We start from the raw sequence: 224,517 nt of genomic DNA on the forward strand, positions 1-224,517 counted from the left end.
GACGTCCACGCATCCCCTTCGACGACACTCGCCGCGGTCTCCGCGACGATGACGCGCCCGCCGTGCTCGGCAAGCACCGGCATGGCCGCCTTCGCATACTGCTCCATGCCCTGGGGGTCGTGCACCGCCTGGTAGTGGGCGATCACGTATCCGCGTGCCATCGGCCTACCTCTCCGTGGTCCACCTCCTCTCGGTGGCGCCCAGCGGTGCCGCTGGGCTGGCGAGGGTAGGCCGGAGGGCCTCGCCGCGCGCCTCTCCGTCCCGGCCAGCGGACCGCTTGCTCGCCCACTAGCGCCCAGTTCCAGCCGCACCCACAACCTTCCCAGAATGAGGTAGATAATTATTGACATTATGGCGTTCGCAGTCGTAGCGTCCGCGTGGCACACATCACAGGCTGTACGACGCCCCCTTCCGAGGTCGCCGCTGACGCGGCCACGGACCAGCCGCCGGGCAGGCCAGACCTTCTCGGAGGAAGCGGAGCTCACATGACACTCAATGTTCTTCAGCGCGTCGGTCGGAGCCTGCTCGTCGTCGTGCTCGTCACGGTCGCCGTGGTGTGGCTGCTCAGCCTCGCGCCCGGTTCCGCCGCCGACGTCATCCTCGGCGAGAACGCGACGCCGGAGGCGGTCGCCGACCTGAACGCGGAGCTCGGGCTCGACGAGCCGCTGTGGCAGCAGTACACCACCTGGATCGGCAATGCGGTCACCGGCGACCTGGGCACCTCGCCGATCAACGACCGCCCGGTGATGACCGCGATCAGCGAGCGGCTCCCCGTGACACTGGAGCTCGCCTTCGTCGGGCTCTTCCTCGCCCTGGTGAGCGCGATCATCCTCGCGGTGCTCTCGGCCTGGAAGCCGGGAAGCGCGCTGGACCGCGCCATCGGCGCCTTCACCTCGGTGCTGCTGTCGGTCCCGGCCTTCATCGCCGGCCCGCTGCTGATCTACTTCTTCGCCCTCAAGCTCGGCTGGCTCCCGGTCGCCGGCTGGGGCTGGATCGGGGACGGCCTCGCGGACAACCTGCGCGGCATCATCCTTCCGGCGCTCGCCATCAGCCTGATCGAGACGGCCGCGTTCTACCGGGTGCTGCGATCCGACCTCCTGGCGACGTTGCGCGAGGACTACTTCGCAGCGGCCCGCGCCAAGGGCATGAGCTGGCTCTACGTACTCTTCCGGCACGCACTGCGACCATCGTCGTTCTCCCTGATCACCCTGGCCGGCATCAACCTCGGCCGGTTGATCGGCGGCACCGTCATCGTCGAGGCGCTCTTCGGCTTCCCCGGTCTCGGCCAGCTGATCGCGATGTCGATCACGACCCGAGACATCGTCACGGTCCAGGGTGCCGTGGCCTTCATCGCCGTCGCGTACGTCGTCGTCAACATGCTCGTCGACGTGAGCTACGGCTTCCTCGACCCGCGCGTCCGGAAGGCAGCACGAGCATGACCACCATCCCCGCCCAGGCCACCCTCGACATCCTCATCGCCAAGCCGACGGTGTCGCCGCCGCGCAAGCCGCACTCGATCCTCGTCTACCTCTCCTACTTCTGGCTCGGGCTGATCGTGCTGCTGGCGATCTTCGCGGACCTCCTCCCGCTGGCCGACTACTCCAGCCCGGTGGGTGCCAGCCGCCAGTCGCCGCAGTTCGGCGATCTGGACCTCGTGCTCGGCACCGACAACCAGGGCCGCTCTCTGTTCGCCCGCGCGATCTACGGGGCGCAGGTCTCGCTCGTCATCGGCGTGGTGGCGTGCCTGGTCGGCCTCGTGGTCGGTGCGACGCTGGGCATGCTCGGCGGCTACTTCGGCAAGAAGGTCGACGCCGTCATCACCCTCATCGGCGACGTGATGCTCGCCTTCCCCCCGATCATCCTGCTCCTGGCGATCTCGGCGATCCTCACCCCGAGCGCCCGCACCATCCTGATCGGTCTCTCGGTGCTGGCGATCCCGACGTTCCTGCGCCTGGCCAGGGCCAACACGCTGGCCTGGTCGCGACGCGAGTTCGTCCGGGCCGCGCAGAACATGGGCGCCGGCCACAGTCGGATCCTCCTCAAGGAGGTCCTCCCCAACGTGCTCCCGACGCTCGCCGCCTACCTGCCGGTCGTCGTCGCAGCCGCGATCGTGGCCGAGGGCTCGCTCAGCTTCCTCGGCCTCGGGATCCCACCGCCGCGGCCGAGCTGGGGCGGGATGGTCAACTCCGGCAAGGACTTCCTCGCCGACAACCCCCACCTCGTCGCCGTGCCCTCGCTGTTCATCTTCTTCACGGTGTTCGCCCTCAACCAGGCCGGCGACCACCTGCGTACCAGGTTCGACAAGACGATGCAGGACTGATCCCCAGTCACCACGATCCACCCCACCAGACGAACCCGTCGAGGCCCCCGAGTCCAGCAAGGAGAACGTCAATGCTGACGAAGCTCAACAAGCGCCTTCGGACTCTCGCTGCGGTGTCAGCTGCGACGCTGGCCCTCGCCGCCTGCAGCGGCACCGAGAGCAGCGGCGAAGGCGAGGGCGCCCAGGGCGGCCCGGTCTCCGGTGGCAGTCTCACCCTCATCTCCAACGGTGAGCCGCGGGGTCTCGACCCCGCCGTCATGCAGAGCCAATGGGCGTACAACGCCGGAGTCGGAGCAGCCCTCTACGGCGGGCTGCTGTACGCCGACTCGGCCACCGGTGAGATCACCCCGCACATGGCCGAGAGCTGGGAGACCGCGGACAACGGCAAGACCTTCACCCTGAAGCTTCGCGAGGGCCTCACGTTCTCCGACGGCACGCCGCTCGACGCCTCCGCGGTGAAGTTCAACTGGGACCGGATGAAGGACCCGGCGATCGCACCGGCTCACTCCTCGGTCGCGGCGATGGTCGAGACCAACGAGGTCGTGGACGACACCACCCTCAAGGTCACCATGGTCGAGCCGACGCCGCAGTTCGCCCAGGGCATCGTGCAGGTCACGATGAACTGGATCGCCTCGCCCAAGGCGCTCGCGGCGGGTCCCGACGCCTTCAACGCCAACCCCGTCGGCGCGGGACCGTTCACGCTCGTCAAGTGGACCCCCAACGACGTCATCGAGCTGGAGAAGAACCAGAACTACTTCGAAGGCCCGGACAAGCCGTACCTCGACAAGCTCGTCATCCGCACCCTGATCGACACCAACCAGCGCTACAACACCTTGATCAGCGACGGCGCCGACGTGATCACGGAGAACAGCCCGGTGACCCGGTCCAAGCTCGAGGCCGAGGGCTACCACGTCGTCTCGGACCTGGTGAGCGGCGGAAGCTACATGAGTCTGAACGCGCTCAAGCCCCCGTTCGACGATGTCCGCGCCCGTCAGGCGGTAGCAGCGGCGATCGACCTCGACGTCCTCAACGACGTGCTCTACCAGGGCAAGGGCACCATGTCGCACACCCTGTTCACCGAGGACTCCCCGTTCTACTCCGACAAGACGCTCGACGCCTACGACCCCGAGAAGGCCGAGGAGCTCTTCGACGAGCTCGCGGCCGAAGGCAAGCCGGTCACGTTCGAGTTCCTCAACTACGGCTCCACCGAGATCGCCCAGCTCGGCGAGAGCCTGATCACCCAGCTGTCGAAGTACGACAACGTCAAGATGACGATGCGCACCATCGAGATCTCCGCGATCGGCATGTCGCTCGCCACCGGGGACTACGACATGGCCGTCAACGGTGCCCTCTTCACCGGCGACCCGGAGCCGCGCCTGTCGATCAACTTCATCAGCACCTCCACCCTGGGCCGGGTCGTCAACGACCCCGAGATCGACAAGGTCCTTCAAGAGGGACGTCTCGGAAAGACCCTCGAGGAGCGCAAGGCGGCCTACGACAGGTTCCAGGACCTGCTGATCGAGAAGCGTCCGGCCATCTTCTACACGGTTCCCGAGCCGGCGCTGATCTTCGGAGACAAGGTCGGCGGCGTGGACCAGCAGAGCATGGGCACGCCAAAGGTCGAGGACTTCTGGATTGCCGAATGAATCCGATCGGGGCCGGCGCCCACCGCTCACAGGAGATGGGACAGAGATGACAGAGACACAACCCTTGCTGGAGGTCCGCAACCTCCATGCCTACTTCGGCAGCCAGCGCGGCCCGGTGCACGCCGTGGACGGGGTCTCCTTCGATGTGCACCAGGCACAGGCGCTCGGGATCGTCGGCGAGTCCGGATCCGGCAAGTCCGTCATGTCGCGGGCGGTCATGGGTCTGCTGCCCTCGTACGCCTCGCTGACCGGTGAGGTGCTCTTCCGCGGCACCAACCTGCTCGGGCTCTCCCGCAAGGGCAAGGAGGCGCTGTGGGGCAACTCGATCGCGATGGTGTTCCAGGACCCGAGCCGGTCGCTCAACCCCGTGGTGAAGGTGAGCCGACAGCTCACCGAGGGGATGCGCAAGCATCTCGGCGTGTCGCGTAGCGAGGCCAGCTCGCGCGCGCTCGACCTCCTGAAGGAGGTCGGCGTCCCCGATCCGGAACGCCGGATCCACAACTATCCGCACGAGCTCTCGGGCGGTATGCGGCAGCGGGTGATGATCGCGATCGCGCTCGCGTGCGAGCCGGAGCTGCTCATCGCCGACGAGCCCACGACGGCGCTCGACGTCACCATCCAGCGCCAGATCCTCGACCTGCTCCGCCGGATCCAGCGGGAGCGCCACATGGCGCTCATGCTCGTCAGCCATGACCTCGCCGTCGTCGCCGGCCGCACCGACCGGGTCGCGGTCATGTACTCCGGCAAGATCGCCGAGGTGGGTTCGACCCGCGCGATCTTCGACAGCCCCCAGCACCGCTACACCCGTGCCCTGCTCGGCGCGACGCCGACCGTGGACCACGAGCGGCACACGCCGCTCCGGCTGATCCAGGGCAGCCTGCCGAACCCGGTCGCGCCACCCCCCGGCTGCCGGTTCGCGGCCCGCTGCGACCACGCGCTGCCGGAGTGCCCGAGCGACCCCATGCCCGCACTGCTCAGCGTGGGCACCGACCACTGGGTCGCCTGTCACAACCCCGCCGTCGTCCAGACGGCCCCTGATGGAGGTGTTCTCCTTGGCCGGTAGCGGAAGCGCTCACCTGCGCGGCGACGACGCGCTGCTCACCGTCGAGGACCTCGAGGTCGAGTACCGCACGAAGGCCGGCAAGCTCCGGGCGGTCGCGAAGATCAGCTTCGACGTGATGCCCGGAGAGACGCTGGGCATCGTGGGCGAGTCCGGATGTGGCAAGTCCACCACCGGACGCGCGGTGCTGCGTCTCGACCCGATCGCCGGCGGCCGGATCCGCTACAACGGCCAGGCCATCGAGGAAGCGAAGCCGAAGGAGCTGCGCCGGCTGCGCCGGGAGATGCAGATGATCTTCCAGGAGCCGGTCGGATCGCTGAACCCGAGACGAAAGGTGCGGGAGGTCGTCGTCGAGGGTCTCGACATCGCCGGCGCCTCGAAGAAGGTCCAGGAGGAGACGGCCGAGCGGGTGCTGAACCAGGTCGGGCTCGATCCCGCGCGCTTCGCCGACATGCTGCCGCGCCAGCTCTCCGGAGGCCAGGCCCAGCGCGTCGCCATCGGCCGGGCATTGGCTGTCGAGCCGAAGCTGCTCATCTGCGACGAGCCGGTCTCGGCGCTCGACGTCTCGGTGCAGGCACAGGTGATCAACCTGCTCGAGGAGATGAAGGCGGCCTACGACCTGACCATCGTCTTCATCGCCCACGACCTCGGCGTGGTCCGGGCCGTCAGCGACAACGCGATGGTGATGTACCTCGGCAAGGTCTGCGAGTTCGGCGACGCCGTTCAGGTGTACGACAACCCCGCCCACCCCTATACGCGTGGACTGCTCGACTCGGTGCCCCTCCTCGAGACCGAGGAGGGCTTCGCCGGCCCCGCGCTCGAGGGTGACATCCCGTCCCCGATCAGCCCGCCGGACGGCTGCCGCTTCCGCTCGCGCTGCCCGTCTGCGCAGGACCGCTGCGCGGTCGAGGAGCCCGAGGTGCGCGAGGTGCGCCCGGGCCAGTTCGCCGCGTGCCACTTCCCGCTCGGCGTCCCCAGCGCGGACCTGCCGGAGGAAGCGGTCACCGTCCCCGTCTGAGCACCGTCTCAACACCAAGGAGTCCCTCCATGTCCCCGCACCCCAGCAGGTTGCGCCTGCTCGCCACCGCCGCCACCGTGTCGCTCCTGCTGGCGGCGTGCGGTGGCGGCGGCTCAGACGGCGATGGCCGCGGCGGCGCAGAGGGCGAGCCGGTCGCCGGCGGGTCCCTCGCGATGATCGCCCCCGGCGAGCCGCGCGGGCTCGACCCGGCCGTGATGCAGAACGCCTGGTCGGCCAACGCCGCGGTGGGCGCGGCCCTCTACGGCGCTCTGCTCGAGACCGACATCACCACCGGTGAGGTCACTCCGAGCCTGGCGGAGAGCTGGGAGACGACCGACCACGGGAAGACGTTCACCCTGACGCTGCGCGAGGGCACGACGTTCTCCGACGGGACTCCCTTCGACGCGGCTGCCGTCAAGTTCAACTGGGACCGGCTCAAGGACCCTGCGGTCGCACCACTGCACGCCACCGTCGCGAACATGATCGCCACCAACGAGGTCATCGACGCCACCACCCTCGAGGTGACGATGGTCTCGCCCATCCCCCAGTTCGCGCAGGGCATCGCGACCTCGGGTCTGACCTGGATCGCCTCCCCGAAGGCGCTCGAGGCGGGCACCGACGCGTTCAACACCGACCCCGTGGGCGCAGGGCCGTTCACGCTGGTCGACTGGACCCCGAACGACGTCATGGAGCTGGAAAAGAACGACAAGTACTTCGAGGGCCCCGACAAGCCGTACCTCGACGAGCTCACGATCCGCACCATCACCGACACCAACCAGCGCTACAACACCCTGGCGAGCGGTGGGGCGGACGTGATCGTGGAGAGCAACCGGGTCACCCAGGCCAAGCTCGAGGACGAGGGCAAGGTGGTCGAGCGCGGGGAGTTCAGCGGTGGGAACTACCTCCGGTTCAACACCCTCAAGCCCCCCTTCGACGACGTGCGGGCCCGCCAGGCGGTGGCCGCCGCCTTCGACTACGACCAGGCCAACCAGGCGATGTCCCAGGGCAAGGCCCAGCAGCTGCACACGCTGTTCTCCGAGAAGTCGCCGTTCTACTCCGCCAAGGAGCTCGACGGCTACGACCCCGAGCGGGCGCAGGAGCTCTTCGACGAGCTCGCCGCCGAGGGGAAGCCGGTGGAGTTCACCTTCACCGGCTGGGGCTCCTTCGAGACCACGACGCTCGGCGAGAACCTGATCACCCAGCTGTCGCAGTACGACAACGTCAGCGTCGAGATGCAGGACGCCCAAATGGCCGACATCGGCCGGGTGCTGGCCACCGGTGACTTCCAGGTCGTCGTGCACGGAGTGCCCTTCTCCGGCGACCCCGACCCTCTGCTCTGGGTGGCGTGGCACAGCGACTCGGTCTCGAACGCCGCGCTCTCCGATCCGATCATCGACAAGGCGCTCGACGAGGGCCGGCTCGCGACGACCGTCGAGGATCGCAAGGCGGCCTACGACCGGCTCCAGGACCAGCTCATCGCCTCCCGCCCGATGGTCTTCACCGAGGTGCCGGTCCCGTCGCTGATCAGCAACACCAACGTCGGCGGCCTGAGCCTGTGCTGCTGGGGCGCCCCCCGGGTGGCCGACCTCTGGATCACCGACTGACCCTGCGGGCACTTGTACGACGAGAGGCTCGGCCGGGGACCCGGCCGAGCCTCTTCTCTTCGCGTGCCTCAGGCGCTCGGGTGGTTCCCGTAGATCCACTTCATGTACGTGTTGTTCGGGCTGCGGTCACCCGCGACCCAGCGGGCCATGGTGGCGTGCGCGTTCGCGAGCTGGTCGGCGTTGATCTCCGCCGCGTTCTCGGGCTCGGCCACGAACTCCACCGTGGTCCCGTCGGGGTCCTTCGCGTACAGCGAGACGCAGTAGTAGTGGTCGATGACGAACGGGTTCAGCCCCGCCTCCTCGAGCCGGTCGCGGAGCGCGATCTGGTCCTCGGGCGTCACGAACCAGGAGATGTGCGCCAGGTTGTTGCGCTGCCGTCCCCACTCGTAGACGTCCTCGTCGGCGTAGCCGAAGAACGCGATCGTCGAGCCGTCGGCGGCCGCGTAGAAGGCGTGCATGTACTCGAGCTGGCGGCCGGGGAAGTTGGGATACTCGTTGACCTCCGCCCAGGCGGCGATGAGCGGCATCCCGAGAATGTCCTCGTAGAAGTGCCGGGTGGCCTCGTGGTCCTTGCACACGTACGCCACATGGTGTCCGCGCTGGGGAAGGATCCGGGCCTTCGTCGCCGTCGGCACGGCGCCTGCCGCGGGCTCGGCCGCGACCAGATTGTCGACCATGGCTTTCTCTCCACTCTGGGGGTTGGGACTTCTCCCGACCTGAGGCCGGGCGTGACTCATTGAACATCCGGATCAGCGGGTCGGAGCGTGCTCCGTCCCGGCCACCAGAACGAGTCCACGGCGAGCAGAGCCCTCGTCGCTACTGTCCCCGACAGTCGGCCCGGCCCTCATCGCCGGAGCGCCGTCCCCAGCCACCGAGGAGATCCGCCATGCTGCTGCTGTCCGTTTCGATGACCTTCGCTCCTGAGGACTTCGACGATGTGAAGGCCTACGTCACCAAGCTCCAGGGCCTGAGCCGGACCGAGCCCGGCTGCGTCGAGTACTGGTGGGCGATGCCGGTCGACGAGGAGCACACGCTTCGGCTCTTCGAGTGCTGGGAGTCCAAGGAGGCCCTCGTCGAGCACCTCAAGCTGCCGCACGAGCAGGAGTGGTTCGCCACCTACCAGCCGAAGGTGGTCAGCAGCTCGGTGGTCGCCTACGACCCGACCACGAGCGGGCCCTTCGGCGGTCTGTGACGCCGGCCCTGCACCCAGAAGTGCCGCTGCCCCGTCCGGTATCACCGGACGGGGCAGCGGGCGCTAGGGGACAACTCAGATGTCGCGCGGAGCCTTCGCGGCCAGGTGGCGCCCGGCCAGGTAGCCGGTGACCATGCTGGGCCCGACACAGCTGCCCCCGCCCGGGTAGGTTCCACCGAGGACCGAGGCGGAGGTGTTGCCCGAGGCGTACAGACCGTCCACGATCGGCTGGTCGTTGCCGAGCACCCGGGCGTCCGGGTCGATGCGCAGGCCGCCGTTCGTGCCGATGGTGCCGGGCCACTGCTGGATGGCTCCGTAGGGGCCCTCGCCGATCGGATGGATGTCCACGGTCTCCGGACCGGTGAGCTTGCGCACCTGGGCGGGGTCGCCCCACTCGGGGTCCTCGCCCTTCTCGGCATGCTTGTCATAGGTGGAGACGGTCTCCTCCAGCACTGCCGGATCGACACCGATCTTCTCGGCGAGCTCCCCGATCGTGTTGGCGACCACCAGCCACTCGGGGGCCGGCGCACCGCCGGGGCCCTCGACCCGGACCTGGTCACCGGGGACGACCCGGGCGTCCTTGAGCACGCCCTTGCCCCAGTGCTCGACGCCGAAGACGCACCACCCGGGAGCCTTGTTCGTGAAGCCCGGGTTGCGCTGGTCGAAGTGGCTGAACGGGTGCGAGAAGTCGTTGTAGGTGTAACCGCCGTGCATGAACCGCCGGCCGTGCTGGTTGACGATGATCGAGCCCGAGCCCAGGCTCATCTCCATCTGCGGCATCGGCCCGCCGTCCGGACGCTTCTCCCACGGGTCGTGCATCACGCCGTAGCTGAAGAAGCCGGTCATGCCGCCGAGCTTCGCCCCGACCTTCATCGCCATCTGGTGGCCGTCACCGGTGTTCGCCCAGGGGGTGACCGGCTGCACGTCGTACCCGAGGAAGGTCTTGACCATCTCCGGGTTCCACTCGAAGCCGCCACAGGCCAGCACGACGCCACGGCGAGCGCCGACGCGCCTCTCCTTGCCGTCCTCGCCGACGACGACGCCGATGACCGCGCCGCTGTCGTCGGTGACCAGCTGGCGCGCCGGGGTCGACGGCCTGACGTCCACCTCTCGGTCGAGGAGCGCCTTGAGCAGCGGCGCGATGAGCGCGCCGCCCTTCCCGCGCCAGCCATCACGCTTGCGACGGGCGAGCTCCTCGTCGGTGATCGAGCCCTCGCCGTACGACACTTCCTGCGGCTCGATCCAGGGAGAGGGGTGTACCAGCGAGGCCCACTTCTCGCCGAGGCGCTCGCGTGCGGGATACGGCTGCGCCGAGCAGGTGCGCGGGAAGGCCTTGGTCCCCGGGATCCGGCCCGGGACGACCGAGTAGTAGTCGTCCAGCCCGGTGTGCGGCTTGGAGACGTACTCGGTGTGGGCCTCGAGGTACTGCAGCGCCTCGGGGGCGGAGTCGATGTAGACCTCGATCATGTGGGGGTCGGCCGCGCGGCCGTCCGAGAGACGAGTGACGTAGGCGAGCGCCTCGTCACGGGAGTCCTGGTCGGCGACATGGTGGTTGTTGGGGATCCACATGTCACCGCCCGACACCGCGGTGGTGCCGCCGATGTACTCCGCCTTCTCGACGACCAGCACCGTGGCGCCACCCTCGCGAGCGACGAGCGCGGAGGTGAGCGCACCGGCACCGCTGCCCACCACGACGACGTCGACGACCTCGTCCCACCGGTTGTCCGAACTCGAACTCATTGCGTCTCCTCACGTGTGCCGATCGTGCGCCGGCTGGCGGTCACCTGGATCGTGCTCGCCACCCGCAGGTCGTGTCTCGACAGTGTTTTGCTCAGTGGGACCTGGCTGCCCGCCCGGGCGCGGCGGATTCACTGGTCATCGTCGAAGCCGATCGTCATCTCGCCGCCGGTGTCCTCACGGACGAACCGGAAGGCACGTTCCGCGATCGCATCGGGATCACAGTCGCCGTTGCCCGCCATCACCGACCGACCGATCGCTACGCGGCCGACGACGATCCCCTCGGACGCGAGGACCGCGTGCAGGCTGGCGATCCAGTTCCTCAGGCCGGCGGTGGAGATGCCGGCACTGGCCATCTCCGGGTGCAGTGCGTTCGCCGTACGACCGGCGGTGAAGAGCAGCACGCCCTCCCCCGCCTCGCGCATGCCCGGCAGCACCGCTCGGGTCGCCGTCAGCGCTCCCCCGATCGTCGTCTCGAACTGGGCCCGGGCCGCCTTCGCCGTCGTCTGCGCGGCTCCGGTCAAGCCCAGTGCGGAGAAGTCCAGCGGGTTGCCCGAGGCGCGCAGCGCGGGCCAGTCCGGCGCCGGGCAGTAGCAGAGAGCCCCGATCGGGCCGAGCTCGGCGGCCGCGGTCAGCAGGGCCGTGGTCAGGCCCGCCTCATCGGTGACATCGGCACGGTAGGTGCCGACCGTGAGGCCCTCGGCCCGCAGGTCCTCGGCCACCGCGGCGAGCTTCTCCTCGTTGCGCGCCACCAGGGCGACGGGGCGGCCCTCGCGACCGAACCGGCGAGCGAGCGAACGGCCAAGCCCGGGACCGGCACCGACGACGGCGACTGGGGAAAGCATGGGGACTCCTCTCGGCGCCAGGGGCGCGTCTTCTCCCGAGGCACGCTGGATTAGGTTGTCAATATAACTGTTTCCCCGCTGCGGCGCGCGCGCGACGGCAGGACGGGGCTACTTGCGCTTGATTAGTTACCTAATTGCACTAAAGTGCTCCCCGGTGGCCCCACCCACCTATCGGAGCCAGTGACGCATGGCGGCGCGGGAAGCTGCCCGGGAGAGTGAATGAACGTCCGAACCGCCAGAAGCGCACAGGCGCAGCGCGCCTCGAGCCTGCTGCAAGCCCGACTCGAGCAGGTGCTGGGCCTGGACCCCCAGGCCATCGCGATGACCTACAAGCAGACGACGTTCCAGTGGTCGTTCTACGCCGATGCCATCGCCGACCTGAACGCCCTGGTCGCCGAGCACCCCGAGGTGCTCCGGATCGGCATCGTCCTGCGCAACCGCCCCGGTCCGGTGGCGGCGCTGATCGCCACCGTCGGCACCGGGCGCGAGGTGGTCACGCTCAGTCCGCACCTGGGCGACGTCGGCCTGGCGCAGGACATCCTCGACCTGGCCCCCGACGTGGTCATCGCCGAGGACGAGGACTGGGCCAGGGAGCCGATGCGGGACGCGGCACGCTCGGTGCTGGCCATCGCGCTGCGTAGCGGCGTGGACCGGGCCCTGTCGCCCCACCCGGCCGACTGGGTGGCCGCCCCCAGTCCGCTGCCTCCGTCGGACACCGCCGTGCTGATGATGACGAGCGGGACGACGGGGCGTCCGAAGCGGGTCGACCTGACCTACGACCGGGTCGTGGCCGCCTTCCAGGCCGGCGGCCTGAAGCTCGACGCGGACCACAGCCCCCGCCAGCTCCGCGAGGGCCACGCCATCCTCTGGGCCTCTCTGGTCCACATCAGCGGTCTCTACTTCGCACTCTCCAACGCGCTGGAGGCCCGGCCGATCGCCGTCCTCGAGAAGTTCGACGTGGGCGCGTGGGTGGCGCTGGTCAACGAGCACCAGCCGCGCTTCGTGCGGCTGGCGCCGACTGCCATCCGCATGGTCCTGGAGGCGAACGTCCCGACCGAGGTCTTCAGCGGAATGCGGGCGATCGGTTCGGGCTCGGCGCCGCTCCCTGTCGAGCTCGTGGACGAGTTCGAGCAGCGCTACGGGGTGCCGGTGCTCGGCACCTACGGCGCGACCGAGTTCGCCGGCGCCATCGCCGGCTGGACCTTGAAGGACAAGAAGGCCTGGGGCGAGCACAAACGCGGGAGCGTCGGGCGCGCCTACCACGACATCGAGCTGCGCGTCGTCGACCGCGACACCGGTGAGGTGCTGCCGGCGGGAGAGGCCGGCATCCTGGAGGCCCGAGGCGGCCAGCTCCCGACCGTGAACGGCAACTGGTTGCGGACCACGGATCTCGCCGTCCTCGACGATGACGGCTTCCTGTTCATCCGGGGCCGGGCAGACGACGCGATCAACCGCGGCGGCTTCAAGGTCCCGCCGAGCGTGATCGAGGACGCGCTGCGTGAGCACCCCGCCGTCGCCGAGGCCGCGGCCCTCGGCCTGCCCCACCTGCGACTGGGACAGGTGCCGGTGGTCGCGGTCACCCTGGTCGCCCCTGCAACGGAGGACGAGCTCATGGAGTACCTCGCCGAACGGCTCACCAGCTACCAGCGGCCGGTCTCGCTCCGGGTGGTCGACGAGCTGCCCCTCACCCCCTCGCTCAAGGTGAGCCGCCCCTTGGTGCGCGAGCTCTACTTCAGCGACGCCCACGACGACGTCGACGTCGTCCCGACGGGGGCGCGCTCGTGAGCGGCGAGCGCGCCGACTTCGGCGTCCTCACCGACGACGCGTTCACCCGGTCCCGGGCGCGGATCGGCATCCCGCTGAGGACCGACCCGCCGCACATCACCGAGGTGCACGCGGATGCCACCCGGCACTTCGCCTACGGCTACGGCGACGACAACCCGCTGTACTGCGACCCGGAGTACGCGAAGAACACTCGGTGGGGTGCGCTGCTCGCACCGCCCACGTTCCTCTACTGCATGGGCGAGAACGCTGCCGGGCCCCTCACGCCCGAGCAGAAGCAGCTGCTCAAGGGCGACCCGTTCGCGGGCCTGGGGTCCTACCAGGCCGTCATGGAGTTCGAGTTCTACCGACCGCTCATGGCCGGCGACCGGTGTCGGGCACTGCGGACGCAGGTCGGGGCGCAGGAGAAGGCGAGCCGGTTCGGAGGGCGCACGGCCCACGTGACGCACGACTTCCTCTACACGAACGGTCACGGCGAGGTGGTCGGCCTGCGGCGCGGCACCTGGATCAACGCCGAGCGACACACGAGCAAGGACCGATCGAAGAAGAGCGACGACCGCTCCGGACCCAGCTTCGAGCCCTACACCGAGGAGCAGCTGGCCGAGATCGACGCGGCGTACGACGCCGAGGTCCGCCGCGGCGCAGAGACCCGCTACTTCGAGGACGTCGAGGTAGGCGACGAGATCCAGCCTCGGGTGAAGGGGCCGCTGACGACCACCGACCTGATCGTCTGGCACATCGGCTGGGGCATGCAGCTGACCCCGCCGGGCACCTTCGCGATCGCCCGGCGCATCCGCCGCAAGGTCCCGGGGCTCTATCCGCCCAATGCGCGCAACATCCCCGACACGGTGCAGCGGCTGCACTGGGACCGCGAGCGCGCGGAGGAGCTCGGGATCCCGATGAACTACGACTACGGCGGCATGCGCGAGACCTGGCTGGCGCACGCCCTCACCGACTGGATGGGCGACGACGGCTGGCTGTTCAAGCTGCGCTGCGAGCACCGCAGGTTCAACTACATCGGGGACACCACCTGGGTGCGCGGCACGGTCGTGGACAAGGTCCAGGTCGACGGCCGCCACGAGGTGCACCTGGAGATCAGCTGCGCGAACCAGCGGGGCGAGGTGACCACCCCGGGAACCGCCGTCGTGCTGCTACCGACGCGTGCGGACGCGGTGGTCCTGCCCAAGCCCGAGGTGGACGACCTGGAGGGGCTTCTCGCCGCGGAGATCGCCCGCTTCGCCTGACCGCAGCAGGGTCAGCGCAGGGTCCACTTCGGCTTGACGAACCCGTCGCGGGAGACCTCGGCCTTGCCGATCGGATTGCCGATGCTGGTGTAGTTGAGCCCCACGGCCTGCGCGGTCGCCCGGTCCATGTCGAGGGTCTCCCAGATCGCCTTGACGGTCCCCTGCACCGCGGCCGCGGGCTTGGCCGCGATGATCCGCGCGATCTCGTCCGCCCGGCTGTGCAGCTCGGCGAACGGGACCAGCTCCGACACCAGGCCGATCTCTCGGGCCCGCTCCGCCGACATCCGCTCGTCCAGGCCCAGCAGTGCCCAGCGCAGGACCTCGCCCAGCGGGATCTTGCGGGCGAGCCCGATGGGCTCGAGCGCCGACGTGAGCCCGTAGGAGACGTGCGGGTCGAAGAAGGTGGCGTCGTCGGCACTGATGACGATGTCGCAGTCGTTGACCCAGTAGAAGGCGCCGCCCGCCACCATGCCCTGCAGGGCGGCGACGACCGGCTTCCAGACCTTGTTGTGCTTCGGGCTGAGGCTGAGCCCCGGGTCATCGAGGCTCCAGACGTTCTCCGCCATGTCGAAGCCCTCGGTCACGTCGAGCCCGGTGGAGAAGGCACGATCGCCGGCCGCCCGCAGGACCACGACGTGGATCGCGTCGTCGGAGCGGACCCGGTGCCAGATCTCGCGGAACTCGTCCAGCATTCGCTGATTGAACGAGTTCAGCTTCTCGGGGCGGTTGAGCGTGATCGTCGCGACGGCGTCCGAGACCTCGAAGTTCACCGTCTGAAAGCTGTCGCCCACCACTGCTCCTCGCCGTCGCTGCAAATAGTTAGATGATTAGATACTATCGCCCTTCCGGCGCCCGACAAGTACCCGACCACTGCGAGGTAGCTCCGTCACCATGGACTTCGAACTGACCGACGAGCAGCAGAGTCTCCGCGAGGTCTCTCGCAGCATGCTCGAGGCGAATTGCCCGCCGCAACTGGTACGCGACCTCGCCGAGTCGGGCAAGGACGTCGACGACAAGGTGTGGCAGCGAGGCGCCGAGCTCGGCTGGCTGGGCCTGTCCGTCCCCGAGGCGCAGGGCGGCTCCGGCCAGGGACTCGTCGAGCTCTGCCTGGTCGCCGAGGAGCTCGGTCGGGCCGGAGCCACCGGCGCCTTCGTCGACACCGCCCTCACCGCGGCCACGCTGGCGCAGTACGGCGCCTTCCGCGAAGTCGTGACCGGCCTCTCGGAGGGCCACCTGCACGCAAGCACGGTCAGCCGGGGGGTCACCGCGACCCCCGGCCCCGACGGGGGCCTCGTCCTGGATGGCCACTGCGCGGCCGTGCACGCCGCGGCCTCAGCAGACCTGCTGCTCGTGGCGGCAGCCGCCGAGGGCGGCGCCGGCGGTGGCTGGCTGGTGCTCGTCGACGCGAGCGTCGCCACCGTGACGCCACGCCGGACGCTGGACGAGACCCGACGCTGGTACGGCGTCGGCTTCGACCGGACGCCGGTGCCGGCGACCAGGATCCTCACCGACGACCCTGCTCGTGTACAGGGGCTGCAGGACGCCCTGGCCGTGCTGACGGCCGCCGACGCGCTGGGCGTCGGTGAGTGGCTGCTGGACACCACGGTCGATTACGTGAAGGTGCGCGAGCAGTTCGGCCGCCCGTTGGGCAGCTTCCAGGCGGTCAAGCACAAGGCGGCGGACATGCTGATCACCATGCGTGCGGCCACCGCGGCGACCTACTACGCCGCGATGGCGCTCGACGCCGGCACGCCGGAGGCGTCCCGGTCGGCGAGCGTGGCCAAGGCGTTCGTCACCGAGGGCGCCAGTGCCGTGGCGGGCGAGGCCCTGCAGACGCTCGGGGGGATCGGCTTCACCTGGGAGCACGACCTGCATCTCTACCTGCGCCGGGCGAAGGTGGACGAGCTGCTGCACGGCACCATCGCCGAGCACCACGAGCGGGTCACCGCGCTGAGCGAGCGCGCGTAGGGTCCCCCCGCGCGCCCGATGGCAGGGCTCAGCTGCCGGACAGGGTGCTCTCGGCGAGGAGCTCGGGGACCCGGCGGCGCAGCAGCTTGCCGGTCTCGGTGCGCGGGAGCTCGTCGACGAGCCAGATCCGGTCCGGCGTCTTGCTCGAGCGCAGCGACTCTCGCGCGAACTCGCGCAGGACGTCGAGGTCGACGGTGTGGCCGGTGCGGATCACGACCGCCGCCTGGATCCGCTGTCCCCACTCCTCGTCGGGCGTCCCGAACACCACCGCGTCGCCGACGGCGGGGTGCCGCAGCAGCACGTCCTCGATCTCGGCCGGGGCGATGTTCTCCGCCCCGCGGATGATCGTGTCATCGCTGCGGCCGCCGATGAACAGGTAGCCGTCGGGGTCGAGGTAGCCCTCGTCGCGGGTGTCGAAGAACCCGCGCTCGTCGACCATCCGGCCGACGCCGGCGTACTCGGCCGACACCTGCTCGCCCCGCACGCAGATCCGACCCGCCTCGCCGGCAGGGAGCACCTCGCCGTCGACACCGCGGATCTCCAGCTCGACGCCGGGCAACGGCTTCCCGGCCGAGGAGAGCCGGGAGCGCACAGCCGGGTCCGGCGAGGCGAGCGCCTCGCGGTGCTCCTCCGGGCCGAAGAGGGTGATGGTGGAGCTGGTCTCGGTCAGGCCGTAGGCATTGACGAAGCCGACGTCGGGCCACGCACTCAACGCGCGCTCGATGAGCGCGGAGGGCATCGGCGCGCCTCCGTACGAGAGGGAGCGCAGCGAGGGCACCGGCGCGTCGCCCGCGGAGTCGATGATCCGCGCGAGCATCGTCGGCACGACCATCGCACTGGTCACCGCCTGCTCTTGCACGGTCTGCAGCCACTCCTGGGCCGTGAACGACTCCAGCACCAGGGTCCGGCGGCCCGCGTAGAGGTTGGTGATCACGTTGGCGACCGCGGCGATGTGGTACGGCGGCACGCTCACGAGCGCTGCATCCGTCTCGTCGGCCGAGGCGAAGTCCACCGTGCCGAGCACGTACGACGTCAGGTTGGCGTGCCGCAGCAGCACGCCCTTGGGCTCCGAGGTGGTGCCGCTGGTGTAGATGACGACGGCGACGTCCGCCTCGTCCAGGTCCTCGATGCCGTCGACGGGCTCGTCGACGGGTTGCGGATCGGTCGCCGTCAATGCGAGCCAGTCCGCGATGGTGATGGCCTCGATGCCATTGCGCGCGAGGTGAGTCAGGGCCTCCGGGTCGGCGATGCCCAGAGCTCCGCGGTGCTTCACCAGCAGGGCATCGAGCTGCGCCTCACCCAGTCGGTAGTTGAGCGGGACGAGCGGGACACCCGCGCGCGCCGCGGCGAAGAGGGCGACCGGGAAGGCGGGGCCGTTCACGCCGAGGTAGACGACGCCGGAGGCGCCCCGCCTGCGCAGGGCGGCCGCGCCGGCATCGGCACGCCGGGACAGCTCCTCGGCGGTGATCCCGTCGGCCCGGGAGCCGATCAGCACCCGGTCGCCGAAGCCGTCGGCAGCCATGTCCAGCAGGAGGGTGAGCCGCATCGTGCGCGCCGATCAGTCGGAGGCCGGCAGCGGCCGCGCGGTGCGGACGTCGAGGACCTGCCCGTTCAGCGCGAGGGCGTACTGACCGGGCTTCGTGCAGAGCACCTCGATCGTGTCCGCCTCGTCGACGTACCGCTTTCCCAGCTTCGTCTCCCCGGCGAGAGCGGGGTCGGGCGTGGCGCCGGACGCGCCCTCGCCGGGCTTGGCCATGGCCACGCCGCCGCAGGTCAGGTCGACCTCTCCCGTGGGTGCGCGGGTGACGATCACCGCGGTTGAATCGACTGCACTGGTCAGGGCCTGCCCGACCTGAAGCTGCTCGGCCACCGTCTGTACTCCCTCATTGCTGCAACGTCGTCGGGCATCCCGGTCTATCGAGAACCCGATCAGGTCAAATCTACTATATGAGATTACTGATTCTACGTCGATGTGGATCAGCGTCCCCGCCAGACCGGCGGCCGCTTCTCGGCGAACGCGGTGGCGCCCTCCTGGGCGTCGGCCGAGGCGAACACCGGGCGGTACAGCTCCTCCTGGCGCTGCCAGCCCTCGCTGATGGTCCAGTCCGCCGACTGGCGCGCGATCTGCTTGGTCACCTGCACTGCCAGTGGCCCGTTCGCCGCGATCGCGGCCGCGAGCTCGAGGGCTCCCTCCAGGGCCGCCCCGTCGTCGGCGATGCGGTTGACCAGGCCGAGCGCGTAGGCACGCTCGGCATCGATCGGGTCACCCGTCAGCAGGAGCTCGAGCGCCGCCGCGTACGGCATCCGCTGGGGCAGCAGCAGGGCCGCGCCGCCGCCGGCGACGAGCGCGCGCTTAACCTCGGGGACGCCGTACCGGCTGCTGCGCGCGGCGACGGTGAGGTCGCAGGCGAGCATCAGCTCGAAGCCTCCGGCAAGCGCCCAGCCCTCGACCGCGGCGATCAGCGGCTTGCGTGGGGGCGTCGCCGTGATGCCTCCGAAGCCGCGGTCGGGGATGTTGGGCTTGTCGCCGCGCAGGAAGGCTTTGAGATCCATCCCGGCACAGAACGTGCCACCGGCGCCGGTCAGCACCCCGACCCTCAGGTCGTCGTCGGCGTCGAGCTGGTCGGCCGCCGCGGCGAGTGCGCGGGCGGCTGCCCCGTCCAGCGCGTTCTTCACCTCGGGACGGTTGATCGTGATCACGAGGACGTGGTCGCGACGCTCCACCAGGACGGGCTCTGTCATGTCTCTTTCTCTTCCTTCACTCCGCAACGCGGATGACGACCTTGCCGGTGTGCTTGCGATCCGCGACCCGCTGCAGCGCGACGGCGACGTCGTCGAGGTCGTGCACCTCGGAGACGGCCGGTCGCATGCCCTGCGCCACGAGGTCCGCCAGGAGCTGGCGCCCGCGGGCGGTCTCCTCCGGAAGCTTGGCGTTCCAGGTGCGGACCTCCATCCCGCGCACCGTGACGTTCTTCAGCAGCACCAGGTTGAGGGGGATCTTGGGGATGTCTCCCGCGGCGAAGCCGATGCTGACGAAGCGTCCACCCCAGCGGACCGCTCGCAGCGCGGGCTCGGCGTAGCGGTCACCGATCGCGTCGATCACCAGGTCGGCGCCGCCACCGGTGATCTCCTTGATGCGCCCCTTGAGGTCCTCGGTGGAGTAGTCGATGCCGGCCTCGGCGCCGAGCTCGGTGGCCACGGACAAGCGCTCCCGCGAGGACGCCGCCCCGATGACCCGGGCCCCCAGACGGACCGCAAGGTCGACGGTGGCCGTGCCGACACCTCCGGCCGCTCCGAGGACCACCACCCAGTCACCCGGCTTGAGGGAGCCCGCCGTGACCAGGCCGTGGTAGGCCGTCATGGACGTGACCCGGAAGGCCGCAGCCTCGATCATCGAGAGCCCGACCGGCACCGGGTACAGGTCCGAGGCGGGTACGGCGATCTGCTCGGCCATCCCGCCCGACATCGCGGAGCCGTACACCGCATCGCCCACCGCGAAGCCGGTCACGCCCTCCCCCACCGCCGCGACGGAGCCGGCGAACTCGCTGCCAGGCGTGAACGGCACCGGGATCGAGACCTGGTAGCGATCCGCGATGAACAGCAGGTCGGGGAAGTTCACCGCGGCAGCCTTGACGTCGACCAGGACCTGCCCCGACGCCAGCTGCGGCGCCGGGACGTCGCGTACGACGATGCGCTCGGGCCCGCCGTACTGCTCACACAGTGCTGCCTTCATGACTCCCCCACTTGTAGGTAATTCTTCTATCTGTATATCGGGACTCAGGGGCACACTTCGCACGGCGTCCCGTCAGCCGGGAATCTCGACCACACCAGCGGGCAGTGACATGGCACGGTGCGAGCCACGACCACGACCGAAGGGACGTCGCATGGACCACCAGGCGCAGCGCGAGGCTGTCGTCGTCGGGATCGGGCGGACGGCCTTCAGCAAGGCATCGGGGCGAACACCCTTGGCGATGGCCGCCGAGGCAGCCCGCGCGGCCCTGTCCGACGCCGGCATCCCGGCCGGCGAGGTCGACGGCGTCATCGACTTCCACACCAACGACTCGGCCTCGGCTGCCGACGTCGGGCGGGCCATCGGCGCCGTCGACCTGGGAGTGGCACTCGACGTGAGCGGTGGCGGGAACGTGGCCGTGACGGTCGTGGGGCAGGCGGTGGCCGCCGTCCAGGCCGGGATCTGCACCACGGCCGTCGTCTTCCGCTCGTTCAACGGCCGGTCCGGCAACCGCTACGGCAACAACGCGGGCATCCAGCTGCGCAGCGACATGCAGTTCGCCGCCCTCAGCGGCTACGTCGTCCCGTCCATGTGGATCGCGGGCTTCGGTCAGCGGCAGCGACACGTCTACGGGCTCACCGACGAGGACTACGGGCACATCGCCATCACCACCCGACAGCACGCGGTCGCCAACGAGCACGCGATGCTGCGCCAGCCGCTCGACATGGACGCCTACCTGGCCTCCCCGTGGATCAACGAGCCGTTCCGCAAGCTCGACTGCTGCCTGGAGACCGACGGCGCGGTCGCCCTGGTGATCACCACCCTGGAGCGGGCCGGAAGCCTGCGCCAGATTCCGATCCGGGTGGCGGGCTTCGGCGAGGCGCACACCAACGGAGGCTCCTGGACCGGCGGTTTCCCCGACTACGCGGAGATGTACTCCGCCTACGCCGCCAAGCGGCTGTGGAACAGCACCGACCTGTGCCCCTCCGACATCGACGTCGCCCTGATGTACGACTGCTTCACCGCGACGACCTTTGCGACGGTCGGCGACTTCGGCCTGTGCGACAAGGGTGAGACCGGCGCCTTCTACGCCGACGGCAAGGCCACGTACGGCGGCGATGTCGTCATCAATCCCCACGGCGGCCTGCTGTCGGAGGGCTACATCCACGGCCTCAACCATCACTACGAGGCGGTGCTGCAGCTGCGCGGCCAGGCCGGCGTGCGCCAGGTCGACGACGCCGCCAACGCACTCGTCACGGCCGGCGCCGGCCCCTCGGGCGGCGCCCTGATCTACCAGGCGGTCCGATGAGCACCACGGCAGCGATCATCCCGCCTCCCCCGGCCCCGCTGATCGACGAGGACAGCCGCGGCTTCTGGGAGGCCACCCGCGAGGGCAGGATCGCGCTGTGCCGCTGCACGGAGTGCGGCAGCTGGCTCGGTCGCCCGCTGGAGCGGTGCCACGTGTGCGCCGGTCCCACCGCCTTCGCCGACGTGGCGGGCACGGGCACCATCTACACGTTCATCGTGGTGCACCGCCCGGTCATCCCCGCCTACGCCGACCTGGTCCCCTACGTCATCGCCGTCGTCGAGCTCGACGAGGGCCCACGGCTGCCCGGCATCCTGCTGGGCGAGAACGGCGCGGGCGTCGCCATCGGGCAGCCCGTGCGGGCCGAGCTGTCGGCCGTGCCTGGGACCGAGGAGCGCGCGGTCGCGTTCCGCCGCTCCTGAGTGGCCCTCAGCCCGCCGCGGACTCCGCAGCCGCGGCCTCCCGGGCGACCCGGGCCGCCTCGGCCCCGGAGGTGGTGCGCAGCGGCCGCTCCTTGATGAGGAGGGCGAGCACGAACGCGAGCACCGCGATCCCCGCGGCGACGGCGAAGACGGTATTGGTGGCATCGGCGAAGCCGACCAGGACCCGACGCTCGAGGGCGTCCGGCAGCAGGCTGATCCAGGTCGAGTCGTCCAGGGTCGGCTCCGGGGCGCCTGCGGGCAGGCCGGCGCGGATCTCGTCGTCGATCGGGGCGAGCTCCTCGTCGGTCCGCGCGAAGAGGATGGACAGGAAGAGCGCGGTCCCCAGGGTCGCGCCGATGGACCGGAAGAAGGTGTTGGCGGCGGTGACGACGCCGATGTCACGGGGCTCGACCTCGTTCTGCATGGCGATCATGACCGGGAAGAGACTCAGGCCCTGTCCGATCCCGAAGACCGACAGCACCAGCGCCGTCTGCCACAGCGGCGTGTCCGCTCCGACGCGAGCCAGCCAGACGAGCGCGGCGACGAAGCAGCCCGCCCCGACGATGGGGAAGATGCGGTAGCGCCCAGAGCGGCCGATCGAGCGGCCCACGACGTAGGCCGACAGCAGGTTGACCACCATCAGGGGTGCCAGCAGGAGCCCGGACTCGGCCGGTGTCGCTCCCTTGGCGATCTGCAGGTACAGCGGGACCACCGCGACGCCGCCGAGGAGCACCATGCCGGTGACCACCGTGTGCAGTGAGCCCAAGGAGACCGTCGAGCTGCGGAACATGCGGACCGGCACGAGCGCCTCATCGCCCATCCGCCACTGGCTCACCACGAAGAGCGCCACTCCGGCAACGCCGATGAGGTAGCACGCCCACGCCCCGGGGGAGTCCCATCCCCACAGTCGGCCCTGCTCGGCGACGAGGAGGATCGGCAGCACCGCGACGACGAGCAGCACCGCGCCGCGCCAGTCGATCCGGTGGTCGAGTCGGTGGTGCTCGAGCTTGAGCACGACCTTCGCCACGACGTACGACGCCGCGCCCAGAGGGACGTTGATCAGGAAGATCCACCGCCAGCCGTCGATGCCCAGGATCGTGTCGGCCTCGGCGAAGAAGCCGCCCACGAGCGGGCCGGCCATCGCGGAGGCGGCGTAGACGGTGAGGTAGTAGCTCTGGTAGCGGGCCCGCTCGCGTGGCGAGATGATGTCGGCGAGGATCGCGAAGATCAACGGCGTGATCCCACCCGCACCGACGCCTTGGATCGCGCGGAACACCGCGAGCATGTACATCGAGGTCGCCAGCGAGCACAGCAGCGACCCGACGATGAAGATGGCGATCGAGACCAGGTAGAGCCGCTTGCGTCCGTAGATGTCGGAGAGCTTGCCGAAGATCGGCGTGAAGATCGTGGCCGTCACCAGGAACGCCGTGGTGACCCAGACCTGCTCGGAGAGACCGTGGAGGTCGTCGCCGATGGTGCGGATCGCCGTCACGACCACCGTCGTGTCGAGCGAGGCCAGGAACATGCCCAGCATGAGCCCCGACAGGACGGTGAGCTTCTGCCGGTGAGTCAGCTCTGCCACGCCGCCACCACCACCCAGCCCGCCTGCCTCCAGGCCGTCCTACTTGCGTCCGCCGTCGGCCACGATGGTGTTTCCGGAGATATAGCTGGCCGCGTCCGAGGCGAGGAAGAGCACCGCGTGACCGATCTCCTCCGGCTCGCCGATCCGCCCGACCGCGTTGTAGGCCCCCATGGCCTCCTCGTCCCCGAACTGGCGCAGCGAGACGGCGAGCAGCGGCTCGGAGCGCACGGCACCGCAGGCGACACCGTTGACCCGGACCCCCTTCGGGGTCCACGCAGCCGCCATCGACGCGGTCAGGTTGTTCACCGCTGCCTTCGCCGCGCTGTACGGCGCGCCCAGCGCGTAGCCGTTGAACGAGGAGGTGGAGGAGATGTTGACGATGGCACCGCCACCGCGCTCGATCATCGCCGCCGCCGCGAAGCGCGAGAGGAACCAGACGCTCGAGGTGTTCAGCTGCTGGATGTGGAACCAGTCCTCGACGCTCCAGTCGTCGATGGGCTGGGCGTTGAGCCCGCCCATGCCACCGGCGCAGTTCACCAGGATGTCGAGCCGGCCGAGCTGCGCGACAGCCTGCTGCACCAGGGCCTCGCAGTCGCCCACCTCCGTCACGTCGGTGGGGACCACGAGGCAACGCGACCCGAGCGCCTCGAGCTCGGCCGCGGTCTCCTTCAGCGGCTCGACGCGCCGCCCCGCCAGCACGACGTCGGCGCCGTACTGCGCGAGGACTCGGGCGACACCGCGACCGATGCCGCTACCGGCACCGGTGACGACCGCCACCCGTCCGGCGACACTGAAATCCGACGACGACGTTGCACTATCTCCAGTCACCCGTGCACGCTCGCACAGGGGAACCTCGCACACATCTCGATGTTCCGCTGACCGGTGCGGCGACGCACGACGCCGCCTCTGGGGTCAGCTCGGGGCGTCGCTGCGCGGTCCCGGCGTGAAGCGGGCCGGGCACGCGGTCCATCCGTTGAAGCCACTGCGGTCGGGGTACGGCGCGATGCCGGCCTCGTCGAGCTCGTAGTCGGGCATCCGGCGCAGGATCTGGCTCAGCATCTCGCGGAACATCAGCCGCGCGAGGTGCGAGCCGACGCAGCGGTGCGGGCCCAGGCCGAAGGACGAGTGTCGGTTGGGGAACCGGTCCGGCCGGAACTCCTGCGGCTCGTCGAAGACCGCCTCGTCGAAGTTGGCGCCGTACCGGCTCACCAGGATGGGGTCACCCGCCTGCATGGGGCAGCCGCGGTACTCGAAGTCGGAGCGCACCCGCCTCGGCTGCGAGGCCAGGGGCGGGTAGAAGCGCAGGAACTCCTCGGTCGCCGAGTCCAGCAGCTCCGGCTCGTCGATCAGCCGCTGGCGCAGCTCACGGTCCTTGTTCAGGTGGATGATCGCGTTCGCTGCGAGCGAGGTGGTGGTGTCCACTCCGCCGATGACCAGGATGTAGGCCAGGCCGATGATCACGTTGTCCGTGACCGGCTCCCCGTCCAGCTCCTGGGTCATCAGCCAGCTGATGAGGTCGTCTCGGGGCTCCGCACGGCGGGCGAGGCAGGTCTGGATGAGCGTGTCCAGGATGAGCGTGCTCTGGACGGCCTCGTTGAACTCCGGCGAGCCCTGCGGGAAGCCGACCATGTGGTGGACGCTCTCCTGCGCCTCGAGGACCGTCTCCTCCGGGAACCCGAGCCAGCCCATGGTCACGTACGCCGGCACCGGGCCGACGACATCGGTGAGGAGGTCGCACTCGCCCTTCTCGATGACGCGATCGATGCACGTCGTGACCCACTGCTCGATGATCGGCTGCATCTTGCGCGACTCCGCCGGAGACAGCTTCGGGTTGAGCAGTCCCCGCACCTTGGTGTGATAGGGCGGGTCGACCTCGATCGGGAGCGTCGGCTCGTCGCTGCCGCCGGCGCCGATCGTCGGGATGGACATGCTCGAGACGCCGTCGATCCGCGCCGAGGTGAAGACCTCGGGGTTCTGGAAGACGTCCTTGATGCCCGCATGGTCGGAGACCACCCAGTAGCCGCCGTACTTCTCGGTCCAGGCGACCGGCGTCTCCTTCAGGGCCATCCACCCCGCGTGCGGGTCCGCGTTGAACTCGGCGGAGTGGTGGTCGAAGTCGATGACCGGGCAACGCTCGGCTTGGGGCGCGGCGTCCTGACGGGGTGTGACCTCACTCATAGCCGGAGAATAGGGGGGCCTCAGGCGGCCGCCAGTGGGGCGTTCCGCTCAGCGACACGGTCGCGGCCACGGGTGTCGCAACAGGTCGCTATGTTGACTCATTCATGGGGTGCGCTCGCGCGGATCGCCCCGGTCAACACAGGCGCGCAGAGGTGGCAGACCATGGCAGGGATCACCCATTCCGAGCGGTTGTCGGTGCCGCCCAGCGCGGCGTGGGGCTTCGTCGAGCGCTACACCCGCTCCGAGGTGCACATCTTCTCGTCCTGCGTCGGCGAGCGGCAGGACGGCGAGTACCGGATCGTGACCCTGGCCGACGGGTCCGAGGTCGCCGAGCGCAACGTCACCGTCGACCCGGAGCGGATGCGCGCGGTCTACACCGTCCCCGGCCTGCTCGGCGCCGAGCACCACCACGCGGAGATGCGGATCCTCGAGGACACCGATGGCGGCGCGACCCTCACCTGGACCATCGACGTCCTGCCGCACGAGCTCGCAGACCGACTGGGTGACACCTACGCCGTACTGTTCGGTGAGCTGGTCGAGGCCGTGAACGCACGCGCGACGGTGGACCGGCCGTGAGCACGGACCTCACCGACCTGCAGTACGCCTACGGCTACGCGCTCGACGATCGGGACGCGGACGCGCTCGGCGCGGTCTTCGATCCCGACTACGCCTACCGGATCTTCGCGCCGGGGGCCGCCGAGCCGCTGGCCCGGATCAGTGAGCACGATGCGTTCGCGCGGATGATCAGGATGATGACCGAGCGCTACACGCGCACCATGCACGCGATGAGCAACCCCCTCAACGCCGTCGATCCCAGCGCGCCGGAGCGCGCGACCGGGAGGGTGTACTGCGTCGCGCATCACGTCATCGCCGACGAGGAGCCCGCGCGGACGTTCGTGGTCTACGTCCGCTACGACGACGAGTTCCGTCGCGGCACGGACGCCGTGTGGCGCATCCTGCGGCGAGACGTGCACTTCTTGTGGTTCGAGGACGGCAACGCACCCGTTGCGTGGGAGGTCGCCGCACAGCGCGGGCGCCTCGTCTGAGCTCGGTTCGCGCTGGGCCGCTGCGGGGAGCGCGAATGCTCAGGCGGTCAGCTGGAACCGAACGTCCTCGAGCGTCTCGAGGTGCTCGAGGTTGGCGAGGATCCGCTCCATCTGCTCGCCGGTCAGGGAGTGCTTGGCGTAGTCGAGGAACTTCTCCCGGACCATGGCGAAGTCGTAGCGGTAGCGCTCGTCGAATCCGTCGCCGAGCGCGCTGCTGGCCCTGCGCACGTACTCCTTGCCGCCGGCACCGACCGTGATCACGGTCGCCATGGCGCGGTTGCCCTCGGGGGTGAACGTGCTGTCCTCCCGGTAGGTCGGGTTGGGGACGACGGTGACCTTCTGGGCGAGGTCGTTGAGCTGGCTGTTGCCGACCGCCCGCGCCTGCCAGTCCGGGCCCATCTCCCAGCCGAGCACGGTGGCGGCGACCGCGTGGCGGAAGCTGATCTGCGCGTCGTACTCGTCGGTGAGCTCGGTGAACTCGGTCGTGTACGGGCCGGCGAGGAAGTCCCAGGTCTGGACGTGGACGGCGTCGATGTCCTCGGCCGTCAGCCCCTCCTCCTGCATCAGCTCGCGCACCTGCGTCATGGTGATCATCGGGTACTTGCAGACGGCCCAGGGCTTGATGGAGGTCTCGTTGATGAACCAGCGCGTGCCCAGGTCCTCGAACATCAGCTGCTCGTCGATGCCCCCGTACCCGAGCAGCATCGCGAAGCTCGGGGTCCCCTCGAACACGGTGCGGTCGCCCGTGACGCCGGCTCGTGCGAGCTGCCCGGAGGTGACGGCGGCGAAGGCCTGCGAGAGGTTCGGCCAGTACTTCATGGCGTGCCGCTCGCCGAGGCTCATCGCACCCCAGCGGATGCCCTGGCCGGGGGAGGTGAACGAGGCCGTGCCGAAGGTGATCGCGGTCTGTTCGACGTTCAGCCGGTACAGCTTCGCGACCGCGGCGGCTGCGCCCATGACGAAGGCGCCGAACGAGGACGAGTAGCCGTTCGGGGCCTGGTAGAACGAGCGGCGGCAACGGATCGACACGTCGTAGCCCACCACCAGCGCCGTGATCAGCTCCTTGCCGCTGGCGCCGACCTCTTCGCCGGCAGCCATCAGCGCGCCGGCGATCGACGCGAGGGGGTGGCCGTTGGAGTAGTAGGTGTCGTCGGCGTCGAGCGCCTGCGCGAGATAGCCGTTCGCCCAGGCCGCTGCGGGCGCCGACACCCGCGTGCCGGTCGTGAGGATCGTGGCCTGCTCCGGACCGCCCATCGCCTCCGCGACGGTCACGAAGCGGCGCGTGTCCTCGAGCACCGACGCGCCGAACGCCACGCCGAGGGCGTCGGTCAGCATCACCTTGGCGTACTCGACCACCTCGGCCGGGATGTCGTCGTAGGTCGTGTCGACGACGAATCGGGCGAGCCTCGCGGTCAGACCGGTCTCTTCATATGGACGCTGCACACGGGCAGGTAACCAGCGTCACGCTGCCACGACAATGCCCCCATCCCACTGGCATGGACACGGCCGACCTGCCACCTGGCGATCACCGTCGTCCTGCTGGGCGGAATCGGGGAGGCACGGCAGCGACCCGGACGCCCGATAGTGCTCATGATCCCAACTCCGAGGAACGGAACACCGATGACTGAGAACCGTCTAGGAAGAGTCGCCGGCAAGGTGGCACTGATCACGGGTGCCGCGCGAGGTCAGGGACGCAGCCACGCCCTGAACCTGGCCCGGGAGGGCGCCGACATCATCGCGCTCGACGTGTGCGACACCGTCGAGCCCGCGATGCAGTACCCCATGGCCACCCTTGCGGACCTCGACGAGACCGCCGCGCTGGTCAAGGACCTCGGTCGGCGCGTGGTCACCGGCGTGGTCGACGTGCGCGACCGCACCCAGCTCTTCCGAGCCGTGCGCGATGCCGTGTCCGAGCTCGGGGGCCTGCACGTCGTCGTGGCGAACGCCGGCATCGTGGCCGCGGACAAATCGGTCCCCCCACACACCTTCCTCTCGACGGTGTCGGTCAACTACACCGGTGTGGCGAACACGATCGAGGCGTCCTTCGAGCACCTGGGCGCGGGTGCCTCGGTGATCGCGACCGGGTCGATGGCCGCCATGATGTCCACGTACCCCACCGACAACCCCGGGTTCCCCGGCATCGCCGGCTACAGCCACTCGAAGCGGGGGGTGGCCAGGCTGGTGCGCGACCTCGCGGTGCAGTTCGCCCCGCTCGGCATTCGGGTCAACGCGGTACACCCGGGCAACACCGAGACCGACATGCTGCTGAACGACGGGATGTTCCGGCAGTTCCGCAAGGAGCTGGAGGCACCCACCCGGGCCGAGGCCGAGGAGGTGTACGGACCGATGCACCTGTTGCCGATCACCTCCATGCAGCCGCAGGACATCTCCAACACGGTGCTGTTCCTGGCATCGGAGGAGTCGCGCTGCATCACCGGGATGCAGATGCACGTGAATGCGGGCGCGACCCTGCCCACCACCAAGAGTGGCGCACCGGACTGAGCCGTCGGCACGACGCCGAAACGACGGAGCGGTCGGCCCCGAAGGGACCGACCGCTCCGCTCTGGACCACCCGTAGGTCAGTCCTCGACCATCCAGCCGTTGGGCAGCGTCATCCGCGGCGGCACCCAGTGCGCGGGAGCCGGCTCCAGGGGCTTGTCCCGGCCGAACGGCAGCCGCTTGTCCTCCGTGCCCTTCAGCACCCGCTCGATGTTGTAGAGCTTCGCCGCGTTGGTGCGCAGCACCTTGGTCCGCTGCGCCTCGTTCAACGGCGCCGTCATGGAGCGGGCGTTGTCGCGGGTGTAGGGGAACGACGAGTCCGTGTGCGGGTAGTCGCTCTCGAAGCAGATGTTGTCCAGGGTCAGGCCGTGATAGCCCTCCGGGCCGGCGGCGGCCAGCTGGTCGATCACTACCGGGTCGTCGAAGACGCACGCGAAGATGTGGTCCTTCACGTAGGTGCTCGGCCGCTCCGGGAGCCGGTCGAAGCCCTGCAGCTCCGGACCGTAGTCGTAGAGGCTGTCGAGGCGGTGCAGGACGTACGGCATCCACCCCGCCTGCGCCTCGGAGTAGGCGACGCGCAGGTTGGGGAACCGCTCGAACACCCCTGAGATGATCCAGTCGCACATCGACCAGGCCGGCGGCGAGAAGTTCATCGCGATCGTCACGCCCATGGCGATCGGGGAGTCCTTCGTGGCAGAGGAGCCGCCTGCGCCACCCGCGCCGAGGTGGATGTTGATGACCGTCCCGGTCTCCTCGCACGCCAGGAACAGCGGGTCCCAGTACCGCGTGTAGACCGACGGCAGACCCAGCGACGGCGGCGTCGCCGCGAACGTCATCGACGTCAGGCCCCGCGCCGCGTTGCGTCGCACCTCAGCCGCAGCCAGCTCCGCGTCCCACAGCGGGACCACGGTCATGCCGAACAGGCGACCGTCCGAGGGGCCCTGCCACTCCTCGATCATCCAGTCGTTGTAGGCCCTCACACAGAGCAGCGCCAGCTCCTTGTCCGGGTGCTCGAGGAAGGTCTGGCCGCAGAACCGGACGAACGCGTTCGGGAAGCACACGCTGGCCTCGATGCCGTCGACGTCCATGTCGAGCAGGCGCGCCTTCATGTCATAGGCACCCGGGCGCATCTCCTCGTAGGTCATCGGCTCCATGGAGTTCGCCAGGCCGTCGAAGTCATGCTGGCCCACGGCGAACGTCGATGCCGCGAACGCACGCGGGCTGTGGATCCGACGCTGCCCGAAGTGCCACACGTCCGCCCACACGTCGGTGCCCGGGGTCACTACCGAGGGGAGCTTCTCCCGTACCAGCCGAGGCGCCTGGTCGCCGTACGACGCCGGAAGACGATCCGTCCAGATCGTCGCCGGCTCGACGATGTGGTCGTCAACCGACACCATCATGGGCAGATCGTCGCCAGAGTCCGAGACTCCCGATGCCTCTACAGGCGTCGTCATCGTCATCGCGTCATCCTCTCAAGAACGTGTTAACTCATTGCACGCTATGAGCCGGATGACCATCCACCAAGCCACCGTTCCGTCTGGCAGTACGGCCGGGGAACCCACGGACCGACCCGCCGGTACGGTCGCGGCCGTCCACCTCCATATGACGTACCTCTCAGACGGGCGCCTTGACATGACCCAGTTCCTCAACCACGTAGATCACGCCGTCTGGCTGTCCGAGCCGGGGACCTTCGACCAGCACCGGGAGGAGCTCGAGCTGCTGGCGGGAGTGAGTCTCGAGGGGCCGCACCTCCTCGACGACCTCGCCTGCAAGATCGTCTTCAGCGCCTCCGCCGGCCTGGCCCTGGTCACCCCCACCGACGATCCCGCCCCGACCGGGAGCATCGGCGAGCACCTGCGCACCCGGCTCGCCGAGCGGGGCGAGGGTCTCCTCGCGGTCTGCATCGGCGTCGCAGATCTCACCACCGCGCTCACCGAGGCCCGGTCACGCGGGCTGGCGCCCAGTGAGCCGCAGGACTGGGCCCTCGGCAGGCCGTGGGCGAGCGCGGTCGACTCCGCCGCCGTCGCGGTGGTGGGATCGGTCCTCGACACCGTGTTCTACCTGGGCGAGATCCACTACAAGCCCGGCGTCGTGACAACCCAGGCCGACACCCCGGGCTACCACCAGAACGTGAACCACATCGACCATGTCGCCTGGCTGACGACCGCCGAGCTGTTCGCCGAGCACCGGGCCCAGCTCGAGCAGCTCTCCGGCGTCCCGCTCTACGACCCCGCCGACGACGAGGGCGAGATCCAGGTCTCCCTGTCCTGGACCTCTGGCCTCGAGCTGCTTGCTCCCCCAGCCCAGGCCGCGGCGGACGACTGGCTGTCCTCGATGCTGCTCGCCGACCTCGAGCGCCAGGGACCTGCCCACCAGGCGGCGATCTTCGGCGTGCCGGACATGGGGGTCGCCCGCGACCGCGCCACCGCTGCCGGGCACCAGATCTCTCCCCTGATCGACCCGCTCAACGATCCCCACCAGGACCCTTCCTGGCGGGACAAGACGGGAGTCTTCTTCGAGACGGTCGCGGGCCACTTCATGGGCGCCCAGTTCGTGTTCGGCGAGATCACCTACCGCGACGACGTGTTCGTCGTGAAGGACTGACCCCTGGCCAATGCGGGTAATTAGTTAGTTTAGTCATTGACATCTGCGTCGGGCGGACCTAGCGTGCGCTCTTGGTGAGTCACGTCACACCACCGGGTGGGTGACGCACCGCTTCCACGCCGACGACGGGGGCCCTCCCCTCACCGTTCAACGGTGACAGGCGGAGACCTCGGGGTCAGTGCCGGAACGCCCCGTCGACCCCATCCAAGGAGTGCATCGATGTTCAAGCTCAGAAGTTTGCGGACGCTCGTGGCCGCCTCGGCCGCAGCCCTCGCGCTTGCCGCCTGCGGCGGCGGCGACGGTTCATCGGACAGCGAGGGTGGCCCCAAGGGCGAGGCCGTTTCGGGCGGCACCCTGACCCTGATCTCCAACGCCGAGCCCCGAGGCCTCGACCCTGCTGTGATGCAGAGCGCCTGGGCCTTCAACCCCGCCGAGGGCGACGCTCTCTACGGCGCACTGATCCACATCGACTCCGTGACCGGTGAGGTCACGCCGAAGATGGCCGAGAGCTGGGAGACCACCGACAACGGCAAGACCTTCACGCTCAAGCTGCGTGAGGGTTTGAAGTTCACCGACGGCACGCCCCTCGACGCCGAGGCCGTCAAGTACAACTGGGACCGCCTCAAGGACCCGACCATCTCGCCCACCCACGCCGGCGTCGCCGCGCTGGTGCAGTCGACCGAGGCAGTCGACGCCACCACGTTGAAGGTGACCATGCTGTCGCCGACCCCCCAGTACTCCAGCGGCGTCGCGACGTCCAGCCTCAACTGGATCGCCTCCCCGAAGGCCCTGGAGGCCGGCCCCGAGGCCTTCAACGCCAACCCGATCGGCGCCGGCCCGTTCAAGCTCGTCAAGTGGACGCCCAACGACGTCATCGAGCTGGAGAAGAACGAGGACTACTACGAGGGTCCGGAGAAGCCGTACCTCGACAAGCTCCTCGTCCGCACCGTCGTGGACACCAACCAGCGCTACAACACCCTGATGAGCGACGGCGCGGACCTGATCCTCGACAACAACCCCGTCACCGTGAAGAAGCTCGAGGATGCCGGCAAGCAGGTTGACAGCTTCCAGCTCGGCGGCGGCAACTTCTTGACCCTGAACTCCAAGAAGCCGCCGTTCGACGACATCCGTGCGCGGCAGGCGGTCGCCGCGGCGGTCGATCTCGACCAGATCAACGAGGTGCTCTACCAAGGTCTCGGCGTCGTCACCCACACGCTGTTCGCCGAGGGCGCGCCGCTCTACTCCGACAAGCCCCTCGACGGCTACGACCCGGAGAAGGCCAAGGAGCTCTTCGACGAGCTGGCCGCGGACGGCAAGCCGGTCGAGTTCACCTTCACCAGCTTCGGCTCGTTCGAGACCAACACGTTGGGCGAGAACCTCATCACCCAGCTGTCTCAGTACGACAACGTCAAGGTCGACATGAAGACCATCGAGCTGGCTCAGACCGGGCCCGTGCTCGTGGGTGGCGACTACGACATGATCGTCCTGGGCACGAACTTCAGCGGTGACCCCGACCCGCGCGTCTGGCTCGGCTACCACAGCCTGTCGCCGATCGGCGCCTTCGTGAGCTCGCCGGAGATGGACGCCGCGCTCGACGCCGGACGCGCGGCCGCCACCCTGGAGGAGCGCAAGGCGGCCTACGACAAGGTCCAGGACCTCCTGATCGAGCAGCGCCCGGTGATCTTCTACAACACCGCCGAGCCCTCGATGATCGCCAACGACAACGTGGGCGGCCTGGCACAGCAGAGCTGGGGCACCCCGATCGTCGACGGTCTCTGGATCGCCGACTGACCCCTCGCACCACCACAGTGGGCCGGACGCCATGCGGCGTCCGGCCCACTGTCATGTCGAGAGCCGACCCAGGAGTCGCGCCTAGGCGTCGCCGGCGGCGAGTGCTTCCTTGGTGACGTTGAAGGCATCGGTCGAGCGACCGAAGCCCGCATAGAAGCCGACGTGCAGGATCAGCTCGTGGATCTCCTCCCGGGACACGCCCGCCTCCACGGCCATCTCGGTGTGCAGACGAAGCGGCTCGACCGAGCCCATCGAGACCAGGGTCGCGATGGTGAGCAGCCGGCGGTCCCGCGAGGAGAGGACGCCTCGCTTGAAGACCGCCTTGAGGGAGTCTGCGGCGAAGTCGGCGATCTCGTCGGGCACGCCCCAGGGAGGCAGAAGACCGCGCGAGGCGGGCTTGGTCGAAGCTGCGCCGTCGCTCGCAGAAGACTCGGAACTCATATCGGGAACTCCCTGTGGGTAGTGAGGCCATGGACTGATCCGGACGCTAGTGCGCGGCCGCAGCGTCATCAGCGGGACGTCCCGGCCAGCGGTTCCGGTCGCCTCTCGCTGTGTCCCGGTGGCTGGAACCACACCCGGCCCGCGGCCACCCCCGTCCTCGATGCTCGGTAGGCAACGGCACACCACTGTGCACGGCGGAGACCGAAGGAGCACCTCATGGCTGGACGAGTCGAAGGCAAGGTCGCTTTCATCACCGGAGCGGCGCGCGGGCAGGGACGCAGCCATGCCCTGCGTCTGGCGGAGGAGGGTGCCGACATCATCGGGATGGACCTGCTCGAACCGCTCCCGTTCGTGACCTACTCGGGTGCCACCCAGGACGACCTCGACGAGACGGTCCGCCTGGTCGAGAAGACCGGACGCCGGATGATCGCCCGCCAGGGCGACGTCCGCGATCTCGCCCGGCTCAAGGAGATCGCCGACGAGGGCGTCGCGGAGTTCGGCCACCTCGACATCGTCTGCGCGAACGCCGGCATCATGATCATGCACGAGTGGCAGGACGGCACCCCCGAGATCTGGGAGACCAGCCTCGGCACCAACCTGACCGGTGTCTGGAACACGGTCATGGCGACCGCGCAGCACCTCATCGACAACGGTGGCGGCTCGATGATCCTGACCAGCTCGTCGGCGGGCACGAAGGCGCAGCCGTGGCTCAACACCTACGTCGCCTCGAAGTTCGGCGTGGTCGGCGTGATGCACGCCTTCGCTCTCGAGCTGGCCGAGCACAACATCCGGGTGAACTCGCTGCACCCGACCGGCGTCTCGACCGAGATGGTGATGCACGTCGGCGAGCTGATGGAGGGCTTCATCAGTCGGCACCCCCAGCTGGGCGGGACGATCGTCAACCTGCTGCCGATCATGGCCTCCGAGCCGATCGACCAGTCGAACGCGGTGCTCTGGCTCGCGAGCGACGAGTCCCGCTACGTGACGTCGACGACGCTGCACGTGGACGCCGGCGTCACGCAGTACTAGGACCCGGCACTAGGACCCGGCGACCGGCTGGCGCGCACCTCAGAGGGAAGCGCCCAGCCGGCTGCCGGAGCCGATCGCGAAGTCGAGCTGCAGCGGGACCTCCGCGTCGCCCACGAGGAACGAGGGCAGACCCGCTGCCACGAGCTCATCGTGGAGCGAGCGCTCGGGCCGGAAGCCGGTGAAGAGCACGACCTGGTCGGCCACGACCTCGACGCACTCGTCGGTGTCGAGGTTGCGCAGCCGGACCCGGTCCGCGGCGATCTCCTCGACGACCACCCGCACGTGCTCGGTGAAGCCGGCGCTCTTGGCGAGCCGCCCGTACGTCGTCGACTGGAGGCTGCCCGAGGTCGCACCCACCACCCGCTCGCAGGTGGCGTACACCACCTCGGCTCCCTCGGCAAGCAGGTACTCCGCCACGCTGAGCGCAGGGGCGTTGCCGATGTCGTCGACGATGACCACCTGCCGCCCGACGGGCACCGACCCGCTCAGCACGTCGACGGGTGTCACGACGTGCGGCAGGCCGTGGCCCGGGACCGGGGTGAGCGGTCGCAGCCGCTGGATGCCGTCGCGCCGCTCGGCCGAGCCGGTGGCGACGACGACCACGTCCGGAGCCTCTCGGCGAACCAGCGCCGGGTCCACCCTTGACCCGTAGCGGGTCTCCACCCCGAGGCGGGCCAGCTCACCGGCCTGGAAGTCGCAGTAGGCCCCGATCTCCGCGCGGAACGGTGCCCTCCTGGCGGCCCGGGTCAGCCCCCCGGGACCGTCGCCGGCCTCGTGCACGGTGACCCGGTGACCGCGCTGCGCGGCGACAAGAGCCGCCTCCAGGCCCGCGGGACCGGCACCGACCACCAGGACGCTCTTCGACGCGGCGGCCGGCGTGAACGCCGGCTCCGCCTCGTGCCCGGTCCTCGGATTCACGGTGCAGCCGACCGAGGCCGTGAGACAGCCCTGGTTGCACCCGATGCAAGGACGGACGGCCGAGGCCAGTCCGGCCGCGCTCTTGCTGACGAGCTCGGCGTCGGCGATCGTCGCGCGCACCATCGACACCAGGTCCGCGATCCCGTCCGCGACGATCCTCTCCGCCTCCGCGAGGGTGGTGATCCGGCCGATGACCATCGTGGGCACGCTGACCGCGGCAGCGACCTGGGCGCTGTAGGGCAGCTCGTACCCGTGCGGCGCATGCATGCCCGCCGCTGTCCCCAGGTCAGAGGGGTAGTAGCTGCCGATGGAGAGGTTCAGGAAGTCGATCAGACCGGCCGCCTCGAGCCCGCGCGCGATCTCGGCCGCGTCAGCAGGCTCCACTCCTCCGGGGGCCTCCTCCGTCGCCGACATGCGCAGGCCGAGGGGGAAGTCGGCGCCGGCCTCGGACCTGACGGCGGCCAGGATCTCGCGGATGAAGCGGGTCCGGTTCTCCAGGCTTCCGCCGTACTCGTCCTCGCGGTGGTTGTTGAGCGGCGAGAGGAACTGCGAGATGAGGTAGCCGTGCCCACCGTGGATCTCGATGCCGTCCAGACCCACGTCGCGGCAGGTCGCGGCAGCCTTCGCGAAGGACTCGACGACCTCGTCGATCATGCCTTTGGTCATCGCCAGCGGCAGCCGGCCGGTCGACGGCTCCGCCACCTCCGAGGGCGCCCACGACCGGCCGCCACCACGGGGAGTCGCGACCGCGCCGCCGTGCCAGAGCTGCTGGAACACCTTGGTGCCGTGCGGATGCGCGCGCCGGAGCACCTCCTCCCAGCCGCTCCTGGTGGCGTCGAGGTAGGCGGCCATCCCCTCCCCGCCGGTACGGGTCAGCGACGACGGATGGACCGGCGACGCCTCGAGGGTGAACATGGCGACGCCGCCCTTGGCGCGGGCCTCGTGGAACGCGAGGAAGCGCGGCCCCATCCCGCCCCCGACAAGGCCGGTGCCGTGCGCGGCGCGCACGATCCGGTTCTTCAGCTCGCAGCCGTTGATGGTGATCGGCGAGAGAGCGTGCGGGTAGAGCGAGGTGTGGTCCGGGTCCCCGGGGGCTTGTTCAGGCATAGGTGCCCTGCTCCCGGAATGCGAAGTTGCGCCCCAGCGGGATCTCCTCGGGCCGCACGGGAACGCGCAGCTCCTCGGGCTTCGGACCGATCCGGTCCGCCACCTCGCGGAGCTTCGCGCCGTCGAGGCCGAAGACCTGCACCGCGTTCTCGCCGAGGATCATCCGGGTCTCCGGCTCCGGCACGGTCGCGAACGTGTTCCGCAGCGAGAGGGCCGTGTCGGGCCAGGTCCCCTCGGAGTGCGGGTAGTCGGACGCCCACATCAGGTTGCCCAGGCCCACCTCGTGGCGCAGCCCGACCTCGTAGGGGGCCAGGAAGCTGCCGCTGAGGAAGCAGTGGTCGTGCCAGTAGTCGCTCGGCCGACGGGGCAGCTCTGCGATGACCGGGTCGTACCCGTTCTCGTGGCGCGGCCAGGCCGGCGAGATGACTCCGCCCTGGCTCGCCGGCTGCGACTGCCCCACCCGGTTGTCGTAGTAGGTGTCCATCAGCGAGAGCATCCCCGGCGCGAAGTCGATGCGCTGCTCGGTGAGGACGTACCTCAGCTTGGGGTGGCGCTCGAAGACGCCGCCCCAGATGAGCTGCGGCAGACCCCGGTTGCCGGTGTAGTGCAGCTCGGTCTGGATCAGTGCCGACAGGCTCCGCGTGTTCGGGTCGAACGGCGGGATCGCGCCGGCGTGGGTCGCCAGCACCGCGCCCACCTCCTCGCAGGCGTCCCAGAACGGCTCGTAGGCGAGGTCCGTGTAGGCCGGGTAGTCCGCGCGCGGGGCGTGCAGGTTCACGACCCGCAGACCACGCTCGGCACCCCAGTGGAGCTCCTCGATCGCCTTGTCGATGTTCCAGATCGGGATCTGCATGACGCCGATCAGGCGCTCGGGGGCGGTGGAGCAGAAGTCGGCCAGCCAGTGGTTCCACATCCGGTAGGAGGTCCGACGCAGCTCGTCGTTCTCGCTCGGACCGGCGGACCAGCCGAAGCCGACCCAGGGCAGCTCGGTGTCGTTCTGGCCGCCCGCGAAGATGATCTCGGCGGCGACGCCGTCGCCGTCCATGTCAGCGAGCCGGGCATGCGGGTCGTCATGGCCCTTGGCGTCACGGCACTTGCCGAGCTCGTCGAGGGACAGGTCCGACACGGTCCCCGTCCCCGCCGCGATGCGCGCCCGGGCCGCCTCCACCTGGAGATCGTGCTCGGCCGAGACCCGGTCCTGCTCCCGGCACTCCTCGTCGAACGCCTCGAGGAACTGCGGCGGGCAGTAGTCCCGCAGGTGCACCGAGGGGCGCGGTCCCGCGTGGTCGTCCGTCGAGACGATCACATACCGCTGGCCGTTCGACTCGGCGGCCTGCGCGACCTGGTCAGCGAACGCTTCCTTCATGGAATCTCCTCCTACGAGAACCCTTGCCCGCGGGCAGCCGGCTAGCTGCACCCTGCGGCTTCACCAGGATGCAGTTCGGGTGGCGTGCACCCACTGCAAACTTCCCGCCTACCGGGACGAAGCTGGACGGGGTCGGCGCCACCTCAGGCCTCCACGACGACGGCGCCGCCCTGCCCCCCGGCGGCGCACATCGCGGCGACCGCGATCCCGCCGCCGCGGCGGCGCAGCTCGTGCGCCAGGGTGGTGATCATCCGGGCACCGGAGGCGGCGACCGGGTGGCCGAGGCCGCAGCCGCTGCCGAACACGTTCACCCTGTCCTCGTCGATGCCCAGCTGGCGGCACGCCGCGATCGGCACGGATGCGAAAGCCTCGTTGATCTCCCACAGGTCGACGTCGGCGACGTCCAGGCCCGCGCGCTTGAGCACCACGGGGATCACCTCGACGGCTCCCATGCCGGTGCGATGCGGCGCGACGCCGACGGCCGCCCAGGCCCGGACCCGGGCCAACGACGTCAGTCCGTGCTCGTTCGCCAGGGCGTCGCTGACCACCGCGAGGGCCGCAGCCGCGTCGTTGATCCCGGATGCGTTGCCTGCGGTGATGCTGAACCCGTCGATCTCGGGGTGCATCGGCTTGAGGGTGGCGAGCTTCTCGAGCGTCGAGCCGCGACGCGGGTGCTCGTCGACGGCGAACCGCACCTGCTGGCCGTCGACGGTCACCTCCAGGGGCACGATCTCGTCTTCGAAGACGCCGGCGTCGATGGCGGCCACGGCGCGGTCGTGCGACCGCTTCGCCCAGGCGTCCATCTCCTGGCGGGAGATGTCGTTCTCCAGCGCGGTCTGCCATCCGACGCTGAGCGACACGTCGTCGCTGGCCCCGTCGTAGTAGGGGAACGTGGGTGCGTAGCCGGTGCGCCGCTCCTGCGAGCCGGGGATCCGCCACGACAACGTGGGGTTCATCGACGAGGTGTGCGTGCCACCCGCGATGATGGCGTGATCCATGCCCGCGCGGATCGTCGCGGCCGCGTTCCCCACCGCGGTCAGGCTGCCGGCGCAGTGCCGGTTGACCGCCTGCCCCGGGACATGGGTCATCCCGGCAGCAGCCGCCGCGTACCGCGCCAGGTCGCCCCCGCCGTAGAGCTGCTGGGCCATGATCACATCGTCGATGTCCTCGGCGCCGAGCCCGGAGCGCTCGAGCGCGGCCGCGAGCACGGCCGTGGCCAGCACCTCGCCCGGGGTGTCGCGCAGCGTCCCCTTGAACGAGGTGGCGATGGGTGTGCGGACGGCGCTGACGATCACCGCATCGGTCACGGGACTCCCCCTTGGGTTAAATGGCTCAATCAGTGTACTAGATGGGTCCGGGAGTCGCAGCCTCGTGGCGCTCAGAGACGCTCGATGATGGTCGCGTTGGCCATGCCGCCGCCCTCGCACATGGTCTGCAGGCCGTAGCGGCCGCCGGTGCTCTCGAGCGTGTTCAGCAGCGTCGCCATGAGCTTCGTGCCGGAGCTGCCGAGCGGGTGGCCCAGCGCGATCGCTCCCCCGCGGGCGTTGAGCCGGGCGGGGTCGGCATCGAGTTCGCGGGCCCACGCCAGCGGGACCGACGCGAACGCCTCGTTGACCTCGTAGGCGTCGATCGCGTCCAGGTCCAGTCCGGAACGGTCCAGGATCCGCTTCGTCGCCGGGATCGGGCCGGTGAGCATGAGCAGCGGGTCGCTGCCGCAGACTGCGAAGGAGTGGAACCGAGCGCGTGGGCGCAGGCCGAGCTCGGCCGCCTTGACCTCGCTCATGACGAGGGCGGCCGAGGCTCCGTCGGTGAGCGGCGAGGAGCTCCCGGCGGTGATCGACCACTCGATCTCACCGAAGCGCCGGGCGCTCTCCTCGGTGAAGTACGCGGGCTTGAGTCGGGCCAGGTCCTCGACGGTGGTGCCGGGGCGGACCGTCTCGTCGACCGTGTGCCAGGAACCGTCGGGCAGGCGGATCGGCACGATCTCGTGATCGAAGGCGCCCGAGGCCGCCGCCTGCGCGGCACGCTGGTGCGACTCGGCGGCGAAGGCGTCGAGCTCCTCGCGGCCGAGCTTCCAGCGGGAGGCGATCAGCTCGGCACCGACCCCCTGGTTCACCAGCCCCTCGGGATAGCGCTCGGCGAGCGGTGACTGCGGGTCGCGACCCAGCCGCGAGGAGCCGATCGGGACCCGGCTCATCGACTCCACACCACACGCGATCGCGATGTCGTAGGCTCCCGCGATCACGCCCTGCGCCGCGAAGTGGGCCGCCTGCTGGCTCGAGCCGCACTGACGGTCCACCGTGGTGCCGGGAACGGTCTCGGGGAAGCCGGCCGCGAGCAGTGCGGTGCGGGTGATGTTCTGCGACTGCTCACCGCTCTGCCCGACGCACCCGCCGATGACGTCGTCCACCAGACCCGGGTCCAGACCGGTGCGCTCCAGCAGCGCGCTCAGGGTCTGAGCCAGGAGCGCGGCGGGGTGCAGCTCGGCGAGCGCTCCGCCGGGCTTTCCCCTCCCCGAGGCGGTCCGCACGATGTCGACGATCACGGCACTGGTCACAGCCCTCACACCCTCTTCATAGATGGATCACTCAGTCGACTCGAGCCAGCGCCGCGTCGGGCGTCGGCGGCCAGGGGGCGCGCTGCGCCGTGATCGCCTCGAACCGGCCTTCGGCGTCGGGGATCCGCTGCGGGTGCGTGAACGCCGTCAGCTGGCCGCGCGCCATCGCGGCGAAGGCGATGGCGGCGACCTCGCCGGCGGTGATGGCGTCGGGATCCTCGGCCCCGGCCATGCCGGTCGTGACCAGGCCCGGCATCAGGAGGGTCACCCCGATCGGCACGGACTCAGCCGCGAGGTCGTAGTGCAGCGACTCGCACAGGCCCAGGAGGCCGTGCTTGGTGGCGACGTACGGGGAGATGCCGGCCCTGGCCGTCACCGAGGCCATCGAGCCGGTGACGAGCAGGTGCGCGGGCACACCCCCGTCGATGAGCCGCGGGACGAACGCCCGCACCAGGTGCACGGTGGCCATGAAGTTCACCTCGACGATCCGCTCCCAGTCGGCCGCGGAGAGCTCCCAGGCACGGCCGACCCGGACGATCCCGGCGTTCGAGCACAGGAGGCGGACCGCCCCCAGCCCGAACGCGGTCCGGGCGAGGAGGTCGACGTCCGCCGCTCGGGCGACGTCCGCGACCACCGTCGTGACCTCGGCCCCGGCACCCCGCAGCTCCTCGGCCGCCGCGGCCAACGCATCGTCATGGAGGTCGGCGATCACGACCTGGAGTCCCCGGGTAGCAGCCTCGGCGGCCAGGGCGAGGCCGATCCCGCTCGCGCCGCCGGTGACGACTGCCACGTCCCCGGGCTGGACCTGCATGCTCGTGCCTCCGTACGGCGTTGCGTGGACCGGGCCGGTGATGCAAACTGCCAACTCATCTAACTATTGGTGCCCAACCTATCGCACCCCGGAGGTTCGACCATGACCGTGGCGGCACGTGTGGGGTTCGTCGGCGCAGGCCGGATGGGCCTACCGATGGTGGAGCGGATGCATGCCGCCGGCGTCGACCTGATCGTCTACGCCCGACGACCTGAGGCCGCAGCGGCACTGCGCGAGCTCGGCGTCACCACGACCGACGACCTCGGCGAGGTCGGCCGGGGCCGGGACGTGGTGCTGGCGTGCGTCTACGACGACGCCCAGTTCGCCGAGATCGCGGAGCCGGTCGCCGCCAGTCTGAGCGACGGTGCCATCGTCGCCTCCCACGTCACGGGCCGCGTACAGACGCAGCACGCGCTCGCGCAGCGCTTTCCCACCGTCGGCTTCGTCGACGCGCCCGTCAGCGGCACGGCCGACGACATCAGGGCCGGCCGGCTCACGGTCCTCCTCGGCGGCGCACCGCAGGACCGCACCCGCGTGGCAGAGGTCGTCCGCGCCTACGCCGACCCGGTCATCGAGACCGGCGACCTGGGAACGGCCCTGTCGACGAAGCTGGTCAACAACACGCTGCTCGCCGCGAACGCGCAGCTGCTGGTCGAGGCGGTCCGCCTCGCCGAGGGACTCGGGATCACGGAGCAGTCGCTGGTGAGCGCGCTGTCGGACATGAGCGGGCGCAGCGAGGCCAGCGCCTACCTCACCCAGAGCGGCAGCCTGACCCGGTTCGCGGACCGGATCGGCCCCTTCCTGCGCAAGGACGTCGCGGTCTGCACGGAGCAGATCGAGTCGCTCGGCCTCGACACCGGTCTCCTGCTCGAGGTCACCCGGCGCGGACCGCTGGCGCTGACCTGACGCTTTCGCCTCTTCAGCCGATGAGCTCGATGGTCTCCTGCACCAGCCGAGGCAGAGCCGGTCGCATCCGCTCCATGGAGGGGATGAGCGGCCGGTTGAGCTTGTCGGCCCGCTTGATCAGCAGCCCGGTGATGCTCGCCTCCTTGAACCGGGTGAGGGCGTGGAACCAGTCCATCGCGGGCATCGTCCGCCCGGCCGCCGACTCGTAGGCCGACACCAGCTCGCCGCGGCTCAGCGTCCCGGCGTGCCACCCCGGCACGACCGCCGGATGATCGGCGTCGTCGAGGAAGTACGCCATCCAGGAGAGGTCAACCCGCGGGTCGCCGACCGACCAGATCTCCCAGTCGATGACCGCGTTCACACGATCACCGGCGCACAGCGCGTTGCCGAGCCGGTAGTCGCCGTGGTTGATCACCGGTGGCAGCGCCTCCGGCGCGGTGTCCAGCAGCAGCTGGCCGGCGCGCTCGTAGTCGCCCTGCATCTGCACCGGCAGGGTGGTGAAGGCCTTGATCCAGCGCTCCACCTCGGCACTCAGCTGCGTGACCGGCTCGGCTGCCAGGCCGACGCGATCCGGCACGATCGCATGCAGCGCGGCCAGGACGCCCACGGCGTCGAGCTCGCGGGCCTGCACCTGGGCGGCCGGCAGCGCCTCGTCGGTGAGCGTGGGCTCGACGCAGTCGCCGGCCACCAGCTCCATCGCGAGGTACGGCGGCTCGTCCAGCGACAGCCCAGGCTCGGAGAAGAACAGTGCCGGCGCAATGGGGCGCTCCGAGCCCTCGAGCGACCTCTGCAGCCTGGCCTGCCGGAGCACGTCGCGGTTGCGGACCGGCTCCAGGCCGGGGGGCGCCACCTTGAGCACCGCCGGGGTCGTGTCCCCCGCGGGGCCGACGACCTCCATCACGAAGGTCAGGCTGGAGGTGCCGCCGGTCAGTGGCTCCAGCCTGGTCAGCCGGGAGCCGGCACGCCACTGCGCGACACTCGCCGCCACCCGGGTCCGCAGCTGCTCGACCATGGTCTCGTCGACGCGGTCGACCTGGCGTTGCGCCATGGACTCTCCTCAGATCTCGACGGCCACCTTGTTGTCACCATCAAGCATATTCTATGATTCAGGTAAATGATTCAACCGTCGCTGTCCGTCAGGAGCGTTTCATGTGGGATTTCTCGACCGATCCGGACTTCCAGGAGAAGCTGGACTGGGCGGCTGCGTTCGTCAAGGAGGAGTGTGAGGCGCTCGACCTGCTCTTCCCGCACGGCGGCGACCCGTACGACGTCCACAACAAGGCGGCGCGCGCCATCCTTCAGCCGCTGCGCGAGCGGGTCAAGGAGCAGGGCATGTGGGCCTGCCACCTGGGGCCCGAGCTCGGCGGCGAGGGCTACGGCCAGGTCAAGCTCGCCCAGCTGAACGAGATCCTGGGGCGCTCCTACTGGGCGCCCACGGTCTTCGGCACGGCCGCCCCGGACACCGGCAACGCCGAGATCCTGGCGCTGTACGGCACCGACGAGCAGAAGGCGCGCTACCTGCAGCCGCTGCTGGACGGGGACATCGTCTCGACGTTCTCGATGACCGAGCCCCAGGCCGGCTCGGACCCCAAGGAGTTCGTCTGCAAGGCGACCCGCGACGGCGACGAGTGGGTCATCGAGGGCGAGAAGTGGTTCTCCTCCAACGCTCGCTACGCGAGCTTCCTGCTCTTGCTCGCCGTCACCGACGCCGACGCGGCGCCCGCCGATCGCATGTCCATGTTCATCGTGCCGGCCGAGACGCCCGGCGTGGAGATCATCCGCAACGTCGGCACCGTCCTCGAGCGCGACGATCTGGACGAGGGCATCCACGGCTACGTCCGCTACGACAAGGCCCGCATCCCGGCCGACTCGATCCTCGGCAACCCCGGTGACGGCTTCCGAGTGGCACAGGCCCGTCTCGGCGGCGGCCGCGTCCACCACGCCATGCGCGTGGTCGGCAAGTGCCAGCGCGCGCTGGACATGATGTGCGAGCGAGCCCTCTCTCGCCGCACCCAGGGCAAGACGCTGGCCGAGCACCAGTTCGTCCAGGGCTTCATCTCCGACTCCGTCGTGCAGCTGCAGCAGTTCCGCCTGCTCGTCATGCAGACCGCGTGGATCATCGACAACGAGCCGCACGGCGCCGCGCGCACTCACATCGCGATGTGCAAGGTCGCGCTCGCCCAGGTCATCCACGACATCATGCAGCGCGCGGTGCACGTCCACGGATCTCTCGGCACGACGAACGAGACGCCCCTCGGTGGCTGGTGGGCGAACGTCCCGCACCTGGCGCTGGCGGACGGCCCCACGGAGGTGCACAAGGCGACGATCGCCAAGCGCACGCTGCGCGGCTACCAGCCGGCTCCGGGACTCTTCCCGACCGACCACTCCCCGACCCGCCTCGCCGCGGCCCGGGAGAAGCACGCCACGACCCTCGAGGACTTCGGCCTGTGAGCGCCCCCCAGAGTCCTGCCGAGCTCTTCGACCTGACGGGCAAGGTCGCCCTCGTCACCGGCGGCAGCCGCGGCCTGGGCCGCGAGATGGTGCTCGCCTTCGCGCGAGCCGGCGCCGACGTCGTGATCGCCAGCCGCAAGCTCGACAACTGCCAGGCCCTCGCGGAGACGGTCGAGGAGATGGGTCGCCGGGCGTTGCCCGTCTCGGCCCACGTCGGCCACTGGGACGAGTGCGACGCTCTCACCGAGCAGGCCTACGCCCACTTCGGCAAGGTCGACATCCTGGTGAACAACGCCGGGATGTCTCCCCTGGCGCCGTCGTCGGTCGAGACCTCGCAGGAGCTCTTCGACCGGGTCGTCGGCGTCAACTTCCGCGGCCCGTTCCGGCTCTCGTCGCTGATCGGCCAGCGGATGTACGACGGCGACGGCGGCTCGATCATCAACGTCTCGTCCAGCGGCGCCCTGTTCCCCGCTCCGCGCTATGGCCCGTATGCCGGCGCGAAGGCCGCCCTCAACGCCCTGACGACGGCGTTCGCCCGCGAGTTCGCACCGAAGGTTCGCGTGAACACCCTCTCCGCCGGCCCCTTCCTCACCGACATCTCCAAGAGCTGGCCGGACGAGAGCGAGCGGACGTGGCACAACGCGGCCGGTCGGGCAGGTGACCCGCACGAGGTCGTCAGCACCGCGCTCTACCTGGCGTCGCCCGCCTCGAGCTACACGACCGGCTCGCTCGTGCGCGTCGACGGCGGCCTGTACTGACCGCGCGCCTCCCCCTGGGTCTTGGGGCCCCGGGGGAGGCGCAGGTCGTCTCAGCCGAGGAAGGTCTCGGCATACTCCTGCAGCGCGTCGAGGGTGTGCTCGATCGTGTCGGCGGGCGGGCGGAGCACGAAGGAGTCGACGCCGACCTCCGCCAGCCGGCCGAGGTGGTCGCGATGCTCCTCGACCGACCCCGGCTTCTGGAGGAAGACCGTGTGCGGTGTGTGCGCCTGGATCACGGTGGTGGGCGACCCGGCCTCGGCCGCCGCCGCGCGAACCTCCTGGATCCTGGAGCCGAGCTCCTCCACCGAAGCGATGCCGGGCGTGCGGGCCGTCTTGGCGGTCTCGGAGCTGACCATGATCGGGCTCCACCCCTGCAGCCGGGCGGCGCGCTGGCGCGCGATCACGCCGTTGCCGCCGACCAGGATCGGAGGGCCGCCCTGCTGCACCGGAGCGGGCAGTGACGCGACCCCGCGCGCGTGGAAGAAGTCGCCGTCGAAGGCGTACGGCACCTCGCTCCAGACGCCGCGCATCACCTGGACCGCCTCGTCGAAGATCTCGTTGCGCTTCTCGAAGTCGACGCCCAGGGCGAGGAACTCCGAGCGCAGGTAGCCCGAGCCGGCGACCACCGTGAGTCGGCCGCTCGAGAGCACGTCGACCGTCGTCAGCGCCTTGGCCGCGAGGAACGGGTTGTGGTACGGCACGACCAGCAAGTACGTCATCAGCCGGATGCGACGGGTGACCGCTGCGCAGAAGGCCAGGGCCGAGGTCTGGTCCAGGGACTGGTGGCCGCCGGCGTCGAGCCACTTCTGCGACGGCGCGGGGTGCTCGCTGAACGACAAGGCGTCGTACCCGAGCTCCTCGACCGCCCGGGCGAGGCGGGTCATGCCGTCCGCGGTCACGAGGGCGGGGTCGAACTCCCTGACGACGACCGGGTGGTCGACGGTGAACCTCACGGAGTCTCCTTGTCGGAGATGAGTCCCAGGCTCGCCGTGGCGTAGCGCCGGCCGCGGCGGGGGCTGACCAGGTACGACGGCGGCGCGAGGAAGGCGATGTCGCGGGCCAGCGAGTCACCGCGGCGGGCCAGCATCGCGCGGGCGTCGACCGTGCTGCCGCAGACGGCGATCGCCTCGAGCATGTCGTCGGTGACCGCGTTCGCCATGGCCTCGTTGTCCCGCTGGGCGAAGGCCTCGCGGATCCGCTCCACCTGCGGCACCCAGCCGTGGTGCTCGACGTACGGGTCGTAGGTCTTGACGGTGAGGTAGAACGCGATCATCCGGCGCGCGTCGGCGATCGCGCGCTCGGGATCGTCGTCGTCGACGGCGGTGATGACCCAGCCGTACTCGAGGGGGCGCGCGTCCCGCTCGGCCTGAGTCGCACCCTTCTCGGTGGCGGGGCGCACGACCTCGTCCCACCATGGGCCGGTGAACAGGCCGTGGCCGATGACGCCGTCCGCGCTCCGGGCGGCGATGGTGGCCATCAGCTTGTTGAACGCACCGATCAGGATCGGGGCGTCGATCCGGCCCAGGACCGGCGCCGCCACCGTGGCGTCGACCCGGTAGAACTCGCCCACGTGCTGGATGCGCTCGCCGTTCTCGGCGTGCAGCCACGCGCGGATCGCGCCCACCAGGTCGGCCATCCGGCCGACGGGGCGATCTGCCTCCACCCCGAACCAGTCGCGATTGATCTTGTAGGCCCCCGCCCCCAGGCCGAGGAACACCCGCCCCGGCGCGTGGCTCCACACCCCGCGCAGACCTGCCGCGTGGGCATACGGCGTACGGGCGAACGCATAGGCGATGCCGGGACCGACCTGCGCATGCTCGGTCTGCAGCGCCATCTCGGCGAGCGTCGAGTAGGCCTCGTGGTCGACGAACTCACCGCTGCAGAACGCCGCCACCCCCGCGGCCTCCGCCGCCTTCGCCACCTCGGCACCGCGCCAGGGCAGGCCGTAGCGCCGCGAACCAGACTCGCTCATCACTTCTCCCGCGGTAGGCCGAGCGCACGCTCGGCGATGACGTTCTTGAGGACCTCGTTCGCGCCGCCCGCGATCGTGAAGGAGCGGGCGATCAGGAAGGCGTCCTGCCACCAGCCGTCGGCATGGACGTAGGGGTCGCCCTCGACGCCCAGTCCGTCGATGCCCTGGAGCGCCACGCCCAGCTCGGTGGTGGCCAGGTTCGCCTGGCTGAAGAAGATCTTCACCGCGGGCGCGTCCGCGGCGTCCTCGGAGCGGTGGAGCATGCGCGACTGCCCGGCCTTGCTCATCATGCCCGCGACGTGGACGCGGGTGGCGATCGCGCCGAGCCGTTGCCGTACGGCGCTGTCGGCCAGCGCCGGGCGGTCCCCGGAGGTGATCCGACCGGCCATCGCGAACAGGTCGTCCAGGGCCGCCTCGAGCTCGACGGCGCGAGCGGCAACGGCGCTCCGCTCGTGGCCGAGGCTGGTGTTGGCCACGCGCCAGCCATCGTTCACGGCCCCGATGACCTGGTCGACGGGGATGCGCACCTCGTCGAGGAACACCTCGTTGAAGTCGCTGTCCCCGGTGATCTCACGCAGTGGCCGTACGTCGATCCCCGGCGTGCTCATGTCGAGCGCGAACGCGGTGATCCCGGCCTGCTTCTTGACCCCGGGATCGGTGCGCGCCAGCAGGTAGCCGACATCGGCGTGGTGTCCGTTGGTGGTCCACACCTTCTGACCGGACACGACGTAGTGGTCACCCTCGAGGACCGCCCGGGTGGACATCGCCGCGAGGTCGCTGCCCGCTCCCGGCTCGCTGAACAGCTGGCACCACAGGTCCTGCCCCGAGCGGATCCGCGGCAGGAAGCGACGCTTCTGCTCGTCGGTCCCGAAGCCCAGCAGCGCGCCGGACGCCAGGCCCGCCGCCCCGACCTGTCCCCAGGCCCGGGCGCGGGCGAGCTCCTCGGCCACGATGAACCCGAGCTCGGGACGGCCATCGGGCCGTCCGCCGTGCTCCGTCGGCCAGTCCTGACCGAGGTATCCGGCGTCGTAGAGCCGCGCGATCCAGGCCCTGATGGCCGGCAGCTGCTCGGGCTCCGGCGCCCGCACACCGGCGTGCGGCCGCACGAAGGGCGAGTGCTCGGCGATGAACGCCCGGACCTGGGTCCGGTACGTCTCCAGCTCGGGACTGTACTCGTAGCGCATCGGCGTCTCCTGGCTCAGCGCGGCGGCATCGACGGATCGTACGGAAGCCCGAGCACCTGCTCGGCGACGGTGTTCAGCTGGATCTCCCGGGTGCCGGTGCCGATCGTGGACGCCCGCGTGCGCAGGAAACCCTGCAGCCACCGCGACCGCTGCACCGCCAGCGGACTGCCCTTGCCCAGCAGGCCCTGCGGCCCGAGCATGTCGACGGCGAACTCGTGCAGGTCCTGCTCGAACTCGGCGATGAGCAGCCGGGAGACCGACGATGCCGCGCCCGGCTCCCCGCGCAGCAGGATGTCGGCGATGATCCGCTGGGCGTTGTAGCGCATGATCCGCACCCGGATCTCGAAGTCGGCGAGGCGGTCGCGCACCAGGGCGTCGGCCAGGAGCCCCCGCTCGCGGGCCAGCTCCTCGAGCTCGGTGAGCACCCGGCGGTACAGCGCCGCCTGGTTCATCGACCCGGCCGCGCGCTCGTGACCCAGGCTGGTCCGGGCGAGCTTCCAGCCGCCGTTCTCCTCACCGATCCGGTCCGCCACGGGGACCCGGACGTCATCGAGGAACACCTCCGCGAAGAGGTGGCCACCGGTCAGGTCCTGCAGCGGCCGGATGTCCACACCCGGTGCGTGGGCGTCGATGACCAGGTAGCTGATGCCCTTCTGCCGGCTCTCCTGGGTGCCCGTGCGGACGAGGGCGAACAGGATGTCGGCGCTCTGGCCGTGCGAGGTCCAGACCTTCTGGCCGTTGACGACGTACTCGTCACCGGACCGCTTCGCCGTCGTGCGCAGGCTCGGGAGGTCCGATCCGGCGCCGGGCTCGGAGTAGCCCTGCGCCCAGACCACGTCGCCGCGCAGCATCGGCGCGAGCCAGCGGCGCTGCTGCTCGTCGCTGCCATAGGTGATGATCGTCGGGGCCGCGATGTTGAGACCCGTGCCGAGTGGTCCCGGGACCCGGGCAGCGGCGAACTCCTCGTGGTAGATGACCTGGCGGGCGAACGGCAGCTCCATGCCGCCGTGGGCGCGGGGCCAGGCCGGGCCGGCGTACCCGTGGTCGAAGAGCGTGGCCAGCCACGCCTTCGTCCACACCAGACGCTCCGCGGGATCCCGGGGCGGGCGCCCCGGGTGGTGATCGGCGAAGAAGGCGCGCAGGCGTGCGCGGAACTCCTCATCAGTCTCGACAGCCGTTTCGCCTAGGCCCTGCTGCACCGGCATCCTCAGATCCCCACCAGCTCGGCGAGGCGCGCCCGGTGCGACGCCGGTGAGCCGAAGAGCAGCTCCGACGACTTGGCGCGGCGCAGGTACAGGTGCGCGTCGTGCTCCCAGGTGAACCCGACCCCGCCATGGATCTGGAGGCACTCCTTCGCGACGTGGGTGAAGGCCTGCGAGCAGTAGGCCTTGGCGACCGCCGCCGCGGTCGAGGCCTCCGGCCCGGGGGTCGCGACGGCGGCACCCGCGGCGTAGGCGGCCGAGCGGCCGCACTCGACCTGCAGGAGCATCGTCGAGCACTTGTGCTTGATCGCCTGGAACGAGCCGATCGGGCGACCGAACTGCTCGCGGACCTTCGCGTAGTCCACCGCCATCGCCAAGCAGGCGGCCGCGCCGCCGACCTGCTCGGCCGCCGAGGCCGCGAGCACCAGGTCGGTGACGCTCGCGAGCCATCCCGACGCGTCCCCGGTGCCCACGCGCGTGGCGGGGGTCTCGTCCAGCTGGACCGTCGCGAGCGGGCGGGTCGGGTCGAGGACGTCCATCGGTGCCCGCGTGAGGCCGGGAGCGTCCGCCTCGACCGCGAAGACGCCGACCCCGTCGGGGGTGCGGGCGACGACCAGCACCAGGTCGGCGGTGTGCCCGTGGACCACGAAGGACTTGCTGCCGGTGAGCAGCCAGGCGTCGCCCGACGACCGGGCCTGCGTCCTGACCAGCCCGGCGTCCCAGGCTCCCGAGTCCTCGGCCAGGGCGAGCGTCGCGGTGGTCGCGCCGTCGGCGATCCCCGGCAGCCAGCGTCGCATGGCCGTCTCGTCCCCGCTGGCGATCAGCGTCTGCGCGGCCATGGCGACGGTGGCGAAGTACGGTGAGACCAGCAGCACGCCGCCCATCTGCTCCAGCACGATCCCCAGCTCCGCCGGACCGTAGCCGTCGCCGCCATGCTCCTCCGGGACGACCAGAGCCTGCAGCCGCAGCTGCTCGGCCATCTGTGTCCAGACGGCACGGTCGCCATCGGCGCCGGACTCGGCCAGCCTGCGGGCGTCGGCCACGGGGGAGCGATCCTGCAGGAAGTCGTGGACGAGCCGGCGCAGCTGCTCCTGCTCCTCGCTGGGGCTGGCGCTCATGATCGTCTCCTCCCGGTTCCCGGTCCGCACCTCCGTGACTATAGTGCAATCATCTAACTTATCGGCAAGACGCCGAAGCGCAGTACGAAGGAGAGCCATGGACCTCAACGAAGCGGTGGCGTTCGTCGCCGGCGGCGGCGGCGGCTTCGGGGCCGCGACCGCACGACGATTGCACGCCGCAGGCGCGAAGGTGCTCGTCGGCGACCTCGACGACGTCAAGGGCAAGGCCGTCGCCGAGGAGCTGGGCGACGGCGCCGCGTTCGTCCGGACCGACGTGACCGACGAGGACAGCGTGCAGGCGGCGTTGGACGCCGCCATGGAGCTGGGACCGCTGCGAGTCGCCGTCGTGGCACACGGCGGCCGAGGCGGGAAGCGCATCCTGGACAAGGAGAGCAAGCCTGCCCCGCAGGCGGCGTTCAGCCAGGTGATCGACATCTTCCTCAACGCCACCTACAACATCGACCGACTGGCCGCCGCTGCCATCGCCCGGTCCGAGCCCCTCGCGCACGGGGAGCGCGGCGTCATCATCAACACCGCGTCGATCGCCGCCTTCGACGGCACGATCGGCCAGACCGCCTACGCCGCAGCCAAGGCAGGCATCGTCGGAATGACGCTGCCGTTGGCCCGCGACCTCGGCCCGCTGGGGATCCGCGCGGTCACGATCGCGCCGGGCACCTTCCTCACCCCGGCGTTCCGCGACGCCGACCCCGACGAGCTGGACACGTACTGGGGCAAGGCGGTCCCGTTCCCCAAGCGGATGGGGCGGGCCGAGGAGTACGCCATGCTGGCACAGCAGATCGCGGAGAACCCGTACCTGAACGGCGAGACGATCCGCCTCGATGGCGGCCTGCGGTTCACGGCCAAGGGCGGCCACTGAGCTCCGAGTCGGTGACGTGGCGGGCAGTCGGGCACCCGACAAGCGCAAATCAGTAATATTGGGGATAAGATTCGCGCATGGCACCCACGAGCGGCTCCCCCAAGGTGAGCTTCACCGGACCGCAGATCGGGACGCCAGTGCGTGCGCCGAAGACCGCCGAGCTGATCGCGGGTCACCTGCGGCGACAGATCGTGCGCGGGGAGCTGCAGCCGGGACGCACCCTGCCTCCCGAGATCCAGCTCATGGAGCAGTACGGCGTGTCCCGCCCGACGCTTCGGGAGGCCTTCCGCATCCTCGAGGCCGAGGCCCTGATCAGCGTCCGTCGTGGCAGCCGTGGCGGGGCCCAGGTGATCGCACCGGAGGTCGCGGTCGCTGCGCGGTACGTCGGGCTGCTGCTGCAGATCCAGGGCACCACGATCAACGACGTGTACGAGGCGCGGATGATCACCGAGCCCCCCTGCGCGCGGCTGCTGGTGGAGCGACACACCGAGGACGACCTCGCGAAGCTCACCGAGGTCGTGGAGCAGCTCAAGGCGGAGGTCCACTCGAGCAAGCCGTTCGTCCCCGACCCGGACACGTGGAGCCGGCTGACCTACCGGTTCCACGAGCTCATCCTCCAGGGCAGCGGCAACAAGACGCTGGCGATCCAGGGCGCGGTCCTGGCCGACATCGTCGCCACTCATCTGCGCACCAAGATCGCGCGCGGCTACGACGACGAGCCCTCCGAGCGTTTCCAGCGGGTGATCCGCTCGTTCACCAAGTTCATCGGCATCGTCAAGACCGGAGACGCCGCAGCGGCAGAGAAGCACTGGCTCTCCCACATGGAGGCGGCCGCGCAGTTCCTGCTGAAGGACGATCTCAAGACCAAGCCGGTCGTCGACCTGTTCTCCTGAGCCGCCTGCAGCCGGCCGTCGGCCCGTTCCCCTCCCGGGAACGGGCCGACGGCGTCAGGTGACCGCGCCGGCGATCTTGAGCTCGATCAGCTTCTCGTCGGAGAAGCCGAGCTCGCTGAGGACGTCGTCGGTGTGCTCGGCGAACAGTGGCGCGCGTCGGGCCTCGGCGGGCGTCTGGTCGAACTGCACCGGACTGACGACCAGCTCGCGCTCCACGCCGTCGGCGTCGGTGAGCTTTCCGATGTAGCCGTTGCTCCGCAGCGCCTCGTCGTTGGACACGCCCCAGGCGTCCTGGACGGCCGCCCACTGCGCCTGCAGGCCCTTGAACTGGTCGATCCACTCGTCGAACGTGCGCGAGGCCAGGACCTCGGCGATGATCTCCGCTGCCTGCGGGGCGTTCGCCATCAGGTGCTCGACGGTGTCGAAGCGCTCGTCCTCGGGAAGGTCGGGCCGGCCGATGGTCTCGCAGAACTCGCGCCAGTACGGGCCTGGCTGCACCGTCGCGAGCCACAGCCAGCGACCGTCCGAGGTCTTGTAGGCGCCCACGAGGGGGTTGCGAGCCGATCCGTGCCGCGGCACCGGCGGCCGTGGCGGCGGGCCGCCGGCCATCATCGCGAGGTTGACCGTGAACTGGGTCGCCCAGGCGCCGACGCCGAGCAACGACACGTCGATGACCGCCGGCTCACCGGTGGTCGTGCGGGCATAGAGGGCGGCCGCGATGCCGCCGGCCATGGCCATGCCCCCCTGATTGTCGCCGTACGCACCGGCGGGCATCGGCGCGATGACCTCCGCCCCCGGCGGGGTGGCGCCGGCGGCGCTGCCGGCGCGGGCCCAGAAGGCGGTCATGTCGTAACCACCCTTGTCCGCCTCCTCGCCGCGCTGCCCGAAGCCCGACCCACGCACATAGATGATGTCGGGGTTGATCGCGCGGACGTCCTCGAGCTCGATCCCCAGCTTCGCCCTCGCGCTCGGCAGGAAGTTCGTGATGAAGACGTCGCTGCGCCGGATCAGCTCCTCCAGGACCTCGCGCGCCTCGGGCTTCTCCAGCGCCAGGCCCACGCTCCGCTTGCCTCGGTTGGCCGCGTCGAAGATCGGCGAGAAGCTGCTGCCCTCGGTGATCGCGTCGACACCGAGGACGGTCGTCAGGCCGCGCTGGCCGTCTCCTCGCACCGCGTGCTCGACCTTGGTCACCTCGGCGCCCCACTCCGCCAGGATCGCCCCGGCTGCGGGCACGAACGTGAACTGGGCCACCTCGAGCACCCGGACACCCTGCATCGGCTTGTGCATCGTCGTCTCTCCTCGCGATCGTCTGAGCGTTACGTAATCAAGTCGTCTAGGGACGGCGCAGCAGCATGGCGCCCCCGGGCGCCCCGCCGCCGGTGGTCACCACGGCCACGCCGGCGTCGGCCACCTGCCGCCCGTCGGCTTCCCCGCGCAGCTGCAGCATCGCCTCGCGGATGAAGCCGAAGCCGTGCAGCCGGCCGGCCGAGAGCTGCCCCCCGTGCGGGTTGAGCGGCAGCCGCCCGTCGAGCGCGATCCCCCGACCCTCGTCGATGAAGTCGGCCGCGCCGCCGGGCTCGCAGAAGCCCAGCGCCTCGAGCCACGACACCGCGTTGAAGGTGAAGCCGTCGTAGAGGAGCGCGAGGTCGACGTCGTCGTGACGCAGGTCCGTCCGCGTCCACAGATGGGCGGCCGGTCCCGCCGTCTGCGGCTCGTGGGACAGGGTCCCCTGGTCCCAGCTGAGCCGTTCGGTGATCTGGGTGCCGATCGCCTCGATCTTGATGGCCGGGTGCGGACGGTCGCCGGCGGTCTCGACCGCAGAGACGACGATCGCCGTCGCTCCGTCGACCGGGACGTCGCAGTCGTACAGCCCGAACGGCGTGGTGATCATCCGAGCGGCGTGGTAGTCGTCGATAGTGATCGGGTCCCGGTAGATCGCCTCGGGGTTGCGCGACGCGTTGGCCCGCGAGTTGACGGCCACCCACCCCAGCATCGACCGGTCGCCGCCGTAGCGGTGGAAGTAGTTGGACGCGAAGACACCGATCCAGTTGGCGGCGGACATCGCGCCGTACGGCGAGAGGTGCTCCACCATCCCGGTGGCACGTGACGGCGGCGCGTCCCAGGTGCCGTCGCGAATCATCGCGGCGAGCGACGCCTCCCACACCGTGCGGAAGCAGAGCACGTGCCGGCACAGCCCGGAGGACACGGCCATCATCGCCGCGATGACCGGTCCGACCTGCCCCGGCATGTCGCCCCCGGCGTTGATCCAGGTCGGGTGCAGCTGGAGCGCCTCCGCGACCGGCCAGATGCCGCCCTCGGACATGCCGGGCGAGCCGACCCGGCCGGGATAGGTCGAGAGCCCGTCGATGTCGGCCATCGTCAGTCCCGCGTCCGCGACGGCACGCTCGCAGGCCTCGACGGTCAGCGACACGGGGTCGACGAGCAGACGCCGGCCCACGCGCGACTGGCCCACCCCGGTCAGCACGGCGCGATCCTCGAAGCGCACCGACGAGGCCGGAGGCCGCACCGACGCCACGGTGTCGACCGGGACCTCGAGGGTCTCGCCGGCACGGTCGGGGTCGGGCTCGAAGAGGGGGAGATGGACGTCCTCGACGTGCTCGAACACCACCCGGACGGCCATCCCGACACGGGCCTCGTCGACCGGGCAGTTGACGATGTTGGTCGTCAGCCGGGCGCCGGGGTCCTCCTCCAGCGCCACCACCGCGATGACGTACGGCGGCGGGAAGCCGGCGAGCCACTGCTGGTGGTTGACGGTGAAGCCCGCGACCACCGCGCGGCCGGACACCGGCGCCAGCCCGACGTTCGGGCCGTGACAAGACCGGCACCGCGGCAGCGGCGGATGCGTGTAGGCCCCGCAGTCGGCGCAGCGCTGCACGTGGAGCGCGCCGCCCGCTCCCGCAGACCAGAACCCCGCACTCGCGAGGGTCGGCTGCGGAAGCGGACGGCGTACCTGCGTCTTGTCGTCGACTCCCTCAGACACGGGGGAAGTTCAGGACTTCACGCGCGTTGAGCTCGACCATCTTGCGCACGTCCTCGTCCGGCACATCGAGGAACGACTCGGAGAGGACCTTGCGGCTGTTGGGCCAGTTGCAATCCACGTGCGGGTAGTCGATCTCCACGGTGATGCGGTCGATGCCGATCTCATGACGGTTGCGGATGCCGAAGTCGTCGTTGATGAAGCAGCCCCAGAAGTGCTTCTTGAACAGGTCCGTCGGGCGGGTGTGGAAGTCGATCGGCTGGTAGTGGCGGTGCCGCTCCCACATCAGGTCCAGGCGCTCCATGATGTAGGGGAACCAGCCGATGCCGCCCTCGGCGAGCATGAACTTGAGCCGCGGATGCTTCTGGAGCTGCCCGCTGAACACCAGCTCGACCGCGGACCACATCAGGTTGGTGGCGTAGACGACGAACGTGGCGATGCTCGGCACCTCGTCGTCCGCGGCGTCCGCGTTGCCGCCCATGCGCGCCGACACCGACTTGAACTGCTCACCTTGGAAGTTGGGGCGAAGCGCCTTCGCCGAGGCGTGGAAGCCCGGCACGAAGCTGCCTGAGCCGAAGTGCAGGCTCACCACGATCCCGGTCTCCTCGAAGACGTCCCACAGCGGACCCCAGTGGTCACTGGAGAAGCCCGGCAGGCCGAGCGGGGACGGGTTGTCGGGGAAGGAGACCAGGCGGGCGCCCTTCGCGGCCACCCGCTTCAGCTCCGCGACGGCCAGGTCGATGTCCCACAGGGGCAGGATCGCCAGCGGCACGAAGCGCGACGGGTCGGTCCCGCACCACTCGTCGATGCTGAAGTCGTTCCACGCCTGCAGGCTCGCAAGCCCGAGCTCCTTGTTCTTGGAGTTGAAGAAGACGCGGCCACCGAACCCGGGGAAGGACGGGAAGCACGCGGCCGCCTGGACGCCGTCGACGTCCATGTCCTTGACCCGCGCGACGGGGTCGTAGCACCCGGGGATCATGTCGTCGAACCGGAGCGGCTCCATGCCCACCTCTTCCGGCTTCTTGCCGGCGACGGCGTTGAGGCCGATGTAGGGGAAGATCTCGCCCTCGAAGGTCCACAGGTGGCGGCCCTGCTCGTCCTCGATGATGCGCGGCCCCTCGTCTTGGAACTTGGCCGCCAGACGATCGCTGAACACCCGCGGGTGCTCGATCAGGTGGTCGTCCACGGAGACGATCTGCATGTCATCCTGAAGCGGCATTCTGTCGTCCTCCACGTATCGAACGGCGTTGTTTGACGGGTGGCCCATCATATAACCTATTGTATTGATGACACAACAAGTGGAGGGATTCCCGGGATGACCGAGGACGAGAACCCGTACTGGGACGAGGACGACCACGACCTGCTGACCTTCACCGAGTCGGGCTCGCGGCTGCAGAAGGCGATCGAGCGCACCCGCCGAGCACTGGACGAGGCCGACTCCGCGACAGTCCGCGCCTCGCTGGAGGCGCGACTTGCCGCCCTGCACGACGCCCACGCCCGCAGCACTCGGACGGCGAGCGAGAAGCCCGGCGAGGCCGGCTTCCTCGGCTACCAGCCCCCCGACGCTGCGGACTGAGCCGCAACGGCGGGCACTGCTGATGTGGTTCTCGACAATCAGGTGAATGATTGCATTATAGTGACCGAACTCACGCGGACCACGAAGGAGCGAGATGAAGGTCACCGTCGATCCCGACAAGTGCCAGGGGCACACGCTCTGCTTCATGCAGGCACCCGATCTGTTCCTGCTCGACGACCTCGACGGCCACGCCAGCGTGGTCACCGGCGAGGTGCCCGAGGGTCGCGAGGAGCAGGCGCACGAGGCGATCAGCTCATGCCCCGAGCAGGCGATCGCGGTGGTCGCATGACCGCCACGGAGCACCCTGAGGCGGCCGCGGACGAGACCGCACGCAAGCAGCCGGTCTTCCAGTTCGACCGCCACGCCCCCGACTACCGCGAGCACTTCGGCGAGATCACCAAGGAGATGCAGTCCAAGTGCCCCGTCGCGTGGTCCGACACCCACGGCGGCCACTGGGTGGCCAGCGGCTACCAGGAGGTCTTCGACATCGCCCGGCGCGCCGACGTGCTCTCCAACGACCATGACGTCAAGGGCGTGCGCAAGGGCTACAAGGGCATCACCATCCCCGCAGCGAGCACCCAGCAGGGCGGCTTCCTCGAGATGGACCCGCCGTACCAGCGCTACTACCGCCAGGCGCTGAACCCGTACCTCTCCCCCGCCGCGGTGGCGCGATGGACGCCCTTCGTCGACGAGATCGTCCGCGCGGCCATCAACGAGAAGATCGAGAGCGGTTCGATCGACTTCGTCGACGACCTGGCGAACATCGTCCCGGCCGTCCTGACCCTCGCCATGCTCGGCATCCCGGTCCAGGACTGGGAGATCTACTGCGACCCCACGCACGCGCTGGTCTACACGCCGCGCACCTCCGAGCGCTTCCAGGTGGCGCTGCAGCAGATGGCCGTGATGATGGGTCACCTGCAGCAGGCGCTCACCGACAGCCGCACCGATCCGAAGCCCGGCCTGGTCAGCGCCCTGGCCGGCCTGGAGTGGGACGACCACCAACCGGACGACCAGGAGCTGCTCGGCGTCCTCAGCCTTCTCATCGGCGGCGGGTTCGACACCACGACCGCGCTGACCGCGCACGCGCTGGACTGGCTCTCGCAGAACCCCGCCGACCGGGCCCGACTCAGCGCCGAGCGGGAGACCCTGCTCGACTCCGCGACCGAGGAGTTCCTGCGGTACTTCACCCCGGCACCTGGTGACGGCCGGACGATCAGCGAGGACTGCGTGCTGGCGGGCACGGAGTTCAAGGAGGGTGACCGGCTCTGGCTCTCCTGGGCCATGGCCAACCGGGACCCGAAGACCTTCGAGAACCCCGACACGGTGGACCTGGCCCGCAAGGGCAACAAGCACACCAGCTTCGGTCTCGGCATCCACCGGTGCATCGGCTCGAACATGGCCCGGATGGTCTTCAAGAGCATGCTGACCGCTGTGCTCGACCGGATGCCCGACTACGTGTGCGACCCCGCCCGCGCCGTCCACTACGAGTCCGTCGGCGTGATCCAGGGCATGCAGCACCTCCCGGCGACCTTCACGCCGGGCGAGCGCATCGGTGCCGGCCTGGACGAGACGCTGGCGGCCCTGCAGCGGGCGTGCGAGGAGCAGCAGCTCGCCGCGCCGATCACCGAGCGCCGGGCGCGCGCGGACGTCTGAGCCTCGCCGACAGCGACCACCCGACGACCACAGATCTGGAGTACCGGTCCCATGACTGACCGATTCGATGCGCGCCTCTCTGCCGAGGACGAGCGCGCCCTGTCCGAGCTCTCGGCCCGCTACGCCGTGGCCTGCGACATGCGGGACCGGCACGGCTTCTGCGACCTCTTCACCGACGACGTCGTGGTGATGGTCCACTACGCCGCCGAGGACCGGCCGCGGGTCGCCGTTGGCCTCGAGAACGTGGGGAGGGTCCCCGAGCAGCTGACGCGCTACGCCAAGACCTTCCACATGCTGGGGCAGTCGACGTACGCCGAGGGCGAGGAGCCCGGCACGGCGACCGGCGAGATCTACTGCGTCGGTCACCACATCACCGGCACCGAGCCGATCGTGGACGTCCGCATGCACCTGCGCTACCACGACGACTACCGCCACACGGACAACGGTTGGCGGATCAGTCGCCGCGAGGTGTTCGTCGACTTCACCACCACGGAGGCCGTCACGTGGGCGGCCGGCCTGAGCGCACGTCCGCCGACGACCGCAGCCCTGCGCAGCGTCCGAGGCTCTGGCTGAGCGTGCTGCCGGCGAGGAGGACGGCGCAGGGACGGTCATGACCGCGGCAGTGCGTGGGCTCGAGGGCGGCAAGAACGCCGCCCTGCTGGTCGTCGAGGTGCAGAACGGCATCGCCAACCCGGCCTACGACGCCTCTCCGCTAGCGGCCCAGGTCACCGCGCGCGGGATCGTCGCGCGCATCAACACCCTGGCCGACGTGTTCCGGCGAGCTGGGGCGCCGGTCATCTTCTGCACCATCGCGGCCGCCCAGGCCGACTGGTCGGGATTCCGTGTGAACTGCGCCCTGGCCGCACGGATCCGCCGCAAGGGGCTCCTGGTCGCCGGCGCGGACTCGGCGGCGATCCACGACGACCTGATCGTGGAGCCGACGGACGTCGTCAGCACCCGCACACACGGCATGGCGCCCTTCACCGGCACCGAGCTCGATGCGACGCTGCGCGGCTACGGGATCGACACCGTCGTGCTCACCGGCGTCTCGACCAACATCGCCCTTCCCGGTGCGGCCACCGAGGCGATCGGGTTGGGCTACGAGGTGGTCCTGGTGGAGGACTGCACCGCGGGCGCGACGGCCGAGACGCACGAGTTCCAGACCACGATGCACCTGCCGCTGCTGGCGACGATGACGACGGCGGACGCGGTCGCCGAGACGCTGCCTCGGGGCGCTAGCGCGGAGGCATCCGGATCGCCCCGTCGAGGCGGATCGTCTCGCCGTTGACGTAGCCGTTCTCGAGGAGCGTCACCGCCAGGTGCGCGTAGTCGTCGGGATCGCCGAGCCGACTCGGCATCGGCACGCTGGCCTCGAGTCCGGCCCGGATGTCCTCGCGCAGGCGCGCGAGCATCGGCGTGTCGAACGTGCCCGGAGCGATGGTGTTGACCCTGATCAGGCGACTCGCCAGATCCCGGGCCGCCACCAGCGTGATGCCGTGCACCCCGGCCTTCGCCGCGGTGTACGACGTCTGGCCGATCTGGCCGTCGAACGCCGCGACCGAGGCGGTCATGATGATCGCGCCCCGCTCGCCGTCGACCGGCTCGGTCCTGGCGATGCGGGCCGCCGCGAGCCGCAGGACGTTGTAGGTCCCGGCGAGATTCACCCGGAGCACCTCCGTGAAGGTCTCCAGGGAGCCGGGCTGGCCATCCCGGTCCAGGATGCGCACGCGGTCCCCGCCGCGCCCGGCGCAGTGCACCGCGCCCCGCAGCGGACCGAAGGCGCCCTCGATCTCGTCGAGGGCGTTGCCCATGCTGTCCTCGTCCGCGACGTCGGTCTTGGCATACAGCACCCGGTCCCCGAGCTCGGCCGTCACGTCGTCGGCGGGCGGGTTCAGGTCGGCGATACCGACCCGCGCGCCCTTGGCGAGCAGCCTGCGCGTGGTCGCGAGGCCGAGTCCGGATGCGCCGCCCGTGACCAGGATGGTGGCGGAGTCGAGCTTCATGAAGTCTCCCTCTAGTCGGCGATGAGTTCGATGATCGTGGCGTTGGCCATCCCGCCCGCCTCGCACATGGTCTGCAGGCCGTAGCGGATGTCGTTGTCCCGCATGTGGTGGATCAGCCGGGTCATCAGGATCGCTCCGGAGGCGCCGAGCGGGTGGCCCACCGCGATCGCGCCGCCGAGCGGGTTGAGCCGGTCGTGACGGGCGCCGGTCTCGACCTCCCAGGCCATCGGCACGCTGGCGAACGCCTCGTTGACCTCGAAGGCGCCGATGTCGTCGATGGTCAGGCCCGCCCGCTTGAGCACCTTCTCGGTCGCCGGGATCGGCGCGGTCAGCATGATCACGGGGTCGTCTCCCACGGCCACGCCCGCGACGAACCGCGCGATCGGTCGGAGCCCGAGCTGGGCGGCGCGCTCGCTGGTGGTGATCAGCAGCGCCGCGCACCCGTCGGAGATCTGGGAGCTGTTGCCCGCGTGGATCACGCCGTCGTCGAGGAAGGCGGGCTTCAGGCCGGCGAGCTTCTCCATCGACGACTCTCGCCGCACCCCCTCGTCCATGCTCAGCTGTCCGTCGGCCCCCGTGATCGGGATCAGCTGGCCGTCGAAGGCGCCGGCGTCGATCGCCGCCGCGGCCTTCTGGTGCGACTCGAGGGCGAACTCGTCGAGCTGCGTGCGGGAGAGGCCCCACCGCTTCGCGATCTCCTCCGCCCCGAGGCCCTGGCTGAAGCTGTCCCGGTCGTAGCGTGCCCGGACCCGCGGTCCGAACGGCTGGCCCGTCGCCCGCGCCGCGCCCAACGGGATCCGGCTCATCGACTCGACCCCGCCGGCGATGACGATCTCGTTGTGGCCGGCCATCACGCTGGCGACGGCGAAGCTCACCGCCTGCTGACTCGACCCGCATGCGCGGTCGAGCGTGACCCCGGGGATCCGCTCGGGCCAGCCGGCCGCGAGCACCGCGAGCCGACCGACGTTCGTGGACTGGTCGCCCACCTGGGTGACGCAGCCCCAGATCACGTCCTCGACCAGCTCGGGGTCGAGCCCGTTGCGCGCCACCAGGCCGTTCAGCACATCGGCGGCCAGGTCCACCGGGTGCTCGCCCTGCAGCGAGCCGTTGCGCCGGCCGATGGGCGCGCGCGCCGCGTCGATGATGACGGCATCCAGCATGGACCCTCCTGGTGGATTAGAACAATGAGTTATCTTTATGGACTCTATCGTACCGGCGGGCGCCGCCCGGCCACCACCCTGCGACCGGCGCTATGATCCGCGGCATGGTGTCCCCGAGCAGCCGACCCCCCATCGCTGGCCAACAGATCGGCACCACGGTCCGGGCGCCCAAGACCGCCGAGCTGATCGCCACCCAGCTCCGGCGCCAGATCGTGCACGGCGAGCTGCGGCCCGGAATGACGCTGCCGCCCGAGATGCAGCTCATGGAGCAGTACGGCGTCTCCCGCCCCACCCTGCGCGAGGCCTTCCGCATCCTGGAGGCCGAGGCGCTGATCAACGTGCGGCGAGGCAGCCGGGGCGGCGCACAGGTCACCACTCCCGAGGTCTCGGTCCCCGCCCGCTACATCGGGCTGCTGCTCCAGATCCAGGGCACCACGATCAACGACGTCTACGACGCCCGGACGCTCCTCGAGCCGCCGTGCGCTCGCCTGCTCGCGCAGCGCCGCACCGATGACGACATCGCCAAGCTCCGCGACGTGGTGGAGCAGGTGAAGGCGCAGGTCAACAGCACGAAGCCCTTCGTCCCTGACGCGGAGTCCTGGTCACGACTGACCTATCGATTCCACGAGCTGGTCCTGGAGGGCAGTGGCAACAAGACCCTCGCACTGCAGGGGGCCGTCCTCGCCAACATCGCCGCGACGCACCTGCGCTCGAAGATCGCCAAGGGCAACGAGTCCGACCCGCTCTCGCGCTTCCAGCAGACCATCAAGTCGTTCACGAAGCTGATCGAGCTCGCGGAGGCCGGCGACGCCGACGCCGCACAGCAGCACTGGGCCACGCACATGGATGGTGCGGCCAAGTACCTGCTCAAGGACGACCTCGAGGCGAAGCCCGTCGTCGACCTCTTCTACTGACCCTCGCGAGCGACCGGCGCCACACCCTGGTCCGCGACGCTGATGGCCATCTCCGGGCAGGAGGAGATGGCCTCGGCGAGCGCTCGCGCCTGTGCCGGGTCCGAGGGCACCTCGTCGCGCGTGACCTCGCCGTAGCCGCGCTCGTCGTCGGTGAAGATGTCCGGGGCGATCTCGTAGCAGCGACCGTGTCCCTGGCAGGCCGACTGGTTCAGCAGGACCTTCATCGGTTCACCTCGTCCTTGTCCCACTCAAGCATCAGATGGTCCACGCCCCGCACGAAGTGGGCGTTCCACTCGGGCACGTAGCCCTCCTTGAGGCGGTAGTTCGGGATGCGCTTGTGCCACTCGCGCACGACCGTGCGCAGCTCCATCCGTGCCAGGTGTGATCCCAGGCAGCGGTGGGGCCCCGCACCGAAGGCCAGGTGACGCTTGTTCCCCGACCGCACGTCGACGGTGTCGGCACCGGGAACGGCCGGGTCGATGTTGGCGGCGCCGAGCAGCACGTCGACGACCTCCCCCTTCTTGAAGGGGCACCCGAGAACCTCGACGTCCTGGGTCGCGGTGCGCGGGAGGACCGACTGGACCGGTGACTCCCAGCGCAGCAGCTCCTCGATGAGGTTGTCCGTGGTGTCCGGCTCGTCGACCAGCATCTGCCGCGCCTCGGGGTTGGTCGCGAGGAAGTTGAAGATGCACTGCAGCGAGACCGACACCGTGTCCAGACCGGCGGAGATGAACAGGAACAGGGTCCGCGCGATCTCGTTGTCGCTCAGCAGGCGGCCGTCGCTCAGGCGCGCGTCGAGCAGCCGGGAGATCACGTCGTCGGCCGGCTGGTCGCGCCGCTCGGCGATCACCTGGTAGAGGTAGGCGTAGATCTGCGGCACGGTCTCCGCCAGGAGCTTGAGCCCGCCCTCGACACCGCCACCGAGCCGGACGTTGTGGATCATCACGTCCTTCCAGTGCAGCAGCTTCGGCAGCTCCGTCTGCGGCACGCCCAGCAGGTCGAGGAAGGTCGAGCCGGGCAACGGGACCGACAGCTCCTGGGAGAAGTCGCACTCGCCCCGGTCGATGAACGCGTCGATGAAGCCATGGGTGTGCGCCGCGACCGTCGGCTGCAACGCCGCCATCCGGCGAGGCGAGAACGCCGGGTCGAGCAGCTTGCGGTACTCCGCGTGCTGCGGCGGGTCGATGCCGATCGGGATGGGCGGCTCCGCACTGCCCATGATCCCCATGGCGCTCGAGAACAGGTCCGGGTTGCGCAGGACGAACTCCACGCCCTCCCGGCTGAGCAGCTCCGGGTTGCCGCGCTCGGTCTCGCCGTGCACGAACGGCCCGCGAGCCTGACGCTCGTGGAAGAAGGCGCGTGGCTCCGCCGATCGCCGATAGGCGATCTCACGGAAGCGTTCATCGCGGACGGTCGGTGCGTCGGTCATAGGAGCTCCTTCAGGGACGGACACGTGTCAATGTAGGGAGATTCCACGCCGATACGGCCGACGGTCCCACCGAGCGGCACGCGTCTCACGCGACGACACCATCGGCGCGCAGAGCGGCAATCTCGTCCGTGGGGTAGCCGAGCGTGGCCAGCACCCCGTCGGTGTCCCCGCACCACCGCGAGCGCGGCCGCCGCACCACTGGGGAGTCCGACAGTCGCGGCGCCGGCGCCGGCTGCGAGACGCCGTCCCACTCCACGTAGGTGCCGCGCTCACGCAGCTCGCGCGACGCCCCCGCCTCGGCGAGCGACAGGACCGGCGTCACGCAGGCGTCGCGGCCCGCGAAGACCTCCTCCCACGCGGCCCGGGTGCGCGACGCGAAGATCTCGCCCAGCGCGGCGGCCTGCGCCGGCCATCGGGAGCGATCGTGCTGGGGCCACTCGTCGGGGTCGAGCGCGAGGGCGTCGAGGAGGTCGCGGTAGAACTGCGGCTCCAGCGACCCGACCGCCATGAACCCGCCGTCCGAGGTCCGATAGGTGCGGTAGAAGGGGGCCGCGCCGTCGAGGAGGTTGTCGCCGCGCTCATCGCTCCAGGAGCCGGCTGCCAACATCCCGTGCATCATCGAGGTCAGCGAGGCGACCCCGTCCACCATTGCCGCGTCCACCACCTGGCCCCGACCGGTGCGGCGCCGCTGGTGCAGGGCAGCGAGGACACCGAGAGCGAGGTAGGTCCCACCGCCGCCGAAGTCCGCCAGCATGTTCAGCGGTGGCAGTGGCGGCGCGTCGGCGGGCCCCAGGGGGAAGACCGCACCCGCCAGGCCCGCGTAGTTGATGTCGTGCCCCGCCTGCTGCGCCCGGGGTCCGGACTGTCCCCAGCCGGTCGCGCGACCGTAGACCAGCCGGGGGTTGACCGCGAGCAGGTCGTCGGGCCCGATGCCCAGCCGCTCCGTGGCGCCGGGACGCATCCCCTCGAGGAACACGTCGGCGTCGCCGAGCAGGCGCAGGAGCACCGACCGGCCTCCCTCGCTGCGCAGGTCGATCCCGACACCGCGGTGGCCGCGGGTGCGCGGGTCGTCGTGCAGCGACAGGCCGGTCACCCGCTCGGAGCGACCCGGCCGGTCCACCCGGGTGACCCGCGCCCCGAGGTCGCTCAGGAGCATCGCGGCGAACGGGACCGGACCCATGGCGCTCAGGCAGACGACGTGCAGGTCGCCGAGCGCCTGGGACTCCCGGTCCTCCGCACCCGGAAGGCTCACCGGTCCTGCCAGACCGGGTCGCGGCGCTCGCGGAACGCGGCGACGCCCTCGGCCGCGTCCTCGGAGCCGAACACCGCCTCGAGGTGCTGGCGCTGCCGCACGAACCCCTCGGCGATCGGCCAGTCGGCGGACTCGATCGCCACCCGCTTCGACGCGCGGACCGACATCGGCGCATTGGCCGCGATCTCGCGTGCGAGCTCCATCGCGGCGTCGAGCGCCTGACCGTCCTCGACCAACCGGTTCACCAGCCCGAACTGGGCGGCCTTCTCGGCCGTCAGCGCAGCGCCCGTCAAGATGAGCTCCATCGCCAGCATGTGTGGCAGGCGGCGGGGCAGGCGGAAGACGCCCCCGCCCCGCGCGGCGAGACCCCGCTTGACCTCGGGCAGGCCGAACTTGGCGCCCGTGCCTGCGGTCACCAGGTCGCAGGAGAGAGCGATCTCGAAGCCACCGCCCAGCGCCCACCCCTCGACCGCGGCGATCAGCGGCTTGGCCGGGGGCTTCTCGACCAGCCCGGCGAAGCCGCGCACGTCGTCGCGCACCTGCTCACCGGCCGCGAACGCCTTGAGGTCCATGCCGGCACAGAACGTCGACCCGATGCCGTGCAGCACGCCGACCCGGAGGTGCGACGTGGCGTCCAGCAGGTCGAGGGCCTCGGCGATCCCCCGCGAGACCGCGCCGTTGACGGCGTTGCGTTGCTCCGCGCGGTTGATGCTGATCTGCAGCACGCCATCGGACTCGCTGAGCAGGACCTCGCTCATCGCATCGCCGAGTGGCCGAGCAGGTGCTTGCCCATGTGCAGGATCTGGATCTGGCTGGTTCCCTCGGGGATGGTCGCCTCGCGGGCGTCCCGGAAGTAGCGCTCGACCGGGGACTCCTCCATCAGGCCCGCCCCACCGTGCAGCTGCAGGGCCAGGGTCGCCGCCTTCTGCACCGACTCGCCGCAGTAGTACTTCGCCATCGAGCACTCGTAACGGCCGGGCTCGCCCGCGTCGAGGGCTCGGGCCGCCTGGTAGCCGAGCAGCCGGGACGTCTCGGTGAGGGTGGCGATCTCGACCACCATCTGCTGCACGAGCTGGAAGGCGGCGATCGGCCTGTCGAACTGCTGACGTTGTTGGCAGAAGGTGATCGACGCCTCCAGGCACGCCTGCGAGAGACCCACCGCACCCATCGCCATGTTCAGCCGGCCCGAGTTGATCGCCGACATGCCCAGCCGCAGGCCACCGCCCACCTCGCCGAGGACGTTGGCGGCCGGGACGAACGTGTCGTCGAAGGTCAGCTCACAGCTCGTCGTCGACCGCAGCGGCATGTGCGGGATGTCGTGCACCCCGAAGGTGGACTCCGCGGAGTCGACCAGCAGGCCGGTCACGCCCAGGTCCTCGCCGTCGTCACCGAGGACGCGCACGAAGAGGATGCCGAAGTCGCAACCCAGCGCGTTGGTGATGTAGAGCTTGCTGCCGTTGACGACGTAGCCGTCGCCGCGGCGGCGCGCGGTGGTCCGCAGCGAGCCCGCGTCGGAGCCCGCCCCGGGCTCGGTCAGGCCGAACCACCCGAACCGCTTGCCGGCGAGCAACGGAGCCAGGAACCGCTCGCGCTGTCCCTCGTCGGCCGTAGCCGCGAGCACCCGGGCGACCATGCCCTGGACGTTGACCGTGGTGCGCAGCGAGCCCCAGCAGCGTCCGGCCTCCTCCATCAAGATGGCCTGCATCATCATCGACATCTGGTCCCCGCCGGCCGACTCGGGGACTCCGCCGCGCACGTAGCCGAACTCGTAGAGCTCCGGCAGCAGATCCCAGGGGAAGGTCTTGGCCCGCTCGTGGTCCGCGACCAGGGGCGCGATCTTCTTGTCCAGGAAGGAGCGGACGGAGTCGCGCAGCGCGCGCTCGTCCTCGTCGAGCAGGGTGGACATGGCCACATCCCATCAGCGTCGAAGCAATAGTTGTTTCATCATACTGATTGGCCGGGACCTCGATGACCGAGTCCGGGCCCGAGTACGCCGGTCGGTCAGCGCCGCTTCCAGCTGCCGTCGTCGTGCCAGTGGTCCTCGACGACCGAGAGCGGCGCGTCCCAGCACTCGAGGTACGCCGCACCGGCCGGCCCCGCCGTCATCGTGTAGGGGACGCCCGCCTCGGCGACCCAGAACCCCGCCCGCTCGAGCTTCACGGACTCCTCGCCGCTCTCGCCGTACTCGACGGCGAGATCACCGTCCAGGACCAGCATCAGCTGCTTGAGGTTGTGGTGGCGGGTCGGCAGCGTGCGGCCGGGCTCGAGCTTGCGGCCACGCCACTGAAACGCCGCCTCGACCTTGGTCGAGTGCGAGAGCGCGCCGCCCAGGGTGCCCTCGAAGTCGAACGGCGCGGCGCTGAGCGGCTTGGCGACCCCGCGGTCGTGCCAGTAGTGGTTGATGTCGCCGGCGGTGAAGTGGATCGATTCCCAGCCGTCGTGGTCGCGGAAGTCGAAGAAGTCGATGGGCATGCGTGCATCCTCCCGACGCGCGCGGCCCGGATCACGGCTTCGTCCCGCCAGCCGAAACCGGAGCCGGACGCAGACGATCAGTCGATGCGCGCCGGGCTCTTGAGCAGCGAGCCGGCGTCCACCCGGATCTGCTGGCCCGTGACGTAGCGGGCCTCGTCGCTGGACAGGAACAGCACCATGTTGGAGATGTCGATCGGCTCGACATAGGGGATCGGCATCGCGTGGAACCGCATGAAGGAGGGCATCACGTCCTCGCGAGTCGGGTTCTCCAGGTCGGGACGGAAGACCGAGTAGACCTCCTTGTTGTGCACCAGGTGCGTGTTGACGTTCGTCGGGTGGATGCAGTTCACGCGGATGAACTTCGACGCCAGGTGCAGCGCCATCTGCTCGGTGTAGCCGATCAGCGTGCGCTTGGACCACATGTAGCCCGCGCCGCCGGGGCCGAACAGGGGGTTGTCGACGGCGCCCTTCATCATGCCGGCGGTCGACCCGGTGATCACGACCGAGCCGTGGTCGCGCAGGTGCGGGATCGAGACCGCGACCGCGTTCATCGCGCCGATGAGGTCGACGTCGGTGGCGTCGACGAAGTCGCCCGCCTCCCCGCCCTCGGCGTACGAGCGCATCGGGGAGATGCCGGCGTTGGCGACGACGATGTCGAGGCCGCCGAGCTCACGCACGCCCTGCTCCACCGCGGCGCGCAGCTCCGAGCGCTCGCGGACGTCGGCCTGCACCGCCACGATGCGGCCACCGGCGGCCTCGACCAGGCGCACGGTCTCGTCGAGGTCCTCGGCCCGAGACAACGGGTACTGGTTGGACTCGATGTCCTTGCAGAGGTCGACGGCGATGACGTCGGCGCCCTCCTCGGCCAGGCGCACAGCGTGGCTGCGGCCCTGTCCACGGGCGGCGCCGGTGACGAAGGCGACCTTGCCCTTCACACGTCCAGTCATGGGTGACTTCCTTTCGGTCATGCCGGCGCCGCGACGGACTCGGCGATGGTCTTGTGCTGGAGGAACTCGCCGAACGAGGCGAGCCCCATCTCGCGGCCGAGGCCGGACTGCTTGTAGCCCCCGAACGGGGCGTCCGGCGCGTAGTAGCTGCCACCGTTCACGGCGAAGGTGCCCGTGCGGATCGCGCGGGCGACCTTCAGCGCCCGCTCCCGGTCGGCCCCCCACACCGCGCCGGACAGGCCGAAGATCGAGTTGTTCGCGATCCGGATCGCATCCTCCTCGCCGTCATGCGCGAGCAGCACGAGCACCGGCCCGAACAGCTCGTCCTGGGCGATCTCGGAGTTCTCGTCCGCGTTGACGATCAGGGTCGGCGCGTACCAGTAGCCAGCCCCCTTGTCCTGGGGGATCTCGCCGCCCACGACCACCTTCGCGCCGTCGGCGATCGCGCGCTCGACGTAGCCGGCGACCTTCGCCTGCTGGTCGGCGGTGATGAGGGGGCCGGTCCAGTGCGCCGGGTCACGCACGTCGCCGTACGGCGCATTGCCGAGGATGCCCGCGAGGATCCCCTCCGCCTCGCTGAGGCGAGCACGGGGAACGACCAGACGGGTCGTCGACGAGCAGCCCTGGCCCGCGTGCGAGAGGACATTGGTCGCGGCGGCCTGCGCCCCGGCGGCCAGGTCACCGTCGTCGAGGACGATCGAGGCCGACTTGCCGCCGAGCTCGAGGAGGACCCGCTTCAACGTGCCGCTCGCGGCGGACATGATCTGCTTGCCCACGCCCGTGGATCCGGTGAAGGTGACGACGTCGACGTCGGGATGGACCGTCAGCTCCACCCCGGTCTCCAGCTCCGAGGAGGTGATCACGTTGACCACGCCGGCGGGGATGTCGGTCATCTCGGCGATCACGTGACCGATCGCGAGGAGCGACCAGGGAGTCTGCGGCGCGGCCTTCAGCACCACGGTGCAGCCGGCGGCCAACGCCGGCCCGAGCTTGGCTATCGCGAGGTGGATCGGCACGTTGTAGCCGGTGATGGCGGCGACCACGCCCGCCGCCTCCTTCTCGATCCACCGGTGGTTGTCGCGGCCCCACATCGTGCGCACACCGAGGTCCTCGCTGAACTCGAAGGTCTCGAGCTGGTCGGCGTACCAGCCGAGGAACTTGATCGGCTCGTCGACACCGGCGACGTAGGTCATCGCGAGCGGCATGCCGACCTCGTCGATCATGATCTGGCGGATCTCTTCCTTCTTCTCGGTCAGGCCGTCATGCAGCTGGCGCAGGCAGCGGACGCGCAGGTCCCGGTCCGTGGACCAGTCGGTCTCGTCGAACGCCCGTCGCGCGGCGGCGATCGCCCGGCGCGTGTCACCCACCGTGGCGTCGGCGGCGACGCCGAGGACCTCCTCGGTGGAGGGCGAGATGTTCTCGTACGTCCGACCGCCCTCGGCGGTCACCAGCTCACCGTCGATGAGCAGTCGGTCCTCGTGCCAGCCGGCCACGATCACCCTCCTAGTTCCCGCGGTGCCTTACCGCGCGCTCACGGTAGGTGTGTCGCGGAGCACATCGGCCGACCTCGTCCCGGCAGGCGGAACCACGCCCAGTCCGCCCCGAGAGCGTCAGCCCGCGCGCCGCGTGACCCGGATCGGCGCGCCCCGGCGCGGGACGCTGGTGATGTTGCGGACGCGCGGCCGGTCGGAGCCGAGGGCCTCGACGGCGTACGCCGAGAACACCTCGCGCAGCACGGCGACGCCCTCCATGAGCGAGAAGCCGGCGCCGATGCAGCGCCGGGCGCCACCGCCGAAGGGGATCCAGGTGTGGGGTGGCGGGTTGGCGCCGACGAAGCGGTCGGGCCGGAAGGCCTCCGGGTCACCGAACGCCTCGGAGCGCTGGTGGCTGACGATGATCGACGGGCCGACGGTCGTGCCGGCCGGGAGGTCGAGCCCGCCGATGGTGGCGGGCCGCATCAGGGTGCGCGCGACCATGGGGATGACCGGGTGCAGGCGCATCGACTCCTTGAGCACGGCCTCCAGCCACGCGTCGCCGTCGGCGTCCCCCGCGTCGGCGGCCGCCTGCGTGCGCGCGAGCAGGGCCGGGTCCCGGCCCACCTCGTAGAGGGCCCACGACAGGGCCGTGGCGGTCGTCTCGTGGCCGGCCAGCAGCAGCGTGACGAGCTGGTCGCGCAGCTCGGTGTCGCTCAGCTGATCGCCCGGCGCGCCGCCCTCGTCGGCGCCGGCCAGGATCAGCCGCGAGAGTACGTCGGTCCGCTCGGCGAGGTCGGGAGCGAGGCGGCGCTCGCGGATCTCGGCGTACATGAGCCGGTCCAGCGCGTACTGGTTGTCGACCGTGCGCTTCCACGGGCCGTAGCGCTGCAGCCGTGGGTAGCCCCAGCCGAGCAGGATCGCGGGGCTGATGTCGACCGTGGCGTTGACGCACGGGCGCAGCCGCGCCAGCCGCTCCTCGTCGGTGACGCCGAAGACCACCCGCAAGATGACCTCCAGCGTGAGCGCGTTCATCCGGTCGAGCGAGCGGAAGTCCGCGCGGTCGCGCCAGCCGGCCACCTCCGCGCGCGCCAGCTCGCCGACCAGCGTGCGGTACTCGCGCAGGGCCTGCCCGTGGAACGCCGGCATCAGCAGTCGGCGCGCCCGCTGGTGCTCCACGGAGTCCTGCAGCAGCAGCGAGTGCCTGCCCATGACGGGACCGAGGATCGCGTTGCCCTTGCCGGCGTGGAAGACCTCCGGGTCGGCGGCGAAGATCTCCCGGATGTGCTCCGGCCTGGTGAAGAGCACCAGCGGCCTGCCGGCGGGCACGAGCCGGACCGTGTAGACGCCCCCGAACCGGCGCGCGAGGTAGGGGTGGAACCAGTGCCGCAGCCGCATCAGCGCGACGCTCTGCACCAGCGCCGGCCAGCGGGGGCCCGGCGGCAGCAGGGAGGGGTCGACCCGCGGCAGCGCGCCGCGGCCGCCGGAGCTCATCTTGCGGAAGCGCCGGGCGGTCAGCTCGGAGACGTCGTCGAGGAGGACCACCCTCGCCATGCTACGAGCGCGTCAACCCCCGGAGGCCAGGGCGCGGAAGCGCTCGAGCGCCGCCGGCATCCCCAGCTCCTCGCGGAGCTCGGGGTGCTCCAGGTAGAGACGGCACAGCCCCAGGACGGCGTCCGGGTCGCTCGCGAGCTTCTCCGCGTCCAGCGTCGGCGAGGAGGTGCGCGCCCCGGGCCCGAGCGGGTTCTCGCCGTCGAAGCGGCCGGGCTCCACGTCGAAGGACAGCCAGTTGTGAATGGGGTCCTCGGGCGTGGGGACCAGGTCGGTCCAGCCGCGGTGCCGGGTCCAGTGCGGCCACACGCCGCGCACCACCTCCCATCCGAACGACATCGGCTGCGCCTGGGTGCGCAGCACGATGCGCGTGGGCGTCAGCAGGATGCCCTTGGACGGCGTGAGCCGGCTGCGGACGCCGCCGTAGGCGCCGACGAGCATGAGCAGGCCGAACAGCAGCAGGAACAGCGAGATCACGACCATGAGCACGTTGTCGCCGGTGCTGCCGTCGAGGCCCTCGGTGACCGCGAACACCGGGACCAGCAACAGCAGCAGCCCGAAGACCAGCATCGCGAGGATGCTGACGACGCGCACCCCGTGCACGGGCAGCAGCGTGCCCCGGCCCTCGGGCCCGTCGTACGTCGTGGGAGCGAGGCGACGCCGGGAGTTGTCGAACGGGAGCACCGCGACGGCTCCGGCGAGCACGAGCAGCGGCACCGCCGCCCAGACCTTGCCGTCGACCAGCGCCTTGACGGCGGCGGTGGCCAGCATTGCCGCCACCAGGAGCGCGCCGACCAGGAGCAGGTAGCGCCGCCGCGGGTGCAGGTGCCAGCCCGCGCCGGAGTCGTTGAAGGTCAACGGGGTGGGTGCCTGGGTCACGGACCCCTTCCTACCCGTCCCGCCGACTGGTCACACGAGCGACCTACGCTCGTGAGATGCGCCCCTCTCTGCGAGCCCGGCTGCTGTCGGTGCTCGCCGTCGTCCCGCTCGTGCTCAGCCTCGCCACCGTCCCGGCCCCCGCGGCCCCCGCGGCCCCCCGGAGCGACACCCTCTTCCCGTCGCTGGGTCACTCCGGGTACGACGTCCGTCACTATGACGTCAGCCTCGACTACTCCCCGGCGACGAACCGCCTGGAGGCGCGCACCCGGATCCGGGCCGTCGCCGCCACCCGGATCCGGTCCTTTGCGCTCGACTTCGTCGGGATGCGGGTCCGCGCGGTGCGCGTCGGCGGCGATGCCGCCCGCTGGCATCGACGCGGCCAGCAGCTGGTCGTCGTCCCGCGCGCGCCGGTGCGGGGCCGCTTCACCGTCGTCGTCGAGTACGCCGGCGTGCCGCGGACCTACGTCGACGCCGACGGCTCGAAAGAGGGGTGGGTGCCCACGAAGGACGGCGCCATCGCCCTGGGCGAGCCCGTCGGCACGATGACCTGGATCCCCTCGAACAACACCCCCGGCGACAAGGCGCGCTACACCTTCCGGATCACCGTGCCGCGCGGCGTGCAGGCGGTCGCCAACGGCAGCCTCGCCCGCCGGGTGCGACACGGCGGGCGCACCACGTGGACCTGGCAGGCGCGCGACCCGATGGCGACGTACCTGGCGATGGTCGCGGTGGGGCGCTTCAAGGTCTACCGCTCGACGGCCCGCTCGATCACCGGCCGCAAGGTCCCGGTCTGGACCTTCGCCGACCCCCGCCACGACGTGCCGCTCGCGGTGAGGCGGGCGCTGCCGCGGGTGATGCGCTTCGAGGAGCGGCTGTTCGGGCCGTACCCGTTCACCTCCACCGGCATGGTCGTCGACGACGCCGACGTGGGCTACGCGCTGGAGACCCAGACCCGGCCCTTCTACCCCTTCGACGTGGACGCCGGGACGCTCGTGCACGAGATGGCCCACCAGTGGTACGGCAACTCGGTCGGCTTCCGCGACTGGCACGACATCTGGCTGGCCGAGGGCTTCGCGACGTACGCCGAGTGGCTGTGGGCCGAGGCGCAGGGCGGGGAGGGGCCGGCGGAGCGGTTCGACGCGCTGTACGCCAGGCCGGCCTCCGCGCCGCTGTGGCGCCCGGCGCCCACGGAGTTCACCGGCCCCGAGGACCTGTTCGGCGACCCCGTCTACCTGCGCGGCGCGATGACGCTGCAGGCGCTGCGCGAGCGGATCGGCGACGCGGACTTCTTCGCCTTCCTCAAGACCTGGGCCCGGACCCACCGCCACGGCACCGCGAGCACCGCCCAGCTGGTCGCCGTCGCCGAGCGGGTCTCCGGCGAGCAGCTCGACGCGCTGTTCGCCGACTGGCTCGAGCTCGACGGCAGGCCCGCGGGCTACTAGTCGAGGAGGCCGCGGCGACGGGCGATCGCGGCGGCCTCGGTGCGGCCGGCGGCGCCCAGCTTGCCGAGGATGTTCGAGACGTGCACCGAGACCGTCTTGGCGCTGATGAAGAGCAGCTTGGCGATCTCGCCGTTGCTCCGGCCGTCGGCCACGAGCGCGAGGATCTCGCGCTCCCGGGCTGTCAGGGCGTCCGGGACCGACTCCGTGCGCTGCGGCACGCCACCGAGCGCGCGCAGCTCGTCGAGCAGCGGCTGGGCGCCGAGCGCGTGGGCGGTCTGTCGCGCCAGGTCGCCGACCTCACGGGCGCCGGCCGGGTCGCCGGCCGCCCGCAGGATGCCGGCGAGGGCGACCTGGCAGGCGGTCCGCTCGTGGACGTGGCCGAAGGCGTCGAACAGCGCCACCGCCTCGCGCCAGGTCTCGACCAGCGTCTCCTGCGGCGGCGGGTCGACCCCCGCCAGCCAGTGCGCCCGCAGGGCCTCCGCCTCGAGCCGCTTGACCCAGGCGCGGCCCTCCGGGCCCCAGTGGCCCGAGGGGTCGGTGTAGCGGTCGAGGACCGTGCGGCCGTCCTCGGCGAGGCGGTCGACGCGGGCGGCGTACCGCTCGCGCTCGACGGCGCTGAGCCGCGGCAGCGCGGCGGCCACCCCGGCGACCGCCACCGCGGCCAGGCGGATCCGGGCGCTGAACCAGCCGCGCCAGATCCGGCTCAGCACCTCCACGACGTCGTCGTAGACCGCGAGCACGGCGGCCGGGTCGGCGCGCCGCGCGGCGGCCACCATCTCGAGCGCCGCGGCGTGGATCGCGACCGAGCCCTCCCGCGACCAGAGCGGGCGCAGCCTCGCGGCCTCGGCGGCGACGTCGGCGCCGCGCGCCTGCTGCACGTGGAGGCGCTCGGTGAGCAGCATCCCCTGCGGGATCGGGGGCGGGTGGGGGTCCAGCACCTCGGTGAGGCGGAGGACCTCGTCCCACTCGCCGCGGATGAGGTGCACCATCGCGAGCTGGTAGCGCGACTCGAAGGCGTACGGCGCCCAGGGCAGGCCGGCCTCCGCGGCCCGCTCGATCGCGGAGGCGAACCACGCCACGGAGTCGTCGAACTCGGCCCAGTCCTGGAAGGAGCGGCCGAGGAAGAACCGTCCGCGCAGCTCGGCGTGGACCGCGCCGGCCTCCTGGGCACGGACGACCGCCTCGTCCAGGGCCGCCCGGAGGCCCTCCTTGGGGCCGGCCTTCTTCAGCCCGCCGAGAGTGGTGATCGCGTCGGAGGCGAGCTCGTGGAGGTCCAGCCTCTCGGCCAGGCCCAGCGCGTCCATCCCCACCGCCTGCGCCTCGGCGTAGCGCCCGGAGGCGGCGAGGATCCGCGCGTGCGTGGCCAGGACCCGAGCGCGCAGCGGGCTCTCGCCCTCCGGGGCGAGCTCGACGGCCCGCGCCGAGAGCGCGGTCGGGTCCTGCTCGGACTCGGTGATGTAGAGCGCGTTGGCCTGGGCGCTGAGCATCCGGGCGCGACCGGCGGCGCCGGCGTCGGCGGGGAGGCGGTCGAGCTGCTCCTGGATGACGGCCACCGCCCGCTCCGGGTCACCGCTGGCGGTCAGGGCGTCGGCGGTCGCCACGACCAGCTTGGAGAGGTCCAGGTCAGCGTCGGCATGACGGGCGGGGTCGGCGAGCAGCTCGAGTGCCTGTTGGAAGTGGTAGGCCGCCTCGTCGGGGCCGCCGACGGTCGAGGCCTCGTTGCCGGCGCGGATGCTGGCGCTGAGCGCGGTGTCGAGGTCGTTGGCGAGGCGGGCGTGACGCGCCAGCTCCGCGGCGGTGCCGCGGGCGCGTCCCTCGCTGAGCGCCACGGCGTACTGCCGGTGCAGCCGCACCCGCTCGCCGGGCAGCAGGTCGTCGTAGACGGCCTCCCCGAGCAGCGCGTGGCGAAACGCGTAGCGGCCGTGCTCGGCCACCAGGACGTTCATCTCCACCGCCCCGCGCAGGCCCTCCTCCAGCGCCTCGGCGTCCAGCCCCGACGCGGCCTCGAGCATGTCGTGGGCGACCTTGCGACCGCTCGCGCTGGCCGCGCGGACGACCTGCCGCGCCGACTCGTCGAGCCGGTCCAGCCGGACCAGCAGGACGTCGGCGAGGTCGGCCGGCACCCAGCTGCCGGGCTGGGCCGCGGCACTGGTGAGCTCCTCCACGAAGAAGGCGTTGCCCTCGGCCCGGTCCACGATGTCGGCCAGCTCACGCTCGCTCAGCCCGGCCGGGACGAGCTGTCCCACCAGGGCACGTACGGCGTCGTCGGCCAGCGGGGCGAGCGCCATCCGGTCGACCCCGCGCAGGCGCGACCACTCCGCGACCTGGCGGCGCAGGGGGTGGCGGCGGTGCAGGTCGTCGGAGCGGTACGACGCCACGATCGCGACCGGCGCGTCGAAGGGCCGGGAGAACAGGAAGCCGAGCATGTCGCGGGTGGAGCGGTCTGCCCAGTGCATGTCCTCGATGACCAGGAGCAGCGGACACCGCTCCGCGGCCGCCTCGAGCAGCGCGTGGACGGCGCCGAACAGGTCGGCGCGGTCGAGCGAGGGCCCCTCACCGGCGACGGCCGCGGAGAGCACGCGGCGCCCGGGCTGGAGTCGCGCCAGGGCCGGATGGGCGGCCGCGACCGAGCCGACGACGTCGCCCAGGTCCGTGGCGAGCCGGCCGAGGACCTCCGAGAAGGGCAGGTAGGGCAGCGCGCTGTCGCCGAAGTCGAGGCAGTGCCCGGCGACCACCTGCCAGCCCTCGGCCAGGGCGAGGTCGCGCAGCTCGAGCAGCAGCCGGGTCTTGCCGACCCCCGCGTCGCCGGAGAGCAGCACGATCCCGCCGTCGGACGCACGGACGCCGAGCGACGAGGCGAGCTCCGTCAGCTCGGCGTCGCGGCCGACCAGGGTGGTGCTGGGGTGCGACATGGGCTCATTCTGGCCCACCTCAGGCGTCGGGCTGGGTCCTCTCCGCGGGGCGGCGTAGGAACGGGTGCCGGGTCCGGCGCGGACGGCGCCGCGCCATGCCGCGCCGGATCCGCTCGGCGCGGTAGTCGGTCTCGGCCTGGACGAAGATGGTGTAGTCCATGGTGTCTCTCCTCAGGGGTTCTGGCTCGTCGGTGAGACGAGACTCGCTCCCTGAGGTAGGCCCGCACATCGGGCAGGTGCCTTAGATCGGCTCGGCGGCTACCTCAGTCGCGGCTGCCTCATTCGAGGCGGCGGAGTCGGCGCGCAGGGTGAGCCACAGGCTGAGGCCCAGGTAGTAGACGAGGTAGGCCACCGACCCGGCCACGACGAGGGAGTGCGGGTCCGGCAGCTCGGCCACGATGACGGCGTACGCCGCGAACCACAGCACGGTGAGCACGAAGGTCAGCTGCCACAGCGCCTCGGTGCGGGAGGGGTAGACGTAGCGGATCGGGACGAACACCAGCACCGTGCAGATCAGCAGGATCGCCGCGGTCGCCTCCGTGCCCAGACCCGTGGCGACGACGTAGAACGCGACGATGTTCCAGTAGCTGGGGAAGCCCAGGAAGAAGTGCTCGCCGGCCACGACCGGCTTGGCGTCGGTGCGGCAGAACTGCACGCACGAGGCGAGCAGCGGCACCACCGCGCAGATCCCACCGAAGAGCCCCCCGGGCAGGTAGCCGTTGGCCCACAGCAGCGCCATCGGCGCCAGCACGTAGGTCATGTAGTCGACGATGTTGTCGAGCAGGGCGCCGTCGAAGCCGGGCACCAGCTCCTTGACCCGGAACCGCCTGGCGAGGATCCCGTCGCTGCCGTCCACCACCATCGCGGCGAGGAACAGCCACAGCACGGTCTCGACGTCGCCGCGGTAGGAGTAGTGGACCATCAACAGCGCCAGCACCGAGCCGCTCGCCGTGTAGGCGTGGACTGCGTAGGCGGCCAGCTTGGCGCCGGACATGAGCGGATCTCCTCAGGCGAAAGGGGTGAGCAGGCGGCCACCCAGCCAGACGCTGCTGACCAGCGGGACACCAGGACGATAGGCCAGATGCACGTGGCTGGGCGCATCGAGGACGACCAGATCCGCCCTCCGGCCGGGCGCCACGACGCCGACGTCGTCGCGGTCGAGGGCCGCGGCGCCGGTGGCCGTGGCGGCCCGGACCGCCTCCAGCGGGGTCATCCCCATCTCCCGCACCGCCAGCGCGACGCACAGCGGCAGCGAGCTGGTGAAGCTCGAGCCGGGGTTGCAGTCGGAGGCGAGCGCGACGCGCACGCCGGCGTCCAGCAGCCGACGGGCGTCGGGGTAGGGCTGGCGGGTGGAGAACTCCACGCCGGGCAGCAGCGTCGCGATCGTGCCCGAGTCGCGCAGCGCGGCGACGTCGTCGTCATCGAGGTAGGTGCAGTGGTCGACCGCGACGAGCCCGAGCTCCGCAGCCAGCCGGACGCCCGGCCCGTGGCCGAGCTGGTTGGCGTGCAGCCGGCCGCGCAGCCCGTGGCGCAGGCCCGCCTCGAGGACCGTGCGCGCCTGGTCGACGTCGAAGGCGCCGGCCTCGCAGAAGACGTCGACCCAGCGCGCGTACGGCGCCGCCGCCTCCAGCATCGGGCCGGTCACGAGCTCGACGTACGCCGCGGGGTCGCCCTCGGGCACGACGTGGGCGCCGAGGAACGTGGTCTCCTCGGTGAACTGCCTGGCGACCGCCAGGCTGCGGGCCTCGTCGCGGACGGTCAGGCCGTAGCCGGACTTGATCTCGACGGTCGTGGTGCCCTGGCGTCGCATCTCCTGCACCAGCCGCGCGACGTGGGCGGTGAGCTGCTCGTCGGTGGCGGCGCGGGTGGCCGCGACCGTCGTGCGGATGCCGCCGGCGGCGTACGGCTCGCCGGCCATGCGGGCTGCGAACTCCGCGGCCCGGTCGCCGGCGAACACCAGGTGGCTGTGGCTGTCGACGAAGCCCGGCAGGACCGCGCGGCCGCCGACGTCGACCCGCTCGTCGGCGTCCGGTGCGGCCGCCGCCGGGCCGACCCAGGCCAGCGTCGCCCCGTCGATGACGAGCGCGGCGCGCTCGAGGACCTCGGGGCCGTCCTCGGCGAACGTCGTGAGCTCGCCGATGCCGGTCAGCAGGGTGCTGCTCATGCCCAGATCCTCTCGATGGCGGTGACGAGATCGTGGCCGACCCGTGTGCCGTCGCCCTGCTCGTAGATCACCTGCCCGTCCGCCACGACGTGGGTGACGTCGGCGGCCGTCGCGGCGAAGACGGCGGTGTGGGCGTCCGCGCCGGAGCCGGCCGTGCGCGGGCTCGCCGTGTCCACGGTGACCAGGTCGGCGCGCTGCCCGACCGCGATCGCCCCCGCGTCGGCGAAGCCGAGGCTGGCGTGCCCGGTGACCGTCGCCGCGGCGAGCAGCTCGGCGGCGGCCCAGTGGCCGCGGGTCCGGGTCGCCAGGCGCTCGTCCAGCTCGACGGCGCGCATCTCCTCGAACAGGTCGACCACCGCGTGGCTGTCCGAGCCCAGGGTGAGCGGGCTGCCGGCGTCGCGCAGGTGGCGGCTCGGCCCGACCCCGTCGCCCAGGTCGCGCTCGGTGGTGGGGCACAGGCAGGCGTGGGTGCCGGTGCCGCCCAGGTGCGCCACGTCGTCCTCGGTCAGGTGGGTCGCGTGCACCGCGGTCGTGAGCGGGCCGAGGACCCCGTGGTCGGCGAGCAGCTGCGTGGGCGTGGCGCCGTACGCCGCGACGCAGTCGTCGTTCTCGGCCGTCTGCTCGGAGACGTGGACGTGCAGCGGGCGCCCCGCGCTCGCCTCGACCACCGTGCGCAGCTGGTCGTCGGGGACCGCGCGCACGGAGTGGATGGCGGCGCCGACGACGGTGGAGTCGTCGGGCCGCAGCCGCGCGACCCGGGCGGCCCAGCGCTCGGCGTCGCCGTCGGTGTAGCGGACCTGCGCCCCGCGCGGCGGCGCGCCGAACCCGCTGCTGAGGTAGCAGGTGTCGAGCAGCGCGATCCGGATCCCCGCCTCGCGCGCCGCCGCCACCAGTGCGTGGCCCATCTCGTTGGGGTCGTCGTAGGGCGTCCCGTCGGGTTGGTGGTGCAGGTAGTGGAACTCGCCCACGCTGGTGATCCCGGCCGCCGCCATCTCGCCGTACGTCGCCCTGGCCAGCGCGAAGCAGGAGTCCGGGTCCAGCCGCCCCGCCAGCGCGTACATCTCCTCGCGCCACGTCCAGAACGTCCCCCGCCCCCGTTGCGTCCTGCCCCTCAGCGCGCGGTGGAACGCGTGGCTGTGGCAGTTCGCGAGGCCGGGGAGGGTGAGGCCGGGGAGGCGGTGAGTTTCACCGGGTGCCCGGTGAAACTCACGCTTCTGGGCTGCAGTTGCATGACGCAAGCGCGAGTTTCCTGCCCCCGGCGTGACACCAGTGAACCGGCCCGCCTCGATCGTCACCAGCACGTCGTCGACCACGGCGCCGTCGACCCACGCCCGCTCGAGCAGGTACGACGCCGGGCCGGTCACCGCGCGAGCCGCTCGAGGGTGTCGGCCAGCGCGGAGACGCCGACCAGGCAGTCCGACATCTGCGCCGACTCCGCGGGCGAGTGCGAGACGCCGGTCGGGTTGCGCACGAACAGCATCGCGCTGGGGATGCCGGCGGCCGACAGGATGCCGGCGTCGTGGCCGGCCTGAGTGGGGATCACCGGCCAGTCGCCGCCCTCGTGGTCGGTGGCCACCCGCCCGGCGAGGTCGGCGTCGAACGCCACGGACCCGGACACCGACTCCGTCGTCACCGTCAGCGCCGTCCCGTCGCGACCTGCCCGGTCCGCCCCCTGCTGGGACACCGCCGCCACCAACGCCGAGAGCGCCTCCTCGCTCGGCCCGCGCGCGTCCAGCCACGCGGTGACCCGCGACGGCACCGCGCTCGTGCCGTTGGGAGCGACCTCCACCCTCCCGAAGGTCGCCCGCGCGCCGGCCAGCCGCGCCTGCTTGTTCGCCGCCAGCGCGGTCATCGCGTAGGTCAGCATCGGGTCGGCGCGGTCCTCCATGCCGGTCGTTCCGGCGTGGTTGGCCTCGCCGGTGAAGTCGAAGCGGTAGCGCCCGTGCGGCCAGATCCCACTGGCCACCCCCACCGCAGCGCCGCGCTTGACCAGGTCCCGGCCCTGCTCCACGTGCAGCTCCACGAACGTCGCCACCTCGGCCAACGACAGCGCCGAGCCGTCCAGCCCCACGGCCTCCAGCGCGTCGGGCAGCGGCACGCCGGAGCGGTCGCGCAGCTCGCGCGCCTCCGCCCACGACAGCGCACCGGTGGCCAGCCGCGAGCCGAGGCAGGCCAGCCCGAAGCGCGAGCCCTCCTCCTCGGCGAACACCGACACCCCGATCCGCCGCCCCGGCACGAACCCGCGCGAGCCCAGCACGTCGATCGCGGCCAGCGCCGAGACGACGCCGAGCGGGCCGTCGTACGCGCCGCCGTCGAGGACGGAGTCGAGGTGCGACCCCGTGAGCACCGCCGGCCCCCCGGCCGGGCCCCACCACGCGATCACGTTGCCCACGCCGTCGGCCTCGACCCTCAGCCCGCGCGCGGACGCCTGCTCGGCGAACCACGCCCGGAGCTCGGTCTCGGCCGCGAGGTAGGGCTGGCGGAAGTACCCCCCACTCGCGGCCGACCGGCCCACCGGCGCCAGGTCGGCCCACATCCGCTCGAAGTCGTCAGTCATCGCGCTCCCTCTCATGGCCATACTGGCCCCTGTGGAGTTCCAGGACGTCGTACGGCGCCGCCGCATGGTCCGCCGGTACGCCGACCGGCCGGTCGACGCGGCGATCGTCGACCGCGCGCTGGAGAATGCCACGCACGCACCCAGCGCCGGGTTCAGCCAGGGCTGGGCCTTCCTGCGGCTGGACACCCCCGAGGACGTACGCCGGTTCTGGGCCGCCTCCAGCGACGACATCGAGCACCCCAGCGCCTGGCTGGCCGGGCTGATGACGGCGCCAGTGGTGATCGTGCCCTGCTCGAGCAAGGCCGCCTACCTGGAGCGCTACGCCCAGCCCGACAAGGGCTGGACGGACCGCGCCGAGCCCCGTTGGTCGATGCCGTACTGGCACATGGACGCCGCGATGGCCTCCCTGCTCATCCTGCAGACCGCGACCGACGCCGGCCTCGGCGCCTGCTTCTTCGGCACCGTCAGGGGCCGTGAGCAGCAGCTCCGCGAGGCCTTCGACATCCCGGAGGACTACGACCCGGTCGGCGTCATCACCATCGGCCACCGCCAGCCCGACACCGGCAGCGCCGGCTCGCCCGCGCGGCGCCCGCGCACGCCGTGGACCGAGGTGGTCCATCGCGGTCGCTGGGGGCACTGAGCCAGCGTTCCGCCCCTGGGCCGGCGCCCACAAGCCCCGGCCCGGTGCGGTCGTCTCGCATCCGAGACCCGACGGCAGCGAGTAGCCTCCCGGCCATGTCCTTGAGGGAGGGTGAGCCCGAGCCGTCGCGGGCCGTCGGCAAGCTGCAGGCCCTGGTGCGGATCCCCACCGTGAGCGACCGCGACCCCGACCGGGTCGACACCGCGGCGTTCGACGCCTTCCTCTCCGAGCTCGCCCGTCAGTTCCCGGTGCTGCACGAGCGGCTCGAGCTGACCCGCGTCGACTCCCACGGCCTGCTCTTCCACTGGCCGGGTACGAGCGCCGCGCGGCCCGTGGTGCTCATGGCCCACCTCGACGTGGTCCCGGTCGAGGGCACCTGGCAGCATCCGGCGTTCGGCGGCGACGTCGTCGACGGCAGCATCTGGGGCCGCGGCACCCTCGACGACAAGGGCTCCCTGGTCGCGATCTGCGAGGCCGTCGAGACCCTGCTCGAGCGCGACTTCGTCCCCGCCCAGGACCTCTGGCTCTCCTTCGGCTGCAACGAGGAGGTGTCCGGCACGTCGGCGGTCCTGGCGGTCGAGGAGCTCACGCGCCGCGGCGTACGGCCGTGGTTCGTGCTCGACGAGGGCGGCGCCGTCGCCAGCGAGGCGTTCCCCGGCGTACATGCGCCCATCGGCGTCATCGGCCTGACCGAGAAGGGCGTCACCTCCCTCGAGCTGCGGGTCGAGGGCCGCGGCGGCCACGCCAGCACCCCGACCCGGATGGGCCCGACCGCGCGGATCGCCCGCGCGATCGTGCGGCTCGACCGCGCCCCCATGGCACCGCGGACGCCGTCGCCCACGATCGAGCTGTTCCGCCGCATGGCGCCGCACGGCCCGCTGCCGCTGCGCCCGGTCTTCGCCAACGCCGCCCGCCTCAAGCCGCTCCTGACCCGCGCCCTGCTCGCCGCCGGCCCCGAGACGAGCGCCATGACCCGCACGACGTTCGCGGTCACCACCCTGTCGGGCTCCCCCGCCCTCAACGTCATCGCCGCCACGGCGCGCGCCGGGGTCAACATCCGGATCATGGTCGGCGACACCGTCGCCGACGTGCTCGCGCACGTGCGCGCCGCCGTGGCCGACGACGAGGTCCAGATCGACGTCGTCGAGCGCAACGAGCCGAGCCCGGTCTCCCCCATGGACGGCGCGTTCGAGCTGCTGGAGGCGACGATCACCGAGGTGTTCCCCGACGCCGTGCCGGCTCCCTACGTGATGATGGCCGCCACCGACTCGCGCTTCTTCACCGGGATCTGCGAGCGGGTCTACCGCTTCGCGCCGTTCCGCATGACCAAGGCCCAGCGCCAGTCCATCCACTCCTACGACGAGCACCTGGGCGTCGACGCGTTCGTCGACGGCGTCCGCTGGTACCAGCGGCTGATCGAGAGGATCCCCGGATGAGCAAGGTCAAGGGCCTGGGGCTGATCGTCGGGTTCCTGGTCGCGGTCGAGGTCGCGAGCGGCGTGCTCCAGGGCTACTACACGCCGATCTTCCCGCAGATCGCCGACCACCTCAGCATCAGCGAGGGCGACGTCAACTGGTTCGAGGCGGCCCAGCTGATCGTCAGCGCGCTGTGCGTGCCGCTGCTCTCGCGCCTCGGCGACCTGATCGGCCACCAGCGGGTGCTGCTGCTCTCGACCGCGGTGACGGCGGTGGGCTCGTGGGCGCTGGCGTTCGCGCCGTCGTTCGAGACCTTCCTGATCGGCTGGGCGCTGCAGGGCGCGTACGTCGTCTGGCTGCCGCTCGAGGTCTCGATCATCCACCGCCGCACCCGCGACTCCGGGCGACAGGAGCTGCTCACCCGGCGCGGGGCCGCCGTGCTGGTGGGCGCCCTGGAGCTCTCCGTGATCGTCGGCGCGCTCAGCAGCGGGATCCTCGTGGAGTCCCTGGACATGAACCTGATCCTCGCGGTCCCGGCCATGGTGGTCACCGCGGTGTTCTTCGTGATCTGGGTCGGCGTCGAGCACACCCCGGGAGAGGCCACGGGCGGCATCGACTGGACCGGCCTGGGCCTGATCACGCTGGCGCTGGCGCTGGTCATGGGTGGCTTCGTCGTGCTGCGGCTCGAGGGCGTCGGGAGCCCGGTCGCGTGGCTGCTCGTGCTCGCCGGGCTGGCGGCGCTGGTGCCGTTCTGGCGCTACGAGTCGGGCCAGGCCGAGCCGATCGTCGACGTACGGCTGCTCGCCACCGCGCGCCAGTGGCCGATCCAGGCGACGGCGTTCCTGTTCGGCATCCCCGTCCTGGGCGGGCAGATCCCGCTGTCGACCTTCGCCCAGGCCGACCCGGCCGAGCGCGGCTACGGCCTCGGCGCGGACTCGGCGTTCGTCTCGACGCTCATCGGCGTCTACGTCGTCACGCTGGCGATCGGGGCGTTCACCCTGCCGCTCACCTCGCGCTGGCTGGGCGTACGGCGTGCCCTGATGGTGTCGTGCCTGCTGGTGGCGCTGGGCTACGCGCTGTGGATCCCGTTCCACGACAGCACCGGGCAGGCGCTGCTCAACATGGCGATCGCCGGTCTGGGCTCGGGCGCCCTGGTGGCCGCCCTGCCGGCCGCCGCCGCAGCCGCCGCCCCGCCGGACCGCACCGGCTTCGCCACCGGCATGACCAACGCGACCAAGACCGTCGGCGGGGCCATCGCGTCCTCGATCTTCGCGATCGCCCTGGCCAGCAAGGGCATCGAGGGCGTGACCGAGGCGGAGGCGCCGCTCTCGGGCTACCTCACGGTCTGGGCGGTGTGCTCCGTCGCCGCCCTGCTCGCTGCCCTCTCGCTCCTGGCGGCCCCGAGGCACGCGTTCTCCGACCGGGCCGACCCAACCGACGGGCTCACGCCGGGAGGGCCCGCGCCAACAGCGCCTGCAGCTCGGTGAAGTGCCGCTCGGCGGCGGCCTCGTCGTACGCCGAGGTGTCGGCCATCGTGTAGCCGTGCGGCGCCGGGTAGACCTCGTTGGCCGCGATCAGGCCGTGCTCGAGCAGGGCCCTGCCCAGCGCGTCGACCGCCTCCGGAGGCATCGAGGCGTCCTCGTGGGCGTGACCGAAGACGAACTCGGCGCGCGCCGCGGACAGCCCGAGGTGTGGGCTGTCGGGCTCGTCGGTCACGAGGCCGGCCCCGTGGAAGCCGGCGCAGGCCGTGACCAGCGCCGGGTGCGAGGTCGCGGCGCGCACGGCGAGCCGTGCGCCCATGCAGTAGCCGGTGACCCCGATCGGGCCCTCCGTGACGCCCGGGAGGTCGCGCAGCGCCTGCACGTAGGCGGCGATGTCCGGCACCGCCAGGTCGGGCGTGAGGCGGTGGACCCGGGGCATCGCCTCGGCGAAGAACTCCTCACGCCCGCCCGGCGCCCGCAGGTCGACGCGCGGCGCCAGCTCGGCCACCGAGCCCTCGCGGTAGAAGACGTTCGGCGCGAGCACGACGTAGCCCCAGCCGGCGATCCGGTCGCACATCTCCTGGATCTGCGGCCTCAGCCCGATCGCGTCCATGAAGAGCAGCACGCCGGGGCCGGAGCCGGACGCGGGGCGCGCGAGGTAGGCCTCGGCGGTGCCGTCGGCCGCGGGCAGGTCGAGAAGGTCCATGTCGTCCACGCTAGGGGCGACCGACCCCCTCCTATCCTGGGGGTCGGGGTGATGAGATGCCGGAGCCGACCGACGAGCCCGAACCGGACCAGCGCAAGCGCGACCGCGCCGCCGCCCGCGCGCGCATGGAGCACCAGCACACCTGGGTCGACCAGCAGATCCGCGTCGCCATGGAGAAGGGCGCCTTCGACGACCTGCCGGGCGCCGGTAAGCCGATCCGGGACCTGGGCGCCCACCACGACCCCGACTGGTGGCTCAAGAAGCTCGTCGAGCGCGAGCGCATCGCGGTCCTGCCCCCCTCCCTGCAGCTGCGCAAGGACGACGCCGAGCTGGACGCCCTGCTCGACGGGCTCTTCACCGAGTCCGAGGTACGGCGTGAGGTCGAGGACTTCAACGCCCGCGTCCTGCGGGCCCGCTACTCGCCCCAGGACGGCCAGCCGCCGCTGGTCACCATGCCGCGCGACGTGGACGAGACGGTCACCGCCTGGCACCGGCGCCGCGCCGACCGCCGTACGGCCCGGGCGGCGGAGGTGGCGGCGGAGGCAGCGGCAGCGCCGGACTCCCCGGCCCCCCGCCGTCGCTGGTGGCGGCGCCGCCGTACCTGACGTCCCACCGGGGGCATGAAACTCACGGTGGCGGTGTGAAGCTTCGTGCGGGAAGCGTGAGTTTCACCGGGCACCCGGTGAAACTCACCGCCCGCCACCGCGCGAGAGATCCGTCATACCGACGACGCCGGGCCGCTGATACTTTCCGGGCCATGACCGCGTCACGCAGCGCCAAGGACTTCTTCCGCCCGCTCGCCGTGGGGGCGCCGACCCCGCTGACCGAGATCCCGGCCCGGCCCAGCCGGGCCATCCACTTCTTCGACCCGAGCAACGCCAAGATGGCCGCGAAGATCCCGGCCATGGTCGGGACCGTCGACGTGCTGCTGGGCAACCTCGAGGACGCGGTCAAGGCCGACAACAAGGTCGCCGCCCGCGAGGGCCTGGTCGAGATCGCGACGAGCACGGACTTCGGACCCACCCAGCTGTGGACCCGCATCAACAGCCTCGACAGCCCGTGGGCGCTCGACGACCTGACCACGCTGGTGCCCGCGATCGGCGACAAGCTCGACGTGATCATGGTGCCCAAGGTGCAGGGCGCCGAGGACATCCACTACGTCGACCGGCTGCTCGCGCAGCTCGAGGCGAAGGCCGGCCTGGACCGCCCGATCCTGATCCACGCGATCCTCGAGACCGCCCGCGGCGTGGCGAACGTCGAGGAGATCTGCGGCGCGAGCCCCCGCATGCAGGGCCTGAGCCTCGGCCCGGCCGACCTCGCCGCCGACCGCCGGATGAAGACCACCCGCGTGGGCGGCGGCCACCCCGGCTACCTGGTCCGCGAGGACCCGCCCCGCATCGACGGCGTCGCCAACCTCGAGGCCAGCCGGGCGACGTACCAGCAGGACCTGTGGCACTACACGATCGCGCGCATGGTCGACGCCTGCGCCATGCACGGCATCTACCCCTACTACGGGCCGTTCGGGGACATCGCGGACGTGGTGGCGTGCGAGGACCAGTTCCGCAACGCGTTCCTGCTGGGCTGCGTCGGCACCTGGAGCCTGCACCCGAAGCAGATCGCCATCGCGAACCGGGTCTTCAGCCCCAGCGTCGAGGACGTCGCGCATGCGCGGCGGGTGGTGGCCGCCATGGGCGACGGCACCGGCGCGGTGATGCTCGACGGCAAGATGGAGGACGACGCCTCCCTCAAGCAGTGCCTGGTGATGGTGCGCCTCGCCGAGCAGCTCGCGGAGGTCGACCCCGAGCTCAAGGCGCAGTACGACGCGATCCCCACCCCGGAGGCCTGACATGGACACCGCCACCTTTCGGCCCCGCCGCTCGGTCCTCTACATGCCGGGCTCCAACGCCAAGGCGCTGGAGAAGGCCAAGACCCTGCCCGTCGACGGCCTGATCCTCGACCTCGAGGACTCGGTCGCCCCCGACGCCAAGCCCGACGCCCGTGAGGCGGCCTGCGCGGCCGCAGCCAGCGGCGCCTACGGCCGCCGCGAGGTGACGATCCGGGTCAACGCCGCCGACACCGAGTGGCACGCCGACGACCTGGCGGCCGCGTGCGCCGCGGGCCCGGACGCGATCGTCGTACCCAAGGTCGACAGCGCCGACGCCGTCCGGAGGCTGGTCGACGCCATGGAGAGGCACGGCGCGCCCGAGCGGACCACGCTGTGGGCGATGGTCGAGACCCCGGTCGCGATGCTGCACGCCGAGGAGATCGCGGGCGCCTCCGAGCGACTCACCGTCCTGGTCATGGGCACCAACGACCTGGCCAAGGAGCTGTACGCCGAGCACGTGCCGGGCCGGCACCCGCTGCTCACCGGCCTGTCGCTGGCGCTGCTCGCGGCGCGAGCGACCGGCAAGGCGATCCTCGACGGGGTCTACAACGACGTGAAGGACACCGAGGGATTCCTGGCCGAGTGCCAGCAGGGACGCGAGATGGGCTTCGACGGCAAGACCCTCATCCACCCCGGGCAGGTAGCGGGCGCCAACGCCGCGTTCGCCCCCTCGGACCAGGCGGTCGAGGACGCGCGCGGCGTGCTCCAGGCCTGGGAGGACGGCCGCGGCTCGGGCGTGGTCACCTACCGCGGGCGCATGGTCGAGAGCCTGCACGTGGAGTCCGCGCGCCGCACGCTCGCGATCCACGAGACCATCCAGGCGTTACATCCAGAGGAGTAAAATTTGTCCGGATAACGATGATCTGGATCACTACCTTACGCAGAGCGGACAAAAAGTCCTCGCGTAGGTGTTTCAAGGGGGTCACCGCCGGGCAACTCTTGGGTGACACTTCTTGAAAGGGTGGTTATCTCCATGGTTGTACTCGGTCTGATCCTCCTCATCATCGGCCTCGTCGCGAGCATCCCGGTGCTCACGACGATCGGCGCGATCCTGCTCGTCGTCGGGCTGATCCTGAACCTGGTCCCGATCGGCGGTTCGCGTCGTCGGGTCTTCTGACCCAGCTCCACCCTGCGAGGACCCCCGGCCTGCTGGCCGGGGGTCCTTTGCGTCTCTGGGGGCAGGTCGCGGCTTCCTCAGTCGGTGTCGCGGCGCAGCTTCTCGTCCAGCCACAGCTTGACGCTGCCCGCGACGCCTGCGAGGTCGTGGACGAGCTTGCCCAGGGAGTCCTGGGTCTGCTGGAAGGCCTCGGCGTAGCTCGCCGCGGCCGCCCTGGCGGCGTCGCTGACCTTGGCCTGGTCGTCGGTGCTGCGGCGCGGGTAGTCGCCCGCGAGGAAGCGGGTGTACTCGCCGGAGTCCACCCAGCGCCGGAGCTCGGCGGCGCGGACGACGGCGAAGGGGTGGGTCCGGTTCTCGACGAGCAGCAGCTTGAGCACCGAGTCGCGCAGGTCGACGGCGTCGAGGTACTCCTGGCCCTGCGCGAAGAACGAGGTGGTGTCCAGCTGGTCGAGGTGACCGCCGCTGGCCAGCTGCATGTGCACCCGGAACGCCGTCGCCGGGTCCTGCGTGGCAAGCAGGCCGGCGCGGTCGGCCGAGAGCTCGGCCTTGCGCGACCACTCGTAGAGCGCGGCCACGATCGCGCGCACGCCGAGCGCGCCCAGCGGGAGGCTGTTGAGCACCCCGGTCAGCTGCAGCAGCCGCTGGAGGAGGGTCTGGTAGACCGCGTGGCCGCTGACCGCGTGACCGACCTCGTGGGCGATGACGAAGCGCAGCTCGTCCTCGTCGAGCAGGTCGACCAGCCCGGAGTTGAGCACGATGAACGGCTTGTTCATGCCGACGGTCATCGCGTTGGGGATCGGGTTGGCGGCGACGTACAGCTCGGGGACCTCCTGGACGTCGAGGACCCGGGCCACGTCCAGCAGCAGGTGGTGCAGCGTCGGGAACTGCCGCTCGTCGACGCGCACCGACGACCCGAGGAACACCAGCCGGAACGCCCGCTCGTTGAACATCCCGGACACCGCCTTGAGCACGGTGTCGAACCCCTTGAGCCGCCGCAGCGCGACCAGTGCCCCCTGGTCCGCGGGGTGCTCCCACGCCCGGGAGCTGATGTCGGTCAGAGTCGCCCGCGACCGGGCCGGCTGAGAGGTCACGGCGTCACTCTGTCACGGGCGGCCGGTCGCTGCGGTGGCTTGTAACTCACCGTTCGTGCTTCTACCGCACCCTTGCAAGGGTGCGGTAGAGGTCGTCACGGTGAGTTACAAGCCGCGCCCCGACGCCCGCCGCGGCTCCGCCATGGGAACGCGGACGCCCCGGTCGGCGGCGACGTCGACGGCGCGGTCGTAGCCGGCGTCGACGTGGCGGATGACGCCCATGGCGGGGTCGTTGGTGAGGACCCGCTCGATCTTGGCGGCGGCGAGGTCGGTGCCGTCGGCGACGCAGACCTGACCGGCGTGCAGGGAGCGGCCCATGCCCACGCCACCGCCGTGGTGGAAGGACACCCAGCTGGCCCCCGACGCGGTGTTGACCAGCGCGTTGAGGACGGCCCAGTCCGCGATGGCGTCCGAGCCGTCGAGCATCGCCTCGGTCTCCCGGTACGGCGAGGCGACCGAGCCGCAGTCGAGGTGGTCGCGCCCGATGACCACCGGGGCGGAGAGCTCGCCCGACGCGACCATCTCGTTGAAGCGCAGCCCCGCCAGGTGCCGCTCGCCGTAGCCCAGCCAGCAGATCCGCGCGGGCAGCCCCTGGAACGCGACCCGCTCGCCGGCCATCGTGATCCAGCGCCGCAGCCGCTCGTTGGTGGGGAACAGCTCCAGGACGGCGCGGTCGGTGGCCGCGATGTCGGCGGGGTCGCCCGACAGCGCCGCCCAGCGGAACGGCCCCTTGCCCTCGCAGAACAGCGGCCGGATGTAGGCCGGCACGAACCCGGGGAAGTCAAAGGCCCGCTCACAGCCGCCCTTGCGGGCCTCGTCGCGGATCGAGTTGCCGTAGTCGAACACCTCGGCACCCCGGTCCTGGAAGCCGACCATCGCGCGCACGTGCGCCGCCATCGACTCGCGCGCACGCGCCGTGAAGCCGGCGGGGTCCGCCGCCCGCTCGGCTGCCCAGTCGCCGACCGACGTACCGACGGGGAGGTAGTACAGCGGGTCGTGGGCGGAGGTCTGGTCGGTCACGATGTCGACCGGTACGTCGGCCGCGAGCATCCGGGGCAGGATCTCGGCCGCGTTGCCGAGCAGCCCGATCGACAGGGCCCGGCGCTCGTCGCGCGCCGCGACCGCGAGCTCGACTGCCTCCTCGATGGACGAGGCCCGGACGTCGAGGTAGCGGTGCTCGATGCGGCGCGCGATGCGCTCGGGGTCGCACTCCACGCAGATGACCACGCCGTCGTTCATCGTCACCGCGAGCGGCTGCGCACCGCCCATGCCGCCGAGCCCGGCGGTCACGGTGATCGTCCCGGCCAGCGTGCCCCCGAACCGCTTGTCGGCGACGGCGGCGAACGTCTCGAACGTGCCCTGGAGGATGCCCTGCGTGCCGATGTAGATCCACGACCCCGCCGTCATCTGGCCGTACATCGTGAGACCGAGGTCCTCCAGCCGGCGGAACTCCTCCCAGCTGGCCCAGTCCCCCACCAGGTTTGAGTTGGCGATCAGCACGCGCGGTGCCCACGGATGCGTGCGCATCACCCCGACCGGCTTGCCCGACTGCACGAGCATCGTCTCGTCGTCCTCGAGCGTGGTCAGCGTGCGCACCAGGGCGTCGTAGGCCTCCCACGACCGCGCGGCCCGGCCGGTGCCGCCGTAGACCACGAGGTCCTCGGGCCGCTCGGCGTTGTCGGGGTCGAGGTTGTTCATCAGCATCCGCAGCGGCGCCTCGGTCTGCCACGACCGCGCGGTCAGCTCGGTGCCGCGGGCGGCCCGGACGGGCAGGCGGGGGTTGTCGCTCATGCGAGCTCTCCGATCACGTCATGTACGGCGCTCAGGACCGCGCCGGAGCCGACCAGCGCCACGGCGGCCTCGATCTCGGGTGACAGGTGCCGGTCCGGACCCGGCCCCTCGACCCCGTGCGCCCGCAGCAGCCGTACGACGGCAGCGGTGGCGGGCGCCGGCGTCAGCGGGGCGCGCAGGTCGAGCGCCCGGGCCGCGGTCATGACCTCGATGGCGACCACGCGGGTCAGCCCGTCGACGGCGCGGCGCAGCTTGCGCGCCGCCGCCCACCCCATCGAGACGTGGTCCTCCTGCATGGCGCTGGAGGGGATCGAGTCGACCGAGGCCGGCACCGCCAGCCGCTTCAGCTCCGAGACGACGGCGGCCTGGGTGTACTGCGCGATCATCAGCCCGCTGTCGACGCCCGGGTCGTGCGCGAGGAACGGCGGCAGCCCGTGGCTGCGCGCCCGGTCGAGGAACCGGTCCGTGCGGCGCTCGCTCATGCCCGCCACGTCGGCCGCCACGATCGCGAGGAAGTCCAGCACGTAGCCGACCGGCGCGCCGTGGAAGTTGCCGTTGGACTCCACGCGCCCCTCCTCGCCGGGCACCGCGAGGACGACCGGGTTGTCCACGGCGCTGGCCAGCTCACGCCCGGCGACCACCGCGGCGTGCTCGACGGTGTCCCGCGCGGCGCCGTGGACCTGAGGGGCACAGCGCAGCGAGTAGGCGTCCTGGACCTGGTGGCAGTCCGGCCCTCGGTGCGAGGCGACGATGCCGGAGCCGCCGAGCAGCCGCAGGAGGTTCGCGGCGGAGCGCGCCTGGCCCGGGTGCGGCCTGATCGCCTGGAGCTCCGGGGCGAAGACCCGGTCGGTCGCGAGCTGGGCCTCGACCGACATGGCGGCCGCGATGTCCGCCGTACGCAGCAGCAGGCGCAGGTCCGACACGGCGAGCGCCAGCATCCCCAGCATCCCGTCGGTGCCGTTGATCAGCGCGAGACCCTCCTTGGCCGCCAGCTCGACCGGCGCCAGCCCGGCCGCCGCCAGGGCCTGCGCCGCGGGCATCGGTACGCCGGAGGCGTCACGCACCGTGCCCTCGCCGATCAGCGCCAGCGCGCAGTGCGACAGCGGGGCCAGGTCGCCGGAGCAGCCGAGCGAGCCGTACTCGTGCACGACCGGTGCGATGCCGTGGTTGAGCAGGTTTGACAGGAGCCGGGCGGTCTGGACCCGGACGCCCGTGTGGCCGGTCGCCAGGGTGGACAGGCGCAGCAGCATCAGGGCCCGCACGACCTCGCGCTCGACCTCCGGGCCCGACCCGGCCGCGTGGGAGCGGACCAACGAGCGCTGCAGCGGCGCGCGCAGGTCGCTCGGGATGTGTCGGGTGGCCAGCGCGCCGAAGCCGGTGGAGATGCCGTAGGCGGGGGTGGGCGCCGAGGCGAGGCGCTCGACCACCTCGCGCGCACGAGCCAGCGCCGACAGGGCCGCGTCGCCGAGCACCACCGGGGCGCCGTGCCGGGCGACGGCCACGACGTCCTCGATGCTGAGGGGACCGACCTCGACCACGACCGGGGAGCTGCTCATGCCGCCATCCAACGCCCGGCGCCGGCGCCGCGACAGCCCCGGGCGAGGTGCGAGCGTCTCGGATCCGAGACGAGACCCACGTGGGTGTACGCATGTTCACTCAACGGCGTGGGTAACTCCACCTCGTTACGCTCGTTGACCCCTGAACCGTTGTCGGGCACGGGGCCCCCCTCCCCCTCAGGAGTTCCCATGAAGCGATCCCTCCGCATTCCCTCCGCCGTGGTGGCGCTCGGCCTCGCGGCCGCCCTGACCGCCGCCGGCCCGACCACCTCGGCCGCACCGGCGCCCGCCGCGGCCGCCAAGCCGGTGCCGACCGACTTCGCCCTCTTCGCCTCCGGCTTCGGCAGCCGGGCCAGCGGCGGGCAGGTGCCGGTGGGCTCCGGCGACGCCACCGCGTACTCGGTCATCGGCTGCACCAACCGGGCCGGCGTCGCCCGTGGCAACTTCGTGGAGGACACCGCCCTGCCCGGCCTCGGCACGCTCAGCGGGATCCGCACCCGACTCTGGACGGCCAAGAAGGGCCGCGTCGTCTCGTCGTACGCCACCCAGCGGGTCGCCGAAGTGGTCATCGCGCAGGGCGGGCTCGGCTCGCTCACCCTGGAGGGCGTGCGCTCGCAGGCGCGGGCCTTCCATGACGGCCGCCGCTATCGCACCGAGACCCGGTCCAGCGTGGCGAGGATCGTCTTCACGCCGGCCGCCGGGGACCCGCAGGTCCTGGACCTGCCCGCGCCCGGCGACCCGGTCGTCATCCCCGGCCTGGCGACGATCCGGATCGGGAGCGGCGTCACCAAGAGGCTCGCCAACGGCGTCCAGGCCACCACCGACGGCATCGACATCTCGGTGCTGCCCACCGCCACCCGCACGACGATCGCCCACGCCAGGGCCAAGATCCAAGGGGGCGCCAACTTCGGCACCTTCCGCGGCTTCTCCGCCGGCATCCGCGCCACTGGCCTCGACGAAGCCGTCAAGGTCGGGCGCACGCCGCTGGCGATCCTGCCCTGCCCCGGCACGAAGGGGAAGCAGCTGGGCAACTCCACCGCCCGGGTCGGCATCCCCGACGTGCTCAGCGCGCGGACCCTCAGCACCCGGCAGATGGGCCGCCAGACCCAGCGACGCGCGACCGCCTACGAGCAGGGCACGGTCGGGCGCGTGGTCGCGGCTGACGGCGCGGTGATCCTCAACGGCGTGGTGGGCCGCGCCAACGTGACCCGGGTCGGCGACCGGCTGATCCGCAACGCCAAGGGCAGCCGCATCGGCAACCTGGTGGTCAACGGCGAGGCTCAGGAGTTCCCCGAGTCCGGCGTCATCGAGATCCCGGGCGTGCTCAAGATCCAGCGGGGCGTCGTGCGCCGGATCAAGAACGGCCTCGCGGTCGTCGGCGCCCGCCTGACGCTGCTCGACGGCTCCGGCGCGGTCATCGACCTGGGCGTCGCCGAGCTCCAGATCCGCCGCTGACCCCGAGTCTGCCCGACCCGGCGCGCCAGGTCGGGCAGACTCCTGGCATGCCCCAGGTGCCCGCAGCCACGCGCACGCTGCGGGTCCTGCGCTACCTCGCCAGCCAGCCCGACCCGGTCCCTCTGGAGCACATCAGCCGGGCCTGCGGCCTCCCGCGCAGCACGGCGTACCACCTGCTGGCGGCGATGGTGGCCGAGGGCTTCGTGGTCCATCTCCCCGAGGAGCGGCGCTACGGCCTGGGCCTCGCCGCCTTCGAGGTCGGCAGCGGCTACTCCCGCCAGGCCCCGCTCCAGCGCCTCGCCCGGCACCCGCTGGCCGCGCTCGTCGACCGGACGGGTGAGTCCGCCCACCTGGCGGTCCTGCACGGCCGCGACGTGCTCTACGTGCTCGAGGAGCGCGCCCCTGCCCGGCCCTCGCTCGTGAGCGACATCGGCGTCCGGCTGCCCGCACACCTCACCGCCAGCGGCCGGGCCATGCTGGCCGCGCTGCCGCCCGCCCAGGTCCGTGCCCTGTATCCGGGGGCTGCCGACTTCGTCGACCGCACCGGCCGCGGTCCGCGCACGCCCGCGGCGCTGCGCTCGCTGCTGAGCGAGGTACGCCGGGCCGGGCACGCGACCGAGGACGGCGAGGTGACGCTGGGCCTGTCCAGCGTGGCGGCCGCCGTCCTGGACCACAACGCTCACCCGGTGGCCGCCGTCGCCCTGACCTACCCCGGAGCACGGGCGGGGCTCAGCGAGGAGGTTCGGTCGGTCGCGGTGTCGCTGACCCGCCGGATCGGCGGGCGTGACGTCGCGCCGACTCGCCCGTTGGTCCCTCGACAGGAGCCGCCCCGTGGGTGATCCTGTGGCCACCCGACCCAGGAGAGCTGATGCGCCGCACCGATCCCCGATCTCGCCGTCAGCTCATCTGCGCGGCCGTGGCCTCCGGGGCGCTGCTGGTCGGGGCACTGCAGTCGATGCCGTCGTTCGGGCACCGGGAAGGCACGCTGCGCGCGGAGTACGACGCCCAGCGCGCGAGCGCCCTGCGAGCCGCGCTGGAGTCGCTGCCGCACGTGGACCCGCCGGGCACCCCGCCGCACTCGCACGACGACCCGGCCACGAAGAACGCGGTCTCCCGGGCCGGTGAGGCCGGCGCGGACACCCAGGACCCGACCACCGCCGACGAGCGCCGCGCCAACGCGGCCTACGCCGCCGCCCAGCGCCGCCTGCCCGACCCCAAGCTCACCCGGGTCTCCCTCATGGGCAAGCGCACCCCGCTCCCGCAGACGCGCTACGCGATGGCCGGGGGCTGCTACGCGATGCACTCCGTCACCGGCCGCTACGTCACGCGCACGTCCTCCGGGCTGGCGCTGCGCAACGTCCGGCGCGCCAAGGCGGCGCCGTTCTACTTCAAGGCCACCGATCTGGGCAGCTATCTGGTCTACGGCGCCAAGCGCGACTTCCTGGCCCGGGTCGCCGGCGGGGGCGCCGGGCTGGCCGCCTCGCCCAGCCCCGAGGCCGACTGGACCGTGCGCAGGCCGGGGCGTCACTTCACCTTCTCGCTCGGCGGCGGCCGCCACCTGCGCATCACCGACGGGCGTCTCGACGTCGGCACCGCTCCGACCGGCTTCCGACTCGAGCGCGTCAAGGGCTGCGCGGCCTATCCCGAGTCCGGCATCGACATCACCGGCAACCCGCACGGCGGCGTCTCCTCGATCCAGGAGGTGCGCGGCTTCGTCGATGCCCACACCCACGGCATGGCGTTCGAGTTCCTAGGTGGCGAGGCCCACTGCGGCAAGCCCTGGGACCGCTACGGTGCGCCGTACGCGCTGGTCGACTGCGAGGACCACCGGGTCACCGGCGGCAACGGCTCCCTGCTCGAGACGGTGCTCTCCGGCGAGCCCAGCCACGACCCGGTCGGCTGGCCGACCTTCAAGGACTGGCCGGCCCCCGACTCGCTGACCCACGAGGGCACCTACTACCGGTGGATGGAGCGCGCCTGGCGCGGCGGACAGCGGCTCTTCGTCAACCTGCTGGTCGAGAACAACAAGCTCTGCGAGATCTACCCGCTCAAGCGCAACTCCTGCGACGACATGGACTCGATCCGCCTGCAGGCCCGCCAGATGCGCAAGTTCCAGGACTACATCGACGCGCAGTACGGCGGCCCCGGCAAGGGCTTCTACCGGATCGTCACCGACCCGTTCCAGGCCCGCAAGGTCATCAACTCCGGGCGCATGGCGGTGGTCATGGGCATCGAGACCAGCATCCCCTTCGGCTGCACGTTCAAGCAGGTCGGCACGCAGGACGTCGCCGCGTGCAGCGCGGCCGAGATCGACCGCCAGCTCAATGAGGTCCACCGGATGGGCGTGCGCCAGATGGAGCTGGTCAACAAGTTCGACAACGCCTTGGCCGGGGTCGCCGGCGACGCCGGCACCACCGGCGTGATCGTCAACGCGGCCAACTTCCTGGAGACCGGGACCTTCTGGAACATGCGCCACTGCGAGCCGGCGGACGGGGAGAGCCACGACAACGCCCAGTACGCCGTCCCGGAGATCGACGCCCAGCAGCAGGACGCGCTCTTCGGCGCGATCGGGCAGGTCTTCGGCGGCATCCTGCCCGCCGTGCCGGTGTACGGGCCGCCGGCCCACTGCAACGCGCGGGGCCTCACCACGCTCGGCGAGCACACCATCGCCGGCCTCGCGAAGCGCCGGATGATCTTCGACCCCGACCACCTCAGCGTGAAGGCCCGCAAGGCGGCGGTCGACCAGGTCGACCGGATGAACTACCCCGGCATCATCTCCAGCCACTCCTGGTCCACGCCGGACACCTACCCCCGCATCTACAAGCTGGGGGGCTTCATCACGCCGTACGCCGGCGACTCCACCGGGTTCGTCGGCAAGTGGCGGCGCCACCTGGGGTGGGCCGACAAGCGCTACTACTTCGGCTTCGGCTTCGGCGCCGACATCAACGGGCTCGGCGCGCAGGGCGCCCCACGTGGGGCGGCGGTGGCCAACAAGGTGCGCTACCCCTTCCGCGGGCTGGGCGGCGTCACCGTCAAGCGCCAGCGGGCCGGTGAGCGGGTCTTCGACATCAACCGCGACGGCGTCGCGCAGTACGGCCTGTACCCCGACTGGGTCGAGGACCTGCGCAAGGTCGCCGGCCGACAGGGATCGGCCATCGTGGACGACATGTCGCGCGGCGCCGAGGCCTACCTGCAGATGTGGGAGCGCGCCGAGGGCGTCCGTGCCGACTCGTGCCGCAACCCGGGCCTGCGCAAGGGCGTGGCGAAGGCGAAGCGCCTGGTCCGCCCCGGCATGACGACGCGCGCCGTGATGCGCGCCGTCGGCCAGCCCTACCAGCGTCTCGGCGCGACGTACCGCTTCTGCGCGAAGACCTCGACGAAGCGCAAGGTCGTCATGACGGTCACGTTCAACCGCGCGGGACGAGTCGTGCGGCTGCGCTGACGCGGCACTGGTTACCCGCGGGTAAGATTCATCCCACGAGAGGCAGCACTGACGTGAGGCCCTCGGAGCCTTAGGCTCGCCACGGCCCGTGGCTTCGCGCGGGCACCGAACCGTCGAGGAGCTCTCGCGCATGCAGATCGTCGCCATCGTCGTCTCGCTGGCGTTCACCGCCGTCGGGCTGGCGCTGTTCACCCGCACCATCGCCTTCATCGTCCGCACCGTCCGGATCGGGCAGCCCGCACGGCGTACCGATCAGCTCGGCGCGCGCGTGCTGACGATGCTCAAGGAGATGCTGCTGCACACGCGCATGCTGCAGTGGACGAAGGTGGGCGTCGCCCACTGGGTGATCATGGTCGGCTTCGGCCTGCTCTTCTTCACCCTGGTCAACGCCTACGGCCAGCTCTTCGACGCCCACTTCATCCTGCCGCTGATCGGGCACTTCCCGCCGTTCGAGTGGCTCACCGAGGCCTTCGCCTGGGGCATGCTCGCGGCGATCATCCCCTTCATGATCTACCGGGCCACGCGCCCCAAGGAGCGGGTGCGCGGCGAGAAGGGGCGCCTCTACGGCTCGAAGATGTGGCAGGGCTACTTCGTCGAGTGGGTCATCCTCACCGTCGGCCTGTGCATCCTCGGCCTGCGCCTGCTCGAGTACGGGCTGGCCGACGAGAAGTACCAGAGCGCCCTGCACTTCCCGCTGACACAGTGGCTGGGCCAGGCGTTCGTCGACACCGACCCGAGCACCCTCGAGAACCTGATCTGGCTCGTCGCCATGGTCAAGATCGTCATCTCGATGACCTGGATGATCGTGCTCGGCCTCAACGCCACGATGGGCGTGGCCTGGCACCGCTTCACCGCGCCGTTCAACATCCTCTTCAAGCGCGAGGTCTCGGGCCGTACGGCGCTCGGCGCCATGAAGCCGCTCACCTCAGACGGCAAGGCGATCACCCTCGACGACATCGACGACCTCGACGAGGACGCCAAGCTCGGCGTCGGCGCGGTCGAGGACTTCAGCTGGAAGGGGATCCTGGACTTCGCGACCTGCACGGAGTGCGGCCGCTGCCAGTCGCAGTGCCCCGCGTGGAACACCGAGAAGCCGCTCTCCCCCAAGCTCCTCATCACGGCGCTGCGCGACCACGCGTTCGCGAAGGCGCCGTACCTCCAGGCCGACGGCGAGGAGTCCCGCGCCGCCCTGCTCGAGGGCAACGACACCCTCACCAAGGAGGTCGAGCGGCCGCTGGTCGGCGACACCGGTGACGACTGGTTCTACATGCCCGACAGCGGCGCGGCCGTCATCGACAGCGAGGTGCTGTGGAACTGCACCTCCTGCGGCGCCTGCGTCCAGCAGTGCCCCGTCGACATCGAGCACGTCGACCACATCATGGACATGCGCCGCCACGCCGTCCTCGTCGAGTCCAACTTCCCCGCCGAGCTCAACGGCCTCTTCAAGGGTCTGGAGAACAAGGGCAACCCCTGGAACATGTCGCCCAACGCGCGCATGGACTGGGCCAAGGGCCTGGACTTCGAGGTCAAGGTCGTCGGCGAGTCGATCGAGTCGCTCGACGAGGTGGACTGGCTGTTCTGGGTCGGCTGCGCCGGCGCCTACGAGGACCGCGCCAAGAAGACCACCCGCGCCGTCGCGGAGCTGCTCGACATCGCCGGCGTCAGCTTCGGCGTCCTCGGCAACGGCGAGACCTGCAGCGGCGACCCGGCTCGCCGCGCCGGCAACGAGTTCGTGTTCCAGGGCCTGGCCCAGCAGAACGTCGAGACGCTCAAGGAGGCGAAGGCCAAGACCGTCGTGTCGACCTGCGCCCACTGCTTCAACACCTTGAAGAACGAGTACTCCGAGTTCGGCATCGAGCTCGAGGTCGTCCACCACACCCAGCTGCTCAACCGGCTGGTGCGCGAGGGCAAGCTGACCCCGGTCAACGACGGCGCCGGCGCGCACAAGCGCTCGATCACCTACCACGACCCCTGCTACATCGGCCGGCACAACGGCGTCTACTCCCCGCCCCGCGAGCTGCTGCAGATCCTGCCCGGCGCCGAGTTCGTCGAGATGGAGCGCAACTCCGAGCGGTCCTTCTGCTGCGGCGCCGGTGGCGCCCGCATGTGGATGGAGGAGAACACCGGCGAGCGGATCAACGTCAACCGGACCAACGAGGCGGTCGGCACCGGCGCCGACCAGATCGCCGTCGGCTGCCCGTTCTGCCGGGTGATGCTCTCCGACGGCCTCACCGCGGCTCAGGCCAAGGGCGACGCCCGCGAGGAGGTCGAGGTCCTCGACGTCGCGCAGATGCTGCTCGCCTCCGTGAAGGGCGAGCAGGCCACCAAGCTCGCCCCCGGCGCCGGCGCCGCCGCAGCTCCCGCCACCAAGGCGGCACCTGCCCCGGACAAGGACGAGGCCACCAAGGCCGAGCCCGAGGCCGGGGACGAGACGATCACCGAGGACACCGTCGTCGACACCGAGGACGCGGGCCCACTGGCCAAGGCCTCGGGCGGCTCCTCGCTCTTCGACGACCCGGACGCGGCCACCGCCGACGAGCCGAAGGCCAAGGCCGAGCCGGAGAAGAAGTCCTCGCTGTTCGACGACCCGGAGCCGCAGGCGGAGAAGCCCGCCGAGGAGCCCACCGAGAAGCCCGTCGAGAAGATGGGCGGCTCGCTCTTCGACCTCGGCGGCGACGAGCCGGAGGCTAAGCCCGCCGCCAAGGCGGACACCAAGGCAGAGGCGAAGGCCACCCCCGAGCCGAAGGCCGAGCCCGAGCCCGCGGCGAAGCCCGCCCCGGACCTGGGCTCGGGTGGCGGCTCGCTCTTCGACATCGCCTCCCCGGAGCCGGCCGCCCCCGCGGCGAAGGCCCAGCCGAAGGCGGAGCCGAACCCCGAGCCGAAGGTGGAGGTCGCCGAGCCGGCGAAGGAGCCGGAGGCGAAGCCCGCGCCGGCCTCCTCGGGTGCCGCTGCGCAGCCCGCCACCGAGATCCCCGAGTCGGGCTCGCTCTTCGACCTCGAGGCCCCCGCGCCGGCCGCCCCCGCGGCGAAGGCCGAGACGGAGCCCGAGCCGGAGCCCGAGCCCGAGCCCGAGCCGGAGCCGGAGCCTGCGGAGGAGCCGAAGGCGAAGGCCGAGCCGAAGCCCGCCTCGTCCGGCGCCGCCGCGCAGCCCGCGACGGCGATCCCGGAGTCCGGGTCGCTCTTCGACATCCAGGCGCCCGAGCCCGCCGCCGCCCCGAAGGCAGCGGCCGAGCCGGAGCCGGAGCCGGAGGTGGCTGAGGAGGAGCCGGCGAACGAGGTGCCCCCGACGACCTCGCCGGGCGCCGCCCTCAGCGCGGCCGCGACCTCCCTCGCGAGCGAGCCGACCGAGCCCGAGGCCGAGCCCGAGGCAGAGCCCGAGCCCGCAGCCGAGCCCGAGCCCGAGGAGAAGGCCGAGGAGAAGCCGAAGCCGACCAGCTCCGGCGCGGCCCACCAGCCGAAGACCGACGTCGACATCAGCGACTCCGGGTCCCTCTTCGATCTCTGAGCCACAACGCGGTGGATCGCACGTACCTGGTACGTGCGATCCACCGCACTCATTTCCACAGCACGGGCTCGCCTGTCGTCACGAGCTGATGGCCACGCTGGACCCGGCGGCGGCTGCAGACCCCGAGGCCTGGGTCATGTGCCCGCCCAGCGGCTATCACGCGGGGTTCGGCTGCCCCTTCTCGGCGCTGGCCACACTGGCGAGGATGCCCTGGGCCGTCGTCAGGTCCGCACCGCCCGACTCCCCCTGCCTGCCGGCGGCCGCACCCCTGCCCGCCGAGCGGAGCGAGCTCTCGTCGGTCACCGTCGTGAGCCGCGAGGCGGGCACCTGCCTGGACTACGCCGCCGTGCAGGTCTTCATCGACGCCTCGTCGCGCATCGTCGCCGTGGATCTCTCGGTCGGCGAGCCGTAGGTCTTGCTAGTCGCTGCTCTCGCTCTTCTCCGGCACGAGCACCGGGCGCAGGCGCGCCCAGGCGAGGAAGCCCAGGCCGACGACGAGGAGGGCGAGGCCGGCCCAGAGGTTGGCGTTGACCCCGCCGGTCTTCTCGTCCTGCGGGTCGGCGATGAGGCCGGTCAAGGTCAGGATCACGCCGTACGTCGCCAGCAGCATGCCGATGATGCTGCGGATGTCGAAGAGGCCGGCCTGGTGGCGGCTGCGGGACGCGGTCGACTTCTCGGGCTCGTGGGGGGTGGGCATCGGGTCCTCCTCAGAAGGCCAGGTTCAAGATGACGACCATCACCAGCGCGACGCCGGCGAGTGGGAGGGTGCGGCGGTACCACGGGTAGAACGCCTCGTCGGCATCCACCAGGTCCTCGCGCGGGGTCTCGGAGTAGACCAGACCCTTGAGCTCCTCGACCGGCTTGGGCTTGGTCACCAGCGAGACCACGACGCTGAGCACGATGTCGACCACGAACGCCGCGGCGGCCGCGACGAAGGCGGCCCCCTGGCCGCCCAGCGGGATCGTCCCGGTGCTCCAGGAGCCGAACGCGTCCTCGCTGAGGAAGGCGACGAGCACGGCGGCCGTCGTGCCGGAGACCAGGCCCACCCAGCCGGCGGTGGCGGTCATCCGCTTCCAGAACATGCCAAGGATGAACGTCGCGAACAGCGGGGCGTTGAAGAACCCGAACAGGGTCTGGAGGTACTCCATGATGTTGGAGAAGTTGCTGGCCAGCGATGCGGTGAAGATGGCGATGAAGGTCGCAGCGACGGTCGCCAGGCGACCCACCTTCAGGTAGTAGTCGTCGTCGCGGTCCTTCACGAAGTAGCGCTGCCACAGGTCGTAGCTGAAGACGGTGTTGAACGCCGAGATGTTGGCCGCCATGCCGGCCATGAACGCCGCCAGCAGGCCGGCGATCGCCAGCCCCAGCAGGCCGTTGGGCAGCAGGTCGCGCATGAGGTAGAGCAGCGAGTCGTTGTACGCCACCCCCTCGCCCGAGGCGCCCCCCGCCACCGTCTCGCCGGCCTTGACGTCGGCGATCTCGGTGACCAGGACGGCCGCGATCATGCCCGGCAGGATGGTGATGAACGGGACGAACATCTTCGGGAAGGCCCCGATGATCGGCGTCTTGCGCGCCGCGGAGATCGAGTTGGAGGCCATGGCGCGCTGGACCTCGACGAAGTTCGTCGTCCAGTAGCCGAACGACAGCACGAACCCGAGACCGAACACGATGCCGATCACCGAGAGCACCGGCGAGTCGAACCCCGACAGCGCCTGGCCCGGCCAGGAGTTGAGCTGCTGGTCGGCCGGGGCGATGTCGCCACCGCCGGAGGCCGCCTCGGTGATCTTGTCCTTGAGCCCGCCGTAGCCGCCGACGCGGTTCAGGCCGATCAGGGTGAGCGGCAGCAGGGCCGCCACGATCACGAAGAACTGCAGCACCTCGTTGTAGATCGCCGCGCTGAGGCCGCCGAGGGTGATGTAGGACAGCACGATGGCGGCCGCGACGACGAGCGCCACCCACAGCGGCCAGCCGATCAGGGCGTGGATGATGCTGCCGAGCAGGTACAGGTTGATGCCGGCGATCAGCAGCTGGGCGACGGCGAAGGAGATCGAGTTGACCAGGTGCGCGCCGGTGCCGAACCGGCGGTACATGAACTCCGGGACCGAGCGCACCTTGGAGCCGTAGTAGAACGGCATCATCACGACGCCGAGGAAGAGCATCGCCGGGATGGCGCCGACCCAGAAGTAGTGCACCGTCGGCAGGCCGAACTCCGCGCCCGAGGCCGACATGCCCATGATCTCGACGGCGCCGAGGTTGGCCGAGATGAACGCCAGGCCGGTGACCCAGGCGGGGAGCGAGCGGCCCGACAGGAAGAAGTCGACCGAGTCCGACACCTGCCGACGCGCGACCAGGCCGATGCCGAGGACGACCCCGAAGTACAAGAAGACGATCAGGTAGTCGACCCAGTTGGCCGAGATGAGGGTGTCGCTCGCCAGTGCGACGGGGGCGGGCCACGAACTCGTCATCGAGCTGCCCTCTCTCTCCCGCTCCGGTGGTGGATGCCCGGACAGACCAGAGGACCGTTTCCCCCTCCACCCCGCCCTGAAACACGGCGATCCCGCAGATGACGCCACCTCGACGCCATCCGACGGCATCGTGATGTCATTAGTGCTTGACTTGACACCATGATGACGTCACAGTGGTGTCTATGGACATCACTCCGTACGTCGACAGCCTCCGCCGGGACCTCCTGGCGGCGGCCGAGGGAGCCGGCCCCGAGGCGCGCCAGGCCGCGGAGCGGCTGGGCTTCGCCCTGGACCCCGCGGCCCGCCTCGCCCTGATGGAGGCCATCTCCCAGGCCGCGGCCGAGATCACCGCCGAGATGCCGGACGGCGGCGTCGACGTGCGGCTGAACGGTCGCGAGCTCGACTTCGTGGTCGAGGCGCCCCCCGCGGCCCCGGCCCCACCCGCGGCCTCGGTGCCGCCGGCCCCGGCCGAGGGCGAGGAGGAGGGCGGCGTCGCGCGGATCACGCTGCGGCTGCCGGAGTCGGTCAAGACCCGCGCGGAGGACGCCGCGGCTCAGGCCGGCCAGTCCCTCAACACCTGGCTGGTGGGCGTCGTGCGCTCGGCCACCCACCACGGCTCGATCAACGTCGACATCGACCTGTCCAGCCTCCCGTTCCTCGGCAAGGACCCCTTCGGGGGTGGCAACAAGCCCGGCCGGCGGATGACCGGCTGGATCTAGGCACCACACCCACCACCCGGGTCCGGCGGCAGGCCGGTCCCGCGGACGAGCACACCCGGAAGAGGACCACCATGACCGTCCACCACTTCGAGACTCTGCGTCCCGTGCGCCTGTACGTCGAGCTCGGCAAGGGCTCGGTGCGCGTGATCGGCACCGACACCACCGAGTCCCACGTCGAGATCACCGGCCGCGACGCCGACGACGTCCTGGTCGAGCAGGCAGGCGACCAGCTGAACGTCGTCGCCCCCCGCCAGCGCGGCGGCTTCCTGGGCGGCGACTCCGCACTGCACGTCGTCGTGACCGTGCCCAGCGAGAGCGACGTGGCCGTCAAGAGCGGCAGCGCCGACGTCGACTGCCGTGGCACGTTCGGCAGCGGGCAGGTCAAGAGCGGCTCCGGCGCCGTCCATGTGGAGGAGTTCGGCCGACCCGCGAGCGTGGAGACCGGCTCGGGCGACATCCGCGTCGAGCGGGCCGGCGCCGAGCTGCGGGTCAAGAGCGGCTCCGGCGACGTCCACGTCGAGCACACCTCGTCCGCGGTCGCGGTCTCCACCGGCTCCGGCGACGTCCAGGTCGGCTCCAACAACGGGCCGGCCATCGTCAAGACCGGCTCCGGCGACGTCAAGGTCGTCGAAGCCACCGACGACGTGTCGATGTCGACCGGGAGCGGCGACCTGCTCATCAGCACCGCCACCCGCGGCCGCTTCACCGCCAAGGGGGCCTCCGGCGACGTCCGCATCGGCATCCCCGCCGGCGTCCCGGTCTGGACCGACATCTCCACGGTCACCGGGCGCATCCACTCCACGCTGCAGGGAGCCGGCCAGCCCGAGGAGGGCGCCGACCACGTGGAGGTACGCGCCAAGGTCGTCAGCGGCGACGTCGTCCTCACCGAGATCTGAGCATTCACCCATCCCCTCGAGCCCCACCACTATGCAAGGAGCACCGCCATGATGAGCCTCCACCACCAGATCGACACCGAAGCCCGGCACCGCATCGCCGAGCGCGTCGCCAAGGCGTCCACGCCGTCGCTGCCCTCGCGGCGCGCGCGCCGCACCGCTCGCTCGCTGCGGGCGATCGCGGACCGGCTCGACTCCTGAGGAACACCCCTCGGCCGGGCAGGTGCGACGGTCGAGCTAGGACTTCATCGCGACGCCGAGGCGCCAGTAGCCCATGAACGCGACCTGTCGGCGGTCCACCGCGAGGTCGTTGACCAGGGCGCGGCGCAGCGCCGTGACGACCTTGGACTCGCCGGCGATCCAGGCGTAGAGCCCGCCCAGCTCGTGGCCCACGGCGCTCGGGGCCTCCGCGACGTCCTCTCCGGAGGAGGAGTACGTCGGCGTCTCCCACAGGTCGGGGTCCACCTCCTCGACCTCGGGCAGCACCAGCGGCGCGCCGAGGTGGTCAAGCACCGCCTGCTGCAGGGCGGCGCCGCGGGCGGCGCCGTCACGCGGCAGCCAGGTCACGCTCACGCCGTCCGGGTGGGCGAGGCTCTGCACGTCGGCGCTCAGCGGCACCTCGAGGTACGCCGCCCCGCGGGCGTCCGGCGGCAGGTCGGCGAGGATGCTCGCGACCGCCGGCACGGCGGTCTCGTCGCCGGCGAGCAGCAGCCGGTCGGCCGTACCGGGGACGAACTCGATGCCGCCGAACGCGCTCCCGCGGCGCGGCGCCATCATGACGACGCGGTCGCCGACGCTGACCTCCTCGGCCCACGCGGCGCCCGGACCGACCGGGCCGTCGCCGATGTGGAGCACGATGTCGACCACCAGGCGGGTGTCGACGCCGCTGCCGCGCACGTCGCGGACGGTGTAGGTGCGCATGTGGCCGCGCTCCTCGGCGGGCCGCGCGAACCACGCCTGCATCGCCACCTCGTCCAGGCCGGTCACGTCCGGCAGCCCGTCGAGGCCGGGGAAGACGAGCTTGATCCGCTGGTCGTAGAGCGGGCCGTCCACGCCGAAGTCGGCCAGGGCGGGCGAGCCGAGCTCCACCCGCACGAAGCTGGGCGAAAGCCGCTCCACGCCGACCACCTCGACCTGCTCGAGCAGCATCGGCAGCGTGGCAGAAGCGGTGGTCGTCATCGGCGGTCCTCGATTAGGCAGTCCTAAGTTAGGACGACCTTACACGAGTCGCGCCACCAGGGGCCGCGGTCAGATCGAGGTGCGGTGGAAGTTCTGGAAGGAGCGCGAGGGGGTCGGTCCGCGCTGACCCTGGTAGCGCGAGCCGTACTTCTCCGAGCCGTAGGGGTGCTCCGAGGGCGAGGTGAGCCGGAAGAAGCAGAACTGGCCGATCTTCATGCCGGGGTAGAGCTTGATCGGCAGCGTGGCGACGTTGGCCAGCTCGAGGGTCACATGCCCCGAGAAGCCGGGGTCCACGAACCCCGCGGTCGCGTGGGTCAGCAGGCCGAGCCGGCCCAGCGACGACTTGCCCTCGACGCGGGCCGCGACATCATCGGGCAGCGAGACCACCTCGTAGGTCGACCCCAGGACGAACTCGCCCGGGTGCAGGATGAACGGCTCGTCGCCCTCGGGCTCCACCTCGCGGGTCAGGTCGGACTGGTCGGCGGCCGGGTCGATGTGCGGGTAGCGGTGGTTCTCGAAGACCCGGAAGAACCGGTCCAGCCGCACGTCGATCGACGACGGCTGGAGCATGGCGGGGTCCCAGGGGTCCATCGCGACCCGGCCGGCGTCGATCTCGGCCAGGATGTCGCGGTCGCTCAGCAGCACGGGCACGACCTTAGTGGGTAGGTGGTCCGGGCAGCCGCCATCCGTGAAAGCCTGCACCCGTGCAACTCTCCCGTCAGGTCGGTCGCGCCAGCCTGACGGCGATCCTCGTGGTCGCCGGCGCGACGTTGGTGAACCTCCTGCTGCTCGCCTACCTCGGCCTCCACGCCGACGCGGTCACGGCCAGGGCGTCCGACGCCGGGCGCGAGCTGCGCCTGGGCCACCTGGCGATGCTGGACCAGGAGACCGGCCTGCGCGCGTACCTGATCACCGGCGACGACGCCGACCTCGCGCCGTACGAGCGTGGCGGCGCGAGCCTGCAGACGCACCGCACGCGCGTCCGGGAGCTGTTGGACGACGAGCCCGAGCTCCTCGATCTCATCGACGCCCGCGACAAGACCATCGAGCGCTGGCACACGGACTGGGCCGAGCGGGCGCTGAACGACGGCCGCGCCATCGCCACGAGCTCGCCGGGCGCCGACAAGCGCGAGTTCATGGACGCCGGGCGGATCCTGTTCGACGACTACCGGGCGGCGCACGACCTGGCGGAGGACGCCGCCGACGACCTGCGCACCGCGGCCGAGCGTCTCCAGGGGCGGGCCGTCGGCGCCACCGTCGCGATCCAGGTGCTGCTGCTGCTCGCCGGCTGGGTCGTGCTCCGGCGCCAGGGGCGGGCGCTGAACGCGTCCGTCGTGACCCCCGTCGATGACCTGCTGACGACGATCGGCCGACTGCGCGACGGCGAGCTGGGCTCGCGCAGCACCGGGGAGGGGCCCGCCGAGCTCCGGGCGATCGGCCACGGCCTCGACGAGATGGCCGAGACCCTGGAGCGTGAGCGCGCCACGACCCGGCAGCGCTCGGAGGAGCTGATCTCGGCCCGTCGCGAGGCCGACGCGGCGAACGCCGCGAAGTCGGCGTTCCTGGCGACGATGAGCCACGAGATCCGCACGCCCATGAACGCGGTGATCGGGATGACGGGGCTGCTCCTGGACACGCCGCTGGACCCCGAGCAGCGGGAGTTCGCAGAGACCGTCCGCCAGAGCGGCGACTCGCTGCTCACGATCATCAACGACGTCCTCGACTTCTCGAAGATCGAGTCCGGCGAGCTCGAGCTCGAGGAGCACGACTTCGTGCTGCGCGACTGCGTGGAGAGCTCGCTGGACCTGGTGGCGGCACAGGCGTCCGCCAAGGGGCTCGACCTGGTCTGCCAGATCGACCCCGAGGTGCCGCCGGTCCTGGTGGGCGACGTGACCCGGGTGCGCCAGGTGCTGGTCAACCTGCTCGGCAACGCGGTCAAGTTCACCGACGCCGGCGAGGTGCTGCTCACGGTGAGCGCGGCCGAGGGCGACCCGGGCGACGGCCGACGGATGCTCGCGTTCGCGGTCGGCGACACCGGCATCGGCATCCCGCCAGAGCGCATGGGCCGACTGTTCCGACCCTTCAGCCAGGTGGACAGCAGCACCACCCGCACGCACGGTGGGACCGGGCTCGGCCTCGCGATCAGCCTGCGGCTCGCCGAGGCCATGGGCGGCCGGCTGGAGGTCAGCAGCATCCTCGGCGGCGGGTCGACCTTCACGCTGGTGGCGCCGTTCCGGCTCGGGCGCGAGGTGGAGGACCGGATCCGGATCGCCCCCGCCGAGCTGCCCGGCAAGCGCGCCCTCATCGTCGACGACAACGCCACCAACCGCCGGATCCTGCGCGCTCAGCTGGAGGCCTGGGGCATGTCGGTCGAGGAGCACGGTCACCCGGGCTCGGCGCTCTCCCTCGCCGGACAGGCGACCACGACGTTCGACGTGGCGCTGCTGGACATGGACATGCCCGGCATGGACGGCGGCAGTCTCGCCGCGGCGCTGCGCCAGCTGGAGGGGTGGTCCGAGGTCCCGATCATCCTGCTCACCTCGCTCGGGGAGCGGATCTCGGTGCCCGAGGTGCCCGACCTCGTGCACCTCACCAAGCCGGTGAAGGCCGGAGCCCTGCGCACCACCGTCGCGCGCGTGCTGGGCTCCCCCGAGGGCGAGGACGCCGCCGCCCCCGCTCCGGCCCCGCTGGGACGGCTGCGGATCCTGCTCGCCGAGGACAACGCCGTCAACCAGCGCGTCGCCGTGATGATGCTGGAGCGGCTCGGCCAACGGCCGGTCGTGGTGAGCAACGGACGCGAGGCGCTCGAGGCGGTGCGCGGCGCGGCGTACGACCTGGTGCTGATGGACGTGCAGATGCCGCTGATGGACGGGCTCGAGGCCACCCGACAGATCCGGAGCCAGCTGGCTCCCGAGCGACAGCCGCGGATCGTCGCCATGACGGCCAACGCGCTCGTCGAGGACCGCGAGGCCAGCCTGGCCGCAGGGATGGACGACCACCTGGCCAAGCCGGTGCGCGCCGAGGACCTGGCCACGGTCCTCAGCCGGGTCCCGGCCCGACGCTCCGACCTCGCCGCGCCGGCGGACCCGCCCTCCGCGGAGGACCGGGCCGTCGACCCGTCCGCGCTGGACTCCCTGACCCGCCACGTCGGCGCCAACGCCCAGGACTTCCGTGAGTCGCTGGTCTCCGCGTGGCGGCGCGAGTCGCGTCACCAGCTCGAGCAGCTCGACGCCGCGGCCACGGCGAACGACGCCGACGGGGTGAGCGCGGTGGTGCACAGCCTGCGCTCCTCGAGCGCCGCGCTCGGCGCGGTCACGCTGGCAGCGGTGTGCGGGTCGATCGAGTCGACCCTGCGCACGGGCGGCACACTCGACCTGACCGACGCCGCCGCCCAGGTCCGCCACGAGGTGGGCCGCGCCGACGCGGCCTTCACGCATCTCGACTGAGCCTGAGGGCGGACCTCGCCCAGGCTCCAGGCAGGATGGTCACATGGCCTTCTCCCGCTTCGTCGCCCTCGGCGACTCCTTCACCGAGGGGTACGGCGACCCCGACCCCGACCGCCCCAACGGGCTGCGCGGCTGGGCCGACCGGGTGGCCGAGGTGCTGGCCCGCCAGAGCGACGACTTCGGCTACGCCAACCTCGCGATCCGCGGCCGCAAGCTGGACGCGGTCCTCGCCGAGCAGCTGCGCCCCGCCCTGGCCCTCGAGCCCGACCTGGTGACCATCTACGCCGGCGCCAACGACATCCTGCGGCCCCGGGTCGACCTGGACGCGCTCGTCGGACGCTACGACGCCGCGCTGGGCGAGCTCGCCGCCACCGGCGCCCGGCTGCTGGTGTTCACCGCGTTCGACCCGGGCGACTCCGCGACGTACAAGATGCTGCGCGGGCGGTTCGCGATCTACAACGAGCTGGTCCGCGAGAGCGCCGAGCGGCACGGCGCCGACATCGTCGACTACTGGCGGATGCGCGAGTACCGCGACTGGCGCCTGTGGGACGACGACCGCATGCACATGGGCCCGGCGGGCCACCAGCGCATGGCGATGGCGGTCCTCGACGTGCTCGGCGTCGAGCACGACCTGGCGCCGCTGACGCTGCGCGAGTCCGCGGCCCTGCGGCGCCGCGAGCAGCTGCGCGAGCACGCCGCCTGGGTCCGCACCTCGGCCGCACCGTGGGTGCACCGGCGGCTCACCGGCCGCTCCTCGGGCGACACCGTCTCGCCGCGCCACCCCACTCTCGGGCGGGTGGGCGCACCGGACCGGGCGACCTCGATATAGTCTGGCCGCCGACCCGGTCCGCCGGGTCAGTGCGGACGTAGCTCAGTTGGTAGAGCGCGACCTTCCCAAGGTCGATGTCGCGAGTTCGAGTCTCGTCGTCCGCTCCACCTAGTCTTCCGGGGTGCAGTTCTCCGGCTTCCCCGTCGCGGCGTTCGACTTCTATGACGACCTCGAGGTCGACAACACCCGGTCCTACTGGACCGCCCACAAGGCCGTGTACGACGAGGCGGTGCTGGCACCGATGAAAGCGCTGACCGCCGCGCTGGAGCCGGAGTTCGGGCCGGCCAAGATCTTCCGGCCCTACCGCGACGTGCGCTTCGCCAAGGACAAGACGCCCTACAAGACGCATCAGAGCGCCTTCGTGGCCTCCGGCCCGGCCACCGGCTGGTACGTCGAGATCGCGCCGCGGGGCATGCGGGTCGGCGCGGGCTTCTACGAGGCGTCGGGCCCGCGCCTGGCCGCCGTACGCGAGGCCATGGCGGACGACCGCACCGGACCGGCGCTCAAGCGGATCCTCACCACGCTCGAGAAGGCGGACTTCGAGATCAGCGGCGAGCGACTGAAGACGACCCCGCGCGGCTACGACGCCGACCACCCGCGCATCGAGCTGCTGCGCCACAAGACGCTGGCCGCCGGGAAGTCCTACGGCTTCGCCGACTTCATCCACACCGCGGTGCTGCTCGACCACGTCCGCGAGGACTGGCGCGCGCTCAAGCCGCTGGTCGCGTGGCTCGAGCGCGCGTTCGCCGCGGCCGACTGAGCGCTCGCTCTTCCCGGGTCCGGGCTGCGTCGCGGGTCACGCCTTCGTGAACGTCGCCATCGTGCGCTCGGGCTCCCAGTAGGCCTTCATCGAGGCGACGGCGCCGTCGTCGTCGACGACGTAGACCATGATCAGCTCGGTCGTGGTGTGGCTGCCGTCGGGGAACGCCGTGCGGATGGACCCGACGTTGGCGCAGGTGTTGCTCCCCGGGTTGGCGAAGGAGTCGGTGATCGTGAACTCGAAGGTCGCGATCGGGGCGATCGCCTGCTCCCAGAACGCGCGGATCCCCGCGTGGCCGTGGTGGCCCCTGCCCTCGGGGTCGAACATCGAGGGACCCACCGGGTCCTCCAGCACGGCGTGGGGTGCGTAGACCGTCAGCCACTCCTCCAGGTCGCCGTTGGCCACCGCGGAGTACGAGCGCTGCGAGGCGGTCCGCGCGGGGTGCGGGTCGTTCGGGGCGTTCCAGGTGATGGCGTCCGACGTGATCATGGGGGCATCGTAGGCCTGCACTGGAACACGTTCTAGTGCGCAAGCCTTCCCTCGGCCTCCCGTGCCCGGCCACCCGGGGTTCACCTGCCGCTCGCCCCGGGCGGGCACGCTGCTGGCATGGCGAAGCGCGCGGCCTTCCTCCACGTCGGCCTGGACGACCGGTCCGGCGACGTGCTTGACGTGGCCCTCCGGCACCACTCCCACCCCCTGGCCGCCCTGGGCGTCCAGGCGCCGGGCGACTCGGGCGAGGAGCTGTTCCGGGCCGCGCTGGACATCCTGCGCACCCACCGCACCTGGGGCTACCGCCGCGACGAGGTCGAGGGCGTCTGGTCCGACATCTGCCGCCGCGGCCACCGCGGCACCGGCACCCTGGTCGTCTCCCAGCCGATGCTGGCCGAGGCCACGACCGGCCAGGTCGAGCTCCTCCTCGACGCCCTGCGCGGCTTCCAGCGGCACGTCGTACTGACCCTCGCCGCCCCGGACACCTGGACCGCCGGCGACCTCGACCTGGGCCCGATGCTGGACCGCTGGGTGACGGCGCTCGGTCGCCCCGAGCGCGTGCACGTCATCGTCTCGCCGCCCGTGCGCTGCCCGGCGACCACGTGGAGGGCCTTCGGCAAGGTGGTCGGGTTCGGCACGGCGTCGCTGACCGTCGACGGCCTCGAGGTCCCGACCCTCGCCCGGCCACCCCGGCTGGTCTCGACCGAGCGCCACGAGGCCCTGCGCGACCTCGGCCGCCGCTGGGCCGGTCAGCTCGTCAGCCGCGGTCTCGACGTGCGCGGCGACCTGGCCGACCTGGTGCCGCAGGTCGCGCCCGCGCCCGACCCGGTCTCCCTGCTCGGCCCCACCGATGCCGCTCTCGCCGAGGCACTGCGCACCGTCGAGCGGCTCGAGCGGCGCAACCAGACGTTGGAGTCAAGGGTCGCCCAGCTGCGCGCGGTCAGGCGGCGGTGGGGGCGTAGCGCATGAGCGGGCTTCGTCGCTCGGATCTGCGTGTGGCCGGCGGCCTTAGGGCTTAGTCCCGCGGCCTTCGGCCTGCGGTCTGGGGCCTTCGCCCTGCACACCTCACCGGATTTCGGCGCGCTCGCGCGACTTCGTTCCTCAGTCGCGTCGCTTGCTCAATCTTCGCTCGCCCACGCGCCGCGCTCGTTCCTCGCGCGGCGCTGCTCGCTCGGTCAGTGAGGCTGCCAGGCGTCTTCGTCGGCGGTGCGGGAGGTGACGGCCTTGGGCAGCTTCTGGTCGGCGAGCTGCTGGATCGAGACCTGCTCGAAGACGTCGCGCAGCGAGCGACGGGCGGCGATCCACACGTGCTGGAGGACCTCGGCGGACTCGTTGTAGCTGACCGCCTCGGGGCGCAGCCCGTAGACGGAGACCAGGGGGCCGTCGACGGCGCGGATGACGTCGGCCACCGAGACGTCGCTCGGCGACCGACCCATGCGCCAGCCGCCGGACTGGCCGCGCTGCGACATCACGATGCCGGCGCGGCGCAGGTCGGCGAGGATCGCCTGGAGGAAGCCGTGCGGGATCTCCTGCAGCTTGCCCAGCTCCTCGGCGCTCACCGCGCGACCGTCGGCGCGCTGGGACATCTCGATCAGCGCTCGGAGGGCGTAGTCGGACTTCGCGGAGACACGCATAGGGCGAGTGTGTCAGATATCCCGATGCACACACTGGACAAGGGGCCCACGGACAAGGGCGGGAGACCCCGGTCACCCGGCTCCGCCCCCCGCTTGCGTGGCCACCACCGGCTCCTTATCATTAAGTTACCGGTCAGTAGCGACTGCTGCTCCTCCAGGCCGGACACCCGAGACACAGAATGGTGGGTCAGTGAGCCACTACAAGAGCAACCTGCGCGACATCGAGTTCAACCTCTTCGAGGTCCTGGGCCGCGACGAGGTCCTGGGCACCGGCCCGTTCGCCGAGGTCGACGGCGACACCGCCCGCTCGATCCTCGCCGAGGTCGACCGCCTCTCGCGCGAGGACCTCGCGGCGTCGTACGTGGACAGCGACCGCAACCCGCCGGTCTTCGACCCCGCGACCGGCACCGCGGACCTGCCCGAGTCGTTCAAGAAGAGCTACCAGGCCTGGATGGACGCCGAGTGGTGGCGCCTGCAGGTCGTCGAGGAGCTCGGCGGCCAGCCGGCCCCCTCCAGCCTGGTCTGGGCGACCGCGGAGCTGGTGCTCGGCGCGAACGCGCCGGTCTGGATGTACGCCGCCGGCCCGGCGTTCGCCAACGTCGTGTACCGCAACGGCAACGAGCGCGACAAGAAGATCGCGCAGTTCATGGTCGACCGCCAGTGGGGCTGCACCATGGTCCTCACCGAGCCCGACGCCGGCTCCGACGTCGGCGCCGGTCGCACCAAGGCCACGCTCAACGACGACGGCTCCTGGAACATCGAGGGCGTCAAGCGCTTCATCACCTCGGGCGAGCACGACATGAGCGAGAACATCATGCACCTCGTGCTGGCGCGCCCCGTCGGCATCGAGGGCGTCGGCGGTCCCGGCACCAAGGGCCTGAGCCTGTTCCTGGTCCCGAAGTTCCACTTCGATCACGAGACCGGCGAGCTGACCGGCGAGCGCAACGGCGCCTACGTCACCAACGTCGAGCACAAGATGGGGATCAAGGTCTCCAACACCTGCGAGGTCACCTTCGGCGAGAAGGAGCCGGCCCAGGGCTGGCTGCTCGGCGAGGTGCACAACGGCATCGCGCAGATGTTCCAGGTCATCGAGAACGCCCGGATGCTGGTGGGCACCAAGGCCATCGCCACGCTGTCCACCGGCTACCTCAACGCCCTCGACTACGCCAAGCAGCGCCAGCAGGGCGCCGACCTGACCCAGTCCGGCGACAAGACGGCGCCGCGCGTGACGATCACCCACCACCCCGACGTCCGGCGTTCGCTGATGACGCAGAAGTCGTTCTCGGAGGCGATGCGGTCGCTGGTGCTCTACACCGCGTCCTGGCAGGACAAGGTGATGCTGGCCGAGCACGCCGGCGAGCGCGACGAGCTGGCCGAGAAGGTCAACGACCTGCTCCTGCCGATCGTCAAGGGCTACGGCTCCGAGCGGTCGTGGGTCCTGCTGGGCACCGAGTCGCTGCAGACCTTCGGCGGCTCGGGCTTCCTGCAGGAGTACCCCGTCGAGCAGTACGTACGTGACGCCAAGATCGACACCCTCTACGAGGGCACGACCGCGATCCAGGGCCAGGACTTCTTCTTCCGCAAGATCGTCAAGGACCAGGGCAAGGCGCTGGGCCACCTGGCCGGCGAGATCCAGGGCTTCCTGGACGCCGAGTCCGGCAACGGGCGGCTCAAGGTGGAGCGCGCGCTGCTCGCCACCGCGCTCGAGGACGCCCAGGCGATCGTCGGGCACATGATCAACGACCTGATGTCGGCCGAGGGCGAGATCCGCAACATCTACAAGGTGGGCCTCAACACCACCCGCCTGCTGATGGCCCTCGGGGACGTCGTCTGCGGCTGGCTGCTGCTCAAGGGCGCCGAGGTGGCGCTCGAGAAGCTGTCCGACGAGAGCGCGCTTTCGGCCAAGGACAAGTCCTTCTACGAGGGCAAGGTCGCGGCTGCGCAGTTCTTCGCGCAGACCAACCTGCCGCGCCTCACCGCCGAGCGGGCCATCGCCGAGGCCACCGACCTCTCCCTGATGGACCTCGACGAGTCCGTCTTCTGATCCACCCACCGCTGACCCGTCAGAAACTTTCTGACGGGTCAGCGGTGATTTGCGCGAGTTTGTGACGGGTCAGCGGGAGTGAGGGTCGCCCCCCTGGTTGGCCTAGGTTAGGCGGCATGCTGAGCGACCAGGAGCGACTTGCCGGGTACGTCGAGGTGTGGTGGGAGGCGATCCACGACCTCACCGGGGTGCTCGAGGAGCTCACGCCCGAGGAGTGGGACAGGCCCACCGACCTGCCCGGCTGGGACGTGCGTGCGGTCGCCTCGCACGTGGCCCACCTGGAGGCGGTGCTCGCCGGCGGGCCGGAGGAGACGGCCGAGGTGGGGCAGCCGCCGCACGTCACCGCGCCCATGGGGCTCTACACCGAGATCGGCGTGGTCAACCGCCGCGACGCCGACCCCGACCTGATCATCAACGAGATCCGCGAGGCCGCCACCACCCGGCACACGGCGCTGCTGGCCGACCCGCCCGCCGACGCCCAGGCCCGCCCCGAGGTGGTCTTCGGCGGCGTCCCCTGGAGCTGGGAGACGCTCCTGCGCAATCGCCCACTGGACGTGTGGATGCACGCGCAGGACATCCGGCGTGCGGTCGGACGACCCGGCGGGATGGACCTCGCCGTGGCCCGGCACACGGCGGAGTACCTCGCCGAGAGCCTGGGCTACGTGCTCGCCAAGAAGGTGGGCGCGCCGCAGGGCACGACTCTGGTCCTGGAGATGGCAGGCAGCGAGCCCTTCGCCTTCACGGTCAGCGGCTCGGGGCGCGGCGAGCGCCTGCCCTCGCCCCCGGCGGATCCGACCACCTGCCTGCGCATGGATCGCGAGACCTTCGTCGTCCTCGCCGGCGGCCGGCGGCCGCCCGCACCCGGGGCCGTCGAGGTCGTCGGCGACCGAGAGCTGGGCGAGCGCGTGGTCGACGCGATGGCGACGACGCCATGAGCGGATGGCGGCTCGAGGACATCCCCGACCAGACCGGCCGGACGGTCCTGGTCACGGGGACGACGGTCGGCGGGCTCGGGCACCACACCGCCCTCGAGCTCGCCCGCCGCGGTGCGCGGGTGGTCCTGTCCGGGCGCTCGGAGGCCAAGATCGACGAGACCGAGCGGGCGGTGCGCGCAGAGCTGCCCGAGGCGCTCCTGGAGCGGCTGACCGTGGACCTGTCCGACCTGGGCTCGGTACGCCGGGCGGCGGCCTCGGCGGCGCGGCTCGGCACGATCGACGTGTTGGTCAACAACGCCGGCGTCATGGGCACGCCGTACTCCCGCACGGCCGACGGGCTGGAGCTCCAGATGGCCACCAACCACTTCGGCCCGTTCCTGCTCACCGGGCTGCTGCTGCCTCAGCTCGTCGCGAGCGGCGACGCGCGTGTGGTGACCGTGTCCTCGCAGTTCCACCGGCTCGCCAAGGCCGCCCCGCTGGGGGACCCGCTGGTCCAGCAGGGCCGCTACTCGCGCTGGCCGACATACGCCGCCTCCAAGCTCGCCAACATGCTCTTCGTCTACGAGCTGGAGCGCCGCGCGACGGCCGCCGGGATCCCGCTGCGCGCCTACGCCGCGCACCCCGGCTTCGCCGGCACCCACCTCGCCGCCAACGGGCAGTACGGCCGGTCCACCGGGGGCGTCGCCTCGATCCTCGACGCGACCATCCGCGCGGTGTCGCAGTCCGCGGCCGCCGGCGCCTGGCCCAGCCTCATGGCGGCCACGGCCGACCTGCCCGGCGGCACCTACTGCGGGCCCGGGGGCCTCGGCGAGATCGCCGGTGCGCCCCAGGTGGTCACCGCCAGCAGGGCCGCGCGCGACCCCGACGCCCAGCGCCGGCTCTGGGAGATCAGCGAGCAGACCACGGGCATCAGCTACCCCTGACCAAAGTCGGGGCCGGCCCGACCGCGGACCGATGTGGCGCCCAGCGGGGCCGCCTAGCGTCGAGCCCATGGCCTCCGACGACCCGCTGCAGACCTGGGAGCTCCGCGTCGAGGGGCGCTCGCACCGCGTCGAGGTCTACGGCTCGGTCTCGCGCCGCATCCAGTGGTGGGTCGACGGCGACCTGGTCCTCGAGCGGAGGTCGGCCGACGACAAGCCCCGCTTCAGCCTCAAGGAGCGCCCCGAGCTCGGCAGCCTGACCCTGCGCTTCAGCGGCCTGGGCAAGCCGCGGCGCGCCACGGTCGTCGCCCCCGGGCAGCTCGCCGGCATCGACCTGGACCCGGAGCCGGGATCCCCCGCGGCGGCCTACGAGGACCGCGTGCGCGCGCACCCCCGCCGCTACGCCCTGATCGAGACCGCGGGCGGCGTGGCCGCCGTGGTCGTGCCGATCCTGGTGACCGTGCTGCTGGCGCGCCTGGCGTTCTCCATCGCCTGGCCCGACTGGGATCTGCCGCGCGTCCCGTTCCCGGACCTGCCGGACCTGCCGTCGCTGCCGTCGGTGCCGCTCCCCGACCTGCCCAACTTCGAGATCTCGCTGCCCGGGTGGGTGCGCGAGGTCCTCGACAAGTCCGAGTACGTCTTGCCGATCGTGATCGCCTACGTGCTCGCCCGGCGAGAGATCGCCCGGCGCCGCAAGCAGGACGAGCTGCGGGCTCGGGCTCGGGATCGGGGTCGGGACGCGGAGTAGTCAGCGCCGGTCGCGCACCCGGACCAGGCCGGCCAGCGTGGCGACGTACACCGACCCGTCGGGCGAGAGGGTCACCGCCGAGTAGTGGTTGTTGAACATCGAGCCGATGCCCGTGCGCACCGACCACAGGGTGCGCCCGGTCTCGGCGCTGAGGGCGGAGAGGTACCACGCGTTGACGCCGAGCAGGCTCGAGCGCTTCGTGTAGGCGTAGACCAGCCCGGTCTCCAGCGACACCTTGGCCACCGACGTGGGCGCGATCGCCTCGGAGGTCCACACCAGCTCGCACTCGCCGCCGGCGACGTCGACGCGGGCGAACCCGCCCGCCGGCGTGAAGCCGAGGACGGTGCTCAGCGGGTTGCGGTAGCCGTGGTTGTTCTCGACGATCACCCCGTCGCCGACCGAGACCAGGGAGTTGTCGGTGGCGCTGGCATCGTCGCCGAAGACCGCACGCTGGCAGACCAGGGAGCCGTCGCCGGTGTCGTAGAGCTGGACGTTCATGCGCGGCTCGGCGTTGTCGGTGATCGCCACCAGCCCGCCCGGCAGCACCGTCGGCGTGGTCCCGCTGCCGCGACTCAGCTGCCCGGGCTTCACGTCGGTGCCGCGGTCGTACGGCGTACGCCAGCGGACCACCGGCCGTCGGGCGCGGTCGACGCCGAGTTCGTAGAGCGCGTGGGCGGTGACGACGTAGACGCCGCCGTCCCGAGAGACCGAGAAGGAGTTGGCGATCTCCTCGCCGAGGTCCAGCACCGTCGCCCGCCCGGTGCCGGGGTCGACGAAGCCGACCCGGCCGTCCTCGGTCACGTACCAGATCCGGCCCTCCCAGTCGGGCATCAGCGCGATCAGGCAGTCGTCCTCGGGGATCTGCTCGGTCAGGTCGTAGGCCGTCTGGACGGTCAGGTCGGGCTCGCCGGCGCCGTCGGCGGTCGCGACCGCGACGATCCTGCGGTCGGTGGTGGCCGTGACGGCCCGGTCCTGGTCGTCGAGGAAGAAGTACGAGCCGCCGCAGAGGTTCTCCCACGGGCGCTTGCCGTTGCCGTTGTCGCGCCGCGCCGGCAGCTCGAGGGTGTCGCGCGGGCGCATCGACTCGGGGTCGATGACGTGCAGCACCGGGCCCCGCACGGTCCCGCACAGCGCGATCAGCCGCTCGCGGCTGTCGAAGGCGAGGGTCGCGCACTCCTTCACGCCGTACCAGGCGGTGTCGACCTCGGGGGACTCTCCCACCGGGCCGGGACCGGCGTACGCGTCGGAGGCCCAGCCGTCGTTGTGCATCGAGCTGCTGCCGTTGGGCGCCAGGCGGGGGTGCTGGGGCAGCCGGAGGTCCAGGGGCGTGGGGGTCGCCGGGCGGCCGGTGTAGGCGGGGGTCACGAGGGCGCCCGCGCCGGGCGGGACGGGGAGGTAGCCGTCGGGGACCAGGACCACGACGCCGGCGAGCACCGCGACCGCGCCGGCCCACGCCGCCACGACGCGCCAGGTGGGACGCAGCCAGCCGCGCACGCGCGGGACCGCGAGCGCGCCCAGGCCGAGCAGGAGGACCAGCGGTCCGAGCGCCCAGAGGAGGACAGCGAACGCCAGGAGTGCGGCGGAGCGCTGGAGCCTCACCGCCCGCGGCGCACGAACTGCGGGGAGACCTTCGCGAACGCCGCCTCGCGGGCGACCAAGGTGTTGCGCGCGAACAGCAGGAAGGCCTGCTCGACCCGCTCGCGCGCGAACGTGTGGCGCGGGCTCGAGGTCCAGGTGTCGTTGAACAGCCGCTTGGCGGCGGCGAGCTGGTCGGGACTGCGGGCCTTGAGCCGCTCGGCGAGGTCCACCGCGGCGACCACCGGGTCCGTGGCCAGGTCGGTGACCAGGCCCAGGTCGCGGGCCTCCTTGCCGGACACCGTCTCGGCGGTCATCGTCAGTCTCTTGGCCACGTCGATCCCGACCAGCTCGGCGAGACTGCGGATGCCCGACATGTCGGGGATGATCCCCCACTTGCCCTCGAGCACCGACCAGCTCGAGTCCGGGGTGGCGATCCGGAAGTCCGCGGCCAGCGCGATCTGCAGCCCGCCGCCGAGGCAGTGCCCGTGGACGGCCGCGATCACCGGCACCGGCACCCGGCGCCAGGCCCAGCAGGCCTCCTGGAAGGTGTTGGTCCCGCGCCACGGCCGCGGCAGGAAGCTGGTGACCACCTTCGCCGGCTGCCTGAGCACGTGCCCGAAGTCGAGCCCCGCGCAGAACGAGTCACCCTCCCCCGAGATCACCACCGCGCGCAGCGTCCGGTCCTTGCGCAGCATCTGCGCGGTCGAGACCAGGTCGTCGAGGATCTGCAGCGTCAGCGCGTTGAGCTTCTCGGGCCGGTCCAGGCGCACGTGCGCGATGCCGTCCTCGATCGTGCAGGTCACGTGGCTCATGGGTGAATCGTAGGGCGGGGCCACCATGCATGATGGGCGCCATGGCCGAGTCTCGCGCGGGAACGCCCGCCCAGCCCCAGGACCTCGTCGACGTCGCGCACCTGGTGACGGCGTACTACACCGGGGTGCCGGACCCCGAGGACGTCGACCAGCAGGTCGCGTTCGGCACCAGCGGGCACCGCGGCAGCAGCCTGCGCACCAGCTTCAACGAGACCCACATCCTGGCCACGACCCAGGCGATCTGCGACTACCGCAAGGAGCAGGGCTACGACGGCCCGCTCTTCATCGGCCGCGACACCCACGGGCTGTCCGAGCCCGCGTGGGCGACGGCGCTGGAGGTGCTCGCGGGCAACGACGTCACCGTCCTGGTCGACGCCGCCGACCGCTACACGCCCACCCCGGCCGTCTCGCACGCGATCATCCGCGCCAACCGCGCCAAGGCCTCGGGGCTGGCCGACGGCATCGTCGTCACCCCTTCGCACAACCCGCCCAGCGACGGCGGCTTCAAGTACAACCCGCCCCACGGCGGACCGGCCGACACCGACGCCACCTCGGCGATCGCCGCGCGCGCCAACGAGCTGATCGCGGCCGGGCTGGACGGCGTACGGCGGATCCCCTTCGCGCGGGCCCGGGCGGCGGCGTCGTCCTACGACTTCCTGGGCACCTACGTCGACGACCTGCCACAGGTGCTCGACCTCGCGGCGGTCCGCGAGGCCGGGGTGCGCATCGGCGCCGACCCGCTCGGCGGCGCCAGCGTCGACTACTGGGGCGCGATCGCGGAGCGGCACGGCCTCGACCTGACCGTCGTCAACCCGCTGGTCGACCCCACCTGGCGCTTCATGACGCTGGACTGGGACGAGAAGATCCGCATGGACTGCTCCTCCCCGAGCGCGATGGCGTCGCTGATCTCACGCAAGGACGAGTACGACGTGGCCACCGGCAACGACGCCGACTCCGACCGACACGGGATCGTCACGCCGGACGGCGGGCTGATGAACCCCAACCACTTCCTGGCGGTCGCGATCGGCTACCTCTTCGGCGGCGCCCGTCCCGGCTGGCCCGAGGCCGCCCGGATCGGCAAGACGCTGGTGTCGTCCTCCATGATCGACCGGGTCGCCGCGTCGCTGGGCAAGCCGATGGTGGAGGTGCCGGTCGGGTTCAAGTGGTTCGTGCCCGGCCTGATCGACGGCTCGTTCGGCTTCGGCGGCGAGGAGTCGGCGGGCGCGTCGTTCCTGCGCACCGACGGCAGCACCTGGACCACCGACAAGGACGGCATCATCCTCGCGCTGCTGGCCTCCGAGATCCTGGCGAGGACCGGCCGCAGCCCCAGTGAGCACTACGCCGACCTGGTGGCCCAGCACGGCGCCCCGGCGTACGCGCGCATCGACGCCCCCGCCGACCGCGCGCAGAAGGCCAAGCTCGCCGCCCTCTCCCCCGACGCCGTCACCGCCACCGAGCTGGCCGGCGAGGAGATCACCGCCAAGCTCACCGAGGCGCCCGGCAACCGCGCCAGGATCGGCGGCCTCAAGGTGACGACCGAGTCCGCCTGGTTCGCCGCGCGGCCCTCCGGGACCGAGGACGTCTACAAGATCTACGCCGAGTCCTTCCAGGGTCCCGAGCACCTGGCCCGCGTGCAGGAGGAGGCGCGCGAGGTGGTGTCCGCGGCACTGGGTTGACGTCACCGCGCTGACGTGACCGGGCTGACGCCAGCGGGCCGCGTGCCGACGCGTCGCCGCTTCCCCTACGGTTGTCCTCGCCCGGCGTCGACGAAGAGGGGGCCCGCGGTGACTGAGTCCTCCGGCAGCTCCGACCTGTGGAACCTCACCCTGCAGCACTCCCCGATCGGCATGGCGCTGGTCGCGCCGGACGGGCGCCTGCTCATGGCGAACCGCGCCCTGGCGGACATGCTGGGCTACGAGGTCGACGACCTCACCTCGCGCGGGTTCCAGGAGATCACCCACCCCGAGGACCTCGCCGTCGACCTCGAGCTGGTGGCCCGGACCCTGGCGGGGGAGATCGACTCCTTCCGGCTGCGCAAGCGCTACCTGCATGCGCAGGGCCAGGTCATCTGGGGCGACCTGTCCGCCGCCCTGGTGCGCGGCCGTGACGGCACCCCGCTGCACTTCATCTCACAGATCCTCGACGTCACCGACCAGCACCAGCAGGAGGAGCGGCTCAGGAGGGCCAACGCCGAGCTCGAGCGGGAGCGCCAGGCGCTGGAGGCGATCTTCGAGACGGTGGGGGTCGGTCTGCTGCTGATCGGGCCGGACGGCCGGTACGAGCGGATGAACCGCCGGCACGAGGAGACGATGTGGCTGCCGTTCCCCGACGGCCACGAGGGCCACGCCGGCCAGCTCGGCCACGTCTACCGTCTGGACGGCACGACGCCGCTCACCAAGGAGGAGATGCCGTCGCAGCGAGCCGCGATGGGCGAGGAGTTCGACGACTACGCGTACTGGGCGGGCGAAGATCCCCTGACGCGGGCCGCCTTCTCGACCTCGGCCCGCCAGCTGCGCAGCGCCTCGGGCGAGAGGCTCGGCGCGGCCCTCGCCTACCAGGACATCACCGACCTGATGCGAGCGATCCAGGTCAAGGACCAGTTCGTGGCCTCGGTGTCGCACGAGCTGCGTACGCCGCTCACCTCCGTGCTCGGCTACCTGGAGATCCTCGGCTCCCGCAGCGACCTTCCGGCCCAGGTCGTGCGCCAGCTGCGGGTCGTGCAGCGCAACGCGCTCCGGCTGGAGTCCCTGGTCACGGATCTGCTCCACGTCGGTCAGGCCGACGAGGGCAGCCTGCCGCTGCGCCGCGGGCCCGCGGACCTCGCGTCGCTGACGCGCCACGCCGTCGAGGCCGTGGCGGCCGTCGCCGAAGAGGCCGGGGTGTCCCTCGAGGTCGACGTGCCCGACCGGCTCGACGCCGTGGTCGACGAGCAGCGCATGCGCCAGGTGGTGGACAACCTGCTCTCCAACGCGGTCAAGTACACGCTGCGCGACGGCTCGGTCACCGTGACGCTGTGGGAGGAGGACGGCACCGTCCTCCTCGCGGTGAGCGACACCGGCATCGGGATCGCGAGGGACGAGGTCGACCAGGTCTTCGACCGGTTCTTCCGCGGCCACCAGGCGCGCGACCGGCACATCCCGGGCACCGGTCTCGGGCTCGACATCGTCGGCTCCATCGTCGCCGCCCACGACGGCGAGGTGACGCTCGAGAGTCACCTGGGGGTGGGCAGCACCTTCCGGGTCAGCCTCCCGCTGACGAAGGTCTGACCAAGCTCAGAGCCAGCCGTTGTGGCGCGCGAGCAGCGCCGCCTCGGTCCGGTTGCGGGTGCCGGTCTTGCCGATCGCGTCGGACAGGTAGTTGCGCACCGTGCTCGCCGACAGGTGCAGTCGCCCCGCGATGTCCGCGACGGTGGAGCCGTCCTCGGCCGCGGCCAGCACGTCGCGCTCGCGCGAGGTCAGCGGGCTGACCGCGGTCCGCAGGGCCTGGCCGGCGAGCTGGGGGTCGACGACGGTGGCGCCGCCGGCGACCTGGCGGATCGCGTCGGCCAGCCCCTCGACCGGCCCGTCCTTGACCAGGAACCCGGCCGCCCCGGCGGCCATCGCGCGCTGGAGGTAGCCCGGGCGCCCGAAGGTCGTCACGATCACCACCCGGGTCTGCGGCAGCGCCTCCCTCAGGGCGGCGGCGGCCTCGATCCCCGACACGTGCGGGAGCTCGATGTCGAGCAGCGCCACGTCGGGCCTCGCCTCCAGCGCCGCCGGCACGATGTCGGCGCCGTCGGCCACCTGCGCCACGACCTCGAGGTCGTCCTCGAGGCCGAGGAGGACGGCGAGGGCGCCGCGCATCATCGCCTGGTCCTCGGCCAGGAGCACCCGGATCACGACCCGCCCCCGGGGACCGTCGCGACCAGCCGGAACCCCTCGTCGCCCGGGTCCACGACCAACGCACCGCCGGCGGAGACCACGCGGCCGCGCAGTCCCTCCAGCCCCCCGGTGCGCGACGACGGCCCCGACGGAGCTCCGACGCCGTCGTCGGCGATGCTGAGCGCGATGCGCCCGCCCACGTCGGCGAGCGTGATCCGGCAGGCACTCGCGCCGGAGTGCCGCAGCACGTTGGTCGCGCCCTCGCGCACGACCCACGCCAGCACCTCGTCCGCGGCCGCCGGCGGCGCGACCGAGTCGTCGACCGTGGTCGCGATCCCGGCGGCGCCGAGCGCGCGTCGTGCGCCGTCCAGCTCCTCGGCGAGGGTCGGCGTGCGCATCGCGTCGACCGCCTGTCGTACGTCGACCAGCGCCTGGCGCCCGATCTGCTCGATGTCGGCCGCGTGCTCGGCCGCCGCGTCGGGGTCCCGCCCCGCGAGGCGGCGTACGGCCTGGGCCTTGACCACCATGACCGAGAGCGTGTGGCCGAGCAGGTCGTGCAGGTCGCGGGAGAAGCGCTCGCGCTCCTGCGCGACCGCGGCCCGCGCCAGCTCCGCGCGCGTGCGCTTGAGCTCGGCCACGGTGTCCAGCAGCGCGACGAACGCCGCGTTGGCCGCCCCCGCCAGCAGCACGACGAAGCCCTCGGCGAGCATGCGGCTCGACTGGTGCGGAGTGACCGCCCACGCCGCCCACATCGACGCGGCGGCGACGACCGGGATGGCGAGCACCAGCCAGCGCCCGCGCAGCACCGCCGCCAGGGCGTTGGCCAGCAGCACCCAGACCGGCAGCCACTGGCTGCTGGCGTAGGTCGCGCCGGCGCAGGTCGCGGCCACCAACGTGGTCAGCGCGAGGTAGGGCCGCGGATCGCGCCACGGAGGTCCGCCGGTGATGGCCGCCAGCGCCGCCGAGGCCGCGATCACGACGATCAGGGTCGCCTGGAGGACGACCTCGCCGACGCTGCCGTGCAGGTCGAGCAGCGGGCCGAGGAGAAGGACCGGCGTCCACACCAGCACCGAGGCGTTGCGCCGCCACGAGCAACCGAGCCGGCTTCGCATGGTGCTCACGCTACGCGGCCCGCACGCCGGCGGCGCAGACCGAGGATCACCACGGCCCCGACCGCCACGTGCATCACCGCCAGCGTCAGCCCGGCGGCCGGTGTCTCGGCACCGGCGGGGGCCGCCAAGGACACCGCGCACACGGCCAGTGCGATGGCGGTCCACACGCCGAGCGCCCGCGGCGTACGACGCTCCAGCAGGCGCAGGAGAGCCGCACCCACCACGGCCAGCACCAGCGCGGTCACGACCACCGATACGGGGCCGACCTCCTGGGCGTCCGAGCCGGAGCCGACCTCGATCTCCACCCCGGCCACCCTCGCCACGGCCCAGACCAACGCCGCCGCCACCGCGGCGACCGCCGCCACCGGCCAGTCGTCACGCCACCTGCCGCGCGCCGGTTCCGCCTGGTCCTGCACTCCCGCACGCATCGCCTGCCTCCGTCCCGCGCCCGGTCCTGGGCGACGGGTCCACGCTAGGAGCCCCGGACCCCGGTGCGGCAGAGCCGGATGTGGGCGAACGACGCCGACAAATGTCCCACCGCGGCGCCATTCGCGCCGCTAGTCGGGCTTGAGGACGGCGACCAGGAAGCTCGAGCCGGGGTACCACGGACGCAGGTCCCACGAGGACAGGAGCAGGTCGGGCGGCAGTCCCGCGGCGCGGGCATCGGTCAGGAAGTCGGCGAAGTCGTAGCCGCGGGCGGCGCCGAAGCCGACCACGACCCGCCCCTCGTCCAGGACGTGCGCCCGCATCCGGCGCAGCACGTCCACGCGGGTGCTCGGCGCCAGGAACGTCATCACGTTGCCGGCACAGACGATCGCGTCGAAGCGCTCCTCGATCCCATGGGCGGGCAGGTCCAGCTCGGCCAGGTCGCCCACGATCCAGCGCGGCCCCGGGTGGTCCGCGACGGCCGCCTCGATCAGCACCGGGTCGACGTCGACGCCGACCACGTCGTGCCCCCGGCGGTGCAGTGCGGCACCCACGCGACCCGGTCCGCAGCCGGCGTCCAGGATGCGCGACCCGCGCCCCACCATCGCGTCGACCAGGCGGGCCTCGCCCTCCAGGTCCTCCCCGGCGGCCGCCATGCCGCGCATCCGCTCGACGTACCAGGACGAGTGGCCCGGGTCCGCGGCCACCTTCCGCATCCACGCGCTCTGCTCCACCATGCCTGCATTGTGCCGCCACCCCCGATCTCCCCCGCTGCCCGGAGGTGGGCCGGCGGGGTCCTCAGCGGTGGAGCAGGCCGCGGAACGACGGGCTCGACCAGCCCTCGCCCGAGGCTGCGGGCACGCTGGGGAGGTTGCGGCCGCCGTGGACGACCCGGCCTCGCGCGTCGGCGTACGCGAGCCAGGTCTGGGCGGGCTGGGAGCCCAGGCCCGGCCGGGAGTAGTCGCAGACGCCGCGCGGGAAGACCGCCTGCAGCCGGGCCCACTCGGCGTCGGTCAGCGGCACCAGGAGGAAGCCGTAGGCGCTGCGCTCCAGCGGCGTGAGCCGGCACGAGAGCCGGTCGTTGTGGACGTCGTCGCCGGCCATCTCGCGCGGTGTGCTCAGCCGCAGCTGAAGGGACTCCGGCAGCACACAGTCGACCTCGTCGCCCGCGCCGGGCACCTCGCCGACGCCGGGCACGTTGGTGCACCGGTCGGTGAGGTCGGCGGGCTTGTCCTGGACGACCTTGCGGGCGAGCGGGACGGCGCGCCCGTCGCGCTCGACCCGGCTGAGCCACCGGTCCATCTGCACCAGCGCGTCGTTGGCCCAGCCGAGGTCGCCGATGAGCGGGACCGCGCCGAACCACATCACCCGGTTGTCGGTGTGGCCCTGGTCGCGCCGCAGCCGCTCCTCGGTCCAGAAGGCGTGCGCGTAGTCGTGGGCGAGGCCCGGGTCCGGGCCGCCGAAGTTGATCATCGCGACCTGGTCGAGGTTGGTGGCGAGGTTGACCAGGCCGGTGCGGTAGGCGCGCGCCACCGACGCCGGGTCGCCCACGGTGCGCCCGGCGATCGGCTGGCTGTCGACGTCCAGCCCGCCGAGCTTCTCGTTGAGGTCGAGGAACTGCGCGGTCGTGATCCGGCCCGCCTTCAGCGCCTCGAGCCCGTACTGGATCCCGGCGTTCGCGAACGGAATGCCCCCGAAGCCCCGCCCGGCCCGCTTCTCCTGCGGGGTCCACACCGACGACGGGCGCGGGCCGATCAGGTTGACCATGAGGTCGAGCACCGAGCAGCGCACGCCGCCCGGGTTGATCTCGGAGTCGTAGCGCGTCGCCGGGTCGCCGGCCACCGGCGCCGTCGTACCGCCGCACTCGTCCTCGGGGTTGAGCGCGGACTTGAAGAGACCCTCGTCGGCGACGACGGCGTTGAGATGCGTGAGGTGGCCCTCGACGTCGGCCATCTGGGTGGGCAGCCAGGCCACGCCCGGACCCCAGCGGCTCGGGTCCTCGAAGTAGCGGCGCATCAGGTGGTAGTCGGCGAACTGCGCGCCCGCGGTCAGCGTGTCCGGGTAGGAGCAGGTGGTGATCAGACCCTGGTAGATGCCGGGGTAGGCGTTGGCCACCGTGTGCTGGGCGATCGAGCCGCCGGAGCAGCCGGTGCCGATCGTGTAGCGGATCGTCCCGTAGCGCTCGACGAAGCGCTCCTTGGCCATCACCAGGGACTCGGCGTTCATCGCCACGTTGCAGTTGTGGCCGGTGTTGTCGAGCGCGGTCGAGATGACCGAGAAGCCCTTGCCGAGCGCGGTCACGTAGCTCTGGGTGAAGCCCGGGGTCTCCGCGGGGATGGTGCCGGAGTAGTCCTCCAGCGGCGGCGTCCCGGGCGAGTACGACGCCCCGCAGCCGCCGCCGTGGGTCACCAGCACCTTGCCGTTGAACTGCCGTTGCGGTCGCCAGGGCGCCCACGGCTTCCCGGGCTGCCACAGGGTGAGGATCGTGTAGCGGTCGCGGTCCTGGAAGCCGTCCTCGCGGCGGACGATGAACGGCACCCGCACGCCGCGGTCGGTGGTCGTCGTCGCCACGTCGTTCGGCGGGTTCGTCCGGTCGTAGGGCTGCAGCGCGGCGGCCAGGGGGTTCGTCGACCGGTAGAGCAGCGAGTACGTCGCCGGCTGGTTGCACTGCGCGTCGCGCGCGGTCGCCTGACAGCGGTAGTGCTTCAGCTGGGGCCCGGAGAAGAGCGGTCCGCCCGCGGGGTGGTTGGTGACGACCGCCCGCGCCCGGTGGCCGCGCCAGCGCGCGGTGACGACGTTGCGGCCGACCCGCAGCCCGCGCACGATCCCCTCGTAGCGGCCGGTGGGGCGCACGGCGAAGCGCTTCGTGACCTCGCGGCGGCCCACGAACACCCGGATGCTGCGCAGCCGGACCCCCTTGGCGGCCGTGACCGCCACCCGCGCGTCACCCTCGGAGACCAGGTCGGCGCGGTTGGACAGCACCCGCACGATCAGCTTGCGGCGCTGCGCCGCGCGCGCGAGCGGCGTACCCGACCGGTCCTGGTGCGCCACGGCTGTCGTCGGCGCCGGGGCCGGCGCCGCGTCGGCGGGTGTGAGCACGGGCGCGGCCACGAGGGGCAGCAGCAGCGCCGAGGCGAGGGCGACGAGACGTCGGTGCATGGGTGTCCTCCAGGGGTTCGAGAGGCCTAACGGCCGAACCGCCCGACAGGTACGCCGCCGCGCAGCGCGCGTGGGATCTCGGCCACCTCGTCGACCACCGCAGCCAGCCGCGCCAGGTCCGCCTCCGACGCCGGCGACTCGAGCGTCACCGCGTAGGTAACCCCCGTCGAGCGCCACTCCTCGTCGAACCCGCCGTCGGCCTCGACGACGATCCCATCCACCCGCACCCCGAGCCGCTCGGCCTCACGGTAGGTGTCGTTGAGGACGCACAGCGCCACCGACAGGTGCATCACCTGCGCGCCATTCGCCGCCGGGCCCGCCACCACGCCCTCCTCGGTCCAGGCGTGGGCGAGCACCACGCCACGTTCCGCACGCAGGCTCCCTGCTGTCGCGCGGACACCGAACGGTGACAGGTCCATCATGGGCTCCTATCAGTTGCGCTGGTGGACGCTAGGTTCTCGCTCGATGCTCGCCTCCACAAGAGCCAACCCGTAGAAGCTCCGGGGGCTCCGACATCCGTCGTCATCGTTCCGCCATGATCGCTGCCGGAGCCTGACCGTCGGCGTCTCTGGGCGCTCGTCGGCTGTCCTTATAGGGCGCGTCCTACCGCCCACTATGGGCGCCCCACAGCGCCCGGAAAGGTAGGCCGACCCAGCGCCACGGCGCACCGTCATCGTCCACACTGGACGAGCCGTGCCCGCCGGGTGCGCTAGCCATCTATGTCAGCGACCAAGCTGGTGGGCGGGTCGAGCCAGTCGGATCGCGTCCGGAGTCGATTGCTCATTCCTTGGATGTCCGGGTATAGCAGCGCTGCCGTGTAGCCGTACGTTCGGTCGAGCATTTCCCTGATCTCCGCCTTCGCCTTTGCGGTAATCCGGAAACTGAACAGCGGAGCCAGTCTGGCGTTCGTCGCTCGCGGACGACTGTGCGGATGCGTTGGCCTCGCGTAGATCGACATCGATGCGGCGACGTCCACCGCGCTCCAATGACGCCCATTTGTCCCCGATCGGAACAGGAGGGTCTCTCGGGTCAACATCGGCACGCCCTCAAGCAGGAAGGCCGCGTTCTGCGCCGCGATCCGTGCGTCATAGGCAGGGGGAATCCAGATCCTTCGCCTGGACCCGGTACCCCAATCTGCTGCGGCACGTTCCTCCGCCGAGCCATACGTCCAAAACGGATAGCGACTACCGGCGAGAACCTCGCTGATCACCGGTTGGCCGGCGGGAGACTCGGCTCCCTCAGTCACGGGTCCGGTTGCCAATGCAAACAGACGCGCATCAGAGGCGTCGGCGATGCCAGCCTCGACAGCGAACCACGTGGCGATGAGCGGATTTCGTGTGACATCGAGCAGCCGGGTCGGCCCGCCGTGGTGTTGCAGACGAGCGAAGAGTTCAAGCGCCGAAGTCTCGGACATCCGCCACTCAACCGCTTCGTCGAGCACTCCCAGCTCAGCAGCGAGCATGGCCTCCTCGTCAGGGAACCTCTGAATGGATGAGTCCTCGCCGGGACTGGGCGAGTCCACCACGAGTCGGTGGGCCATGAGTCGCCGGTACAGGCTGCTGTGCAAACCCCAATTGGCGTCCTGCTGTCCACGCCATACGAAACGTAAATCGTGATTCTTGGCGGCCAGCGCCTGCACCTCGCTGGTCAGCCCGGCGAACGACTCGATCACCACCTCATGAGCACCGAAGAAACTGCCCGGGCCCGAATACTCGGGCGAGAACGTACCTTCCGATGGAATGGCTCGATGCGCGTCCGGCGCGTCCGGCGCGGTCGGCGCGGTCGGCTCGACGGCAATTTCGGGCTTGACACGCTCGCGCTGGAGAGCAATCCTCAGCGCCGGATCAGGACCGAGGGCTCCCGCCCAGTTTGCTTGCCTCCGAGCGGCCGCGCTGACCGTCGACGAGACCTCGGGACTGAGAACGGCACGCTTGGCAGCATCCGCGAGGGCATTATCGACGGCGTTCGTGATGGCTGGGGAACCGAAGCCGCTCAGCCCCGCAAGGCCACCGATCCCGGTGACGTTACGCCGGGCCGCCTCAGCGATCGCGGATGTGACGTTGGGGCTAAGCACGGCACGCTTGGCAGCATCCGCGAGGGCATTATCGACGGCGTTCGTGATGGCTGGGGAACCGAAGCCGCTCAGCCCCGCAAGGCCACCGATCCCGGTGACGTTACGCCGGGCCGCCTCAGCGATCGCGGATGTGACGTTGGGGCTAAGCACGGCACGCTTGGCAGCATCCGCGAGAGCATTATCGACGGCGTTCGTGATGGCTGGGGAACCGAAGCCGCTCAGCCCCGCAAGGCCACCGATCCCGGTGACGTTACGCCGGGCCGCCTCAGCGATCGCGGATGTGACGTCGGGGCTAAGCACGGCACGCTTGGCAGCATCCGCGAGAGCATTATCGACGGCGTTCGTGATGGCTGGGGAACCGAAGCCGCTCAGCCCCGCAAGGCCACCGATCCCGGTGACGTTACGCCGGGCCGCCTCAGCGATCGCGGATGTGACGTCGGGGCTAAGCACGGCACGCTTGGCAGCATCCGCGAGAGCGGTATCGACGGCGTTCGTGATGGCGGGGCTACTGAAGCCCGCGAGGCCGGATAGGCCACCGAGTCCGTCAATGTCGCGCCGAATAGCAGCCCTAATAGCGGACGTGACATCCGGAGTTGCCGCCGCACGACGAGCGGCGTCCGCGAGCGCCGTATCGACGGCTTTCGTAGATTGTTCCTTCAGGTCATCGTCGGTCCCACTCGGGGGTTCATCCGGCTCAACCTGAGACACGCAGCCAACCTACTGGAACTGCACCTGGTGCGTTGTAGAAGTGGATCGCTTCCGCGAAGGGCGAGGACATCCACGGTCGGAGTAGCGACAAGCCTTCGCGCTCCCTGCGGCGGATACAGCGTCTTCTCAGACGCAGGGTCCAGTCGCCACTCTGGCTCGGCGCGGAGGGCCTCCACTACCCACTCCCCACGTGCGCAAGTACCAGCGTCGTTCCGCCGCGTCAGAGGCGTTCGCGGCGGGGTTGCATGACCTGGACTCGGGCTGCACGCGGAGGGGTCCTTCAGGACGCCACAAGCCGCTACGCGCATGCGCGTCTGAAGGCTTCCTCCTTCACCGCCATCGAGATGCTGATCGCGAGGTGGACCGCCGTCCGCGCCTCGGTCACCGAGTTCGATTCTTCGTCCTGGCCGTGGCGGGCCTTCTGCCCGTACGCGATGGTGCGGGCCATCTGGATGATCGTCTGCGCGCCGTCTAATTTGTGGTGCCTGCTTGGGTCGAAAGTCGCGCGCGATTCCTCGATCACTAGCTCCCACTTCGACGGCTTGGCATCGAAGATCTCAATCAGCTTGAGAAGACTCGTGTTTGAGTCACTTGGCGTGATCACCGGCCGCAGGGCGGCCTCCGCAGCCTTGAACGCCGACTGGAACGCGTCGTCAGGGCGGGCGTCGACGCCGTAGGCGGCGTTCCAAGCCCTCGTCAGCAGTTGGCTCACCGCCTCGGGTGCCTCGGCGACAGCGAACTCGATCTCTTGCCGCGCGGCGGGCGGGACCCGAAACTCCAAGCCGCGCAAGTCCGCTGTGACGGCGTAGCCCGAATTGCCTCGCTCAGTCGGCGTTCGAGCTCGCCGGCCTTGGAATCGTTGGGGACGTGCTTCAGGAGGGCGCGAACGACGCTCAATTGGAACGTGGGCTTCTTGCACAACGTCTCGATGGCGTCCTGGATCTCGTATGGCGGGCCGCCTTCGGGAAGGCGCGTCACGTCCATACGTAGGGCACTGGCTACGACCGAGGCAGGTTGACTGCCGTGTCCCTGAATGGCGCTATTCAGGTGATGGTTGGTCCACGTCCAAAGTTCTTGCTTCAGGTGCTTGGGCACGTCGTAGTAGACGGGTTCCAGCTCTTCGCGGAGGTTCCTCGGTTGGATCCCACACCATACCCAGCAGAGTAGGGCCTGAGGCCGACGGTCATCTCTGACACGGGGTCTGCACGAGTTCAAGTCGGTCGAACTAGCCCATTTCCCGCCATCCGGCTAGTGCGTGAGTTCGAACGTGTGGACATGCCGACGAGCGCGTGAGTGCGCGAACCTGGGGAACGGCGCAGGCCACTTGAGGAACCAGGGAGAGGCTTAGAGGCACTCGGGATGGGCCCACTCGACAGGACCCGACTCACTCGGCGTCGGTTTCTTCGGGTCGCCCCTAGGCGTCTCTGGCTCGTCTGCTTCAAGACGGTCGAGTTCTGCAATCTTTGCCTCACTCCGGTCCCGAAGCTTGCGGACCCCCCAAACGCCGCCGGTGATCATGGCGCCGACACCCAGAGTCACGAGGCTGCCGACTACCCCGCCCTGCTTCGCGCCGTCGCTGAAGCCCTTGTGATAGCCGTGTCCCCATGCTGGATTCCCCATGCGTCCTGACCTCCTGTCGCGAGTGCCATCCTGGCACAGGACACGGATCCTGATTCAGGACACAGTTGTCGGGAGGGAGCATGGATCTAGCTCTTCGCCCGGCCGAGGCGCGCGTGATTGCGCCGCCCGCCGGACGCGCCTTCCCACCGCGGAGACGGCGGAGCGCATCGATCTGTACCGTCAAGGGTTCAACAGCAGGAGGAACCATGGGCGACTGCATCAACTGTCAGCAGGACCTGGCGGGAAGCGATTTCACCCCTGCCTGGGCGGACGGGAACAATCCTGAGGCCTACTGCATTTGTCGGCACTGCGGAACGGAAAACATGGTCGAAACCGGGCAGGGTTAGGCAGGCCTGAGTGACGCGGCGTGGGGCTCTCACCGCGGAGTTCGCGCGAAGTCACAAGTCTGGCTCCTGCATCAAGACCCCCTGAGCTTCCACGTGATCGAAGCCGCCGACAGCAATGAAAGGGTGCCCATGCCTGGCCCGGAACAATGGTGCGACGCGTTGTATTTCCCCCACGGCCGACGCCGGTATGGCGGAGTCCATTGTCGTCTGGAGCCGGGGCATGAGGGCGAACATTGGTGCGAGGCAGAAGACGAGATGGATTCTTAGGGCCTGCGAGCGTTCTTGCATGCGGGGTCGAGTGGCCCCACCGATCGCGTAGACGGGCAGCCAAGCAGGCGCCGGTTCCGAGTGGCAGCTATGCGGTTCCCAGCGCATCTCCGGGCGCAAGTGCGTCATTGCGCCGCGAGCCAGACGCACTGGCCGGCCAGTGGGCCACGCCCTACGCGCTGTCGGTACCGCTGTTGGCGGTCGTGAGCGGAGGAACCATCGCGGCTTCCCATGCGCTTGCGGCCGGTTCGGGGTGGTTCAGACCTCTGAGAGCTCCGCACGCAGCTTTTCGGTGACCGTCCTCAATGTCTCGGCGTCCCTCAGGTCGAGCTGACGAGCCTGCTGGCTGATCTCGGCCAACCGCGCCTTGGCCGACTCCACCGAGTGCGCGACATCCCCAATGTGGAAGCCACCAACATGCAGCCGCGCCACACCCTCAGACATCCCCCAGCGCCAGTTCCGCTGGTCCGCCAAAAAGACCTCCCGGGCGCTGGGGGGTCGCGACAACGCGAAGGTGACACGAACCTCCGTGCGGGCACGAGCAGGATGCTCGATGGGCACGATGACCTCCTCGAATCCGATAATTTCGAGCGGGTCTTCGGGGGTCTCGTCCTCGGGGTCAATAGGCATCACGACGGTCATGACGCGGAGGCTATCCATACGCACCGACAACCGGCCGTGGTCCACTTGCGGGTGGTCTGAACCGGGTGCTCTGAACGCACGGAAGGCCCCCGCCGTAGCGGGGGCTTCCGTGGGGGTGTCTCAGCGGGCATAGGGTGCTGCGCGGGCCCCGTTGCTGGTTGCGATGCCGGAGGCGATCAAGCGCCCGTCGCGAATGAGGATCCAGCGCCAGCCGGTCGTGCCGTTGAGGCCGGCGGTGCTCTAGTTGCAGGATCCTCATTCGGACCAGGATCAGGCGTCGGCGGGAGCTGTCGACGTCATTCCGGCTCCTGTCAGCAATCGACAGCGGCGCTTAACCGTCCGAGGCGGGACAGCGGTCTAGTGTCCTTCTCGTGCTCGTGACCACTCACAGTCCATTGATCACTGATCCGGAAGTGGTTGCCATCTACGTGGGCGTCGCGGTCAGCGGTGTTCTTGCCGCGATCGCTGTCATCATTTCGCTGCGTTCGCTTGCGATCCAGAAAGAGAGCGGCCGTGCGGCAGTCATCTCCGCTGAGGCAGCACAGCGGGCCAACTGGCTCACCGAGCAGCGGATGCTGCACGAGGTTGCGAACAATCAGCCTGTCACGCCCGCACAGGGTGCTGATCTCGACGCAGGCGACGCGCAGGAACCCAACGTGCGTTGGTCTCTGGATCGGAAATCCAAGAACGCGTTCGTGCTGAGAAACGTCGGAACAGACGTGGCTGAAGAGGTCCGCATCCCCGCCGAGGGCGCCGCGCCGATCAGTCGTGGATTGCCTCAGTCCGCGACCCTACGACCACAAGAGTCAGTCGAGTTCCTGATGATCGGCGCCATGGGAGCCCCAGTGCCTAACGAGATCCTCGTCACCTGGAAGGGACGCGATCCGGACGATCCGCTCGTACTCCCGGTTCCGAGATAGCGCAACTGCCGAGCCCGTCGGCGCACCGGCTCCCCGCCGCACCGATCCCGATCGCCGCCGACAAGCGCGTCATATCCCCGCCATTGCCGCGCCCGTCTCACCGAACTGGTCACCCGGTGAAGCACTCGTCCGCCGCGGCCAACCTCAACGTCCGACCAACTGAGCCGGGGCGCGGGAGCGATGTCGGTGGCCGGTGGGGGTGGTGGTCTCGATCGTGTGGCGGGCTTGGGTGACGACGGGGGTGGCGAACCAGCCGGGGGCTTGCTTGGCGAGGTTGCAGCGCTGGCAGAGGCCCTGGAGGTTGGCCGCGGAGGTCTCGCCGCCGGCCTGGAAGGCGTGGGCGTGGTCGGTCTGGGCGATCGGGGCGCCGCACCAGGGGGTGCGGCAGAGGTCCTGGTCGCGGGTGGCGACGAGGTCGGCCAGGCCCTGGGGGGCGAGGCGGGCGCGGGAGTCCATGGCGACCAGCTCGCCGGTGGCGGGGGCGACGTAGAGGCGGCGGATGAAGGCCCGCGCCTGTGCCGTCGCGTCCTTGACGAGGGCGCGAGCCCAGGGGGCGGGCACGGGGCCGTAGCCGGCCAGGTGCGCCGCGTCGTCGGCCTGGCCGAGCAGGGACCGATCGGTCATCACGAGCTTCACCTCGACCCGCGGGGTCTCCGCGGCGGAGGCGCCGGTGACGCGTGCGACGAGGGTGTCGGCCATGACCTGGCCCTTGCCGCGCTCGTCACCGCTGGCCACGGCGGCTTTGGCGGCGGCCAGGAGGGCGGCGTAGACACCGACACCGGCCGTGACCGGGAGCAGGGCGGTGACCCAGCACATCGTGTCCGGGGCGGGGCGGATGCTGACGTGGCGCTCGGTCTCCGCCTTGCGGGCCCGGGCGACGATCGCGGCGGGGTCGAGCTCGCAGGCGAGCTTCTTGGCGGCCCGTGCCAGGGCGGTGTCGCTCATGGTCGCGGCCTCGCCGGTGGCGCAGAGGCGGCGGTCGATCTCGGCCCGGTGCTCCAGCGACAGGCAGGCGGTCTCGCGGGCCAGGATGGTGGCGCGCCACTCGTTGAGCCGGCCCTGCCGCATCAGGCCGAGAGTGTGCGGCATCTCGCCGGCCAGGACCTTCGCCAGCCCGAGCAGGCGCGAGCCCTTGTGGGGAGACTCCCGCCGGGCCAGGGCGAGCTGCTCGGCGACGCCCTCTCCGACGCGCTCGGCACGCACCCCCGCGTCGACCTGGGCGGCGCGCTGGGACTCGTCGAGGTCCGCCGCGGTCGTGGCCTGCGCCGCGCTGCCGATGCAGTGCAGCTCCTCGATCTTGCGGATGAGGTCGATGCGCTGAGCGTCCGAGAGGTCACGCGGGCAGTCGACGAGGACGGAGGCCGTCTCGTCGAGCTGTCTCATGAGGGTGTCGAACATGTGTTCGATCCTATGCCTCGCCGGGGACATCGGTCCTCCGGCAATCGAGCGTCTGTGGATACCGGCCGACCTAACGCCGGCCCGTGCACACCAAGTGGCCTGGACGGCCCGGAGATCAGGTCACCCAGCGGCCGCAGTGGAGGACGCGCTGGACGGCGAGGTCCTGGTCGAGGACGACGAGGTCGGCGCGGTAGCCGGGGCGCAGGGCGCCGACGCGGTCGAGGTGCAGGAGGGCGACGGGGGTGGAGGTGGCGGCGCGGACCACGTCGGCGATGGGCAGCCCCGCGACCTGGACGGCGTACTGCACGGCCGCGGCCATGGTGAGCGTCGAGCCGGCGATGGCGCCGCCCTCGGCGAGTCGGGCGACGCCGTCACGGACGGTGACCGTCATCCGCCCCAGCCGGTAGTCGCCGTCGGCGGCGGCGGCGGCCGCCATCGCGTCGGTGACCAGGACGAAGAGGTGCGGCTTGGCCTCGGCCGCCAGCCGCAGCGCGGCGGGATGGACGTGCACGCCGTCCGCGATGAGCTCGACGTAGGCGTCGGGGTGCTCCAGCAGCGCCGCGATCGGGCCGGGCTCGCGGTGGTGCAGCGGCCGCATGGCGTTGAACAGGTGGGTGCCGACGCTCGCGCCCGCGTCCAGCGCCGCCCGCGCCACGTCGTATGTCGCCTCGGTGTGGCCGATCGCCGACACGACTCCCGCGGCCGTGAGCCGGCGGATCGCGTCCAGGCCGCCGGGCAGCTCCGGGGCGAGGGTGACCATCCGCAGGTGGCCGCGCCCGGCCTCGACCAGCGCGTCCAACAGGGCCGGCTCGGGGTCGGTCAGCAGCGCGGGGTCGTGGGCGCCGGCCCGCCGAGGGCTCAGCCACGGGCCCTCGAGGTGGATGCCGGCCACGACGCCCTCGTCGGCGGCCGCCGCGAGCTCGGCGACGGAGGACAGGAGGCGATCCGGCGTCGCCGTCACCAGGCTGGCCATCATCGTCGTGGTGCCGTGCTGGAGATGGGCGGCGGTGACGGCGGCGGCGTCCTCCCGCGAGCCGGTGTCGTAGGAGGCACCACCCCCGCCGTGCGCGTGCCCGTCGACGAACCCGGGGACGAGCGTGGCCTCGGGCAGGTCGACGTCGGCGGGGCGGTCCGGCACTCCGGATCCCACGTCGGCGATCCGGTCGCCCTCGACGAGCACCCACCCCGGCGCAAAGACCCGCGCCGGGGTGACCACCCGTCCGGCCGAGATCAGCATGCTCAGACGCTAGCGTCCGCCGACACGATGGACTCCTCGCCCTCCTCCTCGCGGCCCGGGGTGCGCAGGTTCCACCGGCGGATCACGAAGCGGAACAGGACGTAGTACAGGGCGGCGTACCCGAGCCCGATGGGGATGAGCAGCAACGGGTCAGTGGCGATGTTGAAGTTGAGCGCGTAGTCGAAGAGCCCGGCCGAGAACCCGAAGCCGTCCTTGATCCCCAGCGCGTTGACCAACGCCAGCGAGGTGCCGGTCAGCACCGCGTGGATGAGGTACAGCGGCCAGGCCACGAACATGAACGCGAACTCCAGCGGCTCGGTGACCCCGGTGAGGAACGCCGTCAGCGCGGCGGAGGCCATGATGCCGCCGACGACCTTCTTGTTCTGCGGCTTCGCCTCGTGCCAGATCGCCAGGGCGGCAGCGGGGAGCGCGAACATCATGATCGGGAAGAAGCCGGTCATGAACGCGCCCGCGGTCGGGTCGCCGTGCAGGAACCGCGCAATGTCGCCGTGGTAGACCTCGCCGTCGGCCTCGTAGCTGCCGAAGATGAACCACGGCGGGTTGTTGAGGATGTGGTGCAGTCCGAGCGGGATGAGCAGCCGGTTGAGCGTGCCGTAGATGAAGCCGCCGGCCACCTCGTTGTCGGTCACCGACTCACCCAGGTTGGTGATCCCGTCGTCGAAGGCCGGGTAGACCAGGTTCATCAGCACCGAGATGCCGATGGCCGCGAACGACGTGATGATCGGGACGAACCGGCGCCCGCCGAAGAAGGCGAGGTACGGCGGCAGCTTGATCCGGTGGTAGCGCTGCCACAGCCACGCCGCCACCAGGCCCATGACGATGCCGCCGAGCACCCCGTAGTTGATCAGCTGCTGCTCGGCGTCCTCGGCGGGCAGCCCGAGGACGAACGGGGACATCGCGTCGCCCACGGACTTGAAGACCAGGTACCCGACCACCGCCGCCAGGGCGGTGGAGCCGTCGGCCTTGCGGGCCATGCCGATGGCCACGCCGACCGCGAACAGCAACGGCAGGTTGGCGAACAGCGCGTCGCCCGCGGCCCCGATGACGGCGGCCACCCGGTCCCAGCCGAGCCCGTCCGCGCCGAGTACGTCGGCCTGGCCGAAGCGCAGCAGCAGGGCGGCCACGGGCAGGGCGGCGATCGGGAGCATCAGGCTGCGCCCGAACTTCTGCAGCGGCCCCAGGTTGAGGCGCCGCTTCTCGTTGGCGTCCACGGACGCGTCTGCTGTGCTCATCGCTTCTTCTTCCTCTCGGCGGTGTTGCGGCGTTGGCCCAGGTCGTCACGGCCCAGGGACATGTGGATCTGGTAGCGGTCGCCGCGGTAGCGGGACACGACGTGCTCCATGGGTCGCCCGGCGCTGGACGAGACGCGGCGGAACACGAGCAGAGGGGTGTTGAGCGGTGCGTCGAGGCGCCGCGCGGTGGCCGCGTCGGCGGTCTCCCCCCACAGCGTCTGCTCGGCGGCGTCGATGGGGGCGTCGAAGACGTCGGCGAACAGCTCGTAGAGCGAGCCGCCGAGGTCGTGACGGTCCAGGCCGGGGAGCAGGGCGCGGGGGTACCAGCCGTGCTCGAGCGCGATCGGCTCGCCGTCGGCGAGACGCACCCGGTCGACCCGCCACGCCGTGCCGTCGCCGTCGAGCCCGAGCGCGTGCACGACCTCGGTCGGCGGCTCGTCCAGCTCCACCGACAGCAGCCGGGTGGAGGGCTCCAGCCCCCGGCGGCGCATGTCCTGGCTGAACGACGCGAGGTGTAGCCGGCTCTCCAGCCGCGGCGTGGACACGAAGGTCCCCTTGCCGTGCACGCGCCGCAGCAGGCCGTCGGAGACCAGGCCGTCGATGGCCTTGCGCACCGTCGCACGGGACACGCCGTACGTCGCCATGAGGTCGCGCTCGGAGGGGATCGCGGCCCCCGGCCCCAGCTCTCGGGCGGCCAGCTCGGCGAGCGCGTCGCTGAGCTGGGCGTGCTTGGTGAGCGGTCCCTCGATGAGGGTGCGGTCACGGGGACTGGTGGACACGAGAGCCTCTCGACGGAGCCAGATGACACTGGTACGGTCTGGTCCGTACCAGTTGGGAGTGTGAGCCCCCTCACCGGGGTTGTCAAGGGACCAGGGCGGGAGCGCGATGAGCACACAGATGGCCCGGGAGATCGCCGAGCAGCCCGACGCCGTACGGCGCACGCTCGCCGCGCTGCGTCCCCAGCGCGACGCGGTCCGCTCGCTCCTGCGCGGCCGGCGCCGGGTCCTGTTCGCCGCCCGGGGATCCTCCGACAACGCCGCGATCTACGGCCGCTACCTGCTCGAGACCCAGGCCGGTGTCGCCGGCGGACTGGTCTCGCCCAGCGTCGCGACCCACTACCGGTCGCGGCTGGACCTGTCGGACTGCGTGGTGGTCAGCGTGTCCCAGTCGGGAGCGACCGAGGAGATCGTGGCGACCCAGGAGTGGGCCCGCTCCTGCGGCGCGGCCACCCTCGCCGTCACCAACGTCGCCGACTCCCCGCTGGCGGGCGCGGCCGACCTGTCCCTGGTGACGCAGGCGGGAGCCGAGGTCGCCGTGCCCGCCACGAAGACCTACCTCACCCAGCTGGTGGCGATGGCGGTGCTGACCGCCTCCGTGCTCGAGGATCCGGGACCGCTGGACGCCGCGCTGGACCGGGTCCCCGGCGAGATCGAGCGGCTGCTCGACGTCCCCGTCGACGAGGCGGTGGCGGCCCTGCGCGACACGGCGTACACGGTCGTGTCGGGGCGCGGGCTGATGATGGGCACCGCGCTCGAGACCGCGCTGAAGCTCGAGGAGACCTGCCAGCGCCCGGTGCGCGGCTACTCCTACGCCGACCTGCGGCACGGCCCGATCGCGGTGGTCACCCAGGGCATGACCGCCCTGCTGCTGGCCGCGCCGGACGGGCCGCTGCTCGAGCCGCTGGTCGACCTCGCCGACGACCTGGCCTCGCGCGGTGCCCGGGTCGTGGGCATCGGCGGCGACGCGGCCTTCGCGCGGGCGTGTGCCGTCCATGTCGCGGGCCCCGACCTCACCGAGGCCGCCGCACCGCTGGGCGCCATCGTGCCCGGCCAGCGCATCGTCGAGGGGCTGGCTCGCGACCTCGGCCTGGACCCCGATCGCCCCCAGGGGCTGGCCAAGGTCACCTCGACCGACCCACACTCGTGACCCCACCACCGAAGGAGCAGAGATGAGCAGCAAGGCCGAGCAGATCCTCGCGGGCCTCGGCGGCGCCGACAACGTCGTCGAGATCGAGCCCTGCATCACCCGCCTGCGCACGGAGGTCAACGACGCCTCGCTCGTCGACGAGAAGGCGCTCAAGGCCGCGGGCGCGCACGGCGTCATGCAGTCCGGCACGGTGGTCCAGGTCGTCGTCGGCCCCGAGGCCGACAACCTCGCCGACGACATCGAGGACCTGATGTGACCCAGGTGCTCGCGCCCCTGGCCGGGCGGGTCGTGGCGATGACCGACGTGCCCGACCCGGTGTTCGCCTCGGAGATGGTCGGCCCCGGCGTCGCGATCGACCCCGACCCGGGCGAGGTCACGGTCGTCTCGCCCGTGGCGGGCAGGGTGGTCAAGGTGCACCCGCACGCCTTCGTGGTCCTGGCCGACGACGGCGTCGGCGTCCTGGTCCACCTGGGCATCGACACGGTCCGGCTGGAGGGCCGCGGCTTCGAGGTGCTGGTCGAGCAGGGCAGCACCGTCGAGGCCGGCGCCCCGATGGTCCGGTGGGACCCGGCCGCGCTCACCGACGCGATGTCGGCGCTGGTGCCGGTCGTGGCGATGGACCGCCCCAAGGGCTCGGTCGCCGCGCCGGCGGACGACGCCCGCGCGGTCGCCGGCGACCTCCTCTTCACCGTCTCCACGTGAGACCCGCGGCGCTGCTCCTCGACCTCGACGGGACGCTGGTGGACTCCGAGCCGCTGCAGCGCGCCGCCTACGCGTCGTACTTCGCCAGCCGGGGCTGGGAGGTCGCCGACCTCACGGTCTTCACCGGCCGTCGCGCGAGCGACGTCTTCGCCGCGGAGCCGGGGCCGTGGGCCGGCGAGGACCCGCGCGTGCTGCACGAGGCGGTCGTGGCCCACTTCCCCGAGGACTCGCTGCCCGACGAGGTGCCCGGCGCCCGAGACCTGGTGCTGGCCGCGGCACGCGCCGCGGTGCCGGTCGCGATCGTGACCTCGGCGGGGGCGCCGTGGGTGGCCCGGGCGGTGGGAGCGCTCGGCGTCCTCGAGCACGTCGCTCTCGTGGTCACCGCCGCCGACGTGACCGACGGCAAGCCCCATCCCGCGGGCTACCTGCTCGCGGCCGAGCGACTGGGGGTCTCCCCCGCCGACTGCCTGGCCGCCGAGGACTCGCCCGCCGGCGTACGCGCGGCGGTCTCGGCCGGCGTCGGTCAGGTCGTCGGCGTCACCACGACCCACGACGACGCCGTCCTGGCCGCCGCCGGCGCCACCGAGGTCCTCCCCGACCTCCGCGTGCTCGCGGCCCGGCTGCGCCGGTGACGGCTCAGGCCGCCCGGCCGACCTTGAGCCGGCGAGCCTGCTGGGTGAGGCGGGCCTGGGCGGCGCGGCGGACCTTGGGGCCCTTGGTGGTCATGGCGTAGAGGACCTTGAGCTGGCTGGGCAGGTTCTTGGCGTTGGTGGTGGCCAGGAAGTCGTTGGGCAGGGAGAGCCGGACGACCTTGTGCCAGGCGCTCGCGACCTGCTTCGGGAGCGGGGCCATGTGGTAGCTCAGGCCGTAGCGCTGGAAGAGGTCCTGCACCTGCGGGGCGATCTCGGCGTAGCGGTTGCTGGGCAGGTCGGGGAACAGGTGGTGCTCGATCTGGTGCGAGAGGTTGCCGGTCATGAAGTGCATGGCCTTGCTGCCGGAGATGTTGGCCGAGCCGAGCATCTGGCGCAGGTACCACTCGCCGCGGGTCTCGCCCTCGATCGAGGAGCGCTCGAAGGTCTCGACGCCCTCGGGGAAGTGGCCGCACATGATGACCGAGTGCGTCCACAGGTTGCGCACGACGTTGGCGGTGAAGTTGGCGGCCAGGGTCGGCAGGAACGAGCCGGTCGGGAGCGACATCGCCGGGTGGACGACGTAGTCCTTGGTCACCTGGTTGCGGATCTTCTTCAGCGTCTGCTTGGCCCGCGCCTTGAACGCCGGGTCCTTGCGGCGCTTCTCGCTCGCGAGGTTCTTGCCGAGCTCGAGGTCGTAGGCGGCGATGCCGTACTCGAAGAAGCAGGCGTTGATGAAGTTCCACACCGGCTGGGCGAGGTAGAGCGGGTACCAGCGCTGGTCCTCGTCGACGCGCATGATGCCGTAGCCGAGGTCGTTGTCCTTGCCGACGACGTTGGTGTAGGTGTGGTGCAGCTCGTTGTGCGAGTGCTTCCACTGGTCCGACGGCGAGGCGTTGTCCCACTCCCACGTGGTGGAGTGGATCTTCGGGTCGCGCATCCAGTCCCACTGGCCGTGCATGATGTTGTGCCCGACCTCCATGTTCTCGATGATCTTCGCGACGCTGAGGCCGGCGGTGCCGAGCACCCAGGCCGGCGGGAAGACGCTGGCGAGCAGCACGGCCCGGCTGGCGAGCTCGAGCTTGCGCTGGGCGTCGATCACCTTGCGGATGTACGCCGCGTCGCGCTCGCCGCGGGTGTCGAGGATCGACTGGCGGATGGCGTCGAGCTCGACGCCGATCTGCTCGATCTCCTCAGGGGTCAGGTGGGCGATCGGGTTCGTGCTCTCGGTCTTCTTCTGAAGGACGGTCATGTCGATCTCCTCGTGGTGGTCGATCGGTCAGTGGTCGATGTCGCAGGCGCCGGCGGCCGCGTTGATGCAGGTCTGGATGACGACGCCGTCGCCCGGGGCGGCGACGGTGAGCTCGCCGTTGCGCAGGTCGCGCACGGCGCCCTCGCGCAGGGGCAGCACGCAGCCGAAGCACACGCCCATGCGGCAGCCGCTCGGCATCAGGACGCCACCGGCCTCGGCGGCGTCGAGGATCGGGGTGGCCCCGTCGCCCTCGACGGTGATGTCGCTCTTGGTGAACGACACGCTGCCGCCCTCGCCGGTCGCGACGACCGCGGTGCGGAACCGCTCGATGTGCAGCGGCAGGTCGCGGGCGGTGTGGTGCTCCTCGAGCGCATCGAGGAGGCCGACCGGCCCGCAGGCGTACGTCGTGCGCTCGGCGAGGTCGGGGACGATGGTGTCCAGGTCGTGCACGTCGAGCATCCCGTGCACGTCGGTGTGCATCTCGACCAGGCGGACCCGGCCCTCCTCGGCGTACTGGCGCAGCTCCTGGCCGAAGATCACCTCCGAGCGCGACAGCGCGGAGTGCAGCAGCACGATGTCGGCGTCGAGCCGCTCGGCGCGCGAGAACAGGTTGCGCAGCATCCCGATCACCGGCGTCACCCCGGAGCCGGCCGTGACCAGCAGCAGCTTGGCGGGGACCGGGTCGGGGAGCACGAAGTCACCCTCGGCCTGGCCGAGCTGCAGCATCTGGCCGACCCGCGCATGGCGCACCAGGTGGGTGGAGACCGCGCCGTCGGGGATCGCCTTGACGGTGATGCTGATGTGGCCGTCGGCCCGGGGGCCGTGGGTCAGGGAGTAGGTGCGCCACAGGCGGACGCCGTCGACGTCCACGCCCACCCGGACGTACTGACCGGGCACATGGCCGGCCCAGTCCTTGCCCGGCTTGAGCACGATCGTCGCGGCGTCGGCGGTCTCCGGGACGATCGAGACGATGCGCGCGCGCAGGTCGGCGCCGGAGCGGAGCGGGGAGAAGATGTCGAGGACGTCGGCCGGCACGAGCGGCGTCACGGCGGCCTCGGCCACGCGCATCAGCCGGTCTCGCAGCGCGCGGGAGCGCCGGGCGGGCTGGCCGCTCGAGGCGCGCAAGAGAGCTACGGAGGACATGTCCCTACCCTCCTCCACCTCACGGGGTAAAGTCATGACCTCAGGACGTGAAGACTCAGGTCACAATTGTTCGGAGGAGACAACAGTGTCGCCTTCCCGTCGTCCCACGGCCGGCCAGGACCTGCTGATCCCGGTCGAGGCGGTCGCCGAGATCCGCTCCCACCTGCCGTCGGTGGCCGACGACGTGGTGGCCGCGATCATCGAGGAGGTCCCCAGCTACGCCGACGCGTTCGGCGGGCGGATGGGCGAGACCATCCGCAACGCCGTCCAGCTCGCGCTCGGCGGATTCCTCTCCCTGGCCGGCGGCACCCCCGGCGCCGAACCGCGCACCCCCGCCGCGCCCGCCGTCGACGGCGCCTACCAGCTCGGCCGCGGCGAGGCCCGCAGCGGCCGCTCGACCGACGCCCTGCTGGCGGCGTACCGGATCGGGGCCCGCGTGTCCTGGCGCGAGATGTCGACCTACGCCGTCGCAGCGGGACTGTCGGCCGAGACGCTGGTGTCCTTCGCCGAGCTGGTCTTCGCCTACATCGACGAGCTCTCCGCCGCGAGCGTGGCCGGGCACACCGACGAGCTGGCGACCTCGGGGCGCGTGCGCCAACGCTTGCTCGAGCGGATCGCCCACCACCTGCTCGTCGGGTCGCCGGCCGAGACCGTGACCAGCGCCGCCGAGCGCGCCGGCTGGGGGCCGCCCGAGACCCTGACCGCGGTCATCGTGCCGGAGTCCCAGGTCCGCCCGGTGCTGGCCGAGCTCTCGGCCCAGACCCTGCAGACCGAGCTGCCCGACCTGGACGAGGTCGCGCTGCTGCTGGTCCCCGACGCGCATGGCCGCGCGCGCGGCGCCCTGCTGCGCACGCTGGCCGACCGCAGCTGCGTGGCCGGACCGGCGCGGCCCTGGCTGGACGTGCGCGCGTCGTACGACCGCGCGATGCGGGCCCGGGCCTCGGGCCTGGACGGCGACACCGAGGCACACCTGGTCCGCCTGGTCCTCACCGCCGACGCCGACGCCCTCGCGGACCTGCGCACCGACGCGCTGGCGCCGCTGGCCGGGCTGCGGCCCGGCGTCGCCGAGAAGCTCGCCGACACGCTGCGGGCGTGGCTGCTGCACCAGGGTCGCCGCGACGACGTCGCCGAGGCGCTGTTCGTGCATCCGCAGACGGTGCGCTACCGGATGGGCCAGCTCCGCGACCTGTACGGCGACCGGCTCGAGGACCCGGAGACGGTACTCGCCCTGACGATCGCGCTCGGGGCCTCCGTACCGTAGAGCCCATGCCCACCCCCCGGACCGCCCGCGCCCTGCTCGCCGGCGTGGTCGTGCCCGCCCTGCTGACGCTCGCCTCGTGCGCGGGCGACGACCCGCCGCTGGACACCACCCCGACGCCGCGTCCCACCCCGCCTGCCGATGCCTCGGGTGGCGCCGCGGGCGGCGCGTCGGGCGACCCGTCGGGGGCTGCGGCAGGGACCTACGTCGCCCTGGGCGACTCCTTCGTGGCGGCGCCGCTGGTGCCGGACACCGACCCCGACGACGGCTGTCAGCGTTCGGACGGCAACTACCCCCACCTCGTGGCGGCCGAGGCCGGCTACGAGCTCGTCGACGTCAGCTGCGTCGCGGCGTCCAGCACCTCGATGGTCGGGGCCCAGGTCAGCGGGGAGACCCAGAGCCTCCCGCAGTTCGACGCGCTCGACGCGGACGTCGACCTGGTGACCGTCACGATCGGCGGCAACGACTTCGGGCTGTTCTCCCAGCTCCTGGTGGCCTGCCTGCAGGCCGGTCAGGGCGACCAGCGCGGCGCCTCCTGCCAGCAGGCCCAGGCCGGCAACGGCGACCGGCCACTCGAGCAGGCCGCGAAGATCCGGGCCCGCGTCGAGGCCGTCACCCGCGGGATCAGGGACCGGGCACCGAACGCCCGCGTGATCGTCGCGAACTACCCCCAGCTGCTGCCGGACCGCGGCTCGTGCCCCGACCTCATCCCGATCGCCGCCCGCGACTACCCCTACGTCGTCCGCGTCAACAAGGCGCTCTCGGACGCCGTCCGGCTCGGCGGCAAGGCCGGCGGCGCGGAGGTCGTCGACGTGTTCAAGGCGAGCAAGGGCCACGACATCTGCGCCGACGAGCCCTGGGTCAACGGCATCCAGACCGACCCTGAGCGCGCCCTCGCCCTGCACCCGTTCGCCGAGGGCCAGCGCGCCGTCGCCGACCTGGTGCTCGCGGCCATCGCGTAGCGGCGCCGTCCGCTACAGCGCCGAGTGCACGACCCGCCCGGCGGCGACGGTGAGCGCGACCGGCATCGAGCGGAGCTGGCGGGCGACCTCCGCCGCATCCGCCCCGGACGCCAGCGGGTCGCGCTCCAGCAGGACCAGGTCGGCGCGGGAGCCGGCACCGACCGTCGGCTGGAAGTCGACGGACGCGGCGAGAGCCTCGCCCGGGGTGAGGGCCTGCTCGGCATGCCAGGGCTCCTCGTCGTCGGCGCCGCGATGGACCGCGGCGGCGATCGCCAGCCACGGGTCCAGCGGTGAGACCGGAGCGTCCGAGCCCAGGGCCAGGGGGACGCCCGCGTCGAGCATCCACCGGAACGCGAAGCAGCGCTCGCTGCGGCCCGGCCAGATCTGCTCGGTGAGGACCCGGTCGTCGACCAGGTGCGCGGGCTGGACGCTGGCGCGCACGCCGACCGCGGCCATGCGCCGTACGTCGGCGTGGGCGACGAGCTGGGCGTGCTCGATCGAGCCTCGGGCGCCGGTCGCGGCGTAGACCGACAGCGCGTGCGCGACCGCCGCGTCGCCGATGGCGTGGGTGGCGACCTCGAGGCCGCCGGCGTGCCCCCGGGTCAGGAGCGCGCGCAGCTCGTCGGCGCTCTGGTTGGCCGCGCCGAGGCCGCCGTCGGCGTAGGGCTCGCAGCACCAGGCGGTGCGGGTGTTGAGCGAGCCGTCGCTGATGATCTTGAGCGGGCCCATGGTCAGCCGGTCGTCGCCGGGCAGCAGCAGGTCGCCGGTCCGGTGCCCGGCCGCGAGCACCTCGTCGAGCCGGTCGGCGTACGTCGCCACGCGCACCCGCAGCACGTCGCAGCCCTCGGTCCACCGCTCGACCCAGTCGCTCGGGCCGCCGCCGAACTCGAAGTCGACCAGGCCGACCACCCCCTTGGCGGCCGCGCGGTTCAGGGAGTTGAGGTAGCCGGTCGGGGAGATGCCGTCGTTGCCGACCAGGCCCGGCAGGTCGGCGTAGGCGGCGAACCACTCGTTCTCGGAGATGGTGTCCTCGCGCACCTCCAGGCCCAGGGCGCGCTGGGCGGAGCTGCTGAGCCACGCGTGGTGGGCGTCGCCGGCGATCAGGACGACGGGCGTCTCACCGGCGACGGCGTCGAGCTCGGCCACCGTGGGCTGGCGCTCCCACACGGCCGGTCGGTGGCCGAACCCGACGAGCGGGCGGCCCGGGTGCTCGGCCAGCCAGAACCGGACCAGGTCGAGCGCATGCTCCGGGGAGTCCGCGCCGCTGAGATCGAGGCGGGTGAACCTCAGCGACCACTGGCCCAGGTGGGTGTGCTGATCCCAGAGGCCGGGGATCAGCCAGCGCCCGCCCGCCTCGATCTCCTCCACACCATCGGGCCGGGCCAGGCGCGGGCCCACCTCCACCACGCGGCCGCCCTCGACGAGGACGTCGACCGGGTCGTCGGGCACGTCCCGGCCGGGGGTCACGGGCACCAGGCGGGCGTCGCGGACGATCACCCCGCCCACGCTACGGACTGCCCGCCGCCGTCGCCTCACCGGCCGGGGTCGGCTCGTGCGGGTGCGCGTCGACCATCGGCTTCGGCCGCAGCAGCAGCCCGCCGACCGCGGCCGCCAGCAGCGCGAAGGCGGCCCCGACGGCGAAGCCCAGCTGGTAGCCGCCGTTGAGGGCCGCCACCGGCGACGCGCCGCCGTCCAGCAGGCTCTCGGTGCGGGCGGTCGAGAGGCTGACCAGGACGGCCAGCCCGAGGGCTCCGCCCATCATGAAGCTGGTGTTGACCACGCCCGAGGCCAGGCCGGCCTCGTCCGGCTCCACGTCGCCCATCGCCGCCAGCAGCACCGGGTTGAACGCGACTCCGGCGCCGGCGCCCAGCAGCAGCATCGCGGGCAGCACGTCGATCGCGAAGGCGCCGTCGACCGGGGCCCGGGAGAACAGCGCCAGGCTGGTCGCCGCGAGCGCGAGCCCGGCCACCAGCGGCGGACGGATGCCGAAGCGCAGGACCAGCCGGTCGCTGACCCGCAGCGAGCAGTAGGCCATCACCACGCTGGTCGGGATGAACGCGAGCCCGACCTCGAGGGCGTCGTAGGCGACGAGGAGCAGGGCCCCCAGAGCCAGCAGGAGCAGGGTGCGGGCACTGGTCCAACCGGCCTCGTTGCCGCCGACGACGGCGTACACCGTGACCATCAACGCGATCGTCACCAGGGCCGCGCCCACGACGTCCAGGCGCGAGGTCTGCGGCGCGAGCTCGTCGGAGGGCAGCGCCCGCCGGGCGGCGACCCACACCGCGACGCCGATCGGCACATTGACCAGGAAGATCCAGTGCCAGGAGAGGAGACCGGTCAGGACACCGCCCAGCAGCACGCCCACCGCGCCGCCTCCGGACATGACGAACCCGAAGAAGCCCATCGCCTTGGCCCGCTCCGCCGGCTCGGAGAACAGGCCCATGACCAGCGCCAGCGCCACGGCCGAGACGGCGGCACCGCCCAGGCCCTGGACCGCGCGCCCCACGACCAGCAGCTCCGGCGACGGAGCCAGGCCGCAGGCCACGGAGGCGACCGTGAACGACACCACGCCGCCCTGGAAGACCCGCTTGTTGCCCAGCAGGTCGCCGAGCCGCCCCGAGAGCAGCAGAAAGCCCCCGAAGGTCAGCAGGTAGGCGTTGACCACCCAGGCCAGCGCGGACTGCGAGAAGCCCAGGTCGGCCTGGATCGAGGGCAGCGCGACGTTCACGATGCTCGAGTCGAGCACGATCATCAGGTCACCCAGGCACAGGACGTACAGGGCCAGCCAGCGGCTGCGGTCGGGGAGCTCGGTCATCGGTGGTCCTCGGGGAGTGGGGGCGGTTGTGGTGTCCACGAACGGGAGGGCGCCGATACGACAGACCCCAGCCCACCGGTCGAGTCATCGCAGCCCCCGGCCTGTCCTGCCCAGGTGAGGCGCCCTGCGGTGGCTACGGTGAGGCCATGGACGCGCGGGCACTCGGGGTGGCGGCCCTGCTCGCCGCGCTCGGGGTCGCCGGTGGCTACTGGGCGGTCACGGCGACCGACGACGAGCCCGCGCGCCTGAGCGCCGCCGAGCCGGTGCCGGGCCGGTCGCCGTCCTACCCCTCCGACCCCGAGGTCGAGGTGCTCCCCGACCCCAGGACGCCGGCGCTGGAGGCCGGGCTCGCGCTGGTGCCGCGGCGGATCGGGAACCGGCAGTTCGGGGCGTGGCTGTCGGTGCCGGTGGGCTGGGTGCGCACCGACAGCGACCTGGTCGAGACCAAGTGGGAGCCGCACAAGGCTCCCGTCAACAGCTACCTGCTGCGGATCAAGTCCCTGACCGGTCAGCGACAGACGGTCGCTCAGGCGCTGGCGCAGCGACTCGGCGCGCTGGAGTCGACGGTGACGCAGTTCGAGCTCGAGGTCGACCACGAGGACACCCTCGTGGCGACGTACGTGCTCGGCGGCTACCGGCGGCTCACGATGGAGCGCTTCCTCGAGCTTGACGGCGACGGCATCGCCGACGTCACCGTCGTCGTCATCGGCCGGCTCGGCGACCGGGACGGGCTGCTCGACCTGCTGGAGCGGGTCAGTGCCAGCGCGGAGCCCACCGCCGGCTGAACGACCCCCTCACAGCCCGTGCGTGTCCACGCTGTCGAGCACCCGGTTGGCGGTGCCGCGGTCGGCGCTGCGGACCTGGACCCACAGCAGCCGGTTGGCGGCGACCTGGACGACCCGCTCGACGGTGACACCGCCGGGGCAGCCGGTGTGGACGACGGTGGTGGAAGGGTCGCCGCTGGACTCCGTGACGGGGTCGTCGTGGTCGTCGCACTCGGCGTGCTGGGGCAGCAGCGAGGGCAGCGACTCCCCGGGGAACAGCCCGACGAACACCCCCTCGGCGGCGGAGGCGGGGTCGGTCCAGGCGGCCGCCGTCCCGACCGAGAGCGCGGGGTAGGTGCGCTCCTCGACGTTGGGCGGCACCCACCCGTCGGCGGCGACCGCGCGGTCCCAGTCGTCGGGCACGCGCGCGGTGAGCGATCCGGTGTCGTCGGTGACCTCGACCTCGTCGTCGCGCAGGCCCAGCCCGAGGCCGAGCCCCGCGACCGCACCGGCCGCCAGCGCCAGGACCGCCAGCGCCGCCGCGACCCCACGTCGGCGCCGGCGAGGCGGCGGCACCGGCTCGGTGGTCCCGCCCGCCGCCGCCGGCGACGCCGTCGGCCGCACGCCCGGCTGGGTCAGCTCGGGGTCGAGCGGCAGCCACGGCTCGGCGATCTGCCCGGGGTCGCCGGCCTCGTCGCCGTACGCCGCGGCCAGCGCGGCGGCGTACTCGGCGACGGAGCCGAAGCGGTCCTCGCGGTCGCGCGCCAGCGCCCGTGCCACGACGGCCTCGGCCTCGGCCGGGACCGGGCGCTCCGGCGTCGACAGCGGGGGCGGCGGCCCGGGCGAGGCGGCGGCCGTCAGGTCCGCATGGGTGTACGGCGGTCGGCCGGCGAGCAGCACGTAGGTGAGGACACCGAGGGAGTACTGGTCGGCGCGGGCGTCGAGCGGCTCGGCCTGCGCCTGCTCCGGCGCGACGAAGGACGGGGTGCCGGCGACCATGGTGAGTCGTGACGACATGTCGAGCGCCTTGCCCAGGCCGAGGTCGCCCACCATCGCGCGGATGTCGCGGTCGGCGGTGCGGAACAGCACGTTGGCCGGCTTGACGTCGCGGTGCAGGATGCCGCGGTCGTGCAGCGCCTGGAGCCCGAGCGCGACCTGCCGCACCACCTCGAGCGCCTGGCGGGTCGTGAGGCCCTCGATCTCGAGCCGGTCGGCGAGGGTGCCCTGGTCGGCGTAGGTCATCACCAGGTAGGGGCGGCCGTCGTCGAGCGCGCCCGCGTCGTAGACGGTGACGACGTGCGGCGACTCCACGCGGCGCAGGTAGCGCCCCTCCTCCAGGAACCGCTGGCGCACGTGGGAGTCCTCGGTCCAGTTGTCCGCGAGGACCTTGACCGCCACCGGGGAGTCGAGCTGCTCGTCGTAGGCCAGCCAGACCGTCGCGAAGCCGCCCGCGCCGATGCGCCGGCGCACCACGTAGCGGCCGATGCGGCTCGGTATGGACACCCTGCATTATGTTCCAACGACACGAGACGAGATGAGCGACATGACGAGCGAGGGGCTCACGCCCGACGAGATCGACGAGCTGGCGCGGCAGGCCCGCGACGGCGACCGCGACGCGCTCGAGGCCCTGCTCGCCGCCGTGCGTCCCCGCGCGCTCCACGTGTGCCGCGGCGTCCTGCCGCACACCCCGGACGCCGAGGACGCCTGCCAGGAGGCGCTGCTCAAGATCGCGACCAGGATCGGCTCGTGGGGCGGGCGCGGCCGGTTCACCACGTGGATGCACGTCGTGGCGGTCAACTCGGCCCGGTCGACGTACCGCCGCATGCGCAACCAGGCGGTGGCCGCGGAGCTGCCGTCACACCTCGAGACCCCCGACCCCCGCACCACCAGCGTCATCGCCGGCACCCGCCTCGACCTGCTCGAGGCGATGGAGATCATCGAGCGCGACCACCCGCAGTTCGTCGAGCCGCTGCTGCTGCGCGACGTCTACGGGCTGTCCTACGAGGAGATCGCCCAGCAGGTGGGTGCCCCGCTCGGCACGGTCAAGGCCCAGATCCATCACGGCCGCAAGCTGGCCCGTCCACTGCTGAGGGGCAACCCGTGAACCGACTGGGAGCGCTCACCTGCGCCCTCCTCCTGGCCGGGGGCGCCCTGTCCGCCTGCGGCGGCGACTCCGACGACGCACCCACCGGGGACCGGACGGGCGAGCCCTTTTGGAACCGCGCGACCCAGCGAGACACGGGCACGGCCGGCGACCCGGCACTGGAGCCGGCGGTGAGCGAGCCGCGGGAGGACTCGGTCTACCCCGAGGCCGGCGACCCGAGCGTCGACGCGCTCCACTACGACCTCACGCTCGACTGGGACCCCGACACCGACACGCTCACCGGCTCCGAGGTGCTCACGTTCCGCTCGACCGCCACGGCGGACACCTTCCAGCTCGACTTCAGCGAGCCGATGACGATCTCCTCGCTCACCCTCGACGGCGAGGAGGTCGAGTTCGAGGAGCGCGGCAAGGACCTCGTCGTCACCGCGGGCGTCGAGGCCGACCAGGAGTACGAGCTCGCCCTCGAGTACGACGGTCAGCCCGGTCCGGTGCCGGTCCCGACCAAGCGCGGCGACTTCAGCGGCACCGGCTTCACGGTGACCGACACCCACGAGACCTGGACGATGCAGGAGCCGTTCGGCGCCTTCACCTGGTACGCCGTCAACGACCAGCCCTCGGACAAGGCGCTCTACGACTTCACCCTGTCCGTCCCCACCCCCTGGGTCGGCGTCGCCAACGGCGCGCTGGAGTCCCGCAACGACGAGGGCGGCACGACCACGACGGTCTTCTCGCTGGACTCCCCGGCAGCCTCCTACCTCACCACCGTCGCGTTCGGCGACTTCGAGATGACCGAGGACGAGTCGGAGTCCGGGATCCCCATCACCTACTGGGTCAACCGCTCGGAGTCCCCCGAGGTCCTCGAGCGACTGCGCACCACGCCGGCCGCGATGGCGTGGCTGGAGGAGCGGCTCGGCCCCTACCCGTTCGAGACCTTCGGCACGGTCGTCGTCGACTCCGAGAGCGGCATGGAGACCCAGACGCTGGTCACCCTCGGCAACACCGACTACACGACCTCGGAGGCGGTGATCCTGCACGAGCTCGCGCACCAGTGGTACGGCGACAGCGTCACCCCCGAGGACTGGCGCGACGTGTGGATGAACGAGGGCATGGCGATGTACCTGCAGGGCATGTGGCAGGCCGAGCAGGACGGCCGCACCGTCGACGAGCAGATGGACGAGTGGGCCGAGTTCGAGGACGACGAGCGCGCGTTCGCCGGGCCGCCGGCGGCCTACTCGCGCGAGGCCTTCGGCTCGGGCAACATCTACTACGGCCCCGCGCTGATGTGGCACGAGCTGCGCGAGCGCATCGGCGAGGAGGCGTTCCTCGAGCTCATCCGCGCCTGGCCCGAGGAGCGTGCCGACGTGAGCACCGGGCGCGACGACTACCTGCCCTGGATCGAGGAGCAGACCGGCGAGGAGCTGTCGTCGTTCCTCGAGGCCTGGCTGCTCGGCAGGGAGACGCCGCCGCGCGACTGACGGCGGCCGCAGTCCGGGTGCTCACTCGGCGCTGGCGACGGCGTCCAGCATCCAGCCGACGGTCTCGCTCAGCACCAGCCCGAGGGCAGCGCCGAGGGCGAGACCCAGGCCGACGAGCAGCAGCAGGGTCAGGGTGGTGCCGATGCGGCGGTTCCGCTCGAGGAACCCGACCGTCGAGAAGGGGCGGGGAGTCGTGGTCATGAAGACCACGCTCGGCGCAGGTGCGGTCACCGCTCAGGGCACGTCGGCTCTCCGCGATCGGGACCAACGGCCCACCCGTCCCGGGCCGACCGAGGACCTGTCGCCGGCCGGGCGCCCAGACAGGGACGTGGCGCCCTCCCACACGGGGAGGACGCCACGGCCGGACGCGCCGCGCGCGGCGATCGCGCGGCGCCCGTGCACCGCCCGCCGACTGGCGGGCGAAGATCGGGTCTAGCTGGCGGACGAGCCGTCGGAGGACGAGCTCTGCTCACCGCTGGTGATCGGGATGCTCTGCGAGCCGCCGCCTCGGCCCGCCGGCATGGAGACCGTGAGGACGCCGTGGGAGTAGTCGGCCGCCACGTCCTCGGCACGTGTGCCCGAGGGGAGGGCGATGACGCGCGCGAAGCTGCCGTAGCGGATCTCGCTGCGGTGCTGGTCGTGGGTCTCGGCCCGGCGCTGACCGCGCAGATGGAGCATCCCGCCCTCCACGGTCAGCTGGATGTCCTTGGTGGGGTCGACGCCCGGGATGTCGGCACGGATGATCCTCCGGTCGCCTTCCACCCACTCCTCGACGCGGACCTGCGGCTCCATGCCCGGCGCACCCATCCAGTCCATCAGGTCGGCGAGCACGGAGTGGCGGTCCCGGTTGGCTTGGATGCTCATGCTTCGCTCTCCTCCAGCATCCGCCGCAGGTTGGCCTCCTGGTCGGACGACAGGTTCGTCTCGATCAGCTCGCCCTTGATGCCCTGCTCGCGCAGCGACTGGTGCACCCGGTCGACGACGGCACCGGTCGAGAGGACGAAGAGCGCCGACGTGCCGGGGGTGACGTGCTTTCGCACGTCGGCGATGAAGTCGTCGTCGATGCCGATGTCGGTCAGCGACCCGAACACCGCCCCCGACGCCGCCCCGACCACCAGCCCGATGAGCGGGATGAAGAAGATGACCCCGAACAGCAGGCCCCAGAACATGCCTCCGAGCATCCCGGTCGCGATCAGGTTGTTGGCCTGCCGGGTCTTGGGCTTCTTCTTCCCCTCCTCCCACGAGACGGTCGCCGCGTCCAGGACGGTGATCAGCTCCTGCTTCTGCAGCCGGGACAAGGCGTCCTCGGCCTGCTGCGCGCCCTCGGGAGTCTCGAACTTCCAGACGGTCAACGTTGCCATGTCGCTCTCCTCATGTGGTCGGTGACCGCCGCGCTCGGCGCGCCTCGCGGCGTCGGCCCCTCTGTGCGTCTCCGGACGGTCCGGTGATCGCCGTTCGTGTGCCCACCGGGCTGGGCGGTCAGGTGGCGGCCCCTACTCGACCTTCGAGCTGGGGCCGGTCCCGTGACGCCGCTCGGTCCGGGCCGTGACCGCTCGGCCACGCCTGGTCGCCTCGGCGACGCGCACGCCGATGAGCCCTCGGGCGATGGCCTCGCACAACGAGACCGAGTTCTCCGCGGTCCCGGCCGAGCGGAGCACCAGCCGGTCCGCCTGGTGCACGACCCTGAGGATCTGTCCGGGAGGCATCGTGCCCGCGAACTCGGTCATGAACTGCTCGGCGAGCCTGGCTATCTCGGTGCGGTGCGTGACGGCGTCCATGATGGGTCTCCCTCGTCGGTATGAAGGCGCCCCCTCAGCCTGATGTGGGCCGATTTCGCTGCCAAGTGACCAACGGCCCGGTACGACCGGGACCCACCGGGTGCACACCGCCAGCCCGCCCATCGTGCTCGAGCCCGGTGGTGCAGGTGATCGGCCCATCCACCCAGTCAGGACCGTCCGGCGTCCGGAGAACAGGGGCCAAAGACCCGGGCCTTTCGTGGCCGTCGACCTCCCCGATCCTCGATCCGGGGAAGTACCGTCTCGGTATGGACTACGAGGCCTCGGGGCCGCAGTTCGGGCCGGACCGGCCCATCAAGGTCTTCCTGCTCGACGACCACGAGCTGGTGCGCCATGGGGTACGAGGCCTCTTGGAGCGCGACGGCGACATCGTGGTCGTCGGGGAGTCCGGCCTCGCCAAGGAGGCCGCTCGCCGGATCCCGGCGCTCAAGCCGGACGTGGCGATCCTCGACGTACGGCTCCCGGACGGCACCGGCGTGCAGGTATGTCGCATGGTCCGGTCCATCGACCCCAACATCGCCGCGCTGATGCTGACGTCCTACGACGAGGACGAGGCCCTGTTCGCCGCCATCATGGCCGGGGCGTCGGGCTACGTCCTGAAGGAGGTCCGGGGTTCGGACCTGGTCGACACGGTCCGTCGGGTGGCCGCCGGTCAGTCCATGCTGGACCCGGCCGTCACCTCGCACGTGCTCGCCCGTCTGCGCGACGGCCCGCCCGTCGATCCCTTGACCAAGCGCCTGACTCCCAAGGAGCGACAGGTCCTCAGCCTGGTCGGACTGGGCCTGACGAACCGCCAGATCGCGACTCGTCTAGGACTGGCCGAGAAGACGACGAAGAATTATGTCTCGACGGTGTTGGGCAAGCTGGGAGTAAGGTCGCGAACGCAGGCCGCGATCATCGCCGCCCAGCTGGAGAACCCGCAGCACTAGAGCCCCTGACGGGCCGGAGCCACCTCACGAGAACAGCAGGAGGAGCTAGAAGGTTTGCGAACGTGACCACCGGGCATCGGTCGAGTGAGAAAGCCGACCCGAGGGTCTTCCATCCACGAAGCACACTGTTTTCCATCTGGGGGGATGTAGATACATCGGCCTTGAGGAGCGGGGCATGTGGGAGTTGTCGAGCGATGTCGGACCAGATGACCCACGAAGCGCGAGCGGGGGACAGCCCTTCGAGGAGCTCATGCGCACCGCCACCGAACAGGCAGAGGCCCAGGCCGACGAGCTGGCCCGTCTGCATCTGTTGCTCTCTTCTCTGGCCGACCTGAGTGCGGACGGGACCCTCGAGGACCTGCTGGCTCAGATCCTCGACCTGGCCGTCGACCTCGTGCGCGCGGGTCATGGGGCGCTGAGCATCACCGACACCCGCGGAAGCACCCCGCACCGGCTGTACACCCGGGGTCTGACCGACCAGGCCGCGGGAGCCGAGGAGGACCACGAGGCCGGGGCAGCACTGCTGCGACAGCTGATCCACGGGGAGGCGTCTGTGGATCCCGGTGATCTCGTGGACCCGCTCCCGGCCGGGGACCACGGTTCCACCCTGTTGCCGATGCGCACCTTCCTGGAGGTGCCCCTCCACGTCCGCCGCAGGCGGTTCGGCACCCTGCACCTGACGGGCAGCACCCGCCGGCCGGCCTTCACCGCGGGCGACGAGGAGGTCGTCACGACCCTGGCCGTCGCCGCGGGCGGGTTCATCGAGACGGCGCTCCTGCGTGAGGAGGCCGGACGCCGAGCCAGCTGGTTGGCGTCGGCCACCGCACCGCAGCCGACCGACGACAGTGCGCACCAGGTCGTGGCCGATCGCGCCCGTGAGCTGTTCGGCGCCGACATCGCCTGGGTGGTCGGCGGACCCGACCCGGGCGACCTGCGACTGTGGGCTGTGTCCGGGGTCGAGGGCGCGACTCCCGAGGCCCTGGCCGCCGTGGACTTCGACCGGTCGCTGGAGCGCTGCGTCACCGTCAGCGGTCGCGCGCTGAAGGCCCACAGCCTCGCCGAGCACCCCCGTGCCGTCGACGTCGGGGCGGCGCTGGGCACCGGCCCGACGGGTCCAGGGGTGGTCGTGCCGCTGCCGCCCACCCACGACGGCACCGCAGCGGTCGCGCTGGGGTGGACCGGCGACCGCGCGGCCCCCGACGTCTGCCACGACGCCGCGCTGCCCACGCTGCTCGCCGAGCAGGCGTCCGTGACGCTCCAGGTGGCCGAGGCGCGCCAGGACCAGCAGCGACTGGCCGTGCTCGAGGACCGCGACCGCATCGCCCGCGACCTGCACGACGTGGTCCTGCCCCGGCTCTTCGCCGTCGGCCTGGAGCTCCAGGGCACGTCGTGGCTGCAGGATCCCGACGCGATCGCGCACCGGTTGGACCGCTCGATCGCCGACATCGCCGACACGATCCGCGACATCAGGCGCACCATCTTCACGCTGGGACCGACGAACGACTCCTCGGACCCGAGGGCCGCCGTGATCGAGATCGTGGAGCGTGCGGCCCGGACCATGAAGCTGCGCCCGACCATCCAGTTCCGCGGGCCGCTGGCACTGCTGATCGACAGTGACCTGCTCCCCGACATCCTGGCCGTGCTGAGCGAGGCGCTGTCGAACGCCGTCCGTCACGGCTCGGCGTCGGCCTGCACCATCGAGGTGAGCGTCCGGGACGGGATCCGGGTGCAGGTCACCGACAACGGCACCGGGATGCCCGACGCGATCGTCGAGAGCGGCCTGGCCAACGCCCGGCTCCGTGCCGAGCGGCGCGGTGGCCACCTCCACGTCACCTCGGCGCCGGGCGAGGGAACCAGCCTGCTCTGGGCGGTGCCCCTCAGCTGAGCCGCTGGGCCGGCGGGCCCGGGGCGCCGCCTACCGCGCCGGCGGAATCACGCGGACGGGGCACTCCGCGCCGCGCAGGACCGCGCGCCCGGTCCCGCCCAGCGTGCCGAGCCCGACGCCGTGCGGGCGGCGGGCGAGCACGAGCAGGTCGGCGGAGCGGGAGGCCGCCACCAACGCGTGGACGGGCCGGTCGTGCACGATCCGGACCGCCACGTCGACGTCGGGATAGCTGAGACGCGACTCCCGCAGCAGCGCGTCGATGGCCTCCGTCGACCCTCGAGTCGCCTCCTCGGGGGCGACCCGGGAGACGATGATGTCGTCGTAGACGCCGGGCAGCCTCCAGGAGTGGAGGACGACCACGCGGGCCCGGCGCGCGACGGCCTCCGCGAACGCGTCGGCCAACAGCTCCAGAGCGCTGCCGGGCGACTTCACGGCGACCACCACATCCCCGCGCCCGGTCCGCGACGACCACTCCGTCGGCACGCTCACCACGGGGCAGCTGGCACGCGCGGCGGCGCCCGCGCCCGCGGTGCCCTCCAGGGGCCGCTCGAGCAGCGGCCCGTCCCGGCCGACGTAGAGTACGGCGGCCTCCGCGGCCGCCTCGGCCAGCTCGGTCGCCGCACCGCCCCAGCGCAGCTGGGTCTCGACCTCGATGTCCGGCGCCAGCAGCCTCGCGTCGCCCGCCACCCGCTCCAGCAGGGCCGAGCCCCGGTCGGTCAGCCGGCGGCCGACGCTCCGGCCCACCTGGACCAGGCCCAGGCGATCGGGCACCACGTGCACGAGCCGGGCCCACGCGTCGAGTCGACGAGCCTCCTCCATCCCGGCGCGTACCGCGGCGTCGGTGGCGGGTGAGTCGTCCACCCCGATCAGCACCGGCTGGAGGTGAGTGCTCATGTCGAGGTCCTGCTCCTCTCCGGAGGAGGGGCCGACGGACCGCATCAGAGCGAGGCGATGACGGCGATGTAGAGGGTGCAGAGGACAAGCAGGATCCCGAGAAGGGGTAGGACGAAGCGGAGGTACTGGTCGTAGCGCACCTTGGCGAGGGCCAGGCCACCCATGACCACCGCCGACGTCGGGGTGATCAGGTTGACCAGTCCGGACGCCGACTGGTAGGCGGTGACCACCGACGCGCGGCTCACGTCGGCGAAGTCGGCGAGCGGGGCGAGGATCGGCATCGCGAGCGCGGCGTGCCCCGACGAGGAGGGGACCAGGAAGGCCAGTGGCAGGTTGATCAGGAACATCACCGCACCGAAGATCCCGGAGTCGGTGTTGCGCACGATCTCCTCCATCGAGTGCAGGATCGTCCCGGTGATCTCGGCGTTGTTCATGATCACCGTGACCCCGCGCGCCAGGACGATGATCAGCCCGACGCCGATGAAGTCGCCGGCGCCCCGGACCAGGGTGTCGGTCAGACCCTTCTCGCCCAGCCCGCCGATCAGCCCGATCACCAGGGACATCGCCAGGAAGAGAGCGGCCAGCTCGGGGAAGTACCAGTCGAGCTGCCACCCGTAGCTCTCCGCGTTCGGCCCGTTGATCACCTGCGCCCACGGGACGATCGCGAAGATCATGAACGCGAACGTCAGGCCGACGGTCGTGAGGACCAGCTTCTGCTTGCCGGTCAGCTCGGCCGAGTCGCGCAGCCCCTGCCTGCGCAGCTCCTCGTCGCCCTCCGCGTCCGGGGCCCGCGACAAGCTCGGGTCCGCCTTGACCCGGCGCGCGTAGCGCAGCACCCACCACACCGAGATGGGCACCAGCACCAGATACATGATCAGGCGGGCTCCGATGCCGTCCCCGATCGAGATGCCGGCCGCGTCGGACGCGACGCCGGTCGCGAACGGGTTGACGGTCGACGCGAGGGTGCCCGTACCGGCGCCCACCATGATGATCCCGGCGACCACCATCCGGTCGTAGCCCAGGGCCAGCACCAGCGGGATGACCAGGGCGTAGAAGCCGAGCGTCTCCTCCGCCATGCCCTCGGTGGTGCCGCCGATCGAGAACAGCACCATCAGCACCGCGATCAGCACCGGGCCGCGCCCGCTCATCCGCTGCGCGACCCTGGCCACCCCGTTGTCGATGGCACCGGTGCTCATCGACATCGTGATGAAGATGCCGATCGCGATCACGAAGAGGAACACCCCGGCGGCGCCGTACAGCTCCCCGGACTCGTAGGGGCCGATGAAGCCGTCGGAGCCCTGCACGCCGTACAGGCCGTTGACCGGCGCCAGGAACAGCTGCATCAGGCGCTCGCCGAAGGTGAGGGGATCCGAGGTGCGCTCATAGCTGCCGGTGATGGGGGCTCCGTCGTCCCCGGTCTGGTAGGCGCCGGTGGGCACGATGAAGGCCAGCAGCCACACCGCGATGGTCACGACGAACAGCACGGTGAACGCGCTCGGGAACCGGAACTGCTTGGGGGCCTCCGGCTCGGCTTCCTGCGCAGGGGGTGTGGGCGCCGCGTGCTTGGCCATGAGACTTCCTCTGCTCGTCGGACGAGGGCACCTCACACGAAACCTGGGCGGGCATCCGGCCTGACGTGCCGGAAGTCATCGGGGCCCTGGGACCTTCGGCCCTCCTGGGACGGTGGGCCAGCACGCAGGTTGAAATCTCCAGACAACGAAGGAGATCGCACCATGACGTTGCACGTGGACTCTGAGGTCGGCCGGCTGCGGCAGGTCATCTTGCACCGTCCGGACCTGGAGCTGAAGCGCCTGACGCCCTCCAACCACGACGAGTACCTGTTCGACGACGTCTTGTGGGTCAAGCAGGCCAAGCTCGAGCACGACGCCTTCGCCGAGGCGCTGCGCGACCAGGGTGTCCGGGTCCACCTGCTGCACCAGCTCCTCGCCGAGACGCTGGCCGTCCCTGAGGCGAGGAAGTTCATCCTGGAGCGCTCGCTGGACGAGCTCGTGTACGGGCCCATGGCGCTGCCCAGCCTGCACCGGGCGTTCGGCGACATGGACGACACCGAGCTGACGACGGTCCTGATCGGCGGCATGACCAAGCGCGAGCTGCTGGAGCGGGTCGAGGAGCCGACCTCGGTCGTCGTCCAGGCCCTGGACCTCGACGACCTGCTGCTCCCTCCTCTGCCCAACCACCTCTTCACCCGCGACACCTCGGCCTGGGTGTTCGACGGCGTCTCGATCAACGCCATGCGCAAGCGGGCGCGGATGCGCGAGACGATCCACTACGAGGCGATCTACCGCTGGCACCCGCTCTTCGCCGACACCTCGTTCAACGTCTGGAGCGAGGGGACGGTCAACGGCTCGGCCACGACCGAGGGCGGCGACATCCTGGTCCTGGGACGCGGGGTGGTCCTGATCGGCATGAGCGAGCGCACCACGCCTCAGGGCGTCGAGCGCCTGGCCCGGCAGCTGTTCCGCAACGGCGGCGCGCAGAAGATCGTCGCGCTGTCGATGCCGCACGCGCGTGCCTTCATGCACCTCGACACCGTGATGACGATGGTCAACGAGGACACCTTCACCAAGTACGTCGGCCTCGGCATGCTGCCGTCGTACACGATCGAGCCGGGCGACGACGAGTCCGAGCTCAAGGTGACCTCGCACCCCGCCGAGGACATGCACCGAGCCATCGCCGCGGCTCTCGGGCTGGACGCCATCAACGTCCTCACGGCCACCCAGGACGTCCACGCCGCCGAGCGCGAGCAGTGGGACGACGGCTGCAACGTGCTGGCCGTACGTCCGGGGGTCGTCGTCGCCTACGAGCGCAACGTCACGACCAACACCTACCTGCGCAAGAAGGGCGTCGAGGTCATCACCATCAGGGGCAACGAGCTCGGACGCGGCCGCGGCGGCCCCCGGTGCATGTCGTGCCCCATCGAGCGAGAAGGGATCTAGACGCCATGGCGTTCAACCTCAGGAACCGCAGCCTGGTCCGGGAGCTGGACTTCACCCCCAAGGAGTGGAAGTTCCTCCTCGAGCTCGCCGCCGAGCTCAAGCTGGCCAAGTACTCCGGCTCGGAGCGGCCCCGGCTCAACCGCAAGAACATCGCGCTGATCTTCGAGAAGACCTCGACCCGCACGCGCTGCTCGTTCGAGGTGGCGGCCTTCGACCAGGGCGCACGCGTGACCTACCTGGATCCGAGCGGCTCGCAGATCGGGCACAAGGAGTCGATGGCGGACACCGCGCGCGTGCTGGGCCGGATGTTCGACGGCATCGAGTACCGAGGGGCGGCCCAGAGCAACGTCGAGACGCTGGCGAAGTACGCCGGGGTGCCGGTGTGGAACGGGCTGACCGACGACTGGCACCCCACCCAGATGCTGTGCGACATGCTCACCATGCGCGAGCACTGCGGCAAGCCCGACGAGGAGATCGCCTTCGCCTACCTCGGCGACGCCCGCAACAACATGGGCAACTCGCTGCTGGTCACCGGCGCGATGATGGGCATGGACGTGCGCATCGTCGCACCCGAGCACCTGTGGAACGACGCGGAGATCATCGCCGAGGCCCGCCGGATCGCCGAGGACACCGGCGCCCGGATCACCCACACCGCAGACGTCGACGAAGGCGTCGCCGGCGTCGACTACCTCTACACCGACGTGTGGGTCTCGATGGGCGAGGCCAAGGAGCTGTGGCTCGAGCGCATCGACATGCTCAAGAGCTTCCAGGTCAACATGGCGGTGGTGAAGGCGACCGGCAACCCCAACGTGAAGTTCCTGCACTGCCTACCGGCCTTCCACGACCGCCACACGACGGTCGGGGAGGACCTGTACCAGCAGACCGGCATGGAGGCGCTCGAGGTGACCGACGAGGTCTTCGAGTCCAAGCACTCCATCGTCTTCGACCAGGCGGAGAACCGGATGCACACCATCAAGGCCGTCATCGTCGCCACGCTGGGAGACTGACGTGCGGATCGTGGCCACGCTCGGCGGCAACGCCCTGCTGCAGCGCGGGCAGAAGCCGGACGCCGAGGTCCAGGAGGCCAACGTGCGAATGGCGGTGGCCGCCCTGGCTCCACTCGCCGAGCAGCACGAGCTGGTGCTCACCCACGGCAACGGCCCCCAGGTGGGGGTCCTGGCCCTGCAGAGCGCGTCTGACCCCCGGCTCACCACGCCGTACCCGTTCGACGTGCTCGGCGCCCAGACCCAGGGGATGATCGGCTACTGGCTGCTCCAGGCGATGGAGAACGAACTGCCCGGACGCCAGGTGGCGGCGATCATCAACCAGACCCTGGTGGCCGCGGCCGACCCCGCCTTCGCCGACCCGACCAAGTTCGTGGGCGAGATGTACACCGAGGCCGAGGCGATGCGCTTCGCCGCGGAGCGCGGCTGGGTCGTCAAGCCGGACGGGACCGGATGGCGACGGGTCGTGGGCTCGCCGCGACCGCACCGCGTGGTCGAGACCAGGCTGATCCGGACCCTGCTGAACACCGGAGCGGTGGTGGTGTGCGCCGGGGGTGGCGGGGTGCCGGTCATCCGCGACGAGCGCGGCAAGCTGACAGGCGTGGAGGCGGTCATCGACAAGGACCTGACCAGCTCGGTGCTCGCCGAGGCGCTCGACGCGGACGTTCTGCTCGTCCTCACCGACGTCCCCAACGTGATGCGCGACTACGGCACCCCCAATCAGCAGGCCATCCGCGAGGCCACTCCCGGCGGCCTGCGGGCGCTGGGCTTCCCGGCCGGCTCGATGGGACCCAAGGTCGAGGCCGTCTGTCGCTTTGTGGAGCTCACCGGCGGCACCGGCGCCATCGGACGGCTCGAGGACGCCATCGCGATCCTGCGAGGGGAGGCGGGCACGCTCGTGACTCCCAGCGGGCGCTACGACCCCGTGGACGCCTCCGCCTTCGTGCCGCCGCGTCCCCCTCGGGTCGGGGCGGGTTGACCGAGCTCCACTCGTGCGCCCGGCGCGGCTCGCTGGGCCACGAGACCAAGACCGCGGCACCCCGGGACACGGTGCGGGCCACCCGATCGCCCGTCGCGCCGCCCGGGGTGTCGCTCTACGTCCCGGCGCCCGCGGGGAGACCGAACTGCCCGGTGCGACCGGGCCGAAGCGCCCTCCTGGGGCGTCGGGTCGGCGACGCACGATGACCAGATGACCGCGATCCTCAGGTACTACCGGGGCCGGCCTCCGCGCTCGGTGTGCCGCCACTGCCACGAGGCGATCGTGTCCATCGACGAGGTCGGCTGGCTGGATCCGGACGGCCGGCACACCTACGACATCTGTCCGCTGGACCGCTTCGGCAACCACGCTCCGGACGTCTTGACCGCGGAGGAGTCCGAGCTCCGGTCCCTCTTGGAGCCGCGATCCTGAGGAGCCGGTTGCGCGGAGCGGGGACCTGCCGCAGAGTCGCTGGATGCGGATCCTGGTCCTCGGCGGCACGGCGTTCCTGTCCAAGGCGACCGCGGCGGCGGCCGTGGCGAAGGGACACGAGGTGGTGTGCGCCGCTCGGGGGGAGTCCGGCTCGGTGCCGGCCGGGGCGCGCCTGGTCGTGTGGGACCGCCGCCAGGACCCTCCCGCCGAGCTGACCGGCGCACCGTTCGACGCCGTCGTGGACGTTGCCCGGCAGCCGTCCTGGGTGCGCCGCGCCGTCGCGGCACTCCCGGACTTCCACTGGGTCTTCGTGTCCACCATCAACGTCTACGCCGACGAGTCCACGCCGGGCGGCCGGCCCGGCACGCTGCCCCTGCGCCACCCGCGGCACGAGGACGCGGACCTAGCCGTGGACATGGACGCCTACGGGCCGATGAAGGTGGCCTGCGAGCAGGCCGTGCGCGACGGCGCGGCCTCGTCGATGATCGTGCGGCCGGGACTGATCGCCGGGCCCGACGACCCCACCGGCCGCTTCAGCTACTGGCCGGCGCGCCTGGCCCACGGGGGCGAGGTGCTCGCCCCGGGCGCACCGCACGACACTGTCCAGGTCATCGACGTGCGGGACCTGGCGGCCTGGCTCGTGGACGCGGTCGAGGCCGGCACGACCGGCGACTACGACGCCGTCGGCCCGGCGCAGCCGCTGGCCGACGCGCTCGCCGCCGTCGCCGCCGGGGTCGGCACGGCGCCGCAGTGGACCTGGGTGGACCAGGGCTTCCTCGCCGAGCAGGGCGTCGAGCCGTGGGCCGGGACCGACGCCGTGCCGCTCTGGCTGCCCCGCCCCGAGTACGACGGCATGCTCGCCCACGACGCCGCGCCGTCCCTGGCCGCCGGGCTACGACCGCGACCGCTCGCCGAGACCGCCGCCGACACGCTGGCCTGGCTCCGGTCGACCCCGGACGCGCCGGTGAGCGGGATCGACCGCGATCGCGAGGCCGAGGTGCTCTCGGCCTGGCGGACGCGCACCGGATGACGCGGGCCGCCGCTCACGAGAACGCGTGACAACGTGGGCCACCGGGCCAGTCAGCCCCCGCGCTAGGGGGTGATGCTGGGGAGGACCTCACCGATGCAGGCGAAGGTGGCGGCGTTGAGGGCCTGCTTGATCTGCGGCTGGCCGGCCAGGTCCGGGTCCAGGAACCTCCAGTCCTCGTCGAAGAACCCGGCCTCGACCAGCGCGGGCACGCCCACCGAGCCGACGACCTGCTCGGCCATGCAGCGGGCGGAGTCGCCCGCCACCGGCTCGAACCCGGTCGCCAGGGCCGCGATCGCCTGGTCCTCGTCCGAGCCGCTGGGCGTGGCCGACCCGCTCGGCTCGCTCGGGTCGCTCGGGTCGCTCGGGCCGCTCGGGTCGGCCGAGCCCGAGTCGTCGTCGCGGGTGACGGCGTAGGCCGTCACGATCCCGGCCAGGAGCAGGGCCGAGGCCGCGGCCGCGACCAGCAGCAGGCGTCGGCGAGGCCGGCGTGGCCCCAGTGGCCCCAGTGACTGCGGTGCGGGACCCGCGTCCTGGTCGGGGAGCCGGAGCACGGCGAGCAGGTCGTCGCGGAGCGCGGCGGCGCTGGGGTAGCGGTCCTCGGGCCGCTTGGCCATCGCCCGGCGCAGGACCCGGTTGGTCTCGCGGGCCAGCAGGCTGGTCTCGGGCAGCTGCGGCACCGGACCCTCGAGGTGGGCGGTGATGATCTGGTAGTCCGACGTGCCGGCGTACGGCGCCTCGCCGCTCATCGCCGACCACAGCAGGCAGCCGAGCGAGTAGACGTCGCTGGGCACGCCGGGCTCGGCGCCGAGGTGCAGCTCCGGCGCCATGTACGTCGGGGTGCCGAGCGTGCCGCCGGCGGTGGTCAGCTGCGACTGGCCGTCTACCCTCCGGGCGATGCCGAAGTCGGCGAGATAGGCGCTCAGGCCCGACTCGCGACGGCCCACGAGCACGTTGGCCGGCTTGATGTCGCGGTGGATCAGCCCGCGCGCGTGGGCCGCGGCCAGACCGCCCGCGATCTGGGCGATCAGGTCGAGCCCGACGCGCAGCGGCGGCGGGCCGCTGCTGTGGATCAGCTGCCCGAGGTCGCCGCCGTCGATGAGCTGGGTGGCGATGTAGAGCCGGCCGCCGGACTCGCCGTGGGCGTAGACGTGGACGACGTGCGGCGAGTCCAGCGACGCCTGGGCCTGGGCCTCGCGCGTGAAGCGGGCCCGGAACGTCTCGTCCTCGGCCAGGTGCGGCGCGATCACCTTCAGCGCGACCCGCCGCTCCAGCACCGGGTCCAGCGCCACGAACACCACGCCCATCCCGCCCAGGCCCAGCCGTCGCTCGACCCGGTAGGGACCCACCATCTCCCCCGGCTCGGGGTACCCCGCCATGCTCACGACACCCTTCCTACCCGGGGCCGACCCGTCAGAAACTGTCACCCCCACCCGCTGACCCGTCAGAGAGTTTCTGACGGGTCAGCTAGAAGAGGAGGGCGGAGGCGGGGTCCTCGAGGATGCCGGCGACGTCGGCGAGGAAGCGCGAGCCCTTCTCGCCGTCGATGTGGCGGTGGTCGAAGGACAGGGCGAGGGTCGTGACCTGGCGGGGCACGATCTCGTCCACGCCGTCGGTGGTGACCACCCAGGGCTGCTTGCGGATCGCGCCGAAGCACAGGATCGCGGACTCGCCGGGGTTGATGATCGGGGTGCCGGCGTCGACACCGAAGACGCCCACGTTGGTGATCGTGAACGTCCCGCCGCTCATCTCGGCCGGCTGGGTCCTGCCCTCGCGGGCGGTCGCGGTGAGCGCGGCGAGCGCGTCGGCGAGCTCGACCAGGCTGAGGTCCTGCGCGTCCTTGACGTTGGGCACGACCAGCCCGCGCGGGGTGGCCGCGGCGATGCCGAGGTTGACGTAGTGCTTGAGCACGACCTCCTGCGCGGCCTCGTCCCAGAACGAGTTGATCTCCGGCGTACGCCGGACGGCCAGCAGCACCGCGCGGGCGAGCACCAGCAGCGGGGACACCTTGACCTCGCGCAGCTCGCGGCGCTGCTTGAGCCGCTCCACCAGGTCCATTGTCCTGGTGACGTCGACGGTGACCCACTCGGTGACGTGGGGTGCCGAGAACGCCGAGCCCACCATGGCCGCCGCCATCATCTTGCGCACGCCCTTGATCGGCTCGCGCGTCTCGCGTGGAGTCTGCGCACCGGCGCTCCGGTGCACGGTCGGCTCGGCCGCCGAGACGGCGGTGGAGCCCTGGGCGGCGGCCTCCACGTCGGCGCGGGTGACGGTGCCGTGGGGACCGGTGGCGGGCACCTCGGCGAGGTCGACGCCGAGGTCCTTGGCGAGCTTGCGGACCGGCGGCTTGGCCAGCACGTGGAGCGGCGGCGTCGGGACCCACTCCGAGACCGGCTCGGGCACGACCGGCACGGCCGAGACCGCGGGCACGGCCGGCTCGTCGGCCTCGACGACGTCCGGCGACTGGGCGCCGCCGGGGGCGAAGGCGCCCTGCACCTGCATCTGCGTGGCGGCGGCGGCCTCGGACGACGGCGTGACCGAGCCCTTGCGGGGGCGCCGCAGCGGGCCGCGGTCGGCCTTGTTGCGCCCGACCAGGCTCTCGCCCTCCACCCGGCCGCTCGCGGCGGGGTTGGACAGGTCGATCTCCATCTCCGCAGCCGCCGGGGCGCCGACGGTGATGATCGGCGTGCCGACCTCCACCATCTCGCCCTCCGCGACGTGCAGGACGCTGACCTCGCCGGCGTACGGCGAAGGCAGCTCGACCAGGGACTTGGCGGTCTCGATCTCGACGACGATGTCGTTGATCGCGATGACGTCGCCGACCTTGACCTTCCAGGACACGATCTCGGCCTCGGTGAGGCCCTCGCCCACGTCGGGCAGGAGGTACTCGGGCATCAGAACTCCCAGCTGCGGTCGACGGCGTCCAGGACCCGGTCCAGGTCGGGGAGGAAGTCCTCCTCGATCCGCGACGGCGGGTAGGGGGTGTCGAAGCCGCCGACGCGCAGCACCGGCGCCTCGAGCGAGTAGAAGCACTCCTCGGTGATGCGCGCGGACAGCTCGGCGCCCATGCCGAGGTTGACGTGCGCCTCGTGGGCGACGACGGCGCGGCCGGTGCGGCGTACGGAGTCGAAGACCGGGCCCATGTCCAGCGGCGAGAGCGTGCGCAGGTCGATGACCTCGATCGAGCGCCCCTCGGTGGCGGCCGCCTCGGCGGCCCGCATCGCGGTCTTGACCGTGGGTCCGTAGGCCAGCAGCGTCAGGTCGGTGCCGACGCGGACCACCCGCGAGGTGAACAGCGGCTCCGGGGTCGCCGACTCGTCCAGGTCGGCCTTGTCGGCGTGGTACTGCCGCTTGGGCTCCAGGAAGATCACCGGGTCGTCGCAGGCGATCGCCTGCTGGATCATCCAGTAGCCGTCGACCGGGTTGGAGCAGGCCACCACCTTGAGCCCGGGGGTGTGCGCGAACTGCGCCTCCGGCGACTCGCTGTGGTGCTCGACGGCGCCGATGCCGCCGCCGAACGGGATCCGGATGACCATCGGCATCTTCACGCGGCCCTGGCTGCGGAAGTGGATCTTGGCGACCTGGCAGACGATCTGGTCGTAGGCGGGGTAGACGAACCCGTCGAACTGGATCTCCACCACCGGGCGGTAGCCGCGCATGGCCATGCCGACCGCCGTACCGACGATGCCGGACTCGGCCAGCGGCGAGTCGATGACCCGGTCCTCGCCGAAGTCCTTCTGCAGGCCGTCGGTGATGCGGAAGACGCCGCCGAGCTTGCCGACGTCCTCACCCATGAGCAGGACCTTCGAGTCGTCCTCCATCGCCTTGCGCAGGCCCATGTTGAGGCCCTTGGCGAGGGTGATCTTCTGCGTGGCCATCAGTGGGTGCTCCCCTCGAACGACTCGAGGTAGGCCGCGTAGCCGTCGCGCTGGGCGGCCAGCTCCTCGGTCTGCTCGGCGTACACGTGGTCGAACATGCTCAGCGGCTGCGGGTCCGGCATCGCCTTGCAGCCCTCGCGCAGCGTGTGGCCGAGCTCGTCGGCCTCGGCCTGGACGCTCTCGAGGAACTCGTCGTCGACCAGCCCGTTGCGGCGCAGGTAGACCTCCACCCGGGCGATCGGGTCCTTGAGCTTCCAGCTCTCGACGTCGTCGGAGACGCGGTAGCGGGTCGGGTCGTCGGTGGTCGTGTGGGCGCCCATCCGGTAGGTGTAGGCCTCGACCAGGGTCGGGCCCTGGCCGTCGCGGGCGCGCTGGAGCGCGGCCTTGGTGACGGCGTACGTCGCCAGGACGTCGTTGCCGTCGACGCGGACGCCGGGGAAGCCGAAGCCCAGCGCGCGCTGGTAGAGCGGGATCCGGGTCTGGCGCTCGATGGGCTCCGAGATCGCCCACTGGTTGTTCTGGCAGAAGAAGACCACCGGGGCGTTGTAGGACGCCGCGAAGATGAAGGCCTCGTTGACGTCGCCCTGCGAGGAGGCGCCGTCACCGAAGTGGGCGACGACGGCCGTGTCGCGGTCGGGCTCGCCGGTGCCGACGTCGCCGTCGCGCTGGACCCCCATGGCGTAGCCGGTGGCGTGCAGGGTCTGGGCGCCGATGACGATCGTGTAGAGCCCGAAGTTGTTGGCCGCCGGGTCCCAGCCGCCCTGGTCGACGCCGCGGAAGAGGCCGAGCAGGCGCAGCGGGTCGACGCCGCGGCACCAGGCCACGCCGTGCTCGCGGTAGGTCGGGAAGACGTAGTCCTGCGGGCGCAGCGCGCGGCCGGCGCCGATCTGCGCGGCCTCCTGGCCGAGCAGCTGAGCCCAGATCCCAAGCTCGCCGTGACGCTGCAGCGCCGTGGCCTCGGTGTCGATGCGCCGGGTCAGGACCATGTCGCGGTAGAAGCCGCGCAGCTCCTCGGCGGAGAAGTCCTGGTCGAACTCCGGGTGGTGGACCCGCTCACCCTCGGGGGTCAGCAGCTGGATCAGCTCGGGGCCGCCGTCCTGCTGGGAGGGTCCGAAGACCTCCACGAGGTCGGGGCCGAAGCCGGACTCGCCGAGGGTCTCACCGGAGGTCTCACCGGGGGTCTGCTGGGTCACGTGCACTCCTTCGGATGTCACCGGCCGGGACGGGGTCTCCGCGAGGCCGAGGGCTTGTCGTCCGGACGCGAGGCGCGGGGGTGGTGCGCCTGTGACCCGGAACACAATGGTGCTCGCACAACCTACCGTCGGCATCGTCGGCGTCGCCAACTTGGGCGGCCTCTGACTAGCCTGGACGACATGCCCCCCTCCGTCATCACCGCCCGCACGACCGTCGACGCGCCGCCCGCGGCGGTGTTCGCCATCCTGGCCGACCCCCGACAGCACCCCCGCATCGACGGCTCCGGCACCGTCCGGGACACCGTCTCCGGGCCCGAGCGACTCGCGCTGGGCTCGGAGTTCGGCATGGACATGAAGATGGGCGCGCCGTACAAGATCAAGAACCGGGTCGTCGAGTTCGAGGAGGACCGGCTGATCGCGTGGCGCCACGCGGGCCTGCACCGCTGGCGCTACGAGCTCCAGCCCACCGACGACGGCGGCACCCAGGTCACCGAGACCTGGGACCTCACCCGCTACCCCCTGCCCCTGCGCCTCGGGCTGTCCGCGGTCTTCGCCTCCCGCACCCGCAAGGCGATCGACGCGACCCTGGTCAAGCTGAAGGACGCCGCCGAGCAGGACGTCTCGTCGGGCTTGGGCTGAGGGGCTCCGGCCGGCTGGGGGCCGGCCGCGCGAGTTTCACCGGGTGCCCGGTGAAACTCACGCCTCCCGCATGAAGTTTCGTGGGGGAGGCACCAGATTCACCGGGTGCCCGGTGAATCTTGGGGCAGTTGAGGCGACCGCCCCGGTCAGTGCACCTCGCCGAGGTCCTCGTGGTCCTCGTGGGAGAGCGGCTCGACCTGGAAGGTCGCGTGGCGTACGTCGAAGTGCTCGCCGATGCAGGCGCACAGCTGGTCCAGGATCGGCCCCACTCCCCGGTCGTCCAGCGCCTCGTCGGTCACCGTCACGTGGGCCGACAGGCTCGGCATCCCGCTGGTGATCGTCCACGCGTGCAGGTCGTGGACGTCGACCACCCCGGGGACCTCGCGCAGGTGGCGGCGTACGTCGTCCAGGTCGAGGCCGGCGGGCGCCAGCTCCAGGAGGATCACCGCCGAGTCGCGCAGCAGCACCAGCGAGCGGGGCAGGATCAGCACCGCGATCAGCAGTGAGGCGACCGGGTCGGCACGGTCCCAGCCGGTGGTCCAGACGACCACGCCGGCCGCGATCGCGAGCACGGAGCCGAGCAGGTCGGCCAGCACCTCGTTGGCCGCGCCGCGCAGGTTGAGCGAGCCGGTGTCCGAGCGGTTGAGCACCGTCAACGACACGGCGTTGGCCAGCAGGCCGAAGGCGGCGAACGCGACCATCGGCCCGGCGTCGATCTCGGTCGGATCGCCGAGGCGGGTGATCCCGGCGTAGCCGATGTAGGCGCAGACCCCCAGCAGGACCAGGGCGTTGAGCATCGCGGCGAGGATCTCGGCACGGTGGTAGCCGAACGTCGAGCGCGGCCCCGCCGGCCGCGACGCGACGTACGACGCCCCGAGGGCGAGCACCACGGCTCCGGCGTCAGTGGCCATGTGGCCGGCGTCGGCCAGCAGCGCCAGGGAGCCGGTGAGATAGGCGCCGACCAGCTCCACGGCCAGCACGCTCGCGGTGACGCCCAGCACCCAGCGCAGCCGGTGGCGGTCGGCCGCACGTCCCGCGGCGTGGCCGTGGCCGTGCCCGTGTCCCATGGCGCCATTCTCCCCCGGCGGCGGGCGCCCCACGTCGACCGGCGCGTCAGCCGCGACCGTGCGGCGTCAACCAGACGGCGGGGTCGGGCCCGGCGGGGACGATCCCGGACGGGTTGATGTCGCTGTGGACGACGTAGTAGTGCGCCTTGATCTGCTCGAAGTCGGTGTTGTCGCCGAAGCCGGGGGTCTGGAAGAGGTCGCGGGCGTAGCCCCAGAGGTTCGGCAGCTCCGTGAGCTTCTGACGGTTGCACTTGAAGTGGCCGTGGTAGACCGCGTCGAAGCGGGCGAGGGTCGTGAAGAGGCGTACGTCGGCCTCGGTGATCGCGTCGCCCATGAGGTAACGGCGGTCCGCGAGGCGCTCCTCGAGCCAGTCCATGGCGACCCAGAGCCGCTCGTACGCCGCGTCGTACGCCTCCTGCGAGCCGGCGAACCCGCAGCGGTAGACGCCGTTGTTGACCTCGGTGAAGATCCGCTGCATGACCTCCTCCATCTCCTCGCGGAGGTCCTCGGGCCACAGGTCCGGCGCGCCTTCGCGGTGGTAGTCGCGCCACTCGAAGTACAGGTCGTGGGTGATCCACGGGAAGTCGTTGGTCACCAGCTCGCCGGTCGGGACGTCGACGATCGCGGGCACCGTGATGCCGCGCTCGTAGCCGGGGAAGCGCTTGAAGTACGCCTCCTGGAGCCGCTCGATGCCGAGCACGGGGTCGCGGCCGCCGGGGTCGAGGTCGAAGGTCCAGCTGCGCTGGTCGTGCGTGGGGCCGGGGGTGCCCAGCGAGATGACGTCCTCGAGGCCGAGCAGCTGTCGCACGATGATCGCCCGGTTGGCCCAGGGGCAGGCCTTGGCGGCCACCAGCCGGTAGCGGCCGGGCTCGACGGGCCAGAGCTCGCCGGCGACCGGGCCGTGCTCCGGGCGCCGGGCGCCCTTCGTGATCCGGTCCGGGACGTAGTTCATGTCCCGGCTGAACTCCTGGCCCTTCTTGACGTACTTCTCCTCGCTCATCCCCCCAGGCTAGGTGAACGCTCAACCACCGCGGCGGGTCGGCTCTTGTAACTCACCGTTACTGCATCTACCGCACCGGTACAAGGGTGGGAAAGAAGCGGTAACGGTGAGTTACAAGCTGCGCGACGTCACGCCAAGGCAGCCGGCCGCAAGGACGCCACGAACTCGAGCTTGTCGAGCACGGGGGCGGGGATCACGAAGGGGTAGAGGTCCTCCTTGCCCATGCTCCGGTTGATCTGGTTGAGCGCGGTGGAGAGCGGGATCCACACGCCGGTGACGACGTCGCGGAAGGTCGAGAACGCGTCGATGCCGCTCACCGTCACCAGGCCGAACTCGCGCGCGGTGTCGATGGTGTCGGCGATGTGCAGGAAGTGCGCCCAGGTCTCGGCGAAGTCCTCGAAGGGGTGCATGGTGGCGTACGTCGAGATGTAGGCGTCCTCCCAGCCGGTCGGCGGCCCCTCGGCGTAGTGCCGGTCGATCTCGGCCTGGTAGTCCTTGGACTCGTCACCGAACAGCTCGGTGCAGCGGCGCATCAGCTCCTCGCCGCGCACGAGCTGCCACTCGTAGTAGTGGCCGACCTCGTGCCGGAAGTGGCCGAGCATGGTCCGGTACGGCTCGGCGAGCTCGGCCCGCACCTGCTCGCGGTGGGCCGCGTCGCTCTCGGCGAGGTCGATGGTGATGAGCCCGTCCTCGTGGCCGATCACGACGTTCTCATCCACGCTCGAGATCAGGTCGAAGGCCAGGCCGTCGTCGGGGTCGACGTCCTTGCCCACGACGGGGAAGCCGAGGGTGTCGAGCTCGACGACCAGGTGCCGCTTGGCCTGCTCGGCCAGCGGGTAGTTCTCCAGGCCGACCGGGTCGTCGTCCGCCGGCCGGGTGCGAGTGAGGTCGCAGGCGAAGCACTGCGCACCCTCGAGCGGGGCCAGCCAGGTGCAGCCGGAGAGGTTGAGGTTGACGCACACGTGCCACACCAGGCCGGACGCGTCGACGTAGCGGCCGTGCTCGTCGACGGGCACGATCGCGCGCTCCGCCCGCGAGTACGCCAGCGCCGTGCCGCAGGAGACGCAGAGGGAGTTCTCGAAGTAGAGCTGGTTGTCGCAGACGCGACACCGGAAGGCCTTCATGGCCGTGAGCCTCTCACTCGTCGAGCCGGGCGACGTCCACCGATACCCGAAGCGTCGACTTCCTCGCCTCGGTGAAGATGACGCCCTTCACCGGCGGCACGTCGGCGTAGTCGCGGCCCCACGCGACCGTGACGTAGCGGTCGCCGACCCACTGGTCGTTGGTCGGGTCGAACGCGAGCCAGTGCTCGCCGCCGAGCCAGACCGCGACCCAGGCGTGGGAGGCGTCGGCGCCGACGACCCGCTCCCGGCCCGGTGCCGGCTCCGTGGCGAGGTAGCCGCTCACGTAGCGCCCGGCGAGCCCGTGGGCGCGCAGGCAGGCGAGCGTCAGGTGGGCGTAGTCCTGGCAGACCCCGGCGCGCCGGTCGAGGATGTCCTGGACGGTGGAGGTGACCGTGGTCGCGGTCGCGTCGTACTCGAAGTCGTCGTGGATGCGGTGCATCAGGTCCGTGACGGCGTCGCCGACCGGACGGCCCGGAGTGAAGGACGCGGCTGCGTACTCCCGGGCGGCCGGCACCTGCTCGACCTGCGAGGACGCGAGGGCGAAGTCCGTGGCCGACCAGGCGTCGGCGCGGTCCGGACGCAGGAGCGGCCGCAGCCGCTCCCACGGCTCGGCGAGAGCCTCGGCCGGCACGTCGGCGAGGTCCACGTCGACCTCGCTGGTCGCCTCCACGACGAGCTCGCGGTGGGGCCGGACGACCTGGAAGTACGTCGCCAGGTTGCCGTAGTAGTCGAGGTCCTGCGTGAGGTCGCTCGCCTGCGGCGTCACGGTGACGTCGTAGGTCGCGACCCGCTGCCAGGGCAGCGCGCGTGGCACCAGGTGAGCCACCCCGAGACTGTCGGTGACCTGGTCGTCGTAGGTGTAGGTGGTGCTGTGCCGCACGCGGTACCTCATGCGCGCTCGCCCTCCAGCGACTCGACCAGGTCGAGCGACCCGAGCGGCCTCGGCGCGGGCCCGCTGGCGAGGTGGAGCTCGGCGACGGCCTCGGCCAGACGCGTGAGCTGGCCGGCGAAGGAGGCCAGGAACGCCCGCAGGTTGGGGCGGTCCACGCCGCCGATGGCGACCAGCGTGGCGATGTCGACGTCCTCCAGCGTGGCCAGCAGGTCGGCCACCAGCCGCTCCGGGCGGGTGGAGCCGGTGGAGGCCGGCAGCGCCGCCAGGTGGGCGGCGACCTCCGACATCCCGAAGACCAGCGAGCGCGGGTTGTCCCGGTCGGTGAGCAGCAGCTCCAGCACCCCGCCGGGCCGGACGTAGCCGCGGTAGCGGCGCCGGTGGGTGACCGAGCTCTCGGCCGCGACCAGGACGGCGTCGAGGACGTCGCGGTCGACGTCGACCCCGCGGCGTACGGTCGCGGTCTCCTCGAGGAGGTGGCACACCTGGACCGCGCGCTCGAGGTGCTGCCCGACCCCGATCATGTGCCAGCCCGCGTCGCGGATCATGCTCGCGGTCACGCCCTGCAGCGAGAGGACGCCGGTGAGCATGCGGCCCGCGGACTCGCCGATCTGGTGGCTGTGCCGCGAACCGCGCAGGATCACCGTGGCGCGATCGGTGGCGCCGAAGGCCCGCCAGGTGTCGAGCGAGAGCTGGTCGCGTACGCCGGACGCCGCCTCGCGCAGCCCGGCCAGCGCGTGCGCGGCCGAGCCGGCGCGCGCCTCGTCGAGCAGCAGCGAGCGGAACTCCGCGTCCAGGTCCTCGTACACCGCGCCGCCCAGCCGCCGGACGACCTGCATCATGACCGCGAGGCTGGCGCCTCCGGTCGAGTTGGGCCGGGAGCCGAAGTCCTCGGCGAGGGCGTGCGCGGCCAGCACCAGCCGCAGCATGTCCTCGGCGCGCTCGGCGTAGCGGCCGAACCAGAACAGGTCCTCGAGGATGCGCGGCACCGTGCCGGTCGAGGCGCGGCCGGCGGTCATCGGCAGGACCTCGGCGAGACCCTGGTCCGGGTCGGCGGGGTCGCCCTTGAGCACCCAGACGTCCTTGCTGGACGCGGGCCGGTCGTCCTCGTAGACGTTGGCCAGGCCGCCGACCAGGGGACGGTAGGCCGAGCCGTAGCGCAGGGTGAAGGTCCGCAGGGTCACCGAGCGCGGCTCCACCTCGCCGGAGCGGGCGCCGCCGGCCCGCCAGGTCGGCGCCTGCGACAGCGGCAGCCGCTCCTGCCCGACGTAGCGGTGCGGCTCGTCCAGCAGCCGCTCCCGTACGGCGGCCGGGTCCAGGTCGGCCAGCCCGGTGGTGGGCCCGTCGATGCTGCGCACGAGCAACCGGCCGCCGGGGCCCGGGTCGAGGAGCCGGTCCAGCACGTGGTCGAGGGAGGCGGGGTCGCCGCACCACCAGGTGGGCACCGACGGCAGCCGCAGCGGCTCACCGAGCAGGGCCTCGCAGACGGCCGGCATGTAGGGCAGCAGCCCGGGGTTCTCCAGCACCCCCGCGCCGAGCCCGTTGACGACCCGCACCCGGCCCCGCCGTACGGCCTCGGTCAGGCCGGCCACGCCGAGCTGGGAGTCACCGCGCAGCTCGAGCGGGTCGCTCCAGGCCGCGTCGACGCGGCGCAGGATCACGTCGACGCGCTCGAGCCTGCCGAACACGCGCATCTGGACCCAGCCGTCGCGCACGACCAGGTCGCTGCCCTGCACCAGCGGGAAGCCGAGGGTGGAGGCGATGAAGGCCTGGTCGTAGGCCGTCTCGGAGTGGGTGCCCGGCGAGAGGACCACGACGCGCGGGTCGGCCGGCTCGTTCTGGGCGGACTGGATGAGCGCCGAGCGCAGCGCCCAGAAGTACGGCTCGATGCGGTGCAGCCCCGCCTCGCGGTAGAGCTCGGGCATGACCCGGCTGATGACGCGGCGGTTCTCCATCGCGTACCCGATCCCGGAGGGCGCCTGCGCGCGGTCGGCCAGGACCCGCCACTCGCCGGCCGCGTCGCGCCCCAGGTCGGTGGCGGCCAGCACCAGGGGGCGGGGGTCGAGCGCCGACGACCGCGCCACCACGCGGGTGAAGCCGGAGTGGCCGAGCACGACGGCCGGCGGGAGCACCCCCTCGGAGAGCAGCCGCTGCTCGCCGTACAGGTCGACCAGGATGGCGTTGAGGAGCTCGGCGCGCTGGGCCAGGCCGATCTCGAGCGGTGCCCACGAGGCGGCGTCGAGCACGAGCGGCACCGGGTCCAGCCGCCACGCCCCCGCCGCCCGGCCGGGCCGGGAGTAGGTGACCCCGTCGTCGGCGAGGAAGCGGACGATGTCCTCGTCGACCCGCCGCAGGTCGCGGTCCTCCAGGCCGACGGCGATCTCGGCCAGGCCCTTCCACGCCGGCCGCAGGGTGCCGTCGGGCGACACGACCTCGTCGTAGCGGGCGTGGGAGTCGCCGAGCGCGGGCTGGGTGAGCCGGTCGGCGTAGTCGCGGAGCAGGGTCATGGTGGGGTCACGGCCGGGTCATGGACGGGTCATGGTCGGGTCATGGACGGGGGACGCGGCGCAGGTCGAGGGTGTGCGGGTACTCCGCGCTCGCGGCGCGGCGGCCGGCCTCGCGCAGGGCGCCGACGTCGATCCGGCCGGCGGTGTGGCCGCGCGGCTCGAAGCGGCTGGCCCGGCGGGCCTCGGCCTCCTGGGCGTTGACCGGCGGGGCGTCGTAGGAGCGGCCGCCCGGGTGCACGACGTGGTACGTCGCGCCGCCCAGGCTGGCGGCCGAGGCGAGGTCGACGACGTCGAAGTGCAGCGGCGCCTGCACCGGGATCGAGGGGTGCAGCGCCGACCACGGCTGCCAGGCGCGGAACCGGACGCCGGCGTAGTGGTCGCCGCCCGCGGTCTCGGTGAGGGGCACGGGCACACCCTGGCACGTCACGAGGTGGCGGCGCGGGTCGATCCCGCGCACCGACACCTGCACCCGCTCGACCGAGGAGTCGACGTACCGGGCGGTGCCGCCGGCGGTGGCCTCCTCGCCCAGGACGTGCCACGGCTCGATCGCGTTGCGCAGCTCGAGGGTGACGTCGCCGATGCGGGTGACGCCGATGCGCGGGAACCGGAACTCGGTGAACGGGTCCAGCCACGACTCCTCGAAGCCGATCCCGAAGTCGCGCAGGTCCTGGGCGACCTCGGCGATGTCGGCGGCCGCGCCGTGCGGCAGTAGGAAGTCCTCGTGCAGGCGGGTGCCCCACCGCACGAGCGGCGCGGTGAGCGGCCGCTCCCAGAACATCGCGACCAGCGAGCGCACCAGCAGCGACTGCAGCAGGGCCATCTGCTCGTGCGGCGGCATCTCGAAGCCGCGCAGCTCCAGCAGGCCCAGGCGCCCGCGCGAGGAGTCGGGGCTGTAGAGCTTGTCGATGCAGAACTCGGCACGATGGGTGTTGCCGGTCAGGTCGGTCAGCAGGTGCCGCAGAGCGCGGTCGACCAGCCAGGGTCGCGGCTCGCCCTGCTCCGCCACCAGGTGGGCGATCTCGGCGAAGGCGATCTCCATCTCGTACGTCGCCTCGGGCCGGCCCTCGTCGAAGCGCGGCGCCTGGCTGGTGGGGCCGATGAACCGGCCGGAGAACAGGTAGGACAGCGCCGGGTGCCGCTGCCAGTACGTCAGCAGGCTGACCAGCAGGTCCGGGCGGCGCAGCAGCGGGGAGTCGACCGGCTGAGCGCCGCCGAGGGTGAGGTGGTTGCCGCCGCCGGTGCCGGTGTGCAGGCCGTCGAGGTCGAACTTCTCGGTGGTCAGCCGCGCCTGGCGCGCCTCGGCGTACAGGGTCGTGAGCAGGTCGCGCTGCTCGGCCCAGCTCGCCGCCGGCTGCACGTTGACCTCGATGACGCCGGGGTCGGGCGTGACCACGAGCTGCGTGAGGCGGGAGTCGGGCGGCGGGCCGTAGCCCTCGAGGACGATCGGGCAGCCCACCTTGCGGGTGGCGACCTCGACTAGGCGCAGCAGGTCGGCGTAGTCCTCGAGCCGCTCGGTCGGGGGCAGGAAGACGTGGACGACGCCCTCGCGTGCCTCGAAGGCCAGCGCCGTGGTCGGCACCCCCTCGGGCCCGACGACGGTGACGACCGGGACCTGGGGGTCCAGGGGCGGCCCGCTCTCCAGGTACGACGGCTCGCCGGCGTACTCGGCGTCCTTCCAGGCGATCGCGTCGAGCGGCAGGCGCAGGCCCACCGCGCTGGTGCCGGGGGTGAGGACGAGCCGGCCGCGGCGGAACCGCCAGGAGGGGCTGGTCCAGTCCTCGCCGGTCACCAGGGGCAGGACCCAACCGGTGGGCTCGGTGACGTCCGCGTCGAGGCGGGCAATCAGCTCCGCGGTCGGGTGGAGGTCCTCCGGCGCCTCGCCGTGCGGCTGGCCGATGTGGTCGGCGAGCGCCGCGAACGGGTCCTCGTAGGCGGGGAGCAGGTGCCCGGCGGGCAGCCCCAGCACCTTGGTGACGCGGCGGGCGAGGGCCTCGGTGTGGGCGCGAGCGTCGGGGTCGCCGCCGGTGGCCCACGGGTCGGCGAAGAGGTCAGGGTCGCGCCAGAGCGCGACGCCGTCGGTGCGCCACTGCAGCGCGATGTTCCAGCGCGGGAGCGGCTCGCCGGGGTACCACTTGCCCTGGCCGCGGTGGACCACCCCGCCCTCGGCGTAGGTGCGGCGCAGCCGCTCGGCCAGGGTGGCGGCCAGCGCACGCTTCTGCGGCCCGTCGGCGTCCTCGCTCCACTGCGGGGAGGTGGCGTCGTCCAGGCTCACGAAGGTCGGCTCGCCGCCCATGGTCAGCCGGACGTCGCCGTCGCGCAGGCGTACGTCGACGGCCTCGCCGAGCGCGTCGATGCGGGCCCACTGCTCGTCGGTGTAGGGCTTGGTGACGCGCGGGTCCTCGTGGATGCGGCGGACCTCGTTGTGGAAGGCGAAGCTCACCTTGACCGGGTCGGTCGCGCCCTCGATCGGCGCGGCGCTGCTCGGGTGCGGCGTCGCGCTCAGCGGGATGTGCCCCTCGCCCGCGAACAGGCTGGAGGTCGGGTCCATGCCGACCCAGCCCGCGCCGGGCAGGTAGACCTCCGCCCACGCGTGCAGGTCGGTGAAGTCCTGGGTGGGACCGCTGGGCCCGTCCAGTGCCTCCTGGTCGGCGGTGAGCTGCACGAGGTAACCGGAGACGAAGCGGGCCGCGAGGCCGTGCTGGCGCAGCAGGCCGACCAGCAGCCAGGCACTGTCACGACAGGAGCCGATGCGGCGCGCCAGCGTCTCGTCGGGGGTCTGGACCCCGGCCTCCATGCGCACCGAGTAGGCGACCTCTCGGTGCACCGCGGCGTTGAGGTCGGCGAGGAAGGTGACGGTGGGGGTCGCCTCGGGCTGGGGCAGGGAGCGACGGAACGCGTCGGCGGCCTCGGCGCCCTCGACCGCGCGCAGGTACGGCGCCAGGTCCGCGGCCAGCGCCTCCTCGTAGGCGAAGGGGAAATGCTCGGCGTACTCCTCGATGAAGAAGTCGAAGGGGTTGATCACCATCAGGTCGGCCACCAGCCCGACGGTGATGTCGAGGGTCGTGACCTTCTCCGGGAAGACCAGGCGGGCCAGCCAGTTGCCGAAGGGGTCCTGCTGCCAGTTCAGGAAGTGGTTGCTCGGCTGCACGTCGAGCGAGTACGCCTCGATGGGCGTCCGGCAGTGCGGCGCGGGCCGCAGCCGCACCACGTGCGGCGCGACCGTGACCGGCTCCGCGAACTCGTACGTCGTGCGGTGCTCGAGCGCGACCTTGATGGACATGACCCACACCCTGCCCTCCCTGTGTTGCGGGGCGGTAACTCGGGCGGCGGCGCGCCGGGCTTGTAACTCACCGTTACGGCATGTGTCATGCCCTTACAAGGGTGCGGTAGATGCCGTAACGGTGAGTTACAAGCCGAATGCCCGCGCCACCGCCAGCACCCGGTCGTTGGCCTCAGGCTCGCCGATGGTCACGCGGGCGCCCTCGCCGGCGAAGGGGCGTACGACGATGCCGGCCTCCTCGCCGGCGGCCGCGAACTGCGCGGTGCGCTCCCCCAGGCCGAACCACACGAAGTTGCCCTGGGCGTCCGGGAGGTCCCAGCCGGCCGCCGCCAGCCCGGCGACCACCCGGGCCCGCTCGCCGGCGAGGGCCTCGACCCGCGCCATCAGCGCGTCGGTCGCCTTCAGCGAGGCGATGGCCGCGGCCTGGGCCACGTGCGAGACGCCGAACGGCAGGGAGACCGCGCGCAGCGCACCGGCGACCGGCGGCGCCGCGACGGCGTACCCGACGCGGAACCCGGCCAGGCCGTAGGCCTTGGAGAACGTGCGGAACAGCACGACGTTGGGGTGGGCGCGGTAGGTCGCGATCCCGTCGACCGGGTCGGCCATTCGCACGAACTCCACGTACGCCTCGTCCACCACCACCAAGACGTGGGTGGGCACCTGCGCGAGGAACGCCTCGAGCTCCGACTGGGTCACCGCCGGGCCGGTGGGGTTGTTGGGGGTGCAGACGACGACCACCTTCGTCCGCTCGGTGATGGCGGCGGCCATCGCGTCGAGGTCGTGGCGCCCGTCAGGAGTCAGCGGCACCTGCACCGAGGTGGCGCCCGCCGTCGTGACGGCGATCGGGTAGGCCTCGAAGGACCGCCAGGCGTAGACGACCTCATCGCCGGGGTCGCAGTACGCCGACAGCAGCTGGTAGACCAGCGCCACCGACCCGGTGGCCGCCGCGAGGTCGGAGACGGGCACGCCCAAGCGCGCCGACAGCGCGTCGTACAGGGCGCTGCTGCCCATGTCGGGGTAGCGGTTCATCACCGCGACCGCCTCCGTGGCGGCGTCGACCACGCCGGGCAGCGGCGGGTAGGGGTTCTCGTTCGAGGAGAGCTTGTACGTCGTCAGCCCGGTCCGCGGGGTGGGCGGCCGGCCGGGGACGTACGCGGGGATCCGGGCGATGTGGGCACGGCTGGTGGGGCTGCTCATCGCCCCAGGCTAGGAGACCGGGGCCCGTCGGCCACGCCACGGCCTGAGCACGGTCGCCATGGCGAGGCCGACAGCGACGCCGAGGGCGGCGCCCGTGACGTTGTCGATGATGTCCGTGACGTCGCACGCGCGGTCGATGCGGGCCAGCTCCAGCTGGGTCTTCTCGATCGCGGCGGAGTACGTCGCCAGCAGGGCCAGGCCCAGCGGCACCGTCACCCAGCCGCTGCGCCAGCGGGCGGCCGTGAGCGCGAGCAGCGCGCCGGAGGGCATGAACACGACGGTGTTGAGCAGGCGCTGCCCGCCGGAGAAGATCCAGAAGCCGTCCGGCGCCGGTCCCCCGATGTCCCACGAGCAGGTGGCCAGCCGCCCCTCGGCCGGGACGATGCCGGGCGCGCCACCGGCCGGGATGAGCGTGACCAGCCCGATGACGACCAGCGACCAGAGCAGGCCGGCGGCGGTCCAGGCGGTCAGCCCGAGCCGCGAGCGCAGCGCGAGGGCGAGGAGCAGGCAGACGGCTCCGGACAGGACGGAGCCGAGCACCATGTACTCGACGCCACCGAACGGGAACACGCTCCGACGCTACCGAGCCCGCGCGCCGTCGGCCCGCAGCCCTTCGACCAGGTGCGCCAGCATCGGCCACAGCAGCTGCGCCTCCGGGTCCTCCACCACCTGGTGGAAGCCGGAGAGCTCGAGCATCACGTAGCCGTGCAGGGCGCTCCAGAACTGCCCCGCCACGGCGGCGGGGTCGTCCTCTCGGAGGCGGCCGCCGGCCATCGCCCGGCGTACCAGGTCGACGAGCTGGCCGAACGCCGCCAGCCCGATGTCCAGCTCGTCGTCGTGCAGCCGGTAGCCGCCGAGGCTGGCCGAGCCGAACATCACCGCATACATCTGCGGGTCGGCCAGCGCGTGCTGGCGGTAGGCGACCGCCGCCCGGCGCAGGTCGTCGAGCGGGTCGTCGGTGGGCTCGACCTCCGCCACTCGCGCCACCAGCCGGCGAAAGCCCTCCGCGACGACCGCGCGGACCAGCGCGGGCATCCCCCCGAAGTGGGTGTAGACGGCCATCGTCGAGGTCCCGGCCTCGCGCGCCAGGCGCCGGGTGGTCAGGGCCGCCGGCCCCTCCTCGCCCAGCAGCTGGGCCGCCTGCTCGAGCAGTCGGCGGCGGACGTCGGGCTGCTCGTTCTCAGACACCTTGCCAGTCTGTCATAACGGCGTTATGGTCGTCACATAACACCGTTATAGGGAGACCCCCATGAACCGCTACCTCCAGGACGGCTTCGCGCCCGTCGCCGACGAGCTGACGGCCTTCGACCTCCCGGTCACCGGCGCGCTGCCCGAGCACCTCGACGGGCGCTACCTGCGGATCGGCCCCAACCCGGCCGCCGACCCGGGCGAGGACTACCACTGGTTCCTCGGCGAGGGCATGGTCCACGGCGTGCGGATCGAAGACGGCGCGGCCCGGTGGTACCGCAACCGCTGGGTGCGCCCCGAGTCCGGGGACTTCGCCCCCAACACCAACGTCGTGCAGCACCGAGGGCGCACGATGGCGCTCGTCGAGGCCGGGGCGCCGCCGTACGAGCTGAGCGAGGAGCTCGAGACCGTGGGCCGGTGCGGCTTCGCCGGCGACCTCGCCGCGGGCTACACCGCGCACCCGCACGAGGATCCCGCCACCGGGGAGCTGCACGCGGTGTCGTACAGCTGGACCCGCGGCAACCGGGTCGACTACTCGGTGCTCGACACCTCCGGGCGGATCCGCCGCCAGGTCGAGGTGGAGGTCCACGGGAGCCCGATGATGCACGACTTCGCGCTCACCGAGCACTACGCGGTCATCTTCGACCTGCCCGTGACCTTCGACATCGACATGGTCGCCGGCCAGGTGCCGCGCCCGGTCCGGCTGGCGGCCAAGCTCGCGCTCAACAGCGTCGTCGGGCGCAACCCGATGCCCGACCGCGTGGTCGACGCCATGGCCCGGGGGGCAGGTACGCCGAGCAAGCTGCCGTACTCCTGGGATCCCGACTACCCCGCCCGGGTCGGCCTGCTGCCCCGCGAGGGCGCCGGGACCGACGTGCGGTGGTTCGAGATCGACCCCTGCTACGTCTTCCACACCCTCAACGCCTTCGAGGACGGCGACGACGTGGTGATCGACGTGGTCCGCCACCCCCGCATGTTCGCGACCGACTTCACCGGACCCCACGAAGGGCCGTCGTCCCTGGTCCGCCTCACCGTCGACACCGTCGCCGGCAAGGTGCGCGAGCACCGCTACGACGAGCAGACCCAGGAGTTCCCCCGCCTCGACGAGCGCCGCACCGGACGCCGCCACCGCTACGGCTGGTCGGTCGGCTTCGACGGCGTCACGCTCGGCGACTCGGTGCTGCTCCACGACGTCCAGGCCGGCACGACGCACACGCGCCGGCTGGGCCCGGGCAAGGAGGTGGGCGAGTTCTGCTTCGTGCCGGACGCCGACGATGCGGCCGAGGGCGCCGGCGTGGTCATGGGCTACGTCCACGACCGCAGCACCGCCCGCAGCGACCTGGTGCTCCTCGACGCGCAGACCCTCGAGGACGTCGCCACCGTCCACCTTCCCGGCCGCGTGCCCGCGGGCTTCCACGGCAACTGGGCGCCGGCGGGCGGGTAACCGCGCTCAGGCCGGCGGCGGGGTGATGACCTCGCCGCGGGCGAGCACTGGGAGGTCGCGGCCGAGGGTGACGTCGAGGGGGTTGGTGAGGCAGCGGATCGAGCCGCCGCCCTTGTGGAACTCCGACACCTCCACGACCACGACCTCGAAGCCCCACGACTCGAGCTGCGCGCGCACCCGCGCGGGGCAGGCCGGCATCACGACGGTGCGGCCCACCACGACCGAGTTGGCCGCGAACGTCGTGAGCGCCTCCTGCTCGGTGAGCACGAGCGGCTCGGGCACGAGCTCCATCAGGGCCCGCGCGGACGGCGCGTCGAGGGCCGCGGGGCAGACCAGCGCCCGGCGCGAGTCGAGCGGGCAGAAGGCCAGGTCGAGGTGGTACATCCCCGGATGGGTGAGGCGCAGGCCGCGCACGCGCACGCCGAGCTCGAGCGCGAGGTGCTTGAGCGCGAGCTCCTCGGTGCGCGGGCCGAAGCCCACGACGAGCGCGTCGCCGAACGCGAACGCGTCGCCGGCCTCCAGGTGCGCGCCCACGCCCTCGCGGCCGACGTACGACGTCGTCCAGCCGCGCCCGGCGAACCACTGCTGGGCGGAGCCGGTCTCCATGCGGCGCTGGGGGTAGCGCATGTGCGACATCACCACGTGCGGGTCGCCGGCGGTGCGGAGCAGCGCGAGGCCGAGGTTCATCGCATAGACCATGTCCGGCGCGTCCTCGCGCTGCGGCAGCACGTCGATCCTGGCGCCGAGGCCGCGCAGGGTGCCGACCAGGGCAGCCCACTGGTCGCTCGCGCGCGCCGGGTCGGGCTGGACGTCGGGGTCCATGAACGGGTTGATCGCGTAGTCGATGCGGAAGTGCGTCGGCTCGACGACCGCGTAGTGGCTGCCCCAAGCCAGCTCCGCCAGCTCCGCCGGCTCCGCGGTGGTGGGATCGGTGAACTCGGTCATGGGGTCACCGGCTCTCTGCGAAGAATTGTCAGACAATCTGACAGAACTCGCAGTGTAGGCCACGCGGGCGGACGCGCACCATGGCGAGCCGGGCGTGGCGCACAATGGGGGTATGGCCGAGCCGTTCGCGACCCTCCACCTGGAGCACGCCTCCACCGTGGACCGGGCGGCCGACGAGCTGCGGCGGGCCATCTTCGACGGCGAGCTGGAGTCCGGCACCAACCTGCGCGAGGTCGCCCTCGCCGCCTCCCTCGGCGTCTCGAGGCCGACCGTCCGCGAGGCCCTCACGATCCTCGTGGCCGAGGGCATCGCCACCCGCGAGCCGCACCGCGGCGTGAGCGTCTCGACGCCGGAGGCCGACTCGGTGCGCGACGTCTGCGCGGCGCGGTGGGTCCTGGAGGGCGCCGGGGTACGCCGCTGGCGTGAGGCCACCGACGAGCAGCGGGCGCGCGTGCACGAGACGCTCGCGGCCTACATCTCGGCGGTCCGCCGGGGCGCGTCGTACCAGCGGCTCAACGAGCGCCACCTCGACTTCCACGTCTCCCTCGTCGGTCTCACCGGCAGCGAGCGCCTCGTGCACATGGCCGACAACCTGGTCGTCGAGCTCAAGCTGGCACTGGCCCAGGTCGACCGGATCCGCCGCAACGCCCACGACCAGGCCGACTCGCACGCGGCGCTGGTCCAGCTGCTCGACGACGACGACATCGACGGTGCGTCGGAGTTCCTGCGTCGCCACCTGGCCGACGCGGAGGTCGCGATCATCGAGGCACTGGGGCTCGCCTGACCTGTCAGACTGACGCCCGTGCGCTTCCTGACCTGGCTCCTGACGACCGCCATCGCCTTGGCGACGGCATCCTGGGTGATCGACGGCATCCGCTTCACCGGAGCCGGCTCCGGCACCGAGGAGCTCCGAGAGAAGCTGGTGCCGCTGATCCTGGTCTCGCTCATCCTGGGCGTGGTCACGTCGTTCGTGAAGCCGGTGCTGACGTTCCTGTCGATCCCGTTCATCATCGTCACGCTCGGGCTGTTCCTGCTCGTGATCAACGCGGGGATGCTGATGCTCACCGGCTGGCTGGCCGAGAAGCTCGACATCGGCTTTGAGGTGACCGGGTTCTGGCCGGCCGTCGGCGGCGCGATCATCATCACGCTCGTCACCTGGATCGTCGACGGCCTCATCGGCCCCGACGAGAAGCGGTGAGCCCCGCCGTCCCCCCGGCGCGCACCCCCGGGGCCTACGCCGTCGCGCTGGTCTGCCTCGGCAACATCTGCCGCTCCCCCATGGCCGACGTGGTGCTGCAGGAGCACCTGGCGCGCGCCGGGCTGGACGACCGGGTCACGGTCGCCAGCTGCGGCACCGGCGACTGGCACGTGGGCAACCGCATGGACAGCCGGGCGGCGGCCACGCTCGACGCCGCCGGCTACGACCCCACGCGGCACCGCGCCCAGACCCTCGACCCGTCCTGGTTCGAGCGCTTCGACCTGCTGCTCGCCATGGACCGCACCAACCTCGAGGACGTGCGCGCGCTGAGCGCCTCGGTAGGGGGCTCGACCCGGGACCCCGATCGCGTCATGCTGTTCCGCAGCTTCGACCCCGTCGAGCCCGGGGGTGAGGTGCCGGACCCGTACTACGGTGGGGACAGCGGCTTCGAGGAGGTACTCGCCATGGTCGAACGCACCACGGCCGAGCTCGTCGCCGCCCTGGCGCGAGAGCTCGACCACCCGTGACCCGCCAGCCGCTGGTCGCCCGACTGGCCGAGGACCTGCTCGGCTCCTCGGTCGTCGCGACGGCACCCGTGGCCGGCGGCGACATCTGCACCGCCACGAAGCTCCGCCTCTCCGACGGCACCACGGCGCTCATGAAGACGCTCTCGCACGCGCCCGAGGCCTTCTTCGAGACCGAGGCCGCGGGCCTGCGCTGGATCGCCGACGCCGGCGGCGTCGGTGTGCCCGAGGTCCTCGCGGTGGACGCCGAGTGCCTGATCCTGCGCTGGGTCGAGTCCGGGCGCAACAGCATCGAGTCCGCTGCTGCCTTCGGCCGGGCGCTGGCCACCACCCACGCCGCCGGCGCCGCGGCGTACGGCGCCGAGGCCGACGGCTTCATCGGCCGGCTGCCGCTGCCCAACCGCGCGACGCCCACCTGGGCGGAGTTCTACGCCGTCCGCCGCGTGCTGCCCTACCTGAAGCTGGCCCGCGACCGCGGCGCCGTCACCGACGCCGACGCCGCGGCCGTCGAGGCGGTCGTCGGGCGGCTGCCAGCCCTGCTGCCCGAGGAGCCGCCGGCCCGCCTGCACGGCGACCTGTGGAACGGCAACGTGCTGTGGGGCCAGGACGGCCAGGTGTGGGTCATCGACCCCGCGGCGTACGGCGGGCACCGCGAGGTCGACCTCGCCATGCTCTCGCTGTTCGGCCTGCCGCACCTGCCGCGGGTGCTCGACGCCTACGACGAGGCCACCCCGCTCGCCGACGGCTGGGAGGACCGCCTCGGCCTGCACCAGCTCTTCCCGCTCCTCGTCCACGCCTGCCTCTTCGGTGGCGGCTACGGCACCCGCGCGGCCGAGACCGCCGCCCGCTACACCTGACCCGTCACTGGGGGGTGGGGCTTCTCAGGGGCGGCTCAGGCAGTCCTGGCACAGTGGAGGCCGTGCCTCCCGTCCCCAAGCCGCGCGTCCTCGTGGTCGAGGACGACCGCGCCGTACGGGAGTCGCTGCGGCGCTCGCTGGAGTTCAACGGCTACGACGTGCGGCTGGCCGGGGACGGCGCGGAGGCGCTGGCCACGATCGGGGCGGCCCAGCCCGACGTCGTGGTGATGGACGTGATGATGCCGCGCCTGGACGGGCTGGAGACGACGCGCGCCCTGCGCACCGCCGGCAACCGGGTGCCGATCCTGGTGCTCACCGCCCGCGACGCCGTGGGCGACCGGGTCGAGGGGCTGGACGCGGGGGCCGACGACTACCTCACCAAGCCGTTCGCGCTGCAGGAGCTGCTCGCCCGGCTCCGGGCGCTGCTGCGCCGGGTGGTCCAGGACGAGGACGCCCCCGAGGAGGTCCTGACCTTCGCCGACCTGTCGATGAACGTCGCCACCCGCGAGGTGTTCCGCGGCCAGCGGCGCATGGAGCTGACGCGCACGGAGTTCACGCTGCTGGAGATGTTCCTGCGGCGGCCGCGGCGGGTCCTGGAGCGGGCGTTCATCCTCGAGGAGGTGTGGGGCTACGACTTCCCGACCACCGCCAACTCCCTCGAGGTGTACGTCGGCTACCTGCGCCGCAAGACCGAGGCCGAGGGCGAGCCACGACTGATCCACACCGTGCGCGGTGTCGGCTACGTGCTGAAGGAGTCATGAGCACCGACACCCCCGCGAAGGCCGTCGGCGGCGGCTGGTTCCACTACCGACGCTCGCTGGCGAGCCGAGTGACCCTCCTGACGACGATGGCGGTAGGGCTGACCGTGGCCTTCCTCGCCGCCGGCGCCTACGTCACCGTGCGCATGCAGCTGCAGTCGACGCTGGACGACACGCTCATGGAGCGGGCCTACCAGACCACCAAGGCGCCGACCCTGATCGACCGGCGCACCGGTGACGAGCTGCCGGCCTGGGCCGTGCTCGCGACCGACCTGCGGATCGCCGTCGTGTTCTCCGACGGCTCCACGCCGTACCGGCCGGAGAAGCTCGACGACGCCCCTCGGCTCGGCAGCCCCGAGCTGGCCGTCGCGCGGGGCGAGGCGAAGTCCAGCATCCGCACGGTGGTCGGCGGCGACCAGGAGTACCGGGCGGTCACCGTGCCCTACGGCGACGGCCAGGCGCTGGTGATCGCCCAGTCGCTGGAGGGCCAGCAGCGGGTGCTCACCAAGCTCGGCGTGGTGATGGCGACGTTCGGCCTGCTCGGCGTGCTCGCGGCCGGCATGGCCGGCTGGGGGGTGGCCCGCAACGGCCTGCGACCCGTGCGCCGGCTGACCAGCTCGGTCGAGCGGATCGCCCGCACCGAGGACCTGACCCCGCTGCCGGTGGAGGGCGACGACGAGATCGCCCGGCTGGCCTCGGCGTTCAACCAGATGCTGCTGGCGCTGGGCGCCTCGCGCGATCGCCAGCGCCAGCTCGTCGCCGACGCCGGCCACGAGCTGCGTACGCCGCTGACCTCGCTGCGCACCAACGTGGACCTGCTCACCCAGGCGTCCTCCCCCGGCGGGCCCGACCTGCCGACCGAGGCGCGCGAGGAGCTGCTCGACGACATCCGGGCCCAGATCGAGGAGCTGACCACGCTCATCGGCGACCTGGTCGAGCTCGCGCGCGACGAGCCGCTGGCCCGCGTGGTCGAGCCGGTCGACCTGACCGGCATCGTCGACCACGCGATCAGCCGGGTGCGGCTGCGCGCGCCGTCCCTGACCTTCGACGTGGACGCCGAGCCGTGGTGGGTCGTCGGCGAGGCCAGCGGGCTGGAGCGCGCTGTCACCAACCTGCTCGACAACGCCGCCAAGTGGAGCCCGCCCGGCGGCCGGGTCACGGTCCGGCTCACGCGCGGCGTGCTGATCGTCGACGACGAGGGGCCCGGCATCGCCGAGGCCGATCGGCCGCACGTGTTCGACCGGTTCTGGCGCGCCGACGAGTCCCGGGGCCTGCCGGGCTCCGGCCTCGGGCTCTCGATCGTACGGCAGGTCGCGGAGCGGCACTCCGGATCGGTCGAGGCGACCGTGGCGCCCAGCGGCGGCGCCCGGCTGGTCATGTGGCTGCCGGGCTCCGAGGAGCCGGCCCCGCCTTCCCCACCGGATCCCCGAGAGGACGCGCATGCGCGTACGTCGTAACGCCCTCGCGGCGCTGCTGCTGGCCCCCCTGCTCGGCGGCCTGCTGACCGCCTGCTCCGAGGACGAGCCGCCGCCGAGCCCGCACGGGGAGGCCGCCGAGCCGTGGAACCCCTGCGACGGCATCACCCCCGCCCAGGCGCGCAAGGCCTTCGGCACCGCGTTCACGATCGACGAGGGGGCCGAGGGCGAGCCGCGGTGCGTGCTGACCCCGCAGGAGAAGGGGGGGCCCGCGATGGAGGCCAACTACCTGCTGTTCCCCGCCGGCCTCGACGCCGCCTTCGAGGGCATGGGCGAGCTCGAGGGCGAGATCCTCGAGATCGACGTGCCGGGCGCCGACGACGCCCGCCTGGTCATCAGCCCGGAGCAGGACTCGCTGCTGATCAGCGGCTTCGTGCAGAACGGCGACCTGATCCAGACCCTCAACCTGGTCGACCCGGCGCCGTTCGACCGCGCGGCCGCTGTTCGCGGGATGCGCCAGGCGCTGGCCGCGTTCTCCGCGCACGCCCAGAGCGCGGACATCACCTGATCCGGCGCTCCCCGTGCAGGGCGAGCAGGCCGCCGACGACCGGGAGGCAGCCCAGGAGGCGATCGCGGGGGCGGAAGCCCGGGGCCAGGAGCACGATCACCGCGACGCAGAGGTAGACCGCGCCGTGGACCGGGCCCATGGTCTGGGTCACGGCGCGGTGGTGGGCGGTGGCGAGGTTGACCAGCAGCGTCCCGAGCGTCGCCACCTCGAGCACGGCCAGGACCGCGAGCGTGAGTAGCACGCCGCGCGCCGGCCTCACGAGACGTAGTCCGAGCCGGGCCGGACCACCATGAGGATGACCACGGCGGCCCAGAGCAGGTTGAAGATGCCGGCGAGCATCCCGATCCGGGCGAGCTGCCGCCGGTCCAGCGGGTCTGACAGCGCGGCCGCCTGCGCCGGCACGATCCGGAAGGCGAGCACGCCACCGGCCACTGCGGTGAGCACCATGGCGACCGAGATCCAGACCTCCCCGAAGCGGCCCTGCACGAACGACAGTGCGATCCCGACGAGCGGCACCAGGATCCCGATGACGCCGTAGACCCGAGTGATCCGGTGCAGCGCCTGCGCCACGGCCAGCGAGCGGCCGGCGTCCCGGACGGTCGCCCCGGCGGTCGCCCCGACGGTGGACACGGGGGCGTAGCGCGGGAAGAGCGAGCTCGCGATCGCCACCGGCCCGACGAACAGGATGCCGCCGAGCACGTGCACGGCCAGCAGTGCGGCTTCCAAGGGTCCTCCGTAGGTCGTGTCCCGCCCGTACACCGGGCGCGCTCCGCCGAGTGCCCGGCCGGGACCCCTCGACGCTAGGGCGCCGCACAGGGGTGCCACCAGTGGCCTGATCGCCACCTATCGCAAGGATTGCGCCACGCCGTCTGGCCGGTGGTTGAGCCGTATCGGGTTGTCATGGGATCGGCGCTCGCTAGCATTCCTGCCATGCACACCGTCGCCATCCTGGCGCTGGAGGACGTCATCCTCTTCGACCTCGGCACCCCGGTCGAGGTGTTCCGCACCGCCCGGCTGCTCGACGGTCGGGCGGCCTACCGGGTGCTGGTCGCCGGCCCCGAGCCGGAGGTCGGGGCGGGAGTCGTCTCGCTGCGGGTGCCCCACGGACTGGAGGCGCTCGAGACCGCCGACACCATCATCGTGCCGGGCCTCGCCGACCCGCTGCGACCCGTCCCGCAGGCGGTCGTGGCGGCGCTCCGGCAGGCCCACGACGCCGGCACCCGGGTCGCGTCCATCTGCGTGGGCACGTTCACGCTCGCCGCGACCGGGCTGCTCGACGGGCGCCGCGCCACGACGCACTGGCGCGCCGCGGACCTCCTCGCCGCCCGCCACCCCGCGATCGACGTCGACCCGGCGGTGCTGTTCGTCGACGAGGGGTCGCTGCTGACCTCGGCCGGCGCCAGCGCCGGCATCGACCTGTGCCTGCACCTGGTCCGGCGAGACCACGGCGCCGCCGTCGCCGCCGACGCCGCGCGCTCCGCCGTACTGCCACTCACCCGGCCGGGCGGGCAGGCGCAGTTCATCCTCCGCGACGCGCTGGGTCCGGACGCGACGCCGCTCTCGGCGACGCTGGCCTGGGTGGAGGAGCACGCGCACCGACCCCTGACCCTGCAGGACATCGCCGACCGGGCCGGGGTCAGCACCCGCACGCTCAACCGGCGCTTCCGGGAGCAGACCAACATGACGCCCCTCGCGTGGCTCGGGGCGGCCCGGATCCGGCTCGCCCAGTCGCTGCTGGAGACCACCGACCACTCCGTCGAGCGCATCGCCCACCAGACCGGCTTCGGCTCGGCGGCCAACTTCCGGGCGAAGTTCCGAGCCGCGCTCGACACCAGCCCGGCGGCGTACCGGCTGGCCTTCGCCACCGTCAGCCGCGGCTGAGCTCAGCTCGGGAGCGTGAGCGCAGCGAGCAGCCGCTCCGCCTTGAGGGCGGCCTCCTCGTGCTCGGAGACGACGTCGGACTGCACGGTGATGCCGCCGCCGGTGCCCAGGAGGTAGCGGCCGTCGCCGGCGGTGGTCAGCGAGCGGATGACGACGCCGAGGTCGGCGCGGCCGTCGGCGGCCACCCAGCCGAACGCGCCGGCGTACACCCCGCGCGGGGAGTCCTCGACGGCCCGGATGATCTCCATCGAGCGCAGCTTGGGGGCTCCGGTCATGGAGCCGGCGGGGAACAGCGCGCGCAGCGCCGCCACCGTGGAGACGCCGTCGGCCAGGTGGCCGCGCACGGTGGAGACGAGCTGGTGGACGGTCTCGTAGGACTCCACCTCCATCAGCGCCGGGACCCGCACCGTGCCCGGGTCGCAGACCATCGCCAGGTCGTTGCGCAGGAGGTCGACGATCATCAGGTTCTCCGAGCGGTAGCGCGGGTCGGTGGCCAGCGCCCGGCGGTGCGCCTCGTCGTCGGCGGCGGTGCTCCCTCGCGGCGTGGTGCCCTTGATCGGCTTGGTCTCCAGGGTGCGGTCGGCCGTGATGAGCGCGTAGCGCTCCGGCGAGGAGCTGAGCAGCCACCCCCGCGCCCCCGCGACGTCGTGCTGCAGGAAGCCGGCGTACGGCGCGGGGTTGAGCTGGCGCAGCCGCAGGTAGGCCGCGACGGGGTGCAGGTCGCTCACCGTCTCGCGCCGGTAGGTGAGGTTGACCTCGTAGGAGTTGCCGGCGTGGAGCTCCTCCTGGACGCGGTCGAAGGCGGCCGCGTAGGTGGCGTTGGGCGGGCCCGGGTGCCGGACGCCGGGCGCGGGCGTCGGCCGCAGCACCCGGTCCGGGTCGGCGTGCTCGAACAGCCGCACCTGCCGCGCCCGCATCCACACCGCGTCGGGGACCCCGCCCGGCTCGGCCACCGATGCGGGCAGGTCGGGCCGGCAGGCGTAGCCGAGGTAGCCGAACCACTGGTCCCCGGGCTCACCGCTCGCGAGCCCCTCCTCGAGGACCGCGAAGACGTCGTCGCCGACGACCTCGGAGCGACCGCCGGCGTGACGCGTGACCTCGCGCCGGGCCGCGGAGTAGGACAGCGAGACGTCGTCGTCGTCCAGCCAGCCGATGAGCGAGCGCCGCCCCGACCACTCGCGGGCGCCGCCGCCGTCGAGCCAGAAGCAGCGCGGGTGGGCCGCGGCCACCTCGGCGAAGAGCGCGGCCGGGTCCCCCTGCGGGCTGTCGGTCACGTCTGGGCCAGGAAGTTGCGCACGAGCGCGGCGCCGTGCTCGGAGAGCACCGACTCGGGGTGGAACTGCACGCCGACCAGCGGCAGCTCGCGGTGCGCCACGGCCATCGTCACCCCGCTCACCTCGTCGAGCGCCGTACGGCGCAGGCTGTCGGGCAGCTCGAGTGCGGCCAGGGAGTGGTAGCGGACCGCGCGGAACCCGTCGGGCACCCCCGCGAAGAGCCCGTCGCCGTCGTGGCGCACGACCGCCGTGACCCCGTGGCCGGGTGGCACCCGGTCGACCCGACCGCCGTACGCGGCGACGAGGCCCTGCATGCCGAGGCACACGCCGAGCACCGGACGGCGCGCGGCCAGGAGGACCGAGCGACCGACCGCGAAGTCGGCCGGGACCCCGGGGTGGCCCGGTCCGGGCGAGAGAACGACGTGGGAGTGGGCCAGCACCTGCTCGGGCGTGACCTCGTCGTGCTGGACGACCGCGGGCAGCACGCCGGTGACCTCGGCGACGAGGTGGACGAGGTTCCAGGTGTAGGAGTCGTGGTGGTCGACCACGACGACGTCCGGGGCGACCATGAGGCCAGGCTAGGGCCGCGGGCCGTCGAGGAGCAGTCCCACGACGAGCTCGTGGAGGAGGTCGTAGCCGCGCTCGGTGAGGATCGACTCGGCGTGGAACTGGATGCCGCGGTAGTGCGGCCCGGCCAGCGAGCTGATGTCCCCGGTCTCGGGGTCGGCATCGACCGAGACGCCGGCCGGCAGCGGAGCCTCGCCCTGGCGGCCCACGAACGTGTTGTAGAAGCCGACCCGCTCGGTGCGCCCCTCGATCTGCACCTGCGACTGGGTGCCCTGGAAGACGATGTCCTTGTAGGTCAGAGGGATCCCGAGCTCGTGGCACAGCGCCTGGTGGCCCAGGCACACCGCGAGGAAGGGCCGCTCGTCGGCCAGGAGGGACGACACGGCCTCACGCAGGCGCGCCATCTTGGGATCGGCGTCGTCGCGCGGGTCGCCGGGGCCCGGTCCCACGATGACCAGATCGAAGCCGTCGAGGCAGCCGGCGACGTAGTCCTCGTGGCGCACCACGGTGCTGGTGAGGCCGAGGACGCCGAGCACGTGGCGCAGCATGTTCACGAAGTCGTCCTCGCCGTCGAGGATCACCACGCTGCGACCGGCCAGGCGCGGGTCGGGCGGGGCGCCGGCCTGGTCGGTGAGCCAGAACCGGCTGAGCCGGCGGTTGCGCGCGTTGAGGGCGAGCAGCACGTCCTCGTCGTTGACCAGCTCGGCGACGTTGACGTCGGGCACCGGCGCCGCCGGGACCAGTCCGAACGCGCGCAGGATGCCGGCCGCCTTGGCGTGCGTCTCGGCCACCTCGTACGCCGGGTCGGAGTCGCGCACCAGCGTGGCCCCCGCGGTCACCTTGAGGCTGCCGTCCAGGCCGACGTCGGCGGAGCGGATCACGATCGGGCTGTCGACGACCGGGCCACCCACGGCGTCGCGGCCCAGGACGGCCAGCGCGGCGCCGTAGTAGCCGCGCCCCTCGGTCTCGTACTTCTTGATCAGCCGGCAGGCGTTCTCCACCGGGCTGCCGGTGACCGTGGCGGCGTACATGGTGTCGCGCAGGACCTCGCGCGGGTCGCGGTCGGTGCGGCCGGCGAGCAGGTACTCGGTGTGCACCAGGTGGGTCATCGGCTTGAGGAACGGCCCGAGCACCTGGCCGCCCTCGTGGCAGATGTCGCACATCATCTTCAGCTCCTCGTCGACGACCATGAAGAGCTCGTAGATCTCCTTCTCGTCGTGGAGGAAGTCGAGGAGCTGGTCGTGCACCGAGCCGGAGCGCGGGATGCGGAAGGTGCCGCTGATCGGGTTCATCCGCACGTCGCCGCCGTGGATGGACACGTGCCGCTCGGGGCTGGCGCCGATCAGGTAGCGGTCGCCGGTGAAGAACAGGTAGGTCCAGTAGGCGCCGCGCTCGCGCTCGAGCAGGTTCTTCAGGACGGTGAGCGCGACCTGCGGGCCCCAGTCGGCGACCTTCGCCCGGTAGTGGCGCCCGATCACCAGGTTGGCGCCCTCGCCCTGCCCGATCTCGTCGCTGATGATCGCCTTGACCAGCTCGCCGTACTCCTCGTCGCCGGTCTCGAAGCCGCCGCGGTCGGTGAACTCCACCGGCACCTCGTCGATCGCCTCGATGATCTCCGCGACCGAGAACTCCAGCTCGGTCTCGACGTCGACGACCACGAGCGGGGCGCAGTCGTCGTGGGCCTCGAAGCCGCGCTCGGCGACCTGGCGGAACGGGATGGCCAGCAGCCGGTCGGCGAGGTGGCCCTCGACCGGCACCCCCTCGTCGAGCGGTACGTCGAGCAGCGACTCGACCACGCTGCGCCGCCCGCCCACCAGCCCGACGGTGTCGCGGTCGCCCGCCCGGGTCGAGCGCCGGATGATCGCCCAGGCCTCGTGCCCCTGGAGCGCGGCGATGGCGTCCCGGGCAGCGGAGGTCTCAGACATGACGGCAGCCTAGTTGTCCGGCGCCTCGCGGAGAGCCCCGTCCCGTCCGGTGGCTGCGCGGGGCGGACCTCGACCTCAGTCCCGGGCGAGGACGAAGAGCCCGCCGCCCGCGGAGAGCAGGACGTGCTCGTCGTTGACCTCGATCTCGCTGACGACCATGCCGGTGTCGCGGCGCCGCGTCTCGCCGGTCTCCTCGTCCACGAGGAGCAGCCCCGGGACGGCGTACTGAGGGACGAGCCAGGTGCCGTCGACCTCCTCGGCCCGGTCGACCTCGGCGTCGGCGTTCGGGCCGGTCACCGGCGCCCGCCACCGCTCGGATCCGTCCGCCAACGACCAGGCGACGAGCACGTTGCTCTCCTCGTCGTTGACCGCCATCACGGCCAGGTCGCCCCAGACCGCCACGATGGTGCTCGGCGCGGGCTTCTCCCAGAGCGGCTCGCCGTCGGGACCGACCGCCACCAGGGTGGTGGCGACGTCCTGCGCCCCGTCCTCGCACGCGCACTCCATCACCTCCAGCAGCACGGCGCCGGTCTCGTCGTCGCCCCCGACGACGCTGGCCACGAGGGGATCGTCGGCGTCCGCCGGGTAGGTCCAGCGGAGCTCGCCGGACCCGGCGTCGCGCGCCTCCACGCCGCTGGGCCACGACTGCCCCTGCCCGGTGGTCGCACGCGCGACCGCCCGCTCACGCAGGTTGCCGCCACCTCCGGACGCCCCCGTCACGGCCGTCTCGCTCAGGACGGCCAGGTCGCCGACCACGCGCAGCTCATCCGCGCGAGCGAGCTCGAGGTCCTCCTGGAAGCCGACCTCACCGTCAGCGGGGTCGACCCGGCTCAGACGCAGGCCACCGTCGGAGGCCCCGGTCTCATGGACGACGATGACCTCGCCGTCGACGTCGTCGAGATCGAGGCTCCTCGGGGGCGGCGAATCGAAGTCGCCCGTGAGCCACACGCACGACAGCTCCTCACCGGAGGCCGGGTCGTAGGCCGCGACCCGCGGGGCCCGGCCGCCGGGGTGGCTGAGCGTCACCAACCGGTCGTCGAGCAGCCCGAGGCCCGGCGCGGAGTCGTGCTCGAAGCCCCGCATCCAGCGCAGCTCGCCCGCGGGCAGGTCGACGCCACCGAACCAGCTGTAGAAGCCCAGGTCAGGCCCGCCGCCCGAGTCCACCACCGTCACCGCGTCCGCCCCGTCCACGAGGACGACCGGGTCCACCTCCATCCCGCTGGTCCACATTCCCGACTCCAGCTCCCCCAGCGGCGCTCCGAGTCGAGGCAGCCGCTCGAGCGCGGCGCTCCGCAGTGCGCGGACGCGGTCCAGGGGCACCGAGCCGTCGTCGTACGGCGCTGTGGGGTCGAGCTCGTCGGCCGCGACGAGGGGGAGGCCGCTGCCGGCGTCCACCTCGTCCATCGAGACGCTCGTGCCGCCGTCGGCCGAGCAGCGGCTCTGCCAGCGCTCGATGCCCTGCCAGACGCCGAGCCCCGCGACCACGAGCACACCGGACACCACCAGCGGGAGGCGCTTGCCCCTCAGATTCGTCACGCGGCCGATCAGACCACACGGGGGCCGTGGTCGCGGGGAAACGCCCGCCGTCAGCTGACGGTGGTGAGCAGCTGCGTGGCGCGGGTGAGGACGACGTAGAGAGTGGCGCGCCCGGTGGCGGACTCGTCCTCGATCTCCTGGGGCCGCACGACCACGATCCCGTCGAACTCCAGGCCCTTGGTGTCCAGGCCGGTGAGGACGACGACGCGGTCCGTGCCCGAGGGCGCGACGGAGGAGTCGACGGCCTGCCGCGCAGCCGGGGCGTCGTCGGCGAGCTCGGGCCACGACGCCAGCCAGGCGTTGACCTCGGAGCGACGCGCGACCGGGACCACGATCCCGACGGTCCCCGAGACCTGGCCGGCCACCTCGACGACCGCGGCGCGGGTCGCGGCCTCGAGGTCGCTCACGCCGGTGATCTCGACCGGCGCGACCCCGGTCGAGCGGACCGCCGTCGGCAGGTCGGCGTCCAGCCCCACGCGCGAGGCGTACGCCGCGGCGTACTCGTAGATCTCCGAGCTGTTGCGGTAGTTGGTCGAGAGGTGGAACTCGTGCAGAGCCTTTCCCTGCAGCGCCTCGGCGCGGGCGGCTGCCGACTCCTCGGGCACCGGCCACGACGACTGCGCGGGGTCGCCGACGATGGTCCACGAGGCGCCGCGACCGCGGCGGCCCACCATGCGCCACTGCATCGGCGTCAGGTCCTGCGCCTCGTCGACGAGGACGTGGGCGAAGCCGTCGTCCTCGATCCGGTGGGTGGGGGCGGTCCAGGCGCGCCCGGTCGGTGCGTACTCCCGGTCGGAGGCGGTCGTCAGCTCCTGCATGTCGACGCCGCCCTCGACCAGCGCCATCGGGTCGTCGCGCTCGTCGTCGGCCTTGGCCGGCACGTCGCCGAGCGCGTAGCGCAGCTCGTCGAGCAGCGCGACGTCCTCGACCGACAGCGAGCCGTCGCTGCTCCACGACTTGGTGAGCAGCAGCTGCTCCTCGGCCGTCAGGATGCCGTCGGCGACCCGGGCCAGCAGCTCGGGGTCGCGCAGCCAGGTCAGCACGTGGGGAGCGTCGAGCGGCGGCCACCAGCTGACCGCGAAGTCCACGAACCGCTGGTCGGAGAGCATCTCGTCGTCGAACGCCTCGCGTCCGCGTTCGCGGCCCCGCTCACCGCGGACCTGGCGCCACATGGCGTCGAGCAGCGCGGGCGCGACCCGGGTCAGCTGACGGTTGCGGCGGCCCTGGTTCATGAGCTGGCGCCGCACCCGGCCGAGGACGCCGCGGTCGAGCACGATCGTGTCGTCGCGCCAGAAGATCCGCAGCTCGGAGGGGCTGCCGGGCGCCTGCTGGCGCGCCGTACGGCGAATCACCTCCGCCATCCGCGCGGAGCCCTTGACGTCGGCCACGGCCGGCTCGTCGTGGCGGGTCGCGCGCACCCCGTCGACGACCTCGCCCAGGGAGCGCAGGGCGACGGCGGTCTCGCCGAGGCTGGGCAGCACCCGGCCGATGTAGCGCATGAACACGCCGCTGGGCCCGACGATCAGCACGCCGCCGGACTCGTAGCGCCGCCGGTCGTTGTAGAGCAGGAACGCCGCCCGGTGCAGGGCGACCACGGTCTTGCCGGTGCCGGGGCCGCCGGAGATGGAGACGACGCCCTTGCCGGGCGCGCGGATCGCCTGGTCCTGCTCGGCCTGGATGGTCGCGACGATCGAGTGCATGGAGCGGTCGCGGGCCCGCGAGAGCTGCGCCATCAGGGCCCCCTCGCCGACGATCGGCAGCTCGACGCCCTGGGCCTCGAGCTCGGCGTGCGCCTCGGCATCGAGCAGCTCGTCCTCCACGCCGACGACCCGCGGGCCGGTGCACCGCAGCACCCGGCGGCGTACGACCTGGTGCGGCTCGGCGGCGGTGGCCTGGTAGAACACCGCGGCCGCGGGTGCCCGCCAGTCGATCAGCAGCGAGTCGCGGTGGGCGTCGCGCAGGCCGATCCGCCCGATGTAGCGCGGCTCGGGGTCCAGCTCGTGGCGCAGGTCCAGCCGGCCGAACACGAGTCCCTCGTGGGCGGCGTCGAGCTGGGCGATGCGCTTGGCCGCCTGGAAGACCATCGCGTCGCGCTCGACCAGGCCGCCCTCGTGGCCCAGGCGACCGCGGTCGTGCCCCTCGCGTGCCAGCGCCCGGGCCGCCGTGGCGGAGTCCTTCAACTGGACGTAGACGCGGTCCACGAAGTCCTGCTCGCGAGCAATCTCCCGCTCGACCAGCTCCTCAGTCAACGAACATGTCCCCTCGAGCACCAGACGGCCATGACCCACCGGACCACGGCGAGCAAGTCCTCAAGCCTATACGGCGTGCCACGCCGCCTGCGGAGGGTTCTCCAGAAGGGCGGAGACCCCGCTCCGGCGCGTCGTGCTCTGCGCCACGAACGGGGTCCCCGTGGTGGTCGGAACCGGTCTCCCGCGATCCCCCCAGACCCTCGGGTGACCGTGTCCCGTAGCCGGCGGCTGTACGTCCCCGACCCTGGGAACGCTACGTACGCGGTTGCCACATCCAGTCAACCGCGCGGCCACGCTTCACCCAGCGATTGGTAACAGAGCACCCACAAGGGACCCTCAGCCGATCCACAAATCCACCGTCGGCGGGCCCTCGGCGGCCCCGAACGGGCTACTTCTTCCGGCTGAGGAAGGCCAGCATGGCCTCGCGGGCCTCGTCGGAGGCGAACAGCGCGCCGCTCAGGGCGGCCATCTCGTCCCCGCGGGCGGCGATCCGGTCGAGGATGTCGACGGCGAGGAGCCGCTTGGTCTCGCGCAGACCCTGCGCGGAGCCGGTGACCAGCGACGCGACCACCGCGGCGACCGCGGCGTCCAGCTCGTCCGCGGGCACCGCCCGGGTCACCAGGCCCATGTCGACGGCCTCGGCCGCGGTGAACGGCTCGCCGGTGAGGAAGGCCAGCGACGCGGCGCGCGAGGTGAGCCGGGGCAGCACGGTGAGCGAGATGGCGGCGGGGGCGAGCCCGAGCTTGACCTCGGTGAGCGCGAACGTCGCCTCGGCGGCGGCCACCACGATGTCGCAGGCGGCGACCAGGCCGATGCCACCGGCGCGGACGGCGCCCTGGAGGCGGGTGACGACCGGCTTGCGGAGCGAGACGATCTGGCGCTGCATCTCCACGAGGACCTTGGCGCCCTGCTCCATGCTCCCGGACGCGGCCTCGGAGAGGTCGGCCCCCGAGCAGAACACCCGACCGGTGGCCTGCAGGACGACGACCTTGACGTCGTTGTCCACGTCGACCGTCTCGAGGTGGCCGAAGAGCTCGCCGACGAGCTGCTGGGAGAGCGCGTTGCGGTTGTGCGGCGAGTCCAGCGTGATGGTCGCGACGCCGTCGCCGACCTCGAGGTGGACGAGCTCGTCGGCGGGAGGGGTGACGTTCGACATGGCGGTCATCCTGCCGCACCCCATCCGCGGGGCGCACGGTGACGAAGTCCTTCACATGCGCTCTCGACTGATCTACGCCGGCTTCGGGCTGCTCGCCGCCCTCCTGGGGGTGGGCGCCGGCCACCTGACCGCCTCGCTGCTCGACCCGGCGTCCTCGCCCGTCTTGGCCGTGGGCTCCACGGTGATCGACCTGACGCCCACCCCGATGAAGGAGTGGGCCATCCGGGAGTTCGGCAGCAGCGACAAGACGATCCTGGTCGGGTCGGTGCTGGTCGGCGTGCTCCTGCTCGCCGCCGTCGCCGGGCTGCTGGCCCGCCGGCGGCTCGCCCTCGGCGCGGGCCTGCTCCTGCTGCTCGTCGGGGTGGCCGCGGCCGCGGCGATGTCGCGCCCCACCGCCGACCTGACGGACCTGCTCCCCGCGCTCGTGACCGCCCTCGCCGGTGTCGGCGCCCTCGCCTGGCTCGACCGGGCCTACCGCTCCAGACGTCGCAGCGCAGCGGCCGCCGCCGAGGGCGCGGGGCCCAGCCGGCGCGGGGTGGTCGTCGCCGCAGCCGTCGTCGCCGTCGCCGCCGCGGCGCTCGGAGGCGCCGGTCGGGTCATCGGCCGCCTGCGCAGCCGTCCGGAGGACGTGGACCTGCCCACGGCGGCGGATCCCTCGCGCGCCCTTCCGGAGGGCATCGAGGGGCGGGTGCCCGGCATGACGCCGTTCCGGACGCCCAACAAGGACTTCTACCGGGTGGACACCCGCCTCGACACCCCCGTCATCAGCGCCGACGACTGGACGCTCACCATCGACGGCGACGTCGAGCGCGAGCTGACGTTCAGCTTCGACGACCTGCTCGAGATGCCGCTCATCGAGCGTGACATCACGCTGACCTGCGTCTCCAACAGCGTCGGCGGCGAGTACGTCGGCGCGGCGCGCTGGACCGGCGTCCGCCTCACCGACCTCCTGGACCAGGCGGGGGTCGGGAGCGGCGCCGACCAGATCCTGAGCACCGACTTCGAGGGGATGACCATCAGCACCCCGCTCGAGCTGGCCACGGACGGGCGCGACGCGATGGTGGCGCTCGGGATGAACGGCGAGGGGCTGCCGCGCGCGCACGGCTTCCCGGCGCGACTCGTGATCCCCGGGCTCTACGGCTTCATCAGCGCGACCAAGTGGGTCACCCGGCTGACCCTGACCACGTACGCCGACCGGTCGGCGTACTGGACCGACCGCGAGTGGGCCACGGACGCGCCGATCAAGCTCTCGGCGCGCATCGACACCCCGAACGCGCTCGACGACCTGCCGGCGGGCGAGAACCTGGTCGGCGGCGTCGCCTGGGCCCAGCAGCGAGGCGGCGTCGCGAAGGTCGAGGTCCGCGTCGACGGCGGGGCGTGGCAGGCCGCCGAGCTGGGACCCGACGGCGGCAACGACTACTGGCGACAGTGGTTCTACCGCTGGGACGCCGCGCCCGGCTCGCACAGCCTCGCCGCCCGGGTCACCAGCGGCGACGGGGAGCGGCAGACGACGGCGTCGGCCGAGCCGTTCCCCGAGGGATCCAGCGGGCTGCACGAGCTCCTGGTGAACGTGGACTAGACGTCCAGAAAGCCGCCGGCGGCGCCAATCCGGACCTAGGACCGCACCGAACCACCTCCAGACATCATCAACGGAAGGCACGCATCATGAAGCTCCAGACCACCAGCCGCAACGCCGGCCTCGCCGCCGCGGCCATCGCCCTGTCGCTCACGCTCGCTGCCTGTGGCGAGGAGGACGACTCCAGCTCGGGCTCCGACGACACCTCGCAGTCCGCCTCGGAGACCCCGATGGAGGAGGAGTCCCCCATGGAGGAGTCCCCCGAGGCCGCCGCGGCCGACCAGGTCTTCGGCGACGGCTGCGCCGCCGTCCCGACCTCGGGCGACGGCTCCTTCGACAGCATGGTCAAGGACCCGGTCGCCACCGCGGCCAGCACCAACCCGCTGCTCTCGACCCTGGTCACGGCCGTCGGCGAGGCCGACCTGGCCGGCACCCTGAACGACCTGCCGGAGGCCACCGTGTTCGCGCCGGTCAACGACGCTTTCGCGGCGATCCCGGAGAAGGACCTCAACGCGATCCTCGCCGACAAGGCCATGCTCTCCAAGATCCTGACCCACCACGTGGTCGGCGTCGAGCTCGACCCGATGGCGGTCGTCGGCGAGCAGGAGACGGTCAACAAGGACATGCTGACGGTCGCGGGCGACGAGACCGGCATGACGGTCAGCGACGGCACGGTCACCGCCAACGTGATCTGCGGCAACGTCCCCACCGCCAACGCCACGGTCTACATCATCGACCAGGTCCTCGCCGGCGCGAAGTGACCGGTTCCCAAGAGACGAGCTGAGCGCGAGGATCAGGCCCATGGACCCGACCAGGCCGGCCGTCGCCGGCGTCCCCTCTCCGGAGGGGGCGCCGGCGACGCCGGACCTCGGCGACCTGATGAACCTCTCCGCCCGGGGCGACCAGGCGGCGTTCGCTCAGCTGTACGACGCCGTCGCGGCGCGCGTGTTCGGCCTGGCCGTCCGCGTGGTCCGCGACCCGGCGCAGGCCGAGGAGGTCACCCAGGAGTCGCTCCTGGAGATCTGGCGCACGGCGAGCCGCTACGACGGGGACCTGGGCAGCCCGATGGCCTGGATCCTCACCATCGTGCACCGCAAGGCCGTCGACCGGGTCCGCTCGGCCGAGGCGGCCAGCCGCCGGGACACGACGTACCACTCGCAGAACCAGGCGGTCGACCACGACTCGACCGCCGACGCCGCGCACGCCTCGCTGGAGGCCAAGCGGGTCCGCGACGCACTGCACTCCCTGACGCAGGTCCAGCGCGAGGCGCTGGAGCTCGCCTACTTCGGGGGCTACACACACACCGAGGTGGCTACGATGCTCGACCTCCCGGTCGGCACCGCCAAGACACGGATCCGCGACGGTCTGATCAGGCTGCGCGACACGATGGGAGTAGGAACATGAGCAGCGACATCCACGCGCTCTCGGGTGCCTACGCCGTCGACGCGCTCGACGACCTGGAGCGCGCCCAGTTCGAGCGGCACCTCGCGGAGTGCGAGACCTGCCGGGCCGAGGTGCGCAGCCTGCGGGAGGCGACCGCCATGTTGGCGCAGGCCGTCCGCCAGGAGCCGCCTGCCGGACTGCGCGACCGGGTCCTCGCCGGCATCGACACCGTGCGTCCGCTGCCTCCGGTGGTGCCCGCTCCCGAGCAGCGCCGGCGCCGGCGGCTGCCCCTCCTCCTGGCGGCCGCCGCGGTCGCCGCCGTGGTCGGCATCGGCGCCGTGGCCGCGTGGCAGCCGTGGGACGACGACACGTCCCAGGGCACGCCGAGCGCCGCCGAGCGGGTCCGCCAGGCACCCGACGCCGAGACCTTCACCCAGCGGGTCGACGGCGCGACCGTGACGCTGGTCCGCTCCGCCCAGCTCAACCAGGCCGTCATCTCGGCGGAGGGCCTGCCCGAGCTCGACGAGTCGCAGGTCTACGAGATGTGGCTCCTGCACGACGGGCTCATGGTCCCGGCCGGGATCATGGAGGGCGAGTCCGGCGAGCTCGAGCTCGAGGGCGACCCCGCCACCGCGCAGGGCGCCGGCATCACCGTCGAGCCCGCCGGCGGCTCCCCGGAGCCGAGCAGCGACCCGGTCCTGACCTTCGAGTTCGAGCAGGCCTGATGAGCCACCAGCACCGCCGCCGCGTCGCGGTGGTGGGATCCGGCGTGGCCGGACTCACCGCCGCCCACGTCGCAGCCGGGCACGCCGAGGTCACGCTCTTCGAGGCCGACGAGCGCCTCGGCGGGCACGCGGACACCCACCTGGTCCACGAGGGCGAGCGCGAGCTCGCGATCGACACCGGCTTCATCGTGCACAACGAGCGCACCTACCCGGTCCTGCTGCGCCTCTTCGCCGAGCTCGGCGTCGCCACGCAGGAGTCGGAGATGTCGATGTCCATCCGCGACGACAGCACCGGCCTGGAGTGGGCCGGCGCGCTCGGCCCCAAGGGCGTGTTCCCCGGGGCTCGCCACCTGCTGCGCCCGCGCTACCTGCGGATGCTCGCCGAGATCCCGCGCTTCCACCGGGCCGCGCGCCGCCTCCTCGCCACGGAGGGGGCCGACACCACCCTGCGCGACTTCCTGGCCGCCGCCGGCTTCACGCCGTACTTCACCCGGCACTTCATGGAGCCCCTCGTCGCCGCGGTCTGGTCCTGCGACCCCGCGGTCTCCCTGGACTACCCGGCCCGCTACCTGTTCACGTTCCTGCAGCACCACGGGATGCTCGCGGTCTTCGGCTCGCCTCCGTGGCGCACCGTCACCGGCGGCTCCCAGGAGTACGTCGGTCGCCTCGCCGCCCGGCTGCCCGACGTGCGCACCGGCACCAAGGTGACCTCCGTGCTCGAGACGGCCGACGGCGTCGAGATCACCGACGGCAACGGCGTGGTCTCGACGTACGACGCCGTCGTCCTCGCGACCCACCCCGGCCACGCCCTGGCGATGCTCGCCGAGCCCACCGCCGCGCAGCGCGAGGTCCTCGGCGCGATGCCCTACGCGCCCAACGTGGCCCTGCTGCACACCGACACCGCGCTGCTGCCGCGCAACCCGAACGCATGGGCCAGCTGGAACGTACGCCGACCCGCGACCCAGGGACCAGATCGCGCCGGGGTGCTGGTCACCTACGACCTCACCCGCCTGCAGCGCCTCGACACCGAGACCCGCTACCTGGTGACGCTGGGCGGCGAGCACCTCGTCGACCCGGCCACGGTGATCGCGCGGAGGGAGTACGAGCACCCGCTCTACAACCCCACGTCGGTCGCCGCGCAGCAGCGGCTGCCGGAGATCGCCACCGACCGGGTCGTGTTCGCCGGTGCCTACCACGGGTGGGGCTTCCACGAGGACGGCGCGCGCTCCGGCCTGGCCGCCGCCGAGCGCCTCGGCCTCGCCTGGGACGCACCGCCCGCCGAGACCGCCGGCCCCGCCCGCGCGGCGGCGGTCTACGAGACCACGATCAGGCACACCCGCCGCACGCCGTTCGCGCGGACCTTCGAGCACCGCTCGCACACCTGGGTGGTGGACCTGGACCGGCTGCCCGACCACGGTCTGCTGGCCCGCTTCGAGGCGCGCGACCACCTCGGCGACCCGGACCGCACGATCCGCGCCAACGTGGAGGCGCTCCTGGCCCGCGAGGGGATCGTCCTGGACGGCGGCCGGGTCCTGATGGCGGCCCACGCCCGCGCGTTCGGCCACTGCTTCAACCCGATCAGCGTGTTCTGGTGCCACGACGTCGCCGGCGGCCTGGCCGCGACCGTGGTCGAGGTGCACAACACCTACGGCGACCGCCACGCCTACGTCGTTCATCCCGACGGGCAGGGCCGGGCGAGGACGCCCAAGGCCATGTACGTCTCGCCGTTCCACGGCACCGACGGCAGCTACGAGCTGGCCGTGCCCGTCCCGGGCCGGCGTCTGCACGTCGCCGTCACCCTCCACAGCGACGACGGCGAGGTCTTCTCGGCCTCCCTCTCGGGGCGTCGTACCGACCGCGGAGCCTGGCGCGCCGCACCCGAGGCCCTGCGCGGCTCCGCGCTGATCCGGGCCCACGGCGTGTGGCTGTGGCTGCGGCGGCTCCCGATCCGTCCCCGTCCCGCGCACCACCAGGAAGGAGTCTCCCGATGACGATGACTCCCGCACGTCCCCTCGTGAACCACTGGCCCGGCCTCGACGTCGTGCCCACCGGTCCGCGCGCCGCCATCTCCGCGCGCGTCGCGAAGCGGCTCTTCCGCGCCGCGATCGACCGGCTCGACGTCACCGTGCTGGCCGGCGAGGAGACCTTCGGCCGGGGCGGCCCGGTCGCCGTCGTCCACCGCCCCGAGGAGCTCTACGCCCGGATCGGGCAGCACCAGCTCATCGGCTTCGGCGAGGCCTACCTCACCGGGGCCTGGGACGCCCAGGACCTCGGCGGGTTCCTCACCGTGCTCGCCGCCGAGATCTCCGACCTGGTGCCGCAGAGCCTGCAGCGGCTGCGGGCCGCGATCGTCGCCCGGCCGCCGCGCGGTCACCGCAACAGCGAGGCCAACACCCGCGACAACATCGCGCACCACTACGACCTGTCCAACGAGCTGTTCCAGCAGTTCCTGGACCCCACACTGAGCTACTCCTCGGCGCTGTTCCCCGGCGACGTCGTCGACCGGGGCGAGCACCTGCAGGCCGCCGCGCCGTACGGCGTGCCGGTCGCGGACGACCTGCACGACGCCCAGGCCCGCAAGATCGAGCGCCTGCTCGACGAGGCCGGCGTGGGCGCCGGGACCCGCCTGCTCGAGATCGGCTCCGGGTGGGGCGAGCTGGCCGTCCGGGCCGCGCGCCGCGGCGCCACGGTCCGCACCATCACGCTCTCCACCGAGCAGCAGGCCCTGGCCCGTGAGCGGGTCGCCGTGGCGGGGCTCTCCGACCTGGTCTCGGTCGACCTGTGCGACTACCGCGCGGTCGAGGGCTCCTACGACGCGGTCGTGTCGGTCGAGATGATCGAGGCCGTCGGGTGGGAGTACTGGCGGACCTACTTCGAGACGATCGACCGGGTGCTCGCGCCCGGCGGGCGGGTCGCGATCCAGGCGATCACCATGCCCCACGAGCGGATGCTCGCGACCCGACGCACCTACACCTGGATCAACAAGTACATCTTCCCCGGCGGCTTCCTGCCGTCCGTGCGCGCGCTCGACGAGGTGACCTCGGCGCACACCGGTCTGTCCCTGACCGGCCGGCTCTCCATGGGCACGCACTACGCCGAGACGCTGCGGCTGTGGGACGAGGCGTTCCTGGCCGCCTCCCAGCGGGTGCTCGGGCTCGGGTTCGACGAGACGTTCCTGCGGATGTGGCACTTCTACCTGGAGTACTCGCGCGCCGGCTTCGCGGCCGGCTACCTCGACGTCAACCAGCTCACCTTCGCGCGGCTCGGGGAGGGCGCGTGAGCGCCCTGGACGTCGCGCCGCGCCTGGCCGCCGCGGTCGAGCCGTTCGTCGGCGGCGAGCTGCCGGTGCGGCTGCGCGCCTGGGACGGCTCGGAGGCCGGACCGCCGGGCGCCCCACTGGTGGAGCTGCGCTCGCGCGACGCCGTACGCCGCCTGCTGCGCCACCCCGGCGAGCTCGGGGCCGCGCAGGCCTACGTCACCGGGGAGCTGGAGGTCCACGAGGAGGGCGGCTGGGACCTCGACGCCGCGCTCACCCACGCCTTCTCCGTCGCCCGCGAGCGGGGCCTGGGCGGTGGGCGGCCGAGCGCCGCGGCGCTGGCGCGCGCCGTCCGCGCGGTCGCGGGGACCGGTGCCCTCGGGCGTCCCCCCGCAGCGCCGGCCTCGCAGGCGCGCATCCGCGGCCGGCTGCACAGCCCGCTGCGGGACCGCCGCTCGATCAGCCACCACTACGACCTCTCGAACGAGTTCTACTCGCTGATCCTGGACCCGAGCATGGCCTACTCGTGCGGCTACCACGCCTCACCCGACCAGCCGCTCGAGGAGGCGCAGGCCGCCAAGCTGTCACTGGTCTGCCGCAAGCTCGGCCTCGGGCCCGGGATGCGGCTGCTCGACGTCGGCAGCGGCTGGGGGTCGCTGTCGCTGCACGCCGCCGAGCACTTCGGGGCGCGCGTGGTCGGCGTGACCATCTCGGCGGAGCAGAAGCGGCTCGTCGACGCCCGCATCGCCGAGCGCGGGCTGGCCGACCGGGTCGAGATCCGGCTCCAGGACTACCGCGAGGTGCCCGAGCGCGACCACTTCGACGCGGTGTCGTCGATCGAGATGGGCGAGCACGTCGGCCAGGGCAACTACCCGGCGTACGCCTCGGTCCTGCACCGCTCGGTGCGCCCGGGCGGGCGGGTGCTGGTGCAGCAGATGTCGCGGACCGGCCGGTGGCCCGGCGGCGGCCCGTTCATCGAGTCGTTCATCGCCCCGGACATGTACATGCGCCCGGTCGGCGAGACCGTGGCGCTGCTCGAGCGCTCGGGCCTCGAGGCACGCGACGTGCACGGGCTGCGCGAGCACTACGTCCACACGGTCGCCGGCTGGCTGCGGCGCTTCGAGGCGAACGCCGAGCGGCTGACCGAGCTCGTCGGCGAGGAGGTCGTGCGGGTCTGGCGGCTCTACCTCGTGGGCGGCGCGATGGCCTTCCGCGACGGGCGCATGGGCGTCGACCAGGTCCTCCTGGTCCGCCCCGGCGGCTCCCACACCCTGCCGCTGGTGCGTGGGTGATGGCGGCCCTCCTGATCGTCAGCGCGGCCGCTCTCGGGTCGGTCGCGCTGATCATGCTTGCGACCGCGCTCCTGGCCCGCCGCCTGGGCCGGGTGGCCGTGGTCGACGTCGCCTGGGGGCTCGGCTTCGTCGTGGTCGCCGCGGTCTGCGCGGTGGTCGGGCTCGGCAGCGAGCGCGACCCGGTCCGGCCCTGGCTGGTGCTCGCGCTGGTCGCGCTCTGGGGCCTGCGCCTGGCCTGGCACATCCGCCGCCGCGCGGTGGGCCACGGCGAGGACCCGCGCTACGAGGAGGTCCTCGGCGGCACGCTGCCGGAGGTCGGCCTGGGCGTCGCCGTGCGCAAGGTGTTCGTGGTGCAGGGTCTCGCGGTCTGGTTCGTCTCGCTGCCGGTGCAGGTGGGCGCCGTCTCGGAGGTCCGGTCGTGGGCGGTCGTGGCGGCCGGCGTCGCGCTCTGGGTCGTCGGCGTGGTCTTCGAGAGCGTCGGCGACGCCCAGCTTGCGGCGTACAAGCGGGACCCGGACCGGCCGAAGGTGATGGACCGCGGGCTGTGGCGCTACACCCGCCATCCCAACTACTTCGGCGACGCCTGCGTCTGGTGGGGCGTCTGGCTGGTCGCCGGCCTCGGGTCGGGCTGGGAGGCCGGTCTCGCCACCGTGCTCGCCCCGGTCGCCATGACCTACTTCCTGGTGTTCGCCACCGGGGCCCGGCTGCTGGAGCGCACGATGATGCGGCGCGAGGGCTACCCCGCGTACGCCGCCCGGACCTCGATGTTCCTGCCGCTGCCGCCCCGCCGCGCCGGCGGCGCCCGCCGCGCGGTCGCGTGACGGCGCCGGCTCCTACGGTCCCGGGACCGGCGGCTCGGGCTCCGGGTCCTGCTCGCTCGCTCGCTTCTCCTGCTCGTGGCGGCGGCGCTGCTCCTCGGCGCGCTCGCGCAGCCGGCGCAGGAACTCCTCGTCCTTGGCCGGGTCGCTGGCCGACATGCGCCCCGGTCGGTCGTACTCGGGGTAGGCCGTCGCGACGCCCGAGCGCCGTACCTTCTCCGGCCGCCCGGCCACCAGCCAGGCGACGGAGCCGATGAAGGGGAAGAGCAGCACCACCAGCAGCCAGACGATCTTGGACAGGTTGCGGATGCGGCTCTCGTCGCTGCCGATGACGTCGACCAGGCAGAAGACCCAGAGGGCGAACGTGACGACGGCCCCCAGCAGCTGCAGCTTGACCATGCAGGGATTGTGGACCACCCGACCGCGCGGCGCACCGGGATCGGGCGATCGGCGCGGAGCCCCTATCCTGCGACTCGTGTCCTCCGACGACGCCCGGCCCGATGCCCCGCCCGATGCCCCGCTCGACGCCCCGCTCGACGCCCCGCTCGACGCCCCGCTCGAGGCCGAGCTGGGCGAGGAGCTGGTCCGCCTGGCCTCGGCGGACAACTTCCGCGACGTCGCCGGACCCGGGTATCCCACGACCGACGGCCGCACCGTGCGCCGGGGGCTGCTGTACCGCTCCAACGAGCTGACGCTCACCGACGAGGACGCCGAGGCGCTGTCCCGCCTGGGGATCACCACGATCTTCGACCTGCGCGACGCCCACGAGGTCGAGGCCCACCCGGACGCGCCGGTGCCCGGGGCCACCTGGCGCCACGTCGAGGTGCGGGGCATCCCGATGGACGCGGTAGTGACCCTGGAGACGCGCGAGCAGGCGCTCGCCGTGATGCGCGAGGTCTACCGGGGCTTCGTGGAGAAGCCGGGTGCGCGCGAGGCGTTCCGCGTGCTGCTGCACGAGATCGCCGCGGGCGAGGCACCGCAGCTGTTCCACTGCACGGCCGGGAAGGACCGCACCGGCTGGGCCGCGGCGCTGCTGCTGCACATCGCCGGCGTGGACGCCGACACGATCCTGGCGGACTACCTCGCCACCAACACCATCGCGTCGGCCACGCGCACCAAGTACCTCGCGATGGTGCGCGAGCACCTCGGCGAGGACAAGGTCGAGGTCTACGAGGCCGTCATGGTCGCCGACCGCGCGTACCTGCAGGTGGCCTACGACGCCGCCGATGCGGCGTACGGCTCGCTCGACGGCTACCTCGCCGACGGGCTAGGGCTCGCGCCCGGCACCCTGGCCGCCCTCCGCACCCGCCTCGTCGTCTAGCCGGATGCTCTGGGTCCGGGCGGACCGGCCGTCCTTCTCGTGGCCGTCCAGCACGATCTCGTGGGTGTCCCCGTCGCGGCCGTCGAAGCGGACGATGATGGTCTCGAAGCCCTTGTGGCGCTGCATCTGCGCGTACATCGCGTAGACCCGGCGGTCGGCCTCGGTGAGGTCGACCGCGTCCGTGAACGGCGTCAGCAGCGCGCGCGGCCACAGCCGCTGGGCCAGCACCACGTTGAGCTCGACGCCGAGCACCCCGATGACCGCGGCGATGTAGATCAGGCCGATGAGCCCCAGGACCAACCCGAAGGTCTGGTTCATCGAGCTCGTGCCCGCCAGCACGTTGGTGGCGTAGACCGTGCCGAGCTGCTGCAGGCCCTGCCACCCCAGCGCGACGAAGAACGCCCCGGGGGCGGCGCGGGTCAGGCGGTCCCGGCGGGGCGAGGCCATCCGGAACAGCAAGGTGAGCACCAGCCCGACCACGACCACCGTCGCGCCGAGGATCAGCCAGCGGATGGTCGTGTTGATCTCGGCGCCGAAGTTCTCGGCGTTGCTGCCCGCCACCCCGAAGCCCGACAGCACCAGCACCGCCACCCCGGCCGACGCCAGGAGGGTGAGGCTGCGAAAGCGCAGCAGGAACGGGTTGGGCCGGCTGTTGCGTGGCACGGCGTACGCCGTCGCCATCGTGTTCTGCGCCGCCATGCCCAGCCCCAGGCATCCGTACATCGCGGCCAGCGCGCCGACCACGACCGCGCCGGTCGAGCCGCGCAGGCCCTCGGGCCGGCCGAGCTGGTCGCCGATGATCGGGAAGTTGCTCAGCGCCGAGTTGAGCACCTGCTCCTGGAGCTCGGGGTCGCCCTGCAGGAAGAAGCCGAAGATCGACGTCGCCAGCAGCAGGATCGGGAAGATCGCGACGAAGGCGTAGTAGGTCAGCGCCGCCGACAGGTAGTTGCCCTGGTCGTCGAAGAACTTGTAGACCACCGCGATCGGCACGCCCAGCACCCGGAAGCGCCGCTGCGTGCGATCGACCCTCCCGACGACGTTGCCCACGCCGTCACGGTACCGGTGCGGCCCCCCGGAATCGGGTGTCGAGGTCGCCCCGCTCCCACCTCAACCCACGCGATCGGCTCTCGGTGGTCGAGGTGCGAGGAGCGCCAGCGACGAGCCTCGAGACCCCTCAGTACGACTTCGGCAGCCCCAGCGAGTGCATCGAGACGAAGTTGAGGATCATCTCGCGGCTGACGGGGGCGATCCGGCCGGCGCGTGTGGCGACGAGCAGGCCCGCCATGCCGTACTCCTGGGTGATCCCGTTGCCGCCGTGGGTGTGGACGGCGCGGTCGGCGGCGTCGCAGGCGGCCTCGGCGGCGGCGTACTTGGCCATGTTGGCCGCCTCGCCGGCGCCCATGTCGTCGCCGGCGTCGTAGAGGGCGGCGGCCTTCTGGGTCATCAGCCGGGCCAGCTCGATCTCGATGTGCGACTGGGCCAGCGGGTGCGCGATGGCCTGGTGGGAGCCGATCGGCGCCTTGAAGACCACCCGCTCCTTGGCGTACGCCGCCGCCTTGTCGAGCGCGTAGCGAGCCAGGCCGGTGGAGAACGACGCCGCCATGATCCGCTCGGGGTTGAGGCCGGCGAAGAGCTGGACCAGGCCGCCGTCCTCGTCGCCGACCAGGGCGTCGGCGGGCAGCCGGACGTCGTCGAGGAACACCTGGAACTGCAGCTCCGGGCTGACGATCTCCATGGGGATCGGCTTGGCCTCGAGACCCGCCGCGTCGGTGGGGACCACGAACAGGCAGGGCTTGAGCTTGCCGGTCTTCGCGTCCTCGGTGCGCGCCACGACCAGCACGTTGTCGGCCTCGTCGACGCCCGAGATGTAGATCTTGCGACCCGTGAGCACCCAGCCATCGCCGTCACGGCGCGCGGTCGTGGTGATGTTGTGCGTGTTGGTGCCGGCGTCGGGCTCGGTGATGGCGAACGCCATGGTGCCCGTGCCGTCGCAGATGCCGGGCAGCCAGCGCCGCTTCTGCTCCTCGGTGCCGTAGCGGGTGATGATCGTGCCGCAGATCGCGGGGCTCACGACCATCAGCAGCAGCGGGCACCCCTGCGCCGACAGCTCCTCGCACACCGCCGCGATGTCGCCGATGCCGCCGCCACCGCCGCCGTACTCCTCGGGGATATTGATGCCGAGGTAGCCGAACTTCCCGATCTCCAGCCACAGCTCGGTGGTCTTCTCGCCGGAGCGCGCCTTCTCGGCGAACCACTCCCGGCCGTACTTGCCGGCCAGCTTGCGCACGGCCTTGCGCAGCTCCTGGCGCTCCTCGGTCTCGGTGAACGTGGTCATGCGTCTTCTCCTGTCTCGACGACGGCGAGGACCTCACCGGCGGCGACCTGGGTGCCTGGCTGGACGTGGATCTCGGCGACCGTGCCGTCGTGGGGCGCGCTCACGGTGTGCTGCATCTTCATGGCCTCGAGGACCAGGACCGGGTCGCCCGCGGCGACGGTCGCGCCGGGCTCGACGACCACCCGCACGACGGTGCCGGGCATCGGTGCGAGCAGCGAGCCGCTCGCGACCGCGTCGGCCGGGTCCACGAACCGCGGGACCCGCTCGAGCCGCACGTGCCCGTGGGTGGAGTCGACGTCGACGACCAGACCGCTGACCGCGACGTCGTACGTCGTGCGGACGCCGTCGGTCTCGAGCGTCACGGAGGTGGGGCTCGCCGTCACGACGACGTGGCCGTCGACGACGTACCCGTCACGTCCGCCGAGCCACTCGACGACCAGGTCGCCCTCGAACTCGGTGCGCTGCGGCTGGGAGGTGACGTTGCGCCAGCCCACCGGGGCCCCGGACTGCACGGTCCGTGCCGCCCCGGCCCGCTCCGCCAGCGCCACCGCCGCCGCCACCGCAGCCGCCTCGGTGGTGGAAGAAGAACGGAGTCCCGTCTCGAAACCGCCGAGGAACGCCGTGCTGACCTGACCCGACAGGAAGGTCTCGTCCCGCAGGATCGCGACCAGGAGGTCCCGGTTGGTGACCAGGCCGTGGATGCGGGCCCGGCTCAGGACCGACGCGAGCTTGCGGGCGGCGGCCTGGCGGGTGCCGGCGTGCGCGATGACCTTGGCGAGCATCGCGTCGTAGTGCGTCGACACCTCGTTGCCGCTCGCGAAGCCGCTCTCCACGCGGATGCCGTCCTCGACCGGGATCTCGAACGACGTCAGCAGCCCGCTCTGCGGCTGGTAGTCGGCGCTCGGGTCCTCGGCGTAGAGCCGGACCTCGATCGCGTGCCCCTCGGGCCGCACCGCTCCCGCCACGGCCTCGTCCTCGGCCACCGCGATCTGCTGGGCGACCAGGTCGACGCCGAAGACCTCCTCCGTGACCGGGTGCTCGACCTGGAGCCGGGTGTTCATCTCCAGGAAGAAGAAGCGGTCCCGCTCGGCGTCGTAGAGGAACTCGACGGTGCCCGCTCCGCGGTAGTCGATCGCGGCCGCGGCCGCCCGCGCGGCCTCGTGCAGCGCCCGGCGCGTCGGCTCGGGCAGCAGCGGCGCCGGCGCCTCCTCCACGACCTTCTGGTGGCGGCGCTGGATCGAGCAGTCGCGTTCGCCGTAGACCTCGACCCCCTCGCCGTGGCCCAGGACCTGGACCTCGACGTGGCGGCCCTGCTCGATGTAGGGCTCGACGAAGACGGTCCCGTCGCCGAAGGCCGACTCGGCCTCCGCGCGCGCCTTCTCGATCTCGCCGGGCAGGTCGGCCAGGGAGCGCACGACCCGCATGCCACGGCCGCCGCCGCCCGCCGAGGCCTTGACCAGCAGCGGCAGGTCGGCGTCGGTGGCGGTGTCGACCGAGTGGTTGGTGAGCACCGGCACGCCGGCGGCCTCCATGAGCTTCTTGGACTCGATCTTCGAGCCCATCTGCTCGATGGACGCAGGCGCCGGACCGATCCAGGTCAGGCCCGCAGCCGCGACGGCGCGGGCGAAGTCGGCGTTCTCCGACAGGAACCCGTAGCCCGGGTGGACCGCGTCGGCACCCGTGCGGCGGGCGGCGTCGAGGACCAGGTCGGCACGCAGGTAGGTGTCGGCCGGCGCCGTGCCGGGCAGGCGTACGGCGTGGTCGGCCTCGGCGACGTAGGGCAGCGCGGCATCGGCGTCGGAGTGGACGGCCACGGTCTCGATGCCGAGGTCGCGGCAGGTGCGGAACACCCGGCTCGCGATCTCGGCGCGGTTGGCGACGAGGACTCTGCTGATGGTCGGCACGCGGGTCACATCCTGAAGACGCCGAAGCGGTCGGTGCCGCTGTACGCCGAGTTGTCGATCACGGACAGGCAGATGCCGAGGACGGTGCGGGTGTCGCGCGGGTCGATGACGCCGTCGTCGTAGAGCATCCCCGAGAGGAAGTACGGCAGGGACTGCTCCTCGACCTGTGCCTCGACGAGCTCCTTGATGCCCTTGAAGCCCTCGGCGTCGAACTCCTGGCCCTTGGACTCCGCGGACTGCTGGGCCACGATCTCGAGCACGCCGGCCAGCTGGGCCGGGCCCATCACCGCCGACTTGGCCGAGGGCCAGGTGAAGAGGAAGCGGGGGTCGAAGGCGCGCCCGTTCATGCCGTAGTTGCCGGCGCCGTACGACGCGCCCATGACCACGGTCAGGTGCGGCACGGTGGAGTTGCTGATCGCATTGATCATCATCGCGCCGTGCTTGATGATCCCGCCCTGCTCGTAGTCCTTGCCGACCATGTAGCCGGTGGTGTTGTGCAGGAAGAGCAGGGGCGTGTCGCTCTGGTTGGCGAGCTGCACGAACTGCGTCGCCTTCTGCGCCTCCTCGGAGAACAGCACGCCCTGGGCGTTGGCGAGGATGCCGATGGGGTGGCCGTGCAGCCTGGCCCAGCCGGTGACCAGCGAGGTGCCGTAGAGCGGCTTGAACTCGTCGAACGCCCTGCCTTCGGGGCCGTCGCCCTCGCTCACGCCGTCGCAGATCCGCGCGATGACCTCGCGCGGGTCGAACGGCTCCTTCAGGTCGGTGGGGATCAGGTCGAGCAGGCCGTCGGGGTCGGCGTCGGGCTCGGCGTACGTCGCCGGGGCGGTCCGCGCCTTGCGCCAGTTGAGCCGCGCGACGATGCGTCGCCCGATCCGGATGGCGTCGCGCTCGTCCTCGGCGAGGTAGTCGGCGAGGCCCGAGGTGCGCGCGTGCATCTCGGCGCCGCCGAGCGACTCGTCGTCGGACTCCTCGCCGGTGGCCATCTTGACCAGCGGCGGGCCGCCGAGGAACACCTTGGCCTGCTCCTTGACCATGACCGTGTAGTCGCTCATGCCGGGCACGTACGCGCCGCCGGCGGTGGAGTTGCCGAAGACCAGCGCGATCGTGGGCTGCTTGCGGGCGCTGGCGCGGGTCAGGTCGCGGAACAGCTTGCCGCCGGGGATGAAGATCTCCTTCTGCGTCGGCAGGTCGGCGCCCCCGGACTCGACGAGCGAGACGCTGGGCAGGCCGTTCTCCTCGGCGATCTGGGAGGCGCGGAAGATCTTCTTCACCGTCCAGGGGTTGGAGGCGCCGCCCTTCACCGAGGGGTCGTTGGCGGTGATCATGCACTCCACCCCCTCGATCACCCCGATGCCGGTGACGACGCTGGCGCCGACGGCGAAGTCCGAGCCCCAGCCGGCCAGCGGGCTCAGCTCCAGGAACGCCGAGCCCTCGTCGATCAGCAGCTCGATGCGCTCGCGCGGCATCAGCTTGCCGCGGCCGTGGTGGCGCGCGACGGACCTCTCCCCGCCCCCGGCCACCGCCTTCGCGTTCTCGGCGTCGAGCGCCTCGATCTTCTCGAGCATCGCCTCGCGGTTGCTCATACTCACGGTTGCCTTTCGTCTACAGGGGTTTCGAGGCTCAGGCCTAGCGGCCTTCGCACCTCAACCAGCGATGAAGCGGTCATGACGCGTAGCCCAGCAGCTTGGCGGCGAGGTCGGCGAGCACCTCGGTGGCGCCGCCCCCGATGGGCAGGAGCCGGGCGTCGCGGTAGTGCCGCTCCACCTCGGTGCCGTGCATGTAGCCGGTCCCGCCGAAGAGCTGGACCGCCTGGTCGCAGACGTAGGTCGCGGTGTCGCAGGCGGTCTGCTTGGCCAGGCAGGCCTCGGCGATGACGCTCTCCCCGGCCACGTGGCGGGCGGCGACGGCGTGCGTGTAGGCGCGCGCCACCTCGACCCGGCGGTGCATCTCGACGAGCTGGTGGCGCACGACCTGGCGCGAGACCAGCGGCTTGCCGAAGGTCTCGCGCTCCTGGCAGTAGGCATGGGCGAGCGCGAGCGAGCGGGCGGCGATGCCGTAGCCGTGGACCGCGAGCGCCATCCGCTCGACGACGAACTGCTCGGCGATGTACCAGAAGCCGGCGTTCTCCTCGCCGACCAGGTTGCCGACCGGGACCCGGACGTCGGCGAAGGACAGCTCGGCGGTGTCCGAGCAGTGCCAGCCCATCTTGGCCAGGGACCGGTCGACGGTGAAGCCGGCCGTGTCCTTGTCGATCACCAGCAGGCTCACCCCACCGGCGCCCGGACCACCGGTGCGGACCGCGGTCGTCACGAAGTCGGCGCGCACGCCGCTGGTGATGAAGGTCTTGTCGCCGTTGACGACGTAGTGCTCGCCGTCGCGCACGGCGCTCGTGCGCAGGTTGCCGACGTCGGAGCCGCCGCCGGGCTCGGTGATCGCGAGCGAGCCGATCGTCTGCCCGGCCAGGGTCGGCCGCACGTAGCGGTCGACCAGCGCGGGCGAGCCGTGCGCGGCGATGTGGGGCAGCGCGATGCCGTTGGTGAACAGCCCGGCCATCAGGCCGCTCGACGCACCGGCGGCGAACATCGCCTCCTGGAGCGCGACCGTGTCGAGCAGGTCGCCGCCCTCGCCGCCCACCGACTCCGGGAAGGAGATGCCGAGGAGGCCCTGCGCGGCGGCGGCGCGGTGCAGCTCGCGCGGGATGGCGCCCGCGTCCTCCCACGCCTGGAGGTGCGGGGTGACCTCGCGGCGGGTGAACTCGGTGGCGACGTCGCGCAGCGCGTCGCGGTGCTCGCTGCTCATGTCAGGTCCTCCTGGATGTGGACGAGGCGCGAGCGCACCCATTCGCCCAGGCCCTTGGCCTGGGGGTCGAAGCGGGTCGAGGCCGCGACCCCCTCGCCGAGCAGGCCGCGGATGAGCACGTTGACGGCGCCGAGGTGCGGGAGCAGGTACACCTCGACGTCGAGGTCTCGTGCCTCCGGGATCAGCTCGCGCACCTTGCGCGGGCTCATGAACTTGGCCAGCCAGGTGACGCGCTCGTCGTACTTGTCGGGGTCGTCGGGGCCGTCGGGGCCCTCGTGCGCGACCCACAGGCCGAGGTTGGCGTCGCCGCCCTTGTCGCCGGACCGGGCGTGGACGAAGGTCCCCAGCGGCACCCGCCGGGTGAGCGAGTCGGTCGGGGCGGGGTACGGCGAGGGCCGCAGACCGTCCTCGGCGTCGGCGCTGGAGAAGTCGGTGGGGTCCGCGACGACCTCGCGGCTCCCGTCGGCGTGCACGACCGTGTGGGTCACGGCCGAGCGGTCGACGTACTCGGCCCGATAGACGCCGTACGGCGTGGGCGGTCCCGGCGGGGCGGTCATGGTGAACCCCGGGTAGGACGCCAGCGCGAGCTCGACCGCGGGGCCGGTGAACGCCTTTCCGACCGGGCCCGCCTCGGGGTCGAGGGCCGTGCACCGCAGCAGGCAGGACGCGCCCTCCTCGGTGTCCGCGTCGGGGCCCGGCAGGGCGGTGCGCGTCCAGCTGACGGTCGCCGCGGTGAGCGACGGCTCGAGCTGCTCGCGGACCCACGCGGCCTTGGCGTCGATGTCGAGGCCGGTGAGGACGAGCTCGAGGGTGTTGCGGAAGCCGCCGAGGGTGTTGACGCAGACCTTGAGCCGCTCGGGTGGCGCCTCGCCGGTCACGCCGGAGATCGCGACCCGGTCGGGGCCGGCCTGGGCCAGGCGCACCGACGCGAGGTCGGTGACGACGTCGGGGTTGAGGTAGCGGGTGCTCTGGATCTCGTAGACCAGCTGGGCGGTGACGGTGTCGACGGTGACCGCGCCCCCGGTGCCGTCCTGCTTGGTGACCACGCACGAGCCGTCGGCGGCGATCTCGGCCAGCGGGAAGCCGAGCGGCCGCCCGGTGCGGGGCAGCGTCCGGAAGCCGGAGAAGTTGCCGCCCGTGGCCTGCGTGCCGCACTCGAGCACGTGGCCCGCGACGACGGCGCCGGCCAGCTCGTCGTACGACGTGGGCGTCCAGCCGAAGTGGGCGACGGCGGGCCCGACCACGAGCGAGGCGTCGGTGACCCGGCCGGTGACGACGACGTCCGCGCCCTGGCGCAGCGCGGCGGCGATCCCGAAGCCGCCCAGGTAGGCGTTGGCCGTGAGCGCGCCGTCGAAGGACAGCGCGCGCAGGTCGTCACCCTCGACGTGGGCGACCTTGACGTCCAGCCCGAGGCCGGTCGCGACCTCGCGGACCTTGCCGGCCAGGCCGGCGGGGTTGAGCCCACCGGCGTTGCTGACGATCTTGACGCCCTTCTCGAGCGCGAGCCCGAGGCAGTCCTCGAGCTGACGCACGAAGGTGCGCGCGTAGCCGAGCGAGGGGTCCTTCATCGTGTCGCGGCCGAGGATCAGCATGGTCAGCTCGGCGAGGTAGTCGCCCGTGAGGACGTCCAGGGCCTGCCCCTCGTGGGCTCCCTCCAGCATCTCGCGCATCGCCGCGAGCCGGTCGCCGTAGAAGCCGGAGCAGTTGCCGATGCGCAGCACGGCGCCGGTGGCGGCGCTCATCGCGGCGCCCGCCCCTCGCCCGGAGGTCCCGCGAAGCACTGGGCGATCCCCAGCCACTGCTCGGCCTCGGCGCCCTCGGCCACCAGCGCGGTGTCGTCGCGGTGGACGCGCTGGGTCGCCAGCAGGCAGAAGTCGTACGCCGGCCCGCTCACCCGCTGCACGGCGTCGTCCGGCCCCCAGGCCCAGATCTCGCCGGACGGTGCGGTGAGCTCGACGCGGAAGTCCTCCGCAGGCGCCGGCAGGCCGTGGGTGGCGAACGCGAAGCCGCGGGTGCGCACGCCCAGGTGGGCGACGTGCCGGATCCGATCGGTGATTTCCGGCTCGACGCCGAGCGCCTCGTAGACGTCGAGCGCATGGGCCCAGGTCTCCATGAAGCGGGCGGTCGCCATCGAGGACGCAGACATCGGCGGCCCGAACCACGGCATCCGCTCGCCGTCGGGGAGGTCGCGCAGCGCCTCGGCGAGGGCCGTGCGCGCCTTGCCCCAGCGCGCCAGCAGGGCGGCCGGGCTCAGCCGGGCGACCTCGTGGGCCGACGCGTCGACGTACCCGGTCGGGTCCGCGATCGCCTCGAGCACGATCGCGTCCCAGGCCTCCTTGCGCGCCGGCCCCTCGACCGAGCGGGCGGCAGCCGTGGCGGTCTCGTCGGTCCAGAGCAGGTGCGCGACCTGGGTGGCGACACTCCAGCCGGCGGCCGGCGTGGGGGTGGCCCAGCCCCCGTCGGCTGAGTCGGCGAGGCCCGAGACGGCGCTCCAGAGCCGGTCGGTCTCGGCGTCCAGGTCGGCGAGCAGGTCCTCGAGCAGCTGGTTCACGGGGTCTCCTTCAGGGCGGCGTCGAGGGTCAGGGCCCACTGGTCGAGGATGCGGGCACGTCGGCGCGCGTCGTCGGTGATGGTGTCGGCGAGACCGAGGCCGCGGACCAGGTCGAGGGTCGCCTGGATGAGCTCGCGGGTCCCGGGCCGGGACTCGTCGGCGCCGAGCAGCTCCACGGTGAGGCGGTGCACCTCGCGCCCGACCCGCTGCTCCAACGGGGCGACCGCGGCCATCAGCGTCTCGTCGGTGCGTGCCGCGACCCAGA

204 protein-coding genes, 1 tRNA gene and 1 pseudogene (2 of these 206 only partly in view) are annotated in these 224,517 nt (G+C 71.8%); 92 read left to right on the forward strand and 114 right to left on the reverse strand.

Translation table 11 applies throughout. The features are described 5' to 3' along the window. Positions 1-146, reverse strand: partial view of a DUF1330 domain-containing protein gene (locus tag LQ940_RS19960; protein WP_231365051.1) — the start only. The gene continues 184 nt to the left of window position 1, outside the view; only the first 146 of its 330 coding nucleotides appear in the window; it begins with the start codon at positions 144-146; the stop codon falls past the left edge of the window. A 339-nt stretch (positions 147-485) separates the two neighbouring features. On the opposite strand from LQ940_RS19960, the gene LQ940_RS19965 reads away from it, so the two are divergent. From LQ940_RS19965 to LQ940_RS19990, 6 genes are all read left to right on the forward strand, one after another. Then, positions 486-1,439, forward strand: coding sequence for an ABC transporter permease (locus tag LQ940_RS19965; protein WP_231241739.1), 954 nt, complete (start codon positions 486-488; stop codon positions 1,437-1,439). After that, the gene (locus LQ940_RS19970) at positions 1,436-2,320 is read left to right on the forward strand and encodes an ABC transporter permease (protein ID WP_231241740.1); all 885 of its coding nucleotides are present in this window, start codon (positions 1,436-1,438) and stop codon (positions 2,318-2,320) included. Before LQ940_RS19965 ends, LQ940_RS19970 begins: the two co-directional genes overlap by 4 nt. 113 nt (positions 2,321-2,433) lie before the next feature. Then, the gene (locus LQ940_RS19975; protein WP_231241741.1) at positions 2,434-3,966 is read left to right on the forward strand and encodes an ABC transporter substrate-binding protein; all 1,533 of its coding nucleotides are present in this window, start codon (positions 2,434-2,436) and stop codon (positions 3,964-3,966) included. Positions 3,967-4,012: 46 nt separating this feature from the next. Beyond that, positions 4,013-5,029 (forward strand): ABC transporter ATP-binding protein, encoded by a 1,017-nt coding sequence (locus LQ940_RS19980; protein ID WP_231241742.1) that lies wholly within the window; start codon positions 4,013-4,015, stop codon positions 5,027-5,029. Beyond that, entirely contained in the window at positions 5,019-6,044 is a 1,026-nt protein-coding gene (locus LQ940_RS19985; RefSeq protein WP_231241743.1) for an ABC transporter ATP-binding protein, read from the forward strand. The genes LQ940_RS19980 and LQ940_RS19985 overlap by 11 nt, the downstream gene beginning before the upstream one ends. A gap of 29 nt (positions 6,045-6,073) precedes the next feature. Beyond that, positions 6,074-7,648 carry an ABC transporter substrate-binding protein gene (locus tag LQ940_RS19990; protein WP_231241744.1) on the forward strand — a complete coding sequence of 525 codons (1,575 nt, stop codon included), beginning with the start codon at positions 6,074-6,076 and terminating at the stop codon, positions 7,646-7,648. Positions 7,649-7,716: 68 nt separating this feature from the next. On the opposite strand, the gene LQ940_RS19995 is transcribed toward LQ940_RS19990, so the two are convergent. Further along, a complete protein-coding gene (locus LQ940_RS19995) occupies positions 7,717-8,325 on the reverse strand; it encodes a VOC family protein (protein ID WP_231241745.1) in 609 nt (202 codons plus the stop codon). A gap of 209 nt (positions 8,326-8,534) precedes the next feature. On the opposite strand from LQ940_RS19995, the gene LQ940_RS20000 reads away from it, so the two are divergent. Then, positions 8,535-8,840: a putative quinol monooxygenase gene (locus LQ940_RS20000; RefSeq protein ID WP_231241746.1), complete on the forward strand. Its 306-nt coding sequence runs from the start codon at positions 8,535-8,537 to the stop codon at positions 8,838-8,840. 75 nt (positions 8,841-8,915) lie between these two features. On the opposite strand, the gene LQ940_RS20005 is transcribed toward LQ940_RS20000, so the two are convergent. Together LQ940_RS20005 and LQ940_RS20010 are read right to left on the reverse strand one after the other, a co-directional pair. After that, complete coding sequence (locus tag LQ940_RS20005) at positions 8,916-10,580, reverse strand: FAD-dependent oxidoreductase (protein WP_231241747.1); 1,665 nt, start codon at positions 10,578-10,580, stop codon at positions 8,916-8,918. Positions 10,581-10,708: 128 nt separating this feature from the next. Beyond that, positions 10,709-11,422, reverse strand: a complete 714-nt coding sequence (locus LQ940_RS20010; protein WP_231241748.1) for an SDR family NAD(P)-dependent oxidoreductase — start codon at positions 11,420-11,422, stop codon at positions 10,709-10,711. Positions 11,423-11,641: 219 nt separating this feature from the next. Between LQ940_RS20010 and LQ940_RS20015 the strand changes: the two genes are divergently transcribed. Both LQ940_RS20015 and LQ940_RS20020 read left to right on the forward strand, forming a co-directional pair. After that, positions 11,642-13,207, forward strand: coding sequence for a class I adenylate-forming enzyme family protein (locus LQ940_RS20015; RefSeq protein WP_231241749.1), 1,566 nt, complete (start codon positions 11,642-11,644; stop codon positions 13,205-13,207). After that, entirely contained in the window at positions 13,204-14,448 is a 1,245-nt protein-coding gene (locus LQ940_RS20020) for an FAS1-like dehydratase domain-containing protein (RefSeq protein ID WP_231241750.1), read from the forward strand. Before LQ940_RS20015 ends, LQ940_RS20020 begins: the two co-directional genes overlap by 4 nt. Before the next feature lie 11 nt (positions 14,449-14,459). On the opposite strand, the gene LQ940_RS20025 is transcribed toward LQ940_RS20020, so the two are convergent. After that, positions 14,460-15,239: an enoyl-CoA hydratase/isomerase family protein gene (locus LQ940_RS20025; protein WP_231365052.1), complete on the reverse strand. Its 780-nt coding sequence runs from the start codon at positions 15,237-15,239 to the stop codon at positions 14,460-14,462. Between the two features lie 100 nt (positions 15,240-15,339). Here LQ940_RS20025 and LQ940_RS20030 point away from each other — a divergent pair, with 100 nt between their 5' ends. After that, positions 15,340-16,416: an acyl-CoA dehydrogenase family protein gene (locus tag LQ940_RS20030; RefSeq protein ID WP_231241752.1), complete on the forward strand. Its 1,077-nt coding sequence runs from the start codon at positions 15,340-15,342 to the stop codon at positions 16,414-16,416. A 28-nt stretch (positions 16,417-16,444) separates the two neighbouring features. On the opposite strand, the gene LQ940_RS20035 is transcribed toward LQ940_RS20030, so the two are convergent. The 4 genes from LQ940_RS20035 to LQ940_RS20050 form a co-directional block, all read right to left on the reverse strand. Next, the gene (locus LQ940_RS20035) at positions 16,445-17,962 is read right to left on the reverse strand and encodes a class I adenylate-forming enzyme family protein (protein ID WP_231241753.1); all 1,518 of its coding nucleotides are present in this window, start codon (positions 17,960-17,962) and stop codon (positions 16,445-16,447) included. Between the two features lie 12 nt (positions 17,963-17,974). Next, positions 17,975-18,286 (reverse strand): hypothetical protein, encoded by a 312-nt coding sequence (locus LQ940_RS20040; protein ID WP_231241754.1) that lies wholly within the window; start codon positions 18,284-18,286, stop codon positions 17,975-17,977. Positions 18,287-18,393: 107 nt separating this feature from the next. Next, a complete protein-coding gene (locus LQ940_RS20045; protein ID WP_231241755.1) occupies positions 18,394-19,158 on the reverse strand; it encodes a crotonase/enoyl-CoA hydratase family protein in 765 nt (254 codons plus the stop codon). A 16-nt stretch (positions 19,159-19,174) separates the two neighbouring features. After that, positions 19,175-20,149 (reverse strand): NADPH:quinone oxidoreductase family protein, encoded by a 975-nt coding sequence (locus tag LQ940_RS20050; protein ID WP_231241756.1) that lies wholly within the window; start codon positions 20,147-20,149, stop codon positions 19,175-19,177. Between the two features lie 151 nt (positions 20,150-20,300). Between LQ940_RS20050 and LQ940_RS20055 the strand changes: the two genes are divergently transcribed. Beyond that, positions 20,301-21,455: a thiolase C-terminal domain-containing protein gene (locus LQ940_RS20055; protein ID WP_231241757.1), complete on the forward strand. Its 1,155-nt coding sequence runs from the start codon at positions 20,301-20,303 to the stop codon at positions 21,453-21,455. Continuing rightward, positions 21,452-21,874: a Zn-ribbon domain-containing OB-fold protein gene (locus tag LQ940_RS20060; protein WP_231241758.1), complete on the forward strand. Its 423-nt coding sequence runs from the start codon at positions 21,452-21,454 to the stop codon at positions 21,872-21,874. The genes LQ940_RS20055 and LQ940_RS20060 overlap by 4 nt, the downstream gene beginning before the upstream one ends. Before the next feature lie 7 nt (positions 21,875-21,881). On the opposite strand, the gene LQ940_RS20065 is transcribed toward LQ940_RS20060, so the two are convergent. The 3 genes from LQ940_RS20065 to LQ940_RS20075 all read right to left on the reverse strand — a co-directional run bounded on the left by LQ940_RS20065 (position 21,882) and on the right by LQ940_RS20075 (position 25,634). Further along, positions 21,882-23,456, reverse strand: a complete 1,575-nt coding sequence (locus tag LQ940_RS20065; RefSeq protein WP_231241759.1) for an MDR family MFS transporter — start codon at positions 23,454-23,456, stop codon at positions 21,882-21,884. A gap of 39 nt (positions 23,457-23,495) precedes the next feature. Beyond that, complete coding sequence (locus LQ940_RS20070) at positions 23,496-24,233, reverse strand: SDR family NAD(P)-dependent oxidoreductase (protein WP_231241760.1); 738 nt, start codon at positions 24,231-24,233, stop codon at positions 23,496-23,498. Positions 24,234-24,368: 135 nt separating this feature from the next. After that, positions 24,369-25,634 carry a cytochrome P450 gene (locus tag LQ940_RS20075; RefSeq protein WP_231241761.1) on the reverse strand — a complete coding sequence of 422 codons (1,266 nt, stop codon included), beginning with the start codon at positions 25,632-25,634 and terminating at the stop codon, positions 24,369-24,371. 162 nt (positions 25,635-25,796) lie between these two features. Here LQ940_RS20075 and LQ940_RS20080 point away from each other — a divergent pair, with 162 nt between their 5' ends. Both LQ940_RS20080 and LQ940_RS20085 read left to right on the forward strand, forming a co-directional pair. Continuing rightward, positions 25,797-26,210, forward strand: coding sequence for an SRPBCC family protein (locus LQ940_RS20080; RefSeq protein WP_231241762.1), 414 nt, complete (start codon positions 25,797-25,799; stop codon positions 26,208-26,210). Continuing rightward, the gene (locus LQ940_RS20085; protein WP_231241763.1) at positions 26,207-26,680 is read left to right on the forward strand and encodes a nuclear transport factor 2 family protein; all 474 of its coding nucleotides are present in this window, start codon (positions 26,207-26,209) and stop codon (positions 26,678-26,680) included. Before LQ940_RS20080 ends, LQ940_RS20085 begins: the two co-directional genes overlap by 4 nt. Positions 26,681-26,719: 39 nt before the next feature. On the opposite strand, the gene LQ940_RS20090 is transcribed toward LQ940_RS20085, so the two are convergent. Then, positions 26,720-28,123 carry an MmgE/PrpD family protein gene (locus LQ940_RS20090; RefSeq protein WP_231241764.1) on the reverse strand — a complete coding sequence of 468 codons (1,404 nt, stop codon included), beginning with the start codon at positions 28,121-28,123 and terminating at the stop codon, positions 26,720-26,722. Between the two features lie 177 nt (positions 28,124-28,300). Between LQ940_RS20090 and LQ940_RS20095 the strand changes: the two genes are divergently transcribed. Next, positions 28,301-29,182 (forward strand): mycofactocin-coupled SDR family oxidoreductase, encoded by an 882-nt coding sequence (locus LQ940_RS20095; RefSeq protein WP_231241765.1) that lies wholly within the window; start codon positions 28,301-28,303, stop codon positions 29,180-29,182. Positions 29,183-29,259: 77 nt separating this feature from the next. Here LQ940_RS20095 and LQ940_RS20100 read toward each other — a convergent pair whose 3' ends face one another. Beyond that, positions 29,260-30,579 (reverse strand): amidohydrolase family protein, encoded by a 1,320-nt coding sequence (locus tag LQ940_RS20100; RefSeq protein ID WP_231241766.1) that lies wholly within the window; start codon positions 30,577-30,579, stop codon positions 29,260-29,262. A gap of 232 nt (positions 30,580-30,811) precedes the next feature. Here LQ940_RS20100 and LQ940_RS20105 point away from each other — a divergent pair, with 232 nt between their 5' ends. Continuing rightward, complete coding sequence (locus tag LQ940_RS20105; RefSeq protein WP_231241767.1) at positions 30,812-31,783, forward strand: hypothetical protein; 972 nt, start codon at positions 30,812-30,814, stop codon at positions 31,781-31,783. 219 nt (positions 31,784-32,002) lie between these two features. Continuing rightward, positions 32,003-33,574 (forward strand): ABC transporter substrate-binding protein, encoded by a 1,572-nt coding sequence (locus tag LQ940_RS20110; protein ID WP_231241768.1) that lies wholly within the window; start codon positions 32,003-32,005, stop codon positions 33,572-33,574. A gap of 81 nt (positions 33,575-33,655) precedes the next feature. Here LQ940_RS20110 and LQ940_RS20115 read toward each other — a convergent pair whose 3' ends face one another. Further along, positions 33,656-33,937, reverse strand: coding sequence for a carboxymuconolactone decarboxylase family protein (locus tag LQ940_RS20115; protein ID WP_231241779.1), 282 nt, complete (start codon positions 33,935-33,937; stop codon positions 33,656-33,658). Positions 33,938-34,231: 294 nt separating this feature from the next. Here LQ940_RS20115 and LQ940_RS20120 point away from each other — a divergent pair, with 294 nt between their 5' ends. Beyond that, positions 34,232-35,044: a mycofactocin-coupled SDR family oxidoreductase gene (locus LQ940_RS20120; RefSeq protein WP_231241780.1), complete on the forward strand. Its 813-nt coding sequence runs from the start codon at positions 34,232-34,234 to the stop codon at positions 35,042-35,044. Positions 35,045-35,083: 39 nt separating this feature from the next. Here LQ940_RS20120 and LQ940_RS20125 read toward each other — a convergent pair whose 3' ends face one another. The 5 genes from LQ940_RS20125 to LQ940_RS20145 all read right to left on the reverse strand — a co-directional run bounded on the left by LQ940_RS20125 (position 35,084) and on the right by LQ940_RS20145 (position 41,803). Next, the gene (locus tag LQ940_RS20125) at positions 35,084-37,069 is read right to left on the reverse strand and encodes an oxidoreductase (RefSeq protein WP_231241781.1); all 1,986 of its coding nucleotides are present in this window, start codon (positions 37,067-37,069) and stop codon (positions 35,084-35,086) included. After that, positions 37,062-38,435, reverse strand: coding sequence for an amidohydrolase family protein (locus LQ940_RS20130; protein WP_231241782.1), 1,374 nt, complete (start codon positions 38,433-38,435; stop codon positions 37,062-37,064). The genes LQ940_RS20125 and LQ940_RS20130 overlap by 8 nt, the downstream gene beginning before the upstream one ends. Positions 38,436-38,578: 143 nt before the next feature. After that, on the reverse strand, positions 38,579-39,742 hold the full coding sequence (locus LQ940_RS20135) for a thiolase family protein (protein WP_231241783.1): 1,164 nt from the start codon (positions 39,740-39,742) through the stop codon (positions 38,579-38,581). 71 nt (positions 39,743-39,813) lie between these two features. Next, positions 39,814-40,992 (reverse strand): thiolase family protein, encoded by a 1,179-nt coding sequence (locus LQ940_RS20140; RefSeq protein WP_231241784.1) that lies wholly within the window; start codon positions 40,990-40,992, stop codon positions 39,814-39,816. A 31-nt stretch (positions 40,993-41,023) separates the two neighbouring features. Further along, positions 41,024-41,803 (reverse strand): SDR family NAD(P)-dependent oxidoreductase, encoded by a 780-nt coding sequence (locus LQ940_RS20145; protein WP_231241785.1) that lies wholly within the window; start codon positions 41,801-41,803, stop codon positions 41,024-41,026. Positions 41,804-41,905: 102 nt separating this feature from the next. Here LQ940_RS20145 and LQ940_RS20150 point away from each other — a divergent pair, with 102 nt between their 5' ends. Continuing rightward, positions 41,906-42,709, forward strand: coding sequence for an NAD(P)-dependent oxidoreductase (locus LQ940_RS20150; protein WP_231241786.1), 804 nt, complete (start codon positions 41,906-41,908; stop codon positions 42,707-42,709). Between the two features lie 13 nt (positions 42,710-42,722). Here the strand turns inward: LQ940_RS20150 and LQ940_RS20155 are convergent, their stop codons facing one another. Then, the gene (locus tag LQ940_RS20155) at positions 42,723-43,757 is read right to left on the reverse strand and encodes a phosphotransferase family protein (protein WP_231241787.1); all 1,035 of its coding nucleotides are present in this window, start codon (positions 43,755-43,757) and stop codon (positions 42,723-42,725) included. A gap of 101 nt (positions 43,758-43,858) precedes the next feature. On the opposite strand from LQ940_RS20155, the gene LQ940_RS20160 reads away from it, so the two are divergent. Further along, a complete protein-coding gene (locus LQ940_RS20160; RefSeq protein ID WP_231241788.1) occupies positions 43,859-45,160 on the forward strand; it encodes an acyl-CoA dehydrogenase family protein in 1,302 nt (433 codons plus the stop codon). Beyond that, positions 45,157-45,918 (forward strand): SDR family NAD(P)-dependent oxidoreductase, encoded by a 762-nt coding sequence (locus LQ940_RS20165; protein ID WP_231241789.1) that lies wholly within the window; start codon positions 45,157-45,159, stop codon positions 45,916-45,918. The genes LQ940_RS20160 and LQ940_RS20165 overlap by 4 nt, the downstream gene beginning before the upstream one ends. 50 nt (positions 45,919-45,968) lie before the next feature. Here the strand turns inward: LQ940_RS20165 and LQ940_RS20170 are convergent, their stop codons facing one another. Genes LQ940_RS20170 through LQ940_RS20190 form a run of 5 tightly spaced genes read right to left on the reverse strand, consistent with a single transcriptional unit; the run spans position 45,969 to position 51,394 of the window. Continuing rightward, positions 45,969-46,871, reverse strand: coding sequence for an LLM class F420-dependent oxidoreductase (locus tag LQ940_RS20170; RefSeq protein ID WP_231241790.1), 903 nt, complete (start codon positions 46,869-46,871; stop codon positions 45,969-45,971). Then, positions 46,868-47,890, reverse strand: coding sequence for an LLM class flavin-dependent oxidoreductase (locus tag LQ940_RS20175; protein WP_231241791.1), 1,023 nt, complete (start codon positions 47,888-47,890; stop codon positions 46,868-46,870). Before LQ940_RS20175 ends, LQ940_RS20170 begins: the two co-directional genes overlap by 4 nt. Then, positions 47,890-49,074: an acyl-CoA dehydrogenase family protein gene (locus tag LQ940_RS20180; protein WP_231241792.1), complete on the reverse strand. Its 1,185-nt coding sequence runs from the start codon at positions 49,072-49,074 to the stop codon at positions 47,890-47,892. Before LQ940_RS20180 ends, LQ940_RS20175 begins: the two co-directional genes overlap by 1 nt. A 14-nt stretch (positions 49,075-49,088) precedes the next feature. After that, positions 49,089-50,279 carry an acyl-CoA dehydrogenase family protein gene (locus tag LQ940_RS20185; protein ID WP_231241793.1) on the reverse strand — a complete coding sequence of 397 codons (1,191 nt, stop codon included), beginning with the start codon at positions 50,277-50,279 and terminating at the stop codon, positions 49,089-49,091. 2 nt (positions 50,280-50,281) lie between these two features. Further along, complete coding sequence (locus LQ940_RS20190; RefSeq protein ID WP_231241794.1) at positions 50,282-51,394, reverse strand: acyl-CoA dehydrogenase family protein; 1,113 nt, start codon at positions 51,392-51,394, stop codon at positions 50,282-50,284. 97 nt (positions 51,395-51,491) lie between these two features. Between LQ940_RS20190 and LQ940_RS20195 the strand changes: the two genes are divergently transcribed. Together LQ940_RS20195 and LQ940_RS20200 are read left to right on the forward strand one after the other, a co-directional pair. Beyond that, positions 51,492-52,271 (forward strand): SDR family NAD(P)-dependent oxidoreductase, encoded by a 780-nt coding sequence (locus LQ940_RS20195; protein ID WP_231241795.1) that lies wholly within the window; start codon positions 51,492-51,494, stop codon positions 52,269-52,271. 77 nt (positions 52,272-52,348) lie between these two features. Beyond that, complete coding sequence (locus tag LQ940_RS20200) at positions 52,349-53,164, forward strand: FadR/GntR family transcriptional regulator (RefSeq protein ID WP_231241796.1); 816 nt, start codon at positions 52,349-52,351, stop codon at positions 53,162-53,164. A 54-nt stretch (positions 53,165-53,218) separates the two neighbouring features. Here the strand turns inward: LQ940_RS20200 and LQ940_RS20205 are convergent, their stop codons facing one another. Genes LQ940_RS20205 through LQ940_RS20215 form a run of 3 tightly spaced genes read right to left on the reverse strand, consistent with a single transcriptional unit; the run spans position 53,219 to position 57,381 of the window. Next, positions 53,219-54,451 carry a CaiB/BaiF CoA transferase family protein gene (locus tag LQ940_RS20205; protein ID WP_231241797.1) on the reverse strand — a complete coding sequence of 411 codons (1,233 nt, stop codon included), beginning with the start codon at positions 54,449-54,451 and terminating at the stop codon, positions 53,219-53,221. A gap of 46 nt (positions 54,452-54,497) precedes the next feature. Beyond that, the gene (locus tag LQ940_RS20210) at positions 54,498-56,165 is read right to left on the reverse strand and encodes a thiolase C-terminal domain-containing protein (RefSeq protein ID WP_231241798.1); all 1,668 of its coding nucleotides are present in this window, start codon (positions 56,163-56,165) and stop codon (positions 54,498-54,500) included. Continuing rightward, positions 56,158-57,381 (reverse strand): amidohydrolase family protein, encoded by a 1,224-nt coding sequence (locus LQ940_RS20215; protein WP_231241799.1) that lies wholly within the window; start codon positions 57,379-57,381, stop codon positions 56,158-56,160. The genes LQ940_RS20210 and LQ940_RS20215 overlap by 8 nt, the downstream gene beginning before the upstream one ends. Positions 57,382-57,477: 96 nt before the next feature. Between LQ940_RS20215 and LQ940_RS20220 the strand changes: the two genes are divergently transcribed. The 5 genes from LQ940_RS20220 (at position 57,478) to LQ940_RS20240 (ending at position 60,679) form a co-directional block, all read left to right on the forward strand. Then, positions 57,478-57,738 carry a hypothetical protein gene (locus LQ940_RS20220; protein WP_231241800.1) on the forward strand — a complete coding sequence of 87 codons (261 nt, stop codon included), beginning with the start codon at positions 57,478-57,480 and terminating at the stop codon, positions 57,736-57,738. 94 nt (positions 57,739-57,832) lie between these two features. Continuing rightward, positions 57,833-58,027 (forward strand): ferredoxin, encoded by a 195-nt coding sequence (locus LQ940_RS20225; protein ID WP_231241801.1) that lies wholly within the window; start codon positions 57,833-57,835, stop codon positions 58,025-58,027. Then, positions 58,024-59,391, forward strand: coding sequence for a cytochrome P450 (locus LQ940_RS20230; protein WP_231241802.1), 1,368 nt, complete (start codon positions 58,024-58,026; stop codon positions 59,389-59,391). The genes LQ940_RS20225 and LQ940_RS20230 overlap by 4 nt, the downstream gene beginning before the upstream one ends. A 51-nt stretch (positions 59,392-59,442) precedes the next feature. Further along, the gene (locus LQ940_RS20235) at positions 59,443-59,964 is read left to right on the forward strand and encodes a nuclear transport factor 2 family protein (RefSeq protein WP_231241803.1); all 522 of its coding nucleotides are present in this window, start codon (positions 59,443-59,445) and stop codon (positions 59,962-59,964) included. 37 nt (positions 59,965-60,001) lie between these two features. Beyond that, positions 60,002-60,679, forward strand: coding sequence for a cysteine hydrolase family protein (locus LQ940_RS20240; protein ID WP_231241804.1), 678 nt, complete (start codon positions 60,002-60,004; stop codon positions 60,677-60,679). Here the strand turns inward: LQ940_RS20240 and LQ940_RS20245 are convergent. Then, entirely contained in the window at positions 60,627-61,394 is a 768-nt protein-coding gene (locus tag LQ940_RS20245; RefSeq protein WP_231241805.1) for an SDR family oxidoreductase, read from the reverse strand. The two genes, LQ940_RS20240 and LQ940_RS20245, sit on opposite strands and share 53 nt — an antisense overlap. Positions 61,395-61,405: 11 nt before the next feature. Then, the gene (locus LQ940_RS20250) at positions 61,406-62,554 is read right to left on the reverse strand and encodes a thiolase family protein (protein WP_231241806.1); all 1,149 of its coding nucleotides are present in this window, start codon (positions 62,552-62,554) and stop codon (positions 61,406-61,408) included. Between the two features lie 104 nt (positions 62,555-62,658). Here LQ940_RS20250 and LQ940_RS20255 point away from each other — a divergent pair, with 104 nt between their 5' ends. Beyond that, on the forward strand, positions 62,659-63,468 hold the full coding sequence (locus tag LQ940_RS20255; RefSeq protein ID WP_231241807.1) for a FadR/GntR family transcriptional regulator: 810 nt from the start codon (positions 62,659-62,661) through the stop codon (positions 63,466-63,468). Here LQ940_RS20255 and LQ940_RS20260 read toward each other — a convergent pair. The 10 genes from LQ940_RS20260 to LQ940_RS20305 all read right to left on the reverse strand — a co-directional run bounded on the left by LQ940_RS20260 (position 63,462) and on the right by LQ940_RS20305 (position 73,470). After that, positions 63,462-63,692 (reverse strand): ferredoxin, encoded by a 231-nt coding sequence (locus LQ940_RS20260; protein ID WP_231241808.1) that lies wholly within the window; start codon positions 63,690-63,692, stop codon positions 63,462-63,464. The genes LQ940_RS20255 and LQ940_RS20260 overlap by 7 nt on opposite strands. Further along, entirely contained in the window at positions 63,689-64,897 is a 1,209-nt protein-coding gene (locus tag LQ940_RS20265; RefSeq protein WP_231241809.1) for a cytochrome P450, read from the reverse strand. Before LQ940_RS20265 ends, LQ940_RS20260 begins: the two co-directional genes overlap by 4 nt. Positions 64,898-64,982: 85 nt before the next feature. Further along, positions 64,983-66,149, reverse strand: a complete 1,167-nt coding sequence (locus LQ940_RS20270) for a CaiB/BaiF CoA transferase family protein (RefSeq protein WP_231241810.1) — start codon at positions 66,147-66,149, stop codon at positions 64,983-64,985. Continuing rightward, positions 66,146-66,907: a crotonase/enoyl-CoA hydratase family protein gene (locus LQ940_RS20275; RefSeq protein ID WP_231241811.1), complete on the reverse strand. Its 762-nt coding sequence runs from the start codon at positions 66,905-66,907 to the stop codon at positions 66,146-66,148. The genes LQ940_RS20270 and LQ940_RS20275 overlap by 4 nt, the downstream gene beginning before the upstream one ends. After that, positions 66,904-68,055, reverse strand: a complete 1,152-nt coding sequence (locus LQ940_RS20280) for an acyl-CoA dehydrogenase family protein (protein WP_231241812.1) — start codon at positions 68,053-68,055, stop codon at positions 66,904-66,906. The genes LQ940_RS20275 and LQ940_RS20280 overlap by 4 nt, the downstream gene beginning before the upstream one ends. Positions 68,056-68,150: 95 nt before the next feature. Then, complete coding sequence (locus LQ940_RS20285; protein ID WP_231241813.1) at positions 68,151-68,621, reverse strand: hypothetical protein; 471 nt, start codon at positions 68,619-68,621, stop codon at positions 68,151-68,153. A 77-nt stretch (positions 68,622-68,698) separates the two neighbouring features. Then, the gene (locus LQ940_RS20290) at positions 68,699-69,568 is read right to left on the reverse strand and encodes a mycofactocin-coupled SDR family oxidoreductase (protein WP_231241814.1); all 870 of its coding nucleotides are present in this window, start codon (positions 69,566-69,568) and stop codon (positions 68,699-68,701) included. Between the two features lie 17 nt (positions 69,569-69,585). Further along, positions 69,586-71,061, reverse strand: coding sequence for an aldehyde dehydrogenase family protein (locus LQ940_RS20295; protein ID WP_231241815.1), 1,476 nt, complete (start codon positions 71,059-71,061; stop codon positions 69,586-69,588). 117 nt (positions 71,062-71,178) lie between these two features. Then, complete coding sequence (locus tag LQ940_RS20300) at positions 71,179-72,585, reverse strand: cytochrome P450 (protein WP_231241816.1); 1,407 nt, start codon at positions 72,583-72,585, stop codon at positions 71,179-71,181. Between the two features lie 21 nt (positions 72,586-72,606). Next, positions 72,607-73,470, reverse strand: coding sequence for a hypothetical protein (locus LQ940_RS20305; RefSeq protein ID WP_231241817.1), 864 nt, complete (start codon positions 73,468-73,470; stop codon positions 72,607-72,609). Between the two features lie 56 nt (positions 73,471-73,526). Here LQ940_RS20305 and LQ940_RS20310 point away from each other — a divergent pair, with 56 nt between their 5' ends. Next, a complete protein-coding gene (locus LQ940_RS20310) occupies positions 73,527-74,912 on the forward strand; it encodes a M1 family metallopeptidase (protein ID WP_231241818.1) in 1,386 nt (461 codons plus the stop codon). Here the strand turns inward: LQ940_RS20310 and LQ940_RS20315 are convergent. The 6 genes from LQ940_RS20315 to LQ940_RS20340 form a co-directional block, all read right to left on the reverse strand. After that, positions 74,909-77,824, reverse strand: a complete 2,916-nt coding sequence (locus tag LQ940_RS20315; RefSeq protein WP_231241819.1) for a helix-turn-helix transcriptional regulator — start codon at positions 77,822-77,824, stop codon at positions 74,909-74,911. The genes LQ940_RS20310 and LQ940_RS20315 overlap by 4 nt on opposite strands. 19 nt (positions 77,825-77,843) lie before the next feature. After that, positions 77,844-77,984 carry a hypothetical protein gene (locus tag LQ940_RS20320; RefSeq protein WP_231241820.1) on the reverse strand — a complete coding sequence of 47 codons (141 nt, stop codon included), beginning with the start codon at positions 77,982-77,984 and terminating at the stop codon, positions 77,844-77,846. A gap of 81 nt (positions 77,985-78,065) precedes the next feature. After that, the gene (locus LQ940_RS20325) at positions 78,066-78,818 is read right to left on the reverse strand and encodes a CDP-alcohol phosphatidyltransferase family protein (protein WP_231241821.1); all 753 of its coding nucleotides are present in this window, start codon (positions 78,816-78,818) and stop codon (positions 78,066-78,068) included. A gap of 12 nt (positions 78,819-78,830) precedes the next feature. Further along, positions 78,831-79,988, reverse strand: coding sequence for an imidazolonepropionase (hutI, locus tag LQ940_RS20330; protein ID WP_231241822.1), 1,158 nt, complete (start codon positions 79,986-79,988; stop codon positions 78,831-78,833). Further along, the gene (locus tag LQ940_RS20335) at positions 79,985-81,352 is read right to left on the reverse strand and encodes a formimidoylglutamate deiminase (protein ID WP_269217219.1); all 1,368 of its coding nucleotides are present in this window, start codon (positions 81,350-81,352) and stop codon (positions 79,985-79,987) included. The genes hutI and LQ940_RS20335 overlap by 4 nt, the downstream gene beginning before the upstream one ends. Further along, positions 81,349-82,545, reverse strand: a complete 1,197-nt coding sequence (locus LQ940_RS20340) for an allantoate amidohydrolase (protein WP_231241823.1) — start codon at positions 82,543-82,545, stop codon at positions 81,349-81,351. The genes LQ940_RS20335 and LQ940_RS20340 overlap by 4 nt, the downstream gene beginning before the upstream one ends. Positions 82,546-82,576: 31 nt before the next feature. Between LQ940_RS20340 and LQ940_RS20345 the strand changes: the two genes are divergently transcribed. The 3 genes from LQ940_RS20345 to LQ940_RS20355 all read left to right on the forward strand — a co-directional run bounded on the left by LQ940_RS20345 (position 82,577) and on the right by LQ940_RS20355 (position 86,087). Continuing rightward, a complete protein-coding gene (locus tag LQ940_RS20345) occupies positions 82,577-83,185 on the forward strand; it encodes a nitroreductase family protein (protein WP_231241824.1) in 609 nt (202 codons plus the stop codon). 95 nt (positions 83,186-83,280) lie between these two features. Then, complete coding sequence (locus LQ940_RS20350; RefSeq protein ID WP_231241825.1) at positions 83,281-84,621, forward strand: M20 family peptidase; 1,341 nt, start codon at positions 83,281-83,283, stop codon at positions 84,619-84,621. Further along, entirely contained in the window at positions 84,618-86,087 is a 1,470-nt protein-coding gene (locus LQ940_RS20355; RefSeq protein ID WP_231241826.1) for an MFS transporter, read from the forward strand. Before LQ940_RS20350 ends, LQ940_RS20355 begins: the two co-directional genes overlap by 4 nt. Here LQ940_RS20355 and LQ940_RS20360 read toward each other — a convergent pair. After that, the gene (locus tag LQ940_RS20360) at positions 86,044-86,787 is read right to left on the reverse strand and encodes a dienelactone hydrolase family protein (RefSeq protein WP_231241827.1); all 744 of its coding nucleotides are present in this window, start codon (positions 86,785-86,787) and stop codon (positions 86,044-86,046) included. The two genes, LQ940_RS20355 and LQ940_RS20360, sit on opposite strands and share 44 nt — an antisense overlap. A gap of 56 nt (positions 86,788-86,843) precedes the next feature. Between LQ940_RS20360 and LQ940_RS20365 the strand changes: the two genes are divergently transcribed. From LQ940_RS20365 to LQ940_RS20380, 4 genes are all read left to right on the forward strand, one after another. Beyond that, complete coding sequence (locus tag LQ940_RS20365; protein WP_231241828.1) at positions 86,844-87,392, forward strand: J-domain-containing protein; 549 nt, start codon at positions 86,844-86,846, stop codon at positions 87,390-87,392. Positions 87,393-87,544: 152 nt separating this feature from the next. Further along, positions 87,545-88,633 carry an HpcH/HpaI aldolase/citrate lyase family protein gene (locus LQ940_RS20370; protein ID WP_231241829.1) on the forward strand — a complete coding sequence of 363 codons (1,089 nt, stop codon included), beginning with the start codon at positions 87,545-87,547 and terminating at the stop codon, positions 88,631-88,633. Position 88,634: 1 nt separating this feature from the next. Beyond that, positions 88,635-89,513, forward strand: a complete 879-nt coding sequence (locus LQ940_RS20375) for an HpcH/HpaI aldolase/citrate lyase family protein (RefSeq protein ID WP_231241830.1) — start codon at positions 88,635-88,637, stop codon at positions 89,511-89,513. Between the two features lie 132 nt (positions 89,514-89,645). Next, positions 89,646-89,789 (forward strand): hypothetical protein, encoded by a 144-nt coding sequence (locus LQ940_RS20380; protein WP_231241831.1) that lies wholly within the window; start codon positions 89,646-89,648, stop codon positions 89,787-89,789. 77 nt (positions 89,790-89,866) lie between these two features. On the opposite strand, the gene LQ940_RS20385 is transcribed toward LQ940_RS20380, so the two are convergent. The 3 genes from LQ940_RS20385 to hutH all read right to left on the reverse strand — a co-directional run bounded on the left by LQ940_RS20385 (position 89,867) and on the right by hutH (position 94,227). Further along, entirely contained in the window at positions 89,867-90,880 is a 1,014-nt protein-coding gene (locus LQ940_RS20385) for a M48 family metallopeptidase (RefSeq protein WP_231241832.1), read from the reverse strand. A 105-nt stretch (positions 90,881-90,985) separates the two neighbouring features. Next, positions 90,986-92,671: a urocanate hydratase gene (gene hutU, locus LQ940_RS20390; protein ID WP_231241833.1), complete on the reverse strand. Its 1,686-nt coding sequence runs from the start codon at positions 92,669-92,671 to the stop codon at positions 90,986-90,988. Beyond that, positions 92,668-94,227 carry a histidine ammonia-lyase gene (hutH, locus tag LQ940_RS20395; protein WP_231241834.1) on the reverse strand — a complete coding sequence of 520 codons (1,560 nt, stop codon included), beginning with the start codon at positions 94,225-94,227 and terminating at the stop codon, positions 92,668-92,670. Before hutH ends, hutU begins: the two co-directional genes overlap by 4 nt. 189 nt (positions 94,228-94,416) lie before the next feature. Here hutH and LQ940_RS20400 point away from each other — a divergent pair, with 189 nt between their 5' ends. From LQ940_RS20400 to LQ940_RS20420, 5 genes are all read left to right on the forward strand, one after another. Further along, a complete protein-coding gene (locus LQ940_RS20400; protein WP_231241835.1) occupies positions 94,417-95,682 on the forward strand; it encodes a choice-of-anchor P family protein in 1,266 nt (421 codons plus the stop codon). 47 nt (positions 95,683-95,729) lie between these two features. Continuing rightward, complete coding sequence (locus LQ940_RS20405) at positions 95,730-96,521, forward strand: IclR family transcriptional regulator (protein ID WP_231241836.1); 792 nt, start codon at positions 95,730-95,732, stop codon at positions 96,519-96,521. Positions 96,522-96,550: 29 nt separating this feature from the next. Beyond that, positions 96,551-99,124, forward strand: a complete 2,574-nt coding sequence (locus LQ940_RS20410) for a hypothetical protein (protein WP_231241837.1) — start codon at positions 96,551-96,553, stop codon at positions 99,122-99,124. 130 nt (positions 99,125-99,254) lie between these two features. Further along, positions 99,255-102,629 carry a heterodisulfide reductase-related iron-sulfur binding cluster gene (locus LQ940_RS20415; protein ID WP_231241838.1) on the forward strand — a complete coding sequence of 1,125 codons (3,375 nt, stop codon included), beginning with the start codon at positions 99,255-99,257 and terminating at the stop codon, positions 102,627-102,629. Between the two features lie 205 nt (positions 102,630-102,834). Beyond that, positions 102,835-103,041, forward strand: coding sequence for a hypothetical protein (locus LQ940_RS20420; RefSeq protein ID WP_231241839.1), 207 nt, complete (start codon positions 102,835-102,837; stop codon positions 103,039-103,041). Between the two features lie 6 nt (positions 103,042-103,047). Here LQ940_RS20420 and LQ940_RS20425 read toward each other — a convergent pair whose 3' ends face one another. Beyond that, complete coding sequence (locus tag LQ940_RS20425; RefSeq protein WP_231241865.1) at positions 103,048-103,239, reverse strand: calcium uniporter family protein; 192 nt, start codon at positions 103,237-103,239, stop codon at positions 103,048-103,050. Between the two features lie 97 nt (positions 103,240-103,336). Further along, on the reverse strand, positions 103,337-105,064 hold the full coding sequence (locus LQ940_RS20430) for a sodium:solute symporter family protein (protein ID WP_231241866.1): 1,728 nt from the start codon (positions 105,062-105,064) through the stop codon (positions 103,337-103,339). 212 nt (positions 105,065-105,276) lie between these two features. On the opposite strand from LQ940_RS20430, the gene LQ940_RS20435 reads away from it, so the two are divergent. From LQ940_RS20435 to LQ940_RS20445, 3 genes are all read left to right on the forward strand, one after another. Continuing rightward, positions 105,277-105,813, forward strand: a complete 537-nt coding sequence (locus LQ940_RS20435) for a pilus assembly protein HicB (RefSeq protein WP_231241840.1) — start codon at positions 105,277-105,279, stop codon at positions 105,811-105,813. A gap of 71 nt (positions 105,814-105,884) precedes the next feature. Continuing rightward, positions 105,885-106,709 (forward strand): DUF4097 family beta strand repeat-containing protein, encoded by an 825-nt coding sequence (locus LQ940_RS20440; RefSeq protein WP_231241841.1) that lies wholly within the window; start codon positions 105,885-105,887, stop codon positions 106,707-106,709. A gap of 48 nt (positions 106,710-106,757) precedes the next feature. After that, complete coding sequence (locus tag LQ940_RS20445; protein ID WP_231241842.1) at positions 106,758-106,907, forward strand: hypothetical protein; 150 nt, start codon at positions 106,758-106,760, stop codon at positions 106,905-106,907. A gap of 36 nt (positions 106,908-106,943) precedes the next feature. Here LQ940_RS20445 and LQ940_RS20450 read toward each other — a convergent pair whose 3' ends face one another. Further along, positions 106,944-107,885: a siderophore-interacting protein gene (locus tag LQ940_RS20450; protein ID WP_231241843.1), complete on the reverse strand. Its 942-nt coding sequence runs from the start codon at positions 107,883-107,885 to the stop codon at positions 106,944-106,946. Positions 107,886-107,954: 69 nt separating this feature from the next. Beyond that, positions 107,955-108,530, reverse strand: coding sequence for a dCTP deaminase (dcd, locus tag LQ940_RS20455; protein ID WP_193608618.1), 576 nt, complete (start codon positions 108,528-108,530; stop codon positions 107,955-107,957). A gap of 59 nt (positions 108,531-108,589) precedes the next feature. Between dcd and LQ940_RS20460 the strand changes: the two genes are divergently transcribed. From LQ940_RS20460 to LQ940_RS20475, 4 genes are all read left to right on the forward strand, one after another. Beyond that, positions 108,590-111,331 (forward strand): response regulator, encoded by a 2,742-nt coding sequence (locus tag LQ940_RS20460; protein ID WP_231241844.1) that lies wholly within the window; start codon positions 108,590-108,592, stop codon positions 111,329-111,331. Positions 111,332-111,374: 43 nt separating this feature from the next. Further along, positions 111,375-112,160 carry an SGNH/GDSL hydrolase family protein gene (locus LQ940_RS20465; RefSeq protein ID WP_231241845.1) on the forward strand — a complete coding sequence of 262 codons (786 nt, stop codon included), beginning with the start codon at positions 111,375-111,377 and terminating at the stop codon, positions 112,158-112,160. Positions 112,161-112,191: 31 nt separating this feature from the next. Continuing rightward, positions 112,192-112,267: transfer RNA gene (locus LQ940_RS20470), tRNA-Gly, on the forward strand. Between the two features lie 14 nt (positions 112,268-112,281). Continuing rightward, positions 112,282-112,920: a DUF2461 domain-containing protein gene (locus LQ940_RS20475; RefSeq protein WP_231241846.1), complete on the forward strand. Its 639-nt coding sequence runs from the start codon at positions 112,282-112,284 to the stop codon at positions 112,918-112,920. Between the two features lie 36 nt (positions 112,921-112,956). Here the strand turns inward: LQ940_RS20475 and LQ940_RS20480 are convergent, their stop codons facing one another. Then, the gene (locus LQ940_RS20480) at positions 112,957-113,409 is read right to left on the reverse strand and encodes a nuclear transport factor 2 family protein (protein ID WP_231241847.1); all 453 of its coding nucleotides are present in this window, start codon (positions 113,407-113,409) and stop codon (positions 112,957-112,959) included. A gap of 117 nt (positions 113,410-113,526) precedes the next feature. Between LQ940_RS20480 and LQ940_RS20485 the strand changes: the two genes are divergently transcribed. Next, positions 113,527-114,378, forward strand: a complete 852-nt coding sequence (locus LQ940_RS20485) for a hypothetical protein (RefSeq protein WP_231241848.1) — start codon at positions 113,527-113,529, stop codon at positions 114,376-114,378. Between the two features lie 206 nt (positions 114,379-114,584). Here the strand turns inward: LQ940_RS20485 and LQ940_RS20490 are convergent, their stop codons facing one another. After that, positions 114,585-115,043 carry an RrF2 family transcriptional regulator gene (locus LQ940_RS20490; protein ID WP_231241849.1) on the reverse strand — a complete coding sequence of 153 codons (459 nt, stop codon included), beginning with the start codon at positions 115,041-115,043 and terminating at the stop codon, positions 114,585-114,587. A 190-nt stretch (positions 115,044-115,233) separates the two neighbouring features. Between LQ940_RS20490 and LQ940_RS20495 the strand changes: the two genes are divergently transcribed. The 4 genes from LQ940_RS20495 to LQ940_RS20510 all read left to right on the forward strand — a co-directional run bounded on the left by LQ940_RS20495 (position 115,234) and on the right by LQ940_RS20510 (position 119,690). After that, on the forward strand, positions 115,234-117,087 hold the full coding sequence (locus tag LQ940_RS20495; RefSeq protein ID WP_231241850.1) for an acyl-CoA dehydrogenase: 1,854 nt from the start codon (positions 115,234-115,236) through the stop codon (positions 117,085-117,087). A 116-nt stretch (positions 117,088-117,203) separates the two neighbouring features. Beyond that, positions 117,204-118,022 carry a maleylpyruvate isomerase family mycothiol-dependent enzyme gene (locus LQ940_RS20500; RefSeq protein ID WP_231241851.1) on the forward strand — a complete coding sequence of 273 codons (819 nt, stop codon included), beginning with the start codon at positions 117,204-117,206 and terminating at the stop codon, positions 118,020-118,022. Beyond that, positions 118,019-118,945 (forward strand): oxidoreductase, encoded by a 927-nt coding sequence (locus LQ940_RS20505; protein WP_231241852.1) that lies wholly within the window; start codon positions 118,019-118,021, stop codon positions 118,943-118,945. Before LQ940_RS20500 ends, LQ940_RS20505 begins: the two co-directional genes overlap by 4 nt. A gap of 67 nt (positions 118,946-119,012) precedes the next feature. Further along, positions 119,013-119,690: a hypothetical protein gene (locus LQ940_RS20510; protein ID WP_231241853.1), complete on the forward strand. Its 678-nt coding sequence runs from the start codon at positions 119,013-119,015 to the stop codon at positions 119,688-119,690. Here LQ940_RS20510 and LQ940_RS20515 read toward each other — a convergent pair whose 3' ends face one another. Further along, entirely contained in the window at positions 119,691-121,289 is a 1,599-nt protein-coding gene (locus LQ940_RS20515; protein ID WP_231241854.1) for a hypothetical protein, read from the reverse strand. Next, the gene (locus tag LQ940_RS20520) at positions 121,286-122,080 is read right to left on the reverse strand and encodes a crotonase/enoyl-CoA hydratase family protein (protein ID WP_231241855.1); all 795 of its coding nucleotides are present in this window, start codon (positions 122,078-122,080) and stop codon (positions 121,286-121,288) included. The genes LQ940_RS20515 and LQ940_RS20520 overlap by 4 nt, the downstream gene beginning before the upstream one ends. Before the next feature lie 41 nt (positions 122,081-122,121). Between LQ940_RS20520 and pgm the strand changes: the two genes are divergently transcribed. Together pgm and LQ940_RS20530 are read left to right on the forward strand one after the other, a co-directional pair. Further along, complete coding sequence (gene pgm, locus LQ940_RS20525) at positions 122,122-123,756, forward strand: phosphoglucomutase (alpha-D-glucose-1,6-bisphosphate-dependent) (protein WP_231241856.1); 1,635 nt, start codon at positions 122,122-122,124, stop codon at positions 123,754-123,756. Positions 123,757-123,864: 108 nt separating this feature from the next. Then, entirely contained in the window at positions 123,865-125,346 is a 1,482-nt protein-coding gene (locus LQ940_RS20530; RefSeq protein WP_231241857.1) for a sensor histidine kinase, read from the forward strand. Positions 125,347-125,352: 6 nt separating this feature from the next. Here the strand turns inward: LQ940_RS20530 and LQ940_RS20535 are convergent, their stop codons facing one another. The 9 genes from LQ940_RS20535 to LQ940_RS20575 all read right to left on the reverse strand — a co-directional run bounded on the left by LQ940_RS20535 (position 125,353) and on the right by LQ940_RS20575 (position 136,295). Then, on the reverse strand, positions 125,353-125,958 hold the full coding sequence (locus tag LQ940_RS20535; protein ID WP_269217220.1) for a response regulator transcription factor: 606 nt from the start codon (positions 125,956-125,958) through the stop codon (positions 125,353-125,355). Beyond that, positions 125,955-127,052, reverse strand: coding sequence for a sensor histidine kinase (locus tag LQ940_RS20540; protein WP_231241858.1), 1,098 nt, complete (start codon positions 127,050-127,052; stop codon positions 125,955-125,957). Before LQ940_RS20540 ends, LQ940_RS20535 begins: the two co-directional genes overlap by 4 nt. A gap of 5 nt (positions 127,053-127,057) precedes the next feature. After that, the gene (locus tag LQ940_RS20545; protein ID WP_231241859.1) at positions 127,058-127,480 is read right to left on the reverse strand and encodes a DUF6069 family protein; all 423 of its coding nucleotides are present in this window, start codon (positions 127,478-127,480) and stop codon (positions 127,058-127,060) included. A gap of 129 nt (positions 127,481-127,609) precedes the next feature. Next, entirely contained in the window at positions 127,610-128,215 is a 606-nt protein-coding gene (locus LQ940_RS20550) for a class I SAM-dependent methyltransferase (RefSeq protein ID WP_231241860.1), read from the reverse strand. A gap of 61 nt (positions 128,216-128,276) precedes the next feature. Next, entirely contained in the window at positions 128,277-130,637 is a 2,361-nt protein-coding gene (locus tag LQ940_RS20555) for a DUF6351 family protein (RefSeq protein ID WP_231241861.1), read from the reverse strand. Positions 130,638-130,663: 26 nt separating this feature from the next. Beyond that, on the reverse strand, positions 130,664-131,056 hold the full coding sequence (locus LQ940_RS20560; protein ID WP_231241862.1) for an OsmC family protein: 393 nt from the start codon (positions 131,054-131,056) through the stop codon (positions 130,664-130,666). A gap of 290 nt (positions 131,057-131,346) precedes the next feature. Continuing rightward, positions 131,347-133,419 (reverse strand): FRG domain-containing protein, encoded by a 2,073-nt coding sequence (locus LQ940_RS20565; protein WP_231365053.1) that lies wholly within the window; start codon positions 133,417-133,419, stop codon positions 131,347-131,349. Between the two features lie 298 nt (positions 133,420-133,717). After that, positions 133,718-134,200, reverse strand: coding sequence for a hypothetical protein (locus LQ940_RS20570; protein WP_231241455.1), 483 nt, complete (start codon positions 134,198-134,200; stop codon positions 133,718-133,720). Positions 134,201-135,911: 1,711 nt separating this feature from the next. Then, complete coding sequence (locus LQ940_RS20575) at positions 135,912-136,295, reverse strand: hypothetical protein (protein ID WP_231241454.1); 384 nt, start codon at positions 136,293-136,295, stop codon at positions 135,912-135,914. Positions 136,296-136,666: 371 nt separating this feature from the next. Between LQ940_RS20575 and LQ940_RS20580 the strand changes: the two genes are divergently transcribed. Beyond that, positions 136,667-137,215 (forward strand): hypothetical protein, encoded by a 549-nt coding sequence (locus LQ940_RS20580; RefSeq protein WP_231241453.1) that lies wholly within the window; start codon positions 136,667-136,669, stop codon positions 137,213-137,215. Positions 137,216-137,359: 144 nt separating this feature from the next. Here the strand turns inward: LQ940_RS20580 and LQ940_RS20590 are convergent, their stop codons facing one another. The 4 genes and pseudogenes from LQ940_RS20590 to LQ940_RS20605 all read right to left on the reverse strand — a co-directional run bounded on the left by LQ940_RS20590 (position 137,360) and on the right by LQ940_RS20605 (position 141,882). Then, a complete protein-coding gene (locus LQ940_RS20590; RefSeq protein ID WP_269214288.1) occupies positions 137,360-138,613 on the reverse strand; it encodes an HNH endonuclease in 1,254 nt (417 codons plus the stop codon). 115 nt (positions 138,614-138,728) lie between these two features. Next, the gene (gene nagA, locus LQ940_RS20595; protein ID WP_231241452.1) at positions 138,729-139,850 is read right to left on the reverse strand and encodes an N-acetylglucosamine-6-phosphate deacetylase; all 1,122 of its coding nucleotides are present in this window, start codon (positions 139,848-139,850) and stop codon (positions 138,729-138,731) included. A 29-nt stretch (positions 139,851-139,879) separates the two neighbouring features. Beyond that, positions 139,880-141,103, reverse strand: a pseudogene (locus LQ940_RS20600) (PTS transporter subunit EIIC); the annotation flags it as partial. Continuing rightward, positions 141,100-141,882 carry a GntR family transcriptional regulator gene (locus LQ940_RS20605; protein ID WP_231241450.1) on the reverse strand — a complete coding sequence of 261 codons (783 nt, stop codon included), beginning with the start codon at positions 141,880-141,882 and terminating at the stop codon, positions 141,100-141,102. The pseudogene LQ940_RS20600 and the gene LQ940_RS20605, both read right to left, overlap by 4 nt. Before the next feature lie 106 nt (positions 141,883-141,988). Between LQ940_RS20605 and LQ940_RS20610 the strand changes: the two genes are divergently transcribed. Genes LQ940_RS20610 through LQ940_RS20625 form a run of 4 tightly spaced genes read left to right on the forward strand, consistent with a single transcriptional unit; the run spans position 141,989 to position 144,363 of the window. Further along, positions 141,989-143,029 (forward strand): SIS domain-containing protein, encoded by a 1,041-nt coding sequence (locus LQ940_RS20610; protein WP_231241449.1) that lies wholly within the window; start codon positions 141,989-141,991, stop codon positions 143,027-143,029. After that, a complete protein-coding gene (locus LQ940_RS20615; protein ID WP_269217252.1) occupies positions 142,980-143,285 on the forward strand; it encodes a PTS glucose/sucrose transporter subunit IIB in 306 nt (101 codons plus the stop codon). Before LQ940_RS20610 ends, LQ940_RS20615 begins: the two co-directional genes overlap by 50 nt. Then, positions 143,282-143,731 carry a PTS sugar transporter subunit IIA gene (locus LQ940_RS20620; RefSeq protein WP_231241447.1) on the forward strand — a complete coding sequence of 150 codons (450 nt, stop codon included), beginning with the start codon at positions 143,282-143,284 and terminating at the stop codon, positions 143,729-143,731. The genes LQ940_RS20615 and LQ940_RS20620 overlap by 4 nt, the downstream gene beginning before the upstream one ends. Continuing rightward, entirely contained in the window at positions 143,728-144,363 is a 636-nt protein-coding gene (locus LQ940_RS20625) for an HAD family hydrolase (protein WP_231241446.1), read from the forward strand. The genes LQ940_RS20620 and LQ940_RS20625 overlap by 4 nt, the downstream gene beginning before the upstream one ends. Before the next feature lie 4 nt (positions 144,364-144,367). Here the strand turns inward: LQ940_RS20625 and LQ940_RS20630 are convergent, their stop codons facing one another. After that, a complete protein-coding gene (locus tag LQ940_RS20630) occupies positions 144,368-145,612 on the reverse strand; it encodes a fatty acid desaturase family protein (RefSeq protein ID WP_231241445.1) in 1,245 nt (414 codons plus the stop codon). Positions 145,613-145,639: 27 nt separating this feature from the next. Further along, positions 145,640-146,755, reverse strand: coding sequence for a ferredoxin reductase (locus LQ940_RS20635; protein WP_231241444.1), 1,116 nt, complete (start codon positions 146,753-146,755; stop codon positions 145,640-145,642). A gap of 85 nt (positions 146,756-146,840) precedes the next feature. Between LQ940_RS20635 and LQ940_RS20640 the strand changes: the two genes are divergently transcribed. Both LQ940_RS20640 and LQ940_RS20645 read left to right on the forward strand, forming a co-directional pair. Then, on the forward strand, positions 146,841-148,016 hold the full coding sequence (locus LQ940_RS20640) for a PucR family transcriptional regulator (protein ID WP_231241443.1): 1,176 nt from the start codon (positions 146,841-146,843) through the stop codon (positions 148,014-148,016). 5 nt (positions 148,017-148,021) lie between these two features. Continuing rightward, complete coding sequence (locus LQ940_RS20645) at positions 148,022-148,975, forward strand: SGNH/GDSL hydrolase family protein (protein WP_231241442.1); 954 nt, start codon at positions 148,022-148,024, stop codon at positions 148,973-148,975. Between the two features lie 12 nt (positions 148,976-148,987). Here LQ940_RS20645 and LQ940_RS20650 read toward each other — a convergent pair whose 3' ends face one another. Next, a complete protein-coding gene (locus LQ940_RS20650; protein ID WP_231241441.1) occupies positions 148,988-150,472 on the reverse strand; it encodes an amidohydrolase in 1,485 nt (494 codons plus the stop codon). A 10-nt stretch (positions 150,473-150,482) separates the two neighbouring features. Then, a complete protein-coding gene (locus LQ940_RS20655) occupies positions 150,483-151,790 on the reverse strand; it encodes an MFS transporter (RefSeq protein ID WP_231241440.1) in 1,308 nt (435 codons plus the stop codon). Positions 151,791-151,936: 146 nt separating this feature from the next. On the opposite strand from LQ940_RS20655, the gene LQ940_RS20660 reads away from it, so the two are divergent. Continuing rightward, positions 151,937-152,575 (forward strand): hypothetical protein, encoded by a 639-nt coding sequence (locus LQ940_RS20660; RefSeq protein ID WP_231241439.1) that lies wholly within the window; start codon positions 151,937-151,939, stop codon positions 152,573-152,575. Positions 152,576-152,584: 9 nt separating this feature from the next. Here the strand turns inward: LQ940_RS20660 and LQ940_RS20665 are convergent, their stop codons facing one another. After that, entirely contained in the window at positions 152,585-154,057 is a 1,473-nt protein-coding gene (locus tag LQ940_RS20665; protein WP_231241438.1) for a serine/threonine-protein kinase, read from the reverse strand. 31 nt (positions 154,058-154,088) lie between these two features. On the opposite strand from LQ940_RS20665, the gene LQ940_RS20670 reads away from it, so the two are divergent. Both LQ940_RS20670 and LQ940_RS20675 read left to right on the forward strand, forming a co-directional pair. After that, positions 154,089-154,658 (forward strand): RNA polymerase sigma factor, encoded by a 570-nt coding sequence (locus tag LQ940_RS20670; protein WP_308217418.1) that lies wholly within the window; start codon positions 154,089-154,091, stop codon positions 154,656-154,658. After that, positions 154,655-156,133, forward strand: coding sequence for a M1 family metallopeptidase (locus tag LQ940_RS20675; RefSeq protein WP_231241437.1), 1,479 nt, complete (start codon positions 154,655-154,657; stop codon positions 156,131-156,133). Before LQ940_RS20670 ends, LQ940_RS20675 begins: the two co-directional genes overlap by 4 nt. Before the next feature lie 21 nt (positions 156,134-156,154). On the opposite strand, the gene LQ940_RS20680 is transcribed toward LQ940_RS20675, so the two are convergent. From LQ940_RS20680 to LQ940_RS20695, 4 genes are all read right to left on the reverse strand, one after another. After that, positions 156,155-156,334 carry a hypothetical protein gene (locus LQ940_RS20680; protein WP_231241436.1) on the reverse strand — a complete coding sequence of 60 codons (180 nt, stop codon included), beginning with the start codon at positions 156,332-156,334 and terminating at the stop codon, positions 156,155-156,157. 231 nt (positions 156,335-156,565) lie between these two features. Beyond that, complete coding sequence (locus LQ940_RS20685; protein WP_231241435.1) at positions 156,566-156,997, reverse strand: Hsp20/alpha crystallin family protein; 432 nt, start codon at positions 156,995-156,997, stop codon at positions 156,566-156,568. After that, positions 156,994-157,494, reverse strand: a complete 501-nt coding sequence (locus tag LQ940_RS20690; protein WP_231241434.1) for a DUF1269 domain-containing protein — start codon at positions 157,492-157,494, stop codon at positions 156,994-156,996. The genes LQ940_RS20685 and LQ940_RS20690 overlap by 4 nt, the downstream gene beginning before the upstream one ends. A 132-nt stretch (positions 157,495-157,626) precedes the next feature. Beyond that, complete coding sequence (locus LQ940_RS20695) at positions 157,627-157,911, reverse strand: hypothetical protein (protein WP_231241433.1); 285 nt, start codon at positions 157,909-157,911, stop codon at positions 157,627-157,629. Positions 157,912-158,177: 266 nt separating this feature from the next. Here LQ940_RS20695 and LQ940_RS20700 point away from each other — a divergent pair, with 266 nt between their 5' ends. Further along, the gene (locus tag LQ940_RS20700) at positions 158,178-158,858 is read left to right on the forward strand and encodes a response regulator (protein ID WP_231241432.1); all 681 of its coding nucleotides are present in this window, start codon (positions 158,178-158,180) and stop codon (positions 158,856-158,858) included. Between the two features lie 250 nt (positions 158,859-159,108). Next, positions 159,109-160,743 (forward strand): sensor histidine kinase, encoded by a 1,635-nt coding sequence (locus tag LQ940_RS20705; protein ID WP_231241431.1) that lies wholly within the window; start codon positions 159,109-159,111, stop codon positions 160,741-160,743. 30 nt (positions 160,744-160,773) lie between these two features. On the opposite strand, the gene LQ940_RS20710 is transcribed toward LQ940_RS20705, so the two are convergent. Beyond that, positions 160,774-161,637: a universal stress protein gene (locus tag LQ940_RS20710; protein ID WP_231241430.1), complete on the reverse strand. Its 864-nt coding sequence runs from the start codon at positions 161,635-161,637 to the stop codon at positions 160,774-160,776. A 44-nt stretch (positions 161,638-161,681) separates the two neighbouring features. Further along, positions 161,682-163,208: a YfcC family protein gene (locus LQ940_RS20715; protein WP_231241429.1), complete on the reverse strand. Its 1,527-nt coding sequence runs from the start codon at positions 163,206-163,208 to the stop codon at positions 161,682-161,684. A 162-nt stretch (positions 163,209-163,370) separates the two neighbouring features. Between LQ940_RS20715 and LQ940_RS20720 the strand changes: the two genes are divergently transcribed. The 5 genes from LQ940_RS20720 to LQ940_RS20740 all read left to right on the forward strand — a co-directional run bounded on the left by LQ940_RS20720 (position 163,371) and on the right by LQ940_RS20740 (position 168,036). Continuing rightward, the gene (locus LQ940_RS20720) at positions 163,371-164,594 is read left to right on the forward strand and encodes an arginine deiminase (protein ID WP_231241428.1); all 1,224 of its coding nucleotides are present in this window, start codon (positions 163,371-163,373) and stop codon (positions 164,592-164,594) included. A 5-nt stretch (positions 164,595-164,599) separates the two neighbouring features. Further along, on the forward strand, positions 164,600-165,601 hold the full coding sequence (gene argF, locus LQ940_RS20725; protein ID WP_231241427.1) for an ornithine carbamoyltransferase: 1,002 nt from the start codon (positions 164,600-164,602) through the stop codon (positions 165,599-165,601). A gap of 1 nt (position 165,602) precedes the next feature. Then, positions 165,603-166,577, forward strand: coding sequence for a carbamate kinase (arcC, locus tag LQ940_RS20730; RefSeq protein WP_231241426.1), 975 nt, complete (start codon positions 165,603-165,605; stop codon positions 166,575-166,577). A gap of 210 nt (positions 166,578-166,787) precedes the next feature. Further along, positions 166,788-167,006, forward strand: coding sequence for a hypothetical protein (locus LQ940_RS20735; protein WP_231241425.1), 219 nt, complete (start codon positions 166,788-166,790; stop codon positions 167,004-167,006). A gap of 43 nt (positions 167,007-167,049) precedes the next feature. Continuing rightward, positions 167,050-168,036: an epimerase gene (locus LQ940_RS20740; RefSeq protein WP_231241424.1), complete on the forward strand. Its 987-nt coding sequence runs from the start codon at positions 167,050-167,052 to the stop codon at positions 168,034-168,036. A gap of 62 nt (positions 168,037-168,098) precedes the next feature. Here the strand turns inward: LQ940_RS20740 and LQ940_RS20745 are convergent, their stop codons facing one another. The 4 genes from LQ940_RS20745 to pdhA all read right to left on the reverse strand — a co-directional run bounded on the left by LQ940_RS20745 (position 168,099) and on the right by pdhA (position 173,035). Beyond that, the gene (locus LQ940_RS20745; RefSeq protein WP_231241475.1) at positions 168,099-169,412 is read right to left on the reverse strand and encodes a serine/threonine-protein kinase; all 1,314 of its coding nucleotides are present in this window, start codon (positions 169,410-169,412) and stop codon (positions 168,099-168,101) included. Positions 169,413-169,500: 88 nt separating this feature from the next. Next, the gene (locus tag LQ940_RS20750) at positions 169,501-170,928 is read right to left on the reverse strand and encodes a dihydrolipoamide acetyltransferase family protein (RefSeq protein WP_231241423.1); all 1,428 of its coding nucleotides are present in this window, start codon (positions 170,926-170,928) and stop codon (positions 169,501-169,503) included. Next, positions 170,928-171,911 (reverse strand): alpha-ketoacid dehydrogenase subunit beta, encoded by a 984-nt coding sequence (locus LQ940_RS20755; RefSeq protein ID WP_231241422.1) that lies wholly within the window; start codon positions 171,909-171,911, stop codon positions 170,928-170,930. The genes LQ940_RS20750 and LQ940_RS20755 overlap by 1 nt, the downstream gene beginning before the upstream one ends. Continuing rightward, positions 171,911-173,035: a pyruvate dehydrogenase (acetyl-transferring) E1 component subunit alpha gene (gene pdhA, locus LQ940_RS20760; RefSeq protein WP_231241474.1), complete on the reverse strand. Its 1,125-nt coding sequence runs from the start codon at positions 173,033-173,035 to the stop codon at positions 171,911-171,913. Before pdhA ends, LQ940_RS20755 begins: the two co-directional genes overlap by 1 nt. 249 nt (positions 173,036-173,284) lie before the next feature. Between pdhA and LQ940_RS20765 the strand changes: the two genes are divergently transcribed. Next, complete coding sequence (locus LQ940_RS20765; protein ID WP_231241421.1) at positions 173,285-173,743, forward strand: SRPBCC family protein; 459 nt, start codon at positions 173,285-173,287, stop codon at positions 173,741-173,743. Positions 173,744-173,889: 146 nt separating this feature from the next. Here LQ940_RS20765 and LQ940_RS20770 read toward each other — a convergent pair whose 3' ends face one another. The 9 genes from LQ940_RS20770 to LQ940_RS20810 all read right to left on the reverse strand — a co-directional run bounded on the left by LQ940_RS20770 (position 173,890) and on the right by LQ940_RS20810 (position 185,995). After that, positions 173,890-174,810, reverse strand: a complete 921-nt coding sequence (locus LQ940_RS20770; RefSeq protein WP_231241420.1) for a cation diffusion facilitator family transporter — start codon at positions 174,808-174,810, stop codon at positions 173,890-173,892. 46 nt (positions 174,811-174,856) lie between these two features. Further along, positions 174,857-175,810, reverse strand: coding sequence for a glutathione S-transferase family protein (locus LQ940_RS20775; protein WP_231241419.1), 954 nt, complete (start codon positions 175,808-175,810; stop codon positions 174,857-174,859). Positions 175,811-175,938: 128 nt separating this feature from the next. Then, a complete protein-coding gene (locus LQ940_RS20780; protein ID WP_231241418.1) occupies positions 175,939-176,934 on the reverse strand; it encodes a zinc-binding metallopeptidase family protein in 996 nt (331 codons plus the stop codon). 13 nt (positions 176,935-176,947) lie between these two features. Continuing rightward, positions 176,948-177,826 carry a transglutaminase family protein gene (locus LQ940_RS20785; RefSeq protein WP_231241417.1) on the reverse strand — a complete coding sequence of 293 codons (879 nt, stop codon included), beginning with the start codon at positions 177,824-177,826 and terminating at the stop codon, positions 176,948-176,950. Continuing rightward, the gene (locus LQ940_RS20790) at positions 177,823-180,330 is read right to left on the reverse strand and encodes a circularly permuted type 2 ATP-grasp protein (protein ID WP_231241416.1); all 2,508 of its coding nucleotides are present in this window, start codon (positions 180,328-180,330) and stop codon (positions 177,823-177,825) included. Before LQ940_RS20790 ends, LQ940_RS20785 begins: the two co-directional genes overlap by 4 nt. A gap of 40 nt (positions 180,331-180,370) precedes the next feature. Further along, the gene (locus tag LQ940_RS20795; protein ID WP_231241415.1) at positions 180,371-183,610 is read right to left on the reverse strand and encodes a transglutaminase family protein; all 3,240 of its coding nucleotides are present in this window, start codon (positions 183,608-183,610) and stop codon (positions 180,371-180,373) included. Between the two features lie 126 nt (positions 183,611-183,736). Next, positions 183,737-184,807, reverse strand: coding sequence for a histidinol-phosphate transaminase (hisC, locus tag LQ940_RS20800; RefSeq protein WP_231241414.1), 1,071 nt, complete (start codon positions 184,805-184,807; stop codon positions 183,737-183,739). A 9-nt stretch (positions 184,808-184,816) separates the two neighbouring features. Next, positions 184,817-185,377 (reverse strand): VanZ family protein, encoded by a 561-nt coding sequence (locus tag LQ940_RS20805; protein WP_231241413.1) that lies wholly within the window; start codon positions 185,375-185,377, stop codon positions 184,817-184,819. Positions 185,378-185,386: 9 nt separating this feature from the next. Beyond that, a complete protein-coding gene (locus LQ940_RS20810; protein WP_231241412.1) occupies positions 185,387-185,995 on the reverse strand; it encodes a TetR/AcrR family transcriptional regulator in 609 nt (202 codons plus the stop codon). A gap of 61 nt (positions 185,996-186,056) precedes the next feature. Here LQ940_RS20810 and LQ940_RS20815 point away from each other — a divergent pair, with 61 nt between their 5' ends. After that, positions 186,057-187,439, forward strand: a complete 1,383-nt coding sequence (locus tag LQ940_RS20815) for a carotenoid oxygenase family protein (RefSeq protein ID WP_231241411.1) — start codon at positions 186,057-186,059, stop codon at positions 187,437-187,439. Between the two features lie 6 nt (positions 187,440-187,445). Here LQ940_RS20815 and LQ940_RS20820 read toward each other — a convergent pair whose 3' ends face one another. Beyond that, complete coding sequence (locus LQ940_RS20820; protein ID WP_231241410.1) at positions 187,446-188,384, reverse strand: dimethylarginine dimethylaminohydrolase family protein; 939 nt, start codon at positions 188,382-188,384, stop codon at positions 187,446-187,448. Positions 188,385-188,496: 112 nt separating this feature from the next. Here LQ940_RS20820 and LQ940_RS20825 point away from each other — a divergent pair, with 112 nt between their 5' ends. From LQ940_RS20825 to LQ940_RS20855, 7 genes are all read left to right on the forward strand, one after another. Then, positions 188,497-189,168 carry a GntR family transcriptional regulator gene (locus LQ940_RS20825; protein WP_231241409.1) on the forward strand — a complete coding sequence of 224 codons (672 nt, stop codon included), beginning with the start codon at positions 188,497-188,499 and terminating at the stop codon, positions 189,166-189,168. A gap of 18 nt (positions 189,169-189,186) precedes the next feature. Continuing rightward, positions 189,187-189,582, forward strand: coding sequence for a phage holin family protein (locus LQ940_RS20830; RefSeq protein ID WP_231241408.1), 396 nt, complete (start codon positions 189,187-189,189; stop codon positions 189,580-189,582). Next, the gene (locus LQ940_RS20835) at positions 189,579-190,109 is read left to right on the forward strand and encodes a low molecular weight protein-tyrosine-phosphatase (RefSeq protein ID WP_231241407.1); all 531 of its coding nucleotides are present in this window, start codon (positions 189,579-189,581) and stop codon (positions 190,107-190,109) included. The genes LQ940_RS20830 and LQ940_RS20835 overlap by 4 nt, the downstream gene beginning before the upstream one ends. Then, entirely contained in the window at positions 190,106-190,963 is an 858-nt protein-coding gene (locus tag LQ940_RS20840) for a fructosamine kinase family protein (protein ID WP_231241406.1), read from the forward strand. Before LQ940_RS20835 ends, LQ940_RS20840 begins: the two co-directional genes overlap by 4 nt. 62 nt (positions 190,964-191,025) lie before the next feature. Further along, a complete protein-coding gene (locus LQ940_RS20845) occupies positions 191,026-191,724 on the forward strand; it encodes a response regulator transcription factor (protein ID WP_231241405.1) in 699 nt (232 codons plus the stop codon). Next, entirely contained in the window at positions 191,721-193,178 is a 1,458-nt protein-coding gene (locus LQ940_RS20850; protein WP_231241404.1) for a HAMP domain-containing sensor histidine kinase, read from the forward strand. The genes LQ940_RS20845 and LQ940_RS20850 overlap by 4 nt, the downstream gene beginning before the upstream one ends. Continuing rightward, a complete protein-coding gene (locus tag LQ940_RS20855) occupies positions 193,162-193,704 on the forward strand; it encodes a hypothetical protein (RefSeq protein ID WP_231241403.1) in 543 nt (180 codons plus the stop codon). Before LQ940_RS20850 ends, LQ940_RS20855 begins: the two co-directional genes overlap by 17 nt. On the opposite strand, the gene LQ940_RS20860 is transcribed toward LQ940_RS20855, so the two are convergent. Next, complete coding sequence (locus tag LQ940_RS20860; protein WP_231241402.1) at positions 193,697-193,945, reverse strand: hypothetical protein; 249 nt, start codon at positions 193,943-193,945, stop codon at positions 193,697-193,699. The genes LQ940_RS20855 and LQ940_RS20860 overlap by 8 nt on opposite strands. A gap of 14 nt (positions 193,946-193,959) precedes the next feature. Continuing rightward, the gene (locus tag LQ940_RS20865) at positions 193,960-194,430 is read right to left on the reverse strand and encodes a hypothetical protein (RefSeq protein ID WP_231241401.1); all 471 of its coding nucleotides are present in this window, start codon (positions 194,428-194,430) and stop codon (positions 193,960-193,962) included. Positions 194,431-194,634: 204 nt separating this feature from the next. Here LQ940_RS20865 and LQ940_RS20870 point away from each other — a divergent pair, with 204 nt between their 5' ends. Beyond that, on the forward strand, positions 194,635-195,585 hold the full coding sequence (locus LQ940_RS20870; RefSeq protein ID WP_231241400.1) for a GlxA family transcriptional regulator: 951 nt from the start codon (positions 194,635-194,637) through the stop codon (positions 195,583-195,585). Between the two features lie 2 nt (positions 195,586-195,587). On the opposite strand, the gene LQ940_RS20875 is transcribed toward LQ940_RS20870, so the two are convergent. The 6 genes from LQ940_RS20875 to LQ940_RS20900 all read right to left on the reverse strand — a co-directional run bounded on the left by LQ940_RS20875 (position 195,588) and on the right by LQ940_RS20900 (position 204,292). Continuing rightward, positions 195,588-196,859, reverse strand: coding sequence for an anthranilate synthase component I family protein (locus LQ940_RS20875; RefSeq protein ID WP_231241399.1), 1,272 nt, complete (start codon positions 196,857-196,859; stop codon positions 195,588-195,590). Next, entirely contained in the window at positions 196,856-197,428 is a 573-nt protein-coding gene (locus LQ940_RS20880) for an anthranilate synthase component II (protein WP_231241398.1), read from the reverse strand. The genes LQ940_RS20875 and LQ940_RS20880 overlap by 4 nt, the downstream gene beginning before the upstream one ends. A 9-nt stretch (positions 197,429-197,437) precedes the next feature. Next, the gene (locus LQ940_RS20885) at positions 197,438-199,351 is read right to left on the reverse strand and encodes an anthranilate synthase family protein (RefSeq protein ID WP_231241397.1); all 1,914 of its coding nucleotides are present in this window, start codon (positions 199,349-199,351) and stop codon (positions 197,438-197,440) included. A gap of 75 nt (positions 199,352-199,426) precedes the next feature. Then, positions 199,427-200,887: an outer membrane protein assembly factor BamB family protein gene (locus tag LQ940_RS20890; protein WP_231241396.1), complete on the reverse strand. Its 1,461-nt coding sequence runs from the start codon at positions 200,885-200,887 to the stop codon at positions 199,427-199,429. Positions 200,888-200,937: 50 nt separating this feature from the next. Continuing rightward, entirely contained in the window at positions 200,938-203,136 is a 2,199-nt protein-coding gene (locus tag LQ940_RS20895) for a HelD family protein (RefSeq protein ID WP_231241395.1), read from the reverse strand. A gap of 388 nt (positions 203,137-203,524) precedes the next feature. Next, positions 203,525-204,292, reverse strand: a complete 768-nt coding sequence (locus tag LQ940_RS20900; protein WP_308217417.1) for an enoyl-CoA hydratase family protein — start codon at positions 204,290-204,292, stop codon at positions 203,525-203,527. Positions 204,293-204,347: 55 nt separating this feature from the next. On the opposite strand from LQ940_RS20900, the gene LQ940_RS20905 reads away from it, so the two are divergent. The 8 genes from LQ940_RS20905 to LQ940_RS20940 all read left to right on the forward strand — a co-directional run bounded on the left by LQ940_RS20905 (position 204,348) and on the right by LQ940_RS20940 (position 213,345). Next, on the forward strand, positions 204,348-205,871 hold the full coding sequence (locus tag LQ940_RS20905) for a molybdopterin-dependent oxidoreductase (protein WP_231241393.1): 1,524 nt from the start codon (positions 204,348-204,350) through the stop codon (positions 205,869-205,871). 86 nt (positions 205,872-205,957) lie between these two features. After that, positions 205,958-206,629 carry a fasciclin domain-containing protein gene (locus LQ940_RS20910; RefSeq protein WP_231241392.1) on the forward strand — a complete coding sequence of 224 codons (672 nt, stop codon included), beginning with the start codon at positions 205,958-205,960 and terminating at the stop codon, positions 206,627-206,629. 40 nt (positions 206,630-206,669) lie between these two features. Beyond that, the gene (gene sigK, locus LQ940_RS20915) at positions 206,670-207,272 is read left to right on the forward strand and encodes an ECF RNA polymerase sigma factor SigK (protein WP_231241391.1); all 603 of its coding nucleotides are present in this window, start codon (positions 206,670-206,672) and stop codon (positions 207,270-207,272) included. Then, positions 207,269-207,976, forward strand: a complete 708-nt coding sequence (locus tag LQ940_RS20920) for an anti-sigma factor (protein WP_231241390.1) — start codon at positions 207,269-207,271, stop codon at positions 207,974-207,976. Before sigK ends, LQ940_RS20920 begins: the two co-directional genes overlap by 4 nt. Beyond that, entirely contained in the window at positions 207,976-209,967 is a 1,992-nt protein-coding gene (locus LQ940_RS20925) for an FAD-dependent oxidoreductase (protein ID WP_231241389.1), read from the forward strand. Before LQ940_RS20920 ends, LQ940_RS20925 begins: the two co-directional genes overlap by 1 nt. Next, the gene (locus LQ940_RS20930) at positions 209,964-211,256 is read left to right on the forward strand and encodes an SAM-dependent methyltransferase (RefSeq protein ID WP_231241388.1); all 1,293 of its coding nucleotides are present in this window, start codon (positions 209,964-209,966) and stop codon (positions 211,254-211,256) included. The genes LQ940_RS20925 and LQ940_RS20930 overlap by 4 nt, the downstream gene beginning before the upstream one ends. Beyond that, complete coding sequence (locus tag LQ940_RS20935) at positions 211,253-212,524, forward strand: SAM-dependent methyltransferase (protein ID WP_231241387.1); 1,272 nt, start codon at positions 211,253-211,255, stop codon at positions 212,522-212,524. The genes LQ940_RS20930 and LQ940_RS20935 overlap by 4 nt, the downstream gene beginning before the upstream one ends. Beyond that, positions 212,524-213,345, forward strand: a complete 822-nt coding sequence (locus LQ940_RS20940) for a DUF1295 domain-containing protein (protein ID WP_231241386.1) — start codon at positions 212,524-212,526, stop codon at positions 213,343-213,345. The genes LQ940_RS20935 and LQ940_RS20940 overlap by 1 nt, the downstream gene beginning before the upstream one ends. Before the next feature lie 12 nt (positions 213,346-213,357). On the opposite strand, the gene LQ940_RS20945 is transcribed toward LQ940_RS20940, so the two are convergent. Continuing rightward, complete coding sequence (locus tag LQ940_RS20945) at positions 213,358-213,741, reverse strand: PLD nuclease N-terminal domain-containing protein (RefSeq protein WP_231241385.1); 384 nt, start codon at positions 213,739-213,741, stop codon at positions 213,358-213,360. Positions 213,742-213,817: 76 nt separating this feature from the next. Here LQ940_RS20945 and LQ940_RS20950 point away from each other — a divergent pair, with 76 nt between their 5' ends. Next, positions 213,818-214,663 carry a tyrosine-protein phosphatase gene (locus LQ940_RS20950; protein WP_231241384.1) on the forward strand — a complete coding sequence of 282 codons (846 nt, stop codon included), beginning with the start codon at positions 213,818-213,820 and terminating at the stop codon, positions 214,661-214,663. On the opposite strand, the gene LQ940_RS20955 is transcribed toward LQ940_RS20950, so the two are convergent. The 8 genes from LQ940_RS20955 to LQ940_RS20990 all read right to left on the reverse strand — a co-directional run. Further along, the gene (locus tag LQ940_RS20955; RefSeq protein ID WP_231241383.1) at positions 214,610-215,710 is read right to left on the reverse strand and encodes a YihY/virulence factor BrkB family protein; all 1,101 of its coding nucleotides are present in this window, start codon (positions 215,708-215,710) and stop codon (positions 214,610-214,612) included. The genes LQ940_RS20950 and LQ940_RS20955 overlap by 54 nt on opposite strands. Before the next feature lie 127 nt (positions 215,711-215,837). Further along, positions 215,838-216,998, reverse strand: a complete 1,161-nt coding sequence (locus LQ940_RS20960) for an acyl-CoA dehydrogenase family protein (RefSeq protein WP_231241382.1) — start codon at positions 216,996-216,998, stop codon at positions 215,838-215,840. Next, complete coding sequence (locus tag LQ940_RS20965; protein ID WP_231241381.1) at positions 216,995-218,902, reverse strand: acetyl/propionyl/methylcrotonyl-CoA carboxylase subunit alpha; 1,908 nt, start codon at positions 218,900-218,902, stop codon at positions 216,995-216,997. The genes LQ940_RS20960 and LQ940_RS20965 overlap by 4 nt, the downstream gene beginning before the upstream one ends. A 5-nt stretch (positions 218,903-218,907) precedes the next feature. Then, the gene (locus tag LQ940_RS20970) at positions 218,908-220,485 is read right to left on the reverse strand and encodes an acyl-CoA carboxylase subunit beta (RefSeq protein ID WP_231241380.1); all 1,578 of its coding nucleotides are present in this window, start codon (positions 220,483-220,485) and stop codon (positions 218,908-218,910) included. A gap of 79 nt (positions 220,486-220,564) precedes the next feature. Then, entirely contained in the window at positions 220,565-221,701 is a 1,137-nt protein-coding gene (locus LQ940_RS20975; RefSeq protein ID WP_231241379.1) for an acyl-CoA dehydrogenase family protein, read from the reverse strand. Next, on the reverse strand, positions 221,698-223,443 hold the full coding sequence (locus tag LQ940_RS20980) for an acyclic terpene utilization AtuA family protein (RefSeq protein WP_231241378.1): 1,746 nt from the start codon (positions 223,441-223,443) through the stop codon (positions 221,698-221,700). Before LQ940_RS20980 ends, LQ940_RS20975 begins: the two co-directional genes overlap by 4 nt. Next, on the reverse strand, positions 223,440-224,252 hold the full coding sequence (locus LQ940_RS20985; RefSeq protein ID WP_231241377.1) for a TIGR03084 family metal-binding protein: 813 nt from the start codon (positions 224,250-224,252) through the stop codon (positions 223,440-223,442). The genes LQ940_RS20980 and LQ940_RS20985 overlap by 4 nt, the downstream gene beginning before the upstream one ends. Continuing rightward, positions 224,249-224,517, reverse strand: the end of a protein-coding gene (locus tag LQ940_RS20990; protein WP_308217416.1) for a TetR/AcrR family transcriptional regulator. It continues 346 nt past the right edge of the window; only the last 269 of its 615 coding nucleotides appear in the window; its start codon lies beyond the right edge, outside the window — the gene reads right to left on this strand; the stop codon is at positions 224,249-224,251. The genes LQ940_RS20985 and LQ940_RS20990 overlap by 4 nt, the downstream gene beginning before the upstream one ends.

Origin of the sequence: Nocardioides sp. cx-173 (genome assembly GCF_021117365.1) — a bacterium.
In the GTDB taxonomy this organism is placed as follows: Bacteria; Actinomycetota; Actinomycetes; order Propionibacteriales; family Nocardioidaceae; genus Nocardioides.

What these genes read in the sequence shown, in the direction of transcription:
- LQ940_RS20200 (WP_231241796.1), top strand. Translation starts at nt 52,349, where the DNA reads ATGGCACCCACGAGCGGCTCCCCCAAGGTGAGCTTCACCGGACCGCAG.
- LQ940_RS20205 (WP_231241797.1), bottom strand. Translation starts at nt 54,451, where the DNA reads ATGCACAAGCCGATGCAGGGTGTCCGGGTGCTCGAGGTGGCCCAGTTC.
- sigK (WP_231241391.1), top strand. Translation starts at nt 206,670, where the DNA reads ATGGACCCGACCAGGCCGGCCGTCGCCGGCGTCCCCTCTCCGGAGGGG.
- LQ940_RS20960 (WP_231241382.1), bottom strand. Translation starts at nt 216,998, where the DNA reads ATGACCACGTTCACCGAGACCGAGGAGCGCCAGGAGCTGCGCAAGGCC.
- LQ940_RS20885 (WP_231241397.1), bottom strand. Translation starts at nt 199,351, where the DNA reads ATGTCTGAGACCTCCGCTGCCCGGGACGCCATCGCCGCGCTCCAGGGG.
- LQ940_RS20125 (WP_231241781.1), bottom strand. Translation starts at nt 37,069, where the DNA reads ATGCCTGAACAAGCCCCCGGGGACCCGGACCACACCTCGCTCTACCCG.
- LQ940_RS20375 (WP_231241830.1), top strand. Translation starts at nt 88,635, where the DNA reads ATGGACACCGCCACCTTTCGGCCCCGCCGCTCGGTCCTCTACATGCCG.
- LQ940_RS20540 (WP_231241858.1), bottom strand. Translation starts at nt 127,052, where the DNA reads ATGCGAAGCCGGCTCGGTTGCTCGTGGCGGCGCAACGCCTCGGTGCTG.
- LQ940_RS20880 (WP_231241398.1), bottom strand. Translation starts at nt 197,428, where the DNA reads ATGGTCGCCCCGGACGTCGTCGTGGTCGACCACCACGACTCCTACACC.
- LQ940_RS20035 (WP_231241753.1), bottom strand. Translation starts at nt 17,962, where the DNA reads ATGCGGCTCACCCTCCTGCTGGACATGGCTGCCGACGGCTTCGGCGAC.
- LQ940_RS20815 (WP_231241411.1), top strand. Translation starts at nt 186,057, where the DNA reads ATGAACCGCTACCTCCAGGACGGCTTCGCGCCCGTCGCCGACGAGCTG.
- LQ940_RS20555 (WP_231241861.1), bottom strand. Translation starts at nt 130,637, where the DNA reads ATGCACCGACGTCTCGTCGCCCTCGCCTCGGCGCTGCTGCTGCCCCTC.
- LQ940_RS20355 (WP_231241826.1), top strand. Translation starts at nt 84,618, where the DNA reads ATGAGCAAGGTCAAGGGCCTGGGGCTGATCGTCGGGTTCCTGGTCGCG.
- LQ940_RS20370 (WP_231241829.1), top strand. Translation starts at nt 87,545, where the DNA reads ATGACCGCGTCACGCAGCGCCAAGGACTTCTTCCGCCCGCTCGCCGTG.
- LQ940_RS20920 (WP_231241390.1), top strand. Translation starts at nt 207,269, where the DNA reads ATGAGCAGCGACATCCACGCGCTCTCGGGTGCCTACGCCGTCGACGCG.
- LQ940_RS20550 (WP_231241860.1), bottom strand. Translation starts at nt 128,215, where the DNA reads ATGGTGGAGCAGAGCGCGTGGATGCGGAAGGTGGCCGCGGACCCGGGC.
- LQ940_RS20105 (WP_231241767.1), top strand. Translation starts at nt 30,812, where the DNA reads ATGACCCAGTTCCTCAACCACGTAGATCACGCCGTCTGGCTGTCCGAG.
- LQ940_RS20445 (WP_231241842.1), top strand. Translation starts at nt 106,758, where the DNA reads ATGATGAGCCTCCACCACCAGATCGACACCGAAGCCCGGCACCGCATC.
- LQ940_RS20785 (WP_231241417.1), bottom strand. Translation starts at nt 177,826, where the DNA reads ATGAGGTACCGCGTGCGGCACAGCACCACCTACACCTACGACGACCAG.
- LQ940_RS20195 (WP_231241795.1), top strand. Translation starts at nt 51,492, where the DNA reads ATGGACCTCAACGAAGCGGTGGCGTTCGTCGCCGGCGGCGGCGGCGGC.
- LQ940_RS20705 (WP_231241431.1), top strand. Translation starts at nt 159,109, where the DNA reads ATGCGCACCGCCACCGAACAGGCAGAGGCCCAGGCCGACGAGCTGGCC.
- LQ940_RS20215 (WP_231241799.1), bottom strand. Translation starts at nt 57,381, where the DNA reads ATGCCGCTTCAGGATGACATGCAGATCGTCTCCGTGGACGACCACCTG.
- LQ940_RS20060 (WP_231241758.1), top strand. Translation starts at nt 21,452, where the DNA reads ATGAGCACCACGGCAGCGATCATCCCGCCTCCCCCGGCCCCGCTGATC.
- LQ940_RS19970 (WP_231241740.1), top strand. Translation starts at nt 1,436, where the DNA reads ATGACCACCATCCCCGCCCAGGCCACCCTCGACATCCTCATCGCCAAG.
- LQ940_RS20405 (WP_231241836.1), top strand. Translation starts at nt 95,730, where the DNA reads ATGCCCCAGGTGCCCGCAGCCACGCGCACGCTGCGGGTCCTGCGCTAC.
- LQ940_RS20380 (WP_231241831.1), top strand. Translation starts at nt 89,646, where the DNA reads ATGGTTGTACTCGGTCTGATCCTCCTCATCATCGGCCTCGTCGCGAGC.
- LQ940_RS20160 (WP_231241788.1), top strand. Translation starts at nt 43,859, where the DNA reads ATGTGGGATTTCTCGACCGATCCGGACTTCCAGGAGAAGCTGGACTGG.
- LQ940_RS20940 (WP_231241386.1), top strand. Translation starts at nt 212,524, where the DNA reads ATGGCGGCCCTCCTGATCGTCAGCGCGGCCGCTCTCGGGTCGGTCGCG.
- LQ940_RS20450 (WP_231241843.1), bottom strand. Translation starts at nt 107,885, where the DNA reads ATGACGACCACCGCTTCTGCCACGCTGCCGATGCTGCTCGAGCAGGTC.
- LQ940_RS19995 (WP_231241745.1), bottom strand. Translation starts at nt 8,325, where the DNA reads ATGGTCGACAATCTGGTCGCGGCCGAGCCCGCGGCAGGCGCCGTGCCG.
- LQ940_RS20870 (WP_231241400.1), top strand. Translation starts at nt 194,635, where the DNA reads ATGCACACCGTCGCCATCCTGGCGCTGGAGGACGTCATCCTCTTCGAC.
- LQ940_RS20275 (WP_231241811.1), bottom strand. Translation starts at nt 66,907, where the DNA reads ATGAGCGAGGTCCTGCTCAGCGAGTCCGATGGCGTGCTGCAGATCAGC.
- LQ940_RS20770 (WP_231241420.1), bottom strand. Translation starts at nt 174,810, where the DNA reads ATGGGACACGGGCACGGCCACGGCCACGCCGCGGGACGTGCGGCCGAC.
- LQ940_RS20150 (WP_231241786.1), top strand. Translation starts at nt 41,906, where the DNA reads ATGACCGTGGCGGCACGTGTGGGGTTCGTCGGCGCAGGCCGGATGGGC.
- LQ940_RS20000 (WP_231241746.1), top strand. Translation starts at nt 8,535, where the DNA reads ATGCTGCTGCTGTCCGTTTCGATGACCTTCGCTCCTGAGGACTTCGAC.
- LQ940_RS20490 (WP_231241849.1), bottom strand. Translation starts at nt 115,043, where the DNA reads ATGCGTGTCTCCGCGAAGTCCGACTACGCCCTCCGAGCGCTGATCGAG.
- LQ940_RS20280 (WP_231241812.1), bottom strand. Translation starts at nt 68,055, where the DNA reads ATGTCCACCCTGCTCGACGAGGACGAGCGCGCGCTGCGCGACTCCGTC.
- LQ940_RS20350 (WP_231241825.1), top strand. Translation starts at nt 83,281, where the DNA reads ATGTCCTTGAGGGAGGGTGAGCCCGAGCCGTCGCGGGCCGTCGGCAAG.
- LQ940_RS20050 (WP_231241756.1), bottom strand. Translation starts at nt 20,149, where the DNA reads ATGAAGGCAGCACTGTGTGAGCAGTACGGCGGGCCCGAGCGCATCGTC.
- LQ940_RS20720 (WP_231241428.1), top strand. Translation starts at nt 163,371, where the DNA reads ATGACGTTGCACGTGGACTCTGAGGTCGGCCGGCTGCGGCAGGTCATC.
- LQ940_RS20500 (WP_231241851.1), top strand. Translation starts at nt 117,204, where the DNA reads ATGCTGAGCGACCAGGAGCGACTTGCCGGGTACGTCGAGGTGTGGTGG.
- LQ940_RS20265 (WP_231241809.1), bottom strand. Translation starts at nt 64,897, where the DNA reads ATGACCGACGCACCGACCGTCCGCGATGAACGCTTCCGTGAGATCGCC.
- hutH (WP_231241834.1), bottom strand. Translation starts at nt 94,227, where the DNA reads ATGAGCAGCTCCCCGGTCGTGGTCGAGGTCGGTCCCCTCAGCATCGAG.
- LQ940_RS20080 (WP_231241762.1), top strand. Translation starts at nt 25,797, where the DNA reads ATGGCAGGGATCACCCATTCCGAGCGGTTGTCGGTGCCGCCCAGCGCG.
- LQ940_RS20715 (WP_231241429.1), bottom strand. Translation starts at nt 163,208, where the DNA reads ATGGCCAAGCACGCGGCGCCCACACCCCCTGCGCAGGAAGCCGAGCCG.
- LQ940_RS20185 (WP_231241793.1), bottom strand. Translation starts at nt 50,279, where the DNA reads ATGCCGGTGCAGCAGGGCCTAGGCGAAACGGCTGTCGAGACTGATGAG.
- LQ940_RS20015 (WP_231241749.1), top strand. Translation starts at nt 11,642, where the DNA reads ATGAACGTCCGAACCGCCAGAAGCGCACAGGCGCAGCGCGCCTCGAGC.
- LQ940_RS20415 (WP_231241838.1), top strand. Translation starts at nt 99,255, where the DNA reads ATGCAGATCGTCGCCATCGTCGTCTCGCTGGCGTTCACCGCCGTCGGG.
- LQ940_RS20220 (WP_231241800.1), top strand. Translation starts at nt 57,478, where the DNA reads ATGACCGAGGACGAGAACCCGTACTGGGACGAGGACGACCACGACCTG.
- LQ940_RS20095 (WP_231241765.1), top strand. Translation starts at nt 28,301, where the DNA reads ATGACTGAGAACCGTCTAGGAAGAGTCGCCGGCAAGGTGGCACTGATC.
- LQ940_RS20225 (WP_231241801.1), top strand. Translation starts at nt 57,833, where the DNA reads ATGAAGGTCACCGTCGATCCCGACAAGTGCCAGGGGCACACGCTCTGC.
- LQ940_RS20510 (WP_231241853.1), top strand. Translation starts at nt 119,013, where the DNA reads ATGGCCTCCGACGACCCGCTGCAGACCTGGGAGCTCCGCGTCGAGGGG.
- LQ940_RS20930 (WP_231241388.1), top strand. Translation starts at nt 209,964, where the DNA reads ATGACGATGACTCCCGCACGTCCCCTCGTGAACCACTGGCCCGGCCTC.
- LQ940_RS20425 (WP_231241865.1), bottom strand. Translation starts at nt 103,239, where the DNA reads ATGCTGCTGGCGACGTACGGCGTGATCCTGACCTTGACCGGCCTCATC.
- LQ940_RS20710 (WP_231241430.1), bottom strand. Translation starts at nt 161,637, where the DNA reads ATGAGCACTCACCTCCAGCCGGTGCTGATCGGGGTGGACGACTCACCC.
- argF (WP_231241427.1), top strand. Translation starts at nt 164,600, where the DNA reads ATGGCGTTCAACCTCAGGAACCGCAGCCTGGTCCGGGAGCTGGACTTC.
- LQ940_RS20175 (WP_231241791.1), bottom strand. Translation starts at nt 47,890, where the DNA reads ATGAGCGAGTCTGGTTCGCGGCGCTACGGCCTGCCCTGGCGCGGTGCC.
- LQ940_RS20905 (WP_231241393.1), top strand. Translation starts at nt 204,348, where the DNA reads ATGCGCTCTCGACTGATCTACGCCGGCTTCGGGCTGCTCGCCGCCCTC.
- LQ940_RS20775 (WP_231241419.1), bottom strand. Translation starts at nt 175,810, where the DNA reads ATGAGCGAGGAGAAGTACGTCAAGAAGGGCCAGGAGTTCAGCCGGGAC.
- LQ940_RS20670 (WP_308217418.1), top strand. Translation starts at nt 154,089, where the DNA reads ATGAGCGACATGACGAGCGAGGGGCTCACGCCCGACGAGATCGACGAG.
- LQ940_RS20130 (WP_231241782.1), bottom strand. Translation starts at nt 38,435, where the DNA reads ATGAAGGAAGCGTTCGCTGACCAGGTCGCGCAGGCCGCCGAGTCGAAC.
- LQ940_RS20680 (WP_231241436.1), bottom strand. Translation starts at nt 156,334, where the DNA reads ATGACCACGACTCCCCGCCCCTTCTCGACGGTCGGGTTCCTCGAGCGG.
- LQ940_RS20120 (WP_231241780.1), top strand. Translation starts at nt 34,232, where the DNA reads ATGGCTGGACGAGTCGAAGGCAAGGTCGCTTTCATCACCGGAGCGGCG.
- LQ940_RS20075 (WP_231241761.1), bottom strand. Translation starts at nt 25,634, where the DNA reads ATGAGTGAGGTCACACCCCGTCAGGACGCCGCGCCCCAAGCCGAGCGT.
- LQ940_RS20635 (WP_231241444.1), bottom strand. Translation starts at nt 146,755, where the DNA reads ATGTCCTCCGTAGCTCTCTTGCGCGCCTCGAGCGGCCAGCCCGCCCGG.
- LQ940_RS20315 (WP_231241819.1), bottom strand. Translation starts at nt 77,824, where the DNA reads ATGTCGCACCCCAGCACCACCCTGGTCGGCCGCGACGCCGAGCTGACG.
- LQ940_RS19980 (WP_231241742.1), top strand. Translation starts at nt 4,013, where the DNA reads ATGACAGAGACACAACCCTTGCTGGAGGTCCGCAACCTCCATGCCTAC.
- LQ940_RS20520 (WP_231241855.1), bottom strand. Translation starts at nt 122,080, where the DNA reads ATGAGCCACGTGACCTGCACGATCGAGGACGGCATCGCGCACGTGCGC.
- LQ940_RS20745 (WP_231241475.1), bottom strand. Translation starts at nt 169,412, where the DNA reads ATGGCGGGGTACCCCGAGCCGGGGGAGATGGTGGGTCCCTACCGGGTC.
- LQ940_RS20100 (WP_231241766.1), bottom strand. Translation starts at nt 30,579, where the DNA reads ATGATGGTGTCGGTTGACGACCACATCGTCGAGCCGGCGACGATCTGG.
- LQ940_RS19990 (WP_231241744.1), top strand. Translation starts at nt 6,074, where the DNA reads ATGTCCCCGCACCCCAGCAGGTTGCGCCTGCTCGCCACCGCCGCCACC.
- LQ940_RS20440 (WP_231241841.1), top strand. Translation starts at nt 105,885, where the DNA reads ATGACCGTCCACCACTTCGAGACTCTGCGTCCCGTGCGCCTGTACGTC.
- LQ940_RS20180 (WP_231241792.1), bottom strand. Translation starts at nt 49,074, where the DNA reads ATGCGCTACGAGTACAGTCCCGAGCTGGAGACGTACCGGACCCAGGTC.
- LQ940_RS20740 (WP_231241424.1), top strand. Translation starts at nt 167,050, where the DNA reads ATGCGGATCCTGGTCCTCGGCGGCACGGCGTTCCTGTCCAAGGCGACC.
- nagA (WP_231241452.1), bottom strand. Translation starts at nt 139,850, where the DNA reads ATGCTGATCTCGGCCGGACGGGTGGTCACCCCGGCGCGGGTCTTTGCG.
- LQ940_RS20655 (WP_231241440.1), bottom strand. Translation starts at nt 151,790, where the DNA reads ATGACCGAGCTCCCCGACCGCAGCCGCTGGCTGGCCCTGTACGTCCTG.
- LQ940_RS20735 (WP_231241425.1), top strand. Translation starts at nt 166,788, where the DNA reads ATGACCGCGATCCTCAGGTACTACCGGGGCCGGCCTCCGCGCTCGGTG.
- LQ940_RS20750 (WP_231241423.1), bottom strand. Translation starts at nt 170,928, where the DNA reads ATGCCCGAGTACCTCCTGCCCGACGTGGGCGAGGGCCTCACCGAGGCC.
- LQ940_RS20010 (WP_231241748.1), bottom strand. Translation starts at nt 11,422, where the DNA reads ATGCTTTCCCCAGTCGCCGTCGTCGGTGCCGGTCCCGGGCTTGGCCGT.
- LQ940_RS20610 (WP_231241449.1), top strand. Translation starts at nt 141,989, where the DNA reads ATGAGCACACAGATGGCCCGGGAGATCGCCGAGCAGCCCGACGCCGTA.
- LQ940_RS20825 (WP_231241409.1), top strand. Translation starts at nt 188,497, where the DNA reads ATGGCCGAGCCGTTCGCGACCCTCCACCTGGAGCACGCCTCCACCGTG.
- LQ940_RS20110 (WP_231241768.1), top strand. Translation starts at nt 32,003, where the DNA reads ATGTTCAAGCTCAGAAGTTTGCGGACGCTCGTGGCCGCCTCGGCCGCA.
- LQ940_RS20365 (WP_231241828.1), top strand. Translation starts at nt 86,844, where the DNA reads ATGCCGGAGCCGACCGACGAGCCCGAACCGGACCAGCGCAAGCGCGAC.
- LQ940_RS20030 (WP_231241752.1), top strand. Translation starts at nt 15,340, where the DNA reads ATGGACTTCGAACTGACCGACGAGCAGCAGAGTCTCCGCGAGGTCTCT.
- LQ940_RS20690 (WP_231241434.1), bottom strand. Translation starts at nt 157,494, where the DNA reads ATGGCAACGTTGACCGTCTGGAAGTTCGAGACTCCCGAGGGCGCGCAG.
- LQ940_RS19965 (WP_231241739.1), top strand. Translation starts at nt 486, where the DNA reads ATGACACTCAATGTTCTTCAGCGCGTCGGTCGGAGCCTGCTCGTCGTC.
- LQ940_RS20240 (WP_231241804.1), top strand. Translation starts at nt 60,002, where the DNA reads ATGACCGCGGCAGTGCGTGGGCTCGAGGGCGGCAAGAACGCCGCCCTG.
- LQ940_RS20325 (WP_231241821.1), bottom strand. Translation starts at nt 78,818, where the DNA reads ATGTCCGGCGCCAAGCTGGCCGCCTACGCAGTCCACGCCTACACGGCG.
- LQ940_RS20695 (WP_231241433.1), bottom strand. Translation starts at nt 157,911, where the DNA reads ATGGACGCCGTCACGCACCGCACCGAGATAGCCAGGCTCGCCGAGCAG.
- LQ940_RS20925 (WP_231241389.1), top strand. Translation starts at nt 207,976, where the DNA reads ATGAGCCACCAGCACCGCCGCCGCGTCGCGGTGGTGGGATCCGGCGTG.
- LQ940_RS20260 (WP_231241808.1), bottom strand. Translation starts at nt 63,692, where the DNA reads ATGAAGGTCCTGCTGAACCAGTCGGCCTGCCAGGGACACGGTCGCTGC.
- hisC (WP_231241414.1), bottom strand. Translation starts at nt 184,807, where the DNA reads ATGAGCAGCCCCACCAGCCGTGCCCACATCGCCCGGATCCCCGCGTAC.
- LQ940_RS20360 (WP_231241827.1), bottom strand. Translation starts at nt 86,787, where the DNA reads ATGGACCTTCTCGACCTGCCCGCGGCCGACGGCACCGCCGAGGCCTAC.
- LQ940_RS20630 (WP_231241445.1), bottom strand. Translation starts at nt 145,612, where the DNA reads ATGACCGTCCTTCAGAAGAAGACCGAGAGCACGAACCCGATCGCCCAC.
- LQ940_RS20255 (WP_231241807.1), top strand. Translation starts at nt 62,659, where the DNA reads ATGGTGTCCCCGAGCAGCCGACCCCCCATCGCTGGCCAACAGATCGGC.
- LQ940_RS20900 (WP_308217417.1), bottom strand. Translation starts at nt 204,292, where the DNA reads ATGTCGAACGTCACCCCTCCCGCCGACGAGCTCGTCCACCTCGAGGTC.
- LQ940_RS20410 (WP_231241837.1), top strand. Translation starts at nt 96,551, where the DNA reads ATGCGCCGCACCGATCCCCGATCTCGCCGTCAGCTCATCTGCGCGGCC.
- LQ940_RS20320 (WP_231241820.1), bottom strand. Translation starts at nt 77,984, where the DNA reads ATGGACTACACCATCTTCGTCCAGGCCGAGACCGACTACCGCGCCGAG.
- LQ940_RS20910 (WP_231241392.1), top strand. Translation starts at nt 205,958, where the DNA reads ATGAAGCTCCAGACCACCAGCCGCAACGCCGGCCTCGCCGCCGCGGCC.
- LQ940_RS20945 (WP_231241385.1), bottom strand. Translation starts at nt 213,741, where the DNA reads ATGGTCAAGCTGCAGCTGCTGGGGGCCGTCGTCACGTTCGCCCTCTGG.
- LQ940_RS20970 (WP_231241380.1), bottom strand. Translation starts at nt 220,485, where the DNA reads ATGAGCAACCGCGAGGCGATGCTCGAGAAGATCGAGGCGCTCGACGCC.
- LQ940_RS20685 (WP_231241435.1), bottom strand. Translation starts at nt 156,997, where the DNA reads ATGAGCATCCAAGCCAACCGGGACCGCCACTCCGTGCTCGCCGACCTG.
- LQ940_RS20230 (WP_231241802.1), top strand. Translation starts at nt 58,024, where the DNA reads ATGACCGCCACGGAGCACCCTGAGGCGGCCGCGGACGAGACCGCACGC.
- LQ940_RS20310 (WP_231241818.1), top strand. Translation starts at nt 73,527, where the DNA reads ATGCGCCCCTCTCTGCGAGCCCGGCTGCTGTCGGTGCTCGCCGTCGTC.
- LQ940_RS20005 (WP_231241747.1), bottom strand. Translation starts at nt 10,580, where the DNA reads ATGAGTTCGAGTTCGGACAACCGGTGGGACGAGGTCGTCGACGTCGTC.
- LQ940_RS20235 (WP_231241803.1), top strand. Translation starts at nt 59,443, where the DNA reads ATGACTGACCGATTCGATGCGCGCCTCTCTGCCGAGGACGAGCGCGCC.
- hutU (WP_231241833.1), bottom strand. Translation starts at nt 92,671, where the DNA reads ATGAGCGACAACCCCCGCCTGCCCGTCCGGGCCGCCCGCGGCACCGAG.
- LQ940_RS20545 (WP_231241859.1), bottom strand. Translation starts at nt 127,480, where the DNA reads ATGCGTGCGGGAGTGCAGGACCAGGCGGAACCGGCGCGCGGCAGGTGG.
- LQ940_RS20765 (WP_231241421.1), top strand. Translation starts at nt 173,285, where the DNA reads ATGCCCCCCTCCGTCATCACCGCCCGCACGACCGTCGACGCGCCGCCC.
- LQ940_RS20055 (WP_231241757.1), top strand. Translation starts at nt 20,301, where the DNA reads ATGGACCACCAGGCGCAGCGCGAGGCTGTCGTCGTCGGGATCGGGCGG.
- LQ940_RS20850 (WP_231241404.1), top strand. Translation starts at nt 191,721, where the DNA reads ATGAGCACCGACACCCCCGCGAAGGCCGTCGGCGGCGGCTGGTTCCAC.
- LQ940_RS20190 (WP_231241794.1), bottom strand. Translation starts at nt 51,394, where the DNA reads ATGAGCGCCAGCCCCAGCGAGGAGCAGGAGCAGCTGCGCCGGCTCGTC.
- LQ940_RS20045 (WP_231241755.1), bottom strand. Translation starts at nt 19,158, where the DNA reads ATGACAGAGCCCGTCCTGGTGGAGCGTCGCGACCACGTCCTCGTGATC.
- LQ940_RS20795 (WP_231241415.1), bottom strand. Translation starts at nt 183,610, where the DNA reads ATGTCCATCAAGGTCGCGCTCGAGCACCGCACGACGTACGAGTTCGCG.
- LQ940_RS20145 (WP_231241785.1), bottom strand. Translation starts at nt 41,803, where the DNA reads ATGCAGGTCCAGCCCGGGGACGTGGCAGTCGTCACCGGCGGCGCGAGC.
- LQ940_RS20485 (WP_231241848.1), top strand. Translation starts at nt 113,527, where the DNA reads ATGGCGAAGCGCGCGGCCTTCCTCCACGTCGGCCTGGACGACCGGTCC.
- LQ940_RS20790 (WP_231241416.1), bottom strand. Translation starts at nt 180,330, where the DNA reads ATGACCCTGCTCCGCGACTACGCCGACCGGCTCACCCAGCCCGCGCTC.
- LQ940_RS20155 (WP_231241787.1), bottom strand. Translation starts at nt 43,757, where the DNA reads ATGGCGCAACGCCAGGTCGACCGCGTCGACGAGACCATGGTCGAGCAG.
- LQ940_RS20780 (WP_231241418.1), bottom strand. Translation starts at nt 176,934, where the DNA reads ATGAAGGCCTTCCGGTGTCGCGTCTGCGACAACCAGCTCTACTTCGAG.
- LQ940_RS20480 (WP_231241847.1), bottom strand. Translation starts at nt 113,409, where the DNA reads ATGATCACGTCGGACGCCATCACCTGGAACGCCCCGAACGACCCGCAC.
- LQ940_RS20400 (WP_231241835.1), top strand. Translation starts at nt 94,417, where the DNA reads ATGAAGCGATCCCTCCGCATTCCCTCCGCCGTGGTGGCGCTCGGCCTC.
- LQ940_RS20245 (WP_231241805.1), bottom strand. Translation starts at nt 61,394, where the DNA reads ATGAAGCTCGACTCCGCCACCATCCTGGTCACGGGCGGCGCATCCGGA.
- LQ940_RS20340 (WP_231241823.1), bottom strand. Translation starts at nt 82,545, where the DNA reads ATGACTGACGACTTCGAGCGGATGTGGGCCGACCTGGCGCCGGTGGGC.
- hutI (WP_231241822.1), bottom strand. Translation starts at nt 79,988, where the DNA reads ATGAGCAGCACCCTGCTGACCGGCATCGGCGAGCTCACGACGTTCGCC.
- LQ940_RS20560 (WP_231241862.1), bottom strand. Translation starts at nt 131,056, where the DNA reads ATGGACCTGTCACCGTTCGGTGTCCGCGCGACAGCAGGGAGCCTGCGT.
- LQ940_RS20465 (WP_231241845.1), top strand. Translation starts at nt 111,375, where the DNA reads ATGGCCTTCTCCCGCTTCGTCGCCCTCGGCGACTCCTTCACCGAGGGG.
- LQ940_RS20975 (WP_231241379.1), bottom strand. Translation starts at nt 221,701, where the DNA reads ATGAGCAGCGAGCACCGCGACGCGCTGCGCGACGTCGCCACCGAGTTC.
- LQ940_RS20660 (WP_231241439.1), top strand. Translation starts at nt 151,937, where the DNA reads ATGGACGCGCGGGCACTCGGGGTGGCGGCCCTGCTCGCCGCGCTCGGG.
- LQ940_RS20435 (WP_231241840.1), top strand. Translation starts at nt 105,277, where the DNA reads ATGGACATCACTCCGTACGTCGACAGCCTCCGCCGGGACCTCCTGGCG.
- LQ940_RS20855 (WP_231241403.1), top strand. Translation starts at nt 193,162, where the DNA reads ATGCGCGTACGTCGTAACGCCCTCGCGGCGCTGCTGCTGGCCCCCCTG.
- LQ940_RS20290 (WP_231241814.1), bottom strand. Translation starts at nt 69,568, where the DNA reads ATGACTGGACGTGTGAAGGGCAAGGTCGCCTTCGTCACCGGCGCCGCC.
- LQ940_RS20285 (WP_231241813.1), bottom strand. Translation starts at nt 68,621, where the DNA reads ATGCCCATCGACTTCTTCGACTTCCGCGACCACGACGGCTGGGAATCG.
- LQ940_RS20820 (WP_231241410.1), bottom strand. Translation starts at nt 188,384, where the DNA reads ATGACCGAGTTCACCGATCCCACCACCGCGGAGCCGGCGGAGCTGGCG.
- LQ940_RS20980 (WP_231241378.1), bottom strand. Translation starts at nt 223,443, where the DNA reads ATGAGCGCCGCCACCGGCGCCGTGCTGCGCATCGGCAACTGCTCCGGC.
- LQ940_RS20590 (WP_269214288.1), bottom strand. Translation starts at nt 138,613, where the DNA reads ATGTTCGACACCCTCATGAGACAGCTCGACGAGACGGCCTCCGTCCTC.
- LQ940_RS20755 (WP_231241422.1), bottom strand. Translation starts at nt 171,911, where the DNA reads ATGGCCACGCAGAAGATCACCCTCGCCAAGGGCCTCAACATGGGCCTG.
- LQ940_RS20645 (WP_231241442.1), top strand. Translation starts at nt 148,022, where the DNA reads ATGCCCACCCCCCGGACCGCCCGCGCCCTGCTCGCCGGCGTGGTCGTG.
- pgm (WP_231241856.1), top strand. Translation starts at nt 122,122, where the DNA reads ATGGCCGAGTCTCGCGCGGGAACGCCCGCCCAGCCCCAGGACCTCGTC.
- LQ940_RS20420 (WP_231241839.1), top strand. Translation starts at nt 102,835, where the DNA reads ATGCCCTGGGCCGTCGTCAGGTCCGCACCGCCCGACTCCCCCTGCCTG.
- LQ940_RS20575 (WP_231241454.1), bottom strand. Translation starts at nt 136,295, where the DNA reads ATGACCGTCGTGATGCCTATTGACCCCGAGGACGAGACCCCCGAAGAC.
- LQ940_RS20505 (WP_231241852.1), top strand. Translation starts at nt 118,019, where the DNA reads ATGAGCGGATGGCGGCTCGAGGACATCCCCGACCAGACCGGCCGGACG.
- LQ940_RS20700 (WP_231241432.1), top strand. Translation starts at nt 158,178, where the DNA reads ATGGACTACGAGGCCTCGGGGCCGCAGTTCGGGCCGGACCGGCCCATC.
- LQ940_RS20250 (WP_231241806.1), bottom strand. Translation starts at nt 62,554, where the DNA reads ATGCTGGATGCCGTCATCATCGACGCGGCGCGCGCGCCCATCGGCCGG.